Source organism: Paenibacillus sp. FSL R7-0345 (genome assembly GCF_038595055.1).
Lineage (GTDB): Bacteria > Bacillota > Bacilli > Paenibacillales > Paenibacillaceae > Paenibacillus_AQ.
In genome coordinates, this window is sequence record NZ_CP152002.1 from 4775141 (window position 1) to 5005826 (window position 230686).

At 51.8% G+C, this 230686-nt stretch carries 197 protein-coding genes and 3 pseudogenes (2 of these 200 cut by a window edge); 62 read left to right on the top strand and 138 right to left on the bottom strand.

Annotated elements, in window-relative coordinates:
• Window positions 1-222, bottom strand: partial view of a GNAT family N-acetyltransferase gene (locus NST84_RS20710; protein ID WP_342562039.1) — the 5' portion only. Its footprint begins 189 nt before the window's first position; 222 of the gene's 411 nt are visible here — the first part of the coding sequence; the start codon lies at window positions 220-222; the stop codon falls past the left edge of the window.
• Between the two features lie 135 nt (window positions 223-357).
• Window positions 358-1422, bottom strand: a complete 1065-nt coding sequence (locus tag NST84_RS20715) for a DUF4349 domain-containing protein (protein WP_342562040.1) — start codon at window positions 1420-1422, stop codon at window positions 358-360.
• Between the two features lie 395 nt (window positions 1423-1817).
• Between NST84_RS20715 and NST84_RS20720 the strand changes: the two genes are divergently transcribed.
• On the top strand, window positions 1818-1970 hold the full coding sequence (locus tag NST84_RS20720) for a DUF1540 domain-containing protein (RefSeq protein ID WP_342562041.1): 153 nt from the start codon (window positions 1818-1820) through the stop codon (window positions 1968-1970).
• Between the two features lie 202 nt (window positions 1971-2172).
• Window positions 2173-2550, top strand: coding sequence for a VOC family protein (locus tag NST84_RS20725; RefSeq protein ID WP_342562042.1), 378 nt, complete (start codon window positions 2173-2175; stop codon window positions 2548-2550).
• Window positions 2551-2639: 89 nt separating this feature from the next.
• On the opposite strand, the gene metE is transcribed toward NST84_RS20725, so the two are convergent.
• The 5 genes from metE to NST84_RS20750 form a co-directional block, all read right to left on the bottom strand.
• The gene (gene metE / locus NST84_RS20730) at window positions 2640-4931 is read right to left on the bottom strand and encodes a 5-methyltetrahydropteroyltriglutamate--homocysteine S-methyltransferase (RefSeq protein WP_342562043.1); all 2292 of its coding nucleotides are present in this window, start codon (window positions 4929-4931) and stop codon (window positions 2640-2642) included.
• 333 nt (window positions 4932-5264) lie between these two features.
• Window positions 5265-6125 carry an undecaprenyl-diphosphate phosphatase gene (locus NST84_RS20735; RefSeq protein WP_342562044.1) on the bottom strand — a complete coding sequence of 287 codons (861 nt, stop codon included), beginning with the start codon at window positions 6123-6125 and terminating at the stop codon, window positions 5265-5267.
• A 23-nt stretch (window positions 6126-6148) separates the two neighbouring features.
• Window positions 6149-6772, bottom strand: coding sequence for a DedA family protein (locus tag NST84_RS20740; protein ID WP_342562045.1), 624 nt, complete (start codon window positions 6770-6772; stop codon window positions 6149-6151).
• A gap of 16 nt (window positions 6773-6788) precedes the next feature.
• The gene (locus NST84_RS20745; RefSeq protein ID WP_342562046.1) at window positions 6789-8738 is read right to left on the bottom strand and encodes an ABC transporter permease; all 1950 of its coding nucleotides are present in this window, start codon (window positions 8736-8738) and stop codon (window positions 6789-6791) included.
• A complete protein-coding gene (locus NST84_RS20750; protein WP_342562047.1) occupies window positions 8713-9483 on the bottom strand; it encodes an ABC transporter ATP-binding protein in 771 nt (256 codons plus the stop codon). The genes NST84_RS20745 and NST84_RS20750 overlap by 26 nt, the downstream gene beginning before the upstream one ends.
• Window positions 9484-9714: 231 nt before the next feature.
• On the opposite strand from NST84_RS20750, the gene NST84_RS20755 reads away from it, so the two are divergent.
• The 3 genes from NST84_RS20755 (at window position 9715) to NST84_RS20765 (ending at window position 11771) form a co-directional block, all read left to right on the top strand.
• Complete coding sequence (locus NST84_RS20755) at window positions 9715-10752, top strand: NADH:flavin oxidoreductase/NADH oxidase (protein ID WP_342562048.1); 1038 nt, start codon at window positions 9715-9717, stop codon at window positions 10750-10752.
• Window positions 10753-10889: 137 nt separating this feature from the next.
• Window positions 10890-11327 (top strand): MarR family transcriptional regulator, encoded by a 438-nt coding sequence (locus NST84_RS20760; protein WP_342562049.1) that lies wholly within the window; start codon window positions 10890-10892, stop codon window positions 11325-11327.
• Window positions 11328-11486: 159 nt separating this feature from the next.
• Window positions 11487-11771 carry a PQ-loop domain-containing transporter gene (locus NST84_RS20765; RefSeq protein ID WP_342562050.1) on the top strand — a complete coding sequence of 95 codons (285 nt, stop codon included), beginning with the start codon at window positions 11487-11489 and terminating at the stop codon, window positions 11769-11771.
• Here the strand turns inward: NST84_RS20765 and NST84_RS20770 are convergent.
• Together NST84_RS20770 and NST84_RS20775 are read right to left on the bottom strand one after the other, a co-directional pair.
• A complete protein-coding gene (locus NST84_RS20770) occupies window positions 11716-12735 on the bottom strand; it encodes a sensor histidine kinase (protein WP_342562051.1) in 1020 nt (339 codons plus the stop codon). The genes NST84_RS20765 and NST84_RS20770 overlap by 56 nt on opposite strands.
• Window positions 12736-13434, bottom strand: coding sequence for a response regulator transcription factor (locus NST84_RS20775; RefSeq protein WP_342562052.1), 699 nt, complete (start codon window positions 13432-13434; stop codon window positions 12736-12738).
• Between the two features lie 126 nt (window positions 13435-13560).
• Here NST84_RS20775 and NST84_RS20780 point away from each other — a divergent pair, with 126 nt between their 5' ends.
• The gene (locus NST84_RS20780) at window positions 13561-14295 is read left to right on the top strand and encodes a class I SAM-dependent methyltransferase (protein WP_342562053.1); all 735 of its coding nucleotides are present in this window, start codon (window positions 13561-13563) and stop codon (window positions 14293-14295) included.
• A 108-nt stretch (window positions 14296-14403) separates the two neighbouring features.
• On the opposite strand, the gene NST84_RS20785 is transcribed toward NST84_RS20780, so the two are convergent.
• From NST84_RS20785 to NST84_RS20810, 6 genes are all read right to left on the bottom strand, one after another.
• Window positions 14404-15198, bottom strand: coding sequence for a TIGR00266 family protein (locus NST84_RS20785; RefSeq protein WP_342562054.1), 795 nt, complete (start codon window positions 15196-15198; stop codon window positions 14404-14406).
• A gap of 200 nt (window positions 15199-15398) precedes the next feature.
• On the bottom strand, window positions 15399-16070 hold the full coding sequence (locus NST84_RS20790) for a YitT family protein (RefSeq protein WP_342562055.1): 672 nt from the start codon (window positions 16068-16070) through the stop codon (window positions 15399-15401).
• A 355-nt stretch (window positions 16071-16425) separates the two neighbouring features.
• Window positions 16426-16926: a Crp/Fnr family transcriptional regulator gene (locus NST84_RS20795; RefSeq protein WP_342562056.1), complete on the bottom strand. Its 501-nt coding sequence runs from the start codon at window positions 16924-16926 to the stop codon at window positions 16426-16428.
• A 144-nt stretch (window positions 16927-17070) separates the two neighbouring features.
• Window positions 17071-18996, bottom strand: coding sequence for a fructose-specific PTS transporter subunit EIIC (locus NST84_RS20800; RefSeq protein WP_342562057.1), 1926 nt, complete (start codon window positions 18994-18996; stop codon window positions 17071-17073).
• A gap of 38 nt (window positions 18997-19034) precedes the next feature.
• Entirely contained in the window at window positions 19035-19949 is a 915-nt protein-coding gene (pfkB, locus tag NST84_RS20805; protein WP_342562058.1) for a 1-phosphofructokinase, read from the bottom strand.
• A 32-nt stretch (window positions 19950-19981) separates the two neighbouring features.
• Entirely contained in the window at window positions 19982-20746 is a 765-nt protein-coding gene (locus tag NST84_RS20810; protein WP_342562059.1) for a DeoR/GlpR family DNA-binding transcription regulator, read from the bottom strand.
• Window positions 20747-21031: 285 nt separating this feature from the next.
• Here NST84_RS20810 and NST84_RS20815 point away from each other — a divergent pair, with 285 nt between their 5' ends.
• Entirely contained in the window at window positions 21032-21322 is a 291-nt protein-coding gene (locus tag NST84_RS20815) for a hypothetical protein (RefSeq protein WP_342562060.1), read from the top strand.
• Between the two features lie 8 nt (window positions 21323-21330).
• Here the strand turns inward: NST84_RS20815 and NST84_RS20820 are convergent, their stop codons facing one another.
• Window positions 21331-21804, bottom strand: a complete 474-nt coding sequence (locus NST84_RS20820) for a general stress protein (protein ID WP_342562061.1) — start codon at window positions 21802-21804, stop codon at window positions 21331-21333.
• 176 nt (window positions 21805-21980) lie between these two features.
• Between NST84_RS20820 and NST84_RS20825 the strand changes: the two genes are divergently transcribed.
• Window positions 21981-23081, top strand: a complete 1101-nt coding sequence (locus NST84_RS20825; RefSeq protein ID WP_342562062.1) for an AI-2E family transporter — start codon at window positions 21981-21983, stop codon at window positions 23079-23081.
• Window positions 23082-23160: 79 nt separating this feature from the next.
• On the opposite strand, the gene NST84_RS20830 is transcribed toward NST84_RS20825, so the two are convergent.
• From NST84_RS20830 to NST84_RS20845, 4 genes are all read right to left on the bottom strand, one after another.
• On the bottom strand, window positions 23161-23565 hold the full coding sequence (locus tag NST84_RS20830; protein WP_342562063.1) for a hypothetical protein: 405 nt from the start codon (window positions 23563-23565) through the stop codon (window positions 23161-23163).
• 31 nt (window positions 23566-23596) lie between these two features.
• Window positions 23597-24265 (bottom strand): uracil-DNA glycosylase, encoded by a 669-nt coding sequence (locus tag NST84_RS20835; protein WP_342562064.1) that lies wholly within the window; start codon window positions 24263-24265, stop codon window positions 23597-23599.
• A 54-nt stretch (window positions 24266-24319) separates the two neighbouring features.
• On the bottom strand, window positions 24320-24988 hold the full coding sequence (locus NST84_RS20840; protein WP_342562065.1) for a ribonuclease H family protein: 669 nt from the start codon (window positions 24986-24988) through the stop codon (window positions 24320-24322).
• A 158-nt stretch (window positions 24989-25146) separates the two neighbouring features.
• Window positions 25147-25722: a TetR/AcrR family transcriptional regulator gene (locus NST84_RS20845; RefSeq protein WP_342562066.1), complete on the bottom strand. Its 576-nt coding sequence runs from the start codon at window positions 25720-25722 to the stop codon at window positions 25147-25149.
• Window positions 25723-25892: 170 nt separating this feature from the next.
• Between NST84_RS20845 and NST84_RS20850 the strand changes: the two genes are divergently transcribed.
• From NST84_RS20850 to NST84_RS20860, 3 genes are all read left to right on the top strand, one after another.
• Window positions 25893-26444 (top strand): hypothetical protein, encoded by a 552-nt coding sequence (locus NST84_RS20850; protein WP_342562067.1) that lies wholly within the window; start codon window positions 25893-25895, stop codon window positions 26442-26444.
• 33 nt (window positions 26445-26477) lie between these two features.
• Entirely contained in the window at window positions 26478-27830 is a 1353-nt protein-coding gene (locus NST84_RS20855) for a metallophosphoesterase (RefSeq protein ID WP_342562068.1), read from the top strand.
• A 79-nt stretch (window positions 27831-27909) separates the two neighbouring features.
• Window positions 27910-28812, top strand: a complete 903-nt coding sequence (locus NST84_RS20860; protein ID WP_342562069.1) for a manganese catalase family protein — start codon at window positions 27910-27912, stop codon at window positions 28810-28812.
• 198 nt (window positions 28813-29010) lie between these two features.
• Here the strand turns inward: NST84_RS20860 and NST84_RS20865 are convergent, their stop codons facing one another.
• The 4 genes from NST84_RS20865 to NST84_RS20880 form a co-directional block, all read right to left on the bottom strand.
• A complete protein-coding gene (locus tag NST84_RS20865) occupies window positions 29011-29667 on the bottom strand; it encodes a hypothetical protein (protein ID WP_342562070.1) in 657 nt (218 codons plus the stop codon).
• Between the two features lie 185 nt (window positions 29668-29852).
• Window positions 29853-30980, bottom strand: coding sequence for a hypothetical protein (locus NST84_RS20870; RefSeq protein WP_342562071.1), 1128 nt, complete (start codon window positions 30978-30980; stop codon window positions 29853-29855).
• 208 nt (window positions 30981-31188) lie between these two features.
• Window positions 31189-31404 carry a hypothetical protein gene (locus NST84_RS20875; protein ID WP_342562072.1) on the bottom strand — a complete coding sequence of 72 codons (216 nt, stop codon included), beginning with the start codon at window positions 31402-31404 and terminating at the stop codon, window positions 31189-31191.
• Between the two features lie 78 nt (window positions 31405-31482).
• Window positions 31483-31809, bottom strand: coding sequence for a DUF3139 domain-containing protein (locus NST84_RS20880; RefSeq protein WP_342562073.1), 327 nt, complete (start codon window positions 31807-31809; stop codon window positions 31483-31485).
• 165 nt (window positions 31810-31974) lie between these two features.
• Here NST84_RS20880 and NST84_RS20885 point away from each other — a divergent pair, with 165 nt between their 5' ends.
• Window positions 31975-32193, top strand: coding sequence for a hypothetical protein (locus NST84_RS20885; RefSeq protein WP_090712840.1), 219 nt, complete (start codon window positions 31975-31977; stop codon window positions 32191-32193).
• Between the two features lie 322 nt (window positions 32194-32515).
• Window positions 32516-33724 (top strand): GNAT family N-acetyltransferase, encoded by a 1209-nt coding sequence (locus NST84_RS20890; protein ID WP_342562074.1) that lies wholly within the window; start codon window positions 32516-32518, stop codon window positions 33722-33724.
• Between the two features lie 128 nt (window positions 33725-33852).
• On the opposite strand, the gene NST84_RS20895 is transcribed toward NST84_RS20890, so the two are convergent.
• The 12 genes from NST84_RS20895 to NST84_RS20950 form a co-directional block, all read right to left on the bottom strand.
• Complete coding sequence (locus tag NST84_RS20895; RefSeq protein ID WP_342562075.1) at window positions 33853-34773, bottom strand: BadF/BadG/BcrA/BcrD ATPase family protein; 921 nt, start codon at window positions 34771-34773, stop codon at window positions 33853-33855.
• A gap of 12 nt (window positions 34774-34785) precedes the next feature.
• Window positions 34786-36330: a glycoside hydrolase family 3 protein gene (locus NST84_RS20900; RefSeq protein WP_342562076.1), complete on the bottom strand. Its 1545-nt coding sequence runs from the start codon at window positions 36328-36330 to the stop codon at window positions 34786-34788.
• A gap of 35 nt (window positions 36331-36365) precedes the next feature.
• On the bottom strand, window positions 36366-37508 hold the full coding sequence (locus NST84_RS20905) for a DUF1343 domain-containing protein (RefSeq protein ID WP_342562077.1): 1143 nt from the start codon (window positions 37506-37508) through the stop codon (window positions 36366-36368).
• Between the two features lies 1 nt (window position 37509).
• Window positions 37510-38214 carry a PIG-L family deacetylase gene (locus NST84_RS20910; RefSeq protein WP_342562078.1) on the bottom strand — a complete coding sequence of 235 codons (705 nt, stop codon included), beginning with the start codon at window positions 38212-38214 and terminating at the stop codon, window positions 37510-37512.
• Window positions 38215-38216: 2 nt separating this feature from the next.
• Window positions 38217-39185, bottom strand: coding sequence for a GNAT family N-acetyltransferase (locus NST84_RS20915; RefSeq protein ID WP_342562079.1), 969 nt, complete (start codon window positions 39183-39185; stop codon window positions 38217-38219).
• On the bottom strand, window positions 39185-40405 hold the full coding sequence (locus tag NST84_RS20920) for an anhydro-N-acetylmuramic acid kinase (protein WP_342562080.1): 1221 nt from the start codon (window positions 40403-40405) through the stop codon (window positions 39185-39187). The genes NST84_RS20915 and NST84_RS20920 overlap by 1 nt, the downstream gene beginning before the upstream one ends.
• Window positions 40405-41265 carry a carbohydrate ABC transporter permease gene (locus NST84_RS20925; RefSeq protein WP_090712869.1) on the bottom strand — a complete coding sequence of 287 codons (861 nt, stop codon included), beginning with the start codon at window positions 41263-41265 and terminating at the stop codon, window positions 40405-40407. Before NST84_RS20925 ends, NST84_RS20920 begins: the two co-directional genes overlap by 1 nt.
• Window positions 41266-41282: 17 nt before the next feature.
• Entirely contained in the window at window positions 41283-42185 is a 903-nt protein-coding gene (locus tag NST84_RS20930) for a sugar ABC transporter permease (protein WP_221798450.1), read from the bottom strand.
• A gap of 106 nt (window positions 42186-42291) precedes the next feature.
• A complete protein-coding gene (locus tag NST84_RS20935; protein ID WP_342562081.1) occupies window positions 42292-43728 on the bottom strand; it encodes an extracellular solute-binding protein in 1437 nt (478 codons plus the stop codon).
• A gap of 57 nt (window positions 43729-43785) precedes the next feature.
• Window positions 43786-44691: an N-acetylmuramic acid 6-phosphate etherase gene (gene murQ, locus NST84_RS20940; protein ID WP_342562082.1), complete on the bottom strand. Its 906-nt coding sequence runs from the start codon at window positions 44689-44691 to the stop codon at window positions 43786-43788.
• A gap of 356 nt (window positions 44692-45047) precedes the next feature.
• Window positions 45048-45911 carry a MurR/RpiR family transcriptional regulator gene (locus NST84_RS20945; protein ID WP_342562083.1) on the bottom strand — a complete coding sequence of 288 codons (864 nt, stop codon included), beginning with the start codon at window positions 45909-45911 and terminating at the stop codon, window positions 45048-45050.
• Window positions 45912-45988: 77 nt separating this feature from the next.
• Window positions 45989-46990, bottom strand: a complete 1002-nt coding sequence (locus tag NST84_RS20950; protein ID WP_342562084.1) for a pectinesterase family protein — start codon at window positions 46988-46990, stop codon at window positions 45989-45991.
• Between the two features lie 191 nt (window positions 46991-47181).
• Between NST84_RS20950 and NST84_RS20955 the strand changes: the two genes are divergently transcribed.
• From NST84_RS20955 to NST84_RS21000, 10 genes are all read left to right on the top strand, one after another.
• A complete protein-coding gene (locus NST84_RS20955) occupies window positions 47182-48192 on the top strand; it encodes a LacI family DNA-binding transcriptional regulator (RefSeq protein WP_342562085.1) in 1011 nt (336 codons plus the stop codon).
• Window positions 48193-48330: 138 nt separating this feature from the next.
• Window positions 48331-49743, top strand: a complete 1413-nt coding sequence (locus NST84_RS20960) for a tagaturonate reductase (protein ID WP_342562086.1) — start codon at window positions 48331-48333, stop codon at window positions 49741-49743.
• Between the two features lie 307 nt (window positions 49744-50050).
• Window positions 50051-51538: an altronate dehydratase family protein gene (locus NST84_RS20965; protein WP_342562087.1), complete on the top strand. Its 1488-nt coding sequence runs from the start codon at window positions 50051-50053 to the stop codon at window positions 51536-51538.
• 37 nt (window positions 51539-51575) lie between these two features.
• Window positions 51576-52976 carry a glucuronate isomerase gene (gene uxaC / locus NST84_RS20970; RefSeq protein WP_342562088.1) on the top strand — a complete coding sequence of 467 codons (1401 nt, stop codon included), beginning with the start codon at window positions 51576-51578 and terminating at the stop codon, window positions 52974-52976.
• Between the two features lie 17 nt (window positions 52977-52993).
• Entirely contained in the window at window positions 52994-53761 is a 768-nt protein-coding gene (locus NST84_RS20975) for an alpha/beta hydrolase (protein ID WP_342562089.1), read from the top strand.
• 1 nt (window position 53762) lies between these two features.
• Window positions 53763-54452 carry a rhamnogalacturonan acetylesterase gene (locus NST84_RS20980; protein WP_342562090.1) on the top strand — a complete coding sequence of 230 codons (690 nt, stop codon included), beginning with the start codon at window positions 53763-53765 and terminating at the stop codon, window positions 54450-54452.
• 36 nt (window positions 54453-54488) lie between these two features.
• Window positions 54489-55331 carry a sugar phosphate isomerase/epimerase gene (locus tag NST84_RS20985; protein ID WP_342562091.1) on the top strand — a complete coding sequence of 281 codons (843 nt, stop codon included), beginning with the start codon at window positions 54489-54491 and terminating at the stop codon, window positions 55329-55331.
• Between the two features lie 191 nt (window positions 55332-55522).
• Window positions 55523-57460, top strand: coding sequence for an NAD(+) synthase (locus NST84_RS20990; RefSeq protein WP_342562092.1), 1938 nt, complete (start codon window positions 55523-55525; stop codon window positions 57458-57460).
• 244 nt (window positions 57461-57704) lie between these two features.
• Window positions 57705-58139, top strand: a complete 435-nt coding sequence (locus NST84_RS20995; protein WP_342562093.1) for a MarR family transcriptional regulator — start codon at window positions 57705-57707, stop codon at window positions 58137-58139.
• Window positions 58140-58162: 23 nt separating this feature from the next.
• Complete coding sequence (locus NST84_RS21000) at window positions 58163-59785, top strand: DHA2 family efflux MFS transporter permease subunit (RefSeq protein WP_342566482.1); 1623 nt, start codon at window positions 58163-58165, stop codon at window positions 59783-59785.
• Between the two features lie 72 nt (window positions 59786-59857).
• On the opposite strand, the gene NST84_RS21005 is transcribed toward NST84_RS21000, so the two are convergent.
• The 4 genes from NST84_RS21005 to NST84_RS21020 are packed head-to-tail and all read right to left on the bottom strand — an operon-like array spanning window position 59858 to window position 65473.
• Complete coding sequence (locus tag NST84_RS21005) at window positions 59858-61870, bottom strand: beta-galactosidase (protein ID WP_342562094.1); 2013 nt, start codon at window positions 61868-61870, stop codon at window positions 59858-59860.
• Between the two features lie 45 nt (window positions 61871-61915).
• Window positions 61916-63592 carry a hypothetical protein gene (locus NST84_RS21010; RefSeq protein ID WP_342562095.1) on the bottom strand — a complete coding sequence of 559 codons (1677 nt, stop codon included), beginning with the start codon at window positions 63590-63592 and terminating at the stop codon, window positions 61916-61918.
• Between the two features lie 54 nt (window positions 63593-63646).
• The gene (locus NST84_RS21015; RefSeq protein WP_342562096.1) at window positions 63647-64516 is read right to left on the bottom strand and encodes a carbohydrate ABC transporter permease; all 870 of its coding nucleotides are present in this window, start codon (window positions 64514-64516) and stop codon (window positions 63647-63649) included.
• Between the two features lie 15 nt (window positions 64517-64531).
• Window positions 64532-65473, bottom strand: coding sequence for an ABC transporter permease subunit (locus tag NST84_RS21020; protein ID WP_342562097.1), 942 nt, complete (start codon window positions 65471-65473; stop codon window positions 64532-64534).
• Window positions 65474-65733: 260 nt separating this feature from the next.
• On the opposite strand from NST84_RS21020, the gene NST84_RS21025 reads away from it, so the two are divergent.
• The 3 genes from NST84_RS21025 to NST84_RS21035 are packed head-to-tail and all read left to right on the top strand — an operon-like array spanning window position 65734 to window position 69387.
• Window positions 65734-67464: a histidine kinase gene (locus NST84_RS21025; RefSeq protein ID WP_342562098.1), complete on the top strand. Its 1731-nt coding sequence runs from the start codon at window positions 65734-65736 to the stop codon at window positions 67462-67464.
• Window positions 67442-68809, top strand: a complete 1368-nt coding sequence (locus NST84_RS21030) for a response regulator (RefSeq protein WP_342562099.1) — start codon at window positions 67442-67444, stop codon at window positions 68807-68809. The genes NST84_RS21025 and NST84_RS21030 overlap by 23 nt, the downstream gene beginning before the upstream one ends.
• Before the next feature lie 41 nt (window positions 68810-68850).
• Window positions 68851-69387: a cupin domain-containing protein gene (locus NST84_RS21035; protein WP_342562100.1), complete on the top strand. Its 537-nt coding sequence runs from the start codon at window positions 68851-68853 to the stop codon at window positions 69385-69387.
• 96 nt (window positions 69388-69483) lie between these two features.
• On the opposite strand, the gene NST84_RS21040 is transcribed toward NST84_RS21035, so the two are convergent.
• From NST84_RS21040 to NST84_RS21075, 8 genes are all read right to left on the bottom strand, one after another.
• The gene (locus NST84_RS21040; protein ID WP_342562101.1) at window positions 69484-70386 is read right to left on the bottom strand and encodes a class I SAM-dependent methyltransferase; all 903 of its coding nucleotides are present in this window, start codon (window positions 70384-70386) and stop codon (window positions 69484-69486) included.
• Between the two features lie 118 nt (window positions 70387-70504).
• Window positions 70505-70906, bottom strand: coding sequence for an RrF2 family transcriptional regulator (locus tag NST84_RS21045; RefSeq protein WP_039875398.1), 402 nt, complete (start codon window positions 70904-70906; stop codon window positions 70505-70507).
• A gap of 653 nt (window positions 70907-71559) precedes the next feature.
• Entirely contained in the window at window positions 71560-74049 is a 2490-nt protein-coding gene (locus NST84_RS21050) for a TIM-barrel domain-containing protein (RefSeq protein ID WP_342562102.1), read from the bottom strand.
• Window positions 74050-74095: 46 nt separating this feature from the next.
• Window positions 74096-75019, bottom strand: a complete 924-nt coding sequence (locus tag NST84_RS21055; RefSeq protein WP_342562103.1) for a carbohydrate ABC transporter permease — start codon at window positions 75017-75019, stop codon at window positions 74096-74098.
• A 15-nt stretch (window positions 75020-75034) separates the two neighbouring features.
• The gene (locus NST84_RS21060) at window positions 75035-75958 is read right to left on the bottom strand and encodes an ABC transporter permease subunit (protein ID WP_039875399.1); all 924 of its coding nucleotides are present in this window, start codon (window positions 75956-75958) and stop codon (window positions 75035-75037) included.
• A gap of 301 nt (window positions 75959-76259) precedes the next feature.
• Window positions 76260-77549, bottom strand: a complete 1290-nt coding sequence (locus NST84_RS21065) for an alpha-amylase family glycosyl hydrolase (RefSeq protein ID WP_342562104.1) — start codon at window positions 77547-77549, stop codon at window positions 76260-76262.
• A 404-nt stretch (window positions 77550-77953) separates the two neighbouring features.
• Window positions 77954-79006, bottom strand: a complete 1053-nt coding sequence (locus tag NST84_RS21070; RefSeq protein WP_342566483.1) for a LacI family DNA-binding transcriptional regulator — start codon at window positions 79004-79006, stop codon at window positions 77954-77956.
• Window positions 79007-79194: 188 nt separating this feature from the next.
• Complete coding sequence (locus tag NST84_RS21075; protein WP_342562105.1) at window positions 79195-80802, bottom strand: extracellular solute-binding protein; 1608 nt, start codon at window positions 80800-80802, stop codon at window positions 79195-79197.
• A 321-nt stretch (window positions 80803-81123) separates the two neighbouring features.
• Here NST84_RS21075 and NST84_RS21080 point away from each other — a divergent pair, with 321 nt between their 5' ends.
• Both NST84_RS21080 and NST84_RS21085 read left to right on the top strand, forming a co-directional pair.
• Window positions 81124-82866, top strand: a complete 1743-nt coding sequence (locus NST84_RS21080; protein ID WP_342562106.1) for a histidine kinase — start codon at window positions 81124-81126, stop codon at window positions 82864-82866.
• Window positions 82863-84476: a helix-turn-helix domain-containing protein gene (locus NST84_RS21085; protein WP_342562107.1), complete on the top strand. Its 1614-nt coding sequence runs from the start codon at window positions 82863-82865 to the stop codon at window positions 84474-84476. The genes NST84_RS21080 and NST84_RS21085 overlap by 4 nt, the downstream gene beginning before the upstream one ends.
• A 380-nt stretch (window positions 84477-84856) precedes the next feature.
• On the opposite strand, the gene NST84_RS21090 is transcribed toward NST84_RS21085, so the two are convergent.
• The 3 genes from NST84_RS21090 to NST84_RS21100 form a co-directional block, all read right to left on the bottom strand.
• Complete coding sequence (locus NST84_RS21090; protein ID WP_342562108.1) at window positions 84857-85048, bottom strand: hypothetical protein; 192 nt, start codon at window positions 85046-85048, stop codon at window positions 84857-84859.
• Window positions 85049-85120: 72 nt separating this feature from the next.
• Window positions 85121-86098, bottom strand: a complete 978-nt coding sequence (locus tag NST84_RS21095) for an SseB family protein (RefSeq protein ID WP_342562109.1) — start codon at window positions 86096-86098, stop codon at window positions 85121-85123.
• 495 nt (window positions 86099-86593) lie between these two features.
• Window positions 86594-87292, bottom strand: a complete 699-nt coding sequence (locus NST84_RS21100; RefSeq protein ID WP_342562110.1) for a DUF4386 domain-containing protein — start codon at window positions 87290-87292, stop codon at window positions 86594-86596.
• A 71-nt stretch (window positions 87293-87363) separates the two neighbouring features.
• Between NST84_RS21100 and NST84_RS21105 the strand changes: the two genes are divergently transcribed.
• On the top strand, window positions 87364-88230 hold the full coding sequence (locus tag NST84_RS21105) for an AraC family transcriptional regulator (RefSeq protein ID WP_342562111.1): 867 nt from the start codon (window positions 87364-87366) through the stop codon (window positions 88228-88230).
• Between the two features lie 161 nt (window positions 88231-88391).
• Here NST84_RS21105 and NST84_RS21110 read toward each other — a convergent pair whose 3' ends face one another.
• From NST84_RS21110 to NST84_RS21175, 14 genes are all read right to left on the bottom strand, one after another.
• Window positions 88392-88910 (bottom strand): GNAT family protein, encoded by a 519-nt coding sequence (locus NST84_RS21110; protein ID WP_342562112.1) that lies wholly within the window; start codon window positions 88908-88910, stop codon window positions 88392-88394.
• A 12-nt stretch (window positions 88911-88922) separates the two neighbouring features.
• On the bottom strand, window positions 88923-89144 hold the full coding sequence (locus tag NST84_RS21115; RefSeq protein ID WP_342562113.1) for a hypothetical protein: 222 nt from the start codon (window positions 89142-89144) through the stop codon (window positions 88923-88925).
• Window positions 89120-89347 carry a hypothetical protein gene (locus tag NST84_RS21120; RefSeq protein ID WP_342562114.1) on the bottom strand — a complete coding sequence of 76 codons (228 nt, stop codon included), beginning with the start codon at window positions 89345-89347 and terminating at the stop codon, window positions 89120-89122. The genes NST84_RS21115 and NST84_RS21120 overlap by 25 nt, the downstream gene beginning before the upstream one ends.
• 17 nt (window positions 89348-89364) lie before the next feature.
• Complete coding sequence (locus NST84_RS21125; RefSeq protein WP_342562115.1) at window positions 89365-90207, bottom strand: hypothetical protein; 843 nt, start codon at window positions 90205-90207, stop codon at window positions 89365-89367.
• Window positions 90208-90227: 20 nt separating this feature from the next.
• On the bottom strand, window positions 90228-91103 hold the full coding sequence (locus NST84_RS21130) for a hypothetical protein (protein WP_342562116.1): 876 nt from the start codon (window positions 91101-91103) through the stop codon (window positions 90228-90230).
• Entirely contained in the window at window positions 91079-91390 is a 312-nt protein-coding gene (locus NST84_RS21135; protein ID WP_342562117.1) for an SMI1/KNR4 family protein, read from the bottom strand. The genes NST84_RS21130 and NST84_RS21135 overlap by 25 nt, the downstream gene beginning before the upstream one ends.
• 154 nt (window positions 91391-91544) lie before the next feature.
• Window positions 91545-92303: an ABC transporter ATP-binding protein gene (locus tag NST84_RS21140; RefSeq protein WP_342562118.1), complete on the bottom strand. Its 759-nt coding sequence runs from the start codon at window positions 92301-92303 to the stop codon at window positions 91545-91547.
• A gap of 9 nt (window positions 92304-92312) precedes the next feature.
• Window positions 92313-94631: an FtsX-like permease family protein gene (locus NST84_RS21145; protein ID WP_342562119.1), complete on the bottom strand. Its 2319-nt coding sequence runs from the start codon at window positions 94629-94631 to the stop codon at window positions 92313-92315.
• A complete protein-coding gene (locus NST84_RS21150) occupies window positions 94616-95914 on the bottom strand; it encodes an MFS transporter (protein ID WP_342562120.1) in 1299 nt (432 codons plus the stop codon). Before NST84_RS21150 ends, NST84_RS21145 begins: the two co-directional genes overlap by 16 nt.
• Window positions 95907-96572 carry a TetR/AcrR family transcriptional regulator gene (locus NST84_RS21155; RefSeq protein WP_342562121.1) on the bottom strand — a complete coding sequence of 222 codons (666 nt, stop codon included), beginning with the start codon at window positions 96570-96572 and terminating at the stop codon, window positions 95907-95909. The genes NST84_RS21150 and NST84_RS21155 overlap by 8 nt, the downstream gene beginning before the upstream one ends.
• Before the next feature lie 354 nt (window positions 96573-96926).
• Complete coding sequence (locus NST84_RS21160) at window positions 96927-97826, bottom strand: NUDIX domain-containing protein (protein WP_342562122.1); 900 nt, start codon at window positions 97824-97826, stop codon at window positions 96927-96929.
• A gap of 33 nt (window positions 97827-97859) precedes the next feature.
• Window positions 97860-98867: an AAA family ATPase gene (locus NST84_RS21165; protein WP_342562123.1), complete on the bottom strand. Its 1008-nt coding sequence runs from the start codon at window positions 98865-98867 to the stop codon at window positions 97860-97862.
• Window positions 98864-99541, bottom strand: coding sequence for a nicotinamide riboside transporter PnuC (pnuC, locus tag NST84_RS21170; RefSeq protein WP_342562124.1), 678 nt, complete (start codon window positions 99539-99541; stop codon window positions 98864-98866). The genes NST84_RS21165 and pnuC overlap by 4 nt, the downstream gene beginning before the upstream one ends.
• Before the next feature lie 208 nt (window positions 99542-99749).
• Window positions 99750-100016: a hypothetical protein gene (locus tag NST84_RS21175; RefSeq protein ID WP_342562125.1), complete on the bottom strand. Its 267-nt coding sequence runs from the start codon at window positions 100014-100016 to the stop codon at window positions 99750-99752.
• Window positions 100017-100170: 154 nt separating this feature from the next.
• On the opposite strand from NST84_RS21175, the gene NST84_RS21180 reads away from it, so the two are divergent.
• Entirely contained in the window at window positions 100171-101181 is a 1011-nt protein-coding gene (locus NST84_RS21180; protein WP_342562126.1) for a phosphotransferase, read from the top strand.
• A 136-nt stretch (window positions 101182-101317) separates the two neighbouring features.
• Here the strand turns inward: NST84_RS21180 and NST84_RS21185 are convergent, their stop codons facing one another.
• From NST84_RS21185 to NST84_RS21215, 7 genes are all read right to left on the bottom strand, one after another.
• Entirely contained in the window at window positions 101318-102079 is a 762-nt protein-coding gene (locus tag NST84_RS21185) for a nucleoside 2-deoxyribosyltransferase (RefSeq protein ID WP_342562127.1), read from the bottom strand.
• Between the two features lie 20 nt (window positions 102080-102099).
• Window positions 102100-103044 (bottom strand): nucleoside hydrolase, encoded by a 945-nt coding sequence (locus NST84_RS21190; RefSeq protein WP_342562128.1) that lies wholly within the window; start codon window positions 103042-103044, stop codon window positions 102100-102102.
• Between the two features lie 43 nt (window positions 103045-103087).
• Window positions 103088-104392: an amidohydrolase gene (locus NST84_RS21195; protein WP_342562129.1), complete on the bottom strand. Its 1305-nt coding sequence runs from the start codon at window positions 104390-104392 to the stop codon at window positions 103088-103090.
• An 89-nt stretch (window positions 104393-104481) separates the two neighbouring features.
• On the bottom strand, window positions 104482-105333 hold the full coding sequence (locus tag NST84_RS21200; RefSeq protein ID WP_342562130.1) for a carbohydrate ABC transporter permease: 852 nt from the start codon (window positions 105331-105333) through the stop codon (window positions 104482-104484).
• Between the two features lie 37 nt (window positions 105334-105370).
• Window positions 105371-106663 (bottom strand): sugar ABC transporter substrate-binding protein, encoded by a 1293-nt coding sequence (locus NST84_RS21205; RefSeq protein WP_342562131.1) that lies wholly within the window; start codon window positions 106661-106663, stop codon window positions 105371-105373.
• Window positions 106664-106697: 34 nt separating this feature from the next.
• The gene (locus NST84_RS21210; RefSeq protein WP_342562132.1) at window positions 106698-107672 is read right to left on the bottom strand and encodes a sugar ABC transporter permease; all 975 of its coding nucleotides are present in this window, start codon (window positions 107670-107672) and stop codon (window positions 106698-106700) included.
• A 45-nt stretch (window positions 107673-107717) separates the two neighbouring features.
• A complete protein-coding gene (locus NST84_RS21215; RefSeq protein ID WP_342562133.1) occupies window positions 107718-108524 on the bottom strand; it encodes an IclR family transcriptional regulator in 807 nt (268 codons plus the stop codon).
• A gap of 681 nt (window positions 108525-109205) precedes the next feature.
• Between NST84_RS21215 and yidC the strand changes: the two genes are divergently transcribed.
• A complete protein-coding gene (yidC, locus tag NST84_RS21220; protein ID WP_342562134.1) occupies window positions 109206-110048 on the top strand; it encodes a membrane protein insertase YidC in 843 nt (280 codons plus the stop codon).
• 147 nt (window positions 110049-110195) lie between these two features.
• On the opposite strand, the gene NST84_RS21225 is transcribed toward yidC, so the two are convergent.
• Genes NST84_RS21225 through NST84_RS21240 form a run of 4 tightly spaced genes read right to left on the bottom strand, consistent with a single transcriptional unit; the run spans window position 110196 to window position 111879 of the window.
• Entirely contained in the window at window positions 110196-110576 is a 381-nt protein-coding gene (locus tag NST84_RS21225) for a hypothetical protein (RefSeq protein WP_342562135.1), read from the bottom strand.
• Between the two features lie 15 nt (window positions 110577-110591).
• Window positions 110592-110975 carry a PLDc N-terminal domain-containing protein gene (locus NST84_RS21230; RefSeq protein ID WP_342562136.1) on the bottom strand — a complete coding sequence of 128 codons (384 nt, stop codon included), beginning with the start codon at window positions 110973-110975 and terminating at the stop codon, window positions 110592-110594.
• A gap of 35 nt (window positions 110976-111010) precedes the next feature.
• Window positions 111011-111319 carry a hypothetical protein gene (locus tag NST84_RS21235; protein ID WP_342562137.1) on the bottom strand — a complete coding sequence of 103 codons (309 nt, stop codon included), beginning with the start codon at window positions 111317-111319 and terminating at the stop codon, window positions 111011-111013.
• Complete coding sequence (locus tag NST84_RS21240; protein ID WP_342562138.1) at window positions 111316-111879, bottom strand: RNA polymerase sigma factor; 564 nt, start codon at window positions 111877-111879, stop codon at window positions 111316-111318. The genes NST84_RS21235 and NST84_RS21240 overlap by 4 nt, the downstream gene beginning before the upstream one ends.
• 420 nt (window positions 111880-112299) lie before the next feature.
• Between NST84_RS21240 and ahpC the strand changes: the two genes are divergently transcribed.
• Together ahpC and ahpF are read left to right on the top strand one after the other, a co-directional pair.
• Complete coding sequence (ahpC, locus tag NST84_RS21245; protein ID WP_342562139.1) at window positions 112300-112863, top strand: alkyl hydroperoxide reductase subunit C; 564 nt, start codon at window positions 112300-112302, stop codon at window positions 112861-112863.
• Window positions 112864-112877: 14 nt separating this feature from the next.
• On the top strand, window positions 112878-114407 hold the full coding sequence (ahpF, locus tag NST84_RS21250; RefSeq protein ID WP_342562140.1) for an alkyl hydroperoxide reductase subunit F: 1530 nt from the start codon (window positions 112878-112880) through the stop codon (window positions 114405-114407).
• A gap of 409 nt (window positions 114408-114816) precedes the next feature.
• Here ahpF and NST84_RS21255 read toward each other — a convergent pair whose 3' ends face one another.
• Window positions 114817-115788: an aldo/keto reductase gene (locus tag NST84_RS21255; protein WP_342562141.1), complete on the bottom strand. Its 972-nt coding sequence runs from the start codon at window positions 115786-115788 to the stop codon at window positions 114817-114819.
• Window positions 115789-115942: 154 nt separating this feature from the next.
• Between NST84_RS21255 and NST84_RS21260 the strand changes: the two genes are divergently transcribed.
• Window positions 115943-116386 (top strand): MarR family transcriptional regulator, encoded by a 444-nt coding sequence (locus tag NST84_RS21260; protein WP_342562142.1) that lies wholly within the window; start codon window positions 115943-115945, stop codon window positions 116384-116386.
• Between the two features lie 82 nt (window positions 116387-116468).
• Here the strand turns inward: NST84_RS21260 and NST84_RS21265 are convergent, their stop codons facing one another.
• Window positions 116469-118067, bottom strand: a complete 1599-nt coding sequence (locus NST84_RS21265; protein WP_342566484.1) for a hypothetical protein — start codon at window positions 118065-118067, stop codon at window positions 116469-116471.
• On the bottom strand, window positions 118060-118773 hold the full coding sequence (locus NST84_RS21270) for an ABC transporter ATP-binding protein (RefSeq protein WP_342562143.1): 714 nt from the start codon (window positions 118771-118773) through the stop codon (window positions 118060-118062). Before NST84_RS21270 ends, NST84_RS21265 begins: the two co-directional genes overlap by 8 nt.
• Before the next feature lie 158 nt (window positions 118774-118931).
• Here NST84_RS21270 and NST84_RS21275 point away from each other — a divergent pair, with 158 nt between their 5' ends.
• Window positions 118932-119963, top strand: a complete 1032-nt coding sequence (locus NST84_RS21275; RefSeq protein WP_342562144.1) for an S-layer homology domain-containing protein — start codon at window positions 118932-118934, stop codon at window positions 119961-119963.
• Window positions 119964-120054: 91 nt separating this feature from the next.
• On the opposite strand, the gene NST84_RS21280 is transcribed toward NST84_RS21275, so the two are convergent.
• The 4 genes from NST84_RS21280 to NST84_RS21295 all read right to left on the bottom strand — a co-directional run bounded on the left by NST84_RS21280 (window position 120055) and on the right by NST84_RS21295 (window position 122677).
• Window positions 120055-120216, bottom strand: coding sequence for a hypothetical protein (locus NST84_RS21280; RefSeq protein WP_342562145.1), 162 nt, complete (start codon window positions 120214-120216; stop codon window positions 120055-120057).
• A 73-nt stretch (window positions 120217-120289) separates the two neighbouring features.
• Window positions 120290-120526: a GNAT family N-acetyltransferase gene (locus NST84_RS21285; protein ID WP_342562146.1), complete on the bottom strand. Its 237-nt coding sequence runs from the start codon at window positions 120524-120526 to the stop codon at window positions 120290-120292.
• Window positions 120527-120965: 439 nt separating this feature from the next.
• A complete protein-coding gene (locus tag NST84_RS21290) occupies window positions 120966-122006 on the bottom strand; it encodes a HAMP domain-containing sensor histidine kinase (RefSeq protein ID WP_342562147.1) in 1041 nt (346 codons plus the stop codon).
• On the bottom strand, window positions 122003-122677 hold the full coding sequence (locus NST84_RS21295) for a response regulator transcription factor (RefSeq protein ID WP_342562148.1): 675 nt from the start codon (window positions 122675-122677) through the stop codon (window positions 122003-122005). The genes NST84_RS21290 and NST84_RS21295 overlap by 4 nt, the downstream gene beginning before the upstream one ends.
• Window positions 122678-122884: 207 nt before the next feature.
• On the opposite strand from NST84_RS21295, the gene NST84_RS21300 reads away from it, so the two are divergent.
• Window positions 122885-125308, top strand: coding sequence for an ABC transporter ATP-binding protein/permease (locus NST84_RS21300; protein WP_342562149.1), 2424 nt, complete (start codon window positions 122885-122887; stop codon window positions 125306-125308).
• Window positions 125309-125395: 87 nt separating this feature from the next.
• The gene (locus tag NST84_RS21305; protein ID WP_342562150.1) at window positions 125396-126349 is read left to right on the top strand and encodes a hypothetical protein; all 954 of its coding nucleotides are present in this window, start codon (window positions 125396-125398) and stop codon (window positions 126347-126349) included.
• Between the two features lie 257 nt (window positions 126350-126606).
• Here the strand turns inward: NST84_RS21305 and NST84_RS21310 are convergent, their stop codons facing one another.
• The 5 genes from NST84_RS21310 to uxuA form a co-directional block, all read right to left on the bottom strand.
• Window positions 126607-127857, bottom strand: a complete 1251-nt coding sequence (locus tag NST84_RS21310; protein ID WP_342562151.1) for an ATP-binding protein — start codon at window positions 127855-127857, stop codon at window positions 126607-126609.
• 47 nt (window positions 127858-127904) lie between these two features.
• Window positions 127905-128195, bottom strand: coding sequence for a MazG nucleotide pyrophosphohydrolase domain-containing protein (locus NST84_RS21315; protein ID WP_342562152.1), 291 nt, complete (start codon window positions 128193-128195; stop codon window positions 127905-127907).
• Between the two features lie 327 nt (window positions 128196-128522).
• Entirely contained in the window at window positions 128523-129929 is a 1407-nt protein-coding gene (uxaC, locus tag NST84_RS21320; protein ID WP_342562153.1) for a glucuronate isomerase, read from the bottom strand.
• Between the two features lie 19 nt (window positions 129930-129948).
• Window positions 129949-131559: a mannitol dehydrogenase family protein gene (locus NST84_RS21325; RefSeq protein WP_342562154.1), complete on the bottom strand. Its 1611-nt coding sequence runs from the start codon at window positions 131557-131559 to the stop codon at window positions 129949-129951.
• A 1-nt stretch (window position 131560) separates the two neighbouring features.
• Window positions 131561-132637 carry a mannonate dehydratase gene (gene uxuA / locus NST84_RS21330; protein ID WP_342562155.1) on the bottom strand — a complete coding sequence of 359 codons (1077 nt, stop codon included), beginning with the start codon at window positions 132635-132637 and terminating at the stop codon, window positions 131561-131563.
• A gap of 293 nt (window positions 132638-132930) precedes the next feature.
• Between uxuA and NST84_RS21335 the strand changes: the two genes are divergently transcribed.
• The 3 genes from NST84_RS21335 (at window position 132931) to NST84_RS21345 (ending at window position 134941) form a co-directional block, all read left to right on the top strand.
• The gene (locus tag NST84_RS21335) at window positions 132931-133584 is read left to right on the top strand and encodes a GntR family transcriptional regulator (protein WP_342562156.1); all 654 of its coding nucleotides are present in this window, start codon (window positions 132931-132933) and stop codon (window positions 133582-133584) included.
• Between the two features lie 21 nt (window positions 133585-133605).
• A complete protein-coding gene (locus NST84_RS21340; protein WP_342562157.1) occupies window positions 133606-134091 on the top strand; it encodes a hypothetical protein in 486 nt (161 codons plus the stop codon).
• A 298-nt stretch (window positions 134092-134389) separates the two neighbouring features.
• Window positions 134390-134941, top strand: a complete 552-nt coding sequence (locus tag NST84_RS21345) for a glutathione peroxidase (protein WP_342562158.1) — start codon at window positions 134390-134392, stop codon at window positions 134939-134941.
• A gap of 300 nt (window positions 134942-135241) precedes the next feature.
• Here NST84_RS21345 and NST84_RS21350 read toward each other — a convergent pair whose 3' ends face one another.
• The 5 genes from NST84_RS21350 to NST84_RS21370 form a co-directional block, all read right to left on the bottom strand.
• The gene (locus tag NST84_RS21350; RefSeq protein WP_342562159.1) at window positions 135242-138814 is read right to left on the bottom strand and encodes a sugar-binding domain-containing protein; all 3573 of its coding nucleotides are present in this window, start codon (window positions 138812-138814) and stop codon (window positions 135242-135244) included.
• Between the two features lie 59 nt (window positions 138815-138873).
• Complete coding sequence (locus NST84_RS21355; protein WP_342562160.1) at window positions 138874-140469, bottom strand: extracellular solute-binding protein; 1596 nt, start codon at window positions 140467-140469, stop codon at window positions 138874-138876.
• 214 nt (window positions 140470-140683) lie between these two features.
• Complete coding sequence (locus NST84_RS21360; protein WP_342566485.1) at window positions 140684-141478, bottom strand: Nif3-like dinuclear metal center hexameric protein; 795 nt, start codon at window positions 141476-141478, stop codon at window positions 140684-140686.
• A 12-nt stretch (window positions 141479-141490) separates the two neighbouring features.
• Window positions 141491-143617 (bottom strand): alpha-glucuronidase family glycosyl hydrolase, encoded by a 2127-nt coding sequence (locus NST84_RS21365; protein ID WP_342562161.1) that lies wholly within the window; start codon window positions 143615-143617, stop codon window positions 141491-141493.
• A gap of 262 nt (window positions 143618-143879) precedes the next feature.
• A complete protein-coding gene (locus tag NST84_RS21370) occupies window positions 143880-146027 on the bottom strand; it encodes a glycoside hydrolase family 52 protein (RefSeq protein ID WP_342562162.1) in 2148 nt (715 codons plus the stop codon).
• 179 nt (window positions 146028-146206) lie between these two features.
• Between NST84_RS21370 and NST84_RS21375 the strand changes: the two genes are divergently transcribed.
• The gene (locus NST84_RS21375) at window positions 146207-147115 is read left to right on the top strand and encodes an AraC family transcriptional regulator (protein WP_342562163.1); all 909 of its coding nucleotides are present in this window, start codon (window positions 146207-146209) and stop codon (window positions 147113-147115) included.
• A complete protein-coding gene (locus NST84_RS21380) occupies window positions 147112-147606 on the top strand; it encodes an LURP-one-related family protein (protein ID WP_342562164.1) in 495 nt (164 codons plus the stop codon). The genes NST84_RS21375 and NST84_RS21380 overlap by 4 nt, the downstream gene beginning before the upstream one ends.
• A 103-nt stretch (window positions 147607-147709) precedes the next feature.
• Here the strand turns inward: NST84_RS21380 and NST84_RS21385 are convergent, their stop codons facing one another.
• Together NST84_RS21385 and NST84_RS21390 are read right to left on the bottom strand one after the other, a co-directional pair.
• Window positions 147710-149161: a 6-phospho-beta-glucosidase gene (locus tag NST84_RS21385; RefSeq protein WP_342562165.1), complete on the bottom strand. Its 1452-nt coding sequence runs from the start codon at window positions 149159-149161 to the stop codon at window positions 147710-147712.
• Between the two features lie 43 nt (window positions 149162-149204).
• Window positions 149205-151799 (bottom strand): glycosylhydrolase-like jelly roll fold domain-containing protein, encoded by a 2595-nt coding sequence (locus tag NST84_RS21390; protein WP_342562166.1) that lies wholly within the window; start codon window positions 151797-151799, stop codon window positions 149205-149207.
• Window positions 151800-151929: 130 nt separating this feature from the next.
• Here NST84_RS21390 and NST84_RS21395 point away from each other — a divergent pair, with 130 nt between their 5' ends.
• A complete protein-coding gene (locus NST84_RS21395; RefSeq protein WP_342562167.1) occupies window positions 151930-152973 on the top strand; it encodes an AraC family transcriptional regulator in 1044 nt (347 codons plus the stop codon).
• Between the two features lie 10 nt (window positions 152974-152983).
• Here the strand turns inward: NST84_RS21395 and NST84_RS21400 are convergent, their stop codons facing one another.
• Window positions 152984-154864 carry a beta-glucoside-specific PTS transporter subunit IIABC gene (locus NST84_RS21400; RefSeq protein ID WP_342562168.1) on the bottom strand — a complete coding sequence of 627 codons (1881 nt, stop codon included), beginning with the start codon at window positions 154862-154864 and terminating at the stop codon, window positions 152984-152986.
• 792 nt (window positions 154865-155656) lie between these two features.
• Here NST84_RS21400 and NST84_RS21405 point away from each other — a divergent pair.
• The 3 genes from NST84_RS21405 (at window position 155657) to NST84_RS21415 (ending at window position 157838) form a co-directional block, all read left to right on the top strand.
• Window positions 155657-155950, top strand: a complete 294-nt coding sequence (locus NST84_RS21405; protein WP_342561736.1) for a transposase — start codon at window positions 155657-155659, stop codon at window positions 155948-155950.
• An 11-nt stretch (window positions 155951-155961) separates the two neighbouring features.
• Entirely contained in the window at window positions 155962-156834 is an 873-nt protein-coding gene (locus NST84_RS21410) for an IS3 family transposase (protein WP_342566390.1), read from the top strand.
• Between the two features lie 452 nt (window positions 156835-157286).
• Window positions 157287-157838, top strand: coding sequence for a hypothetical protein (locus NST84_RS21415; RefSeq protein WP_342562169.1), 552 nt, complete (start codon window positions 157287-157289; stop codon window positions 157836-157838).
• 207 nt (window positions 157839-158045) lie between these two features.
• Here the strand turns inward: NST84_RS21415 and NST84_RS21420 are convergent, their stop codons facing one another.
• Window positions 158046-159122, bottom strand: coding sequence for an LCP family protein (locus tag NST84_RS21420; RefSeq protein ID WP_342562170.1), 1077 nt, complete (start codon window positions 159120-159122; stop codon window positions 158046-158048).
• A gap of 151 nt (window positions 159123-159273) precedes the next feature.
• Here NST84_RS21420 and NST84_RS21425 point away from each other — a divergent pair, with 151 nt between their 5' ends.
• Window positions 159274-160242, top strand: a complete 969-nt coding sequence (locus NST84_RS21425; protein ID WP_342562171.1) for a bile acid:sodium symporter family protein — start codon at window positions 159274-159276, stop codon at window positions 160240-160242.
• Between the two features lie 29 nt (window positions 160243-160271).
• Here the strand turns inward: NST84_RS21425 and NST84_RS21430 are convergent, their stop codons facing one another.
• On the bottom strand, window positions 160272-160835 hold the full coding sequence (locus tag NST84_RS21430) for a TetR/AcrR family transcriptional regulator C-terminal domain-containing protein (RefSeq protein ID WP_342562172.1): 564 nt from the start codon (window positions 160833-160835) through the stop codon (window positions 160272-160274).
• Between the two features lie 236 nt (window positions 160836-161071).
• On the opposite strand from NST84_RS21430, the gene NST84_RS21435 reads away from it, so the two are divergent.
• The gene (locus NST84_RS21435; RefSeq protein WP_342562173.1) at window positions 161072-162565 is read left to right on the top strand and encodes a DHA2 family efflux MFS transporter permease subunit; all 1494 of its coding nucleotides are present in this window, start codon (window positions 161072-161074) and stop codon (window positions 162563-162565) included.
• 155 nt (window positions 162566-162720) lie between these two features.
• Here the strand turns inward: NST84_RS21435 and NST84_RS21440 are convergent, their stop codons facing one another.
• Window positions 162721-163482, bottom strand: coding sequence for a YheC/YheD family protein (locus NST84_RS21440; RefSeq protein ID WP_342562174.1), 762 nt, complete (start codon window positions 163480-163482; stop codon window positions 162721-162723).
• Between the two features lie 211 nt (window positions 163483-163693).
• Between NST84_RS21440 and NST84_RS21445 the strand changes: the two genes are divergently transcribed.
• On the top strand, window positions 163694-164509 hold the full coding sequence (locus NST84_RS21445; protein WP_342562175.1) for a DUF6492 family protein: 816 nt from the start codon (window positions 163694-163696) through the stop codon (window positions 164507-164509).
• Window positions 164510-164521: 12 nt separating this feature from the next.
• Window positions 164522-165841 (top strand): sugar phosphate nucleotidyltransferase, encoded by a 1320-nt coding sequence (locus NST84_RS21450; protein ID WP_342562176.1) that lies wholly within the window; start codon window positions 164522-164524, stop codon window positions 165839-165841.
• 34 nt (window positions 165842-165875) lie between these two features.
• Here NST84_RS21450 and NST84_RS21455 read toward each other — a convergent pair whose 3' ends face one another.
• Both NST84_RS21455 and NST84_RS21460 read right to left on the bottom strand, forming a co-directional pair.
• Window positions 165876-167867 carry a Na+/H+ antiporter gene (locus tag NST84_RS21455; protein WP_342562177.1) on the bottom strand — a complete coding sequence of 664 codons (1992 nt, stop codon included), beginning with the start codon at window positions 167865-167867 and terminating at the stop codon, window positions 165876-165878.
• Between the two features lie 287 nt (window positions 167868-168154).
• Window positions 168155-168325, bottom strand: a complete 171-nt coding sequence (locus NST84_RS21460) for a hypothetical protein (RefSeq protein ID WP_342562178.1) — start codon at window positions 168323-168325, stop codon at window positions 168155-168157.
• Window positions 168326-168476: 151 nt separating this feature from the next.
• Between NST84_RS21460 and NST84_RS21465 the strand changes: the two genes are divergently transcribed.
• The 3 genes from NST84_RS21465 (at window position 168477) to NST84_RS21475 (ending at window position 171059) form a co-directional block, all read left to right on the top strand.
• Entirely contained in the window at window positions 168477-169427 is a 951-nt protein-coding gene (locus NST84_RS21465) for a YafY family protein (RefSeq protein ID WP_342562179.1), read from the top strand.
• Between the two features lie 85 nt (window positions 169428-169512).
• Window positions 169513-169881 carry a VOC family protein gene (locus NST84_RS21470; protein WP_342562180.1) on the top strand — a complete coding sequence of 123 codons (369 nt, stop codon included), beginning with the start codon at window positions 169513-169515 and terminating at the stop codon, window positions 169879-169881.
• Between the two features lie 317 nt (window positions 169882-170198).
• Entirely contained in the window at window positions 170199-171059 is an 861-nt protein-coding gene (locus NST84_RS21475; RefSeq protein ID WP_342562181.1) for a hypothetical protein, read from the top strand.
• 110 nt (window positions 171060-171169) lie between these two features.
• Here NST84_RS21475 and NST84_RS21480 read toward each other — a convergent pair whose 3' ends face one another.
• From NST84_RS21480 to NST84_RS21495, 4 genes are read right to left on the bottom strand one after another with little or no spacing between them, the layout of a single operon-like run.
• Window positions 171170-173059 carry a DUF2264 domain-containing protein gene (locus NST84_RS21480; RefSeq protein ID WP_342562182.1) on the bottom strand — a complete coding sequence of 630 codons (1890 nt, stop codon included), beginning with the start codon at window positions 173057-173059 and terminating at the stop codon, window positions 171170-171172.
• A 10-nt stretch (window positions 173060-173069) separates the two neighbouring features.
• On the bottom strand, window positions 173070-174206 hold the full coding sequence (locus NST84_RS21485) for a glycoside hydrolase family 88 protein (protein ID WP_342562183.1): 1137 nt from the start codon (window positions 174204-174206) through the stop codon (window positions 173070-173072).
• Between the two features lie 38 nt (window positions 174207-174244).
• On the bottom strand, window positions 174245-176059 hold the full coding sequence (locus tag NST84_RS21490; protein ID WP_342562184.1) for a hypothetical protein: 1815 nt from the start codon (window positions 176057-176059) through the stop codon (window positions 174245-174247).
• A gap of 47 nt (window positions 176060-176106) precedes the next feature.
• Window positions 176107-177252 (bottom strand): DUF2264 domain-containing protein, encoded by a 1146-nt coding sequence (locus NST84_RS21495; RefSeq protein WP_342562185.1) that lies wholly within the window; start codon window positions 177250-177252, stop codon window positions 176107-176109.
• A 124-nt stretch (window positions 177253-177376) separates the two neighbouring features.
• Between NST84_RS21495 and NST84_RS21500 the strand changes: the two genes are divergently transcribed.
• Entirely contained in the window at window positions 177377-178237 is an 861-nt protein-coding gene (locus NST84_RS21500; protein WP_342562186.1) for an AraC family transcriptional regulator, read from the top strand.
• Window positions 178238-179062: 825 nt separating this feature from the next.
• On the opposite strand, the gene NST84_RS21505 is transcribed toward NST84_RS21500, so the two are convergent.
• The 4 genes from NST84_RS21505 to NST84_RS21520 form a co-directional block, all read right to left on the bottom strand.
• Window positions 179063-185719 carry an S-layer homology domain-containing protein gene (locus tag NST84_RS21505; protein WP_342562187.1) on the bottom strand — a complete coding sequence of 2219 codons (6657 nt, stop codon included), beginning with the start codon at window positions 185717-185719 and terminating at the stop codon, window positions 179063-179065.
• Between the two features lie 120 nt (window positions 185720-185839).
• A complete protein-coding gene (locus NST84_RS21510; protein WP_342562188.1) occupies window positions 185840-186688 on the bottom strand; it encodes a carbohydrate ABC transporter permease in 849 nt (282 codons plus the stop codon).
• Window positions 186689-186697: 9 nt separating this feature from the next.
• Window positions 186698-187633, bottom strand: a complete 936-nt coding sequence (locus NST84_RS21515; RefSeq protein ID WP_039875573.1) for a sugar ABC transporter permease — start codon at window positions 187631-187633, stop codon at window positions 186698-186700.
• Window positions 187634-187713: 80 nt separating this feature from the next.
• A complete protein-coding gene (locus NST84_RS21520; protein WP_342562189.1) occupies window positions 187714-189060 on the bottom strand; it encodes a sugar ABC transporter substrate-binding protein in 1347 nt (448 codons plus the stop codon).
• 356 nt (window positions 189061-189416) lie between these two features.
• Here NST84_RS21520 and NST84_RS21525 point away from each other — a divergent pair, with 356 nt between their 5' ends.
• Together NST84_RS21525 and NST84_RS21530 are read left to right on the top strand one after the other, a co-directional pair.
• Entirely contained in the window at window positions 189417-191144 is a 1728-nt protein-coding gene (locus NST84_RS21525) for a sensor histidine kinase (RefSeq protein ID WP_342562190.1), read from the top strand.
• Between the two features lie 28 nt (window positions 191145-191172).
• The gene (locus tag NST84_RS21530) at window positions 191173-192831 is read left to right on the top strand and encodes a helix-turn-helix domain-containing protein (RefSeq protein WP_342562191.1); all 1659 of its coding nucleotides are present in this window, start codon (window positions 191173-191175) and stop codon (window positions 192829-192831) included.
• 416 nt (window positions 192832-193247) lie between these two features.
• On the opposite strand, the gene NST84_RS21535 is transcribed toward NST84_RS21530, so the two are convergent.
• The 4 genes from NST84_RS21535 to NST84_RS21550 are packed head-to-tail and all read right to left on the bottom strand — an operon-like array spanning window position 193248 to window position 197880.
• Window positions 193248-193922 (bottom strand): metallophosphoesterase, encoded by a 675-nt coding sequence (locus tag NST84_RS21535; protein WP_342562192.1) that lies wholly within the window; start codon window positions 193920-193922, stop codon window positions 193248-193250.
• 47 nt (window positions 193923-193969) lie between these two features.
• Window positions 193970-195094, bottom strand: a complete 1125-nt coding sequence (locus NST84_RS21540) for an ABC transporter ATP-binding protein (protein WP_342562193.1) — start codon at window positions 195092-195094, stop codon at window positions 193970-193972.
• The gene (locus NST84_RS21545; protein WP_342562194.1) at window positions 195091-196776 is read right to left on the bottom strand and encodes an iron ABC transporter permease; all 1686 of its coding nucleotides are present in this window, start codon (window positions 196774-196776) and stop codon (window positions 195091-195093) included. Before NST84_RS21545 ends, NST84_RS21540 begins: the two co-directional genes overlap by 4 nt.
• Window positions 196777-196785: 9 nt before the next feature.
• Window positions 196786-197880 carry an extracellular solute-binding protein gene (locus tag NST84_RS21550; protein ID WP_342562195.1) on the bottom strand — a complete coding sequence of 365 codons (1095 nt, stop codon included), beginning with the start codon at window positions 197878-197880 and terminating at the stop codon, window positions 196786-196788.
• 175 nt (window positions 197881-198055) lie between these two features.
• On the opposite strand from NST84_RS21550, the gene NST84_RS21555 reads away from it, so the two are divergent.
• A complete protein-coding gene (locus NST84_RS21555) occupies window positions 198056-198958 on the top strand; it encodes a LysR family transcriptional regulator (RefSeq protein WP_342562196.1) in 903 nt (300 codons plus the stop codon).
• 89 nt (window positions 198959-199047) lie between these two features.
• On the opposite strand, the gene NST84_RS21560 is transcribed toward NST84_RS21555, so the two are convergent.
• The 16 genes and pseudogenes from NST84_RS21560 to NST84_RS21635 form a co-directional block, all read right to left on the bottom strand.
• Complete coding sequence (locus tag NST84_RS21560; protein WP_342562197.1) at window positions 199048-199923, bottom strand: cysteine ABC transporter substrate-binding protein; 876 nt, start codon at window positions 199921-199923, stop codon at window positions 199048-199050.
• An 18-nt stretch (window positions 199924-199941) separates the two neighbouring features.
• The gene (locus tag NST84_RS21565; protein ID WP_342566486.1) at window positions 199942-200697 is read right to left on the bottom strand and encodes an amino acid ABC transporter ATP-binding protein; all 756 of its coding nucleotides are present in this window, start codon (window positions 200695-200697) and stop codon (window positions 199942-199944) included.
• Between the two features lie 20 nt (window positions 200698-200717).
• The gene (locus NST84_RS21570; RefSeq protein ID WP_342562198.1) at window positions 200718-201395 is read right to left on the bottom strand and encodes an amino acid ABC transporter permease; all 678 of its coding nucleotides are present in this window, start codon (window positions 201393-201395) and stop codon (window positions 200718-200720) included.
• Window positions 201376-202041, bottom strand: a complete 666-nt coding sequence (locus NST84_RS21575) for an amino acid ABC transporter permease (protein WP_342562199.1) — start codon at window positions 202039-202041, stop codon at window positions 201376-201378. The genes NST84_RS21570 and NST84_RS21575 overlap by 20 nt, the downstream gene beginning before the upstream one ends.
• Before the next feature lie 212 nt (window positions 202042-202253).
• Window positions 202254-202676: an HIT family protein gene (locus tag NST84_RS21580; RefSeq protein WP_342562200.1), complete on the bottom strand. Its 423-nt coding sequence runs from the start codon at window positions 202674-202676 to the stop codon at window positions 202254-202256.
• Window positions 202677-203151: 475 nt separating this feature from the next.
• Window positions 203152-204090, bottom strand: a complete 939-nt coding sequence (locus NST84_RS21585; RefSeq protein ID WP_342562201.1) for a glycosyl hydrolase — start codon at window positions 204088-204090, stop codon at window positions 203152-203154.
• A 37-nt stretch (window positions 204091-204127) separates the two neighbouring features.
• The gene (locus NST84_RS21590) at window positions 204128-205123 is read right to left on the bottom strand and encodes a family 43 glycosylhydrolase (RefSeq protein WP_342562202.1); all 996 of its coding nucleotides are present in this window, start codon (window positions 205121-205123) and stop codon (window positions 204128-204130) included.
• Window positions 205102-205539 carry a family 43 glycosylhydrolase gene (locus NST84_RS21595; RefSeq protein ID WP_342562203.1) on the bottom strand — a complete coding sequence of 146 codons (438 nt, stop codon included), beginning with the start codon at window positions 205537-205539 and terminating at the stop codon, window positions 205102-205104. Before NST84_RS21595 ends, NST84_RS21590 begins: the two co-directional genes overlap by 22 nt.
• A gap of 108 nt (window positions 205540-205647) precedes the next feature.
• Window positions 205648-206217, bottom strand: a pseudogene (locus NST84_RS21600) (chitinase N-terminal domain-containing protein); the annotation flags it as partial.
• Window positions 206218-210234: 4017 nt separating this feature from the next.
• Window positions 210235-211041: pseudogene (locus tag NST84_RS21605) on the bottom strand (LamG domain-containing protein); the annotation flags it as partial.
• Window positions 211042-211129: 88 nt separating this feature from the next.
• On the bottom strand, window positions 211130-211990 hold the full coding sequence (locus tag NST84_RS21610) for a glycoside hydrolase family 43 protein (protein ID WP_342562204.1): 861 nt from the start codon (window positions 211988-211990) through the stop codon (window positions 211130-211132).
• Window positions 211991-212031: 41 nt separating this feature from the next.
• On the bottom strand, window positions 212032-213471 hold the full coding sequence (locus tag NST84_RS21615) for a glycosyl hydrolase family 28 protein (protein WP_342562205.1): 1440 nt from the start codon (window positions 213469-213471) through the stop codon (window positions 212032-212034).
• Between the two features lie 76 nt (window positions 213472-213547).
• Complete coding sequence (locus tag NST84_RS21620) at window positions 213548-215128, bottom strand: extracellular solute-binding protein (protein ID WP_342562206.1); 1581 nt, start codon at window positions 215126-215128, stop codon at window positions 213548-213550.
• A gap of 107 nt (window positions 215129-215235) precedes the next feature.
• Entirely contained in the window at window positions 215236-216144 is a 909-nt protein-coding gene (locus tag NST84_RS21625; RefSeq protein WP_342562207.1) for a carbohydrate ABC transporter permease, read from the bottom strand.
• Between the two features lie 27 nt (window positions 216145-216171).
• Complete coding sequence (locus NST84_RS21630) at window positions 216172-217149, bottom strand: ABC transporter permease subunit (RefSeq protein WP_086074809.1); 978 nt, start codon at window positions 217147-217149, stop codon at window positions 216172-216174.
• Between the two features lie 176 nt (window positions 217150-217325).
• A complete protein-coding gene (locus tag NST84_RS21635) occupies window positions 217326-218177 on the bottom strand; it encodes an aldo/keto reductase (protein WP_342562208.1) in 852 nt (283 codons plus the stop codon).
• Between the two features lie 163 nt (window positions 218178-218340).
• Here NST84_RS21635 and NST84_RS21640 point away from each other — a divergent pair, with 163 nt between their 5' ends.
• The gene (locus NST84_RS21640; protein WP_342562209.1) at window positions 218341-218802 is read left to right on the top strand and encodes a MerR family transcriptional regulator; all 462 of its coding nucleotides are present in this window, start codon (window positions 218341-218343) and stop codon (window positions 218800-218802) included.
• Between the two features lie 512 nt (window positions 218803-219314).
• On the opposite strand, the gene NST84_RS21645 is transcribed toward NST84_RS21640, so the two are convergent.
• Both NST84_RS21645 and NST84_RS21650 read right to left on the bottom strand, forming a co-directional pair.
• Window positions 219315-220115: an aminoglycoside phosphotransferase family protein gene (locus NST84_RS21645; protein ID WP_342562210.1), complete on the bottom strand. Its 801-nt coding sequence runs from the start codon at window positions 220113-220115 to the stop codon at window positions 219315-219317.
• A gap of 251 nt (window positions 220116-220366) precedes the next feature.
• Window positions 220367-220597, bottom strand: a complete 231-nt coding sequence (locus NST84_RS21650) for a YuzF family protein (RefSeq protein WP_342566487.1) — start codon at window positions 220595-220597, stop codon at window positions 220367-220369.
• 670 nt (window positions 220598-221267) lie between these two features.
• Between NST84_RS21650 and NST84_RS21655 the strand changes: the two genes are divergently transcribed.
• On the top strand, window positions 221268-222023 hold the full coding sequence (locus NST84_RS21655) for a metallophosphoesterase family protein (RefSeq protein WP_342562211.1): 756 nt from the start codon (window positions 221268-221270) through the stop codon (window positions 222021-222023).
• Between the two features lie 548 nt (window positions 222024-222571).
• On the opposite strand, the gene NST84_RS21660 is transcribed toward NST84_RS21655, so the two are convergent.
• Window positions 222572-223765, bottom strand: coding sequence for a transposase (locus NST84_RS21660; protein ID WP_342562212.1), 1194 nt, complete (start codon window positions 223763-223765; stop codon window positions 222572-222574).
• A 190-nt stretch (window positions 223766-223955) separates the two neighbouring features.
• Complete coding sequence (locus NST84_RS21665) at window positions 223956-224366, bottom strand: NUDIX hydrolase (RefSeq protein ID WP_342562213.1); 411 nt, start codon at window positions 224364-224366, stop codon at window positions 223956-223958.
• A 318-nt stretch (window positions 224367-224684) separates the two neighbouring features.
• Here NST84_RS21665 and NST84_RS21670 point away from each other — a divergent pair, with 318 nt between their 5' ends.
• Both NST84_RS21670 and NST84_RS21675 read left to right on the top strand, forming a co-directional pair.
• Window positions 224685-225299: a hypothetical protein gene (locus NST84_RS21670; RefSeq protein WP_342562214.1), complete on the top strand. Its 615-nt coding sequence runs from the start codon at window positions 224685-224687 to the stop codon at window positions 225297-225299.
• 177 nt (window positions 225300-225476) lie between these two features.
• Window positions 225477-226244, top strand: coding sequence for a nucleotidyltransferase domain-containing protein (locus tag NST84_RS21675; RefSeq protein WP_342562215.1), 768 nt, complete (start codon window positions 225477-225479; stop codon window positions 226242-226244).
• A 230-nt stretch (window positions 226245-226474) separates the two neighbouring features.
• Here NST84_RS21675 and NST84_RS21680 read toward each other — a convergent pair whose 3' ends face one another.
• On the bottom strand, window positions 226475-226972 hold the full coding sequence (locus NST84_RS21680) for an ATP-binding protein (protein ID WP_342562216.1): 498 nt from the start codon (window positions 226970-226972) through the stop codon (window positions 226475-226477).
• 14 nt (window positions 226973-226986) lie between these two features.
• Window positions 226987-227142, bottom strand: coding sequence for a histidine kinase (locus NST84_RS21685; protein WP_342562217.1), 156 nt, complete (start codon window positions 227140-227142; stop codon window positions 226987-226989).
• A 197-nt stretch (window positions 227143-227339) separates the two neighbouring features.
• On the opposite strand from NST84_RS21685, the gene NST84_RS21690 reads away from it, so the two are divergent.
• Window positions 227340-228896, top strand: a complete 1557-nt coding sequence (locus NST84_RS21690) for a stalk domain-containing protein (protein ID WP_342562218.1) — start codon at window positions 227340-227342, stop codon at window positions 228894-228896.
• 559 nt (window positions 228897-229455) lie between these two features.
• Here the strand turns inward: NST84_RS21690 and NST84_RS21695 are convergent.
• The 3 genes and pseudogenes from NST84_RS21695 to NST84_RS21705 form a co-directional block, all read right to left on the bottom strand.
• A complete protein-coding gene (locus NST84_RS21695; RefSeq protein WP_342562219.1) occupies window positions 229456-229884 on the bottom strand; it encodes a hypothetical protein in 429 nt (142 codons plus the stop codon).
• Window positions 229853-230176, bottom strand: a pseudogene (locus NST84_RS21700) (alpha/beta fold hydrolase); the annotation flags it as partial. The gene NST84_RS21695 and the pseudogene NST84_RS21700, both read right to left, overlap by 32 nt.
• A 304-nt stretch (window positions 230177-230480) precedes the next feature.
• Window positions 230481-230686, bottom strand: the final stretch of a protein-coding gene (locus tag NST84_RS21705; RefSeq protein ID WP_342562220.1) for a hypothetical protein. It continues 226 nt past the right edge of the window; only the last 206 of its 432 coding nucleotides appear in the window; its start codon lies beyond the right edge, outside the window; it ends in the stop codon at window positions 230481-230483.

A 230686-nucleotide genomic window follows, 5' to 3' on the forward strand; every position in this document is an offset into this window, starting at 1 on the left:
CACATCGCAAATAATGCACTGGATGACTCCGTCTGATACAATCCTGCCGGATGCTGCAAGTCTTCCGTCTTTTACAACACTCAATATGTACCAGCTGTTTATCAATGATTCCTGAAGCATCTCTGCCGTCCAGCGGCCTTCCGGATCCCAGCCTGTTGACTGATAGAGCCCGTAATATTCTTTTTCCTCAGGGAGTTTATTAAGAAAAATCAAATCAACCAAAACCCTTTCCCTCCATTTGCAGTATAGCTGCACAAACGTAACCAGCATATAATCCCCTCCGGCAATCCTCTGCACCACTTCTCTTCACAAAGAAAAAATCCGGAGGGTCAATTGCATTTTTTTCTAACTATGAATTCAATTGTCATCCTCTTCTTTGACCGGAGCAGCCGTTACCCTGGTTTTAAGCCGCATGCGTATAATGAGCACTACAGCAGCAACGACCGCAAATACAACCAGTATCGGCAAGGCTGCAGCCAGGAAGACAAACAGCCACTGGAACGTTACCGACAAGGCATGCAGACTCTTGGAGAGCGCATCGGATGCCCGTGTCAGCAGCGGACCCTGCTCCTTTTTCTGGATATCAACAATGCCTGAGTCCGTCTGATAGAGCCGCAGCTCTACTGTAGAAAAGGATACATTCTGGTCGATATAACGCATTCTGCCTTTGATCTGCTCAATGGACTCCTGGATCGCTCCAAGCTCATTGGCAAAAGCTACAAGATCCGAGGATTTGGTCGCTTTTGACATAAAATCGATGTACTGGGTTTCCATCAGCTGCTTGGCCTTCAGCCGTGATTCCAGATCTACATATTCCTCCGATACATCCTGGCCTTCAATGCTCCGCTGAACCCCCTCGTTCTTAATCAGCTCTAATTTATCAAGAAACGGGGAGAATCCGGCCGCCGGCACCTTCAGCACAAAAGTACCGCCTTTTTCGTAGTCAGTCATATTCTCGGTAAATCCGATAATATAGCCTCCAGCCAGTGTCACCAGGTTGCGTACTTCCGACTGGGCTGCACCGTAATCCTCTACTTCCATGGTAAGGTTCGCTTTGTAGATCAGCTTTTTGTTCAGTCCGGCTGCCACGTCAACGCCGCTGAACCCGGATGTTTCCGACGTGCCGCCCTGTGCCTGCTGTCCTGAAGCTGCGCCTTTATCAGCCGTACTTCTGCCGCTGGTTACCACTGCTGCCTTGCCGTCCGCAGCAGCCTGATTCAGGTCCAAGTCTGCTGAACCGCCGTACTCCATCGTTTCTGCAGCTGCAGGCGCTGCTTGCGTTGAGGCTTCGCTGGCTGTCCCCTTATCCGCCGCTGCATTATCACTTGCCGAATTGTTGTCACCTGAACCGCAGCCCGCCAGTGTTACCGCCAAAACCAATAATCCTGTTAAGTAATGCAGACCCCTTTTGCGCATACTCATTCCTCCAAAAGTGTAGTGGAAATTCCGCTTCTTTTGTTCTCTACAACCAGCCGTTCCGCTTCTGTCTGTTTTTCAGCAGATCAGCCTACCCATTTGACGTTCCAAATGCTGGAAGGTTGCAGGAGGAGGCCGTCAAAGCCCATTATTATTTAAACTTTTTCCCATAATCAACAAAATAGACATAAAAAAAGACCCTCCATCACCGGATGATCCTGTTTGCGCAAATTCGCTTTTTTTGCTACAATGATCGTGTCTAACAAGACAAGATACACCAAATACCCTATATTCCTAAGAATAAGGGTACGGTTCTGTTCGGACAAGCTCCACCTTGTTGAACAGGACATGCTATTGTGCACTGACAACTTGATAATCTACTATAAGGGGAGGTGACCCTCATGGCAAAAGACGTTATGTGTGCAGTAAACTCTTGCACCTACTGGGCTGAAGAGAACAAATGTAGCGCTGAAACAATCTTCGTTGCTTATCACAGTTCCAAGGAGCCGAAGCACTCTGAGGAAACAGACTGCAAAACATTCGAAAGCAAATAAGTAATACCTTAGAAGGGACCCTCCACGGTTCCTTCTTTTCTGTTTCTCATTTTATCAAGAATGATAATTATTATCAAGTGTTTTAGTGAAAAAATCTTTACTTCAAGGCCAGCCCCCTGTGATGCGGCATGATTGCAAACCCAGATGAATCACCGTACAATGGGTTTACGCTTTCACGATAAACAAATCCGGAGGGTGAATGATGATCAAGCAAATCGGCCAAATTATGCTCTATGTAAATGATCAGGACCAGGCAGTACGCTTTTGGACAGAGAAGCTCGGGTTTATCAAGGTTTCGGAAAATGACAACGGACAAGGCCTGCGCTGGATTGAGATTTCGCCGGCAGAAGGCGCCCAGACCTCCTTTGTTCTTCATAACAAGCAGCTTATCGCCCAAATGCAGCCGGAGCTTCACCTTGGCACACCTTCCATTATACTTTACACTGACGACCTGGACGGGCTGTATCAGGATTTTCAGGATAAGGGGATTACGGTCGGGGATCTGGTAGACATGCCGGAGGGCCGGGTATTCAACTTTGCCGATGATGAGAATAACTACTTTGCCGTTATTCAGAAATAACATAAAAATTACGCCACCACAGCAATGTGGTGGCGTTTATTATGTCCATGCGGCATACTCAGATGCTTTTCACTCTGATTGCCGTCTTTTTATACCCCGACTGCCTTTCTTACCTGCACTGCCGCCTCGACCATATTACGCAGCGCCGCACCGGTTTCTTCCCAGCCTCTGGTTTTCAGGCCGCAGTCCGGATTAATCCAGAACTGTCCGGCATCAAGAACACGCAAGGCACGTTCAATGCTGGCAGTCATTTCCTTGGTATCCGGTACCCGCGGGCTGTGGATATCATATACCCCAAGCCCGATGCCCTTATCATATTCCTGCTCCTCAAAGCTGACAATCAGCTCGCCGTGGCTGCGTGAGGTTTCAATGGAGATGACATCGGCATCCATGGCTGAGATGGAATCAATCATATCGTTAAATTCACTGTAGCACATATGGGTGTGGATTTGTGTTGTATCCTTGACCGGGTTCGTAGCAATCCGGAAAGCCCGTACTGCCCAGTTCAAATAGTTCTCATGATCCTCTATTTTCAGCGGCAGCCCTTCACGGATGGCCGGCTCATCTACCTGAATCATCTCGATTCCCGCATCCTCCAAGGCCTTCACCTCCTGGCGCAGCGCCAGGGCAATCTGGTTCGCCACCGCTTCACGGCTCAGGTCATCGCGGACGAAGGACCAGTTCAGAATCGTCACCGGACCGGTGAGCATTCCTTTTACCGGCAGCTTCGTGAGCGACTGGGCGTATACGCTTTCCTTGACGGTCATCGGCTCAACAAACGCAACATCCGCATAGATAACCGGCGGCTTCACGCAGCGTGAGCCGTAGGACTGCACCCAGCCCCCCTTGGTGAACAGGTAGCCGGCCAGCTTCTCACCGAAGAACTCAACCATATCTGTCCGCTCGAACTCCCCGTGCACCAGCACATCCAGTCCCAGCTCCTCCTGAAAAGCGATGACGTCAGCGATCTGCTGGCGGACAAATCCGTCGTAGCGCTCCTGGCTCCATACACCCTTGCGCCATTTGAGACGGGCCTGCCGCACCTCAGCCGTCTGCGGGAAGCTGCCGATTGTCGTTGTCGGCAGCAGCGGCAGCTGCCATTTCTCGCGCTGTACCTTCTGCCGCTCGGCAAAAGGCAGGCTGCGGCTGTCCGGCAGCTGCTGGAGGCCTGCTGCCTGCTCGGCAACATCCTTACGGCCGCGTTCAGGCAGTGCGCGGAAGAGGGACAAGGCTTCGCGGTTCTCGGCCAGTGCTGCAGCATAGCTGTCCTGCCCATCCGCTGCCGCTGCTGCAATCAGGCTCAGCTCGGCCAGCTTCTCGTCCGCGAAGGCGATAGCGTTCTTGACCGTGCTCTTCAGCCGGTCTTCCCCCTGCACCGATACCGGGACATGCAGCAGACTGCAGGATGGCTGCAGGATCAGCCGCTCGTCCGGCACGAAGTTTCTCAGCTGGCGCACCAGCTCCAGCTTAGCCGCAGCATCGCTGCGCCAGATGTTGCGCCCGTCAATGATGCCGGCGCCGAGCCACTTGTCTTCCGGCCAGCCCAGCCGCCGGATGGAATCGAGATTCGCTCCGCCATCATGTACAAAGTCCAGGCCAAGTCCGGCCACCGGGAGTTTCAGCAGCGCTTCCAGCGGCTCCGCAGCCTCAAAATAAGTCTGCAGCAGCAGCTTGAGCCCCGGCACTTGGGAGGCTATCGTCCCGTAAATGTGCTCCAGCAGCTTGATCTCTTCTGCGTTCAGGCCGGTGACAACCGCCGCCTCATCAATCTGCACCCAGGCTACCCCTTCCTCCTGCAGCTCCTGCAGCAGCTGAATGTAGACCGGCAGGAAGCGGTCCGCTACTGCTGCAATATCTGCAGCCCGGAAGCCCTTGGACAGCTTCAGGAACGTGTAAAGGCCGAGTACAACCGGCTTGCCTTCGATTCCAGCCTGCTCTTTGGCGAAGCGGTAAGCGGCAAGCGGCTTATTGGCTGTCAGCACCGGAGTCTGCTCACCGATTTCCGGTACGATATAGTGATAGTTCGTATTGAACCATTTGGTCATTTCGCAGGCTGTAGCTCCGGCGCTGCCTCGGGCCATTGCAAAATACAGCTCCAGGGAAATCTCTCCGCCCTCATAGCCATAACGCGGAGGAATGATGCCAAACATAGCGGCTGTGTCCAGCACATGATCATAAAAGGTGAAGTCGCCGACCGGAATCAGATCAATTCCGGCGTGCTGCTGTGTTTTCAGGTGCTGAAGCTGAAGTCCCGACATGCCGGACCGGAGCTCCTTCTCACTGATTTTACCGCTCCAGAAATCTTCGAGCAGCTTCTTCCACTCCCGGTTTCTGCCGATTCTCGGATAACCGAGGCTGCTGGTTGTTATTGTGCTGGACATAATGACTCACTCCTGTTTCGTATGAAATGTATTTGCTGCCGTGCACCAAATCTGCAGCAATCATACTGAACCGCAGGGATAGTCCGCAATAGTTTCACGGTTTTCCGGTTATACGCATTCGCTATAGCTGACACCGCAAACAACTTACAGAGCAAGTCTGCCAGCGCTTTTCCGCTCTCCGCCTTTTCATTCATCCAGGCGGAAAATACGGAAAATAGCCGGGAAACCGCAAAGAAACGGCGGCTCCATCCCTTCCCGGGAGGAACCGCCGTTTCCGGCAGCCTGTTATAAATTAGGTTTATGGACGCAGCCTAGAGATGGCTTATAAACGACCTAGAACCAGACCAGATAGACCACGGCAGCCAGTACAATCCGGTAGATGGCGAACGGCAGCAGCTTGATCCGGTTGATCAGCTTCAGGAAGAAGCGCATCGACAAAAGCGCGAACAGAAAGGCGCTGATGAAGCCCGCAATGAAGAACGGCAGCGCGTCCAGCGTAAAGTACTGCCAGTTCTTGATGAGCGAGATCAGGCTGGCTCCGGCCATAATCGGAACAGCCATAATAAAAGTAAAGTCCGCTGCAGCCCGGTGGCTCATCCCGAGCAGCACGCCGCCGGAGATGGTCGAGCCCGAGCGGGAAAAGCCCGGCCAGAGCGAGACACACTGGATCAGGCCGACCGAAAGTGCCTGACGGTATGTAATCTGGTCGACCGTTTCTGTTTTCGGCTTTTTGGGCGCAAAACGGTCGGCAATTATCATAAATACAGCCCCTACAACCAGACCGATCAGCACCGTTGAGGTTGAAAACAGATGCTCGTCAATGTAGTCCTCGAACAGCAGACCGAAGACTCCCGCGGGAATCAGGCCAACGAGAACCTGGCCCAGCTTCAGGCGGCCTTCTGTCTCCACCTGCGGCACACCATCCGGCACGGCTGTCATTTCTTTGCGGCTGAACCGCTTGAGTCCGAGGAGATCAATAAACCGTTTGTAGAAAATAATGACGACTGCGAGAATCGAGCCCAGCTGGATAACAACCTTAAATGTGTTGGCAGTATATTTGCCCAGGAACTCCTGTGATTTCAGCCACATGTCATCCACAATGATCATATGGCCGGTGGAGGAAACCGGAGCAAATTCAGTCAAGCCCTCAACAATTCCGAGAATAATTGCTTTAATAATGGTTAGCAGCTCCATGTCAGCTCCTCCTTATTTTGTGTTTAGCCGCGGGCTTTGCCCGCCGCCTGGCGTCTGCGGAAAAACAGGACTCCCAGGACAAGAATTCCTGCGGCAAGGACAACATAGACAACGTTAGAATAAGTGTCCATATAACCGGCGATATCTTCCCATGACTCGCCCAGCGCCGCGCCAAGCAGGATAAGCAGCGTATTCCAGCCCAGGGTACCGATGGTGGTGAACAGCATGAACTGGCCGAACTTCATCCCGGACATCCCGGCCGGAATGGAGATCAGGCTGCGCACCAGCGGAATCATCCGGCAGAACAGCACCGTCCAGTAGCCGTATTTGTCAAACCAGGCATCTGCGCGGCGGATATCCTTGGCACTGATCCGCAGCCAGCCGCCCCAGCGCTCGACAATCCTTTCCAGCCTGCTCACATCCAGCATCCGGCCTACCCAGTACAGCACGACAGCCCCAAGCAGTGAACCGATGGTTGCGGCGATCAGCACACCGGGAATAGTCATATCCGAGGTAGTTGTCATAAATCCGCCAAACGGCAGGATAATCTCCGAAGGAATCGGCGGAAAAATGTTCTCAAAGGCAAGCATCAGCAAAATACCGAGATAGCCGAACTGCTCCATAAAATCAGTAATCCAGGTTTCCATTGTTAGTCCTCCGCATTCAGATCAGATTTTTTTTGAGATTGCGCAGATAACGGCCGCGGATCAGGAAGAAGTACAGACCCTGTGCAGCCAGATAGCCGGCCAGCACCGCACCGGTCTCGGCAGCAATGGACAGGTAGAACAGCCGCTGCAGGGCGATAAAAGCAAACAGGCTGTGGAGAATAGCCAATCCGGAAGGTATAAAAAACATCAGTGCCAGCTGCAGCGTAACGGTGCGGTCAAGCTCCTTGTCGGTCAGCCCCATTTTAGACAAGGTGGAATACTGCTGCCGGTCATGATCAAGATCCGTATACAGCCGGAAATATAAGAAGCTGCCTGCGGCAATGAAGAAGACAGTGCCAACCAGCAGGGAAGCGAACAGCATCGTACTGTACAGAATTTTCTGGATTTCAAACAGTGTACCGCTGACAACTACCGCATAAGGGGCATCGCTCTCATAGGCCACTTTCCCTTTGCCGCTGAGTGTCCGGGCAATGCCTGCAGTCTGCGGAAAATCATCAACGTAAAAGCCTGTATAGCGGTCTGTGTGCACCGGGATAACGGCCTGAAACAGGCTGTCACTGACAACAATACCGCTGAAATCTCCCCCGTCCCTGCCGTCCAGCTCAGGCAGCAGATATTCGGTGATGGGAACATGTCCGGTGTAGCCGGCCTCCTCAATCTTCATTCCCTGCTCCAGGGTATATACCGTCTTGACCCGGCTGGAGGTTAAGCTGCGGTCACGCTGCGAGCCGATCATCACCAGCCCTGCGCTGCCCTGGGGCTGCTGCTCGCCGGAGGTGAAGCCTGCCTTCTCCAAAGCCTGCATGTAGTCGCTGTAAGCTATCAGCGGAAGCTGTTTCGTCTGGTCAGGTCCTGTCTGTGAGACGACTTCGGCATATTTCACGGGGAGGGTTAGGGTCTCGTAGGGCAGCCCGAGGCGCTTCAGCTCGCTGCGGATTCCCTGCAGATCATGCTCAGCCTTATCTTCCCTCTGGTTGGCCTTGGCTACATAGCCTACAGCCGCCGGATAATCCAGCTTCAGCTCTTTGGACAGGGTATGGATGGAGGCAAATACACCTACAGAGGTAAAGGATACCGCCGACACAATCGTAACCATAAAAAACATCCGCCCGTTAGCCCTCCAGCGGTGGGACAGGCCCGACAGCATAATCAGATTCGTCTTATGCCAATAGAACCGTCGCACGTTTCGCAGAACCGCTGCGATATACAGGCTCAGCTGCGTATAAAAGAGATAGGTACCTGCAACAGTAACGGCGACCACCGGGAACATGACCACTTCCACCGAGGCGGCTGAGGCAGAAGCCGCAAAGGCATATCCGCCCAGCAGCAACAGCGCAGAGGCGGCAGCCCCAAACAGGGATACACGCGGCGCCTGTTCCCTCCGCTGTCCGCTCTGGAACAGGCCTCGCGGTGAATCCTGACCGATCAGCACGAAGGTGCACAGCGAGATTAGGACAAACAGCAGGGCGAAGCTGCTGACAGTCAGTACAGGCGCCTGCCAGGAGAAATAGAATGGCAGCGGTCCGATGCCGAGGAAGCCTGCCCCGATCATCAGAAACAGCTTGCCGAGCAGCATTCCCAGCAGGGTTCCGCTCAGGATGGCCGAGCCGCCGATCATCATATTTTCCAGGAAGACCATTTTGTTAAGCTGGCCCTTGGTCATTCCATGCATTAACAGGATGCCAAACTCCAGCTTGCGTGACTGCAAAAAGGAGCCGACAGACACCAGAACGAACAGCGAGGAGAATACATAGATGATCCCCTCCGCCGCCAGCATCGTGCTCGCCGCAGTCCCGAGAATCAGATCACCGGAAATGGCCGGATGAAATACAAACAGCGCACAAAGGAAAAATACCATTACCGAAAAGGAGCTGCAGACAAAATAGGCGGCATACTTGCGTTTGTTACGGGTAACGTTCCTATAAGCGAACTGGCGAAAGGTCATGGGAAGCTCCTCCCAGCAGCGACAGCATATCGATGATATTCTGGAAAAAGGCCGCCCTGCTGCTTCCCCGGTACATCTCATTGTAGAAGCGTCCGTCTTTGATAAAAATGACACGATGGCAGAAGCTCGCTGCTACGGCATCATGGGTAACCATCAGCACGGTGGCTCCTTCGGCCTCGTTCACCTCGGCCAGCAGACCCATGACTTCGCCGGCCGTTTTGGAATCGAGGCTGCCTGTGGGCTCATCGGCCAGAATCAGCGACGGACGGTGAATCATCGCCCGGGCAATTGCAACGCGCTGCATCTGGCCGCCGGAGATCTCGTACGTCCGCTTGGCCAGCAGCTGCATGATCTCAAGCCTGGATGCCACTTCCTGCAGCCGGCGTTCCATTTCTGCTACCGGAACACCGGCCAGAGTGAGCGGAAGCACGATGTTCTCCTGCACGGTGAGCGTATCCAGCAGGTTGAACTGCTGGAAGACAAAGCCCAGCTCCTTGCGGCGGAAGAGCGCCTTCTCCTTACGGCCCAGCAGGTTGGGATCACGCCCGCCGATCATCACTTCACCCGAGGTAGGCTCATCTATGGTGGCAATGACGTTGAGCAGCGTGGTCTTACCGCTGCCGGAAGGACCCATAATGCCGACGAATTCCCCCTTCTCTACAGCAAAGCGGATGTGATTCAGCGCATGGGTCGACACCTTGCCCTCGTATATTTTGGATAAATTGTGTACGTCTAACAGAGGCAATTGCGTCCGCTCCTTCTGTCACTTCGAATTTCTTTCATTATACAAAGTGTTAACACCGCCTACTATTTCTGAAACTTACAGTCACCTTACATTATTGTAAGCAAACAGGGGTTGACAGCAGCTGCCGTTCATTCTATATTTATATGCATGAGCATGCATTTTATTAAATCGATGATTTGTATTACATAAAGCATGCCAAATTCAGGCACTCTGCCAAGGAGAGATAACCGAATGAAAGATCTGTTCACCCCATATGAGCTCAAGGATTTAAAGCTGAAAAACCGTGTAGTTCTGCCTCCTATGTGCCAATATTCCGTTACTGCTAAGGACGGGATTGCTACAGACTGGCATTATAACCACTATGTAAGCCGGGCCGTCGGCGGCACCGGGCTGATTATTATAGAAATGACGGATGTGGAGCCTGACGGCCGCATTACCGATTATGATCTGGGTATCTGGTCAGACGACCATATTCCTGCGCTGGCCCGTATTGTCGATGCCTGCCATGCCTATGGCGCTAAAGTCGGCATTCAGATCGCCCACGCCGGACGCAAAGCTGAAGATGCAGCTGTTCCTGTATCCTCTTCCCCGATTCCGTTCGACGAGAAATCCAAAACACCCCGCGAGCTGACCACAGCTGAAGTGAAGGACATGGTCGGCAAATTCCAGGCGGGCGTAAGACGGGCAGTTCAGGCCGGCTTTGATGTAATCGAGCTGCATGGTGCCCACGGCTACCTGATTCACCAGTTCCATTCTCCGCTGACTAACCGCAGAGCCGATGAATACGGCCAGGATCTGACCTTGTTCGGCAGAGAAGTAATTGCCGCTGCCAAGCAGGAAATTCCGGCAGGCATGCCGCTCATTATGCGTATCTCGGCCCAGGAATATGTTGAGGGCGGCTACGGAATTGAAGAAAGCCTTAAGATTGGTGCAGCCTACAAGGAAGCTGGCGCTGACATCTTCCACATCAGTGCCGGCGGAGAAGGTGCAATTGCCGCTGCGGGCAGACCAGGAACCCACGCCGCGTATCAGGTGCCTCTGGCCCGTGCGTTCAAACAGGAGCTGAATGTTCCTGTCATTGCTGTCGGCCGGCTGGATGAGCCCGCCCTTGCTAATGCCGTAATCGGCAATGAGGATGCGGACCTGGTTGCTGTCGGACGCGGAATGCTGCGGAATCCATACTGGACGCTGGAAGCAGGCGTACAGCTCGGCAAGGCTGCAGGTGTTCCGAAGCAGTATGAATTCGGTTTTCCCCGGAGCAGCCACTAAGCACTGACCCGGATATTCCGGAATTATGCAAAATTATTACAGTACGGCTTCTTTTCTCGCAACCTGCAGCGCGGTAATGGTATAATGGACCATATTTCATTTCATGTGCCGGCATGCACCGGGAGAGGACTTATCAGATGAAGAATAATCCGGAGAATGACCTGATAGCCAGCTGGCTGTCGCTGACTCATATACAGATGAATGTTGCCAATGAGCTGGAAGCGCGGCTTCAGGAGAATTACCAGCTGTCGCTCAAGGAATTTTACCTGCTGCTCTTTCTGTCTGAAGCCCCTGAGAAGAAGCTGCGGCTGCAGCAGCTTGAAGCGATGGTCGGCCTCAGCCAGAGTGCGGTCTCCCGGCTGGTCAGCCGGTTCGAAGCCAAGGGCTGCGGCGCGCTGGAGCGCAAGTCCTGCGACAGCGACCGCAGAAGCATCTACACCTCGCTGACAGAGATCGGACAGAGCAAGGTGGACCGGGCGCGGGTAACCGTTAGCGAAGTACTGGCCGAAGCTTTTCCGTTCAGTGAAGCTGCAGAGCTGCTGAAGCAGCTTGCACGCCTGGGGCGGCAGCAGTAGCCTGCGCTCCCCTGCTGCTCCCCCAGACATGAGTAATACCCCGCTATCCTCAAAGGGATAGCGGGGTATTTTTATGCCCGTTCGGCTGCCAGCTGCAAAGTAACTCATCCGGCCACTCCGGCATACAACGTACTAGACAATAAAACCGGAGGTGTAACCATGCTCTTCGCGCTGATGCAGCTGCTTGGCGGCATTATTCTGTCTGTGGGCTGGATTCCGCAGATTATTCAGATGATAAGAACAAAATCGGTTAACGACCTCAATCTGAAAGCCTATCTGCTGATGCTGCTGGGCATCGGGCTGATGGAGGCTTATGCGGTGAACCTGGCTGCTGACGGGACAGGGCTGGCTTTTCTCGTTACAAATACATTATCGCTTACCGTAGTTTCTACTGTGGTGCTCCTGATCCTGCATTACCGGGGGCCGCAGCGCCCGCGAAAATAATCCGCACCGCCGTCCCCTTGCCGACCTCCGAGGAAATTTCCACCTCATGTCCCAGCTTGCCGCAGATCTGCTTCACCAGGTACAGGCCCATCCCTGTCGATTCCTGAAACGTGCGCCCGTTGACACCGGTAAAATACGGATCGAACACCCGCGGCAGGTCACCGGGCGGAATGCCCACCCCTTCATCACGCACCTCAAGCGTAACCCGCCCATGCTCCTCTATATAACCGTGAAAATGTACCCGTCTGCCCTCCTCCACCGTATACCTGAGCGCGTTGGTAATGAGCTGCGTCAGTAGAAACCCCAGCCACTTTTCGTCGGAAGTGATGGTTATGCCGCTGTCTACGGTAATTGCCGGAAAAATACGTTTGCGGATAAAAAGCCGCTTCTGCTCGGAAGTCACACTGCGCAGAACTGCTGCCAGCTCCAGCTGCTCCACATAAAAATCATGCTCGAATGTATCGAGCCGGGCGGTATACAGCACAGTATCCAGCCCTTTTTTCAGCCGGTCCAGCTCATCGCCGATCGCCGTAAAAGGCGGACCGTCCTTGTCCTGTATGATCAGATGTATCACGGACAGCGGCGTCTTCATGCCGTGCACCCACTGGTTGATGAAGTGAATATGCTCCTCCAGCTTGTGGCGGTAGCTGTGCAGATCATTCTGATAGAGCCGGAACTGCCGGGTCAGCAGCTTGCGCAGGCTGTCAGCCAGCGGCGAGCTTTGGGCCGGTCCCCCTGATTCATTAAGCGAATCCGGCTGGGTCTGCAGCCGTTCATAGAAGGAACGGTTGGTGAGATAGCGGTAGGCCAGATAAGCCAGCAGCAGGCAGGTGCTGAGCAGCATCGCGTACAGACTTACTTCCACTGCGCTTCCGCCGTCCAGCCGGTATATCAGCGTGATGATCAGCAGCTGCGAAAGATAAACTATAATTAACGGCGTCTGTTCCCGTAAAAATAACCTCACCTATGCTTCCCCCCAGTCGCCCGATAACCGGTAGCCCTGGCCGCGTACGGTCTGAAGGCCGTCCTGGATGTTCAGGACGGCCAGCTTTTTGCGGACCCGGGTGACATAGACATTCAGCGTATTGTCATCGACAAATACCTGGTCATCCCAGATTTTCTCCAGCAGCCGGTCTCGTGTGACGATGGTGCCGGCTTTTTGCATCAGCTCGCCGAGGATCTTGGCTTCCGTATGGCTAAGCTCGGTCTTCAGGCTGCCGCGGGACAGAATGAGCCGCTCACCATCCAGCGTCAGCCCGGAAACATTCAAGCCGCGCTCGGTCCCGCCTGCTGCATAGGAGCCGTAAGCACGGCGGAGATGGCTCTTGATTTTGGCAAACGCAATTTCATAGTCAAATGGCTTGGTGATATAATCATCCGCCCCGTTTTCCAGTGCCATCACCTGGTCCATCTTTCCTTCGCGGGCGGAGATGAACAGAATCGGACAGGTGGAGATCCCGCGGATCTGGCGGCACCAGTAATAACCGTCGAACTTGGGCAGATTGACATCCAGCAGCACCAGATGCGGCGCATACTGCTCAAATTGCGCTTTTACGGCCTCGAAATCCTGCACTGCCATTGTCTCATAGCCGAATTTATGTAAGTAATCCTGAAGCAGGGACACCAGCCCCTGATCGTCCTCGATAATGAAAATTTTGAACATAGGAGGCCTCCGGTCGCAGCCTTGGCTTAGTCCAAGGGCTTTGCCCATAATATATACAGTCCCGGCAGGCTAGTCAAATATGGGATATACTATTTAAGAGATTTTTAAAATGTCAGGGGGCTTCAGATGAAAGAGAATAAATATGATAATGCCGTTTTCTTTGAAAAATACAGTGCAATGCCCCGCTCCGTCGGAGGCCTGGAGTCAGCAGGTGAATGGCAGACCTTCCGCTCTCTGCTGCCTGTTTTGGATGGTAAGAAGGTACTAGACCTCGGCTGCGGATTCGGCTGGCACTGCCGGTATGCGCGTGAGCAGGGGGCGGCTTCCGTTACCGGCATTGACCTCTCAGATAATATGCTGCAGCGGGCCAGGGAGATGACTAATGATCCGCTGATCGAATATATACAAATGCCGATAGAGGATATCTCATTTGGTGAAGGTGAGTTCGATACGGTCATCAGCTCGCTGGCCATTCATTATGTGGAGCAGTTCGGTGACCTGTGCAGGCGTGTGAATGATTGCCTGAAAAACGGCGGACAGTTTGTGCTATCTGTGGAGCATCCTGTCTTTACAGCATTGGCAGCCCAAGACTGGCACTATAGCCAAAGCGGCGAAAAGCTGCATTGGCCGGTAGATGGTTATCATCTCGAAGGTGCGCGCACCGCCAGATTTCTTGGAGAGAATGTGGTAAAATATCATCGCACATTGTCCACCTATTTAAACGTGCTGCTGGAGTCCGGCTTTACGCTTGCCAAGATCTCCGAGCTGCAGCCCACCACAGAGATGCTGGAACAGGATCCGGCATGGCATGAGGAAGTACGCCGGCCGATGTTTCTGCTGCTGTCTGTTTTTAAAGCATAAATGCCATCTTGTTGCTTATTGGCCAGACTACCACCAAAAACAGCCGTACCTCCGGTCAACCCCGCGGTACGGCTGTTCTGTGTGTTAGATGTTGTTACTTCGCGCTGCTTATCTGCCGTCCAGCAGATTGCCCAGGCCGCCGAGAATGCTGCCTTCCTCCTTGCGTCCGGAGCCGCCTGCCGCCGACAGGATGCGGTCGGCCATCCGGCTGAACGGCAGCGACTGCACCCACACCTTGCCCGGCCCGCGCAGGGTGGCAAAGAACAGGCCTTCGCCGCCGAACAGCGCTGTTTTGACGCCTTTGACGAACTCAATATTGTAATCTACTGAGGAGGTCATCGCTACAAGGCAGCCTGTATCGAGCTTAATCGTCTCGCCGGGCTGCAGCGTCCGCTCCAGCACATGTCCGCCGGAATGGACAAAGGCCAGGCCGTCTCCCTCCAGCTTTTGCATAATGAAGCCTTCGCCGCCGAAGAATCCGACGCCCAGCTTACGCTGAAATTCGATGCCTACAGATACGCCTTTAGCCGCACAGAGAAAGGAATCCTTTTGGCAGATGATCTTGCCGGAGTACTGCTGGAGGTCAAGCGGGATAATCTTACCCGGATACGGCGCGGCAAAGGTTACATTCTTCCGCCCGTAATGCCCGCTGTGTGTGAAGACGGTCATGAACAGGCTTTCTCCCGTCAGGATCCGCTTGCCTGCACCCATCAGCTTGCCCATTAGTCCGCTGCCCTGACGGGAGCCGGAGCCATCCCCAAAGATCGTCTCCATCGTAATCTCCGGGTCCATCATCATAAAGCTGCCCGCTTCGGCAACCACACTTTCTCCGGGATCAAGCTGAACCTCCACACACTGGATTTCCCCGCCCATAATGGCATAATCAATTTCATGTGCACTCATTCCTGCAGCCTCCTAAATGGTTTATAGTGCCTGTGTACCCGCTCTCTGTAATCCCGTGATGTTATGAACGAGATATATACGCGCTGCCCGGCGCTGCGGTTTCAGCCTTTCCCGCACAAATAAAGGCCGGCTTAGATGCATCGCATCATAAGCTGGCCTTTGATCATGAACCCCGCAGCGCGGGGTTAACTTTGCGCTGTTCACACTGCTGTACCATCTTGCGGCTTGCTTAGTTTCGGTTGAAGCTTCGGTACCTTGTTCAGCTTTGGTCTGCCCAGTGAGGTAGTCAGGGTAATTACATAACCGGCTACTACTACAGCCATCACTGTATACAGTGTCTCCTTGACCGGCATATACATAAGGGATAATGCCAGAACAACAACATCCATAAGGATGAACACCGTACCTACCTTGATTCCCTTCCACTCACTGATCAGCAGCGACAAAATATCGTCACCGCCGCTCGCACCGCCGCCCCGCAGGACCAAGCCCGCACCAAGACCTGTCAGTACACCGGACAACAATGCCGCGAGCGGCAGGTTATCCTGTAAGTCAATCACCCATCCGGAATAGCGTTCCATCAGTCCGTAGGACAGCGTAAAGGCTGCTACAGAGATGAACGTGTTCACCACGAACGATTTTCCTTTAAAGATCATGGCGATTATAAGTACTGGTATGTCCAAGAGTAGAGTTGATACAGATGGTGAAATGCCTAGTACATATTTGCCGAGCAATGCCAGGCCGACAAACCCGCCCTCGGTCAAATGGTTCTGATAATTAATGTGATAATAAGTAAACGCTAATAGCAAAGTTCCGGACAAAATAACGGTGAGTCGTAACGGCAGTCTCATGCCGTCGTTGTGATTCCTCATACAGGTCTCCCCTTATCGTAGTTGGCGGCTTAGACATCACCGGACCCTCTACGACGGGTTATACCAGAGGAGCTTATCCTTCGCATACAATACTCCCTTCCCATGGCAGAGGCGGCTTCGTCATTAACAACGTTTCGCACCTTCTACAGGGAAGCTAAGTATAAGACAGATCATAACGTTTCCAAATCGTCCTTTGGGGAATCGTCCTTCGGGGACACATGGTATCCTGATCCTTTCTTTAATTTAATAACTTCTGAATAGATTATACCACGCGGCAGGCCGTCTCTAAACAGGTTTCCAGTAAAAACATCACGATTCATGTAAATTTTACGCTGTATTCATGTAAAATTTACATTTAGTCCTGATTCCGCAGCAGCCGGTTCACCGTTTCACGCCGTACACCAATCAATTGTCCAATTTCTTCCTGGGTTAACAGATCTGTCAGCTGTGCGCCGTAAGCGTAATCTTTCATCCAGCGGTTAAGCAGCTCCATGCGTTCAGCAGGTGAGCCGACAGTCAGGTGATCCAGCCGGGTCTGCATAAACCGGACCTTCTCCTGGAGCAGCAGCGCAATCTCCATCACTTTGTCCGGATTCTCGCGCAGCTCCCGGTACCATTCCGCCGCCGGAACGATCTCAATCTCGCTCTTGATCATTGCAACAGCCGTTCCATGCGCCTCCTTAGGCGAAATGAGGGAATGATGGGGGACGGTCTCACCGGGATACAGCAGATTGAACAGCACCATATTCCCGTTCTCATGCAGCCTCGTTACTTTGAACAGCCCGCTTTTCACCTTATACAGATATTCGCAGCTGTCTCCCTGACGGAACAAGACTTCCCCTCTGTGCAGAATCATTTCGCTCTCTCCTTTAGCTTCTGTTTATGTATATTAATAATTATACAGAATTACACCTTAAAATTGCAGTGAAACAAACAGAAAAAACTGCGGGGAACAGACTGGTGTCTGATCCCCGCAGTTTCATATGCGGATCGTTAATTATTATTTCGTCTGCAGCGGCTTCTTCCACAGTCCCAGCGTCAGGCCGGAGATCACGGCACCGATCAGCACAGCCAGCAGGAACAGCAGCGCGTTGCTGGAAAGAAAGGCAACGAATATCCCGCCGTGCGGTGCAGGCACGTTAATGTGCCAGAGCTGTGTCAGTCCGCCAGCAACAGCAGAACCGACGATGCAGGTAGTCAGCACGCGCAGCGGATCGGCTGCAGCAAATGGAATCGCACCTTCAGTGATAAAGGACAGTCCCAGTACGTAATTCGTAATCCCGGACTTGCGTTCAGTTTCGGTGAACTTGTTCTTAAACAGGGTAGTTGCCAGGGCAATTGCCAGCGGAGGCACCATACCGCCGGCCATAACTGCAGCCATCATCAGGCCGTTCGTGTTACCGCTGGAGGTGAATACGCCGATTGCAAAGGTATACGCTGCTTTGTTGAACGGGCCGCCCATATCAATAGCCATCATTCCGCCAAGAACAATACCCAGGAGAACCATGTTGCCGGTGCCCAATTTGTTAAGGGCATCAATCATTGCTGTATTAATGGAGCCAAAGACCGGATCGAATATATAATAGGCTACAGCTCCGGTGATCAGCAGGCCAAAGACCGGGTAGAGCAGAATCGGCTTCAGTCCGTCGAGCGTGCGCGGCAGGCCGGCAAAGGCTTTACGCAGGCCGATGATGACATAACCGGCCAGGAACCCGGCAGCCAGACCGCCTAGGAAGCCGGCGTTGGAATTCAGGGCCATAATACCGCCGACCATACCCGGCATAAGCGCCGGACGGTCGCCGATGCTCATCGCGATAAATCCGGCGAGGATCGGGATCAGGAAGTGGAAGGCACCATCGCCGCCGCCGATCGTCTGCAGCAGCTTCACCAGCGGGTTATCGACGCCGGCCACCTGCTCGATCAGGAAGGAAATGGCAAGCAGGATGCCGCCGCCGACTACGAACGGAAGCATGTGCGAAATACCGTTCATCAGATCTTTGTAGATTTTGCTTCCCACGCTGCCTGATTTAGCCGGAGCAGCTTCGCTGCTGGTGCTGCGTCCGCCGTCCTGGTAGATCGGGGCATCGCCCTTGAGAGCTTTGCTGATCAGCTCTTCAGGCTTGCGGATACCGTCACTTACCGGTCTTTGCAGCACCGGCTTGCCGGCGAAGCGGGCCATTTCAACATTCTTGTCGGCTGCCACAATAACGCCGCTGGCCCGGCGGATCTCATCCGCGGTAAGCACATTCTGCGCGCCTTCCGAGCCGTTCGTTTCAACGCGGATATTAACACCCATCTCCAGCGCTTTCTTCTTCAGCGCATCTTCTGCCATAAAGGTATGGGCAATTCCCGTAGGACATGCCGTTACTGCTACAACAAAACCGGAGGACTCCGGATTTCCCACAATCATTTTTTCAGGCGCCGGCTTGGCTGCAGGTGCGGCTTTCTCCGCTTCTGCCTTGGCATCCTGCTCCGCCTGCTTGGCATCGAACAGGGCGGCCACTTCATCCGGAGTGGAGGCATTCATCAGCGCATCGATGAATTCGCTTTCAATGAGCAGCCTGGACAGAGCTGCGAGTGTTCGCATGTGCATATTTCCAGCACCTTCCGGTGCGGCAATCATGAAGAACAGCTTGGCCGGCTCATCGTCCAGCGATTCATACTCAACGCCGGCGCTGCTCTTGGCAAATACTACTGTTGCCTGATTCACTGCAGAGGTTTTGGCATGAGGCATCGCAATTCCGCCGCCGATTCCGGTACTGGACTGGGCTTCACGCGCCAGGATTTTCTCTTTAAACAACACCTTATCATTGATTCTTCCGCTGGCTGCCAGACTGGCGATCAGTTCGTCGATCGCCGCTTCTTTGGTAGTTGCCTGCAGATTCATGATCATTGCTTCTTTTATCATCAAATCTGTAATTCTCATATTGTTCAGCTCCCTATGTTCCTCATAAATGCTGTTAACTAACCTAGCTGTGTAATCTGAATACGGGGGCGCAGCTCGCTGATAAATCCGCCATCCGCCAGATCATCGGAGAAAGCTGTTGCACTGCCTGAAGCCACGCCTGTGCGGAACGCCTCCAGTACATTGCCCTCTTTGGATAAGGTACCTACAAAACCTGCGATCATCGAATCGCCTGCACCTACCGAATTTCTCACCTGGCCTGCTGGTGCACTCGCGCTGTATACTCCCTGCTCGGTGATCAGCAATGCCCCGTCGCCGGCCATCGAGACCAGCACATGCTGTGCTCCCGCCTCCAGCAGCTTGCGGCCGTACGTAATAATTTCTTCTCTGGTGGTGATGGTAACCCCGAACAGTTCGGCAAGCTCATGATGATTGGGCTTGACGAGCAGCGGACCGTACACAAGAGCCTGCTGCAGGGCCTGTCCCGTCGTATCTATGACGAACTGTGCGCCCTGCTGCTTGCACACCCCGATCAGTCTGTTATAGAAATCCCCGCCAAGTGAAGGCGGAATACTGCCGGACAAAACGACGATATCCCCCGCCTGAAGATGACCCAGCTTGTTTATCAGCGCCTCGGCTTCAGCTGCGGTAATTTCCGGTCCGGCTCCGTTAATCTCGGTCTCTTCCCCGGATTTCAGCTTGATGTTAATCCGTGTGTCACCGCCGACAGGAACGAAATCACTTGAGGTTCCTTCCTCACGCAGCCAGTCCTCAATGAACCGGCCGGTGAAGCCGCCGAGAAAGCCGGTCGCCGTATTGTTCACACCAAGCTGATTCAGCACGCGTGATACGTTAATGCCTTTGCCGCCTGGCAGCTTCAGGTCACGGGACATCCGGTTCAGGCTGCCGAGCTTCATATCTTCCACTTCCACGATATAGTCAATGGAAGGATTAAGTGTAACGGTATAGATCATGTTCATCCCTCATTATTGTGGTTTACTTGCCTTCACACGATGGTAAAGCCGATATCCAGGGCTTCAAGTCCGCGGGTAAAGCTGTCCGGCGCTGCCGAATCCAGGATGCAGTGATCGATTTCCTGCAGATCAGCCACTTTACAGAAGGATACCTGGCCGATCTTGCTGTGATCCGCAAGCAGAATGGACTGCTTGGCAACGGCGATCATTTTGCGCTTCGTAGCTGCCTCCAGCATGTTGGGAGTGGTAATTCCCTCCTGCAGATCAAGCCCGTTCGTTCCCAGAAAGGCTTTGTCCACCCGGACCATCTCAAGTGACCGTTCCGTCATCGGACCGACAAACGCCATCGTATCCGGCCTCAGCATGCCGCCGGTAATCGACACTTCAATATTCCGGCAGTCCCTCAGCTCATTCAAAGCCATGATTGAATTGGTAATGACCTTCAGATTGGAGAAGCTCTTGAGCGCCTTGGCGATCTGTAGGGTCGTTGTCCCTCCGTCAAGCAGAATGGCATCGCCTTCCTGAATCATCTGGACTGCCTTGGCAGCAATCCGCAGCTTCTCGTCCTGCAGCCGGTCTTCCTTATCCGGAAAAGCAGCTTCAAAGTTAACACTCTGCAGCGATACTGCCCCTCCGTGCGTCCGCTTCAGGAGCCTTGCTTCCTCCAGCTCCTTCAAATCCCGGCGCACCGTTGATTCGGAGACGCCGAGCTCCAGGCTCAGCTCCTGAACCGATGCCCTTGTACGCTGCTCGACAAACTGTACGATGCTCCGTTTTCTTTCTTCTTCAAACAGCACAGCAGTTCACTCCCTCTACGCATAGCGTAAGCACGAAGTCACCCTGCTATGCAAATCTATGTTATTAACCGCTAACTTGATCATTTATCTGACGTTTGATGCTCATTATTGATCATTTCTGCTTATTTATGATTTTAACAGCGTTTTCAAATGAAGTAAAGTGATTTTTTTTGCTCATATATACAAAAAGTAAGTCTTGAGAAATATCCTCCCTATTGCCTATTTCCTCCCGCAGGCAAGCAACATATTAATAAATATATATGGCGAAAAGCAGGTGAACAGGAAATGGCCAATAACATAAACGGTTATGGCAGCGGCATCAGCAATAATAAGAGCAGCAAAAATCCCGGCAGCACCGGGAATCCTGTGGAGTCTGCGGAATTAACCGCTGATGACTACGAGATTATCGCAGCCGGACTGGCTGCTCTTGGAGAGGTCTTTGCATTCCTTGCACTCGTCAAGGCTAAGCAGGTTACAAAAGAAACCGGCGGCCAGGTTGATATAGAGCCTGCTCTGTTCATCCAATCCCGGCGCAAAAAAGCGGCAGACAAGAAATCCCGTCTGCCGCGCCGTTAACTGCTGATTTATTCAGCAGCGGCCAGTGGAATGGCATGATGCTGCTCCATGATCTCACTGATCTGCCCGCGCTGATCCTCTTCAATGTCCACAATGACAATAATATGCTCCATTTCGGCATGCTCCGCATATTTAAGGGCATCCGCCTCCGGTATGCCCATTCCGATCAGGCTGACAGCAAGGCCATCCCCCTCCAGGTCAGCCCCGGCCAGCTTGCGCGCTGCCGGGCCCGCGGATACAGCGGTATCGTTAATCATATCCAGTCCGACACCCAACTCCCGGGCTGTTCCGAACAAGCCTTCATTACCGGCTCCACTCTCCGCCCTGCCGATTCCTGTATCGTGGCTGATCAGCTCCAGCGTATTTTTTTGCTTCGCCACAGCTGAAATATGCTTCTTCTTAATACCACTCTTCCTTAAATCTTCGATTGCCAGTATGGCATCGCTCCGGTGTCCGAAGATCCCCAAAACCAGCGTAGTCATCTGCATCCCCTCCTTTTAATCCGTATTAACCGGCTCTTTTCCCGCCTAAACCCGGCCTCTGGGAATTTGCAATCTAGCAGGCTGAATCAATCTCTATCGTTTCGGTTATAAAGATAGAATCGGGATGAGCTGTACATAGGGTCACGCTACACAATCAAAATTACGGAGGTGCTGCTATGCTGCAAAGCAAATATTTTCGGACAAGCCTGTCCATCATTGCCTTTCTATTGATTCTTTATTTGGGCTCCAAGGTGATGTTCCTGTTCACGCCGCTGCTCTCCATCATAAATCTGCTGCTCGTGCCGATGATGCTGTCAGGGTTCATGTATTATCTGCTGCGCCCGCTGGTCAGATTTCTGGAGAAGCATAAACTGAACCGTGCGCTCTCCATTCTGCTGATTTATCTCGTCTTCGCCGGCCTGTTCGTCCTGTTCTGGATTCTGCTCTGGCCGACACTGCGCGAGCAGTTCAAGAATTTTATTGATAACATGCCTTACCTGGTACAGGGAATGCAGAATCAATTTAATGAGCTGCGGAATAACCCTGCACTGTCACGGTTTTTCTCGGGCGATACGGACCTGTCCGACAAAATATCCGAATATTTAAGCAACGCGATTAACTGGATGACCAATTCCATGTCCAATCTGATCGGTGTGATCTCCAGTATTGTCGTGGTTATCGCCACACTGCCGATCATTCTCTATTACATGCTAAAGGACGGGCATAAGCTGTCCCCTATCCTGCTGGGTCTGTTCCCGCGGAAATTCCGCAAGGAAGGCCAGGATATGCTTGTCGATATCGACGGTGCGCTAAGCGGCTTCATTGTCACCCGGGTTATTCTGAATGTGGTGCTCGGGATTCTGCTGTACATCGGTTTCCTGTTCATCGGTCTGCCTTATTCACTGCTGCTAGCCGTAATCTCCATTCCGCTTAACTTCATTCCTTATGTAGGGTCACTGCTTGCTTCCATACCGGTTCTTATCGTCGGATTCATTGAATCCCCTACCATGGCGATCTGGTCGCTCGTCATTATTCTGGTTGCCCAGCAGATACAGGATAATGTGCTATCACCGATCATTTACGGCAAATCGCTGGATGTGCATCCGCTGACTACGGTAGTTATTGTGCTCGTCGGCGGAGATTTCTTCGGAATCATCGGTGTGCTGATTGCCCTGCCTGTCTATATGATTGCCAAAATTATTTTTTTGCGCATATACGAGATTATCGTGGCAGAGCGGGTCGAGGAGATCCAGCTGCCTAAAGAAGAGCAGTTATAGCTTTTGGTAAATCAAAGAGCAGCGTCCTCCCGTTACAGGAGAATGCTGCTCTTTATGTTTGCTCTGATTGTACAGCTGATTAACCCCGCAGGGAGCGGACCACAAAGATATGCGTGCCCTTCATCAGATTCTGCCCGTCCTGCAGCGTAACCGCACCCTTTGTGTGTGAGACGATCACGGAATTGAAGGCAACCAGCTGGTCGCCTTTCCAGACGGTAACAGCCGATTTAAAATAGACTGCGTTATCAAACTGCTGGCGTTCTCTCATGACATATCCGACGGAGTGAAGAACCGGGGGCAATGCCCGTTCCTTGGGAGCGAGCGCCTTAATGTAGACAATGTCACGAAAAGGTACAGCAATTTCCTGATGGCCGATAACGGCCAGCGAAGCCTGAGGATCCCATTTGCGCAGCACGCCCTTCATAATCGTATAGGGTGCCTCACCGCAATACATGATGACCGGTCTGCCTACCCAATGCTTCATTGCTCTCCCCCCTTCACTATGCCTGTGCTACCTATAAATTCGGTATGGACCAGTCTATTCCTGTCAAACCGTGTGATTCCAGATACTCATTCGCCTGCGAAAACGGCTTGCTGCCCAAAAATCCGCGGTGCGCCGAGAACGGGCTGGGATGCGGAGACTGGATAACCTTGTGGAGGCTCCGGTCGATATAGGCCCCTTTTTGCTGGGCATGACTGCCCCAGAGGATAAATACAAGCGGCTCAGTGCGTTCATTCAGCTTCTCCATAATAGCGTCGGTAAATGTCTCCCAGCCTAACCCCTTATGCGAATTCGGCTGCCCTTCACGGACGGTCAGCACTGCGTTAAGCATAAGCACGCCTTCTTCTGCCCAGTGCAGCAGGGAGCCGTGGTTCGGCACAGATGTGCCTGTATCATTGTGCAGCTCCTGGTAAATATTGCGCAATGAAGGCGGTATGCGTACGCCCGGCTTGACAGAAAAGCTCAGCCCGTGGGCTTGTCCTGCGCCGTGATAAGGGTCCTGGCCCAATATAACAACCCGTGTCTTATTGTATGGTGTCAGCTTGAGTGCCGAGAACAGCAGCTCCTTGGGCGGATAGACCGTATACTGCTTGTACTCCGCCGCTAACGCATAGCGCAGCTCCTGAAAATAAGGCTTCTGAATTTCCTCCTGCAGCACTTCATCCCAATCATTTCCGAACATGCCGGTTCTCTCCTCCCGATTCCTGCTGTAATTTAGACCGTACCTTGTATTACCCTATTTCCGCCCGTAGTCCGCTTTGATTTCTCCCCACTCTCTGGTCTGCCACTTCAGTACTTTATTTTCATACGTGTTAGTCCTCAGCCAGTTCTCAGCCCTGTCGATCAATATCCAAATCTCCTCTGTCGAAGCATCACGGGCCAGGGTGGTCGCCACCTTTTTTTGCTTGACCCATTTCATCGCGTTGACAGAATCGCTGTAAACAGTCTTGCTGCTGCCCTCTTTCTTCAGATGAGCCAGCGCGTGCACAATGGCCAGGAATTCACCCAAATTGTTTGTGCCTTTGCGGATCGGGCCGCAGGAGAAAATGATATCGCCGGTCTGCGTATCCACGCCTTTATATTCAACCGGTCCCGGGTTGCCCCTTGTACCCACATCTACAGAGATGCTGTCGTAATCAATTTCCATTGATTCCGGCGCGGCCGCAGCTGTACTGCGGCCCCGGGAGCCTGCAGGTTTGCTTTTGGCTGCACCTGCGCCAGCAGCGCCGCTTCCCCAATTGCCTCTCCAGCCTGCTTTAAAGGCTGCATCTGCGGCAGCCCTGGACTCATAGGATTTGTACTTGGCTCCGGTGTAATGATCCGTCTGAGCCTGGCACTCCGCCCAGGTGGTGTACACCCCCGGCTGCTTGCCCTCCCAGACCACATAAAATTTCTGTTTAGCCATATTTGCTGCTCCTCCTGCCACATAAAATTCCTCAGAAGAATATTGTAATCCAAACCGCGCCGGGATAGAAGCCCGGATCAGCAGATCAAGCGCCCGGCCCGGGGAAATCTCGGGTACCCGGATAATCGGCAGCCGGTGCGCCAATACTAGACCGGTGATTAATCCAGTGACTTAAGTGTCAGATCGATAATGGTCTGCAGCCTGCCGGCATCCGGTTCTGTCTTGACCAGCACCCGCAGGCCGACTAGTGCGTTGTGCAGATAGGCTGCCATATCAGAAGGATCAAAGCTGCGCGTAAGCTCTCCGCTCTCCTGCCCCTGGCGCAGCAGGCGTTCCAGTAGGTGCTCTGTGTCCAGAAAAGCATCCTTTACTCTCGCCGCTGCCTCAGGATCATGAACGGCAAGCTCCACCGCAGTATTTACAAGCAGGCATCCTTTTGGCTCCGGGCCATTATTGTATGCTATAGCTTCAAATAACAGGCGGATGGCTTTCTTGGCAGATGACAGTCCTTCAACCTTGCTCTCCATCTTGCCGGAAACAGTGCCGGCATATCGCTCCAACACTTTCATATATAAAGTATGCTTATCACCAAACGTATCGTACATGCTCCGCTTATGGATGCCCATGCCCGTTACCAGGTCCTGCATAGAGGTTCTCTCATAACCTTGCTGCCAAAAAACCGTCACCGCTTTACCGAGGACGTTGTCAACGTCAAACTCTTTACTTCTGGCCATGAATCATGCTCCTTTCCTTGGCTTATTTTATCATTTATAGAACGATCGGTAAATATTAAGGGCAACAGTGAGCTAGATCACTTCAGTTCCGCACCAACCGTTCTATATTAATTTTGAAGCGATCCGAATCCAATTTAGATCCACCACACTCTATCAGGAGGCTTTGTAACATGAACAAGATTACTTTAAGCGCGGCTGTACTTGCTTTAATACTGCTGGCGGGATGTTCGGATTCAGGCAGCAGCAATGCAGTGAATAACAATACGGGTACAGCTGCCGGGACAAACGGCAACGTGACCGTAGATGCCGTTACTACCGCTTCCATTGTCGATAATGAGGCGGCCTTCAAACAGGCGCTCAGCAAGGAAGGCACCTGGATTGCCGCGGCACTGCGGGACTTCACCTTCGACGAGGAGCTTATTGTTGACGGCCAGTTCGTCCACAACGGTGAACCTGCCCGCAAAATCGCCCTCTACACCCAGGACGAGGATCAGAGCATCACTAATTCCTTTACTTTGACCGCACCCAAGCTGACGATCCGCAGTGAGAATACCCGGCTGGAAGGCGGGATTTTTATCGGGGATGTTTACGTCGAGGCTGACGGGTTCACCGTGATCAGCGCTACGGTTAGAGGAAACGTCTATTTTGCCAATAAGCAATATTTGTCCACGTTCAATCTGGGGGATCAGGGAATCGTCAGCGGGAATGCCAGAGTGAAATAACAGAGCTTTTTCAAAAGAAATGAGGTGTTTCTATTGTCCGTCCGGCGGATTAATGCGGCCATTCTATTCTCCCTGCTTCTTCTGCTCTCCTCTTGCAGCGGGCAGGCGTCAGAGCAGCAGCAGGTGCTCCGGGTTCAGTCCGGCCAGAATATCAGGCTGCTGACCACGACAGACACCCATTACCTGTCCCCCAGACTGACTGATAATGGACCTGCCTTCAGCAAATTTATGGCTGCCGGAGACGGCAAGCAGCTGGCCTACAGCGATGAAATGCTGGATGCCCTTGAGTTTGATATCGGAATCCAGCGTCCGGCGGCAGTCATAATCAGCGGGGATCTGACCAATAACGGGGAAAAAGCCAGTCATCAGGACCTTGCGGAGCACCTGCGGGCTATTGAGCAGCATACCGGAACGCAGATTTATGTCATTCCGGGCAATCATGATGTGATGAATCCCTGGGCCAGACGCTTTAAGGGTGAACGGCAGATTCCGGTGGACTCTGTCACTCCAAGGAGCTTCCGCAGCATTTACAGTGAATTCGGTTATGGCGAGGCGCTGCTGAGAGACAATGACTCCCTTAGCTACCTGGCTGCCCCTTCAGAGGATCTTTGGCTTCTGATGCTGGATACCAGCCAGTACAGCAGCAACAAGAAGCTGGGACATCCCCAGCTTGACGGCCAGCTAACCGCCGCCACTCTGGGATGGATCGGCCGGTGCAGCCGCCTGGCCGCAGAGAGCGGGGCGCAGATAGTAGCGGTTATGCACCATAGCCTGCAAGATCACAGTGATTTTCTCCAGGAAGGCTTTACGCTTAACAATAATAAGCGGACTGCTGATGTCCTGATGCGAAACGGAATCACAATGGTCTTCAGCGGGCATATTCATTTCCAGGATATCCGTGAAAGTGACCAAGGTGTTTATGATATTGCCGGCAGTGCTTTGTCCGTCTACCCGCACCAGTATGGGATTGTGGATTATACCCCTGTTTCCCGCACGCTAGAATATAATACGTCGAAGCTGAATGTAGAGCTCTGGGCCAGGGCGGCAGGCAGCTCGAATCCGGATCTGCTGAATTTTACTGCTTACAGTGAGGAGGCATTCCGGAAGCTGTCAGCAGACCGGAGCTTCGTCAGGTTATCCGGCGACAGCAGCTATGCCGATTATACGCAGGAGCAGTTGAGGGCAATGGCAGACGTGGTCGGACGGCTGAATGAGATTTATTTTGCCGGGAATGCTGATAAGGAGATTGTTGCTGTTACCGCATTGGAAGGCTTCCGGCTGTGGCATGCTGCCCCTTACAGCGGTTTAAAAAGCTATGTGCTGCGCATGTCGGAGCTTGAGCAGAAGGATAATAACCATTTTGTTACAACACTGCCTCTGCGGTAACGTTTGAACCCGGCAGATTGCGTTTAATGTAGGTCGAGCACTCTAATCAAGCATAAGCCCTAAGGAGGACGACAAGTCAATGTTCAAACGGATGGATGAAATTATGATTGAGATTCCCGATGTCGAGAAACCGGACCCGAATGCCGCCGCTGCCGTGCAAGAGCTGTTAGGCGGCAAATTCGGCGAGATGTCCACCCTCAACAACTATCTCTACCAGTCTTTTAATTTCCGTTCCAAGGACAAGCTGAAGCCGTTTTATGACCTGGTGATGAGTATTACCGCAGAAGAGCTGGGCCATGTGGAGCTGGTCTCCCATGCTGTGAACAAATGTCTCAGAGGCTCAACCGATTATAAAAAACCGGACTCTACGCCGCTGGAAGCAGTGAAGGACGCACGCTTGTCGTATCACTTTCTGGCCGGAGCCCAGGGTGCCATGCCGTTCGACTCAATGGGTAACCCGTGGACCGGAGCCAATGTGTTTAACAGCGGCAATCTGGTTGAAGATCTGCTGCATAACTTCTTCCTCGAATGCGGGGCCAGAACCCACAAGATGAAGGTATATGAAATGACCGATCATCCGGCTGCCCGTGCGGTTGTCGGCTTCCTGCTGGTACGAGGCGGCGTCCATGTGGTGGCTTATGCAAAGGCGCTGGAAATTGCTACAGGCGTGAACGTGACCAAGCTGGTTCCGATTCCGTCTCTGAGCAATAAACTGTTTACCGAGGCCAAAAAATACGAGGAAAAGGGCGTTCACACCAAGCTGTATACTTGGAGTGATAAAGATTTCAGCACGATCGGCCAGATCTGGAAGGGAACGCATCCGGAGGACGGTCTTCCGCTGGAAGTAATCGAAGGCGCTCCTAAGGGCTTCCCTATTCCTGAAGCGCCTGAATCCAAGGAAGAATTCGCGCCGGGCATCTCCGAAGAGGAATTCAAAGAAATTGCCAAACGGCTCAAAATGGCAGGCAATATCACCGACTAGCTTTTACGCAGCTGTGTAATAGAAGGCTTGATCGCTTGAAAGCAGCTACCTTACTGCTGTGTGTATCGGGCATGTATAAAATATATGATTAAACAGTTAGGGCGCCTGCTTATGCAGGACGCCCTATTTTGTCGTGTGAATATCCTTTTGTCTGAAAGCTCAAGAATGTTTCTGTGGAAGGAATGCTGGTTTTACTGCTCAATCATAACCGCCTTCCGCCTCCGGCAGCTCCAGATACGCCTGCTTGTTTTTAACCAGCTCAAAAATATAACTCCGCAGCTCCTTCAGCTGCTCAGCATCCGCAGTCGTTTCGCAGTTTTCATCGTCCCAATCAAACGACCGCTGTTCCCCGTCCAGCCTAATCTGCCAGTGTTCCTCATCAAAAGGTGTCTTCGCACAGTTTTTCCTGTCCGGCTCCAGCTTCAGCTCCCTGTAAATATTGATTGTACGCAGACGCGCATAAATATCTGCCAGCTCACTATCAGTAAAAACGAAATCTGCCTGCGCCGTACCGAGAGTCACCAGATCCTTGGTTACCGTCCCGTTAAAGGTGTTGATTTCATTTTTACCCGTAATGCCAAACCGTACAGAGAATGCAAAATCCGCCGGCATCGTTTCCGGCATCTGTCCGGTAACGGAGGTACGGGGTGTGATGAAGGAGTCGGGTGCGGCGGGTGCCGGGGTTGTGTCGGGTACGCTAGGTGCGGTAGATGTGTTAGGTGGTGTGTTAGGTGCCGGGATTGTATTACTCGTATCGTTTGCTGCCCCATATTCAGCACTTGGACTATGATTTCCTGCGCAGCCTGTCAGAACAAGAAGTAACACCAGAGAAGCGACTGGTAGTAACAGGCGCATTTTTCCCCCTCCTTCTGTAACTGGTAACTAGTTATTGCTCCTACTCTTTCTCAAACGGCTGATTACCGATAATGTTGCGCTGGAGAAAAAGGCGAGGCATATTCTGCGCTAATCAAAGTCGAATCAGAGGCATTTTTGCCTCTCATTTCGGCCATCCGGCTGCGGCCAGCTGCGGATTCCCCCCTTTATTCCAGCGGCCCTTCTTCCCGCACCGCAGCTTCAAGCACGAGCTCCGTGGAGGCAACCTCCCTGCCGTTCACCAGCAGCACAATCCGGTGCCCGCCCGGATAGTGGCGGCGGGTGGTCAGGTCTGCCCAGCGGTGTGTTCGGACAGCGGACAGCCTTGATCCTCCCGGAACCGTTTTGTCGGAGAGCAGGAACAGCTTGCGGGAGGTTTTGCCGCCAGCCTTCACAAAGTCAATTCCGTATTCCACCCGGATCCTCACGGCCTCCCCTTCCCGTACCCTTAGTTCATAGCTAAGCACACAATTCTCGCCGATCCGCAGAACCGCCGGATTGACGGACAAGGCCGCGGCAGCCACTAGCGGCGTGCCCTCCTCCTCCGCATACCCGAAAAGGGCCATAATCTCCGGGTTAGCTTTGCGGATCAGCGAGCGGCAGCCATGCCGCACAATCCAGTCGGTACGGGTGCTTGCGCCTATCCAGCGGCGGGCAATACCAATCACGACATCAGGATGATCCTTGGCGATATCATTCAGATTGTTAGCCACACTCTTGCGTACGTACAGCGACGGATCATCCTTCAGCTGCTCCAGCACCGGCAAAACGGGGGAAGGATCGCGTTTGAACACCGGCAGCGCCTGCCCCCACGGCAGACGCGGACGGCAGCCTTCGCTGGCAAGCCGGCGCACATGCTCATTGCTGTGCCGCGACCAGAATAGCATCTGCTCCATCATCCGCTGCGGGTCACGCAGCAGGAATGGTCTTACGGCAAACTCGGCACTCGACCCCTGTGTAAACCGTTCCAGTGCGGCCATTGACAACGTCCAATGCTCCTCGGCCTGCCCGTATACCTCAACGAAATCGGGGAGGATCAGGTAAGGAAAGCCGACACATTCATGATCTACCGCGTAGAGGACCGCCAAAGCTTGTTCATAGCTTTCAGGCAAAAAAGCCCCCAGTGTCTCCGTAATCCGCCGCATCCGCGCTTTCAGCTCCAGCTCTTCCCACGGCTCCCGCATCGCTTCGGCAACAAAGCCTTCTATATCGAATGCGTCATAAGCTCCACGCAGCTTCCTGCCGAAGTCTCGCAAAAATTCTTCATTGTACATTGCCTTTAACGGCTCTGCCATGTCTTGTTCCCTCCTGCAGTTATTGAAATCTGTTATGAAAGCATAGCATGGCATACTGGACAGCCTTGTGTCAGGTTTATTTTTAAACTCCCGCTATTTATACAGAATTCTATGCTCATCCGTTATTCTCGCGTTGCAGCAGCCCGCCGATGCCCTGCTTCTGACAATCCGGATGCACCGCAATCGGCGCCAGCACAATCACCCGCTGCTAATGCTCCTTGTCTGCTACCTTAGCCCCGCTCAGTAAAATATGGCCGACCACATTGCCCTTCACCTCAGCCACAATAGACGGCTCCGGGATGAACTCTACTGAAGCCCTGATCCTTTCAACCAGCTTCGCCTCTTCCTCACGGTTTCCGAATGCCTGTTCATTCAGCCGGAAAACCTGCCCATAATCCTCAGCCCTCTCCGTTCTGATCAGCATGTATCCCCCTCCTCCATTCAGCCATCCCCGATTTCATGTATAGCCTTTTACGCGTGTAAATCCGTATTGTCCAGAACCTCACCATCCTTCGGCAGAATCCACATGCTTCAATCTGGCCTCCCTGTATCCGTTCTCCCGCCCCTCGGGAGTAATGCTGTAACTAAACTGCAGGACACCGGCATGGGCAAAATAAATATACTCCACCCCCGGCTCATCCCTAAACTCAACCTCTACCAAAAAAGGCGGCGCCTTGATGCTCCAGATCCCTTCTACCGAAGCAATCTCCTCTTTCTTGTAGCCCTTTGTATCCGTCAGATAGGCGGAGACCCGCTTGGCGTACAGGATTTTATTAACCTGCACATACACCACCGGAGACAGAACCAGCAGCACAATCAGAACACGCAATACGTAAACAAACCTTCGCCTCACCGGACTCAGCTCCAATCGCCTCCTTCTGCTAATGACCTGCTTTCATCATTTTTGCAAATTAAACCTGTTTTCAAAACGCGTCTGCTGTCGTAAAATAGTTGAAAAGCATTTGGAGCGAAAAGGATACGGAGGGCCGTGACGATGCCAAAGCCGCTTGTCAAAAACATTGATTTTTTTGTTGCCGCCATGTCGCAGACCTTTGTGTCCGCACTGCAGCTTGACCCTGACGGAATGTATTCCCAGGTCGGCTACGGCATTATTGAAAAATTCTCCGAGGATTATGTGCGGGTCAAACGCTTTGACGGCACGGTGTCGCATTATGACCGGGGAATAACCAAATTTCAGCATAACCGGGCATAGGACATCAGATACACTATTTCTCCCGCCGGGCTGAATTTCCTTCTTTTTCCACAGGCGGATATAATTCTGGCGCTGATGGATCAGATAGAAGAAGCAGTATTCCAGTTGGCAAAAAAAAGCGGACGCACGCTCAGCATGCATCCGCTTTTTGGGTTGTTTGTGTACAGCCGCCCCGCCTATGTCTGAAGCTGCTTCAATTCGTAGAAGGTGCAACGTTGACGAAAAATATTTTCACCATTAAGATCATATTATGATAATAAATTTCATCATTACGCGCCCGTCAGTCTAACTAAATTCGTGGCCACGCAGGAGGAAATGAAAGATGACGACAGCTTCAGACAGAACGATCACGGTAACGAACCGTCCTACCAGAGATCAGCTTGAGAAGATTTACGATATTTTGGATGAATGTTTTTCCGTAGGTCGGACTTTTTTTCAGGAAAGACTAGACCTCGACAGCGCATACGATCCGGATACTACATGGTTTGCGACGGTCGACGGCAAGATCGCTGCCAATGTTCAAATCTTTCCGCTCTCTGTCAGAGTCGGCCAAGCGGTCTTGCAGGCGGGTGCAATGGGCAGCGTCGCTGCAGATCCGAGTTACCGCGGCATGGGACTTACTCACAAAATTCTTGCTGCACAAACGGACTATATGAGAGAAACCGGTTATGATATAAGTTTACTTTTGGCCAGTAAGCACGCATTTTATGAGAAGGTCGGCTGGAGACTTGTTCCCGAGACTGCTTACGCTGTTGAGAAGCAGCCGGGTGGTGAGCAGCCGGACGGTTACACCATTATTCCTTTTGATTCCCGCTATCTTAATGATATCCGCTGTATCTATGATCGTTTTAATCAAAACCGCACCTACACCGTAGTGCGTAATGAAACCTACTGGGAGGATCTGATCCATTGGCCGGAATGGAAAAAGGCTGACTGTCTGCTGCTTCAGCAAAACAATAAAATTGTAGCTTACGGCATTATTGAAAAAAAGGACACCGAACAGGTATTTATCAACGAATTTATCTACTTGGATGAAGCGGCGGACGGGGTTGAATACTTGTTTCATGCATTATGCCGGCTCCGCCCGAAGGCCAGGCAAATCTTAGCAATGCTGCCGGAGGATCATAAGCTATATTCCTATTATCAGCAGCATCAGGCACAACCCGTAGAAATCCATATAGCGATGTGGAAAATGATCAACCTGCATTCTACATTCCATAAGCTTCAGCCTGAATTGGAGCGCCGCCTTAATGATAATGATCGGACGGCAAATCAAGAGCTATGCATAGCGCTGAAATGCGGAGAGGAGCGGATCTGTCTTGATTACCGTCACCAGCGGCTCTCCGTTTCAGAGGATATTCCTGCCGGTTCCTATGTATCGATAGATGTGGATGAACGGAATCTGATCACTTATATGATATTCGGCTATCCGGCGGAAGGCGCCGTCGAAGAAGCTGCTGAACATGCCGATATTTTGCGGGCCCTGTTCCCGAAACAGCAGGCTGTGTTTTATTTGACCGACAAGTTTTAAACCGTTTCTGCGAGAAATAGAAGGATTATTGATGTCATGCAACATATAAATTCTTATAAAAAAGGGTGTGCCGCAAGTCCAAAATAGCCGGACTTATGACACACCCTTCTTTTGCTTCATACCAGTGATTACCCGTTGATCGCTTTTGATTTTCCGAGCAAAACAGCACCATAGGCTGCATTGTTAACAGGCATAATCAGCTTTGTCTGCGGGTAGCTTTGGGCAAGCTTCCGCTCTAATGCCTCTCTTACAAAACGGGACTTCTGCAGCACACTTCCAGCCGTTGCAATCGGGCTTTCATGTAATTCCAGCCGCTCAATAACAGGCACCACAAGCTCCAGCAGACTGGCTGCGCATTGCTCCGCAAGCTTTAGCGCCCGGGCGTCACCCAACTCGCAGGCCTTCGTCATAACCGGGGCGAGCTCTGCGATATCTTTTTTCGTTGTGTTTTTGTGATAGACAAAGCCGATAACTTCTTGTACAGTGCCAAGTCCAAGCCGCTCGTATACCAGCGCAGGGATGATCGTATCCGCTATTCTTCCGTCCTCTGCCTGAACCAGTACGGACAGGAGGTCACGCCCAATGCTATATCCGCTTCCCTCATCATCAATCAGATGGCCAAAGCCTCCTGTGCGATGCCGTCCTCCCTTATGATTAACCCCGAAGCAAATAGAGCCTGTTCCGGCAATAAGAATAATGCCCTGCATCGCATTTTGCGCTCCATACAATGCCGTTTCCTGATCACCGGTAATCGTTAAAGGGCCCATATAACCGTTATCTCTCACCTGCTTCTCCAAAAAACGAGCGACTACCGGATTGCTTACTCCTGCCGCTCCTATACATACATGAGTAACTTCCTCTAAATGGGTGCAGCAGAGCTTCGTCCGATTAAAAATCTCCTCAAAAGAGGCTGCAATAGCCTCGGCGTCACCGCCGTTATAATTAATAGGCCCTACAGTAAAGGTTAGTAAAACCTCTTCAGTATCGCCATGTGCAACGGTAACGGCTGTCTTGGTGCCGCCCCCGTCAATTCCAACAATAAACGACATACTTATATCCCCCTAAAGCTGAATCGTAATGCTGGCAGCCGGTGTTACCTCACCATTCAGGATGGGAATAAGGGATTTGAATGCCTCCGGAGAATATTCAAATGCCGTAAGGCCGCAGAACTCACCTTCGATTAATGACAAATCATAAGGCCGACCTAACGTAATTGCCGTTACTTTACAGTCTGCTGTCAAAAGCTTCTGTACAAGCGCCAGCTGACCTTTATTTTCACGCGCATTGAACAGCCCGATTACAACATGCTTGTACCCTTCAGCCTTTTGCAGCGCAGTGTTCATTTGCTCCTCGCCCGGATCAATGCTGATCATCTCATACGCTGCATCAAAATACTCACCCATATATTGGGGAAAGCTAAGCTCTTGATTCACGCTGCTGGAGGCAAGATCGGTCCGGTAGGAATGGGAGCCCATAAATAATACCTGCTTATCACCTGTTTGAACAGGCTCGAATTCACCTTTTATACGGCAAATGGTTTCGGTCCGCATCAGCTCATTCGCCCGGCGGTGAACCCCGCAGCCCACCACCCCGTAATCCGGCTCCTCAATAACCGCATACCGGGCTTTATAGGCTAAAATTTTGGCCACAGCTGCATCAATAAAAGCTTCATCTAAATCACCGGCCGCTACAGCTTCTTCTATTAAATGAACCGCTTCTTTAACCGCTGCAGGCGTGTGACTGATGAACACCAGATCAATCCCTGCTTTAATGGCTTGCAAGGCGCCTTTTGCTGTCCCGTAGTAACGTTTAATCGCATCCATTTCCAGACAATCGGATACAATCAGTCCGTTAAATCCCAATTTCTTTTTGAGCAGCTCTGTAATAATCGTATAAGACATCGTTCCCGGCACGCCGGACTTGTCGATTTGCGGAAACAAGATATGCGCACTCATGATGGCCTGTGCACCTTGCCCGATTGCGGCCTTAAACGGCAGCAGTTCAAGCTGCTCTAATTCCTCAGCCGTTTTATTAATCACAGGCAAGCCAATATGCGAATCGACATGGGTATCCCCATGACCCGGAAAATGCTTCAGCGAGGACATTACACCCCCATCGAGTAAGCCTTTCATCATTTGAATCCCGTACTGCGCTACTGTCTCAGCGGAATCCCCGTAAGAGCGAACGTTGATCACCGGATTCAAAGCATTATTGTTCACGTCCATCACGGGCGCAAGATTGAAATTAATACCTAATGCTTTTAATTCCCTGGCGGTAATTCTGCCTGCTGCATAAGCATTTTCAGGGCGTCCTGAAGAAGCAATCGCCATGGCTCCGGCTACATTCGTTGCATCCTTGGGCATTCGGGTAACCCGGCCGCCCTCCTGGTCAATCGTAATAAAGCCCGGGATGCCTGTATGTGCGGTGAACCATTGCTGCAGCTCAGCTACAAGCCCGCCTAATTGATATTTATTGCTGATATTATGTGAGAATAAAATAATATTGCCGACTTTATACTGCTCAATGACTTCCTTCAGCTCGGGGGATATCTCCGTTGACGGGAAGCCTGTTACGAACATTTGCCCGATTTTCTCGCGTAAGCTCATTTGTTCTATCGTTTTCATTCATCGCTCACCATCCGCTAGTGATATAAATGGTATTGCTTTTTCATTTCCGCAAATTGCCTGCTTTCCTCTGCAAACTGTTCGAGCAGCTGCTTTGCCTGAATATCTTTCGTACGATATACGCCGCTTCCGCCCAGCAAATCAATAAACGGGCGTGAGCCCTCCTTCACAGGAGGCAGAAATGCGAATTGCTCATACAAATCTCTTATCGTAAATAATAAGGTTACGCCAACTTCTAACGGCTTCATCACTTGAGGATCTGTAATATATATTTGTACTCCGCCGCATAGCTCCCCTGAATGCTTGGATGACGTTGGCTTGAAATGAACCGGACGGAAATACACGCCTGGAATCAGGCAGGCATTCATCTCCTCTGCCAGCTGCTTTGCCTGAATGAAGGGGGCCCCGATCATTTCAAAGGGGAACGTTGTACCCCGTCCTTCGGAGCAGTTAGTACCTTCAAATAAACATGTGCCTGTGTATAACAATGCTGTTTCATACCGCGGGATTCCAAGTGAAGGATGAACCCAAGTTAAGGCAGTATCCGGGAAAGACATGCTCCGTTCCCAGCCTTCCAGGCGCACGATATGAAGCGACGCCTTCCAGTTCATTTGATCATTTGCCATGATAGCCACTTCACCTGCGGTCAGGCCGTACCGGACAGCCAGCTCATAATTCCCGACAAAGGATTTGAAGCCTGGCTTTAAGATATTCCCTTCCACGTTCACCCCGTTAAGCGGATTCACCCGGTCGAGAACAACAAATTCCACGCCGGCTGCAGCACAATCCTCAAGGGCATACAGCATCGTATATATGAAGGTATAATACCGCACACCAATATCCTGGATATCATACACAAGGATATCTACCTTCTCCAGCATTTCCTTTGTTAAACGTTTGGAATCTTTCCGGTACAGGCTGTAGACCGGAACGTTGGTATAAGGGTCCGTATACGTCTCTACTAATGCTCCTGCGTCCAAATCTCCGCGAACCCCATGTTCAGGCGAGAACATTGCAGTAAGATTACAACGTTCATGCAATATCGTAATGGTTGATCTAAAGTCTTTGGTGAGCCCTGTCGGCGCAGTAATTAACCCCACACGCTTGCCTTCAAACAAGTGAGGATACTTTGCAATAGAGTCGATCCCGTTTAACACCATGCTACGCAAGACCCGGCTGTCTGATCTTCATCGTCTCAGCAGGCACCATGAAGGCTTCGGCATACGTTTTTCTAGCTTCACAGCCCCGGACAACCGCCAATGCTTTATAGTAATCCATATATTTAAAAGATTTGCTGTTCGTCACAAACCAATGCCGGCTTAAAGCCTCAATCCATAAGTCATAGGCCGCCTGATCAAAATCCACATATACGTAAGGGACAAAGTCCACGGCATCTTCCCAGTTTTCCGAATAGTACAGCTTGGCTGCAAAGTGGGCGGGAAGCTCACGCTCAAAGGAGGACAGGCTTGCGAAGAATCTTGCATCGCCCACGATATGATGGGTCAGTGCATGATCCTTATGCATGCTGTTTTTCCAATGAGTTATGATAATGTCGGGCTTCACGCGCCGGATAACATCGCAGACTTCCATACGAATCTGCTGATGGTCAGGCAGCTCTCCGTCACAATAATCAAATACAACAGCCTCACCGCCCAGCATAGCGGCAAAGCTTTCCGCCTCTTTCACTTTTTGCTTACGGTACTCATTCATCTCCTGCCCTGCCGGCACGCCTCTTTCACCTGGAGTTAACGCCAGTGTTACTATACGGTCTCCCTTCAAGCTATGGCTGGCCAGCACACCGCCGGATGCCAATTCCACATCGCCGACATGTGCTCCAATCGCTAATACTGTTAACTTTCCGCCCATCCTTATAGCTCCCTCCGCAATATGGAAAATTGTTTTTCAACATGAAATCCTGCTTTTTGATAGATTCGAAGAGCCGGGTTATTACTGCCAGTAAATAAAGAGATATATTGACAGCCCGCATTTTGAAAAGCTTCGACCATCCGGAAAAACAATACACTGCCGAGACCATGACCCTCATGCTCCGGGTGCACCCCGATTCCGCAAAAAAAGCCCCGGCCATCCGGCTCTACAATAATGGGACCTGCAAAACCAACAACCTCATCGCCATACACAGCCGCCACAAGAGGTTCGCCATCCCTCACATAAGCCGCTACATCCTGTTCCCACTGCGGATTCTGCAGGGCAGCAAGCATGGATTCAAGCCCTTTATGAACGGCAGGGACATAAGGAGTAACCCGATAGCCTTCTCGGTTTGCTTTTCTTTCTTTGCCTGCAATATCTTCAGGAATACTGAAATTCCCCAGCTTCAGGTACATACCGCATTGTGTCGCCCGGTCTATATACCCTCTGGCGATTAAAGCAGCATATAATGGCTGGTCCTTACTAATGCCCGGGGCATTATTGTGTTCATGCTGCGGCGCACTTGGAATATTCCATTTCAGCTTCACAGGGTTAAAGAACAGTACTTCCGCCTGTCCTTTCCCAAGCTGGCGGAATCTTGCTTCCAAACGCCGCACAAAGGCGTCGTACAGTTCCATAGAAGCGGCCTCGGAATCTATAATAACGCACGTAATATAACCGGCCACATCGCCAAGCGGGAGATTCTCCCCGCTGCAGCCGGCTGCAAAACCAGCTACGCCTTTTTCATTGCAGCCTACCCATATACACTCCGCATCGAAATAAGGATGATTAATGAATGTGTCCTGAAATTCCCGTTCGGTAAACGGCTTGTAATCATATTGGGTAGCCTGCCGGTTCCAGAGCGCCACAACTGCAGAAAGATCTTCCATGGAGAAAAGCCTGATTTGCATTATTCGAACCTCCCAGGCTGCGGATAGGGCCAAGCAATTTTGCCCATGACTACCGGCCGGGAAGCCCCGGTTACTTGTGTAACATTGTTCGGCAGCTGCTTCATCGTATGATAAGCCAGCACCGCAAAAGCAACGGCTTCTTTGGCATCACTGTTACTGCCAATATCCTCCTGTGTCAGCACCTGTACTCCATAGGGTGCAAATAATTGCCGCAAATCCCGCAATAAAGTTTGGTTATAACTCCCGCCGCCGCCAATCAACAATTGCTGAGCCTGATGCTTCGGTGCAATATACCGTTCATAGCTGTCGGCAATGCTCCAGGCCGTTAAGCGTGTAGCCGTAGCAATAACATCCTCGGCTTTCCAGTTATTCGCCTCCATTAACTGAATCATCTGTGCAGCATATTGCTCTCCAAACCGTTCTCTCCCCGTCGATTTTGGTAGAGGCATCGTATAATATTCATCCTGCTGCATCCATTTCAAAAGCTCATCAATGACCTGGCCGCCCGCAGCAATTTCACCGCCGGTATCCATTGTCATTGGCGCAAATAATCGGGATACAAGGCCATCGATAATCATATTTCCCGGCCCTGTATCGTAAGCATATACCTCTTCCGGAGAAGCATTTGCAGGAAGAACAGTCACATTTCCTATTCCTCCAATATTCTGCAGAAGCGATGTTTTCTCCGGATGGTTAAACAATAAATATTCAGTAAAAGGCACCAAAGGCGCTCCTTGTCCACCCACTGCCATATCAGCGACTCTAAAGTCTGATATGCACGGAATGCCTGTACGATTCGCTATAACTGCACTTTCGCCAATTTGAACTGTACAATGCAGGTTATAGCCGTCCATAATCTTCTCTTCCGGAGCATGGTAGATCGTTTGGCCATGTGATCCTATCGCAAATATTTGTGATGGCGTAAGTCCGCACTTTCCGATTACAGACATTGCAGCCTGGGCGTACAATTCGCCCAGCCACATGTTCATTGCGCCTACCTTATCAACCGTTGCGTTGGATGGATCAAACAGCTCAAATATCTTACTCCTGACATGCGCCGGAAACGGAGTGTTCTCAAAAGCCAATACTTCCGCCTCGATCCCAAACTCTTTTTCCGGCGAAGGTGACAGTTTAATTGCCGCCGCATCAATACCGTCTACCGATGTGCCGGACATCAGGCCGACCAGGTAAGTTACATCGACTTTCGACGTGCTGCCCATTACCCTTTCACCGCTCCGACAGCCACCCCTTCAAGGAAATACTTTTGCAGGCTGAAGAACAAAATAAACATCGGAACAGCAGAAATGGTTGCACCGGCCATCATAGGCGCAAAGTAAGTGGTATTGGCAAAGCGGAAGTTTTTGAGGCCCACCTGAATCGTCTGCATGTCCATCGTATTGGTGACCAGAAACGGCCAGAAGAAGTCATTCCATGCTGCCATAAACGTCAGAATCGCCAATACTGCCATAACGGTTTTGGATAAAGGCATAATGATATGCCAAAAGATTTTGGGTTGAGAGCAACCCTCGATTTTCGCAGCCTCAATAATTTCAACCGGAATGGAAGACATGAACTGCTTAACCAGGAATATGTTATACACGGTCACTAAGCTTGGCATAATTAATGCTGTATACGTATTTTGCAATTCAAAAACATTTACGATCAATATATACAGCGGAACCTGTGTTACCTGTGTTGGGATCATCATAGACCCCAGCAGGATAGCAAACAAAATCCCTTTTCCTTTAAATCTCATTTTGGCAAAAGCATAGCCTGCCAGCGTAGCGAAAAATACATTAGACACCGTAATACAGGCTGCTACGATAAAGGAATTGATTAACCAGTCCCAGGAATGGGAGCTGAAGTTAAAAAAGAATTTATAGGACTCAAAAGAAATTTTCGACGGGAGGATCGAATAGCTCATTGCACCGGCTTCCACCGGATCGCCGAACGAGGAAATAATCATAAAGTATATCGGGAAAATGGTCGCTGCGGCAAACAGGAGAAGGCACGTAATGATCAGACCATTACGGGCGAACAGAGACCCATTGCTTTTTATGTTATTGTTATACAAACCCATAGGTTTCTGCCCCTTTCCTAGTATTCTATGTCTTTACCTAAAAACTTAAATTGAAGGAATGAGATCAAAGCAATAACCGCTGCCAGAAGTAAGGACTGGGCCGCCGCCTCACCAAATTCGAAATATGTGAACGCATTGTTAAAAATCAACAATCCCACCATGGTTGTTGCATGGTCTGGTCCGCCGCCGGTCATCAGATAAGCATTCTGGAACACCTGGAAGGAACCGATGACCCCTGTAACCAGCAGGAATAGCGTTGTTGGCTTAAGGAAAGGGATGACGATAAACCACAGCTTTTGCAAAAAAGTTGCGCCGTCAATGTCTGCCGCTTCATAATAGCTGTTATCAATACCGAGCAAGGCCGCAAGGTAGATAATAATGGCTGTACCATGACTCGATAACCAGGACATTAACACCAGTGAAAACATGGAAGTTGCGCTGGAACCAAGCCAGTTTTGATTATCGATACCAAAAAGGCCCACCAGCTGATTGGCAATACCCGATTTTAACGGATCGAAGATCCACAGCCATACAACAGCAAGAGATACACCTGATGCTACAGCAGGCAAATAATATACCGCTTTAAAGATCGACTGTGTCTTTTTCTTGAAAGGCATAATTAAAATGGCAATCAGGAAGGACAGAAAAATATTAAACGGAACAGTTAACAGCGTATAGACTAATGTATTTTTCAGCGCTTTCCAGAACAGTTCATCTGCAAAGGAATTAACAAAGTTCTCCAGACCTACGTAAGTGGACCCCAATGGACCGTATTCCTGCAGGCTGATTATAAATGCATTGATTACCGGATAGGCGGTAAATAAAGAAAACGCAATAAGTGCTACTGCGATAAACGCGTATCCCCAACCAGAGTCACTTTCAAGCTTCAACTTTTTTCTTTTGGTCAACATTTGATTCATTGGGCCGCACCTCTCTTCTTCAAAAAATACCAGCTGCTGACTAGATCCAGAAGGAAAGCTGTACGTTCCAGTTACGTACAGCTTTCGCATGCCTTTCTAAGACAATCTAGTCAACTACTACACCGTCTTCACCGAAGGATTTGACGGCAGCTGCTTTAACTGCCTCGTACATCTCCTGCGGGGTAATTTCATCGGCAAGCAGGGCTTGCAGTTTGGGAATAATCACTTCTGTTTCAATTTTAATGGCTTCTGCAGCCAGATCTGTAGGAATATCTGTACGGGCCGGGAGCGCTTTGGCCATCATAGCTTGACCTGCCGCAACGTTATCTTCGTTCCGAGGAAATTGTTCCAGCACTTCTGCCTTACGACCGGACTCTGTAATAGGTGTCAGGAAGAGCTCGTTACTATAGTTAGCAGCAATGGAACCGGAGGACAGGAAGTTCATCGCCAAGGCGATATTTTTGATATGTTCTTCAGAAGGCTCCTTTTTACCACGCAGTGCGATGTAACCATCTACTATGGAAGTAGGAATATAATCGGCACCGTTGAAGGTTGGGACCGGAAGCGAAATGTAGTCCACTTCAATTGAATCTGCAACAGCCGAACCATCGTTCGCTTTAATCTTCTCATTGTTCAGACGGGCGGAGTTTTCAAATGCAGATAAACCTTTACCCGTGATCATCGTCTGGCCGGTCAGGAACATATTCCAGCGTTTGCCGGCATCGATGGAGCTCAACTCTTTAGGCATAGAACCATCGTCGACCATTTCACGGATAGCTGTCAGCAGACCCAGGAATTTTTTGCTTGTATATGTGTATTTCAGGTCATTATCGAAGTAATCCGGCAGACCTGCCGTTTTGGCAAGGATAGCCAGATAATCTTTAGAGGCCACACCGGATGTGGCGAACACGAAACCGTAACGGGTAGTTTCACCGCTATCATTTTTCACTACGCCTTTTGAGATGGCATCCCGGAACTCTTCATAGGTCCAGCCGTTTTGCTGAATACTTTTCCAATCAATCCCGGCTTCTTCAAGGAATTGTTTGTTCCCGCCGATTGTGTGGATTTCCATATATGCCGGCAGGCCGTATTGAGCGTCACCTAACTGGAAATATTTCATTGGAACTTCATCATAATCCGCCTTTATTTCATCAGATAGTACGGTGTTCAGGTCGATCAGTACATTCAGCGCTGCATATTTTGAAAGTCCGGAGGCACCGATCCAGGCAATGTCGGGAGGGGAGCCCGCATTTACTTGAGTATCAAGCTTTTGCGTCATATCTTCCCAGCTCGCCGGTTCGATTTTCAGAGTCAAATTAGGATGCAGTGTATTAAATTCTTGTTCCATATCTGCAAAACGCGCCTGGTAATTAGCCGATACCGGTGGCAATAATGCAGTTATCGTATCTTTCTTCACACCGCCGCCGCTGTTGCCTGCACTTCCGGAATCAGCAGTGTTATTTGCGTTTCCTCCACAAGCGGATAACAACGATACCATCATGATTGCTGACAAAAGCAGAGTTGATACACTTCTTTTTTTCATTGAGGCAGCCTCCTTAATTTTCAAAAGCATCCATCGTCTCATTTCACTTCTTGGCCATTAATTAAATGATAAGATTGCCTGTTTCAGTTGTCCGCCATTCGCATCAAGCGCCTCTCCTGCCGCCTTAGCATCTAACCCCGTTTTAATCATCATGATCGCCAGCTTACAATTCAATCCTGCCTTTTCAAGTGTATCTGCGGCGGTTGAAGCATCTACATCCGTAGTACTCATGATAATACGGATTGAACGATCCACCAGCTTAACGTTGCTCGCCTTTAAATCCACCATTAAGTTGTTATACGTTTTCCCTAACTTGACCATGGTGCATGTGGTCAGCATGTTAAGCACCAGCTTTTGTGCGGTTCCTGCCTTTAACCGGGTCGAGCCGCTAATGACCTCCGGCCCCACAACAGGTGAAATACAAATATCTACAATAGGTTCAAACATCGAGCCTTTGTTATTGCACACACCGATCGTTGCTGCTCCCAGCTCCTTTGCCTTCGTTAAAGCTGCAATAACAAACTTTGCACTGCCGCTTGCCGAAATGCCAATCAGGACATCCTTGTCTGTGACACCTATGCTTTCAATTAATGCGATCCCTTCATCAGCATCGTCTTCACAGCCTTCAACCGCAGTTCGTAAAGCGATATCACCCCCAGCAATATAACCCTGTACCAGGGAGGGATCGGTACCAAAGGTAGGAGGACATTCGGAAGCATCCAAAACACCCAATCTTCCTGATGTGCCGGCTCCTATATACAACATTCTTCCACCAGCAGACAGTCTGTGGTGCAGAACATCTACCGCCCTTGCAATCTGCGGAATTTCCTTAGCGATAGCCCCGGAGACCAGAGCATCTTGTTGATTCATTAACTGGACCATTTGTTCTGTGGTACATTCATCAATCAACAGGGTGTCTGGATTTACAGCCTCAGTTGTTAATCCCGCAAGGTAGTCGTTCATAGTCATCCTCCTTCTTGTCAGTGTAACCTCACAATTAATTAACAATGCATGTTAGAATACCATACATTTATTAATTTTTATACTAATATATATCCTGTAACCCGTCAATAGATTTTGAAATAAATTTTTATAAGTAAATTTTATTGCGGTTTTTTATTTCATAACCTTATACAATCTGTTATATCATATTTGTAAAGCGCTTACAATAAGAGGGTTTCAAGTAAACCTTTGACTGGTTAAACCCACATGGTTTTATTATGTAGATAATCTGACATAGCCGAAGAAAGCCGGGCATACTAAAAAAAGCATTGACCGATGATCGATCAATGCTTCACTAAAATCCATTCTATGAGAGACTAATATCTGAGCTTTTTCTTCAATATGTTATGGGTTTTGGTTAATGAGGATTTCACCTGTTCATATTCTGCACTTGCGACACCGGCAAATAAAATGTCGACAATCGTCAGCATAGCAATACGCGAGCCCATAGCACCGCTGCGGATGGTTATTTCAGGTGTAGATATACTAAGAACAATATCCGCCCGAACTGCAAGCTCACTTTTATTGTATCTCGTAATCGCAATACAAGTCGCTTTATTCTTTTGGGCAATGATCAGGGCATCAATAATATCACTGGTTGCCCCGGAGTTAGAAATGAAAATGGCAACATCATCTTTCCCGAGTAAGGTTGCTGCAGTGAGCTGACTATGACCATCCGTATAGGCATGACACATCTTGTTAATCCGTGAGAATTTCTGTTCCCCGTCCATACATACGATTCCTGAAGCCCCTATCCCAAAGAAAACAATTCTCTTACTATGACACAGTACTTCTACCGCCCGTGCAATCTCTTTCCGGTCAACGACACTGAGTGTGTCCTCAATAGACTTGACGTTATTCAATGAAATATTTGAAATAATGGTTGAGAGATCATCACCCGGCTGAATATCTGTATACTGGGCCTTTGAATCCTCATCACGGGAACCCAAAGAAGCAGATATACTCACAATAAAATTGCGGTATCCGCTGTAGCCCATCGTTTTACAGAATCGCAGGACCGAAGCATCGCTCGTTTTACTCGATTGGGCCAATTCCTTAATGGATAAATGGGGGATCTCTTCCTTATTTTCCAGAATATAATCCCCGACCATCCGTTCAACCGGAGTAAAGCTTTCTCTCATTTCACGAATCTTGATTAATATATTGTCATTTAAACTCATAATCTACCTACTCAAGATTTAATGAACATCATAGGTATTATCATAAACAATATAGACAACCTATTTCAATAGCATTATCATTTTGATGCACTTAAATTCATATTATTAGTCTGATCCGACCATCCGGTCATGTAGAACTCCGTCCCGGCAAAAACCTGCGCTTTATCCGGGGCAGCTTCCCCTGCCCCTGCCACATATGCCCACGGTACACGCTGTCCCCGCAGCTCCCCTATGCCTGACGCTGCATATTCGCTGTAACGGACAGTGGCTTCATTGGCCGGGTTACCCCAGTTATCCCAGCCGGCAGGATGAATATGTGCCCCCAAACGGCAGTTTACAAAGGCCGTTGCCGCATAGCTGCGCCATGGCCGCCCCAGATAGATGCCCGAGACATCATCAGAGGCTGTCAGCAGACACTCTTCGAATACATAGCCGTATGCCTGATTCTCAGGCGTAGATGCTGCCGTTACATAACCGACGCCATCATGGGTGGAGCGCAGGCTGCGAATTTCGCAATGCTCGAAATAAGCGGTTGCCCCGCCAAAAATAAAATCCACCGTCCCTTCAATGTAGCACCGGGAGTACAGCTGGCGGCACTGCTCATGCCGCTCACGCAGCGGAATGCCGCCGAAGGCAAAGCCATGCTTGTTCGCCGCAGGCAGCGGACCGGTAAAAATCGTGTCCTGATGCCCCTTAAATGTACAATTGCGGAATACCGTCTCGTCGCAATGAGCATAGAGGGCCAGCGCCTGGCCTATTTCCGGCCCTTGCCCGGCTGTATTGGCGACAGTCAGATTTTCGATTACCAGTCTGCTGCCGTTCAGGAACAGCGTTGGGGTGGCAAAGGTGCCCTGCTCTTCACCTGTTTCATCCAGCTGCCGGGCATAGCGGTTATTAGTAATAGTAACATCACCCACGCCGGCAATCGTCAGATCCGACCGGTAGATCCGTACCAATTCCTCGTACACACCAGCCAGAATATATATTGTTTCATGCTCCTGCGAGGGCCGGCGCTCAAGCTCATCCACCGCTTCCTGGATTGTCCGGTAATCACAAAAGGCCTCTTTTCCTACCCACATGGTCAATATCCTCCTCAGATTTTATATCCTGCACCCTTCCGGCCGCCTCATACAAACAAGATGATTATAGCGCTTTCTTGATGAATGCGCCAACAAAAATTTTAACGTGTGCATTTTAACATTCCCTTGACTTGACGGGGTTTGAGGAATACACTGGAATCGTTAACAATTCCATTTTCCGGGGAGAGCATATGATAACAATCAAAGACATTGCACGTGTTGCAGGCGTCTCCCATACTACGGTGTCCAGAGCACTGAACGGCAGCCCGCTGATCAAGAAGGTCACCCGCGACAAAATTGAACGGATCGCAGCCGAGATGAACTATGTGCCCAATTACAATGCGAAGAGCCTTGTTACCAAACGCTCCTTCACCATCGGGCTGTTCTTCTCCAGTATTGATCAGGGAACCTCGTCGAGCTTCCTGGTGGATGCCATCAAGGGCATCAGCCATGCGCTGGATGAGAATTACAATCTGACCGTTCACGGGATTGACGGGGTGCGTAACTTCGGCAACATTCAGCCGCAGCGCTTTGACGGTATTCTCGTCATGAGCCAGAGCGATGAGGATAATGCTTTTATCTACCATGTCAAAACCATGGGCATTCCGCTTGTGGTGCTGAACCGCCAGCTGGAGGATCCCGGCATTATGAATGTGGTGGCCAATGACCGCGAAGGGGTCAGGGAAGCCATCGATTATGTGGTTTCGCAGGGGCACCAGAAGCTGGCTATTATTGAAGGCAAACCCGGCTTCAAGTCCTCCACCGAGCGTAAGCAGGGCTTTATGGACAGTCTGATCGCCCACCGTCTTCCGCTTAATTCCGGTTATTTTGTGCAGGGGGATTACAGCATTGAGAGCGGTTATGCCGCCATGTCCCGGCTGCTCAGCCTTCCGGAGCCTCCGGCCGCCGTCTTCTGCTCTAACGACGATATGGCCATCGGGGCCATGAATGCCTGCTATGCCCATAAGATCAGCGTTCCGCAGCAGATTTCCCTGCTCGGCTTCGACGATATTATGTTTGCGCGTTATACGAATCCTGCCTTGACCACTGTACGCAAGCCGATAGCAGATATCAGTGAGCTGGGCACAAAGATGCTGATCCAGCTGCTGCTGCAGCCGGATACGAAGCCGCAGCAGCTGTTCGTCAAGACATCACTGGTTGTGCGCGATACGGTAGAGGCTGCTGGGATCTCAACTGTTTAACCACCGCAATTCTATGTTCTTGCAGAATCGGATCCCCCTCTCATCCAGAAGGGCAGATCCTTTTCTTCCAGATAAAAATGTTAACGTGTGCATTTATTAAACTTTATCTATTTAAATTTAAAGGAGACGTTGAAAACCATGACAAACCGCCTATCCAGAACCACCCAGCCCGGCCTGCCCGTCTATCCTGAACGGATGATCCAGTTCGGCGAAGGCAATTTTATGCGTGCCTTTGTAGACTGGCAGCTGCAGCAGATGAACAGCCAGGGGCTGTTTAACGGCAGCGCCGTACTCGTTCAGCCGATCGGCCAGGGGCTCGGCGGACTGATGGCAGAGCAGGACAATCTGTATACGGTGCTGTTAAACGGCATTATGCAGGAGCAGACCGTAAATTCACGTGAGATCATTACGAGCGTCAGCCGGGTGATCAGCCCTTATGATGATTATGCGGCCTACCTGGCTCTGGCAGAAGACGATGCTCTGGAATTCATTACTTCCAATACTACTGAAGCGGGCATTGCCTACAGTGCCGGCGACAGTCTGAATGATACCCCTCCAAAGAGCTTTCCGGCCAAGCTGACCGCCTTGCTGCACAAACGCTTTGAGCTCGGCAAAAAAGGCTTCATCATTATTCCTTGCGAGCTGATCGACCGCAACGGCGAAAAGCTGCTGCAGATTGTACAGCAGTATGCTGCGGAGTGGCAGCTGGGCGAGGATTTCAATAAATGGCTGGTGGAAGAAAACACCTTCTGCTGCAGTCTTGTCGACCGGATCGTGCCTGGTTATCCTCGCGACAAGGCGGCTCAGCTGGAAGAGGATCTGGGCTATAAGGACAATCTGATCGTTACCGCCGAGCCGTTCCTGTTCTGGGTTATTGAAGGCCCGGCCTGGCTGGCCGAGAAGCTGCCGCTGGCTGAGGCAGGTCTGAACGTAGTCGTGACTGATGATATGACACCTTACCGCGAGCGCAAGGTTCACCTGCTGAACGGTCCGCACACGGCTATGGTTCCGCTGGCTATGATGGCTGGTCTGGAAACGGTAGAGGATGTAATGAACGATGAGACCTTCTTCCGCTTCGTGCAGGAGCTGATGAACGATGAACTGAGCCCGATGCTGGATCTGCCTGCTGAAGAGCTGTCCTCCTACTCCGCTGCTGTACTGGAACGGTTCAGAAATCCGTTCGTCCGTCACGAGCTTGCCTCCATCTCCCTGAACAGCATCTCCAAGTTTAAGTCCCGTCTGCTGCCGGTTCTGCTCCGCTATCAGCAGGAACGCGGACAGCTCCCTGAGCTGACTACGCTGGCCTTTGCCGCCCTGCTGCTCAGCTACCGCGGAGACCGTGTAGCCAGACAAGACGGCGCAGAGGTACTGGAAGTCTTTGATAAAGCCTGGAGCAATCCGGACAGCTTCGTGCAGACCATCCTTGCGGATGAGAGCCTGTGGGGTCAGGATCTGACACAGGTGCCCGGGCTTACTAACGCTGTTGCTGCGAAGCTGCAGGAGCTTGACCGTACAGACAGCCGTGCAGTGCTGCAGCAGGCTGTGAACTAATAGAGTACCGGATTTAAAAGAACGGTTTTTGCCGTTCCAAAAACTTTAATCCTCTCTAACGGACTGAGATGCTCTTATTTTCACTAAAGTTCATTTTTTGACAGGCTAACGGACACCAGCGCCCTTATTGGCGGTCATTTCTCCACCGTCGGACTACAAAGGAAGAAATAAGCGCATTGCGGTCCGTTAGCCATCGGAATATACACTTTCAAGCCGAATAAGGGCTCTACGGTCCGTAAGATTCAGAATAAGGCAGGATACACTCCTGCTTGAGATCATAACAACTATTTTAGGAGGGACAGACAGCATGAAACGATTAATGAAAATGAACCCCCGCGATACGGTGGCTGTAGCCCTGCGTCCGGTTACCGCCGGTGAACAGCTGGAGATCGACGGTGTAAGCGTGCAGGCAGTCCAGGATATTCCCCAGGGGCACAAGATCGCCCTGACCAGCTTCAGCGAAAATGACGTCATTACCAAATACGGTTATCCGATCGGGCACGCGATTGCCCCTATCGCAGCCGGCGACTGGATTCACACGCATAACATCAAGACCAATCTCGTAGGTGAAGAAGAGTACGACTATTTGCCTGAGCTTCATCCGGTCACCTATCCGAAGCGCGACCTGACCTTCCAGGGCTACCGCCGCGTTAATGGCAAGGTAGGTATCCGCAACGATCTGTTCATTATCCCGACCGTAGGCTGTGTAAACGGGATTGCTGAGCAGATGCTGTCCGAGTTCAAGGCGGAGCACCCCGACCTGGGCGGCTTCGATAACCTTACCGTGCTGAAGCATCCTTACGGCTGCTCCCAGCTGGGGGATGACCACCGCATGACCCGCAGCATCCTGCTGGATGCCGTGAATCATCCGAATGCCGGCGGCGTGCTTGTATTCGGCCTCGGCTGCGAGAACAATATCGTCTCCGAATTCCGCAGCATTCTCGGTGATTACGATGAGAGCCGGGTTAAATTCCTGGTTGCCCAGGAGGTCGGCAATGAGGTTGAGGCCGGACTGGCGCTGCTGGAAGAGCTGTATGATGCCGCGAAGGATGATAAGCGTGAGCCCGTTCCTCTCAGCGAGCTGAACATCGGCCTGAAATGCGGCGGCTCTGACGGCTTCTCCGGCATTACGGCCAACCCGCTGCTGGGCGCTTTCTCCGATTTCATCATTTCCCAGGGCGGAACCTCGGTTCTTACGGAAGTACCGGAGATGTTCGGCGCGGAGAAAATGCTGATGGCCCGCGCGGAAAGCCGCGAGGTCTATGAGGATATCGTCTCCCTGATCAACAATTTTAAACAGTACTTCCTCTCCTACGGCGAGCCGGTATATGAGAATCCTTCCCCGGGTAACAAAGCCGGCGGTATCAGCACACTGGAAGACAAATCACTTGGCTGCACCCAGAAGGCCGGTACTTCTCCAGTCGTTGACGTGCTGGATTATGGCGTAAAGCTGCGCAAAAAAGGCCTCAGCCTGCTGCAGGCCCCGGGTAACGATCTGGTGGCTGCTTCTGCTCTTGCCGCCTCCGACTGCCAGCTGGTACTGTTCACCACCGGCCGCGGTACGCCGTTCGGCAGCTTCGTGCCTACAGTTAAGGTAGCAACCAACAACGAGCTGTTCGCCAAAAAAGGCCACTGGATGGACTTCAACGCAGGTCCCCTGCTGGAAGTACCGATGGCTGAGGTGCTGGAAGAGTTCATTTCTTATATCATTGCCGTGGCAAGCGGCCAGAAAACACGCAATGAGCAAAATGAAGTGCGGGAGCTGGCTATTTTCAAAACCGGGGTTACGCTATAATCTCTTATCCTAAATTTCTTATAAAGGGAGCGTCATCATGTTTTTAAACGACGATTTTTTATTGACCACCGAACCTGCCCGGCAGCTCTTTCATGAATATGCAGCCAAGATGCCGATTATCGACTACCACTGTCATCTTGATCCGCGTGAAATCTATGAAGACCAGCCGTTCAAGAACCTGACTGCAGCCTGGCTGTACGGCGATCACTACAAATGGCGGCTGATGCGCGCGAACGGCATACCGGAATCGCATATTACCGGCGATGCATCGGATTACGACAAGTTTCTGGCCTGGGCCAGAACGTTGCCGAAGGCGGTAGGCAACCCGCTTTATAGCTGGACCCACCTGGAGCTGCGCCGCTTCTTCGGCATCAATGAGCCGCTGAACGAGCAGACAGCACCGGCGATCTGGGAAGAGGTTAACCGCAAGCTGGCACAGCCGGAATTCACCCGCCGCGGACTGATCCGCAGCTCCCGTGTTAAAACAATCTGCACTACCGATGATCCGGCCGATTCGCTGGAATATCACCAGCTGCTGAAAGAAAACGAGAAGGAATTCAGCGTGTTCCCTACCTTCCGTCCTGATAAGGCGCTGAACATTGATGCACCGGGCTTCTCGGTATGGATTGCAGCACTGGAAAAGGCTGCCGGACTGCCGGTAACCAGCTATGCTGAGCTGCTCGAAGCACTGAAGAACCGCGTGGATTTCTTCCATGAAAATGGCTGCCGCCTGTCTGACCATGCGCTGGATGTCCTGCGCTACCGGGCCGGCACGGATGCTGATGCACAAGCTGTCTTTGCAAAGCGTCTTGAAGGTGGCGAGCTGACAGCCGAAGAGGTTACACTCTATCGTACGGAGCTGCTCACCAAGCTCATCGGCTTCTATCATGACAATAACTGGACGATGCAGCTGCATATCCATGCTTACCGCAACAATAACACGCCAATGTTCCAGAAGCTGGGTCCGGATACCGGCTATGACGGCATTAATGACCTGTCCATCACAGAAAGCCTGTCCAGTCTGCTTGACCGGGCGGAATGCGGTTCAGGTCTGCCGAAGACCATCCTCTATTCGCTGAATGCGAAGGATTACCCGGCGCTGCTGGCTTTGATGGGCTGCTATCAAAAGGATACTGTCGGCAAAATGCAGCTCGGCTCCGGCTGGTGGTACAACGACACCCGAAACGGCATGCGCGAGCAGCTGACCCTGCTGGCTGACAACAGCCTGCTGGGCAACTTTGTCGGCATGCTGACCGACTCCCGCAGCTTCCTCTCCTATACCCGCCACGAGTATTTCCGCCGCGTGCTGTGCGGACTGCTCGGCGAGCTTGTAGAGCGCGGCGAAGCACCGGATGATACAGCGCTGCTCGGACAGCTGGTTCAGGATATCTCCTATAACAATGCCGCCGGATATTTCGGCTTCCCGGCTGCGGAATAAGGTAAGGGGGAGCAAGCATGCTGCATGTATGTCTTGACAGGGATGGAGCTGTGCCGGAGAATTCCGGCGCCTCCATCCTTTCCCTTTATCCGCTTCCGGTTCAGGAGGCGCGGCCGTTTATCCTCGTTCTGCCCGGCGGCGGCTATCATCATCTGGCTCAGCATGAGGGCGAGCCTGTCGCCTTATGGCTGAATAGCCTCGGCATTCATGCCGGCGTGTTGAAGTACGTGACTCAGGACATTGAACCGGCTTCACTGATCAAGGATGTGGAGGAGGCACTGGCCTGGGTGCGGGAAACGCCCAAGGATTGGAGCGTCCGGCCCGGGCATGTCGGGCTCACCGGCTTCTCGGCGGGCGGTCATCTCGCAGCCATAACGGCAGTTACGGCTGCCCCGGACCGTAAACCCGACTTGCTGATTCTGGGATACCCGGTCATTACCTTTGAAGAGCCTTATGCCCATATGGGCAGCCGCGGGAATATGCTGGGGACAAATCCAAGCGAAGCGGAGATCGCGGCCCATTCTGCTGACAGGCAGGTTAACGCGTATAGCCCGCCTGCGTTCATCTGGACCACTGCGGACGATGCCAGTGTGCCTGTGGAGAACAGCCTGAAATTTGCCGCGGCCCTGTCCGGCGCAGGAGTTCCGTTTGAGCTGCATATCTTTGAAGAGGGCCGCCACGGGCTCGGCCTATCCCCTGAGAATGCGGAATGCCGGCAGTGGCTGAAGCTCTGCGAGGTCTGGCTCGGTAAACACCATTTTGTAACTGATAAGGAGGAAGCCTGATATGCCGACACTATACATTGCCGGTGACTCCACTGCCGCCCTGAAGGGGGCGGAAGCCAAGCCGATGGCCGGCTGGGGAGAGTATCTGGACACACACTTCAGCACGGAAGTCATTATCGACAACCGTGCGATCAACGGGCGGAGCACCAAATCCTTTCTTAATGAGGGCCGGCTGGCCGATATCGAAAAGGATTTCCAGCCCGGTGATTATCTGCTGATCCAGTTCGGGCATAATGACGAAAAGCATGAAGATCCTTTGCGTTATACCGATCCCGATAACGGGTACAGGCACAACCTGCGGCTGTATATCGAGTCTGCCCGCAGCAGAGGTGGCTCGCCGGTGCTTCTGACCTCTGTCAGCCGCCGCCGGTTCACTTCAGACGGTGAACCCGATCCGCTGGCTGTAGGCGCTTATCCGGCGGCCATGCGTGCCGTTGCAGAGGAGACGGGTACGCCGCTGCTTGATATTTTTGCTGCTTCCCAGCAGCTGTACCGCAAGCTGGGGATCGACGGCTCTCAGCATCTGCTGATGCATCTGCCGCCGGGGCAGCACCCCAATTATCCGGACGGCGTCACGGATGACACGCACTTCAGCAACGAAGGCGCCAAGCGGATCGCCGCGCTTGTAGCCGTGGCCATCCGGCAGTGCCCGGCTTTAGCGGAGCTGCACCCTTACCTGCATAAGAAGTAGGCTATATTACCTAAACCTACAAGGAGGCCACCTGTAATGAACGTACCGCTTCATCTCGGCATCCGTGCCCACGACTTTCCCGGTCACTCCCTGCCGGAGCTGATCGCGAAGCTGAAGCACTACCGGTTTAGCCACATTCAGCTGGCTGTGCGCAAATCTTTTCCGGCCAGTGTACCTTCGCTGTCCTCGCTCAGCCCCGGAACAGCTGTCTATTACGGCGAAAGCTTCCGCCAGGCCGGCATCAAAATCGCCGTGCTCGGCTGCTATGTCAACATCATTGATCCTGATCCAGACAAACGGACACAGGCACTGCAGGATTTCAGTACCCATCTGCGGCTGGCCAGGGACTTTGGGGCAAGTCTGGTCGGTACGGAAACAGGCAGCGTCGGCAATGGCTATACTCCGGACAATTTTACCGAGGAGGCCTTTCAGGAAGTCGTTAATTCAGTAAAATGGATGGTTGCGGAAGCTGAACGGTTTGGCGTTACTGTAGGCATCGAAGCCGGCCAGAACCATCCGCTGCATAGTGTCAGGCTGACAAAACGGCTGCTGGAGCTCGTTCCGTCGAACAACCTGCAGATTATTCTGGATTGCGCAAATCTCATGTCACCGGACAATTACCGGCAGCAGGAGAAGGTTATTGCAGAAGCGCTGGAGCAGCTGGGCGAACGGATCGCGGTCATCCACCTGAAGGATTTTACTGTAGAAGACGGTAAAATCGTCATCGTTCCTGTCGGCCAGGGACAGCTGCATTTTGCACCGATTTTGCAATATATGAAATACAAGCGCCCTCATATTCAGGGTCTGCTGGAAAGCACAACAGAGCCCTTTTTACAGGAAAGTGTGGATTTTCTGCACCGCCTGTACAATGAAGTGTGAGCATCGTTATTTCAGGCATCCGCAGCATGCGGATGCTTTTTGGCGTCAACTGCGCCGCTGTTATGTGCTCCCGGGGATTTTCATGTAAAATAGACGATGGAGCGCCGCTCCGCTTACATATGTTAGTCAGTCGAGATCATGGGTACATTAGTAGTTAGAGAGCTTTATTCATAAAAAGGATAGGTGAAACCATGCATAATTTCGGATTCGCACGGGTCGCCGCAGCTTCCCCCGAGCTTCGCGTAGCAGACTGCGGGTTTAATGCGGTAAAAATGATTGAAATGATTAAGCAGGCAGACAGCCGGGAGGTAGAATACCTGGTGCTGCCTGAGCTAAGCATAACAGGATATACCTGTGCCGACCTGTTTCTGCAGCCCAAGCTGCAGGCTGAGGCCATCTCAGCCCTGCACCAGATTACAGCCGCAACAGCCGGCCTCAGCCTGATCGTCATCGCCGGCCTGCCTGTCGCCATCAAAGGGCGGCTGTTCAACTGCGCCGCCGTGCTGCAGCAGGGCAAGATCCTCGGTCTTGTGCCCAAGACTTACCTGCCCGGCTACAGCGAGTTCTATGAGCCGCGCTGGTTCGCAGCCGCCGAGGAGCTTGAAGTTACAGAGCTCAGGCTGGACGGTGTTACGGTGCCGATCGGCAATGATCTGATTTTTGCCAGCGAAAGTGACGGCAATCTGTCGTTTGGCGTAGAAATCTGCGAGGATCTGTGGGTACCGGTTCCGCCAAGCAGCCTGCTGGCCCAGGCCGGCGCCCTGCTGCTGTTCAACCCGTCCGCCAGCAACGAGCTGGTCGGCAAAGCCGATTACCGGCGTCAGCTGGTCTCCAGCCAGTCCGCCTCCTGTGTGGCGGCTTATGTCTACGCCGGCAGCAACACCGGCGAGTCCTCAACGGATGTCGTCTTCGGCGGCCATTCGCTGATTGCCGAGAACGGCCAGACGCTGGCCGAATCCGAGCGGTTCAGCCATGAGAGCCAGCTCATCATCGCTGATATTGATGTGCCGAGGCTGCAGTATTCCCGCTCGGTTATGGGCACATTCCGCGCCGGTAAGGGCGGACGTAACTTCCGTGAGATCCTGTTCGCCGATCCGGCGGTACAGCAGAAGGAGCGGGCGCTTGTACGCAAGATTGCCGTCAACCCGTTCGTTCCCGGCAACCCGCAGCAGCGGGATGAACGCTGCCAGGAAATCCTGTCGATTCAGACCTCCGGCCTGATGAAGCGCATCCGCCACATTGGCACTAAGCAGGCTGTAATCGGCATCTCCGGCGGACTTGACTCTACGCTCGCCCTGCTCGTCGCGGTACGCGCAATGGAGCGTCTCGGCCGTCCGGCAAGCGATGTGCTGGCCGTAACGATGCCGGGCTTCGGCACGACGAACCGGACTTACGATAATGCGGTAGGCCTGATCAAGGCGCTCGGCGCTTCGATGAAGGTCGTTGACATTAAGGCAGCGTGCCTGCAGCATTTTGAAGATATCGGTCATGACAAGGATGTTCATGATTTAACTTATGAAAATGTGCAGGCCCGGGAACGCACGCAGATTCTGATGGATCTGGCCAACAAAAATGGCGGCATCGTCATCGGCACCGGCGACCTGTCCGAGCTCGCCCTAGGATGGTGCACCTATAACGGTGACCATATGTCCATGTACAGTGTGAACTCCGGCATTCCGAAAACGCTGATTCAGTATGTTGTCGCCTGGTATGCCGACCATGAAGCAGACGAGACGGTGAACAAGTTCCTGTACAGTATTATTGAGACAGGCATCAGCCCTGAGCTGCTGCCGCCATCGGCGACCGGAGAGATTGTCCAGCTGACCGAAAATATCCTCGGGCCGTACATTGTGCATGACTTCTTCCTCTACTATATGCTGCGGACAGGCGCTGCTCCGGGTAAAATGCTCTACCTGGCTCAGCAGGCCTTCGGCGAAGCTTATCCTAAAGAGCAGCTCAAAGCCTGGCTGAAGGTGTTCATCACCCGTTTCTTCACCCAGCAGTTTAAGCGTTCCTGCCTGCCGGACGGACCGAAGGTCGGTACGGTGAGCCTCTCGCCGCGCGGCGACTGGCGGATGCCAAGCGATGCTTCCGCCGCGCTCTGGCTGCGTGAAGTGGACGAATTATAAGCCGCACCCTGCCGAATAATAGCTGTATCCTCATCAGTCCAGGCTGGTGCGGGTACAGCTTTTTTTGTCGTAAAAAAAATTAGTTAGGCTCTTGACGTATTTTTGTGCAGATGATATATTGTTTCATGCTTTAATAATTAAGTTGTTAATTATTTATCGATTAATTATTTCTCGGTTAATTATTAAAACTTTAATTTAGTAAACCATTTACGTATTTTCAGATGATTGCCCGGGAGGTGAAGCATTGACAGATCAGGAGCGTGACCGGTATTTTGAATTCCCGATTCTTTTCAAGACCTTTCTGAAGGGACTGGGCCAGCAGTGGACCAAACAAGGCTTTCCGATCAACCAGACCCAGTTCAAGGCGCTGCAAACCTTATCCAAGGAAGGTCCCATGATGGTCTCACAGCTGGCCGCTGCGCTCGATTTGACACCTGCCGCCGTTACCGGAATTACGGATCAGCTGCTTACTGAAGGATATATCCAGAAGGAGCGCGCCGCCGGAGACCGCCGGGCAGTCAAGATTACCCTTACCGCTGAAGGAACAGACCTTATTGCAAAGACGCAAAAGCAGCTGGGTGAGGTTATGCATTCTTATTTCAGCATTTTGCCTGAAGAAGACATGGAGCATTTGAGAAGAATTTTCGGAGTATTAATTAAGGAATTAGACAAAAAATAAAAGTGACGGTGAAGAAACCAACTATGGAAAATTTAACAGACAAACGCAAGCTATCCATTATGATTGCCATCATGGCAGCCATGCTGTTTGCCGCGATCAACCAGACGATTACCAGCACGGCGATGCCGCGCATCATCTCCATTCTTGACGGTATGGACTACTATACCTGGACCATTAATATTTACCTGCTCACCTCGACGATTGCCACCGTGCTTGTCGGTAAGCTCTCAGACATGTTCGGACGCAAGCCTTTCCTGCTGGCCGGGATTTTGCTCTTTATGGTCGGCGCCTTTTTAACAGGTACCTCCGATAATGTCTACCAGTTCATCACTTACCGCGGGATCCAGGGGATCGGCGCCGGTATTATCCAGTCTACTGCGTTTACCGCTGTAGGTGACTTGTTCCCTCCGCGTGAGCGCGGCAAATGGATGGGCCTGATGACCGCAGTCTTCGGCTTCTCCAGCGTACTTGGACCGACACTTGGCGGTTATCTGATTGACCATCTTGACTGGCACTGGCTGTTCTGGATCTTCCTGCCGCTTGGTTTTGTGGCTTTCGCGATGATCCTGGCCCTGTTTCCAAAGGCACAACGCGGAACGTCGACCAGTATCGACTACCTCGGCTCTCTGTTTATGACAACAACTATTGTACCGCTGCTGCTCGCTTTTTCGTGGGCGGGTACGGAATACGATTGGGGCTCCGTCCAGATTCTCGGCCTCCTGGCTGTAACTGTAGTATCGGCACTCATCTTTATCTTTGTTGAAACCAAAGCCAAGAACCCGATCCTGCCGCTTCACCTGTTCAAAAACAGCGTAGTTACGATCTCCAACCTGATCGGCTTCCTGATGAACTTCGGTATGATGGGCGCGATGATCTACCTGTCCTTCTTTGTACAGGGTGTACTTGGCATTTCGGCAACTTATGCAGGTTACGTTACTATGCCGATGTCGATTGTAATGGTCGTAGCAAGTGCCCTGACCGGCCAGATGATTGCCAAAAAGGGTAAATACAAACGTTTCGCCCTGATCGGTGTACCGATCATGGTTGCCGGTATGGCGATCATGGTATTCATGAACAACGTGCCGATGGCCGTTCTCAGTATGATCGTATTCGGCCTGGGTCTTGGCCTGGGGATGCCTGTCTTCTCGCTGGCTACCCAGAATGCGGTGTCCCACACCGAGCTTGGCGCAGTTACCGCATCTACCCAGCTGTTCCGTAACCTTGGCGGTACAATCGGTATCGCTGTTATGGGTACCGTAATGTCGAACAATCTGACCAAGCACCTGAAAGAAGCACTGACCTCTTCGTCAGCACCGGACTTCAGTAAGCTTGATCCGACCGTAGCACAGCAAATGACTGCCTTTGCCAACCCGCAGGCGCTGATGAACAAGCCGCTGCTGGAGCAGACGCAAGCCGGTCTGCCTGCTGATGTTCAGCCCATCTTCGCACAGATGATTGACAGCATCCGTGATGCACTGGGCCAGACCTTATCCACCGTGTTCCTTACAGGAACCATCGTTTTGTGTCTTGCTTTCGTGCTTGTCTTCTTCCTGAAGGAGCTGCCGCTGCGTTCCTCGAACAAGGCGCCTGCTAATGCAGAAGCTCAGACTGATGCTGTGGATACTAAGAAATTAGCTGTGGAATAAATCCCGGCTTACAACAATAAAAGGGCAATCCGTTGGTCACTGACCACGGATTGCCCTTTTGTAGTATAAACCTTAAAATCCGGTTCGCGGAATCTCTGCCGGAAGCTCATGATAGGGTTCAGCTGTGCCGGTCCTCACCTTATACATCTGCTTGTGCGCCTGTTCAGCCCCCTGCATAAAAGGCTCATACAGACTGTTGCAGACATCAGCTGCTCCGATCTGATAATTCTCCCCGTCAAAACGTCCCAGCACCGGCTGGTCGTTCCACTGGAAATAATGAACGCCGATCAGCTGCGGGATGGCAGCAGACTGCTCCACAAAATAACGGTATGCTCCGCCGCGCTCCTCCTGGGTAGCCACCGCACGGATACCGTAAGCCAGCATTCCGCTGTCTGCGCCGCCGAAATGGTATTCGCCGATCATAACAGGCTTGCCGAGGCGGCCGCTGATCTGTTCAATCTGCTCCCGGTCGGGAGCAAACTGGTAGCAGTTCAGCGAGAATACATCAAACCATTCGCAGCCCTCCAATACCTCGTCGCTGTTTACCCAGGCATAACGCATACCGAGATTCAGGTGATTGGGGGCTGCCTCCCGGCAGGCACGGGCCGGCAGCTCCACATACCGCCGGATCAGCAGCCGGTTAAACAGTCCATAATCAGCTGCTCTTACCGAATCAGCCAGGGGCTTCGTATCATCCGGATTGTACAGCTCATCATAGCCGGTATAACAGCTGTTCCAGGCTGCGTTTAATTCATCCACTGTACCGTACTTTTCATTCAGCCACTGGATGAATTGCTCTTTGCTGGCAAAGCGGGTCGCTGAAGACAGCATCAGCTGCGTCAGGTTCAGACCGTCCACGAACGCCCAATGCGGCTCGTTGCGCATGAAATACCCGACCATCCGCCGCTCTTCCCGCAGCGGAAGCAATTGCTCCGCAAACTGCTGTGCATTCCGCTCGTATTCCGGACTGAACACATCCGGAAAATCGCGGAAGATCCGCTGCGCCGTCTCCGGGAACCCGCTCAGCGGATACACATACGGCAGGTCCGAGGCCGCGATGAACCTGCTGTCCGACCAGTTCCCGATGGTATTGAACCCGCCCTGCCGCAGCCGGTATTCGGTCAGCTCTGTCCAGGCGTCCCTCCACTGCGGGCCGAATGCTGTGATCAGGTTCGCTATCCCGAAGCTGAATTCACGGCCCTCCTGTGACCAGGCATCTTGATAAGCCCCATCCTGCCCGGGCAGTTGCGGGAGAAGATGCTCCATACCGGTTACACGCATTGGCGAGGAAGGGCCGACACAATCCATTCCGGTACTGAACAGTGCATAACCTTCCGGATCAACAAACCACCAGTTCCGGCCGTCGGACGCTGTGCGGAAATAACCGGTCGCTGTAAATCTCAGCTTCTTCCAGCCTCCGTAACGGCTGAGGGAGCCGGCGCTGTGATCTGCTCCTTCCGTCTCTGCCCATTCTGCCGCCCGCTGCCGCTCAGCCCGGAGCCGGCTGACTAACTCTGCAGCATCTGCCGTTTTACCCGGCCACTCTCTTCCCTTCAGCTGTCCCAGCTCATCCACATAAGGCTGATTGACATACTGGAAATCCGGTTCCTCCGAGCTTAGGCATAAGCCCAGTATATCGACACTTCTCTCCGCAGCCGATGGAATAGTGGCAATAGAAAAGCCGGTTATCTGATCCTGGTCGACCCTGGCATCACCACGCAGCACCGTCTGCATCACACCGGGATAACGCGGCAGGAACAGCTTTTCACCGCTCAAATGCTCCAGTGGCAGGCAGATTACGGTTCTTACGCCCGGCAGGATGCCCAGATGATAAGTAATCTCCCGGTTATGCCGATCACGGAAACGGAACAGCAGCACCAGGATATCATGGCATTCATGGTACACCTCCGCATTCACGTAACGGCAGGCCTTCCATTTAGCAGTATCTACCTTGCCTGGCTGCAATTCTACTCCGCCGCCCTGAGGTGACGTCTGCAGCCGGAAGCCCCCGGAGGGGCTAAGCGTAAGCTGTGCATGAGAGCCGGTGTCGAACCATTCCCCAGACAGCTGGAAGGATGATGCCATCTCTCCACCTCTTTTCTGCATAACGTTTCAGTGAGCACCAGACTCTCATTTAAGCCCCATATTGGTCATGACATCCACTTTACCTGCATTCGTATACCATTCGTTCACTTCTTCCGTGATCTGCGTTCCACCCTTCTCGTACCATTGCTTAACAAAAGTGTCGTAGCTTTCGAGCGGTTCCTTACTGTAGATAATCTTTGTAAAAGTTTCCTTCTCCATTGTGTTCAGCTGCTCCCATGAAGTCTGCATTGTTTTGGTCGGCGGGCCGTTGAAAGCATTAGGGAGCAGCACATCCCGGTTCTCGTATGAAATGACATACCCTGCACTGGTGGTTGGATCATTGGCTGCTGACCGCATCAGCACTCCAGTATCAGCCTTGACGCCTTGTGCCAGATCATAAAAGGATTTGCCCGGTCCATCCACACTCGGCGTATTTTTGGTAAAAGCCATCTTCCCTACTCCCTGGACAGCATCCAGCGGTGTGTTGAATGCCTTGGGATCAAAGACAACCTCCCCGTTCACGATGTCATAATCATAGCCCTGTGCATATCCGTATTTGAAATCTCCCGTGCCGAAGGCGGCATCATACAGCTTGTCGTAGTAGAGGAAGAACGCTTCCATATTATTAAAATCTTTATTGAACATAAATACGCCGTCATTCTGCTGGCCGGACTGGTACGTCTTATCGCCGCTGACCCCGCTGATTGTCGGGTAGGCACTGATTTTGGCACCCTGCACATTGGTCTCAACATCCTTTACACTGCCGTACAGCCAAGGGCGTCCGATGATGATGCCTGCTTTGCCTTCGGTAAAGTCAGCCAGCGCATCCCAGGCCCCCTGTGTCGCCAGCTCCTTATTCAAATATCCCTTGGAATACCAGTCACGCAGCTTGGCCAGTGCATCCTTTGTCCCGTCCGCGACCGACCCGTACGTAAGCTTGCCATCTTCGTTATACCATTGGCCCGGAAGATGTTTGCCGGTGTAAGCGCTGAAGATCATGACGGAGTCGCTGACCCAGCCGGTGTTGTAGGAATCCTTTCCGCTAAAATCGAATCCGTACGTATCCTGCTTGCCGTTCCCGTCCGGATCATCATTCGTAAATGCGGCAATAACCTGCTCGAATTCATCGATCGTCGTCGGCGCTTTCAGCCCCAGATTATCCAGCCAGTCCTGCCGGACCAGCATCACTTCACCTTCCGTCAGATTGGGGGCAATCGGCATCCCGTATACCTTGCCGTCCTGGATAACCGGGTTAAAGGCTGTCGGATATTCCTTGTAAATTTCCTTTAGCCGCTCCGGCATATATTTGTTGATGTCCTCGGTAATATCCTTGACCAGCCCGGACTGGATCAGGTCATTCTCCAGCGAAGTATCATAGACCGGCAGCACATCCGGAAGCTTCTCCGAGCCGGTCAGCGCAAGCCGCAGCTTCGTGTTATATTGCGCTGCATCGCCGCCCAGCAGTGTTGTCTCAATCCGTATACCCAGCTTCTCCACGCCCCAGCGGGTCAGCACATTATCATTCAGGCTTTCACCGTTGATATATTTCCCGGCATTTTCATCCTGCTGCTTCGCAATCGTAAGCGTGATCGGCGGATCATATTTACCGTCCTTAAGCGTCGCTTCCGCCGTAGAGCCTCCTTCCTTTTTGACCGGGCCGCACCCGGCAAGCATTCCTGTAAGCAATACAGCAACGGAGAGTAATGCACCTGTTTTTTTCATGTATAGACTCCTTTACGTTGAATTTAGGTTGAATTTAGGTTGTATCTGCTTCTGCTATTCCTTGACTGCACCCAGTACAATCCCTTTTACGAAATACTTCTGCAAAAATGGATAGACGAGGATAATCGGCAAGGTGCTGATAAAGATCTGCGCTGCCTTGATGCTCTGCTCCGATAATGCCGCCGCTTCCGACTGGCTGAGCGCCATGCTCTGGGCTGAGCCCTGCACCACAACCGTCTGCAAAAAGGAAGCCAGCGGGTAGTTCTCGGTACTCGACATATAGAGAATTCCGTCAAACCAGGCGTTCCAGTGGCCGACCATAATGAACAAGCCTACCGTTGCCAGTCCGGGAAGGGAGAGCGGCAGATAGATTTTGCGGAAAATAACAAAGAATGAGGCACCGTCGATAAACGCTGCTTCCTCCAGCGCCTTCGGAATCGTTTTGAAGAAATTCATAATCAGAATCAGGTTGTAAGCACCAAAAGCTCCGGGCAGCACCAGCGACCAGATCGTGTCCTTAAAGCCCAGCTTCGTAACCAGGATATAGGACGGAATCAAGCCTCCTGAGAACAGCATGGTGAAGATAAAAATCCACATCAGCACATTCCGCCCGCGGAAATCCTTGGATAAGGCATAGCCGGCCGTCGTAATGACAAACATGCTGATCAAGGTTCCCAGTACCGTCCGGAATACAGAAATCTGCATCGAGCCGGTAAAGTTGGTGTTCCTGAAGGTTTTGGCGTAGGCGTCCATATTGAAGTCCACCGGCCAGAAGGACACCAGATTGCCGTTGATCGCAGATTTGCTGCTAAGCGACTGGGCGAGCAGATGGAGCATCGGCAGGAAGCATGATAACGCAATCAGAATCAGACATATATAGTTGAAGAACGAAAAAATCTTATATCCCTTGGACTTATGATACACTCTCCATGCTCCCTTCTAGAATATTTTGTAGTTGGCCACCTTGTAGGCAATACGATATGAAATAACGATCAGGACAAAACTGATGCCTGATTTGAACAGCCCGACTGCTGTACCAAACCCGTATTGGCCGTTCAACAGGGAAGACCTGTACACGTAAGTATCGATAATATCCCCCGTACTGTACACCAGCGGGTTGTAGAGGTTAAAGATCTGGTCAAAGCCTGCATCGAGAATATTGCCCAGACTCAGTGTGGCAATAACAATGATCATCGGCAGCATGCTCGGCAGCGTAACATGTCTGATCTGCTGCCAGCGGGAAGCGCCGTCTATCTCGGCAGCCTCATAATAAGACGGATCGATTCCGGTAATAACGGCCAGGTAGACAATCATGCCGAAGCCGAAGTTTTTCCACAGATCACTGATAATGACCGTTGGTCTGAACAGGACCGGATCGCCCAGAAAATAGACCGGCTGGATTCCGAACACCTGGGTCAGCATATGGTTAATGCCGCCGTCGAGTCCCAGAAGATCAATCATAATGCCGGCCACCGTTACCCATGACAAGAAATGCGGCAGATACACGAGCGTCTGAATGCTTTTTTTGATGCCCATATTGCGGATTTCGCTTAACAGGATAGCCATGATGATCGGCACGACAATCCCGACAACGATTTTGATTACCGCGATAATCAGCGTGTTCGTAATAGCCTGAGTGGCTTCCTTGTACTGAAAGATTCTCGCGAAGTTGTCCCAGCCGATCCAGGCAGAGCCGGAAATACCCAGCCAGGGCTTATAATCCTGAAAAGCCATCACCAGTCCGACCATCGGCCCGTAGGCAAAAATGAGGACACACACAAGTGCCGGGATACAGAGTACATACAACGGCCAGCTTTTTTTCAGTTCCTTGCTCCAGGGATCTTTTCCTTTTTTCCGGATGTCAGTCTTGAGCGGCTGCACCCTGTTTTTTATAACGTGAGCTATTGGTGTTACCCCCTTTAAGAATGCCAAGTAGTCGTTGCAGATCTAATGTTAGCAAAAGCGCTTTCAATCTAAAATGTCCCGATCTGAAGATCATAACCAATCCCTCAACCTGTTTGCTAAGCGCTTTCACTTTATAGGCTGATTGTCTTTTTCTTTTGAATTTAATGAATTATGATAGATTCTGACGGATACACAGCAATTAGACAAAAATGTGTTACAGGGAATGAGGACACAATATGATAAAAAAGGTGAATATGAAACGGTTCATCTACTTCTTCATTTTTTTCCTGCTGCTTACACTGGGGCTGTTCTATATCATGAATACCCTTAGCTCACGAACGCTTCAGGAGAGTCTGGTCAACGCCTCCAAGAACCAGCTGGCTTATGCGGAGGAAATCATAGACGGGGCGATCTCCGAGGCAAGTATGTACGGAATCCAATATACCGCCGACAACGATGTTCGGTTCTATCAGAACCGCAAGCTGGAATTAAGCAACTATGACGCCCAGATGAACAAAAATGAAATTTCCGGCCGGTTAGCGGATCAGCTCTTCTCCAGCCTTGCGGTAGAGTCGATCGGGATTTACTGGAAGCAGGACGGCACCTTCATTCAAACCGGACATGATTCGCTGGCGAAGCTCCCTTTTGAACAGGTAACGGAGCGCGGCTGGCAGACTTATAATAATAGCCTGTACTACTTTTCGGTCTACCCTTACATCCACCAGCCCAAAAATCCGGCAAATATAGAGTACATCGTCGGCGTGAAGCTTAAGAAGGAGTATCTGACCGGACTGCTGGGCAAAGCGGTTAACGGCGACAGCTCCAACGCTTTTTTCCTGGTGAATGACAGCCTCGTCATTAGCAGTAAGCCGGTAGACAGCCGGATCGAGGAAAAAGCGCGGGCGACCGTTACCCCCGATCCGCAGCAAATTCTGAAATTCGATTATCATACCGGCGAGGACGACTATTATGTGCTGTCCAAATACATAGAGCCTATTGATACTTACCTGGTGACGTATACACGGATGAGTGATTTCCTGAATCCGCTGAACCGCAACCAGCAGGTGTTCGCAGCCAGTATTATCGTCATCCTGATCATCGGCCTGACCGTCATTCTGATGTTCTACCGTAATTTCTACCGGAATGTGCATCTGCTCGGCAAAAAATTCCACCAGGTGGAGCAGGGTAACTACAGCACGCGGATCAGCGAGAACCCGGTCAACGAATTTTATACCTTGTTCAAAAGCTTCAACCATATGGTACTCAGAACCCAGAACCTGTTCGCCTCACTCAAAATCGAAACCGAGCTGCGCAGGGATGCCGAGGTAAAGCAGCTGCAGGCCCAGATCAATCCGCATTTTCTGTATAACAGCCTGTTCTTTATCATGTCGATGGCAAAATCCTCACCGGAAGCCGTCATGCAGATGAGCAAGCACCTGGCGGAATATTACCGCTACCTGACCAAGCTTGACCGCCATGATGCCACGCTGGCCTCCGAGCTGCAGCTTGCCGGCCATTTCCTGTCAATTATGTCTCTCTGTAAAGAGCTGCATTATGAGATTAGCCTGCCGCCCGAGCTCGGGGAGCACCGCATTATGCCGCTGATTATCCAGCCGATTGTGGAAAATGCAATCCAGCACGGCATTGAGGAGCTGCAGGGCGCCCACCGTGTCGCAATCGAGGTAAAAGCACTCGATGAAGGGGCACTGATCATTGTTGCGGATGACGGGAAAGGACTTACGCCGGATCAGCTTGAGCTGCTGGCGGCCCGTGTGGGTAGTGAGGCTCCTCCCGAGGGCTCCCGGGGCATTGGCCTGTGGAATATTCATCAGCGGCTCAAAAATGCCTATGGCGAATTAAGCGGCCTGCGGTTCTTCACCAATGACTGGGGCGGACTGTCCGTTATGGCCTACATCGATTTCTCACTGGATGAAGGAGGAGATTATGAAATTACTGATTGTGGATGACGGGCATTATATCGTTGAATATCTGAAGCATCTGCTGGACTGGAAAAAATTCGGCGTACAGCAGGTTGTAACCTCCACCAATTCGCTGGAAGCCAGACATTTGCTTAGCCAAAATGACGTTGATATTCTGATTACCGATATCCGGATGCCTGAGGTATCCGGTCTTGATCTGCTGGAGCACATCAGCGGGCAGCTGCTGAAGACCAAGGTGGTCTTCCTCTCCGGTTATTCACAGTTTGATTACGCCCAAAAGGCGATCCGGCTGGGCGCCTTGGATTATCTGCTTAAGCCTGTAGATAAAGAGGATATGGAAAAAGCCATGCAGCAGGTGCTTAAAAATATTGACGAGCAGCAGCGGAAACAGCAGCCGGTGCAGGCGGAATTTGACGGTCTGGGCTTTCTGCTGTCTGTTATCGGCGGTGCTGCTCCCGCAAAGGGCGACAATGAATTTGCTGCCTGTGATGCTGTGCAGCAGCTGAAGGAACGCTACTGCTTCTTTCAGCTTACAGACGCGAAGGGGTCAGAAGAAGTCACGTTAAGGAATCACGACTGTGCTTCAGAAGGATTCATCTGGACAGCCGGCCCGTCCGTTACCGGCCTGCTCCGGGTATCCGGTGCCGGCCCGCTTGCTGCTGAAATAGAGAATATCTCCTTCTCTGAGAGCTTTGAATTTGCGGACAAGAATACTGTCCGGCATATCTTCTGCCGGTTTTATTACCGGGAGGAGCCGGATGCCGGGGATTGTACGCTGCTGCAGAACTGCACTGCCCATCCGAAACGGGAGAATGTGGACTGGGAAGCCGCCCGGAAAAACATCCTCCGAAGCTACGCCAAGCTGCAAACCAGAAAGCAGCAGATTCTCTATCTGCTTGATTTCATCCAGCTGCTGTACTTCACGTCCGGCCGGCTGCAGCAGTCTGAGGTGGCCGGCTGGATCTTCAAAGAGCTGGCTGAGCCCGATGATGCACTCGAGTCCGTGCTGCTCTGTGTCACCCGGCTGGAGCGCAGCCCCAAATTAACAAACAGCCATATTGTCCGTACTATTCAGGCTTATATTACCGGACATATCGGTGATGGTTTGAGCCTGGATGATCTGGGTAAAATTGTACATCTCCATCCGGTTTATCTGTCAAAGGTATATAAGCAGGAGACCGGCGAGAACCTGTCGGGCTTCATTGCCGCCAAGCGGCTGGAGAAGGCATCGCAGCTGCTGCGGGAATCCAATCTGCATGTGATTGATATCTCCCAGCTGGTCGGCTACAAGAAGCCGCAGTATTTCATCAAGCTGTTCAAGGAACAGTACGGAATTACCCCTTATCAATACCGCAGACAGCAAATCCAATAAGGAATAAGCTTGTAGACTTAGACTTAGGAGGCGATTGCTTAATGAAGCCGTTTGAACAGCCGGTAGCCGGAGCCGGGGGAGCCATCGAAACCTTCACTCTCCCGCAGGACGGCCTGCTGCCGAACAACCCGGCACTGCCGGTCATTGTGTATACAGGTGCTCTGCGGGACCATCCGGAACGCACCGAGCAGATCTTCAATGACAACGGCTGGCTGAACAGCTGGCAGAACGGCGTGTTCAGCTATCACCACTATCACAGCAACGCGCACGAGGTGCTTGGCGTGATGTCCGGGACCGCCAGCCTGCAGCTTGGCGGCGATGCCGGCCGGACGCTTGCGGTGTCGGCCGGAGATGTGCTCGTGCTGCCGGCCGGAACGGCGCACAAGCTGCTGCACAGCTCCGGCGGCTTCCTAGTCGCCGGCGCTTATCCCGGCGGGGCGGACTACAACACCCGGCTGGCCGAGCCTGACGACCTGGCGGCTGCACTGCAAGAGATCGCGGAGGTTCCGCTGCCGGGTAGTGATCCGGTGTACGGTACAGCTGGGCCGCTGCTGGAGGCTTGGGGTGCGGGCGGCTAAATGCGGCTGAAGGCCGGTCAACTGCAGCACTCCGTATTGCCGGGAATCAAAAAGAGCTTTGCCGGAATCATACGGCAAAGCTCTTTTACATGCAGCTTATTTAGTTCTGCTGTACATATTCTCATCCCGCAGCCGGATCAGCACCTTGCCGAAGCGTCCGCCCTGCTGTACAGTAACTGTTCCTTCGGGATACGTAGCGTTCATATAGTCAGAAACGATTTTCCCGGTAGCGTCACTGTCTGTCAGGCGGTGATGTTTCAGCAGCTGAAGCACCTCGTCAATGGCCGCTTCAACAGTATATTCCGCGCTCTTCATTTCCTTGGTCACAATCGACTCAAAGGCGTAGTCCTTTAGATAGAGCAGGTTTAGCAGATAGGCCATCTCGGAGGCTTCGGCAAGCGGCGCAGCCTCTCCTGTAAACAGCGGCAGCACCTCATTCAGCAGACTATGCCGCCTGGAGCCGGCTGAAGTACTGATATAGCAGTATTGTCTGGCACAGCTGATCACACGCTCCGCGCCCGCCCAGTCGGACACAGCCGGACACATCGAGACAAAAACAAGATCAAACGCCTGCTCCCATCCCTTAGCCGCCAGATCAATATCCTCAAAGGCTTCGCGTACCAGAGCGATTTCCGCTTTTCCCTCACTGACCCGGGCTTTGTTCGCTTCAAACAAATCGGCCAGCAGCGCATTCGGCTCAACGGCGGTCACCTTCGCCCCGCGCTCGGCAAACGGCACACTGAATCCGCCCGAAGCCGCGCCGATATCCAGCACTGTCAATCCGTTAAAATCAACGCCCTGACCCTCCATCCAGCCGATAATCCGCTCTGCCCTCTGTCTTCCGCCTTCGCTGAATACCTCTTCGTTAAACGTATGCGCTTTGGAATCGAATGAACGGGTAGGGTCCACGCCAGCCTTTCTTGTCAAATTGATGTAGGATTTCGGGTCTTCCTTCCATGCCTGCTCCCATACCTGTGCGTCAAATAAATGATTAATCATGCCTTATCATCCCTTTTCGTTTAGTAAACTGCTGATAATACCTATAACACAGTGCCGGTTATACAAAAGACTTAAAAGACTTCTTATATCTATAATCAAGCTATAAAAATAACGGCGCTTATAAATCCACCGTTACTTTTGCAGCAAGCTCAGAGAGCTTCTTGTTCTGCAGATAGTCTTCCATCCGGTTCTCTGCCTCCACCATCACCTGCTGGATCAGGCATTCACTGGAATGGTTCAGCGTACAGTCAAACAGCGACGCCGTCCCCTCAATCGCATGGATCACATCTAGAAAAGAAATATCATCCTTCTTCTGCTTAAGCTGATACCCGCCGTTCGCACCGGATACAGACTGGATCAGCCCCGCCTTCACCAGCTTGGTCAGAATCTTCGACAGATACGTCGGCGATACATGCTGCCGTTCAGCCAGCTGCTGCACGCCCACAGGCTTATCAGGAGAAGCAGCCACCAGAAAAAGCATCGTATGCAGCGCATAATTCGTCGCTTTGGAGTACTTCATGTTCCACCTCAACTTCAATCACAGACTTTATAAGTCCATAATAGCTTTTATAGGGATGGAAAGCAAGCTGCTTTTTTAGTTTATATAGCTTGAACTAGTGATTTTATGGTTTAGGATTTGCCTTGTTTCAGTGAATGCGCAGACTTCCGGCCGCTGTTGTCTGCAGATTTCCGGACACGATCATTAGTAGCTGCACGACATAGCATAAAGGAAACTCCCCCCTCCTCCGATGCTTCGCCTTAACTGCATTTTGTGCAACTAAAACGTCTGTTTTTCTTCGAAAGTTCATTTTAACTGTATTCCGTGCAACTAATCTGCCGGGAAAAGCCTGTTTTCGCCGTTTTGGGCGGAAATAGCTGCACAAAATACAGTTATATCGCTGAGGGTCACCTTTTCCTCGGATATAACTGCAGATTGTGCAGCTATTTTAATTTCTATAGAATGGTACACTGCCCATTGAGTGAAATGCTGCTTCACACACAACGTATGCGCAGAGGCGTTCGTTAGAGAGACGAGTTAATTTAGCTGCCGGAGTACAGCAGGAACAACTCAGCCCGGCCGTTGAGGTAAATATTCATTCGTGCACCACAAACCTAATGCAGCGTACAAAGCTCAGCGCCGATGGCGACTCTACCTTCGCCCCCGCTCCGCTCTTACCCCAAGCTGGCCGTCAAAATCTCACACAGCGCGCCGAACAGCGGCTGCTCCAGCTTAAGCGCAGTCAGGGAAGCTAACGCCGCCGCTGGCGTAGCAGAAGACCGCACCAGCCCGTAGATCTGCTCCTTCAGCTGGAATTCTATCTGCGCCCGGTTCAGCAGGGCGAATACGTCCTCTTCAGTCCGGTTAGCGGCAAGGCGCGCGCCGGCGAGTTCAACCGTAATCGCGGTAGACACCGCGGTCTGCGGGATCAACACTGTAAGCGTATGTGTGGAATGGTCATACGCTGTATCCGCTGCCGTCTCCGCACCGCCGGCCAGCACCTTCACCTGCGTTTCGGCTACGCCGGTAAAGCAGAGCTTCCAGCTGCGCAGCGGAGGCAGGGCAGCCAGGTTGCCGCTGGCCGGATGAATCGTAAAGCTGGCAGACTCCGTCCAGCTCAGGTTCATCTCCGTAACACACCAGTTCTCCTCCCGGTCCTGCAATGCAGCCGCATTGTGCTTCATCCCATCCATAGCAGACTCATCGCGCTCTTCATCAGCCCGGTCCCTCACCGCTTCCTCCGCATCCTCCCAAAGGCGGAAGCTGCCGTCTGCTCCAGCGAACACCTTAACCTCCAGCTCCCGCGGGTTCGCCGTGGACGAGGTGTATCCGCTGAGATCAGCCAGCGGAACAATCGCCCCGGCCTTCGCCAGCACCGGAATGGTCTCCAGATTACGGTACAACGTAAGGCTGCGGCCGCCGTCAACCCTCCGGCCGCAGAAAAAGTCATACCAGCGGCCCTCCGGCAGCCACGCCGTGAACTCCGCCATACCGGTCCGGCGGTCCACCGGTGAAGTGATCGGGCAAGCCATCAGCTCCGTGCCGAAGTAATACTGGTTCGGCACACCGTAAGCCTCCGGCTGCTCCGGATGATGATAGTACAGCGGCCGGACCAGCGGCAGCCCGTCCACGCTCGCGTAGCGGTTCATCGTATACAGGTAAGGAATCAGCCGGTGCCGCAGGCGCAGCGCCTCCTTCATCGCGGCTTCCGCAACCGGATTGAACCGCCAGGGCTCCTTGCTGTTGAACGGGCTGGCCGAGCTGTGCAGCCGCAGCACCGGCGCGAACACGCCGAACTGCACCCAGCGCGTCACCAGCTCATCGTCAAGATAGCCCTGCATATGGCCGCCGATGTCGTGGCTCCACCAGCCGTAGCCCGCATTTGCCGCGCTCGCCGTAAAGTACGGCTGGAACGCGAGCGACTCCCACGTGACGATCGTATCGCCGGAGAAGCCGACGGGATAACGGTGGCTGCCCAGCCCCGCATAACGCGAGAACGTCAGCGGTCTGTTCCCTCGCCGCCCGCTGTCCAGATAGTGATAGTGGTTCAGCATCCACAGCGGATCGAGTCCCGGCACCCGGGTCACCCCGCCCTGCTGCCAGTCAATCCACCAGAAGTCCACGCCCTCCTCTTCCAGCGGATGATGCAGATATTTGAAATAGGCCTGAAGGAATTTCGGATCGGTGATATCAAAATCCACCGCATCGCCCTTTTCCGGGTCCAGTCCAAGCTCTCCGGCGATTGCCAGATAAGGGTCTTCGAATGCGCGTACGCCGTCTGCAGGGTGAACATTCAGCGTAACATGCAGCCCCCGCTCATGCAGCTTGGCCAGGAACTGACCAGGGTCCGGGAACAGCTTGCGGTTCCACGTATAGCCCGTCCAGCCGCTGCCATACTTGGGATCGACATCGACCAGATGCCAGTCCATGTCAATCACTGCAACAGAGAACGGGATCTGCTCCTGCCCGAACCGTTCCATCAGCGCCAGATACTCATCTGCGCTGTAAGGATAATAGCGGCTCCACCAGTTGCCGAGCGCATAGCGCGGCAGGAGCGGCGCCGGGCCGCTGAGCCGGTAAAAATCCTTCAGGCATTCCAGATAGTCATGCCCGTACCCGAAAAAATACAAATCCAGCCCGCCGTCCTCACGCGGCGTTACCTGCCCGTCCGCCTCCAGCAGCAGCGAGCGGCTGTCGTCCATCACTGTATAGCCGCCGCGGGACATCAGCCCCGGCTCCAGCGGGATCGTTCCGTCCGCATTATCCAGCGTCCGGGCCGTACCGCCAAGATCCTGCGGCGTGTCGCCGTAATGCCAGACTCCCATCAGGTGGCCTGACCCGTTGCGCACACTCACATTAAGCCCGTAGCGGGAGAACGGCTGCTTGTCATAGCTCAAATGCAGCCTATCCGTTATAATCTCCAGCTTGTTCCCGTGATCCACCAGCTGGAACTCCGGCACCGGAAAATCCCGGTTAAGCACAGTCTGGGTCGCCCGGTCCTCGAACCTTCCGGCAGGATGATACTCCAGGCGGAGCAGCTGCGGAGTCAGAACAGTGATCCGGTAGCCCTCTCCTTCAATAACCGCTTCAGGACGGGCGGCAGGCCGCACCGCCAGCTTCAGATGCTCAGGCAGCGGCCGCTGCTGCTGCATAATATTTTCCATAACCATATGACCTCATTTCCGGCTATAACCGGCGCACCGGTAAGAACTACTCCTTTACCGCGCCGATCATAACCCCCTGGTTAAAGTATTTTTGGATGAACGGATACACGCACATAATCGGAACCGTCGCTACGATAATGACAGAGTAACGCATCATATTAGCCAGCCGCAGTGCCAGCTGCGCCGCCTCGCCGGACCCGATGCCGGACTGCATCTGGTTGGTGATGAGGATGTTGCGGAGGATCAGCTGCAGCGGATGCAGGTTGGGATTTTTGAGATAGATCAGGGCGTTGAAATAGGAATTCCAGTGGCCGACGGCAATCCACAAGCCCAGCACCGCAATAATTGCTTTGGACAGCGGCAGCACAATTCCCGTAAAAAACCGGAGATTCCCGCACCCGTCAATCTGCGCCGCCTCCCACAGGTCGCCCGGAATACTGGTCTGGAAGAACGTGCGGGCAACAATGATGTTATACACGCCGACCGAGAACGGCAGCACCATGACCAGAAACGTGTCATACATATGAAAATCACGGACCGTCAGAAACGTCGGAATCAGTCCGCCGTTAAAAAACATCGTAAAAATAAAGAACAGTGACAGAAATTTACGCCCCTTCAGATCTTTACGCGAAAGCGCATAAGCTGCCGAGATATTAACAACAAGACCGATAAGCGTGCCGACGATCGTATACAGGATGGTATTGCGGTAGCCGATCCAGATATTACTGTGGCGCAGCAGCTCCTTGTAACCGTCGAGCGTGAACCCTTTCGGGAACAGCCAGACCTGGCCGCCGGCCACCGCCGAAGGATCACTGAACGAAGCGATAACGATAAAATACAGCGGATAAATCAGAATAATCAGAAACAATACCGCAATCACGTACAGCACAACTTCCATCACGCTATCGGAGGAGCGGTTGTTTTTTATTTTCCCCTTGGACTCTTTAACTACTGGTGTAAGCACTCCCATTATGATCTCCTCCTTTTACCACAGGCTGTTTTCGCTGATTTTTTTGGAAATCTGGTTGACGATGATCAGCAAAATAAAGTTAATGACGGTGTTAAACAGATTGACGGCCGACGAGAAGCTGTATTGGCTGCTGAGCAGACCGATTTTGTATACATAGGTGGACAGAATTTCGCTGGAGGTGGCGTTGAGGTCGTTCTGCATCAGGTACACCTTTTCAAAGCCAACCCCAAGCAGCCCCCCGACACGCAGAATGAGCAGCGTAACCGCTGTCGGCATCAGCATCGGAATATCGATATAACGCACCTTATGCCAGCGGCTCGCCCCGTCCACGGTTGCAGCTTCATATAGACTCGGATCAACCGCAGACAATGCCGCGATAAAAATAATGCTGTCCCAGCCGACATGCTGCCACACATCCGACCAGACGTACACGCTGCTGAACAGCGACGAGGAGCCGAGCAGATCGGGCGCTTCTTTGCCGAACAGGCTGAACAGGTTGCCGACCAGACCGGTGCTTGGCGACAGCAAAATGACCATTAGCCCGACCATGACCACGGTGGAGATAAAGTGCGGCATATACGAGACGGTCTGGAAAAAGCGCCGGAAGCGGTTCGGACGCATCTGGTTCACCATCAGCGCCAGGATGATCGGAATCGGAAAGGTTACGAGACTGTACAGGCTGATAATCAGCGTGTTTTTAATCGTATTCGAGAACTGATAGGAATTAAAAAACTTCTCAAAATATTTGAACCCCGCCCACGGACTCTCCGTAATCCCCAAAGCCGGGCTGTAATCCTTAAAGGCAATAAGTATCCCGTACATCGGTTTATACGCGAACAGCAGCGACAGCACCACCGCGGGCAGCAGCAGCAAATACAGCCCCCAGTTTCTTTTCACCGCCATAAGCGTCCCCCCGGAACTGGCTTGACCGGATCTCATGAAATCCCCTCCTGAATGTGTTTATCTGTTTAAGTACCTAAATTATATCTTTAAGGTCCCGGCGGCTGCCGGACCTAATGGGTGCGTTAACCGGACTTTTATGATGGGTGTAAAAGCCTCCGGGCTGCACGGTTTCCCGGGCAGCGGACCGGTATGCGCAATGCGGACTTTCACTGCTGTTATCCGGACTTTCGGCTTGGCGGGCAGCAGGACAGTATTGGACTGCTGACGGATGCAAAAAAAACCGCCGGGCAGTGTCTGCTATCCGGCGGTATCTCCAAACATATTATGTTTCGCGGGTTTACACCTGCTCTATAATGACGGGCCGGCCGGCACAGAATAGCTTGCCGCCGCCATAGACCGTGACCTCGCTGCCGTCGATCAGGCTCTGGTAGCTTCCATCCGGCAGGCCGGTGTCTGCTTCGGCTTCCCTGCCCTTCAGGCTGAATACGCCGGCCAGCTTCCGGCTGCCCCAAGTGTATGTTCCTGTTACGATGTCCTCTTCCTCTACTGCATGCAAATGGCAGATGCCCTCTGACATGATCTCCTTCTGTTTAATAGAATAAAGCGCAGCGAACAGCCAGGACAGGTCCGTTCCGGTATCCCAGCGGACCGTATCCTTGTCGAACAGGTCGGGGCAAACGGTGTTTGCTGTTTCCTGACCGCCGTAGATCAGCGTCATGCCTTTCTGGAAATACAGGAAGGCCGTCCAGTTGATCAGGCTCTGCTCATCCGGAATGAGCGCTTTAGCCCGAGGCCGGTCGTGATTTTCCAGAAACCGCAGCTTAACGTAGTTATCCGTATACAGGTACTCCTGGGCGTTCATGTTCTCTACGTAGCTCGCAAGCGTAATCTCTCCGGCCAGATAACCGCTGTAATACGGATAGACATCGTAGTCATAGCAGGCATCAAATGCCTGCAGCGTTTCCGCATCGCTGAGCCCGGTCAGGCCGAGCGAACGCAGGAGCATAATGAAATCCGGCTCGATGGATTCAGCGAGCCACAGGCAGCCGGGATTGACCTCGCGGACTTCGTTCACGGCCCGCTCCCAGAACGCCAGCGGCAGCAGCGGGGCAACATCGCAGCGGAAGCCGTCGACGATGCCTGCCCACCTCTTCAGCGTCTCAATCTGGTAGTCCCACAGCTTCGGGCAGTTATAGTCGAGGTCCACAATATCCGCCCAATCTCCGGCTTTATTGCCGAGCTTCCCTTCCGGCGTTCTATAGAAAAATTCGGGATGCTCCTTCACCAGCACCGAATCCGGCGAGGTATGGTTGTACACCACGTCGATGATGCATTTCATCCCGTGCTCATGGATCGCGCCGACCAGTGACATGAAATCCTCCAGCGTACCCAGCTCCGGGTTGATCTCCCGGTAGTCCTGGTTGGCGTACGGGCTGCCTAAGCCGCCTTTGCGCTCGGCCGTACCGATTGGATGGACCGGCAGCAGCCAGATAATGTCTACGCCAAGGCTGCGGATGCGCCCGAGATCGCGCTCCACCGCGCGGAAGGTCCCTTCCTCACTGTGATTGCGGACGTACACCGAGTACACAACACTGCTGCGCAGCGATTTTGAAGTATGCTTTGCCATTTCTGTTACACTCCTACTCCTATAGATAAATTGTATTTAAGGCTGGCTGTTGAGTTGAGCGGCTTAGTTAACTTGTTAGACATCGTGGTGCTATGTGGGAGTTAGGTGCAATGTGAGAGCTTGATGCTATATGGGAGGTTGTTGCGTAACCGTGTGTTGAGTAACCAATCTTTGGCCGGGTAAATTGAACTAAGTGGATTTTCGTCACCTAATTCTTCATCAAACAACGATATTAGTAATCTAGTTGGAAAAATGGCACTTAAATATGCCGAATTCGCCTACCCGCGGGATAAATCACCGAAACAAGTAGCATATTTCCACTTAGTTGCTTTCAAAAGTGAACATCGATACATTTAAGTGTCGAAAATCCAACTAAAATCCACCGCCCCCTCCTTTCAGAGTAACTATCCGCTCAGAACCGGCCGGCGTAGAACAAACTGGGCCACACAGCCTGCGTCCCCTCCCGGGGCAGGCTGCTGAATCCGCCGCTGGATGCTCCCGATCAGCAGCTCCGAAGCCATCGCCCCCATCTGCGCAACACTCTCGTCCGGCATACCGGGAAAAGGTACTACCGCTGCCGGCATTGCACTGGCACCCTCACTAGTACGCTCCCGGCCAACCTCCGCCAGTCCCGTACCCCCGTTATCTGCCTTATGCTCACCTGTTATCACCAGACTACTATTCCCACTATCCACTTCTTCCCGGCCAACCTCCGCCGGTCCCGTACTTCCGCCATCTGCCTTATGCTCAGCAGTTATCACTAGACTACTACTCCCACTATCTACTTCTTCCCAGCCAACCTCCACCAGACTCGTTCTCCCGCCATCTGCCTCGTATTCTCCAGATATCACCAGATCATTACTCACACTCCCGCCATCCCCAGCCAGGCTGTTACTCTCACCACCTGCGCTTTCCCGGCCCACCTTCGTCTGACTGGCGCTCCCGTCATCCGTTTCATACTGATCCGCCGCCATCTCACCTCCGCTGCCCGCCGCCGGCCCATCCTCCACCAGCACGAACGGATAGCCCTCCTGCCGCAGGAAGCCCACAACCGAGCTGCTCCGGCGGGCGGAGAGCAGGATGGCCCCATCGGCCCGGCCGCCCTTCAGCAGCCGGGAGACGGACTCCAGCTCCCCCTGTTCCCCATCGCCGGAGGCGAGCTGGATGTCGTAGCCCAGCTTGCCGGCACCGAGCACAATCCCCCGGATCACCTCCATAAAGTAGAGGTTGGCCGGCCATATCTCTGCCATGTCCGGCAGCAGGACACAGATGCAATGGGTAGTCCGCGACACCAGATTTTGCGCGATAATATTCGGCGTATAGCCCAGCTCCTCCATCGTCTGCCGGACTTTACGGGAGGTCTCCTCGCGTACGTTGGCATGACCTGACAATACCCTGGAGACGGTGGACACGGAGACGCCCGACCGGCGGGCCACCTTTTTCATCGTAACGGTCATAGACACTGCAATCAGCCTCCTCTCCAACACCACTCTCTCCACTTTCATGCCTTTAATAGCACTCCTGCTGTGTCACTCTTCCCTGTTTTCAATCTGCTAGCCTGCTCTGATGAGGGTTGCCGACCGGCCAACTCCCACAGACAATCCCGCCCCGCGCAACGGATTGCGCGGGGCGGATGACAAGCGGATTATTTTACACTGGTATAACGGCTGTAGGCTTCGGTACGGATCTTGAGCAGCTTGTCGAGCCCCATGTCGTTCAGCTGCTTCACATAGGCATCCCAGCCCTCATCAATATTGCCCTTGCTGATGAATTGGGCGCGCATCGTGTTCACATAGGAATCAATGTCGGTGGTAAGCGTCGGCAGCTCCTCGAACTCCTCGGCGGTGTACATTACGTTAGGGAACGGCTCAGTCACATACTCGCTGCCCAGCTTATCAAGCTGCAGCTTCAGGCCGTCACCGGATTCTGTGCTCAGCACGATCTTTTTCTCAAAATCCGGGCTGACATATTTCGGACCGAAGTCACGCAGCGACTGCTCCCAGTACCAGGCATCGGCGCTGGTTCCGGCAGGAGGGTCCATCAGCGTATAGGTGCCGTCATCGTTCTTCTGGATAACCGTACCGATTGCGCCCCAGAAGTTCTGGATGCTCGCTTCATCGGTGTAGAACTGGTCCGCCCAGCGTGCGGCGATTTCCGGCGTTTTGCAGGAGGAGGTGATCAGGAACTCGTTGCGGGCCAGGTTCATCCCGTTCGGATTGCCGATCGTGTAGCGCTTGCCGTCCGGTCCGGCGATTGGCGGAATCGTTACGTACTGCTCGCCCCATTTGCCGAATACCGCATCCGGTGTCCACTGGTAGGAGAAGCCCACTACCGGAGCATCAGGGTTCTGGAACTTGGCGGATCTCATCGTGTCGTCCTGGGTAAACAGCTCTTTGTCGAGCAGGCCTTCGGTGTACAGCTTATTTTCCCATTTCAGGCCTTCCTTATATTCCTCCGAGGTCGGATAGTATACCGCTTTACCGTCCTTCACCAGCATGTTGTTGTTGTTGAGGTCGGCGATGCCGAACGGACTGATCAGGTCATTGCTCACTTCAATATACGGAATCTCATCCGCCTTGCCGTTGCCGTTCGGGTCCTGCTCCTTGAACGCCTTCATTACGTTGTACAGCTCGTCGATGGTCTCAGGAACCTTCAGGCCGAGCTTGTCGAGCCATGTTTTGTTGATAACCGGCTGGCGTGAGCTTTTTGGACGCGATGGCAGTCTGGCCGGCAACGAGTAGATTTTACCGTCCGGGAATGTGCTGATCTTTTTCATATCCGGCGTCTCTTCCATAGCAGCCTTGAGGTTAGGCATATACTGGTCGATATAGTCATCCAGCGGACGGAAATAGCTCAGGTTGTTCACGATATCGGAATCAGAGAAGGTCTGATCCCCGATCACCACATCCGGCAGCGTGCCGCTGGCCAGCATGATCGATTTTTGCTCGCCCCAGTCGTTGGAGGACATGACCTGCCAGTCGATTTTTACATTCGTATTCGTTTCCAGATCCTTCAGCCACTGGTTTTGCGTGAACGTGTCGCCCATGCTGCCCCAGCGCACAGTCAGCACCTTCAGTGTTACCGGCTCACTTACAATCGGCAACCCTTCCTTATTGAAGCTGCTTGTATCACTGTTAACAGCATTGTTCTCCCCGTTACCGCCGCCGCAGCCCGCGAGTCCGGCAACCATTACGGCTGCCAGCAGGCCGGTTGTCAGCTTTTTGGCTGTCCTGTTCTTACTCCGTTTAACCATGTATTACTCCCCCGTTTCTTATATGTGCTTTCGCTTTACATGTCTAATCATAACGGCTCGCCGCTTTGCATTCCGGACGCTTTGCGGCCGTTATTCGGACCTCTGGCGCACATCTGCCTGTTTTCCGTACACGGATCTTCCCGCCTGGCCCCTTTTTCATAACACTTTCCAGACCTTTGATAGCGCTTTCCGGACTTTGCGGCAAAACGTCTCTCTGTACTTATGTTTTTTTCGGGCAAAGGTTTTATAATGTTGATGTTACCTAAATAAAACGCATTCATTGTTGAAATCGCGCAGAAAGGGACCGGTACGTACCCAGCCATGACCAAAAAAACAGCAGCACCCAAGCCGCTTCCCATCCGCCACTATGTAAGGGTTATGATCCTGATTGCCGTCATTGTCCTCATCGCGGATCTCATCATCAGCTTTACATCCATTATTATCGTCAGGCAGCAGTCGACCCGCTATCTCAAGGATACGGCGGCCCTGTACATTAACCGGATCAATCATGATTTTGGCTACATGAACCACTATATGGGCTGGACACTGGCCAATGACGAGACGCTGAACACGATGAACGCCTACCGCATCAACAGCATTGAATTCCTCAAGTCCAACGAGAATCTGCACAAAAAATTTACCGAGCTGCAGAAGAACTACGGACAGGAATATCATTTTTTCTACTATTTAAAAAATCAGTCCTACTTCCTGAACTGTGCGCCGATCAGCGTGAACTATCCGGACTATCTGGAGCTGAAGCGGCAGATCATCTCTATTATTGATGACAAGGAGGTGTACGAAAAATTCTATTCCAAATGGACGCCTATTCTTGTAAACGGCAAATACTACGTCATTAACATCGTCCCGTACTACAACCGCTATCTGATCGGACTGATCTCTGCCGACAACCTGATCCGCCCGCTGCGCGAGATTAATCTGGGGGAGAGCGGCTATGCTTCGCTCGTGGATGACCAGGGCACCGTGCTCTCCAGTCCCGTATCCAACAGCGGCAGGGCGGTTCGGGGTGAGGGCCGCTTCTCCCTGCTCCAGCAGCCGCGCACCACGATCAGCAGCGAGTTTCTGAATACAACGTTCAGTGCGAACATGGTGATCAAGTTCGGGGCTTTTGAAAAAATCATGATCGCCCAGCTCCTGATCGTTCTGCTGTTCTTCATGGTGATCTCGTCGCTGTCGATCATTATGATCTTTTTCAACCGGAGGGTGCTTGGACCGATCCAGAGCTTCTCTGAGAATCTGGCCCGAATTAATGAAGAAAGCCAGCCGGCAGACTACAAGGGCAGCAAAATCATCGAGCTCGAGCAGGCCAACTCCCAGTTCAAGGATCTCGTCCAGCAGATCAAAACGTTCAAAATCGCCATGTACGAGCAGGAGCTGGAGAAGCAGCAGATTCAGCTGGATTATATGAAGCAGCAGATCAAACCGCATTTTTTCCTGAACTGCCTGACCAGCATTTACAGCATGGCTCAAATTCAAATGTATCAGGAAATTGAGGATATGGCGATGACCACCTCGAAGTATTTCCGTTACCTGTTCCAGAACGGGGAGAACTTCGTGCCGCTGGCGAGCGAGATCGAGCATGTGCAGATGTATCTGGAGATACAGAAGCAGCGCTACCGGGATGCCTTCAGCTATCAGGTGGAGCTGCCGGAGGAGGCCAGGACTGTAAAGATTCCGCCGCTTGTCCTGCAGACTTTCATTGAGAATTCAGTGAAATACGCCATCTCCCGGGAAAATGAAATGCAAATCACGCTCACTGTGCAGCGCAGCCAGCTGGAGGAAGGAATTGCCGGTACGCGGATTGAGCTGTCGGACAACGGGCCGGGATTTCCGCCGGAGGTGCTGGAGAAGCTGCAGGGCGGACTGCCGCTGGATCAGACCAAGGGTACGCATATCGGCATTATGAACACACTGAAACGGCTGGAGTATCTCTATTACAATCTGGCCGATGTTACTTTCACCAATATCCCCGGCAGCGGCGCATGCATCACGTTACACCTGCCCGATCTTCCGGAGCCTGCAGCAGAAAGGAAGTTAGATCTATGAATATTTTGCTGGTAGATGACGATTATTACGTAATTGCCGCCCTGCAGAAAAAAATCGGCTGGACCCAGCTGGGCATCGAAACCGTATATACCGCAAACAATGTGGCCCAGGCACGCGAGATTCTGGAAAAGCATCCTGTGCAAATTCTGATCTCCGACATTGAAATGCCGCAGGGCAGCGGCCTGGAGCTGCTGGCCTGGATCAGGGAGCAGAATCTCAGCATACAGGCAATTCTTCTGACCAATTATGCCGATTTCAACTATGCCCAGAAGGCGATCGAGCTGCAGAGCTTTGAATATTTCCTCAAGCCGATTGAGTTCGACAAGCTGATGCTGATCATCCAGAAAGCCGTTGCCCGCGCCAAGGAGCAGCAAAGCAATGAGGAGGCGATTATCGGGGGTTACTTCTGGGAGAAAAACCAGTCCAAAAACCTCGAGCATTTCTGGCGGAAGCTGGTCAGCAGCAGCACCACCTCACCAGTGAAGCAGGCGGAAATCACCCGCGCCATCGGGGAGCAGAATCTGTCCTATCAGATGGGCGATCTCATTCAGCCTGTCTTGTTCAACGTCTTCCCCCATAACGGCAGCATGGGCAAGGAAGAGAAGGATCTGTTCGACTTCGCGCTGCTGAACGTGCTGTATGAGCTGCTGCAGCATCCCGGCTACACGGTTCAAAGCATTCTGGAGGTAAAAGAGTACAACTGGATCGCCATTCTCAAATGGAACGAGCCGCCGCTGGACAATGCCTTGCTGCAGACAACCGGAGCTTCCTTTATCCAAAAGGCGGTGCCTTATCTGAAATGCGATGCCTGCTGCACGATCGGCCTGACGGGGGAGCTGCAGCAGGTCGGCAGCAGCCTGAAGCAGCTGCAGAGCTTAGACGGGGAGCTGACGAGATGCCGCAACCAGACATACCTTGTAGAGAACGATCTGTGCCAGCCGGAGTCCTCCTATACTCCGCCGGATCTGGCCCAGCTTGAAGAGCTGCTGAACCAGAACAAGCTGGCTGTTTTCCTGGAGGAGGCGATCTGCTATCTGCGCTCCATGCTAAGCTACAAGTCGCTGGACACTTCGGTGCTCGGCCTGTTCCGGCTGGACATGGTGCAGCTGGTGTACTCTTTTCTCAAGCAAAAAGGCATACAAGCCCACAAGCTGTACGCCGGCAAAACCAATGACAAGCTGCTGCTCCACTCCCTGCACTCCATTGAGGATATGGAGGAATACCTGAAGTACCTGGTCAACACCGCCATGGAATACCGCGACTTCGCCGACCAGCCCAAATCCATTGCCGAGGAGATCAAGCAGTACATCCACGAGCACTACGGGGACGACCTGACCCGCAACGATCTGGCGGAAATCGTCTACCTCAATCCGGACTATCTGGCCCGGCTGTTCAAGCGCGAAACCGGCATCTCCCTCGGCAGCTACGTCATTCAGGTGCGCATCGCGGCTGCCAGACATCTGCTGGAAACGACCAGCCTGTCCGTCTACACCATCGCCAGCAAAACCGGCTACTCGAACTACTCCTACTTCTCCAAGCTGTTTAAGCAGGAGGTCGGCTTGTCGCCTAATGAGTATAAGAAGGAGCATCAGCCGCATGGGGTGGGTTAGGTGTGGCGGGGATAGATTAGGGAAAATTAAGAGCGGCAGTCCGGGATTTTGGGTCCGGGGCTGCCGCTTATTTGCTGTGTACGATAAAGGTACCTGGGTTAGCTAAACAGTGAGGTCGGAAGGATCGGGGCGTCTTTTTTGGGGATTTTTGCTGCGACAAGGTTCCCCCTCCGCATTTAGTTGGATTTTCGTCACTTAATTCCGCTCTTTTTCTAATATTCTAATAACTAAGTGGAAAATCGCCACCTAATATAGCTCCAAACCCCCTCCAAGCACGAAAATAGTAAAATTAAGTTACCTTTTTCCAACTAGATTTTCAAAAAGGCGGTTAGCCTCAGAATTAGGTGTCGTTTATCCACTTAGTTTGTTCAGCAAGCCCCTCATTCAAAAATCCACTTCTCCGGAGCTCCCTTAGAGGGAACATCTTCTATATTCAAGGCATTGTGTCTGCGGTAATATGCTGTTTTAGAATCACCGTTATATTCATATTCGATTATAAAGTAAATGCCTCCCACATGATCTTTCTTAAAAGGGGTTTTCTCCACTGCAATTTTTCGAATATCTGTAACCACTCCACCCTGGGCTTCTTATTATTCCTATCTTTCAAGTGATTCTTCATCAGCCTGTTCCTCTCTGCGCTCAAACTAAGCATCCCGCTCCCGCACATACTCCGCAACCATCCGCTTGTTCTTCTCATCCAGCCGGAAGCCGATGCCCCGGAAGTTGATCACGGCACCGCCCATGCTCGCAGACAGCGCCACAATATCCTCATACGTAGCGACATTGCCACCCCAGACGGTTTTATCGTAGCCTTTTTCAAATTCGGGCCAATCTGTGAATACCGGCAGCCATGGCTCACCGTCCTCAACACCGAGAGAAGCAAACTGAATAACCGTTCCCTGCTCTAATGTCTTCTTACCCAGCTCATCCGGGGCTGACGGCTGCTCCTCTTTAATCTGCATCGGTACCAGAAACTTTGCCTGAACGAGCTCATCCAGCATCCGGGCTTCCGCTGCCCGCAGAATCTGGCTTTTGCCTGCATATTGCTGCCGGGAGTATATGGCCTGGAAGAAGCTCAGCATCGCATGCTGCAGTCCCGGATTGCTTACAGGAATCTGGATCTCCGGCGTTCCGCTCCAATCCGGCGGCGGCAAAAGCTCGTCCCTGGCAACCACAACCGTACGCTGTCCGTTATCGACGAGAAGGTTACGGATACCTAGCAAATGAAGCTCTGACAGCAGCCTGCGGATGTCCTCTCTGCCAATCTGTTTCATTTCCAGCTGGATCATCTGCTGCAGATAATAGTCGGCTGCATTCGCTGCGAACCTTTCCTGCGAGAATACCCATACCTGATCATTCACCCCAATAAAGGGATAATTCGTGTGGACATCATACGCGATATATAAATGCTCCGCATTCAGGACAGCATTTTTAATTGCCTCAAAAAGCCTCTGTTCATCCAGATGCTCCTCCCCAAGAACCCTGCCGTCCGCCGAATTACGGGCAGATTGAAGCAATCCAATCAGGTCCTGGATCGTAAGTCCTTCGGCAGCTTTCATCGACATCGCAGACACAGCATGAATATTTCCTTCCGGTCCGCCGTTGTTCCGTTCATTGTTCATCTTCAGGTCTCCATTTCATTTACAGGATATGGGTATCGCTTGTTATATTAATACACTAACCAAAGTCTGCTTACGCAGCATTCACATTGTTATACATAGGTAAAATTAAACAGCGGCCGCCAGGACAGGTTAGTGTCATTAGCGCCGCTGCAACAGCTCTTCATCGGGTTTTCTCTTAAGGAAGTCGTCTCCGGTACAGTCGATGTTTACACCGCCATGTTTGACCACTCTGGTCAGTTCTGCCAGCTCAGCAAAAGCAAGCCGTCCGGTGCCGGTTCATGATATCCGGGTAAGCGTACACCACAGAGGTTTCCATCACCTGAAGGACAAACATCTCCGTGTTGATCCAGTTATATTTCATACACACCTCTCCTTGTACACATGCATGGCGGTAGCTCTAGCCAACTTACCATCCATTATTTTACATACGGGAGAGTTATGGCATCAAGGGAGAGTTTGGTTATAATCATCTATCTCAACAAAAGCGCGTACCACTCACCTCTGCTTTAGCTGTTCAAGCTTCCCGCGGTCGAACCCCTTCACTATTAGCCATACTGCCAGACTCATTTCATACACGCCTACAGGCAGGGCAATCAATCCTTTTACCGCAGACATAGGCTCTACCCATCCGAACATTTCCAGCTGCCCGGCAATGAATACCAGTACGGCAGTAACCATACCGAACAGCGCCAAGGGTCTCGGGACGAGTCCCGTTCTGAACAGCAGATAGCTGTAAATTACCGTATTCACACCTAGCATGAAATTGGGACCCAGCATTGAGGTCCAGCGGTGAAACGCCTGCAGCATATAGCCGAGGTTGCCAAGATTGTCTACACTTTTCAGGCTGCCGGCCTCATAATGGACACTAAGCTGCAATAAACCAAGTATACTAACCACACCTATCGCAATCAGCACAGCCTCCATAAACCGGAAGCATAAATAGGCCAGTGCCAGATGTTCATTCCAGCGGCGGAGATACGGGAACAGCATCACTGCTGTACCCACTGCGGTCAGCACAAGCAGAAGATCGTTGATGACTCCGAGCAAAACCTTTGTTTTGAATCCGTCTGCTACAGCCATATACCATTGTTCCGACAATACCGGCTCATATGAGATTACGGCGATGATTGAAGTAACCGCTGCTACGATATAAAAAATCCCGATAATGATTCCATTTCTTCTGTCCTGTGTCATATGCGCTGCCTCCTGTAAGTGTACTTTTAATTTATTGCGGTTTTCATTTCAAAACATAAGCGGGGGTTACTATGGACCATTATGAAGTCATCGAGCGTGCATTAGTCCATATTGAGGACAATTTAGACCAGCCTTTGTCAGTAGAGTCGGTAGCGGATCGCTTCAACATGTCAAAATACTATTTTCACCGGCTTTTTTCGGCCGTCACAGGCTCTTCTCTAAACAACTACATACTTTCCCGCAGACTGAACGCTTCCGTAGAACTCATCCAGTCCGGCAGATGTTCACTGACCGATATTGCCTACCAGCTCAATTTCGGAGCCCAGTCCTCCTTCACCCGCGCTTTTAAAAGACAATTCGGGATCACTCCCAGTGCTCTTAAAGCACAAGACACAAACATTTCTCTAATTCCAATTCCTCAAGTAGTTAAAAGACCCCTAAAAAACATCAACGGCGATGTCGTAACCGACTTCACCCTGACCGAGCTCGAATCCATCCGGGTAACGGGGATTGCCTTTGAAGTGGATCTTGCTGAAGATTACAAAACACAGATCCGCTCGCACTCGGCACAGCTGCTGCAGGCTATTGATACCACGGTAAAAGGCCCTTGCTATGTTATCTATTCCAACTGTCAGCCTGACTCCACCCGTTTCAAGGTGCTGTTCGGCATTCCGGCTGACCTCCAGCTTGAGGGGCCTTTTTATTTCACCATTGATGTACCACAGCTCTTCTGTGCCAGATTCAAGTATTCCGGTGATCTTCTGGATATTGGCGACGTCCTCAAAACGGATTATGCCAGATTTCTCAAGATCTCCAGGCAGGAAACCGAAGACTCCCATATCGAGCTCATCCAGGCGTTTGATGATGTCCACAATCTCCAATCCGCCTACCACATCTATGCACCTGTCAAAAAATTGCCGATTGATTCGGTGTCCTGACCCCTCCTGCCTGCTGTAATCGTTGCTTTGCTAAATCCAAAATAACACAGGTGCTGAAGCTCCACTTTTCAAATCTTGCTGTAATGACAAAAGGCCCTCTATCACTGCCGGACAGGCAGGATAGAAGGCTTATTCAGCTTCAAGAGACAGCATTCACTCATTTAATTGTTTATCTTCTTGCTCAGCCATTCTTGCTCCAGAATCCCCATCTCCCACAGATTCCAGAATGCGTTGCCGACTTTGCGTGCTTCCCGGAACATGCCTTCTTTTACAAATCCCGCCTTCTCGTAGCAGGCAATGGCCGCATGGTTAAAATCAAATACACCAAGGCTGACTCTGTGTACTTTCAGCTGCCCGAATGCGATATCCAGAACCTGCCGGATCATCTGCTGTCCAATGCCAAGCCCCTGTAAATGTTTGTTTCCTACGATTACCTTCCCTATTCTTCCTGATTCATTTGACGGGTCCAGTGTTAAACTGATATGTCCGATAACCTCGTTATTCTGCTCATACACCACCCGGTAGCTTAGTGTATCACTGTTGATATAATGCTCTAATTGCTGATCCGTTAAAGGGTAGCTGAACGTTTTCCCTCCCCACTGCACCATAAACTCCGGCGAATCAATCCAGGCAATCAATTGCTTAAAATCACTGCGTTCGAACGGCTCCAGTCTGATCACAACGTTCCCTCCCTAATGGTATTGGCCCGAGACATGCTCATCGGTGTCCTGCAGCATTTTGGCAAGCAGCACAATCTGTCCGGCGTGATAACCATAGTGAGCAGATACCTGGACAAGCAGACGGCCAATGGTTCTTGTATCATAAGTTTCGCCGGCTCCGGCAGCACTGCGGTACATCCGGTTCCAATCTTCCTGTTCATAGCGGATAATCACCTCGCGGGACAAATCGTCCATTGAGACAGCAGACAATACCCGATGGCGCTGACAAAGTTCTGATATTCATTGCCTGCCAGATGCAGACAGAGGTTGCCGATACTGTTCATGGAGTCCTTCGTTTTGGTCCACACCAGCTCATCGTTTAACAGTTTCAGGCTCTTCTCAATCCGCTCAAGCTGCTTGTTCATATCCTCTATAACATACTGGATTAGCTCGATCACAAGAATGCCTCCCCTTTTCAGTCCGCATAATACTCTTCAGTAACCTGCATTTTCCCGTCAATCCGTTCCGCAACAGTAATATGCGCTTTGCTTTCTCCCGTACTATCGTCAGGTTCACTATAGGTTGTTTTTACTGATCTTATCAGGGTAATCTGTCCATCCTCCCACGCAAAATACTCTTCATTATATCCATTGGGACTTCTGTTGCTGGAAATGAGCTCCTGTGCCTGAGGATCAGACTCTACAAAGCTAAACTCGCTTAACTCCTCCAGCACCGGATTGCTGACAAACCTACCCTGTTCATTATCCCAAAACCAGTAATAATGCGGAGCATTCAGCGAAGTCCCCCCTGTTTCCTTCCACAGGCTAATATCCAAATATCCGTCGAAATTCCAGTCATCCAGCGCAAAACCATAGTTAGTCTGCGTTATGTCGGGGATTTCTGTTTCCTGAAACTCCAATTCCTGATGGTATGCTAACGCACTGTTATTAACAATTATGGATTGAACCTTGTTGTATCCGTCCTTTAAATAATATTTTGTTTCATCAGCCGTTAAGCCATAGCTTTGGACCGTTCGTCCCTGAATTTGAAAAGAAAACGCTGGCTTATCCGCACTGATCGGCTGCTTTACCGTATACTCTATAGGCTTCACAATGTCCTCAGGGAGTTCACCGCCAAAATAATCATAATACTCCGGCAGTGTATATTTTTCACTGTCTCCATTGTCCGCCGGTAGAGCTGCTTCGCTTTCAGCTGGCGTACTATTATTGACTTTTTCAGGTGTTTGAATGCTATTGCTGCTGCAAGAGCAGGTAATCAGCAACAACGCAGCTATTATTAACGCTCTGATGCCCTTCATTCCTTCCACGTAAACTAGCCTTAATAAGAGTTAAGATTAAAATATTTGCTGAAATCATCACCTATTGTATCTATTTGTTCTATCGAGGTTGCCTCAAATATCGTGAACCCGCTGATATTACTCCTGAAACGTTCCGGGAGCCCGCTATATCTCGATGCATCTACACCGATTTCCCGCAGACCCAAGCAATTTTGAAGAATGGATAAATCGCCAACCGGATAGGTAAACTCCTCAAGCTTGCTCAATTCCTCCAGAACAGTCATCTCCGATTCATCTTCCGCCCGGGTGTCTGCTCTGAAAGTCTTCAGATTCTTTAAATCTTTCATAAATCCAAAATGGGGGATCGTCACCTTTTTGAGCTCCAGCTTTTTCAATTTCGTAAGGTTTGAAATGTAGCTTAAATCGCCAGCCGCGAAGTCTTCAAGGCATAATTCCGTCAAGTTTACTAGCTCTCCTATTGTTTTACTGTCAAATGATTCTATCAAAATTAATGCAAGGGATTTTAATTTTGGGATGCTCTTCAGTTTATGTACATTCTTTAATGTTAATCTTACCAGAGTCAGTTTTCTTAAATCCTCCAGACAAGCTAAGTACTCCAGATCTGACTCTGTAAAAGAGGATCCGCTGATTGCCAGCTGAGTCAGACCTGTCAGCTTCTTGAGTACTTCGTAATTTGCAATGTTATCGGCATGCGTAATAAGTTTCTTAAGGTTAGGCATAAGAGTCAAAAACTCCAGTGACACTGACTCGTATCTTTCCGCAAGATAAGGAAGGATCATTACGCTCTTCTGTTTGCTCAACGTTTCTGCAGAAATACAGCCATCTTCAAGCTTATCTGCAAAATGCTCCGCCCAGTATCCGCTAACCGGGATCAGGCTGTTTGGCTCGTTCTCCATGGCCCCTTTCTATATCCTCCTTCCTTCACAACATCCGGTTTGCCTGAAATCATATTCAGACTTGAATTCTGGCGTCCTCTCCAGTATCCCGTTATAGATTGCAGATCCATCCAGGTAAATCCGGTCATGACGCCCATAACCTGATCTCCCTCGCCGTTATGCTTCATATACAGTTTTCTAAAATCATCCGGAAACGGAAACCCGATTTCTTTCTCGGCCTCCATGATTTCCGCTTCCTCCACTCCCGGATTCAGCAGCTCCTCAACCTCCGGTATGTATGCTTTCAAAGCTTCAATCAGGCTGCATTCTCCATTTCCATAAAATAACGGCATATAACAGCCCCATTCCGCAAAGGTAGATTCTATTAGAACAAATCCAATATATCACATAAAAACCAAAGACCCATCAATCTTTTTCAGAATGAAGGGTCCTTCCATTTGTCTATATCCCCAGCTCCCGCATCCGCAGCACAACCCGCTCCATCCGCTCCTCAAGCTCTGTTTCCCTGAACTTCGGCAGCCGCATTTCGCTTACGATCTGTCCGTCGCACATGAACAGAATGCGCTCCGTCCTGGCGGCAATTCTGGCGTCATGGGTGACCAGCATTACCGCAGTCCCGGCCTCATTGATCTCAGCAAACAGGCTCATGATGCCCTCGGCTGCCTCCTGATTCAGCGCTCCGGTCGGCTCGTCGCCAAACAGGATCTGCGGACTGCCCAGCAGTGCCCGGCAAATGCCAGCCCGCTGCAGCTGGCCGCCGGATACCTGGGTGATGTCCCGCTTTTCGAGGCCTTCAATGCCGGTCTTTTTCATGAGGGCTCTCGCCCGCTCCGTTATCCTCTTCACGCTCTTTCTATGATCACGCATCGCCGGAAGGATGATATTATCCAGCAGATTCATATTCTTCAGCAGCGTCGGCTGCTGGAATACAAAGCCCATCCGTCTCCGGCGCAGGTCGGCCAGCTCATTCTCTTGAAGGGCTCCAAGCTCCCTGCCGTCAAAAAACACCCGCCCGCCGTCCACCGTGTCCATTCCGCTCACCGCAAACAGCAGCGTCGATTTACCCGAGCCCGATGGCCCCATCACCGACACGAACTCTCCCTCGTTAATGCTCACAGACACTCCGTCAAGCACCTTGCGGCGTTCTTCGCCCTGACCGTAGACTTTTTCGATCTGGTCAGCTGCTATAATCTTCTTCATGTTTCGGATCTACTCCTTAATATAGCCGGATATGATGATCTTCCCCGTACCCGCTGTGCCGATTATAGTGGCGATAAGCACCACGCCGGCCAGCAGCAGCGGACTGAGCAGGTATGCCGCAAACGGATCGACCACGAACTTGAACGAGGCTGCGCCGAACGAGCGAATAAGCGCACCCGACAGCCCCTCGCCGAGTGTGTTGGCCAGTGCTGTCCCGAGTACAATTCCAATTACTAGCACTGCTGCCGCACGCGCAAAGTACTGCACTTTTAGGTCTGCATCAGTAAACCCTAGCGACTTCATGACGGCGATGAGATACCGGTCTTTGGCTACCAGCAGGCGGATAAACAGCACCGTAACCAGTACGCTGATCACCAGCATCATTACAATGGCAATGCGGGAGGCTGTACCGACAGAGCTTATGGTCGAGCCGAAGGTCTTCGTAACATACTCATCAACACCGGATACTTTGGCAAAAGAGAACCGGTCCCCATACTCCCCCGCTTTGCTGGCGACAAGTGTCTTATCCTCAAGCTCCGCATAAATAACGGACCACATTACGTCTGCAGACTGGCTGGCAAAAGCGGCCTTGGCCGTCTTCCCGCCGTTGGTAACGTCCGAGTAGGTACCGCATACCGTCAGCTCCAGCGTCTGACCGCCGGTCTTCAGCGTAATGACATCACCGGGCTGTTTGCCGAGCTCATCGGCGTTCATCACGGACAGGGCGATTTCACGGTCAGCCGCAGGCGCTCTGCCCTTGGCATATTTGACCGGGAAAATGGAGTGGTCGCCAAGCTCAATCTTGAGCCTTTCCTCCGTGCCGTCCTCCCTCAAAGCAGTAAAGCTCTCCGAAGCAAGCACGGCGTATTGAGAGATAGAAGGGTCCTTCTCCATAACCGCGGCCACCTCTGCAGCTTTGGCGGCGATATTGTCCGTCTGCTGGATATCGAGGCGCAGATCACTGTTGCCTACGCCCATGTAGGTGATGAAGCTTTTGGCAGAAATCGTGTTGTAAAGGTTCCGGGGTACGGTGATGACGAATGACGCAATGATGATTACTGCAAGCATGGTCGCGTACAGGCTTTTTCTGGCGAGCACATCTTTGACTCCGAGAAAAACATTCGTGTTCAGCAGCCGGTTCGCACTCAGCCGCAGCTGCTTTGCTCCCCCCGATTTGTCCTGCACAGTGCCGAACCGTACCGCTTCTGCCGCAGAAATTCTGCGGAAACGTCCCAGCACCCCGTTCACATAACCAGTAACGGCAAGGAACACAAGCACGACTCCTGCCAGTCCAAGCAGCAGGGTCAACGACGCTTTTTCGTTTCCGCCCATGTACAGCCGGATATTGTCCAGCAGCATGCCCCTGAACACCAGTGAAAGGGCGTATCCCAGAACACAGCCGAGGGCAGCAATACCCGCATATTTGGCGAGATACAGCTTCTTGATGTCCGATATGCGAAGTCCAATAGCCTTCATGACGCCGATTTCGCGGGTATCCCGTTCGATGGTGGCCAGCAAGGTAAACCGGATGCACATAAAAGCGATGGCAACCACAAGCACGCTCACCAGCAGGATAATGGCAATCATCAGTCCATCGGACATGGCGTTGAGCATTTTGAACAGAGGGTAGGTAATCGTGGGGCCGCCCGCTTCAAGTCCTGCCGAGGTGTAATCATTTTTAAAGTCACCAAGCATGGATAAATCCTTTAGCCTGAATTCAATCAGATACTCGGTGCTGCCAGAGGGTTGGATAGCGGTGTAGTCATGTTCGCTGACCAGAAACCTTTTGGAGGAGGCCAGCAGGGAATTCATTTGGGAATCGCGGAGAAACCCGGCCACGGTCAGTTCTTTTCCGGCAATTATAGCGGTATCTCCGGCCTTCGCGGTTCCGTCCTTCATATAGGCGATTGGCACATACAGCTCCCCGTCAGCAGGTGTGATCACCTTCCCATCCAGGCCCAGCAGGTAATCAAATTTGCTGCTCTGTGTGCTGAACCCGTTGTCCTGGACATTGTCCGCGAGCGACTTGCCGCCGATGATGATCCGGGCATTTTCCACATTCACAAACTCAAGTATCTGATAAGCTTCAACCTTGCTGTTCTGCCCGGCAAAAGCTGTAAACCGGTCCCGGTCCAGCTCTCCTGAATGCATCTGCATGAAATGCGGCGTTTTCGCCTGCGTCATCAGCGTATCAATGGCTCCTGTTAGATTGACGGTCAGAACGGCCGACAGGGAGACAAGCATGGCAGCGGCGGTGACGAACAATAGAGTGGTCAGTGTGATTAGTTTGCCGGCGCGCATGTCGCCCCGGATTATCCTGTAGAACATAGGTCACCTCCGGTTTCCAGCTTTTTAATGGATTTCAGGTTATACAAAATAATCGCAGCCGCACTTAACAGCAGCCCTGCGATGATAATCAGAAGCCCGATTCCCCGGCCGCTGCCTGTACCGGTAATCCGGCCCACACTGCCCGCAAGCAGCCCGCCGTCTGTCAAAAGCGGAGTGAACACACGGTCGGCGAGCACGCCTGACAGCATATAAGCGGCAATAAAGCCCAATTGTGATACTAACCCGATCAGTGACCAGGCCCGGCCCTGCACGGCATTGCTGATGTTCGTCCGCAGCAGGTAATCCAGGCTGGTATTGGCAAACGGCAGAGCAGCAAAAAAGAGAAACCCGGACACGCCAAGCAAAAGCACATTTTCACGGAGCCCGAATACCCCCATACATAGTCCTCCGCAGAACAGGGACACCGCCAGGATTTTGACAAAGTTCTTTTTGAGCGGGAGCAAGCCAATGATTATACTGGATGCCAGCATCCCCAGAGCTATGACAGTTTCAAGCGTTCCAAGTGCAGCACTATCGGCAAAAGCCAGAATCATCGGCATCGACAGCGTCTCAATAAAGCCGAGACAAAAGGTCATGACAGAGGTCATCATGACCAGCATGAGCACGCCTCTGCTTGCGGAAACCGCGCTCCAGCCTTCTTTTAGCTCACGCGTAAAAGACCCTCTCTGCTCTGACAGTTTGGAAGGAAGCCCCCTGCGGACAGCAAGCGTTGAAGCAACGGTGACAAAAAAAGTGCAGATGTCGATGACCAGCAGCAGCTTCACATCCGACACCAGGAGCAGATAACCGGCAAGCGCCGGGGAGATAAGGTATTTGGCCGAGCCGGCCACCTGGACGAAACCGCTCGCCCGGGTGTACTGCTCCTCCGTCAGCAGATCCGTCACTGTTGCTTTGTACGCCGGATCAAGCAGTGAGGAAAATACCGAGCTAACGGTAACTCCCAGACAGATCTGCCAGAGCTGCGCTTCACCGCTAAGCAGACAGATTAGAATGTAGATGAGCCCGGTTGCGGACAGGCTGTCGCCCAGCATCATTAGCAGTCTCCGGTCATAACGGTCCGCGAGCACGCCGGCAACAGGACTTAACAAGAGCGAGGGCATAAAGGCAAGCAGAGTAACCATGGCCATCGCAGATGCCTGCCCGGTCTGCTGATACAGGTATACCCCGAGCCCGAACGCGGTAAGACCGCTGCCAACCGCCGAAATCAGCTGTCCCGACCACAGCAGCATAAATTTGCCGAAGGCTTTTTGCGGATTACTCATTGCCCCGCTCATCTCCCCCGTTACCGCCGAACGCCTGCATTACACTTATCAGACTCCCTTCCTCAGCCCCGAGCAGCCGCTCCACATTGGCAATAAAGGCCAGGATGCGCGACATGCGAACCTCTTCGGTCATCTCAACCATCTCCTCATCAAAAATGGTGTTCGCATAAATGATGATCATCTCCATGCTCTCATACGGGTACGGTGTGTTAAAAATCCCCTGCTGGATGCCTTCACGGACAATGGGTGTCAGGATCGGCGGCACGCCGTTAACAATGATCTTCTGAATCTTCTGATGCATCAGCGCGTTTTGCGGCCGGTGGATGTGCTCCATAATCTCCTTGCTGCTCTCCCCGCCGTTACCGCTGCTGATGTTCATAGCCATAACGGTACGGAGTATCCGTTCGACCACGGGAATGGCGGTGTCCAGGGCAATGGCCTGCGCCGCCCCCAGCATCTTGCTGCTGTAGCGCTCAATCAGCGCATCCATAATATCTTCCTTCGACTTAAAGTGATGATACAGCGTGCCCCGGGCAATCCCGACCTTACTCAGGATATCGTTGGTGCTCGTTCCGTCGAACCCCTTCTGCCCGAACAGCTCATCGGCGGCATCGAGGATTTCATTTCTGCGCGCTTCCGCTTCTTTTACGATTCTCATGGTTGGCTCCTTATGGGGTGGTGGGATAGTTAGATTCGAACACTCAACGCTTACAGACCGACTGTCTGTCGGTTATATGGTAAATAATAACACATAGTTGGATAGAGGGGAAGGAGGAATATGCGGAGAATTCGACTGATGCATGATTCAAAATCATTTAGTACTCACGGAGCCCCCTACGCGATATACCGCCATTGTAATGCTCCAAACGCCCAAGTGTTCAAGTGCTAATACTGGTTAACTGTATTCCATGCAACTAAAACCAGCTAAAATCCGGGTCTGCACCATATAAGTGCAGTTAATCCCGTTTCAGCAGAAAAAAGCGGCTTTTGAAGTGTATAAAGTGCAGCTAAGTTAATTCTCCGGCGTGACCTCCCAATTTCTCCGGTACAACCGAGCACCAGCGTGTCCCGCATCATCCGGGTACTCAGCTGTCTCAACTACAAGCCCCTCCACCTTGCGCTCAAACTCATCCGCCGGCAGCTCCTCGCCCAATATTCCTTCATACACCTGCTGCAGCTCCGGCAAGGTAAACTGCTCCGGCATCAGGTGCAGCGCGATATCGCTGTCCTGCGTCTGCTTCCGCAGCCGTTCAACGGCACAGGCAATGATCTTGGCATGGTCAAAAGCAAGACCGTCATTCATTTGCACAGAGTAGGCAACGGACTTCGAATGCAGCCTGGCCGTGACAGTCCGGCTTATAACCGCCTTCAGCTCTTCCCCTCCGTTACTGAGTTTAAGCTCATACGTCCATGCTTGAACGTATCCTTTATCCAGCCGCTCCTTATGCTCCGCCAGCTTGCGGTAGCTCACCTTGAACCAGGCAGCATCCTGGGCATCATCTCCTGGCTGTACCTGCAGCCGCCCGCTGCTGAGCAGTGCCATATAGCTGCAGCTTATCACCCAGGTGCGCGGGTCCCGCCCGACATCAGAGTAGACTCCCAGCTGCTCCAGGTAAACATCGTTCAAGCCGGTCTCCTCGCTCAGCTCCCGCGCAGCAGCCTGGTCTGCCGTCTCGTCCGGCTGGACAAAGCCGCCCGGCAGCGCCCATTTTCCGAGAAAGGGATGTCCTCCCCGGCGGATGAGCAGGAGGCGCAGCTCTTTTTCCGGAAAGCCGCGATCTTCCCCCTGCCCCGCATCCGCGACCGCAAAAATCACCATATCTGCCGCCACCGAAGGCCGCTCATAATCCCCTGCCCGGTATTGCTCCAAAAACTCACACTCCGTAAGTCCGTTACGATCCACCATTTCCACTGCCGCTGCCCCCTCATTCATCTAATACCACTACTATACCTGTCCGCCAAAAAAATTGCTGTAAGGCTTGAATGAAGCCAGCACCTCATCTACCCTGCGCATGCGCTCTTCCAGACTCCCCCTGAGCGTGATATACGGAATCCGCCGTGCCTGTAAATCGGCAATGATCTGCTTATGAAACACATGCCGCTTCTGGTCCCCGCTGCGGTCCCACGTATCATCGTAAGGAATATCGTCGTCGCACAGAAAAAACAGATCATACCGCTGCGCATTCTCCAGAGCCAGCCGGGTCAGCAGCTCCGGTGCCTGCCCGTGATAATCCAGCGCATACATATAGGTCGTGATCGCATTCGTATCGGCAAACAGATACCGGTCCGCCGCAAGCAGCGCCTGCTCCTCCCGCTCTATATGGCCGGCTGCAATTTCGTCAAACGCCGTAAGCCCGATGCGGCGGTCCACCTGATGCTCTGTCCAGTAATCGCGGCCGTATTCACTGGCATAAGCGGTCCGGTACTTCCGGGCCAGCGCTTCGGTAATGGTGGATTTGCCGGTGGACATTGCTCCCACAAAGACGACCTTCGTAATTAAATCCCGGTACACGAGATCACTGACATAATCCCGGTACTTATAAGGATCGGAGCGGACCATCGTGGCCGATACCGGTACCTTCACGCGTGCTTCATCCACCCGCCGGTCTGCCGCACCAAGAGCGATGCTCATATGCTTACCGTAGAACTCGCTGGAATAAAAGCGGGTTATCTGCTCACCTTGTAACAGTCCCAGAATATACTGCTCCTCGCGGATCTCATGCTCCCTGTCGTCGGAATAGCCGTCAGGACCGTCCCAGGCTTCAATGACCCGGACCGCCGGATACAGCTTGCGGATCCAGCCCGCCCGGATGTGCAGCGGAATAGGCGATACCGCCGTTTCATAGATCACCACAATGAGCTCATCCACCTCTCGCAGCGCCGTTTCGATCATATACTGATGCCCTTTATGCAGCGGGGCAAATTTGCCCAGTGTCAGTCCAAGAGTCTTCATGCCAGAGCCTCCTTCGCACCTTTGTTCCAGTTATAGTAGCCGTAAGCCGCGTTGAGCAGATAGGCGCTCCACATGACGATCATCAGCGGGCCTTCGCCGCTCCCCTCCGATGTCCGGATTGCCCACAGCAGCACTGTGAACATATTCAGCACAATATAGACCAGCCACTGCTCCTTGAATCTGCGTACCATCAGGATCGTTGCAACAACCGACAATACAGTAGTCAGAGCATCAATATAAGGCGAGTTCTGCCCGGGTATGAACGACAGGCCGCAGCCTAACAGCAGGAACCCGGAGATACAAACTGCCCCAACCAGAAGGATGCCCTTAACCTCCATCTGACGCATCGCCAGTGTACCGCCCTGAAAATTCTTACGCCACATGTAGAAGCCGACAATGTTCATCGGGACAAAAAACAGCAGATTCAGCAGCACTTCCCCGAACAATCCATTAACATAGGCCAGATACGCATAACCGAATGTATTATACATCCCGAACACATAGCTCATCAGCTTTCCCTTCGCCGTAAGCACCACACACAGTATCCCGGTGATAAATACCGTAAAGCCAAATAATGAATCCTTGGACAGAAATGTGAAAAGTACCCCTATTGCCGAAAAGACAATCAGCCAGACGATTTCAAACCACTTCCAGTTTCCCGTAACTTTACTCATGCTGCATCCCTCCATTTTCTCTGCTTATCCTGAGCTCATTACATATTAACCATTTGATAATTACATTATGTTAATATCAACTTAACAGAGTCTCCGGCAGAATGCAAGAAGGAATTTCCAGTGCTTTTTCGTGACAGCTTGCAGGCAAAACAAAACGGCCCCCATCCCGGGAAAACACCCGGGGATGAAGGCCGCTTAATCTTAATATTCAGTTCAAGTATGTCCATGACAGAAACACACAAATGGCTGCAACTCCAAAAAAGATAACAGCAATCCGGGTATTAGACCTGAATTTGATCCCATAAGCTCCAAAAAAGATGGCGGCTGCGATTTTGGCAATACTCTGATAATACCCGTGATCCGCAAAAAACGAACTGCTGAAGACCACTGCAGCAAGCAAGGAAGCTATAATCAGAATTTTAAACCAAAGAGGCTCCCATAAAAATTGCTTGTACATTCCGATAATCCTCTGCATCTATAGCCAGCCCCCTTGTTATTTAAGAATTTATTCCAGAATACCATCAAGCCCTTCAGCCGTCATCTGTTTCTGAAGCGTTTATCCGGGAAGGTTATATAAGTCCCAATAGGGAATATAGACATATACATTATACATATGGGAGTTGACCCAAATGGAAGCTAGATCAGCAGAGGAAATGATCCTGGATGACCTAATACAAACCTTTCATCGTTTATTCGGGTTGAATGTAATTGAAACGACTTCAATAAAACGAGGCTGGTTAAACTTAAAATGGAAAGTTACGACTGATGCAGGAGAGTTTTTACTTAAACAATATAGCAAAGAAAGATATAAATTATTTAACCATGGGGAGCTATTATTTGCATTCACTCAGCAGATTAGATTGCATGACCAAGGTCTGGCGTGCCCCAGGCTGTTTTCCCACAATGAAAGTATTTTGCTTGAATCGGATAATGGCGAGCTCTTCATGGTGATGGAATATTGCCAGGGCATATTAATTCCGCCAGGCAAGACCAATGCCCGCCAAATATACGATTTAGGCCGGGCAACAGGAAAAATGCACCGGATATTAAATGACGGGACATTTGGCATTAATAATAGACCGCAATTTGTTCCTCCAAGCCGCGAGGAGCGTTTAGCACATTGGAGCTTAGTCAGGGAAAAGACTAGGGAGGCTGGTAAACCCCAGCTGCTTGGGGATATAGAAACTCAAATTAAGGCAACTGAAGAAATGGATATGGAAATACTCGATTTCCTTCAAGCAGGATGGGCACATCGTGACCTTTGGGTAGATAATCTTTTATTTAATGACAACGGATTAAGTGCAATTCTGGATTTCGACCGGCTAAAGTATGACTATCCGCAACTTGATGTAGCCCGTGCTGTTATATCATGTGCCTTAGATGATCATTTAGATGTCTCCCTGGCTTCGGCATTTATGGAAGGGTACAGCGAGGAACAGAACGTGGCAGAAGACTATTTAACATATTCATTACAGTCGTTGTGGTATATGGAAAGCACATGGTGGATTCATGCTAATATGGATCAGCATAGTGTACCGCCAGCCCGCTTCGCTAAGGAAATGATCTGGCTTGCTGAAAACCAAAAAAACATCCCTGCTATGTTAGGGCGTGTATGCAAGCCTAAGCGAACCATACCATAATCACTGACTTCGGTTCGATAACGGAGGATTAGGCATTAAAAACCCGGCCCTTCAGATTGCATTGAAGGAGACCGGGTTACTTGTATAAGCAGGCTTGTGCCCTTACGCCGAGCCTGGCATTCATTTCAGCAGAAACTCAGCCTGCTCCATAATAATCCTTTTGCGCTCTGATCAGGCATTCCTCAAGCCCGCCAATGACAATATCCATCGGCACCGCAAGCATCAGATTCAGGGGCAGATTAAAATCCTCCACATGCATGCCGTCACTATACAGCTTCGTATGAGGATCTATAGCTTCTTCCAGCCGTTCATTCATAGTCCGGCCATCGGAAAGATAACCATACAACTTTTTGCCGAGCGCATATCCAAGCCCGCATTCGAATACCGTACCGGAATCCGGTTCAGCACCGCGGAAGGGGTTCAGATTGGCCATAACAATATCCGCCTCACGGATCAGGCCGTCGTTAGCATGAAAGATCATTGCAGCCGTATCCCTTTGCCCCAGATTGTCATAGTCCTCTTTATCCAGCGGAAAAAGCCCTTCAAACCCGTATCTGCGGCAGCTTTCCCGCATTCTCCGGCCCTCCTCTACCGCATCATGACGGAATACGTGAAAGCCTGCCAAATATATGGCCGGAAGCCCGAACGCCTGCCAGGTCAGTGCACAGGGATTAAGTGTCTGTCCCAGAACAGCCTGCTGCGCGGCTTCCTTGCTGCCGAATACGTAGCTCTCTATATTCGCGGTGCCGCCGGACTCCCGGTTGACAGCCCTGACGCTGCCGTCGTAGGGATATTGCAAATAAAATTTCTGTCCGCCTAAAATACGGTCCCTGCACCTGGCAACAACGCCTGCAATGACAATATATTGTTCGGATTGCACAAAGACCTGTTCTTCCACCTGATGCCACTCCTTTCGGACTACTTCTGCTCCAGCAGCGAAAATACCATCTCACGGAACAAGTCCAGGTCTGCCTCCATACATACTTCCGCATTAGGCTCTTTGTTCAGTATGCCATTCTGATCAACCAGGCTGTACCCTTTGGTCAGCTCACTTTTATGTTCGACATCAATATAAAAACGGCTTGAACGTGCCATAACCCTGTTGTCAATCGCCATAGCTACCGTAAGCGTATCCGGATGGGAGATTCTGCGGCCGACCCCACGCTTCAGCCCGAGCTCCATGCCTGTCTTCAGCACCTTCATATAAAAGCCGGCAAAGCTGGTGCCCATGGCTTCGATCTTCCGGAAATGCTCCTCCACCATCACCGGATTCCGCTGGCATACATCCCATCCGACCATCGTGAGATTAAAGCCGGCGTGAACTACAATATGAGCGGCCTCGGGATCCACGAGAAAATTAAACTCGGCAGCCGGACTGTCATTGCCCATGAAATTGTTCGCCCCGCCCATCACCCACAAATGCTTCAGCTTTCCGGCAATAGAAGGATCAAGTGAATAGGCCAGGGCCAGGTTAGTAAGCGGCGCCTGTGCAATCATCTCGATCTCCCCGGGATACTCATTGATCAGGCGGATGATGGCCAGCGCCGCATGCTCCTGCTCGGGCTTAAGCGCAGGTTCAGAAAAATTAGCTCCGCCCATTCCGTCTGAGCCGTGAATATGCTCTGCAGTGAACAGCTCCCGCATCAGCGGCTTGGCTGCTCCGGGATAGACTTTAACATCCGGCCGTTCCGCGATCTCCAGTGTGGTCAGCGCATTGCGTGTGCACAGCGGCAGGGGAACATTTCCTGCTACAGTTGTAATCGCTTTGACTTCCACATCCGGCCAGCGGAGCGCCAGCAGCAGTGCAGTACAATCATCGCCGGCAGTATCGGTATCTATCATAAGAATTTTGCGGCTACTCATTTCTCACACTCCTGTCGATGATCTCATTCGTGTCCCGGGTATCCTATATTCCCGCTCTAACAGCTACACGGGGCAGCGCCCTGCCGCTTTCGTAAAGAATCTTCTCTTCATCCATGGTCAGAATCTGACGGTCCTTCATTACGACTTCTCCATTGATAATGGAATCGCGGACATCACTGCCGTTCACGGATTCCACAATGGTAGGGATCATCCGGTGAGTCGGACTGATATGAGGCTGATTGATGTCAATCAGGATCAGGTCTGCTTTTTTGCCGATCTCAATCGTGCCGATCTGATCTTCGATCTGCAGTGCCTGTGCGCCGCCGCTTGTGGCCATCCGGATCAGCTCATGTGCCGGAATAACGACCGGATCAAAAATCGGCAATCCCCAGAAGGCGTGAAGTCCGGAACGGAATACACGCATTTCATCAAACAGGCTGAGGCTTGAGCCTGCCGCTCCGTCGCTGCCCATTCCGATGGACAGCCCCTGCTGCATCAGCGTAGGTGTTTTTGGAAAGCCATGGCTGCCGAAATTGCTTCTCGGGCAGTGGACAACCTTGACGCCGCGCTCCTTCATCAGGGCAATCTCGCCATCGGAGAGAACAACATTGTGCGCTGCCAGCATATTAGGGCCGAGTGCACCGAACTGGTCGAACACCTCTGCAGGCCTCTTCTGGTAATTCTGCAGACAGTAGCTGACCTCATCCCGGTGTTCGGCGAGGTGAACATGCAGCCCGGCATTATACTCTCTGGCCTTATCTGCCATTAAAGTGATCAAAGCCGGTGTACTTGTCATTACCTGCCGCAGTGCAAACCAGATGCGCAGCCGCCCTTCACCCGCACCATTATAGGCGCGGTAGAGCTCCTCGATCCGTGAAGCGGCCTCCTCAGGCGATGATGCCAGCATGGATTCAGGTATGAACGGGCCTGTGTCCATAGTCGAACAGGTGATTGCCGCCCTGAGTCCCGATTCGATCGTCGCTTCCGCCACCTTGTGCATATGGACTCCGCCGGATTCAGCAAAGGAGGTTGTGCCCGATTTCAGCATCTCCAGACAGCTTACCTGTGCCCCCAGATAAGCATCCTCTTCGCTGAGGCTGCTTTCGAACGGAACAAGGATCCGCGACCAGATCATCGGATATTCGCCAAGGGTCCGGCCCCGCAGGAATTGCTGGCAGGTATGCGTATGGGCATCCACCAGCCCGGGCATAAGCAGCTTGCCCCTGCCCTCCAGGACCTCCTTCGGCTCGTATTTGTCCTTGATCTCTTCTTTCTTGCCAATCGCGATAATCAGTGTGTCCCGGATGGCTACGTACTGGTTGTCCAGAATATCGAATTCAGGTGTCATGAGGCTGCAATCTGTAATTAATAAATCTGCCGGTTCTCTCATAAGGAATCCCTTTCTTGTTCAGAATAAGGTGCTTCATCAGGATTTGATTACTTCACTCCGCCTTCCGTCAGGCCTTGAACAATATATTTCTGGAAATATAGCACCAGCACCAGAACAGGAATGCAAGAAATTACCCCGGCCGGGAACATCAGCTCATAGGCGATGCGGTCCTGGCCGATAAATTCGGAAATACGGGACGGAAGCGTTCTGCTCCCGGAATCGGTAAGTACCGAAGCGAGCAGAAATTCATTCCACGCTCCAATGAAGACAAATACTCCAGTGGCCGTAAGGCCCGTTGCTGACAGCGGCAGCATAATCCTGAAGATGGATTGCAGCCGGGTACAGCCGTCTATCCGGGAAGCCTCCTCGATTTCATGCGGCAGGGACTGCAGAAAGGAGTAATACATCCATACCACATAAGGCAGCGAAAAGGTAATGTACGCCAGCACCAGACCTTGAAAGCTGTACAGCAAGCCGGTCATCCGCATCAATATAAACAACGGGATCAGCAAAGCCATCTGCGGCAGCATCTGTGAGCCGAGTATCGTCAGAAATACAGTCTTCCTGCCGGGAAACTTCAGCCTTGCGAACACATAGGATGCGAACACGCCCAGAACGAGTGACAGCAGAGTGGTAAACCCGGCAACGATTAGACTGTTCCATACCGCCGTCATAAACGAACCATTCTCAAAGAGGTTGGCATAATATTTAAACGTAAGCTTCTCCGGGATGATGACAGGCGGGCGCGACAGCAGTTCTACAGGCAGCTTCACGCTGGACAGCACCAGCCACAAAAAGGGAAAGAGTACATATAACATCAGACTGAGCGAAATGCCCCGAACCAGAATGCCTTTGACAGCACGCCGGAGGGTACGTCTGGGCGTTGCCGTGTGATTCATATTCCGTACCTCCTCGTTATTAGCTGTGCAGCGCCCGTTATTTCCCGATAAGCTTCAGCACGTTAGCTTCGGCAGCTTGCAGCGCTTCTTCAGGAGTTTCCCGGCCGGCAACGGCAGCCGAAATATGTCTGGACACTTCAGTGGAAATCGCAGCGGCCTTTTCATGCTTAAACATTCCGTAAGGGTACTCCATTTGCTCCGCTACAGAAGCAAAATGAGGATTCGCTTCCTGCACCTCAGCATCCTGGAGCGCCACATTATCCACAGGAATCCGTCCTATGCCGATGGCCATCGCTTTTTCCTGTTCCGTAGAAGTCACGAATCTGATGTATTCCATCGCCTGCTCCTTGTTCTTCGAGCCTGCCGGAATCGCAAGGCCGCCTGTCTCGGCATAGGAGGCAGTCTTAAGCTGGGCTCCCGGCACCAGGGCTACCCCAACCTGTCCTGTAATCTTGGAGGTTTCCGGATTGTTGGCCAAAGGATAGGTATGCGGGGCATTCATCATCATGGCAATCGTCCCCTGTGCAAAAGCATCGGCTAATGGCGCAGTGCTGTCATACTGCACAGATTGCGGACTGATGATCTTGTCTTTCAAATTCATATCCGCCATGAACTGAAGCGCCCGTACCCCCTCCGGACTGTTAAAGGTTGGCAGATCCTGTTCCTCATCCCAGAATTCCCCGCCCTCTGACCGCAGATGAACAATAAACGGGGTATAGGAGAAGGTTTCGCCCCAAGGCTCGGCATAAGGCGTTATTCCCTTGGCTTTCAGCTTCTCGGCAACAGCGGTAAACTCAGCCCAGGTTGCCGGCGGATTCTCTATGCCTGCCTCGGCAAACAGCGCCTTGTTGTAGTAGAACTGCCACGGCCACAGGTAACGGGGAAATCCATAGATCTGTCCGCCATTCATCAGCGGAGTAAAATAGCTATCGGAAATGTTAGCTTTCATATCTTCTGTAATGAGATCATCCAGCGGGGTGAGGAAGCCTTTCGGGGCAAATTCTGCCACAAAATCGTCACGGACATGCACAATGTCATATTCCGTGCTTCCGCCGGCGAAGGCGGTGGCCAGCTTGTCATGCTGCTCGGTAAAGTTCACCACTTCATAATTAACTTTAATGCCGGAGACCTGCTCAAATTCCTTAGCTTGATCCTGCCAGAACTGGTCTCCGACATACAAAACGGTAATCTCCCCTTTATCACCATCATCCGCTGCACTTGCTTCCCCGTTGTCTCCGGCATTTGATCCGCTGCAGCCCGAAACCACCGTAACCAATGCCAATCCTGCAATTGCCGGGAATTGCTTCTGTTTCCACCATTCCTTTTTCATCCTGCAATCTCCTCTCGTATCCATGGATTCTTGATTAATTCTCTACTTTCAGTGTTTTCATATAGAAAAAGGTGAATATCAGAGTCAAAATCGTAATGCAGTAGCTGATTGCGGCTCCATAGCCGAGGTCGAAGTTGCGGAATGCCTGTTCATAGGCGAATACGTTAAGGGTCATGGTGCTGTCCTGCGGCCCGCCTTTGGTAAGCAGCCAGATCAGGTCGAACACCCGTAAGGTCCACATCGTCTCAATAACGAGCAGAACCATGATGACAGGCTTGATATGAGGCAAAATGATATGATAGAAGGCGGTTATCGGGCCGCCGCCGTCCACTTTGGACGCTTCGTGCAGCTCTCTGGGGATGGATTGCATGGCTGCCAGCAGCAGCAAGGCTACATAGGGGACACTTTTCCATATGTCCGCGAATAACACTGCCGACATGGCCGTATGTACGTTGACCAGCCACATTTGATATTCATCAATAAAGCCAAGCCTCAGCAGGACCTCGTTAAAGATTCCGTAATCTCCGCTGTACATCCATTGCCACATCAGGGAATTGACTACATTGGAGAGCGCCCAGGGAATCAGGAAGATCCGTTTGAAAAAACCTGCCCCCCATACCCCGAAATATATGGTCAGTGAAATGCCGAAAGCGATAGCCAGGGTAGCTACGACCTTGGTGACAGTGAAGAACACCGTGTTGGAGAGCACATCCGGAAAACGGGCGTCGCGCAGAAGCTGCATGTAATTGCTGAGTCCGACGAAATCATAGGTCATGCTGCCTTGAGTAAAAGCGACCTTACTAAATGAGATGAACAGCGCGTACAGCATCGGCACAATTACGGTTAACAAAATAAGTGTCATCGTAGGCATTAAATACAGATAGGCTGTCGAAGTATCACTCAGACGATCCAGCCTGTCCAGCAGCCCTCCTTTTCGCAGCCCTCCTTCCTTCTTCTCCTGTTCCCGGCCTCGTCCAAAAATCATCAGAAAACGGTTTGCCTTTTCCATATGTCCTCCTTCCTGCTGCAGCCCCTGTATCCTCCGGGAGCAGTTCTAAACTTCCGCACCTCGGGCCTGATAAACCCATTTGGAGCCTAACTTCAAGGAAATCGTCTGGGCAGCCTGTCTGCAACATTCATGACACTTCTCCATCTTGTCCTCCATCCGGAACTGGGGGCCAAGCACGGATATCGAGGCCACAACCTGGTTCTCATGATTTCTTACAGGAAAGGCGATGCCTACCGAGCCCATATCCACTTCCTGAAAAGTCCAGCTGTAGTCCTGCTTGCGGATTTGAGCGAGGGCTTCGCGGAGGGTGTCCGGGTCGGTCTCCGTAAAAGGAGAAAATGCATGAAGGCCGGCGGCAATGATCTCATCCTGCTCCGGCTCCGGTAAGAAAGCCATCAGCAGCTTGGTCGGGGCTCCGCCGTAGAGCGGCACTCTCTTTCCGAGCTGGGAAGTTGATTTGATCGACTCATGACTCTCGAATTTCTCGATACATACCCCGGAATGTCCGTCCACTACCGTCAATAACACGGATTCTCCGGTCTGTTCTGCCAGCGTTTTTAGCTCCGGCTTGGACAAGGTCCGAAGGTTCATACCGCGGGCTACTACCATACCCAGCTCGAACAGCTTAAGGCCGAGGGAGTATTTTTTATTCGCTGGATTCTGGGTAACATATCCGCGCCCCTCCAAAGTGGAGAGCATGCGATGAACCACACTTTTATAACAGTCCAGCTCCTCGCTCAATTCTGTTACTCCCCATTCCGGCTTGGCATCAGTGAAACATTCGAGCAGCAGCAGCATCCGGTGCGCTGTCTCCAGTTTGGGCTTCTTTTCTGGCATAGATTCTGATTTCATCAGTAACCACCTCTCTATCGTTCTGTCGTTCTCATTTACGGAACACTGTTCTTTTTTGTGATCAAAAAAATATAATCAAAATTCAGCGTTACTTAATATAACATTTAGTTGTTATTTCGGTTATTTCCATTCTGATTTATTCATAATTATAGCAAGGAACAAGCACATTGCAAGCTTAAAATTTAAAATTTCTTAATTTATGTTATTAATAATGACATAATAATAACATCAATTAACTTCGACATCATAGCAGATAGCTTTCAGCGGAAGGCCAGAAGCAGATACACTCGTTTCCCACGCCCTAGCCACAGTTTCCACAGTTTAATGAAACCCCGCAGTTGCTCTGACGTATGATCATTATTCAAATCATTCCCATACGGCTCATGCGGAGGTGAACCTGACTGGAGCATTTTTATGACTTGGTTCAACTGGCATTCTCAATTGCACTCTTCTCTTCCTTAGTTTTACTTCCATTCGCCTGTTTTTCTGCACAGAAGATACACTGTAATCATGAAACTGCTGCAGCCGGTTCAACCAGGTATGCAGCTGTCAGACTACCGCAGGTAAGCAGTATTCAGCGGTGGATCATACGTATCGCCAGACGAAGAAAAGCACCTGATGAAGACGACAATCGTCCTTCCCCACATTGATATTCCATTCATTCAATCAGGGAGGACAACGATGAAAAAGATTGTATTGCTCCAAAAATGGGCCAAGCCCATTCTCTTCATGCTGATTGGAGTTCTTCCGGTCATTGTGCTCAGCGGATGTTCGGCGGCATCCCCATCAGACCCGATTAATGCCGATTCAGCAGGGATATTTAATCACTTATTGATTTATCCCTTTTCGGTCATGATCAAATTCTTCGCGGATGCCTTTCACGGAAACTACGGATTAGCGATTGTACTGATGACCTTCATTATCAGACTTGCGATTATGCCGCTCATGATGAATCAAGCCAGGAAGCAAACGGACATAAAAGAAAAGATGGCCGTCCTGCAGCCGGAATTAACTGCACTTAACGAGAAGTATAAAAACGATAGTCGTGTGGATGCAAAAAAACAGCAGCAGGCCGAAATGCTGCAGCTGTACCAGAAACATCAATTTAATCCCCTGAATATGGGGTGTTTACCGATGCTGCTTCAATGGCCGATTACACTTGCCTTTTATTACGCCATTCGTCGCACTCCGGAGATTGCAGCTCACGATTTTCTATGGTTTAGCCTGGGGAAACCAGATCTGATTTTGCCGCTAATTGCCGCTGCGGTGTACTACGTTCAGTTCCGCGTGTCTCAATCCGCTTCAGCGCAGATTCAGCAAAATCAAAATAAACAAATGGTATTCCTCGGATTGTTGTCACCGGTGATGATGGGTATATTTTCTTTTCAAATGCCCGCCGCGTTACCGCTATATTGGGCGGTTGGCGGCATGTTCATTATCGTGCAAACGATTATACTGAATAAAATGTATACTAAGCCAAATGCAGCAACTAAAAAACAGCCTGCCGGTGCAGAAGATTTATAGGATTGAACTACTGCCGGCAGATTAACAAACCTCTCTTGGAAGCGAGCCTGAGTTAACAGCTTCTTAAGAGAGGTTTTTTCAATTTTTTAGTAGACTAGGTCAACTTATCCCTGGCAGTCACTGCTTTACATTAAAGGCTCAACTGTATTATTCCGTGCTGTACTTAATTTCATAGCTGCCTTTGGCGCCTTTCCCCGTGATTTCAAACTTATACTTTCCATCCTTGTCTGCTTCAATCTCCTCGCTTCCTGATTCGCCCGTGTCCAGTTCCTTGACCAGCTGACCATCGGGATCATATAGCTTTATCGTCAGCTCCCCTTTTTCCACCTTGGACTTATAGTCCACCACAAGCGTCTCCCCGCTTTTTAGCTTAATCTTCTTCACATCTGTTCCGGTGAAGAGCTTATACGAAGCCTTAACTTTAGAGCCGAAATCCGAACCCACGTACATTATTTTCTTTTCACAGGCGGTAAGCAGCATTGCCAGCACAAATACCAGCACTCCCGGTACAATCCATTTCTTGTTCATCACTCTCGACACTCCTTAGGGGTGAATTAAGTTACCGCAATGAGGACACTTCACCAAATTACTTCCCGGATCTGCCGGTACAGGAGTATGCTGCCGTCTGCGGGTAAACAGATAAAGCAGCAGTCCGATAAAATTAGGAATATAGATGACGGCCAGCATCCACAGCCAGGGATTCATTTTTCTCCTTGAGGCATCTTTATAGATGAACACGGCGATCAGCACATTTAAAGCAAAATACAGCAGCATAAGCCCAGCAATCACCGTGAGCCAGCCATAATCATCCTCAAACACTTCTTTTATAGAAGGAGCCATTACAACAAAAAAAGTGCCAAATCCCATTACAACAATTGCCGTCAACAACCAAAAAATCCACTTTTCCAGCCCTATCCGGTTTTTCATAGTGCTCCTTTCCGGAGATGGTATTGTTCCTTAATCTAATTCGCCGAGGTCTCCAAAGAGCTCGCGGAAATGTTATAAACCAGCAGCGCTACGGCAATAGCCTGAAACAGTGTAAAGACCAGCAGTATCCCTATTTTCCAGAGCAATAAGAGCGGTGCGGCCAGCAGGATAAACGCGAGAATCAGCGCTACAGTCATATTCAGGGCAGCGGCACTCATCAATAAGCCGAGAGGCTGACTTTCGTCTATTCTTCGGAGTGTACTGGCGACTAAATAAGGCGGTGCGGCTACCGGAGCGTTGAAGTATTCTTTTAACAGCTGCTCATTGTCCATTGGCTCGTTCACTCTATTCGCTCCCCCATCGCTGCTTTAAGCAGCTTTTTTCCCTGATTTAGCCTGGACTTTACCGTCCCCAGCGGAACATCAAGCACCTCTCCGATACTTTCATAGCTGAATTCTTCATAATAAAACAATACTAACGGAGCAAGATATCGCTTGGGCAGTGTTCGCAGGCATCGCTCAAGGTACAGAACCTCTTCCTTTTTCATCAAAAAATCTTCTGTTAACGGCGCATCATCCCCGGTTTCCTTAAACCTGCTGCTTTCGTCGGTCCAGGCCAGCGCCAGGCGCTCACGGAGCTTTTTCCATTTCCGGTACCGGTCCTTATGTATATTAAGGGTCACCTGGAACAGCCAGGCCTTAAACGGCCGCTCCGGATCATACTTCTCCAGCTTACGGAGTACACGCACCCATACCTCCTGAAATAGGTCTTCTGTCTCCTGCTTTTCCAGTGAAAGATGATAGCAAAACCGGAATAAATCATCCCTGTACCTGTTGATCAGACATTCAAGAGCCTCCCGCTGACCCAATCTGTAGCTTTCTATAAGCTGTCTGTCGCTAATCATTCTCCCCCTCCGTCTGCTCTGTCATCTTACATTACGAAGCTCAGCGCAAGATTGTTCGAAATTTCACATGGAAATTCTCTGTTTATTAGGAACGGCAATGTTCATACTTTTTACACATTCATCAGCACGGCAGCAGGGTAATTTATTTGTGAATCTCCGAATACTTTCTAGTACTCCCCAATTGATCTATGTTAACCGGCACTAACTCCATTCTGTACTGCTGTGCCCATGTATGGGAAGCCATTTCCCCGTGTATATTATGGTTGTACTTGCCTGTATGAACGACTTGTGAAATTAATAACCCGCACTTGACAAATAATAATTTCTAGATGATAATAATTATCAATAAAGAACTGCTATACAAGGATGGCTCAAAAAGCCCGCACTTGTGCAGAAAACAATTTTAGGAGGAAAATAAAAATGTCCCTGATTGGAAAAGAAGTCCTGCCGTTTAAAGCGTCCGCTTACCACAATGGAAGTTTCATCGATGTATCCGAAGCTAATCTAAAAGGTAAATGGAGTGTAGTCTGCTTCTACCCTGCGGATTTCACCTTCGTATGCCCTACTGAGCTGGAAGACCTGCAGAACGAATACGAAACTTTGAAGAGACTGGGTGTTGAAGTATACTCCGTTTCCACTGATACCCACTTTACACATAAAGCATGGCATGACAGCTCCGAAGCTATCGGCAAAATCACATACATCATGATCGGTGACCCGTCCCACACCATCTCCCGCAACTTCGACGTTCTGATTGAAGAAGCCGGTATGGCTGACCGCGGTACATTTATCATCGACCCTGACGGCGTGATCCAGGCTATCGAAATCAATGCTGACGGCATTGGCCGTGATGCCAGCATCCTGGTTAACAAGATCAAAGCTGCTCAATACGTACGTAATAACCCAGGTGAAGTATGCCCCGCTAAATGGCAGGAAGGCAGCACAACCCTGAAGCCAAGCCTTGATCTGGTAGGAAAAATCTAAGGAGCGGATGAAAAATGGCGCTTGATGCGGATATCAAAGCACAATTAGCGCAGTATCTTCAGCTCATGGAGGGCGAGGTACTGCTGAAGGTCAGCGCCGGAGACGACAGCGTTTCGCAAGAAACGCTGTCTCTGGTGAATGAGCTGGCCGACATGTCGGCCAATATTAAAATTGAACATACTACACTTCCGCGTACGCCGAGCTTTAGTGTGAATCGTCCGGGCGAAGATACCGGCGTTACTTTTGCTGGTGTTCCGCTCGGCCACGAATTCACCTCGCTGGTACTGGCACTGCTGCAAGTAAGCGGCAGAGCTCCTAAGGCTGAACAGGCAACGATTGATCAGATCAAGAGCCTCAAGGGTGAATATCACTTTGAGACCTACATCAGCCTGACTTGCCACAACTGTCCGGATGTGGTACAGGCGCTGAACCTGATGAGCGTCCTGAATAGCGGCGTAACTAGCACTATGATTGACGGTGCAGCCTTCAAGAGCGAAGTCGAGAGCAAGGAAGTTATGGCTGTGCCATCCGTCTACCTGAATGGTGAATTTTTCGGCAGCGGCCGGATGACCGCCGAAGAAATTCTCGCCAAGCTGGGTACCGGACCGGACGCTTCCGAATTGTCCGATAAGGCACCTTTTGATGTTCTGGTTATCGGCGGTGGTCCTGCCGGCGCGAGTGCGGCTATCTATGCCGCCCGTAAAGGTATCCGCACCGGTATTGTCGCTGAGCGCTTCGGCGGTCAGGTTATGGAGACGATGGGCATTGAGAACTTCATCGGTACGAAGTACACCGAAGGACCGAAGCTCGCTGCGAGCCTGGAAGAGCATGTGAAGGAATACGAGGTCGATGTGATGAAGACTCTGCGCGCCAAGCGCCTGGAGAAGAAGGAACTCATCGAAATCGAGCTGGAGAACGGCGCCGTGCTGAAGAGCAAGACGGTCATTCTCTCCACTGGCGCCCGCTGGCGCAATGTGGGTGTTCCCGGTGAAGCCGAGTTCAAGAACAAAGGCGTGGCGTACTGCCCGCACTGTGACGGCCCTCTCTTCACTGGAAAGCATGTCGCTGTAATCGGCGGCGGCAACTCCGGTATCGAAGCGGCGATTGATCTGGCGGGTATCGTCAGCCATGTGACCGTTCTCGAATTCATGCCGGAGCTGAAGGCAGACTCGGTACTCCAGCAGCGTCTGTACAGCCTGCCTAACGTAACTGTGCATAAGAACGTTCAGACTAAGGAAATTACGGGAACCGACAAGGTGAACGGCATTACCTTTATCGAACGCGACACCGGTACGGAGCAGCATGTTGAGCTTGAAGGTGTCTTCGTCCAGATCGGCCTTGTGCCGAACACCGACTGGCTTGCCGAGACTCTGGAACGCACCCGCTTCGGCGAGATCATCGTCGACAACCATGGTGCAACCAGCATCCCGGGCGTGTTCGCAGCAGGCGACTGCACCAACAGTCCTTTCAAGCAGATCATCATCTCCATGGGCTCCGGCGCTACCGCCGCCCTCGGTGCATTCGATTATATGATCCGCAATTAATCTGGCATTATAAATTAACCGGCGCTGCTGTCTTCCCCCATGGACAGCGGTACCGGTTTTTATGTTTAGCCTTTTTGTGATCTGACATCCTCTCTATATCAAGCCACTCAAACACGCTCTCCTTCCCCCTCCCTGAAGGCCTGATGGTTAAGCATGGCGTCTTCTTCTGGCGGATAAGGAAAGCCGAGCCTTGACCATACCGGTTCATGCGGTTTATTAGTCATTACAATCTCATCCCTTCTCTTTAAAAAAGATTAATGCTGAGCTAGCCGGCTAAGTCAACAAGCTAAAGGCCACCCCAGATGGGATGGCCTTGTTGTTAAATTATTTATTGTTATGTTGCATACGAATATTATCATAAATACTAGATCGTTTAGATATAAAAGAAAGTGATTGAAGTCATTCTAAGTCATATTAAGGGATGTGGAATATAGAGTTCCTCTAAGCTTGCTATTTCTTCAGCACTCAGCTGAATTTCCAGCGAAGAAACAGATTCTTCAAGATGGCTGATCCGGGTAGCCCCGATGACCGGAGCTGTAATTCCTTCCTTTTGAAGCAGCCATGCAAGTGCAACCTGAGCACGCCCAATTCCCCGCTTAGCTGCAACTTCCGCTACTCTCTCAGCGACTCTACGGTCTCCTTCCTCCGTATTAATAAACATTGCTCTTGCAATCTGATCCTTCTCCGACCTTGGCGTGGTCTGATCCCAGTCTCTGGTTAAACGGCCTGCGGCCAGCGGCAGATACGGCGTGATGCCAACGCCCTGGTCTTTACAGAGCGGAAGCATTTCTCTTTCTTCCTCCCGGTACAGCAGATTCAGCCTGTTCTCCATCGCTATAAACCGTGTCCAGCCATTAAGCTCCGCGGTATGCTGAGCTTTCGCGAACTGCCATGCCAGCATGGAGGAGGCGCCCAGATATCTGACCTTGCCTGCCTTAACTAAATCGTGCAAGGCTTCCATCGTTTCTTCAATTGGTGTAGCAGAGTCCCAGCGATGGATCTGATATAGATCAATGTAATCTGTTCCGAGCCTTCTGAGACTGTGGTCCACCTCGGTCATGACCGCTTTACGGGAAAGTCCCATTGCATTCGGCCCCTTACGCATCGGTACGAAAACCTTTGTAGCAATAACAACTTGGTCACGGCGGGTGAAATCCTTTAAAGCACGTCCAAGAATTTCTTCACTGGTTCCGTCGGAATACATATTTGCAGTACTAAAGAAGTTAATTCCCAGCTCAACTGCCTGCTTAATAACCGGTCTGCTCTCCTCTTCCTTTAGTGACCATGGGGTATTTCCGCGTTCCGGCACCCCGAAGCCCATGGTTCCAAGGCTAAGCCTCGATACCTCTAATCCGCTTCGTCCAAGCTTTACATATTCCATTGAACCCTACACTTCCTTTCGTATTGTAACTGTTAAACTCCACACAAGTTGACGTATCAACCTATAGAGCAAACCTTTCCTAGGTTGACATGTCAACTCAATAGATCACTTTACCACCTTGTTGTTGACACGTCAACCATGATATTATATCTTCATGGACAATTTGAGCGAGCTTAATGAAGATGAGATGCAAATATGGAATATGTGGAAAGGCTCTTTTAAACGTGTTTTCGGCCGCGTTGTAAAAGAAATGTCTGATCATACCGGACTATCAGAGGGTGATTTCGGAGTATTGGATAGGTTAGTTCAGTTTGGGAACGGCAAGCTGCGGCAACATGAGTTAGCTGACTCAATGGACTGGGATAAAAGCCGTCTGTCCCATCATTTAACGCGTATGGAGAAGCGCGGTCTGGTTCTGAGGAAACCTTCTGACACGGACCGGGGTGTACAGGTTATGATTACGTCTGCCGGAAAGTCAGCACTGGCTGAAGCCCTGCCCATCGTTTCAAAGGCTATACGAAGACATTTTCTGGATCTGATAACCGACCAGGACATCGAGTCGATTGCACGAATGGCAGATAAAACAAAAAATCCTTAACCACTGAGCTCAGCAGCTGCTGAAAACGATTAATACCCCTTCGCCAGAACTAGCGGAGGGGTATTGCCTGTATACTATTAAGTCACAACCCCAAAAACAACCGTTCTCCCGCATTCTTCAAATACCTGTACATCCCCGCACACAATCCTGCCAGTATGATTCCGGCCCCAAGCATAATTATCCTGCCGTCCACACCTGTCAGCAATAGCGACAGTCCGGCCGGAACAATCAGGCTGATGAAGCCCAGCAGCATTGCAACCAGCACCGCCGCACTCTGCTTGACGACCTGAACCTCATTCGTCCACTCCAGCTTCGGCAGCTTCAGATTCACGATGACACCTATTAGCGCCGAGAAGCAGGCGTAGATGACCGGAATTATTAACAAAAGCAGACTGTCTGCCCAGCCTGTGCCCAGTGAGATCATCAGCAGCACACAGCTCACAACTGTGACCGGTATGGTAATGGTCAGGTTCACCGCTACCTTGCTTAGCAAGATAATATGCTTGGGCACAGGAGAACTCCGCAGAATCCACAGGTTGTTTCCCTCCAGTGAAACGGAGCTGGATGTAGTGCAGCTAAGGGCTACGAATAAGGATACGAACAGCGGCGCCAGAGTATTAAGGTACTGCTGCAGCTGCGGAATGTCGGCCAGCTGTCCCAGCTGCTCCGGGCTGGTAAACAGCAGGGAGACAGACATTACGAGCAGCAATACCATGCCGATTCCGGTGTTCAGCACATAGATAGAGGAGCTGAAATAGCGGCGCAGCTCCTTGCGGTACAATGCCTGAAAAGCTGTGGATGCCTTGAGCGGCTGGATCTTATATCTTCCGCTTGCCCGGCTGGTCGACAGCCCCGTATGAATCGCTTTATAGCGGGTTCCCAGCACGGTGCTGAACACTACAAATGCAAGCACGGACAGCAATATAAACAAGAGAAAGGCATCCATCCGGTATGCACTCACAGCATTCACATACAGCTCTGTAAGCGGGTATAGCTTGAATATCGTGTCCGCCAGCCCTGTTCCCAGATCTGCCAGCTCCGGCTCGCTCCCGTCCAGTGTGAATGAACCCAGGATTAGAGCAACCACGAACAACAGGGTTACCACCAGATTGATCATCCGGCTCGCCCGGAACCGGGAGGAAAACCAGCTGATCAGCGCGCCAATCACGGTCGCTGCAATAATCGGAATCAGCGGAATACACAGCAGCAGCGGCACAAAAAGCAGATAGTAATATGCTTCCGGATGCACTTTTAACGCATAAACCGCTCCTGCCGGCAGCATGACCATCAGGGTAAAAAACAAATTCAGCACATACAGCTGCAGCACCCGGCTCGCCACCACATGACTCGTCTTCACCGGCAGCGACATCAGCAGATCATAGTCCTTGTAACTGAATAGCACGCCGCCCGCTTTATACACTGTGGTGAAGAAGGCGACAATGGACGTGACCGCCATCATAATCGCCAGGAGCAGGTCTAACCGGCCGATTTGCTCAAAAGCTGCTGCCATCGCATAGCTGTACCCGAACGAAAAAACGGCGATCATAAGCACACCTGCCAGAATAGCGATGCTGAGCAGGAGCAGCTTCCGTCTTTCTTTTGCATCCGTTGTATGAAGGGCTTTATTGAGGCCAAAGGTTGAGATCAGCTGCAGTTTCGTTAATCTCCAGACATTAATCATGATCAATCAGCTCCATGAATACGTCCTCCAGACTGTTCTTCCCTATCACTTCCTCTGTAAGCCCCTGGACAATCAGCTCACCGGCTTTAATAATCGCGATCTTGTTGCACAGCTTCTCTGCCGTATCCAGTACATGTGTCGAGAAAAAAATCGCACTGCCTTCGCTGCATACCTCTGCCATGATCGTTTTTAGCGTATGTGCCGCCTTCGGGTCCAGTCCGACAAAAGGCTCATCCAGTACCAGCAGCTTCGGCTTGTGAATGAGCGCAGAGATAATCGCCAGCTTCTGCTTCATGCCATGGGAATATCCGGAGATCAGATCCCCGAGATGGGGGGTCAGCTGAAAAGCGCCGCCGTATTTGGCAATGAGCAGCTCACGGTCCTTCCGGGATACGTTAAACAGATCGCCGATGAAGCTCAGGTACTGAATCCCTGTGAGATGGTCGTACAGATCCGGATTGTCAGGAATGTACGCGATCCGTGATTTGCAGGCCAAAGGGTCTTTTTTCATCGAAATACCGTCGATTTCAATCTCACCCTCTTCAAAATCCATTACGCCCACGACCGCCCGGATCGTCGTCGTTTTGCCTGCCCCGTTATGTCCGATAAAGCCGTAAATGTCCCCTTTTTCGACTGTAAGACTCAGGTTATGTACGGCTTTCTTTCCGCCCTTATAGCTTTTGGAAAACTGTCTGATGGTTAGCATGCCTTCACCTCTCCCATACTGTTAATCAACTGACTGTAATACGCTCAGCCAAGGGGAATCGTTCATTCTTACGGATAAAAAAATCGTTGTAACCTTTTTGCACCTTTGTCCGTCTATGAAAGCAAATAACAACAAACTACACCCTGAGGTGAATTCTAATGAAAAAATCATTCAAACTTGTTACACTATCTGCCGCAGCCGCCATTGCGTTCAGCTTTGCCGGAGAACAATTTGCTTCCGCTGCTGCTTTTTCCGATCTGAATAATGTAGCAGATAAAGAAAAAATCATCGCTCTGCAGGATCAGGGGCTGGTCAAAGGAATTAGCACAACGAAGTTCGGCCCGCATCTGCCGATCTCTGAAGCGGAGGGTGTGCAGATGATCGTCAATGCAGCCGGCCTCAATCTGGATACGATCCGGTTTGTGAAAGCGCCGAAGGCTTCCGATTATTTTGTGAATGCGAATGATTCTGCATGGTACGCACAGGCACTCATCATTGCCGGTGTACACGGCCTGGACCTGCCGGCTGATCTGCAGCCGGGCAGCAAGCTGACGCGGGAAGCCTTTACCCATCAGCTGATTGATGCAATTGAGCTGGGCGGCCGCCTGCCGATGATCAAAATCGCCCCTGTGGAATTCGCAGATCAGGATCAGGTAACGGCAGAGTATTCCGGCTCACTCCAGCGTGCTTTGGCTTACGGGGTAGTGAAGCTGGACAATAACGGCAAGCTGAATCCGAAGCAGCAGATTACCCGGGCTGAGGCTGCAGTTGAGATCAGCAATGCGCTGGCGTACCTGAAAGCCCATCCGGCACCAACGGCTCAGAGCGAGATCCTCACCGCAGAAGAAGCCGTGCAACTGATTAAGGAAGCTGTAGGTCCTGAAGCGGATCTGCAGATCAAGATCAGCCCGGCTGCCAGTATGAGCAGAGAATCGTTCACCTACCTCCTGATTAATACGCTGCAGTCAAGCGGCCAGCTGCCGATGTATAAGCTTGTTCCGGTTACAGTTGCTGATGAGGATCAAATGGATATTCTGAACTCCGGGGCGATCCAGACGGCGCTTGCCCTCAAGATTGTCAGCCTGGACCAAGGCGGTAATTTCAACCCGAAGGACCCGATCACCCGCACAGACGGAACCGCGATGGTTAGCAAGGTTCAGGAAATTTTGAAAGATAAAGGCGCAAAATAAACGAGTTGAGTTCATTGACTCCTGCTAATGTAAAGAAAAGAACGGCACCGGGTGCCGTTCTTTTCTTTATTTTATATGCTGATTCTGCAGCTTACAGGGAGCTGAATTTTGCTTTTACCTGAGCCAGCATCTTGCTGAGCTCTTCATTACCCGCACCGCTGCCAATGCCGCCGAACAGGAATTGCTCCAGCACTTCAACGCCGCAGAATTCGAAGATTCCGCTGCCGGAAGTCTGCTTCAGTGAGTTGTGCATGCCAATAGCCTCATATACTTCCCCCCGTAAAGTGCGAATACCTTATGGTACAGCCTGTCTTCAAAAGCATACTTCAGCATCGCCTCTGCCGCCTAAGTAGCGTCCCGTTCCCCCAAAACTCCTCACCGATCCAGTAAGCCAGCTCGCCATTGTTGAATTTTTCGTTGCGGGACAAGGCTATCGCACCATATAAAACTCCGCTCACCTTATCCGTTACGGCGAATTCATACAACAATCCTGCCCCAAAGTCAGCTTCGTGGCGGTCAATCCAGGTCAGGCATCCTCCAACGTGTAGGGATACGGCAGGCATAGGGTTGTTTTGTAGATAATGTAGACGTTAGATGATGACCTTCCATGGACTCGTTCTATAACTTAGCTGCACTTTTTACACTTATTATCGCTGATTTTGGCTTCAACAGCGCTTTAAGTGTATTTCGTGCAACTAAAAAAGCCGAAAACGGCCTTTTTAGCCGATTCGGACAGATTTAGTTGCACAGAGTGCAGTTATACGGCGCAGAGGGCATTTTTTGCTGTTTTTAGTTGCACAAAGTGCAGCTATCCCGCACAGGGGGTGGGTTCCGTGTTCACCAAGCAGCCCGCAGGCATTACGTTCGTGAGGGAAGTCTTACTTTCAGCACACAGACTTACACGCAGCATTCACGCTCTACATCCAGCACTCCAGCCCGCAGCTTTTACTTTCAGCAGCTACCTCCGCATTCACACCTGCTCTGGCGCATCATCCCCCCACCTTACACCGGCAGCCTAACCGCAAACACCGAGCCCTTCCCCGGCGTGCTATCCACTGATACACTCCCCCCGCTCAGCTCCACAATCCGCCGCACCAAGGGCAGGCCGAGGCCGTTGCCTTCTGCCGACCGCGACTTGTCGCCCTGGTAGAATTTCTCGAAGATCCGCTTCATCACTTCCTCGGTCATCCCGGTACCGGAATCTGCGATCCGCACAGTAACAGCATCCTCCGCGCTCAACAGGCTGACAGCTACTTCCCCGCCGTTATCCGTGAATTTGATCGCATTGCTGAGCAGATTCAGCCACACCTGCATCAGCAGCTCTTCGTTCCCGTAATAAACAACCGGCTCAAGCGTCAGCTCCAGGTTGATCCCCTTATCATTCCACTGGGCTTCCAGCAGCAGCAGCGCCTGGCGGAGCTGTTCGTCGAGGGCGAACTCTTTTTTGCCGCCAACAATCTCCTGGTTCTCCAGCTTGGACAGCTTCAGGATATTGCTGGACAGCGATGACAGCTGACGGGTGCTCTCAATGATCAGCCGGCTGTAATCCGCACGTTCCTCCGGCGACAGCTCCTGATCCTGCATCAGCGTGGCATAGCCCTCGATAGCAGCAATCGGTGTTTTGAATTCATGTGACACATTGACGATAAAATCATTACGCAGCGTCTCCATACCGCCCAGCTCCTGAACCATGCTATTAAAGTTAACCGCCATTTCACCAATCACGTCTACTTTATGGTTTTCATGAGCTACCCTCGCACTGAAATCCCCCTTCGCAACCTGCTTGGCCGCTTTACTGAGATCGTTGATCGGGGCCAGCAGCTTCCGCCCGACAACCGCTGTAATAGCAGTACCAGTGAGCACACTGGCAAGCAGCAGCACCGAAACCGGCCAAAAGATATGAAACCGTCCCACATCAATCAGACCTGATTTGATAATCAGCATACTGAGGCCGAACATGAGCACTCCGTCACACAGCAGGATTAGAAAGACGCTAAGCACCAGCGCTCCCCACAGGTTACCGTTTTTGCCCGGCCTGCTCACAGATGCTTCACCGCCTTGTAGCCCAGTCCCCTCACGGTCACAATTTCGAACTCCGGACTGTCCTTGAAGCGTTCACGCAGCCGGTTGATATGCACATCGACGGTCCGGGCATCCGTCTCTGAGTCCATTCCCCAGATTTCATCCATCAGCTGCTGGCGTGTAAAAATCTTGTTCGGATAGGACAGCAGCTTGTACAGCAGATAGAACTCCTTCTGGGGTAAAAGCGTGCTCCGCTCCCCGCGGTGAACCGTCAGCGAATCATAGTCGAGGATAATCTCCCCGATCACCAGTCTGCGTTCACTTACAATTTTCGCCCGGCGCAGCAGTGCCCCGACCCGCAGAATCATTTCATTCACGTCGATCGGCTTCACCATATAGTCATCCGTACCTGCCAGGTAGCCGCGCTGTTTGTCTTCAAAGCTTTCTTTTGCCGTAACCATCAGCACCGGGGTATTAAAGCCCGCCTCTCTCAGCCGCCCGGTCAGCTCATATCCGTCTATATGGGGCATCATAATATCCGAAATAATCAGGTCAATAATCTGCGTATCCAGCAGCTCCAGCGCATGCTGACCGTCCTCAGCCAGCACCGGATGGTAGCCGTGTTTGGCCAGCACCGTACCGATCAGCTGCCGCAGCTTGCCGTTGTCTTCCACTACCAGAATGTTAATCATGTATACACCTGCATTCTCTAAAAGTCATTAACCGTCCCGCAAAAAAGCACCTGCTCACATTGTACAATATTTATATGAACCCATTATGAACTAAAACGCGTATCACTTACTATGTAATGGCGACTCACCGGGCGGACCGGGAAGGTACGAGTTGATGTTCAGTTCATATAACTATGTTACGCTTTGCACAAAGACAGAGATTCAAGGATGAGAGAGGATGAGATTAACGGTATGCTGCAGCTTAAAAACATCTCCAAAAGCTATACCACCGGCAGTTTCACACAAACTGCACTTGATGATGTAAGTCTCGATTTCCGCAAAAACGAGTTTGTGGCCATTCTCGGGCCCAGCGGTTCGGGTAAAACAACCAGCCTGAACATCATCGGCGGGCTTGACCAATATGACAGTGGCGACCTGATCATTAACGGAACGTCGACCAAGGCCTTCAAGGACAGTGACTGGGACGCTTACCGGAACAACAGTGTGGGATTTATTTTTCAGAGCTACAACCTGATCTCCCACCTGAGCATCACCGATAACGTGGAAATGGGCATGACCCTGAGCGGCGTGAGTGCTGATATTAAACACCGGAAAGCAGTTGAGGCGCTGGAGAAGGTCGGGCTGAAGGATCATATCCACAAAAAACCGGGCCAGCTGTCCGGCGGCCAGATGCAGCGTGTCGCTATTGCCAGAGCGCTTGCTAACGATCCTGATATTATTCTCGCAGACGAGCCGACCGGCGCACTTGATACCGTAACCAGCGAGCAGATCATGGAGCTGATCAAGGAAATCGCCAAAGATAAGCTCGTTGTCATGGTTACCCACAACCCGGAGCTGGCAGAAGCCTATGCCGACCGGATTGTACAATTCAGGGATGGCAAGGTTATTTCTGACACCAACCCTCCAACCGAGCTTAAGACCAATGCCAATTATCAGCTGAAAAAGACGGCAATGAGCTACTTTACCGCCCTCAAGCTGTCCGGCAAAAATATCTCAACCAAAAAGTGGAGAACCGCGCTTACCGCCTTCGCCTCCAGTATCGGCATCATCGGGATTGCCCTGATTCTCTCCTTATCGAACGGGTTCGACAAGCAGATCAGCAGCTATGAGTCCGGAGCATTATCGAACTTCCCGGTGACGATTAGTGAAACAGCCGCGCAGATTGATATGTCTAACCCGCCGGGAGCGCAAACGGAGGAAGCCGACAAGAAGTGGACCGAATTTACAGATGCCTCTGAAGTATATCCATATGATCCAACGGCCAACACCGTTCTGCATACGAATGAGCTGAGCCCGGAATATCTGGATTATCTGGACAAAATCGACCCTGCACTGCTGGACGGCGTATCCTACAGCCGCAAGGTTAACATGAATATCCTCCGTTCAGATGGCGAAACTGCCGTTCCTATGGACACAGCCAGCCTGAACTTCACTACCTATCCCGATAAGCCGGCCGGTACCGAAGGCAGCTATCTGGCGGATTATTACGATCTGCTTGCAGGCAGCCTGCCAGAGCAGCCTACTGATCTGGTGATGGTTGTCGATGAATACAACCGGATGAACCAGAGTGTTCTCGAAGCCCTGGGTCTTGATTACGATGCTGCCAATGTCAGCTTCGACGATATTATCGGCCATGAGTTCAAGCTGGTCTATAATGATGACTACTACACTGAAGCAGACAGCATGTTCAAACTGAACGGCAACGCCGCCGATCTGAGCGAAATGTATAACAGCGCTAATGCGGTAACCCTGAATATCTCGGGGATTATCCGCAAGCAGCAGGATTCCCCAATGTCCACGATGTCTGCAGGTATCGCCTACTCGGACAGCCTCGCGGAACAGTTCATTGAAAATGCACAGGGCTCAGCCATTGTGCTGGCCCAGAAGCAGCAGGATCAGGTTAATGTGCTGACCGGCAAAGTCTTTTCCCAAATAGGGGGAATTGACATGAGCGGTATGGGTATGGGCATGGGAATGGGAATGGGAATGGGCGGCTCAAGCGCAAGCACTGACCCGGGCAGTGCTACCTCCCAGGAAGCCGCGCTTGCTGCCCTTGGCGCTGTAGCTACTCCATCCTCCATCTCCTTGTATCCTAAAGATTTCGGAGCCAAAGAGAAGCTTGTTGCCTATCTCGACAAATGGAACGATAAACACAGCAATGAAGAATTGATTGTGTATACTGACCTGGCAGCGATGGTGACCAGCCTGTCCAGCGGTATTATGGACGGAATTACAATGGTATTGATCGCCTTTGCCTCCATCTCACTGGTCGTATCCCTGATCATGATTGGTATTATCACTTACATCTCCGTGCTGGAACGGACTAAGGAGATCGGGGTGCTGCGCGCCCTCGGTGCGCGCAAGAAGGACATCACCCGCGTATTTAATGCGGAGACCTGCATTATCGGCTCACTCTCCGGACTGCTCGGCATCGGGATTGCTTATCTGCTGACCCTTCCGGTCAACATTATTCTTAAATCCATCACCGACCTGAACAATGTTGCGCAGCTCAATCCGCTGCATGCTCTCGGACTTGTCGTGCTCAGCGTCGGCCTGACCATGCTGGGCGGCTTCATCCCTGCCAAGTTCGCAGCCAAGAAGGATCCGGTTGTGGCACTGCGCAGCGAATAATCACTGTTTAACAAGGAGCTGATCTTGGACCTGCTCCTTGTTTTCTTTATAATGAAGAGAAAAACGAAACCATGGAGCCGCTAAACAATGAGGAAGTTCACAAATGAAACGGCCAAAAAAATAATGGCCAACGAGATCGGTGTCGAGGCACTGCTCAAGCAATATCCGGAGTATAAGGATGAGGTGCTGCGGGAGCTGGGTGACATTAAAAAGAACGCCGAGTCAAATGTAGTACAGGCCATCATCGACCGCTACACAGCCAGCGCCAAAATAGCCAATGCCAAAATCAGCAAAAGCGGGATGAACGAAGTCACTGTGAATGCTTTTCTGCCAAATATAATTAAAGCGCGGTTTGCAATCTATCTGCTGGAACAGCTGAATATTGCCGTCTCTGCCAAAACACCGGCCGGCAATATCCGCTTTAACCGCTGGGACGGGATGATCCTGCAGAAGCTGCTGTTCCGCAAGGGGTTTGAGCGCAAGCCGGTATCGCTGCCCGCGTTCCGCTTTTTCTGGAAATGGGTTAAGGATAAAACGATCCTGATGCCGCTGGTTAACAAAAAGGGGATTTACTGCTTCTACTCCAAAGAACTGATCAAGGAGCTCGCAGCGCTGACTCAGGACAAGAATTGCCTGGAGATTGCTGCCGGGGACGGCACACTGACACGCTTTTTAAATGAAGCCGGCATTGCCTGCACAGCAACTGATGATTACAGCTGGAAGCATTATATCGACTATCCTGCGTTTGTGGAGAAGGCCGATGCCAAATCGGCACTGGCTAAATATAGCCCGGAAGTAGTCATATGCTCCTGGCCTGTTCCGAAGAACCCTTATGAGAAGCATGTGTTCCGGACAGATTCTGTGCAGCTCTATGTCGTGATCGGGACCAGGAATTCTCAAACAACCGGGGATTTCGAGGCCTACCATAATGCGGATCAGTTTACGATGGAGTTAGACGAGCGCCTGTCAGCGCTGATTGTGCCGCCGTCCAGGGACAATGCGGTGTATCTTTTCCGGAAAAAGGCGGCTGCTGAACAGTAAGCCACACTTTACTAACAGCTAAACATCTGCCGCTATCCCTTTAACAGAAAAACGGCATGCCGCTGCCGGCATACCGCCCGTTCCCGTTTATTCTGTTATCCGACGATATGGCCTGCGCCTTGACGCTGCTATCTCTTTCGTGAGGCTCCCCTGCATGACCGGTGTTATAAAGTGTGTTTGTCAGCAGCTACTGATGCAGGATAGCGTTCACAATTCCATTTTACCCGTTGCAATATTTTTAAAACGGTATTTTGGACTCAGGATATTTTACTGGAAAAACTCTGTACTTTCTCCACCTTAAAAGGAATATCAAAGGCAAAGATACAGCCCTTTCCACTCGTTTCCTTCAGCCATATTTTACCGCCCATGAGCTCAGTCAGCTGCTTGCAAATAGAAAGCCCGAGCCCCGCTCCGCCGTATTTGCCCGGAGAACAATGCTCGTGAATTTGTGAGAAGGAGCGGAACAGGCTGTCTTGTTGTTCAGGCGGAAGTCCGATCCCCGAATCTCTAACTTCAACTGAAACCGTAACGCTGTCCATCGAATCGCTTGTATGCCGCACAAAGAGTCCAATCTCTCCCCGCTCGGTGAACTTCAGCGCATTGCTCACCAGGTTGGTTAAGATCTGAGTGACCTTTGGACTGTCCCCAAGCAGTATCGGGCTGTTCGGACTGCCATAAGCCGCATGCATCCTGATTCCCTTCTTCTCAGCATCGGCTGCGAACAATTGCAGGACATGGTCAACAGCGCCGCGGATATGGAAAGGTTTCAGCTCCAGCTTCAATGTGCCGGCTTCAATTTTGGAGTAATCGAGGATCTGGTTCATCATGGACAGCAGATTATTGCTGCTCTTCTCAATAACATCGACGTAAAGCACTTGTTCCTCTGTCAGCTCCGTCGTCTGCAGCAGGCTGGTCATGCCGATCACCCCGTTCATGGGAGTACGGATTTCGTGACTAAGCACGGCCAGCAGATTCTTCTTATCCTCCAGCACCAGCTCCGTCTTCTTCTCAGCCGTCCGTAAATGGGTAAGCACCGATTCCATTTCCAGCAAATCCGTGAAAAAAGCCGACAACGATACCAGCAGTTCCACATCACGCTCCTCATACTGGTAAAAGCCATGATCAAACGAGCACAGCGAGCCGTAGAACTCCCCTTTTTCATTGCGGATCGGCACTCCGATAAAGGAACATCCGCCGACAAATTCCGTTGCATCCATATCCTTGGTCAGCGGGTGGGTCAGATTGTTATCTATTATAAGCGGGCCTTGGGCATGTTCAGTGACAAGCGCACAATAGGATTCCTCATTGTCCACCACCAGCCCCTCGACCAGCATCACTTTTTCCCGGTTAAAGGACTTGAGCACCTTAGTCGAAAGACTGTCCAGGTTGGCTATACAAAATGTATTGGCCGGAATCAGCCTGCTTGCAGTGTCCATCACATTTGCTGCAGAAGCATACAATTTACCGGAAATGACCGACAATACATCAATGTATTCTGTTTTCAACATATCCCGCTCGTCCTTTCTATTCTATCTAACTTCGATCATATTAGGGGTCAAGCCCAGGTTCTGCGGTCATTAATCTCCCGTTTCTCCCGGAAAGCCTGCTCCAGATCAATATCCAGCTTGTTGGCCAGATCAAAAATATTCCATACTACATCATACATCTCATAGCCCAGATTAGCTTTGCGCTCGGCATCCGGATCAAAGGAGACCGACAGCACTTCCTTCGACAATTCACCAACCTCAGTCATTAAGTATAACATCCGCTGTTCAATAGTGCTCGTATCAAAGCCTTTAACTTCACTAAACGCTCTTACATACCGTTGAAACTCTCCTGCATCCATTTCTTATCCGCTCCCTGCTCCTATTCTCTCTATACGAAACTCATTATACATGAAAAAAACGCAGAACCCGAAATTGCAGGCTCTGCGTGAATGGAACTATATAGATTGAACTAATAATATTGCTGTTTTGGGATTGCATGTGACTCCAGAGAATGTTTGGACTTCCAGCCGCTGTTGTCTGCAGATTTCTTGATTTATACCGTTTTTAACGGTTGAAATCCGCAGACAAAGGCGGTCGCTACCGCTCCTCCAGTTCCAAAATTCTCCTCCGCCACTCTTTCCTTAACTTAAATTCTTAAGTTCAATTTATATAGGGGCTTTTCTGTTTTAAAATTTCAAGCCAAAATAGCGCTCAGCATTGTTGTAACAGATGTCCTGCACGATGCTGCCCAGGAAAGGCAGGTCGCTGGGCGCTTCGCCGCCGGCCACCCAGCCGCCGATCAGATTGCAGAGAATCCGGCGGAAATACTCGTGGCGGGTGTAGGACAGGAAGGAGCGGGAATCAGTCAGCATGCCGACAAAGCAGCTCAAGAGGCCAAGATTAGACAGCGAGGTCAGCTGCTTGATCATGCCGTCCTTCTGGTCGTTGTACCACCAGCCGGAGCCGAACTGGACCTTGCCCTTGATCCCTTCACCCTGAAAAGCACCGATCATCGCCGCCAGTACATCATTCTGCGCCGCATTCAGATTGTAGACAATCGTCTTTGGCAGTTCGCCTGTCCGGTCAAGACCATCCAGCAGCTTGTAGAGTCGTTCGGCATAGCTGTGGTCGCCAATGATATCGAAGCCCGTATCCGGCCCGAGCTTCCGGAACATCCGGGTATTCGGATTGTGGAGCGCTCCGATATGCAGCTGCATGGTCCAGCCGTACTCCGCATATCTGCGGCCCATGGCCAGGAACAAGGCTGTTGCATACTGGTCACATTCCAGCTTGCCGAGGCTCTCCCCGCTGAGACGTTTGCTGAAAATGGCTTCAAGCATGGACTCAGGCGCTTCCTCAAACGGCAGATCGGTGAAGCCGTGATCCGAGATCATGCAGCCGTGCTTATCGAAATATTCGATCCGCTCCAGCAGGGCGCGCTCCATGAGGGCATAGCTGGTAATCGCGTAACCTGCCGTCTGCTCCAGGCTGGCCAGGTAAGCCGGAAACGTATCGGCTCCAATTAACAGCGCTTTATCCGGACGGAAGGTTGGCGTAACACCGGTCTTGAACTCTTTTTGCGACGCTATTGCGGCATGGTATTTGAGATCATCCGCCGGATCATCAGTCGTACAGATCCATTTCACGTTAGAGCTTGTAATCAGTCCCCGGGCTGTGAAGCCGTCTGTCGCAATCAGCTTGTTGCAGTGGTCATAGATCTCCCGCCAGTTCTGCGGATTCAGCTGCTCCTCTACACCGAAATAACGCTTTAGCTCCAGCGCGGACCAGTGGTACAGCGGGTTGCCGACCGTATAGGGCAGCACCTCGCTCCACTTGGCGAACTTTTCTTCATCTGAAGCCGGACCGGTGATACATTTCTCCTCCACGCCGAATGTTCTCAGCGCGCGCCATTTATAGTGATCTCCGCCCAGCCAGACATCGGTTATGCTGTTAAAGCGTTTATTCTCTGCTATGGCCTGCGGATCAAGATGGCAGTGATAGTCAATGATCGGCATATCTTTGGCAAACTCGTGGTACAGTATCCGCGCTTCCTCCGACTGCAGCAGAAAATCCTCCTGAATTAATCCTTTCATTGCGTATGCTCCCCTGCCTTTATTTCACGTATTTCTCTAGCGTGCTTCTTACCGCTCCCGTCCCGGCCAGCAGCTCGTAGAACATGCCCTCGATTTTGCCGCCAAGGCCGATGTCATACAGCTTCACGCCGAACAGCTGCTCATCTTCGAGAATAGCACGTACATTAGAGCTGGTGTCGCCCAGCTTCACACCCTGCAGATGTCCCTGAAGGGTATCGAGCAGCGGGTCAGGACTAAGCGTAAAAGCTTCGCCTTTATCGTCCACACCCAGCAGATAACGGCACCATACAGCAATGGCCAGCGGGATGGCCGTCAGGTCAGCCGGGTCCAGGTCCTCCCTGCGGACATACGATTTAATCGTTTCCCCGAAACGGATGCCCACCTTTTGCGAGGTATCTGTTGCGATCCGCTGCGGCGCATCGGGAATGAACGGATTGGCGAAGCGTTCCTTCAGCACCTCATCAAGGAACTGCTTCGGACTGATAATACCCGGATCAACAACAACCGGCAGCCCTTCCTTGTAGCCGATAATCTCAACCAGCTTGCGCAGCGTATCGTCCTTCATCTCATCAGCAATCAGGGTGTAGCCGAGCAGGCAGCCGGATACGGCAAGCGCCGTATGCAGCGGGTTAAGGCAGGTAGTTACCTTCATCGTTTCTATATTATTGACCGTATCCCGGTCGGTGAAAATAATCCCCGCCTGCTCCAGCGCCGGACGGCCATTCGTGAACTTGTCTTCAATGACCAGATATTCGCTGATCTCGGCATTAACAAACGGTGCGGTATAGGTATTCTTGGAGGTAACAATAACATCCATCTCGCCAATCCCCTGCTCCAGCAGTGCAGCCTGGACGGTTTCGGACGGGCGCGGTGTGATTTTATCGATCATCGACAGCGGGAAAGTAATCAGCTGCTCATTCAGCAGATAGTCCACAAATCCTGCTTCCACCGAGCCTTTTGCCGCCCATTCCTTGGCAATTGTAACGATCCCGTTCTTGAGCTTATCCCCGTTATGCGAGCAGTTATCCATGCTGACAAAAGTCATCGGGTATGCGCCCTTCAGATACCGCTTGTATGCAAGGGCAGCCACGATACTCATCGCATGGACCGGCCGCTCCGGTCCGCCGGCGATATCCTTCTCCACTATGCCGAGATATTGGCCGTTCGGGCCGGTCAGGGAATAGCCCTTCTCTGTAATCGTGAAGCTGGCCATCTGCAGGCTCGGGTTCTCGAAGATTTCAGTCAGCCGCCGGTCATCCGCTTCGCGGGTTTTGTCGGCAGTGATGCCTTCCACGATGCTGCTTATGATCTTCTTCTGGAAGTCGCCGCGCGCATTCATCAGCACCAGCAGTGTCAGATTGTCATACGGCTTGTAGACCTTGTCGATCATTTCAAAATCAAACGTCTCCGCCGCAATAATCCCCGTGTCCGCCGCCCCGCTGTCGAGCAGCTTCTGATGGGCATTCGCCACAAAACCGCGGAAGATGTTGCCTACGCCGAAATGTACCCATTCCGGCTTCTCCAGCGTATTCTGCGCAACGGTGTCATAGTCGAACTTGGGAAGCTCTACACCGGCGGCCTCCCAGGCGGCCGCTTCATTACGGATACTGGATCGGGTCAGGCGCAGCATGTTACTTCGCCTCCTTTACATTCTCCAGGCTATCCCATACGCCAAGCAGATACATAATACCCATCGCTCTGTCGTAGAGGCCATAGCCCGGACGGCAGTTCTTCTCTTCTCCCCAAAGGTGACGGCCGTGGTCCGGACGCACATAGCCGGTGAACCCGCTCTCATGATAGGCCTTTACCACCTCAGCCACATCAACACTGCCGTCGCGGCCGCGGTGGGACACTTCGATAAAGTCTCCATTCTCGAATACCTTAACGTTACGGATATGGGCAAAATAAATCCGGTCATGGAACTCGCGGATCATCGCCGGCAGATCATTCGCGGGATTGGTGCCGAGCGAACCTGTGCAGAAGGTCAGTCCGTTGTACGGGCTGTCTACGGCATCCAGCATCCGGCGGATCGTGTCCCGGCTGCGGATGATGCGCGGCAGCCCAAAGATCGGCCAGGCCGGATCGTCAGGGTGAATCGCCATTTTGATATCCACTTCTTCACATACCGGCATGATGCGCTCCAGGAAGTACACCAGGTTCTCGAACAATTTATCTTCTGTCACATCAGCATAAGCCGCGAACAGATCATCCAGCCTCTCCAGACGCTCCGGTTCCCAGCCCGGCATTGTAAATTCGCCTGCGCCCTTAAGGATGCGGTCAACCATCTCGCGCGGATTATCGGTAATGGCAGCCTTTTCATAAAAGAGGGCGTTCGATCCGTCCGGCAGCTCCTTGTACAGCTCCGTACGCGTCCAGTCGAAGACCGGCATAAAGTTGTAGCAGATGACCTTTACGCCGACTTTGGCCAGCTTACGGATCGTATCAATGTAAATGTCGATGTATTGGTCGCGGGACGGCAGGCCGATCTTAATGTCATCATGAACGTTAACACTCTCTACTACAGCGGTGCTGAAGCCCTTGGCTGTAATCTGATCCGCAACCTTCTGGATTTCCTCCATCTCCCACACTTCCCCTGCCACCTTATGATGCAGCGACCATACAATGCCCATTACCCCCGGAATTTGCCGGATGTGATCCAGAGTAACATTGTCGTTCCCTTCGCCGTACCATCTCCATGTCATGTTCATAAATAAAGCCCTCCTTATAATGTATAAATTAAAATGAAGAAGCATTGTGTCAATCAGACTCACAGCGAGCTGCCAAAGGTAAGACTGACACACAATTAATCTTGTATACAAGTTTGACTTGATCATAATTTAAACCTTCTAAAGTTGTCAATACCCAATTAAAATCGTATATGTATGCCCTTACAACGGCGATATTTGCGGCTTTTTTCACAATTAAACCGGTTGATTCTTTTGTTAACCTTCGACATGATGTATACTAGACAATAAAATACAACGATGGAGCAAACGTAGCCATGTCAATCAAAGAAGAAATCATGAAAACATTGAAGCAGGAAATCCTCACCCTGACCCTGAAGCCGGGCGCCATCCTCAGTGAGACTGTCCTGTCCGAACGGTTCCAGATTTCACGGACACCGCTGCGTGATGTGCTGAAGCAGCTCAGTCTGGAATCGTATATTGATATTTATCCCAAGAAGGGGAATCTGGTCTCTTTTATCGATCTGGAGTCGGTGGAGCAGATTATTTTTCTGCGGAGTGTACTCGAGAAGGAGATCATTAAGCATCTCTCGGAGCATCTTGCGCTGAAGGGTGTGCATGAGCTGAAGGATATACTGGACCGGCAGAAGGCCGTTATCCGTGAAGACAATGCCACCGAACCGTTCCTCAACCTGGACGATGCGTTCCATGCCGCCCTGTTCCGGCTGGCCGGCCGGGAGTATCTGTGGAACCTGATTCAGCAGTCCAATGTGCATTATGTCCGCTACCGCAGGCTGCACATGCTGAGAAAAGAAAAGCTCGAGGAAATCTGGCACGAACACCAGCGTATCCTCGAATACATGACACAGCGCGAGACCGATAAGCTGGAGGCGCTGATCCATCACCATCTGCGGGAGGATATTAACTCCCTGTATCTGCAGGAGAATTTTGCGGAGTATATCCGGGGTTAGAGTACCCTGGATATGTGTTGTGTGTATAGCGGCGGGATAATCAAAGGCATTTTTGCCTTTGATTTCGGCCGTACGCCCGCTTCGGGCAAAATCAAAGGCATTTTTGCCCTTCATTTCCGCGATACGCCCGTTTTGGGCATAATCAAAGGCATTTTTGCCTTTGGTTTCGGCCGTACGCCCACTTCAGGCATAATCAAAGGCATTTTTGCCTTTGATTTCGGCCGTTTGCCCACTTTGGGCATAATCAAAGGCATTTTTGCCTTTGATTTCGGCCGTTTGCCCACTTTGGGCATAATCAAAGGCATTTTTGCCTTTGATTCCGGCCGTTTGCCCACTTTGGGCATAATCAAAGGCATTTTTGCCTTTGATTTCGGCCGTACGCCCACTTCAGGCAAAATCAAAGGCATTTTTACCTTTGATTTCAGCTGTACGCCCACTTCAGGCAAATTCAGAGGCACTTTTGCCTCTAATTCCGGTCGTCTGTTCAATCAAAGATTGTTACTTTAACCAGCCGACTCCCATCCTCCTACGCAGCAATGCCACTCCCCCTTTTACATACACAATTATCCATCAGCCATACACCATCTGCCTCTGCCATCCGAGAACACACTAATCTATTCATGAGCCTGGCTCACCTCCTGGAGTTTATAGCAATACTGACTGCGTTATCCTCCCTCCCGGAATCGAGCGAAACAGACATTATCAGTTTTTCCTATAAATTTGATCGCATTTATATATTAGACCAATAAGACAATACACCATATTATGTTTTTATGTAACGCTAACTTAGGGGGGGAATGATCTGATGTCTATATATGATTTTCAAGTAAATACGATCAGTGGTAAGACCATTGACTTATCAATGTACCTCGGAAAAGTACTCCTTATTGTTAACACTGCCAGTATGTGCAGTTATTCCCGCCAATTCGCCGGTCTTCAAAAGCTTTATGAAAGCTACAGTAAACAGGGATTTGAAATACTCGGTTTTCCTTGTAACCAGTTCAATGGGAAAGAGCCCGGAAATAACCCGGAGGTGCAGGAATATTGTAAGCAAAGCTTCGGAGTGACGTTTCCGTTATTTGAGAAAGTGGAGGTTAGGGGACAGACTGCTCATCCAGTATTCAAGTTTTTAACGGAGCAAGCGCCATTTCAAGGCTTCGATACCCGGACTCCGAACGGGGAATGGATGCAGAATTTCCTGCAAGAAAAATATCCTGAGATTTACGCCGGGGATGGGATCAAGTGGAATTTCACAAAATTTTTGATCGGCCGGAACGGACAAGTACATAATAGATACGAAACAATGATAGAACCGTTTGAAATACAGCCGGCAATCGAAGGACTGCTATTAAAGTAAAGGGATGGTTTCACTCCTTCTGTTAACGGGAAGAATTATTCGGATAAGGTCAGTAGGAAGTGAGACAAGAAAACAACACGCAGCGCGCCGGCACCCGTGTTGTTTCGCTCTTAGTTTGAGTTTGCATTCATCAGCAAAATTCTTCCCCGGCCATGTTCTTGCTTCGCTTTTCTCCAGCGCTTTATCCGCTTGACTTATCGGGAAAATGGAATCAAATAACTCCATTACAAAAAAAACAGCGACCGCCCAGGACCCGATAATCTTGTCCACGGCAGCCGCTAATTCAATTTATCAATCAGCCTAATGCTTGTTGCCCTGCTCTCCGTTTTCCTGCTCATCACCCGGCATAAACCGGAACCACTGCAGGTCAAAGTTACTGCCCGGCAGGAACAGGAAGGTTACCGTTTGTGCGCCGTGTACAGGCTCAAGCGCAAATTCCCGCACCGTATAGCTGTCTGCTCCCGGGAATTCAACCAGCTGCTTGGAGTCTCCATCCGGGCCGCTGAACAGCAGGTGCACCGTGTTGTTCGCAAGCGGAGAACGCCCGCAGATCTGCAGCCGTGCTGCTCCCTGCGTGCCGAAGTCCATATCCTCATAGATCAGCGATACATTGTTGCCGATCCCCTCAATTGCACTCTCCACAGCAGAGAAGGTATCACCGTAAATCCGGCTGTTATCCAGTGCGCCGAGACGGGCGAACGCTTTTTGCTGACGGGCGAACAGGAAGCCTTTGAGGTGGATCTTTTTGCGCAGAATGAAGGATAATGTTGTGACGCCCCGCAGGCGCCGGGGAAGCTTATACGTCTCCTCCTGGTACACATTCCAGCGGGACGGCTTCTGGTACAATACTGTATCCAGCAGCACTGCGCCGGGCCGGCCCGGAATCCCTTCCCAGATCTCTATCGGATATTCCTCGCTGTCCAGTGCGAATATAGGCAGCGTCAATTCATCTGCGCCGTAGCTGCCGAAGTCGATCCGCTCGAAGCAGATTAGGCTCTCCCCTTCACGCGCCGTCGCCACACCGCGTTCATTGCCGTTGGTCAGGTTGTAGCTGGCGGTGCTGTGATAAGCGGCGGAGATGAATTCATACGGATTCAGATAAGCCTGGCCGAAGCCGCTAAGCTGGATCTCCATCTGTGAATAGATCCGGATGCCCTCTGCCCCGTTACGCACTCCGCACCGTACAAAGACGTCTCCGTCCCCGAGAGGGGTAATCAGCACTTCCTGTCCCTTAACCTCAAGCGCAGCAATATTGGAATCCACTCCGGCCGCGTTGGTGATGCGCCATTCCACATCCTGATAAGTGGCGTTCTCCGGGTGCAGCTTCACGCGGATGGGCAAGCCGGACTTGTCCGGGGTCAGCACAGTGCCTTCCGGGCAGAGGATCTCCAGCTTCCGCACCGGCACCTCAAGCAGGGTCTCACCGCCGGTATCCCCGGTGCTCCGGCCAGTTTCCCGCCCGGCTTCAAGCGGGCAATCCGCGTAGAGCACCCGCTCCTCCTGATCTCCCCCCGCAGCCATAACAGCAGGCACAGCCTGCAGCACGATTTCTGCACCGGCAAGACCTGCGGATTCCGCGCGCAGCGTTATCGCCCCCGGCTCCAGTGTACCGGCAATAATCGCCAGCAGCTTGCCGCTGAACATCCGGCGGCTTGTGCCTTTGTAGGCTTCGTAATCGGTGCTGTCCCCGTTATCCAGGCCGACCAGCCGTCCCGGTCCTTCGATGCTCAGCTGTACCCGGTTGTTGGCATTCTCCACCGGCAGGCCATTAGCATCAACAGCCGCAATGGTGACAAAAATCAGATCCTGCCCGTCAGCGGCCAGCTCCTGCTTGTCGGCTGCCAGAACGAGCGAAGCCGCATCACCGAAGGAAGCCCGCTGCTCTGAAGCAATCACCTGGCCATGCTCATCATAGGCATCGGCCCGGAGAACACCTGCCTTAAAAGGCAGCTTCCAGTTCCCTACCAGCTGCAGGCCGTTTTCATGGTCAATATCATAGGTTCCCTGCGATACGTCATCCAGGAACAGCTCAATCCGCGGGGCGTTAGAGCAGACACGGACATCGATCAGCTGCCCTTCAGAGAAATCCCAATACGGAAAAATATGAACCATCGGGGAAATCCGGTAATCCGTCCACTCCGCCTGATAAATATAACAGGAATCCTTCGGGAACCCGGCGGTATCCAGCTGTCCGAAGTAGGAGTTCTTGGTATGATACGGTGTCGGCTCCCCGATATAGTCAAAGCCGGTCCAGAGGAATTGTCCCAGGGAATACTTGGCGTCCCGGTCTCCGGTGATGCAGGTTTCTGTATTCTTCGCGCCCCAGCTGGTCGAGCTGTTGCCAAGCGCTGAACACTGCAGGTCATCATCGGCAAGCACCGGCTGCTCCAGCGGAAAATGATAGACTCCCCGGCTCTGCACCGTCGAGCAGGTCTCGCTGCCGTAGATAATCCAGTCGGGATGCTCCGCATGATGAGCATCATAATATTTCTCACCGTAGTTATACCCGGCAACCTTGACGATGTCTGCGCATTTCCGGGCATTCTCCCACGGCATATAGTTCGAGCCAATTGTCGCAAAACCGTTGCCCCGCGGGTCATGCAGCAGCACCTCATCCTGGAGCATCCGGGTAACCTCCTGGCCCCGCTCACCAGCGTGAGTATCATAGATCTCGTTGCCGATGCTCCACATGATCAGGCTCGGACGGTTCCGGTCGCGCCGGACCCAGCTGGCAATATCCTTCCTCCACCAATCCGGGAAGAAACGGGCGTAGTCGTACGGCGTCTTGCTGCGCTCCCACATGTCAAACGCCTCCGACACAATCAGCACGCCCATCTCATCCGCCAGCTCCATCAGCTCGACCGCAGGCATATTATGAGCGGTACGGATCGCGTTCACGCCCATCTCCTGCAGCAGCACAATCTGCCGCCGCAGCGCGGCCTTATTAACCGCTGCCCCCAGCGCGCCAAGATCATGGTGCTGGCACACCCCGTTCAGCTTAAAGGACCGGCCGTTGAGGAAAAATCCTTTCTCACTGTCCAGCTCCACCGTCCGGAAGCCGAAACGCTCACGCTCTTCCTGAATAACGATCCCTCCGGCCAGCAGCTCTGTCTTGAGCCAGTACAGTTGCGGATGCTCAATATCCCAGAGCGCAGGCTGCTTCACTGCCAGACGGCAGTGGGCATGCACGGTCCCGCCGCCGTCCGCCATCAGCACTGCGGACTCCTCCCGGGCCACAGCATTACCGTCCGCGTCCAGCACCGTGTGGCGGAGCGTGTAAGCTGCCTTTTCCCCGCCGGCTGCATGGTTCTGCACGTTGTCTCCCGGCCTGTCGGCAGTATCTGCCAGCTCCAGCTCTGTATCCACATCCACCGTCCAGTTCCCGCCGTCTGCCGGTCGCGCAGCAATGTAGATTCCGTCAGCAGCAATATGGCTCAGCGGATATTCACGCAGCCACACCGAGCGGTAAATGCCTGCCCCGGAGTACCAGCGGGAATTGGGCGATTCATGGACGACCCGCATCACAATGCTATTATCACCTTCCTGCAGATAAGGCGTAATGTTAAACTCAAAGGTGGAATACCCATACTTCCACTCCCCCGCCTCCTGTCCGTTTACGTACAGCGTCGAATCCATGTATACGCCTTCAAAACGCAGAGCGCAGCAGCGCTCCAGCGGTATTTTATCCAGTGTAAGCGTCTTGCTGTACCAGCCCTCCCCGTTCTCATAGAGCGCATTCGTATCATAGATCAGCCAGTCATGCGGCAGGGTAACCGGCATCCAGTCCGCCTCCGCCATTACTTTTGTCAGCTCAGATCCCAGCGGCTGCTTGCTGAACTGCCAGCCCCCGTTCCATTTACGCGCAGTGTTCATTCTGTAATCTCCTCCTGTATGTTTCTTCATCCATTTATCTCCGGCCATGTATGCTGAGCTTAACGCTTCAGATACCGCTCATAGGCTGCCTGCTGAATGTCCAGCGCCCGCTCAATCCCCATATCGCGCATCTGCTGTACGTATTTATCGTAGTTATCCACGGACTCGGTGCCCAGAATGATTTTGAGTTCCGTTTCTTTGACCAGTGTGTTGATGTCGTTCATAATGCTGCCCAGCTCATCGGATTCCTCGCCTGTCGGCGTAACCGGCGGGAGCAGATGGCGTTCGTGGTTCGTATTTTTCCAGATGTCAATGGCTTCCGTAGTCTGGGTGAATTTGACCGGCAGATTATTATCCTGCTGAATCATCGGAAAATTGGTACCGTGGGAGTACTTCAGCATGATTTGATCACTGGAAATCCCATCCGGGTTATTCGCGACAAAATCCGTGTATTCCGGCCCTCCGCCCGCCAAAGTATACGTAGTCCCCTCGATTCCGAAAGTGTTCAGCATACTGCCCTCCTCGGTAAAAGCATAATCAAGCCAGCGCATCGCCGCCTCCACATGCTTCGTATTAGCCGAAATGGCTGCAGAGTACGTTCCGGCATAGGGATTATCGAGCTGGCCGAACTCCGGCGTCTTCCCCTTGGCTGCGGCAGGATACGGGGCGGCTGCGAAACCGGCGTTCAAACCCGCTGCCTGTGCAGCCGAATTATAGCTCTCGATGTAAAATTGCCAGCCGATTGTCGCTCCGCTCTCGCCCGAGGTCATTTTTTTATCCACAGTCGCCGCATCGATGGAGGCAAAATCCTTGTCGATCAGTCCCTCCTTATACCACTGGGCCATCGTCTTCAAATACTCCTTATATCCCGGCTCCAGGTAGCCGTAGACCACCTGCCCGTCATTGACATAGAAGTTGCCCATCACCCCGAAAGCCCCGGCAAAGCCGCCAGTCCGCTCGCCCAGAAATAAGGTCCGGAGCGTCAGCGGGGCGCTGGCTTGTTTTTGTTCTTTAAAAGCGGTCAGAACCGTATGCCACTCGCCGATCGTCTCCGGGATGCCAAGCCCCAGCTCGTCCAGCCAGTCCTCGCGGATGATCGGTCCGCCGTACACCCTGCCGGTTTCCGAACGGATGAACGGGAAGGCGTAGTAGGTGCCGGCATCGGTTTTGATCATTTTATCGATTTCCGGGTGCTCGGCCAGCGTTCGTTTCAGGTTGGGCGCATATTGGCCGATCAGATCATTCAGCTTGAGAATGTAGCCCTGCTCCACCGCTTTATCGGGACCGCCGGGGAACTGCAGCCAGGTGTTGAGAAAAATATCAGGCAGCCCGCCCGACGCCAGCAGCAGACTGAATTTCTGGTCGTTCATCGGTGTGCCCCCGAGCTGCCTGATCCGTATTCCTGTTCTAAGCTCATACTCGTCATCAATCGGCAGACGCTCCGGCGTCCCGCCCAGCTGCTCATTCATAAACGTGAGCGTGATGTCCCCGGCCATGGGATAGGAAAAATCAGCGGATTCCACAGACGGATTGCCCGAGGGTGTGTTAGAAGCGCTTTCATTATTAGAGCCTCCGCATCCTCCGGCAAGCAGGGCAATGCCCAGTAAAAAAATGGCTGAATGCCTGGCCCTTCCTTTTCTCCAACTTTTGCTCAACATGATGACCTCCACTGTAAAATATGGGCCCGGTTACCGCCCTGTGCGACTTCATGCGATTTCATGCACCTTCAATGTATGCTATAAACAGCGCCCGGAGCAATGTTCAATATGCAAAATGGATTGTCATTATCATAAAAAAGCTTGCAATATCCCCCTATTATGACATACCGGCAAAACCAAAAACCTCCTTGGCAGCAAGGAGGTTCAGGAGTTAAATCACTTCAAACACCGGGCGTTCCGGGATGTAATGCACCGGCACCGCCGGAAACTGCGCCGCCAGCCGCTCTGCCAGCAGCCTCATGCCCGGTGCCTCACTCTCGGCGTGCCCGAGCATGATCAACGCCTTGCTGCGCCCCTGCTGCACGGCATCCCTGACATATTCCGGCGTCTCCCATTCCGGTCCCTCCCCGGCAATAATCAGGTCCAGCCCTTCTTCCCCGTACAGGGGAATCGCCAGCTGGCCGCCGCCGCGGTAGCCGACCAGAATGCCAATTTTGCTGCAGGTACCGGATACATCCCCTGCTGCGCGTACATTTGAAAGCTGCAGCCTGCGCTTCACATGCTCCGCAATCTCCCTGAGCGCTGCGGGCGGGAGCGTCAGAATGGACACCGCCGGGCGGTGCTCTGCCACATACTCCTGCCAGCCCAGTGCTGCAATCAGCCCCTCGGTAATACCGTCCGGCGTATAGCGGTGTACATAGTCATGGAGCCGGTAAATGCCTGTTTCCGAGCCGGCAAGCAGCGCCGACTTCTGGAGGTAAACCGGGTCCCGACAGAGCCGTTCACGCTGGTCCTGGTGGCTGTAATAGATTCCTTCATGGGAGAGGATCAGGTTGGCTCCCAGGACAGCCGCCTGTTCTATCACATATTGCGAGGCGGTAAATGCGGTGACAATTCCCCGCACCTCCGTCTCCGGTGCTCCTGTTTCCAGCCTGTCTACCGTCTGCTCCGGCACGGGAATTCCGGCCGTCAGCCAGTCAATAACCGTTCCAAAGGTAATTGTCATGTTCATATCCATTTAGTAGATGGTACGTGACAACTGATCTTCTATACCGCTTTTCCGGTAAAAGTACGTGTTGATCTGGTCACGCCATTCCTTCGCATGTGCGGCTTGCCCTGTAAGACGCTGTTCCACCTGCACATACAAATCCTCTCTTACCTTATCCTTCAAGGTCTGCCAGGAGGACAACAGCCCTTCCGCCTGCTGCGCACCTTCAAAATGCGTATCGTAAATGTGCTGGATTACGGTTTTGCCGGAATGAAGCACATGGGTGTACGGCACATGGTGGAAGAACAGCAGCAGCTCATCCGGGCATTCCTCAAGCGACTCGTAGCGGGCAGCGTTGCTGCCGATGTACTGGGCGCTGTATCCGGTTCCCGTCTTCACTGTCCGGTCGACCCCGATCCCGCGGTTGTCGGCGTAATGATAGGTGCCCCACTGCGAATATTCATAGCCGTCCACATTCGGCCCGTAGTGATGCTCCGGATTGATCATCCAGCCCACACCAAGCGGAGCGGTGTAGGATTCATAGATTTCTAATGAATCCAGTAAAATCCTACTGATTACGTCCGCCACCTCCTGATTGCTGCCGAAGGTCAGGGCAATCCATTCAGCGGCAATGGCTTCCGCGCTGAGATCAGGATTCCAGGCCAGGCGGCCGTAGCCGTACAGGTTGGCCTGGGCCAGCAGATGGCCGGTCCAGTTGATGTCATTGCCGGTGTTGGACACCGCCGCAATCCCGCTATGCCGGTTGCCCCACAGCGAGCCGTCCACAATGCGCTTCACCGGGGAAGCCTCACCTTTGGCAAGGGTCTGGAATTCCAGTACCTCCTTCCACTGGGGCACCAGATAGCAGACATGACGCTGCTGGCCGGTATATTCCTGGGCAATCTGGAATTCAATGATCTGATTGGTCTGCTCCAGCGCCCCAAACAGCGGGGAGACCGGCTCTCGGACCTGAAAATCCATCGGACCGTTCTTGATCTGGAGGATGACATTCTCCTTGAATCGGCCGTCCAGCGGTTTGAAGTGGTCATAGGCTGCCCGCGCACGGTCTGTCTTGCGGTCACGCCAGTCCTGCTTGCAGTTGTACACGAAGCAGCGCCAGATGACGATGCCGCCGAACGGCTCCAGCGCCTCAGCCAGCATGTTGGCCCCGTCGGCATGGTCGCGTCCGTAGGTGAACGGTCCCGGACGGTTCTCCGAATCCGCCTTGACCACAAAGCCGCCAAAATCCGGAATCGCCTGATAGATTTCAGCCGCCTTGTCCTGCCACCAGCTGCGCACGCCCGGATCAAGCGGATCAGCCGTACCTGCCCCGCCTTCCTGCATTGGCCCGGCAAAATTCACGCTCAGGAACAGCCGGATCCCATACACTCTGAACTGGTCCGCGATTTCGGCCACCTGCGGCAGATACTCCGAGATGAACAGCGTTTCCAGCGCATGCACATTTACATTGTTGATTGCAATGGCATTGATACCTGCGGAGGACATCAGGCGCGCATAATCGCGGACCCGCTCCATATCCCCGACAAACCGGTTATTATCATAGAAAAATGACCTGCCGGCATAGCCCCGCTCCACACTGCCGTCAAAGTTATCCCAGTGGTTAATCATCCGCAGGCTATTGACCGGATTCACCGTTTCATCAAGTGCCCCGATGGGCTGAAGCGTGCCGATGAGCCGCAGCAGATGGAACACTCCGTAGAGCACGCCTGCCGGCGAGGAGGCACCAACAGCAATGCAGTTATGCTCCGCGCTGGTGCGGATGGCGAAGCCTTCGCGGCCGACCTTGCGGATGTCAGCCTCTGCAAACACGCTGCCGATCAGCGCGTTGCCGCCACCAAAGGTGCCGAAGGCAACGACCGGGCCTGCGCCGGTCTCTGTAGAATGCTCCGGGGTATTTGCTGCGGTGACCGCCAGAGCACCTTCCGCCTGCATCTCAATGCCCAGCATCGAAGCTACACCCCGCTTCCATTCCGCAAGCGCAGCCTGAACTGTGTCGTCCGTCTCCGTAACACTCACCGCTCCGCACCATCTCACATATTGCTCCTGAAGCTTGCCCTGCGGCAGCTCAGGGTAGCTCAACCAGGCATTGTAGCCATGATCCTGCAACAGATTGTTGATCCCGCCCGCCTCATTCATCCGGAAATCTCCTCCTGATTGTTCCTGATTATTGTTACTTAATAACTTTAGCTGCACTCTGTACAGCTATTTCGGCCATTTTTGCTCCTCTAACTGTTTTAAGTGTAATCCGTACACCTATATCGGCCGATCAAGCCCATTCAGCCCGAATTCAGCCGATTTAGCTGTACCAAATGCAGCTATTTTGTGCAAACGCAGATTTCCCCTGCTTTTAGTTGCACCAACTGCAGTTATTGAGCCTTCCAGGTTTTATTGGCACCATTTAATTCGCGCCGGCCAGCTCCGTCAGCGACCGGCTGCCCGTACCCTCCAGCAGCCAGAGAATTGCTGTAACGCCGCGCGGGTAATACTTGCTGCCGCCGATCAGGCCGCCCAGAATCTGGTCGCTCCAGCACCAGTAGGACAGCTCGGGATGCAGCAGCCAGCCCACATGGGCGGCATCTGCCGCACGGCCGCTCTCCTCCCAAGGCAGATGCAGGATCTCTCTGGCGATAAACTGCGAGAGATAGATTTTGCTGAGCCAGGAGTTGTTGCTGGTGGAGGACAGCTTCCAGCCGCCGTCAGCGAACAGGCAGATGCCCGGAACCAGTACGGTCTGCAGATGCGTGTTCAGCGCACTCAGGTACCCGGCAAACCGTCCGGACGGATCAAGCGCCTCCTCACAGCCGGTGAAAAGCGGGAAGATTAGCCCTTCAATCGCCGGAATGATGCGCGAATCGTTGTTTTCGTGGATGACAGCCGGAATATACCCTTCGCTGTTCAGCTCTGCCGCAATGGAAGCGGCGCATTTCTCCGCCTGCAGGCCAGCCTCCGCCGCCAGCTCCGCCAGTCCCTCCTGCCCGAAAAACTTCTCCAGCGCCACATAGGCCGCCCAGCATTTGCCCGCCATATAAATGTTATTGCGTGACTGTCCCAGCGAGGTGTCCAGACTGTCGTAAGTGGTAATTTCTGCTCCGCCCTGCGTCCGGTTGCTGTCCAGTCCCATCAGGCCGTTGCGCTGCTCCTTGTCCGGGTGATCACGGTTCAGCATGCTCTCGAAGCAGGCCAGGAGCACCGGCAGCATGTTGTCCGCGAATTCACGGTCCCCGGTCTGTTCAATATAGACGAGCGCCGAGACCAGCCAGTTCACCAGCTCCTCATGACTCATATAGGAAAAGCAGTCATCCAGCCCCGCCAGCTCATAAGCGGAATACTGCGGACGCGAGAACACATTGGCTACGCCGACATCGTGAGTAAAGCTGATGCCGCCCGGATACTCCGTGGTTTCTCCCGGAAACACAACCTTATCCTCATAGCTGTAGCGGTCCACGAACAATTCCAGCTCATTTCGTACCGTCCATGGATTCATCACCAGCTCAAAGAATAGCTGATCCGCAGTCAGATCCAGCGTATTCATCATCCGGTACTCGCCTTCGTTGACAATCCACAGATATTTCTCGCCGTCATGCAGCAGCTGCGTGCTTCCGTAATAACTGTGAATTGCATGCGACAGCATAAAAGTCTGGTCTGCGCTAAGCCCGGCCGAGTGAATCCAGGCATCAGCGTCCGTACAGGCAGCGGTCAATTCACCGAAATGCTCCAGCGTATAACCGGCAACCTCCTCGATATTCCGGAAGAAGCGGGTATACGCATAGCCGGCATCCATTCCTGTAGTTACCAGACCGCCGCGGTAAAAGCAAACCGCAAACCGGTACGTCCGCTTTTCGCCAGCCGGAACGTCCATCAGTACCGCACCCGTGCCGCCCAGTCCAAAGGACAGATTATGCTCAAGCTTGGCCTCCAGAATCTTTTCCATGGTAAAGCCGAGCGCCGACTGCACGCCTTCCTCCGCACAGGCAACCGCCGTCAGCCGGCCTTGTCCGATCCCCTGAAAAGCGCCTCCGCTCGTATCGCCCAGCCTGCGCATGGAGCTGTAAGGGTCGCTGCCTTCATAGCCGAAAAAGCCTCTGCGGGCAAAGGTTCCCCGGGTGTTGTCGAGCGTAAGCTCAGCAAAAACCGCCGGCAGCAGGGCTGCCTTCAGCGATCCCTCATCTGCGGTGGACGGATCAGGTACCGACCGGACGGGAGAATACACCTTGAAGGTCAGGTCTCCAGCCTGCCACGTATCGCTTGCTGTTCCCAGCGTCCGGCTGATCGCTTCATCTTGAAACGCTTTCAATTTAATTTGGGCGGTCTCATCCGCTTTTTCTATATCATATCTGGCTCCGGCATCTGCCACCTGCTCAAAAAAAGGCAGCACCTCATAGCTTTCACCGTCCGCAGACTGAAAACCGATGTACATATTCTGGTCAGCCGGCTTGCCCAGTTCCAGCCCTAGCCCTCCATTCTTACCTTTAAAACCGAGTGTGAAGCTTGCAAATGCCCCGATAGGTGAATGCTGGACATTATAGAATGGATTAGACTTTGTCATAATGGCTCCTTCCTGATACGCAGCATGCGAGTTTGGCAGTTTATAGATTGCCCATTCTCATCCTATCACGGGGCTCTATGCCGGGGACATTGCCAAATCAGGCAGAAATTTACCCAAATCAAGCCAAACTCCGCTATACTAAAATTGACAGAGAACTTGTGTACCGGGAGGAACCGCCTATGGCTTCGGCCTTTTTGCCGCCTGAACTCGGCCAGAACATTAGTGAAATCATTATTCCTGACGTCAAAACAACACTGAACTTGTTCGGCATGCATCTGCGGACGGTAAGCGGTGCATGGAGTTATCCAATTCATGCCCACCCGCAGTATGAGTTTAACTATGTGCTGGACGGGGAGCAGCGGATCATCGTCAACAGCCGCAGCTATACGCAGCGTGCCGGGGATCTGGTTCTTTTGCGGCCGGGAGACTCGCACTCCAGCCAGAGCGGCAACGGGCGGCCGTTCACGTATTTTTGTATCCATTTTGATATCGACGATAAAATTCTCATCTCGCTCTTAAGCCGGCTGCATCATGTATTGTTTAAAGCTGACAGCACGATTGCCCATAAGTTAACGCCCTCACTAACCCGGCTGGTCGATATTTCCCGCCAGATTCACGGGGATATCACAATGTCCCAGCGGATGATGCTGCAGTCGGCCGTGTTTGAACTGTTCGGCCAGCTGTGGGAGGCCTTCTCTGTTGAGGCCAACCTGCAGGCTTCTGCCAGCTATGAAAAGGTCGAGCTTGCCCACCAGATCCGCAGCCGCCTGCAAGGTCTTGTCTATCAGCAGTTCAAGCAGGATGCGCAGGATGATAAGACACTTGGCGTCGATGATATCGCGGCAGAGCTGGGCATCAGCTCCTCGCACTGCTACAGGGTATTCCGGCAGGTGTTCGGCCTCTCACCGAGAGAATTCTTATCCCGTCAGATGCTCCATGAAGCCAAGGTGCTGCTGGACGATCCGCGTCTTCCGGTCAGCCACATCTCCGCGATCCTCGGCTACCGGGATATCGCCCACTTCAGCCGCCAGTTCAAAAGATGGTACGGCAAATCACCGCGCGAGTACCGCGAAGGAGGTTCATTATGAGACAGCTATATATGAAGCAGAAGGTATTTAGTCTAAGCGGTAAATTCACAGTGAAGAACCAGCAGGAGCAGGATGTTTATTTTGTAGAGGGCAGCTTTATGCAGATTCCCAAAACGTTCTCCATTATGAATGCCCGAAGAGAAGAAGTCGCACTGATTACGAAAAAGGTGTTCAGCTTCCTGCCGAAGTTTTTTGTCGAGGTGAACGGCCGCGAGGTGCTGACGATCAAGAAGGAATTTTCCTTTTTAAAAGCGCGCTATACGATTGATTCAGCCGGCATTGAGGTGCGCGGCAACTGGTGGGATATGAACTTTCAGGTCTTACAGCACGGTTCCGTCATTGGTGAGGTCAATAAGGAATGGTTCACCTGGGGCGACAGCTACAAGATTCAGATTTTGAATGAACAGATGGAGGCCATCATGATTGCGATTGTTGTGGCGATTGACTGCGTGAAGGCTGATCATGCGGCGGGGGCGGCTTCTACTCAGTAAATACTCTTTTCCGTCCAAAAAACACCTCCAGGAATCTCGCTGTCTAACGACAGGGCCTATTCTCCTGGAGGTGTTTTTATCCTTTCATCCTATGAGGCTTCTCTTAATCCAGCCCATCGGCCAACAAATCCCCGCCGTTACTGGCAATGACCTGCTTATACCAGTGGAAGCTCTTTTTCCGGCTCCGCTGCAGGGTACCGTTGCCGGCGTTGTCCTTGTCGACGTAGATGTAGCCGTAGCGCTTGGCCATTTCGCCGGTTGAGGCGCTGACCAGATCAATCGGGCCCCAGCTGGTGTAGCCGATAATCTCCACGCCGTCCTCAATCGCTTCGCCCATAGCGGCGATATGCTGCTGCAGATAGTCGATCCGGTAGTCGTCGGCTACCTCTCCGCTCGGACCAGATTCATCGGCAGCGCCCAGTCCGTTCTCGACCACAAACAGCGGCTTCTGGTAGCGGTCATACAGCTGATTGGCCGTAATGCGGAAGCCGAGCGGGTCAATCGTCCAGCCCCAGGCTGACTTCTGGAGATACGGATTATCCACTGAGCCGAATACATTGCCGCTGGTCATCCGGCCCAGCACCTCAGGGTCCGTGCTGGAAGTGCGGCTGGCATAATAGCTGAAGCCGATGTAATCCACCGTATTGTGCTTCAGCAGTTCCTCATCGCCCTGCTCCATCTCAACCGTGATTCCGTTATCCCTAAAAAATCTCTTGGCATAGCCGGGATACGCCCCGCGGGACTGAACATCGATGAAGAAGAAGGATTCGCGGTCTTTGTTCATGGCATCCCACACATCCTCCGGATTGCACACATACGGATAAGTTGATCCGGCGGCCAGCATACAGCCTATCTGCGCATCCGGTATAAGCTCATGACAGGCCTTCACCGCCAGCGCGCTCGCCACCAGCTGATGATGGGCCGCCTGATACTGGGTCTGCCGCTTATTCTCCCCCTCACTAAAGACCAGCCCCGCGCCGACAAACGGCAGATGCAGCAGCATGTTAATTTCATTGAAGGTCATCCAGTACTTCACTTTATCCTTATAGCGTGTGAACAGCGTAATGGCGTACCGCTCAAACAACCGCACCAGCTCGCGGCTTCTCCAGCTTCCGTACGTCTGCACCAGATGAACCGGCACATCAAAATGCGCGATTGTTACCACCGGCTGTATCCCGTATTTTAGCAGCTCATCGAACAGATTATCATAGAATTGCAGCCCCGGCTCATTCGGCTCAGCATCATTTCCATTTGGAAAAATACGCGTCCAGGACACCGACACACGCAGCGCCTTGAAGCCCATTTCAGCGAACAGCGCAATATCCTCTTTATAGCTGTGATAAAAGCCGATCGCTTCATGTGACGGATACATCAGCCCCGGCTGCGGCTCAAAAGCCTCCAGCTTTCCACCCATCACAGGCCAGCGCTGCGGCCCGGACGGAATCAGATCCACCGTCGTCAGCCCCTTGCCATCCTCCCGGTAAGCCCCTTCCGTCTGATTGGCCGCAATTGCGCCGCCCCACAGGAAACCCGCGGGAAAAGTATATTTTGACATGATATTATGCTCCTTCTGCATCTGCCTCTGTTTCAATCACTTCCTACCGCAGCATTACCGGACCCAGCAGCCCGGACGGCTCGTGGATCATGTACTGGGACAAGAAGTCCTGCTCCTGCTTGCCAAGGTTATTCGTTACCTCAATTACCAGCCGGTTCTCGCCAACAACCAGCGCGCTGCCTGCATCAAAGATGTACGGCGGGCAGATTTTGACCCCCAGCTGCTGACCGTTAAGCGTAACCTCGGCTACCTCATATACGCGTCCCAGGTCAAGCACGGCATTGGCCGGAGCTGCTTCCTCCAAAATAAACGCCAGCTCATAACGCACCGTTCCCGAAAACCGCGCCTTGCCTTCCACTTTGGAGATATCCTGCAGCGAAACCAGCGTCTGCTCTGCTGAAAAGGACGGATAAGCTGTGGCTGTGGCAAAAGAAACGCTCCATTCTCCACCGATTTCTGCAGCCTCATTTGCCTGCTGCGAATTCTCCCCCTCTTCCTCCCTGCTTTCCAGCACCACAACGGATTCGTACGGATGCAGCACCAGCTGAACCGCAGTTTTACCATCGACCTGCGACTGCGATACCGGCTTAACCTGATTGGAGAAGCCGTCATAGGCCATAACCGGACGATTTCCACTCAGTGTCACAGTCGTTTCAATCACCTTGTAAGGCTCTTCATTGAAGAACATGTACACATCGCCTTCGGCCTGACGGTAATGATAGCTGCGCAGGTACGGCTGATGCTCTGAGGTGTGCACATCGTGATGATTTTCTTTTATCAGCTGAGCCGTAAAATCCTCCAGCCCGCATACCGCCGCCTGCTCCAGCAGAGTGCCGTCCACCTGTTCTCCGAGCTCGTTTCTCACCGGAAGCCCGTCAATGAACTGCACCCGGATACCGGCAACCGTAAACGCCTTAACCCGCTCCAGCAGCTTCTGCGGCAATGCCTCAGCATAAGGGATAACCAGCGCGCTGAACGATTGTCCGTTAATCGTATACGTGCCGCTGCCAAGCTCAGCTTGTGCAATCAGATCGGCCGGAATGACATCGAACTCGATCTGGTGCTGCGCCAGCTCCCTCGCCGGCTTTTGGAACAGCATATAATCGCCCAGCCATTCCGCCTCGGCATGATACAGCAATCCAACATTAGCAACATGCTGCCCCCCGTTCAGCAGATGGCTGACCCGGTTGAGGTAATCAAACAGCACGCTCATGAACCGGTACTGCGGATTATGGCCTCTGGCATCGAGATGCGGAGGGCAGTCGGGGTCCGGGAACTCTTTTGGCGAAAAGGCATGGGGTACAAAATGGGTAACACCCCGCACCAGCATATGGTCGGTAATCCACTTCATCAGCTTGATGCCTTCCGCCCAGCCGTAAGCCCCGTAGACCTCGCACATGGTGCGGTTCCGCTTTTTGGCATCAAGATGACCGAGTGAGGCGCCCATTTTAGCAAGTCCATAGTGGAAAAACTCCCCGTCCCAGCCCTTCGCCGTCATCGATTTGAACGGGCCTTTGTCCATGCCGGGCATAATCTGGTTCAGCACCACGTCGATGCCGGCCATATCCTGCTCCCAGATCGCTCTGAAAAAATGTCCCGCCCCGTAACCGAGCCGCGCATGCGCATTGTTATCCTCGATCAGATGGCCGATATACTCTACGCCGTGCTCCCGGCACCAGGCCGCCAGTGTTCCGGTGAACGCTTCACCGTACATCCGGCTTACAATGTCCATGTATTTGTAGCGGATGGCGTGCTCTGCACCCTCTGCCTCCACGGTTGAGAGCAGCGGCAGCAGCAGCCGTTCCTCACCAGTGAACCTGTCCTGCAGACCTTCCTTCCAAGGCAGCACCATTTCTGCCCGGCCTATCGAGCCGAAGGCCCCGTGCATATTGCCGAACCGCGGCTCATCCGAGAAAAATCCGGCAAACGTCCGGCCAAAATCCGCCGCATAACGGGCATAATGGGATTCGTAGACCTCGTTGATCAGCACCTTTACAGCCTCAGGATCAAGCGGATTCAGATAGCCTTCGGTGTGGGGCTCACCGCCGTGAATGGTCTCAAGCAGGATGAAGATCCGCCAGTCTCCTTCCGGGATGTCCCAGAACAGCACACCGTTATCTTCAAAAGCGCTGACATCAACAAAGCTCGCCGGATCGACGCTGTTCTCGCCAGTTCTCAGGGCTGCAATGATGCTTAGAATTTTGTCGTTAACGGCCTTAGGGGTAGCAGTCAGGCTCATCCGGTTGCCGGGGCTGCCCCATTTTACGAGAAAAGAAGCGTCCTGCAGCGGACCTACGAAATCGAGCTGGTGTATTTTGAGGTATTTTTTGACCAGCTCGGGATGATCGGATTTGATCTTTCCGTTCGCATAGCCTGTAGGAAAGTGGGAGTCGTCCAGCAGCCATACCTTCATATCCCGGCGGCGGGCCTCATCCATAATAATATCCATGTCACGCCACCAGCCCTCACCGCAGAAATCGGGGTGCGGACGGGATTCCACGCAAAGGGCGTGGATGCCGGCCTCCTGGATTTTGGCAACCGATTCTCTTAAAAGCGCCTCCGGCTCTCCATGCAGCCACAGAAAAGGAAGCACATAGTTTTCCTGTTTATTTTCTAAAACCTCAGTAAGTCTCTTCATAAAGGCTCCACTCCTGTCTATTTCGTCTATATATATATCTGTTCGCGCTGGAACACGGATTATTCATTTGACTTACCAAACTTAACTTCATATAGTTAATCTTATCTTTGATCAAAGGGGGACTGCAGCCATGCAGAGAGATGAATTAAGACGGCGGCTGTCCGAGCTGTCGGAGAGCGAGCACCGTCACCGGAAGGACCCTGACAAGGGCCTGCTGATATTCGAGCAAATGAACAGAACCGCAAACATCACCGGAAGTCCGGTGTACATTCTGGATCTGGATCCTTATTCAACCCGGGCGTGGAGAGACTCCAAGTTCCCCGCTAACTCCACCAACTCTTTTCATATCAACCAGATGACGATCCGCCAGCATTCCCGCTACAGTAAAATCCCGATGCATATCCATAACTACGTGGAAATCAATTACGTCTACTCCGGCCAGTGCAAGCAGATTATCGACGGCAAACATGTCACCCTGCGGGAGGGTGATCTGTGCATGCTCGACACCAACGTACCGCATACCATTCTCGAGACGACCGAGGACGATATCATCATCAACCTCATTATGCTGAAGCCGTTCTTTACCACTGGTTTTCTGAGCAGGCTGGCGACAACCGGCATTATTTCCAATTTCATCGTCAATGCGATCTCGCAGATTCATAATCACAACCGCCACATTATTTTTCATACCGGCAATGAAATCTCGTTCAAGGAGACGATGGAGAGCCTGATGTGCGAAACGTTTGATCCGGGCTTCTGCTCCAAGGAGATTATCGAGTCCTATATGGTCATTGTGTTCAGCAAGCTGCTGCAGTCGTTCCAGGGCGGTCAGGACAAGGATTATGGCGATGATGCCGGCAGGGCCAATCTGATCGAAATCCTTAAATATCTGGAGGATCATTACAAAGACGTCACCCTGATTTCCGTAGCCGGGCATTTCAATTTCCATCCCAATTACTTCAGCACCTATCTGAAAAAAGCAACCGGAAGAACGTTCAAGGAGCTTGTGCAGATCCAGCGGATGACCAGCGCCGGCCTCCTCCTGACCAATACTTCGCTGACGGTGGAGGAGGTGGCCGGTGAGGTCGGCTACAACAATCTCGGCTTCTTTTACAAAAAATTCGTGGCTTATTACGGCCAGACGCCGAGCGATTACCGCAAGCAGCACCGGTAGTACAGTTTGATTAGCGGATGCTCAGTACCAGCTCACCTATCTTAACCTCGCTGCTACGGTATGCCTTGAGCTCAACCGATTCATGCTCTGCTGTATTAGTAACAATTACCGGGGTCGTCACCTGGAACTGGTTGTCCCGGATCATGTTCCAGTCGACAATGGCCAGCAGCTGGCCTTTTTGGACACGATCATTCTCCTTGACCTTAAGCTCAAACGGCGCACCCTTCAGCTTAACGGTATTAATCCCCATATGGATCAGTAGCTCCACACCGTCATCTGACACAATCGCAACAGCATGCTTGGAATTCGCCACGGTTACCACCGTACCGTCGAACGGCGCGTAAACTTTATTATCCGCAGGAATGACGGCGTAGCCGCTGCCCATTGCACCGCTTGCAAAGGCTTCGTCCGGCACCTCGCTGAGCGGGATAATCTTACCTTGTATGGAGTTGTAGACCTGGGTTTTTGTACCCGCCCCTGGTGCTGTGCTGCTTGCCCCGGATACTGCCGGCGCTGCCGCTGGAGTCTCCTGCTTGTCCTTGAAGCCGAACAGATAGGTGAGCACGGTTGCGATAACGACGGCCACCGCACTTGCAATGACATAGGCATAGAAGCTGTTGTCGAGCCCTGCAGGATTAATGAACATCGGAGCTGCAAAAATCCCCCCGCCCCCGAAGCCGAACATCTTTGCACTCATCGCCGCAGTAATACCGCCGCCTACAGCCCCGGCAATTCCCGCCATGACAAAAGGCTTTTTGTACGGAAGCGAGATCCCGTAAATCGCCGGCTCTGTTACACCCATGAAGGCGGATATGGCGGCCGGACCGGCAATGCTGCGTACCTTCGCATTTCTTGACTTCAGGAACACCCCGAGCGCCGCACCAACCTGCGCAAATACAGAGGCACTCAGAATCGCATTCACCGGATCATACTGGAGCGTTGTAATATTGTTGATCAGCACCGGGATAAAAGCATAATGCAGGCCGAAGATGACAATCAGCTGCCACAGCCCGCCGAGAACAACACCCGCAACGACCGGACTGAGGTTATAAATCCACATGGTCGCATCTGCCAGCAGACTGCTTGCTTCCGTCAGTACCGGACCTACCAGCAGGAAGGTTAGAATCCCGGTAATCAGAATGGTAAAGAGCGGAACGAAGAACAGCCTCAGTGAGGCGGGAAGTTTGCGCTCGAACCATTTCTCAAGCTTCGCAGCAACCCAGGCAGCCAGAATGATCGGAAACAGTGACGAGGTGTAGCTCGCCAGCACAACCGGAATGCCGGCAAATGTCAGGCTGTCACCCGCATTGTAGGCGGTAATGACCGCCGGATAGACCAGTGCGGCGCCGATGGCTGCCGGGATAAACGGGTTGCCGTTAAATTTCCGGCCGGCCGAGAAGCCGACAATAATCGGCATGAAATAGAACAGCCCGTCTCCGAGCGCATTCAGCAGAATATAAGTGCCGTCTGTTGCCGCCAGCCAGTCCAGTGCAGTGGCCAGACCAAGCATCCCTTTAATAATCCCGGCAGCAGCCAGCAGGCCGATGATCGGTGAGATAATGCCGACGATTACATCGACGAAGCGGTTAAAGGCATTTTTCTTTTTGCCGGGTGGCGCTGCTTCTGCATCATTCGACACGACCGCTCCGCCGAGCTGGTCTGTGACCTCTTTATAGACCTCTTTTACCTTGTTGCCGATGACAACCTGGTATTGGCCTCCGCTTTTGACCACTGTCATAACGCCGTCCAGATTATTGATCGTATCCGTCTGGGCGGCGGATTCATCCTTAAGCGTAAATCGTAACCGGGTGACACAATGCTCCAGGTGGCTGATGTTGCTCCGGCCCCCGACATTCCGGATAATCTCCCGGGCTAAGTTCTGATTGTCCATAGTAGACCCTCCCTGATTCTGAAAAAAAGCGTATAAAGGAACCTTCCGGCAGCTGAAAATAGTCTTTCATTCCAGTATGCCAAACATTCCGGCTTATTGTTCGAAGTGTTATTTTCGTAGAGCGTTTACATTCAATCTTAAACCGGGACCGCCGGGTTAGGCCTTTACCCTTGAATCCCCTTACACGAATATGATAACAAACGTAGACAACGTAGAGTATCGTCAGTTCTTAATGAATGTACTTACCAAACTTAAGATTTGTTGAAGCGGTTGCTGAGGAGCATGGGGAGGCGGCACGGGTGGGGACGGCAAGGTGCGGAGCAGCAGTAGCGCAAGGGTTGACGTATAGGAGGAGTGCAGTAATAGAGTGTGTGGGCCGGCTCGGGGACTGACGTGTGGGTGGAGTGTGGCAGTAGTTGAGAAAAGGCTGAGGCGCGGGGATCGGAGTAACTTATTGGGTTGAGGTGTGCGTGGAGTGTGGCGGTGGAGTGTGGCGGTAGTGTGTGGACGAAGTGGCTGCAAATTATGGAGTATACTACTACAATATCTACCTGCAGCAGCTGAATTCTTGGAGGGCAGGACTCGGCTGTTACGTCGGCTGTTTTAAACACAATAGGTTGTTGTGAATTTAAGTAATAGTAATCCCAGCGTCCGGCTAACGGACTCAGATGCGCTTATTTGCAGCAAAAGGCGTGTTTCTGCAGGCTAACGGACTCCATGAGTGAGACTAATAAGTAGACACGGTAAATCCAACCCAAGATAATAGAATAAACTCTAAAAGAGGTGGTAACCGTGGCGGAACGGAAGCGATATAACAAACAGTTCAAAGAAGAAACGGTGAAGTATATCCAGGAACAAAGAAAATCCATGGACGAGATTGCCCTGGAACTTAATATTCCCAAGGGGACTCTCAAGAGCTGGATGATGACCTACCGGCAGTTCCCCGATGAGCCGTTTGTAGGAAGTGGTAAGCTGCGTACTCAAGAACAACAGATTGTAACGCTAGAACAAAAGAACAAAGATCTCGAAGAGGAAGTCGCTATCCTAAAAAAAGCGTTGCACATCTTCAGCAAAGACCGGAGCTGAAATTTCAGTTTATTGAGGAGCACCGCTCAACATTCCGGATCGAGAAGATGTGCAGCGTACTCGGTGTATCCCGAAGTGGATATTACAAATGGCGGACAGCCCCTCCTAGTAAACGGAAGCAGAGCCGGGACTATCTGGTCGAGCGTATCAAGTACCACTTTCATGACAATGATGCGATTTATGGCAGTCCAAAAATCACCAGAAAACTGCATGAAGAAGGACTCTCGGTTGGTGAAAAAACCGTAGGTAGACTCATGCGGGCACATGAGCTCCGCTCCCAGGCAATGGGAAGATTTAAAGTCCAAACCACAGATTCAAACCATGACTCCCCCATTGCTCCGAATTGGCTAAACCAACATTTTGATGTGTGCACAAAACCTAACCAAGTTTGGGTTACAGATATTACCTATATCCGTACGCGCCAAGGCACGGTCTATTTAGCGAGTGTTCTTGACTTGTATACGCGTAAAATTGTGGGTTGGCAGCTCGGAAACCGAATGAAAGTAGAGTTGGTTTCTGCGGCGCTAGACAAGGCCTACGCAGCCCAGAAACCGGACAAGGGAGTCATTCACCATTCGGACCGGGGAAGCCAGTACGCCTCCGTAGAATACCGCAAGAAGTTAAAAGAGTACCATATGATTCGCAGTATGAGTCGCAGGGGAAACTGCTACGACAATGCGTGCATTGAATCGTTCCACAGCATTCTTAAGCGAGAAATGATTTACCGTAGGGCGACCTTCCAAACTCAGAAAGAAGCTGCAAACCATCTGTTCCGTTATATTGAGTTCTTTTACAACCGGAAACGAATACACAGTAAGCTAGGCTATCTCTCCCCGGATCGCTTTGAGTCACAGTATTACAGCACACTTAAACGTGCCAACTGACCCTTTTTACCGTGTCCACTCTGTTGACTTAAGCACATTCGGTCCGTTAGCCTGATTAAACGGTCTGATTTCCTTAAATAACGGCTCTGGTGTCCGTTAGAAATAGTAGAAGTTACTGAAGGACAGGGTTCAAGGTTACGGGGTTACGGGGTTACGGGGTTACGGGGTTACGGGGTTACGGGGTTACGGGGTTACGGGGTTACGGGGTTACGGGGTTACGGGGTTACGGGGTTACGGGGTTACGGGGTTACGGGGTTACGGGGTTACGGGGTTACGGGGTTACGGGGTTACGGGGTTACGGGGTTACGGGGTTACGGGGTTACGGGGTTACGGGGTTACGGGGTTACGGGGTTACGGGGTACACGAGTTATCCACACTACAACGCTCCTGCCTGCAACCTTTCCTGCGCCGCAGCCGTCTGATAAGCATAATAAAAACGGAGATGATTCCTAATGCGCAGAGCAGCCCTGCTAGCTCTTTTTATATTGTTATTCCTGCCAGCCCGCAGCTCCTTTGCCTTATCCTGCGCTGAACTGCCGACAGCTGAAAAAGCGTATGCCTATTACGATGGCATCGTGATCGGCCATGTCGATAAGGTATCCACGAGCGCTGACGGGGCATCCAATGAGCTTCAAATTACAGTCAGCCACAGTTTTAAAACGATAACAGAGCGGACGCTGGTCTTAAAAGAAAACAGCACCTGGGGCGCTCTTAACGGCCCAAGTAAGGCCGGCGAAGATTATCTTTTCTATCTGAAACAGACTGACAGCGGGTGGGAAAATCCGTTATGCTCGCCTTCCGCCAAGGTAAGCAGTGATTCTGTTACGCCCGATTTTCTGAAGGATAAGGAGATTGAGCTGCAGCCTCTTCCCTCCCCGGAACCTGCAGACAGCGGTAATCTGGCGGAAAATACCCCCATCGATGCCTGGACCATTGGCGGGCTTATTGTAATCGGCATATTTACCGGGATAACCATCGTCCGGCACCACCGCAAAAAGGGCTAAACACCGTTCCGCCAAACAGCGCAGTATAATCCTCTATTAACAGTAAAAACGCCACCATGCCGGTTTCGCTTACAAAGAAGCGAATTATCCGGAATAAGTGGCGTTTTATTAAAATAAACAAGGTACGTGCTGTAGCGTGCATAATACGTTAGGATTAATCCCGTTCCATAGACTTTAATATCTGTCAGGGTCAATCCTTTTACACAGCTAATTCACAAGCCCGAAATCATGCTTCAGCTCCGAGGTGTCCAGTGCAGGCAGGCCAAGCGGACTGCGCAGCTTCTCCAGCTTCTCCAGCAGATCCTCTTCGTTCGCATAGACGTATGGGCTCTTCCATTCCGATTCCAGAGTGATCAGTTCACTTGCAGCCGGCTTCATGTTGTTGTAATTCATAATCCAGCTGACCAGCTGGTCTTTGGGAATATCCGTCCGGATATTATCGCCCAGAATATCAATAATGTCTCCCCACTTGGCAATACCGCTGACGGAATCCAGCTTGTCCAGAATCTGATTCAGCACTTTCTGCTGCCGTTCATTACGGGAGAAATCGGAGGATTCCGCGGTTCCGCGGTTCGACTTGCGGTAGCGGACGTAATCGAGCACTTCTTTGCCGCTCAGATGCTGCATCCCTTTTTTGAGATTGATATTGGTGCCATCGGCATTATCCACATAACGCATATCCATCTCCACATCGATATCCAGCCCGCCCAGCTCATCGACAATGCTGCTGAAGGCCGCAAAATTAACAAGAACCATATGATCTAGGTCCATTTGCAGCAGATCACCGAAGTATTCCCTCGTCTTGCTCAAATCCTCGCCTTTGTTATGCGCATAATAATAAGCATAGTAATAGTTCGCCTTATGTGTACCAAGCTCGCTGCTGGTAAGCTTCATATCCCGGGGAATAGACAGAATGGACAGACGCCGGGAAGCAGGTTCATAGACAACCGGCATAATGACATCCGTATTCATCGTCCCGCCGCTGCCGCTTCTGTTGTCCACACCGGCCAGCAGAAACGTAAGCGGCTTGTTCTTATCTTCGTCTTCAGCAGCCGGGGTCTCCGTAGCCGCCGGGGCAGGGGATGCCGAACCGGCCGTTTCACCCGGAACAGAGCCCGACGCCGAAATCTGGTCAAGCGCCCGTTCGGCCTTAAAATACAGTGTTCCGGCATATACAGCGCCGGCAATCAGACATGTGCCGAGCACAGCAGACGTGCTGATCAGCAAAGTGCGTTTGCGGGCTTTGCTGCGCTGTGCTTTCTTTCTCTTGCTCCGTTGATCCATTCCCTTCCTCCTGCTTGCTATGTATTAACTGTTATTAGTTGTAAACTAGTATACCATAGGCTGGCAAAGGTGCTCAAAAACATAGTGTCACATGCATCAGGCGGCAAAAGGTGTATAATAGGAAGAACTTACGGAAAAAGGATGTCATGACATGCTTCTTAAACTGAACCGTGTGCTCAACCGGATGATGCCGCTGATTACCCCGGTTAGCGTGCTTGCGGGAGTGCTCTGCGGAAGTGCGCTTACCCCTTATACCTACTTGTCCCCCTGGCTGTTTGCCTTTATGACATTTGCCGGTAGCATCAGCCTCGGCGTCAGGGATTTCGTAAATGTAATCAAAAAGCCGCTGCCCTTGTTCGTCTGTCTGTTTATTCTGCACATTGCGATGCCGCTGGTCGCTTTCGGTCTTGGAAATCTGCTGTATTATACCGACCAATTTACGATTACCGGCCTGGTGCTGGCCGCTGTCATCCCGACCGGGGTCAGCAGCTTTATCTGGGTGAGCATTTATAAAGGCAATACTGCCCTTACACTAACCATTATTCTGATCGATACCCTGCTGGCACCGTTTATCGTCCCGGGCGTACTGTCCGTGCTCATCGGCACGAATGTGGAGCTGGATACCTGGGCGATGATGAGCAGCCTGTTCTGGATGATTGTTGTTCCTTCGCTGCTTGGAATGGCGCTTAATGAATGGAGCAAGGGGGCGGTCGCTCCCGTCTGGAGCCCGCGGCTGAATCCCTTCTCCAAGCTGTTCATGGCAGCCGTCATTATGATTAACGGTTCGGTCATTTCGCCGTATCTGGCCAACATTGACCTCAAACTGGTCGGCCTGGCTGCTGTTATCGTGTTCATGGCTTCTACCGGCTATGTTCTCTGCTTCCTGACCGCCAGGGTGCTGCGCTGGAATGAGGCTGACGAGGTCGCATTGATTTTTAACGGAGGCATGCGTAATATCAGCGCAGGTGCTGTGCTCGCCGTATCCTATTTCCCGGCTCCGGTTGCTGTGCCTGTCGTTCTCGGCATGGTATTCCAGCAGGTGCTTGCTTCGCTGGCCGGGTTCATTCTCGGCCGGCGCTCCAAGGCCAGCCATCCGGCAGACCGGACTTCAGCGGCCTAACCGCCGCTTCCGGACCTGCCCTGCGGCGGCTATCGCGAGCGCAGCAGGGTAATTTGTCTGGCCATATACGCAGGGGTGTAAGGCATATCTCTGCGCAGCCACTTGACGATCGTGCCAATTAGCGCTGCTGAACCGTACCAGATTGCAATATCCCGCTCTACCTCAAGCTCCGGATTCCCCCCTTGGCGCACTAGCCGTGTCGTGATCATCTCCTCGATCATTTTTACCAGCCTGTCCGTAAAAATCGTGCTTTGTCTGAAGGTTAATGTCACCTTGTACAGCCGCGCGTTGGCCTCAATATGCTTCAGCAGACTTTCGAGCAGCGGCCATTCCTCCCCCGAAGCCTGCTCGGGATGGTTGCTTACCACCTTATAAATATCCTCCACCATCTCATCCGCCATTTTCTCCAGCATGTCGGGCAGGTCCCGGTAATGCAGATAAAAGGTTACCCGGTTAATCCCCGCCCGTTCAGCAATGCGGTTTACCGAGATTTTCTCAATCTCCATCTCCTCCAGCAGTTCAACCAGCGCATTCTTCAGTAATTGACGCGTACGCAGTACGCGGGGATCCAACCTTTGCATTTCTTTATCCATTCTGCTTTCTCCACTCCTTCAACTAAAAAACTAAACTACAATTTTCTTAAAAATGTCTCTTTTTATCAAGTTAGGCTACAGTCAGTAGCAGACCGTCAATTACTTTACATTTTTTCTGAAAAAGTCGCTTGATTACATGAAAATTTCAACTATAATGTGTTTTATGACTTGTAAACTATACAACACATTGTAAATTAAGTCCATGTGGCATGGACCCTTTGAAAGGATGGAGTGAAATGAGTATAACAACAGCAGCAGGCAATTCCATAAAAAAAGGCCCCATCTTGTTCATCATGATCCTGGGTGCCTTTCTGGCGACGCTGAACCAGACGGTAATGAGTGTTGCCGTTCCGGAGCTTATGAAAGACTTTGCCATTACAGCCGCAACGGCCCAATGGCTGACTACAGGCTATTTGCTGGTTAACGGCGTGCTGATTCCGATTACGGCCTACCTGATGCAACGCTTCACCACCCGTGAGCTGTTCCAGACGTCGATGTTTGTCTTTCTGGCGGGAACGGTTGTTTCGGCACTTGCATCAAACTTCCCTGTACTGCTGACCGGACGGATGATCCAGGCTGCCGGAGCCGGCATTATTATGCCGCTGCTTACCAACGTTATTCTGGCTCTGTTCCCCCGGGAAAAGCGCGGGGCGGCCATGGGGATGGTCGGGCTGGCGATAATTTTTGCACCGGCGATCGGACCGACACTGGCCGGATATATTCTGGAGCATTACAGCTGGGAGACTATGTTCTACGGTATGATTCCTTTGACGCTCATTGTCATCGTCTGCGGATTCATCTATCTGCGAAACGTATCCGAGCGCACTTATCCTAAAATCGACCTGCTCAGCGTGGTCCTGTCCACCGTCGGGTTCGGCATGCTGCTATATGGCTTCAGCCAGGCGGCCGGCAGCGGATGGGCTAGTAGCGAAGTTCTGCTGACACTGGGTACAGGAATTGTTGCGCTGGTCCTGTTTGTATGGCGGCAGCTGGCTTCCGGCAATCCGCTGCTTGACCTGCGCGCCTTCAAATACAACATGTTCAGCCTGACTACGCTTATCAGCGTGGCCGTTACCATTGTAATGTATGCCGATATGATGCTCCTGCCGCTGTACCTGCAGAATGCCCGCGGCTACACGGCGCTGGAGTCGGGCCTGCTGCTGCTGCCGGGTGCACTGATCATGGGGCTGCTGATGCCGGTTACCGGCAAGCTGTTCGACCGGTTCGGCGCGAAATGGCTGGCGGTTACTGGCCTGCTGATCATGATCGTCACTACCCTCGGCTTCGTGAATCTGACGGATTCAACCAGCTTCACTTATCTCGTGCTGATGTCCACCGGCCGGCGGATCGGGATGGCACTGCTTCTGATGCCAATTCAGACCTTGGGTCTGAATCAGCTGCCGTCGAAGCTGAATGCCCACGGTACAGCCATCTCCAATACCACCAGACAGGTAGCCGGTGCAGTCGGAACCTCCCTGCTGGTCACCGTAATGACCAGCCGCACGACCGTACACATGAAGGAAATGCTGGCTGCAGGCGGCGCCCAGAGCGGAACGCAGGAGCATATGGTTATGGAAGCTTCCATCCAGGGTATCAACGATGCCTACCTTGTAATCGTCGGCATCGGCGTTCTCGGCCTGCTGCTCTCCTTCTTTATCAAGAAGGTCGGACCGAACGCAGACAAAGAAGCCGTTCAGCCGCTCAAGCAGGCGGTTGCAGATAACGCCTGAGGAGCAGAGCCAAGGGCAGGACTCGCCTAATCAACAGTATTTTCAGACCGTTGATTAGCCCCTTCCCGGGAAGGGTTAATGTCAAGCCAAAAAGACGGCAATTTATTCAGCATGACTGAATAAATTGCCGTCTTTTTTGGGCTGTGCATGCTTATCTATTGTTTCTTTTTCAGCTGAAGCCGGCGGTACCGCATTACTTTTTTATACATGGATTTGTCCTTCAGCTGGTTAAAAATATACGGGTCCGGATTCATGTTCACTTCAATAATCCACGGGGTCAGCGAACGGTCCAATCCGATATCAACACCGATCTTCTGAATCTTCGGATATGTTTTCCGCATGTGCGAGGCCATGCGCACACCAAGTACATTCAGCTCCTCTGTCAGCTGCGCCAGGCGGTGCGGGGACAAATGGCTGTGGAGCAGCGTTTCAATAGCCATCGGCTTTCCGCCGCTATGGTAGTTCGTCACGATTTTACGGGGATGTCCCAGCCGGCCGATAATGCCGGTAGCCTCCCAGGCGCCCTTGGGACTTACCTGCACCATCACCCGGATATCGAACCGGCGGCTGTTATGCTTCAGCAGGTGAATGCCTTTCTGAATAAGATAACTTCTGCTGCCCGTCTTCTTTGCCAGGCTTTTATGGAAAGCTTCAAACGTATCGAAGTGGCGGACTATTTCCTCATACTGGTACTTAAAACCCTGCTGTTCTCCACGTTCAGCACGGATTACCCCGTTCCCGTAAGTTCCTCTCTCCGGCTTGATATAGATCATCCCATAGCTGTAAATCATCTGCTCCAGATTGCTTTTGCTGAATCTCCGGGTGTCCGGAATATAGCGTTTAATGGAACCGCTCTGCAGCAGCAGCTTCGTCTTTAGCCATTTACTCTGCGGAAGGTTATCCTTGACTGCTTTCACATCTGCACTCTCCTGACCGGGAAAGATATCAGTCCTCCCCTGAATTACCTCTCAGTGCATCCTATGCCGCCGCAGCATCAGCTGAATAACCATCTGTCCCGTGAGCTTAAAAATAACTTTACAGCCTGTTTGACCCGGTCATACCGTGTCCGGAGAGCATATTCTGGTGCAGATGCAAAGCTGTCAATTTTCGAACGGGAGATGAAATGAAATGTCAGCATTTTCAGCAGACAGAGCCGATAACGGTCCCGCAATAGACGTCCTGATTCCGGCCATTGAAAAGGATCTGGGAACCCTTCCCTTTGTCATCGACGGCCTCCGCCGCCATGTGCGCCATCCGATCAGCCACATCTACATTGTCTCACCGGCCAGCAGCAGAATCAGAGAGCTCTGCGCACGCAAAAACTGTATCTTCGTCGATGAAACCACCGTTCTGCCGTTCACCAAACAAGACATCCATTATTCCTCCTCCCGCTGGAACCGGTCCGGCTGGCTGTATCAACAGCTGCTGAAAATGAACGGTGACCGTATCTGCCGGGAACCTTTTTTTCTCGTTGTTGATGCCGACACGGTACTGATTCGTCCTCACCGTTTCCGCTCTGGAGGAAAGACCGTTTTTTATTGCCGGAACTGGAGCCAGCCGGAATATTTCCGTACCTACCGGAAGCTGCTCGGGAGCGCCGCCCCTTCCCCCAAATCCTTTGTGACCCATTACATGCTGTTTGAAAAACAGAAGCTGGCCGCTTTGAAAAAAAATATTGAAGCACGGCACGGACTGCCCTGGCATGCGGCCATTATCCGCAGTATCAACAAGAAAAAACAGTTTGGCTTCTCTGAATTCGAAACCTATGCCAACTATGTATACAGCAAAAACCGCAGCGCTGTGCTGCTAAGAAATGCAAACAATAAATCACTTCATAGTCCGGCAGGCAGCCTCGTGGAAAAACAAATCCGCAAGCTGGCCCGTACCTACCGTTCTTTGTCTTTTCATCAACGCAAAGGATATTCCATTCCCGGCAAGCATTAAGGAGGCTTACCCATGCAGCATACCATTCTGCTCTGCGGCGGTTCCGGTCAGCGGCTGTGGCCATTATCCGGAGCTATCCGCTCCAAAATGTTCCTCAATCTCCTTCCGGCACCGGGCGGGGGTACGGAATCCATGATCGGCCGGGTATGCCGCCAGCTGGACCAGGCAGGGCTGGGGGATTCCGCCTTGTTCGTGACGCATAAGGATCAGCAGGCCCTTGTCCGGCGCTACACCGGAGGCGGCTATCCGGTCATCGGAGAGCCGCATAAACGCGGAACCTTTACAGCCGCAGCCCTGGGAGTGCTTCATTTGTATGCCGGGGGAACAGCAAAGCCGGAGGACACGATCTGCGTGGCTCCGGCTGATATGTTTGCGGATGATGATTTTTTCAGGTTGTTCCATCAGTTCACTGATGTGCTGGCTGCTTCAGGGGCCGAGCTTGCCTTACTTGGGACAAGGCCCGCCCGCCCTTCCGACCAGTATGGCTATATTGTTCCCGGGCCGGATATTGCCGGTGCTTACGCTCCAGTGATTGCTTTCGAAGAAAAGCCGACCCGACCCCGGGCAGAAGAGCTGCTGCGGGCAGCAGCGCTCTGGAACTGCGGGGTGTTTGCATTCCGGCTTAGCTTCATGCTGTCCCAGCTGCAGCAGATGGGTCTGCCTGCTGAACTGAAAGCTTTTGCAGACTGCTATCCGGGCCTGCCAGTGCTCAGCTTTGATAAGGAGGTTGCTGAACGCACCAGCAGCGCTGTTGTCCTCCGGCATGAGGGGGAGTGGCGTGATCTCGGAAGCTGGGCGGCTCTGAGCGCAGAGCTGCAGCAGCCGGTAACCGGCGCCGGCGGAATCTGGGGCGAATCAGCAGATACTGCGATCGTTAACGAATTAAACATTCCGCTGCATGTGATCGGCGTGCCCGGCATTGTCGCTGTAGCAAGCCACGACGGTATTCTGGTTGCCGGTAAACATGAGGCGAATGCGATTAAAGAAATTATGCAGCTGAACGCGGCCGTTCCCGGATACGGAGAAAGCAGCTGGGGGAGCTACACCGTATTGGACCGGACAGCCGGCGGCCCGCAGCAGATACTGACCATTAAATTGTCCATCCTGCCGGATTGTGAGCTGCCTGAGACGACCTGCCATTACCGCAAGCATTGGCACATTGTATCGGGGTATGGAGAAATTCTGCGGAACGGACACTATGCTGCGGCGCATCCAGGCGATTTTTTCACCATCAACCCGGGGGAGCAGCATGGGATTAAAGCCCACACCGCTATGGAGCTGATCGAGCTTCGGATGCCCGGTGAGGCGGATGAAAAACCCATATACAACTAGCCTGCCTTGTAACCTGCCTGGCTCTGCTGTACCGTCAGACTGTCTCTTCGCGCAGATCATGCTCCATGAACAGAATGTCCCGCTTCATTTCCTTCATACCGTGGCGGGATATTCTGCCGCTCTCGAACATCGCCTGCAGGCTGTCGCGCTCCAGCTGAATGCCGATCCGCGCAAGCTCCTGTATGGATTCGTCATACTCCTCACGGCTGCCGGAATAAGCCTCACCCCGCGTCAGCCGCAGCAGCATTCGTTCATACTGCAGAATAAAGGAGCTGATCGTCTCGATATCCGGCCCGGCCTCGGCGGCCGGCCCTTTAAGCTGCTCAAGTACATAGGTAACATTCCGGATTCTCAGCCTGCTGAGCTCAGCGCGTCTTTCACGCCTGCTGAGCCGCGCCTGCTGCAGAATACCGACCATTTCATCCCAATGCCTGACCGGGAACAACTCCCTTTTATACAGGGGATCGCGCGTATGCATGAACAAAATCCGGTTGATACGGTTGAGGTATCTATAGCCCGTATAAGGGTCTACCTCCTTGCGCTCAAGCACCTGCAGCGTATTCTCCCGTTCCCAATTCAGCACCGACAGGCCCAGGGAGCGCTCCAGCTCATCTTTCCTGTCACTCTTACGGAGCATGCGGATTCTTGAGGTATACGTATTAATAATTTGGACTGAGGCCAGCCTGTTCTGCTCGGTGGACAGATCGTTTAATCCGGCGACCACATTGCGCAAAATCTCGATTTTGGCCTGAGTCTCCTCCTCATCCTGTACCGATACTGTCTCCGCTCCGAGCAGCAGCGGCAGCAGATAATTGGAGGCCAGCAGGGTCCACAAAATGACGCCGGAGGCCAGGAAGATAATCAGATCCCGGGATGGAAAGACGGTACCGTCGTCCAGGAAAAAGGGCAGCGACAATGTACTCGCAAGCGTAATGGTGCCGCGAACGCCGGACAGCGAAAGGATCAGCGCGGTTCTGAATCTGCTTTTGCGCGGGCCGGGGTGTGTTTCGCCTTCTCCCGGCACCTTCATCAGCAGCACCCAGATCAGCCGCAGGCCAAGGACAGCTAAGGTAAGCAGCAGCGTGTACAGGATTACCCGCATATTGCCGATCTCCGGGCTGTTCCAGATCGTCCGGATGATCTCCGGCAGCTGAGTGCCGAGCAGCAGGAACACCAGGCCGTTCAGCACAAAGATGATTACCGACCAGGTGCTTTTGGAGACGATCCGCAGCTTGGCGACTTCGGGATTCATCTTTTTATAATTGAAGGAATGGGCAATCCCGGCCGCTACTACAGCCAGAATGCCGTTGACCCCCAGCTCCTCTGCCGCCATAAAGATCAGAAAAGGAGTCAGAATCTCAATCAGCATGTGCAGGGTAACGTTCTCCATCCCCAGCCTGCGCAGCCATTTGACAACACCGTATTTGATCAGTGTGAGCAGCAGGCCAAGCACGATTCCGCCGAGCGAAATGCCCAGAAAGCTAAGTCCGGCAGATTTGAAAGAGAATATTCCGGTAACCATCGCGGCCGCCGCAAATTGAAAGGAAACTAAACCGGAAGCATCATTGATCAGGGATTCTCCCTCCAGAAGCTGCATCGTACGGTGGGGGATCTTCACTTTCTGCTCCAGCGCGCCTACCGCAATCGCATCAGTCGGGGCCAAGGCCGCAGCCAGGGCAAAAGATGCCGCCAAAGGAATGACCGGCAGCAGCCAGTTTACGAAATAACCGACGATGCCAACCGTTACAAAGACAAGTCCAAGCGCCAGCAGAAGGATCGGCTTCCGCAAGCTCCAGAGCGCCTCCTTATCGGCATGCCGGCCGTCATTGAACAGCAGAGGAGCGATAAACAGCAGCAGGAACAGCTCCGGATTCAGCGTTAATTCGAAATGCAGGGGCAGCAGCGTAATCGCCACCCCCAGCGCAATCTGGATAATCGGTACGGAAACCGACGGAATAAAGCGGTTGACCAGATTAGACACGGCCAGCGCCGCCAGCATCAGCAGTATGTATTCAAACAATTCCAAAAGCTTTCTACCTCCGTCTCTCTATTTAGGCTTAGTGTAAACAAACAATGCAAACAGAATGTAAACAGCCGTTTATTCTTTTATCGGCATTTCTTCCGTCAGACTAAGTGGATTTTCACCGATGGAGAGCTATATTAGCAGAAATAAGCTGCGTTTTTCCACCTAAAACAAATAATAACTCCTCTCCAGCATCTGTCGTCAGACAAATAATGAGGAGGAGTCAATATGCGGTACTGCAACTGGTCTTTTCTGCAAAATTGCGGTAGGCTGATGAAACCTAAGTATTGCTACAACGGCTTCGTTGGCGGAACCTCCGGCGGGACCGGGGCCGGAATCTCCGGCTGCTCGCGGGGAACGACCTCTGGCGGAATATCAGCCGGCTTCGGCTCCGGTATCCGCCCGGGATCGACTTCGGGAACAACCTTTGGGGGAAGCTCAGGCGGCAGATTCTTGTTCATCGCTTCACACCTCCTTCATTCCTGATACCCGTTAATACCCGGCAGGGCTTTTTTCAAACGTTATCCGGCAAAAGCAGCACGGCAATTAAGCTAAAGCTGATCGTAACTAAACTGGTGTAGTTGATTTCTAAGCAAGGGAGTGCAGTTTCAATTGAATAAAACAGAGCGTCTTCTGGCGATTGTGATGGAATTACAGCGAAGCAGAGTGCGGACAGCGGATGAATTATCAGAGGTTTTAGGGGTCAGTGCCAGAACGATATACCGGGATATGCAGGCCTTAAGCGAGGCAGGTGTGCCCATCATTGGTGAGACAGGAACAGGATATTCTTTAATGGAGGGTTATTTTCTGCCACCCGTCAGTTTTACAGTAGAAGAGGCAGTCTCCCTTCTTCTTGGCGCTGAATTCATTGAAAAACGTTTTGATCCTGCTTTTCGCCTAAGCGCCCGCTCTTCCCGCAGAAAAATAGAAGCCATTCTTTCAGGGCCTATCCGTGAGGAGACCAACCGGATCCAAGGGGGCATCCGTCTGCTCCAAAAAGATGAAATGGACCTCATGATCCGTGAGAAAGTAAACCTGGGGATCATTCGTGAGGCTATGCTGGATGGCAAAAAGCTTCGTTTCGCCTATCACAAGCGGATTGCTGAAGCTGATGGAAGCAGAGTAACTGAGCGAACGGTAGCGCCATACGGATTGGCACATGATGAGCAAAACGGCTGGCTGTTACTTGCTTCCTGTGACCTGCGGGAGGATATCCGCCATTTTCGGGTTTCCCGGATTAGCGGCCCTGCCGTGACTGATGAGCCCTTTCAGCTTCCCGATAACTTCAATCTTCAGTCCTATCGGCCGAAGGATACCCGCAGCATACGGGTCTGCGCCATTTTCAATCCGGAAATGGCTGATAAAGTGGATGAAGCTAACAACTATTATATGGAGACTGCGGAAGCCAGGGAGGATGGTTACCATGTTACTTTTCGTGTCCGTCAACCGGAAGAGCTGCTGAGCTGGATTCTTGGGTGGGGGGCAGATGTGGCAGTCACTGAGCCTGAATCATTTAAAAACCGGATAAAAGAAGAAATCAAAAAAATGAAAGAACGCTACTGACATACTGTTGGCAACAGGGGGTTTGTATAATCAAGACATACCAAATGAAAGTGAATTAACAACCCCACATACAAAGGAGAACATTATGACAGTAATTGGACCCGACTTCATTTCACTTCAAGTGAGCAATCTTGAAAGCTCTGCAGAATTTTATCAAAACTCTCTCGGACTGGTCCGGTCACAGGCTGGACCCCCTCATGCCGTGGTCTTTGAAACAAAGCCGATCGCCTTTGCCCTGCGTGACCTCTTACCAGGAATAGAACTTGGTTCAGGGAGCCAGCCTGGACTAGGTGTCGCTTTGTGGCTGCATGCTCCTGATTCACAGGAAATCCATGACAAGCTTCTTGCAGCAGGCGTAAAAATCACATCCGCACCCATCGATGGACCCTTCGGCCGAACCTTTACATTTGCCGACCCGGACGGTTATCTGATCACCCTTCACAGTAAAGCCTGATGCGCAAATTTATCAGGCTGGCTGATTGTATTCAGCCTGGCCAGATGGTAAGCTGAAACCCAGAGATGCATACAAAGGAGCCTTCGCCGATCATGTGGATTACTCTGTAACGATTAACTATGCGCAAGCTTGCCCGGAAATAGTGTCTACGCTGTTCTATTCGGCTTGCCCGCATCTAATCTTACAGGATATGCTCGGGAAGGTATGCCTTTAACCCTTCTGCGGATACCTGACGGTATCCGCTTTATTGTTGCGGAAAATAGCATCTCAGGCATTCACCCGCCAGTGTATCCTCTAATCCGAATGGAGGAACAGATATGACACCTGCACCAAAGCTTATTCTGATTGAAGGCCTGCCCGGCTCCGGCAAAACAACAACCGCAACGCTGGTGCAAGAGCTGCTGGCTGAAAAAAATATCAGTGCCCGGCTGTTTCTGGAAGGAAATCTTGAGCACCCTGCGGATTATGACGGGGTATCCTGTTTCGGGGAACATGAGTTTGCAGAGCTGCTGGTCACCTTTTATAAGTACCGGGATTTCCTGAATGATCACATCATCCGTAAGGATGGCCGCTGCTTTTTGGAATACCGCAAGCTCCAGCAGAAGGTTGGGCCGGAGTTCCCGGACGAGCTGCTGAATGCTATTTTCCAAAAAGATATTTATGAGCTGCCCCTGGAAGATAACAGAAAGCTCATCACCGACAAGTGGAGGGAATTCACTGCGGAGGCTGCAGATGGACAGGACACCTACCTTTTTGACTGCTGCTTCATCCAGAATCCCGTCACGGTTGGCATGGTTAAATATGGCGCTGACAAGGAGACTGTAACTAGCTACGTAACAGAACTCGCTGCCATTACAGAGCCGCTTCGTCCGCTGCTGATCTATGTTGAGCAGAAAGATCTTGACTATTCTTTCGAAAAAGCTGTCCGCGAACGCCCGCTTGAATGGTCACAGGGATTCATCGAGTATTACACGAACCAGGGATATGGGGCGCGGCGGCAGTATTCGGGCTTGGAAGGAACCCTGCAGGTGCTGAAGGCACGCAAAGAACTGGAAGAGGAAATCTACAGCGGCCTGACCTTAGCCAAGCATAAGGTGGATAATTCCGCTTTTGACAATGAAGGTTACAAGCAGGTGATTGCCGGGATTCTGAAAGAGTATTTTAAAAAGGCAGACTAAACATTGAAAATGAATAAGTTGCACAAGGCCCCTTACGTCAGAGAAACGACATAAGGGGCCTTGTTTTGCGAAGAAGGGACTAATGGTAAACCTGGAATAAGGTTTCCGTCCTAATCCATTGAAATAACAACCTCATTGCCGCCGGACGTGAGCACTTTAACAGACTGCTGATCAATGGTTACATGAAGCAGAGTCTCCGGCTGCTGCTCCAGAATTTTTTCCGACCGGCTATTCCAATTGTCTTTAGTGATATTTCCGGCCGGCTCACCGTAAACCGCAGACACCAGCCAGTGCACCCCCGGCTCAAGCGATGCCGTCAGGGTAGGCAACACCGTCCGCGGCCGAAGCAGGTTTGTGTTGGCATTCGGCATGATCAGCTCCGCCTTACCATATCCGAGCAGCCTCTTGATTGCGGCAGCTCCCCAGGCTGTGCATGCAGCTGCGCCTGTCGGGCTGAAAAACTGCCCGCGCTCTGCTTCCTGGCCGAGGGCAAACCCGCCCTCCGCGATATCCAATGCCCGTCCGGTTTCAAGCCGGTGCACCCGGATGTGCCATGGGAGCCCGGCGATAATCCATGTGCTAACCTCAACATCGGACCATGGAATCCATACGGAATGAAGCACATTGTCCGTGATCTCCGATTTCAGGTTCCGCCTTCTCACCCGGTACAGGTTATCTCCGCCCTCGCTCAGGGCAAGCATCGAATCAAAAGCTCCCTGAGACAGCCCCCATTCCGCACGGGGCACACTGAAGCCGAAGCCGGTCGAGTACACGAATTTCTCGTACTTGGCCGAGGTATGGGTATGCTCATTGGTGTACAAATGACCGCTGTTGAAGGCGGCCACATGCCCGGCTTCACGCACCATAACGAGATGCGCCGGCTGCTGGACGGACACCGCCGGCTGCTCCGGCAGCGGCAGCTCGTCCGCCTTCCAGAACGGGTGCTCCTCGCTGAAAGCCAGCGGCAGGAAGGTCTTCAGCGCCCAATACGGCGATCCGGGTGCATTGTAATTCTCAGCCATTACCAGGTTAGGATAGGTGTAGCCGATCGTCAGCACGCCGTCCCGGTCAAAAATTTCCTGGCTGAACCACCAGCGCAGATTGCGCAGCACCAGCCCCTTAACCACCCCTGCCGGGTAGCCTCCCTCTACATCTGCATAAGCATATGCGCTCCAGAAGGCCGATTGGGCAAAACGGTATGCCAGACTGCGGCCGTATGGCAGCGCGGAACCGTCAGGAGCGAACCAGCTGATAAATTCCGGTGCGAACAGTCTTGCCCTTTCCTTGAACAGCGCTGAACGCTCCGGGTCCTCCAGCTCCATCAGCTTCGCATACAGCAGCCCGTAATAATGGATGGCGAACGGCACGTAGTAATCGCTGTGCCCGTTGACCCCGTCGCTGTACCAGCCTTCGCCCAGATAGAACGCGTCCATCCGCTGCAGGTTCGTCTCCAGCTGCCCTGCGTCATAGGCAAGCCCCAGCTTTTTGAAGCCGGCGTTGACCAGCACATTAAAAAACAGCCAATTGCAGTCATAGCAGGGATGGGCGTTGATCTGATTGAGCCAGCTGTACAGCCGGCTTTGCTCCCCGGGAGCAAGCGGGGTCCAGATCTTCTCCGGTACCGCTGCCAGAGCGAAGCCGAAGACAGCCATCTCTACCAGCCGCTGGTCGTAATCAGCCACATCGCCCCAGTATTCGTCATGTGCAGGATCGGTGCCATGCCGGATGCCATCCAGCACGCTATCCAGAAGCGGGCTGCTTCCGCCGCCCATCAGGAGCGGCACCATCCCCCACAGCACGCGTGAAAAGCCTTCCATCTCCGCTACGGCTGACGGATAGCTGGCCCCTGTCTTTCCGGCTCTGAGCCGGGCACCGCCCGGACTGTACAGCGGTCCGAGAGGAGCGGTAAGCTGCTCAAGGGCCAGCGCCAGATCCTGGCGGGTTACAAGCGGATTATCCTGAATTGCAGCCGAAGTCAAAGCTCTCTGTTCACTTGTCATACTTATTCTCCTATTCCCAGTAGAATGGTCCGGCTTCCTTCACCCGGGCCAGCGCCTCAACGTAAAAGAAGTCACCATAAATGAGCGGGACATCGATGTTCCCGTTCTCCGGGTAGTTGCCTGTGCCGTGCAGCAGTAATCCCTGCTCCTCCGGATTGTCCCAGGTGCCGAAGTTGCTGTAAAGCGACTCCAGTATTTTCAGGGCAGCATTCCGGTACACATGTGATTCTGCAGCCGTTACCTGACCGGCCAGCAGCAGCATCCCGCTCGCTGCACACGAACCGGCAGAGGTATCGCGGAGGTCTCCGGCTACACCTGAAGCCCGGAAGTCCCAGTGCGGAACATGATCCTCCGGCAGCCGGGTGATGAAGAAATTCGCCACCTGCTGGGCTGCGTTCAGATAACGCTCAAAGCCGGTATGATGATAAGCCAGCGCCAGGCCGTAGATTGCCCAGGCAGTGCCGCGCGACCAGGCCGATTCCGGTGCATAGCCCTGGCCGCCGCGTTTTTCCGCAACCTCACCGGTATGCGGATTGAAGTCAACAATATGATAGACCGAGCCGTCCGGCCGGATAAAATGCTCAAGTACAGTATCCATATGCGCTTCCGCGATATGTCTGTAGCGCGGATCACCGGTCGTCTCGGACGCCCAGAACAGCAGGCTCATGTTCATGCAGCAATCGATGATGGCAACACCGCTGTTGTCTTCGCCTTCACGCCACGGATTCCAGGCCCGGATATAGCGGCCTTTCAGATTGAAGCGCGCCGCCAGATAATTGGCCGCTTTCAAAGCCCGGGTGCGCGAGGCTTCCGACCCGGTCAGCTTGAAGTTAGCTACACTGGTCAATATCCACATGAAGCCCAGATCATGATCCAGCCTCTGGTAGCCGTCAAGCACCTCATCCAGCTTCTGCTCACATTCCACGGCAACCGCCTTGAGGCTCTCGTCTCCGCCCCCGGCATAGAGCTGCCAGAGCATGCCCGGCCAGAAGCCGGCTGTCCACCAGTGGGGTGCCGCCAGATCGTATTTTCCGCCGTGGCTGGCATGAGGAAATTCAGAGCCGATGCTCCGGCTGTTGATAACGGTCTTCTCCATTGCCTTGGTCCAGGCCTCTTCCACCCATGTATGCTGTGCTGTCATGTTCATTTTAAGTTCCCGCCTTTGCTTGAATGGTTGTGCTTCTTCTATATAAATTGAAAGGTAAAAGCATAGCTGCCTTCACTGCCCGGCCGGACAGCCTGAAAGTCCAGACTGTACCACACCTGCTCCTGCCCGAAATGATCACGGTATACATGCTCATTCATCTGCAGTTCGACCGCAGCCGGATCATAGGTTACCTTTACTCCGCCGCTTTCCTGTCCCGGCAGCAGCACTGCACCGGAGGATAACACCTCCGGCAGTCTCCATGTAATGAAGCGTTCTGTCCAGCTGTCCGGGACCCCCGCATAGCTGTAATTGTCGATTAGCTCCAGATGCGGCAGCTCTTCCTTGTGCCAGACCAGGGTGCGGATGAGGGACTTCAGACCTTCTGCCTCATACGCGGCAGTCAGGTCCAGCGTCAGCTCATCCGCAGCCTCGCCCGTTGCCGCGTGCAGTACAGCTGCACTGAACGCCCGGCCGGCCTGCTGATACCGGCCGTTAATGACCGGCACCGAATGACCCTGGGAGCCGTTGCAGTCATACCCGTAACGGCCGTCGCCGAAGTAGCCGGCCGTATATTCCCCGCTGCCCAGATCGGCAGCGTACACCTCACCGCGGCCGGTCAGAATGAACTGGCCCAGGTCGTTATGGTTGTGCGGCTCGTTGTTATGGCCGCCTTTGGCCGCGAAGCCAAAGGTGCCGGCCGGAGAGACATGCCGCGACAGCAGCCAGGCCGCATCGGGAAGGTAGGTGCTGGCCGCCGGCCAGTCCTTATGCCCCGTGCCGGAATGCTTCCAGATCAGATTGCGCAGCGCCGGAGCGAACCGGCTGCAATGATCTTCGGTATACGGAGCCCGCAGCTCCGCCGGAGGGTATTCAACAGCTCCGGGATATACGCCGGCGAGGTAATGGGACAACCCTATATGCACACGCACCCGGGGCAGTGAATCGGAAAAATTGGCGGTAAGGCTGCCGTCAATGAAGCACTGCTGCTGGAAACGGGCGATCCGCTGCACCTTGGGTACCTTGAACCAGTCAAGGCTTCCTGCGCTGCGGGAGCGGAGCAGATCACTGTAGTAAGTGAAATAGCCGAACCCGTAATTCCAGTAGCCCAGCCCTTCCAGACAGGCGCCGTCGTCCCCGAAGCCTTCCAGATAACATTGCATGCTGCTTTCTGTCTTCTGCAGAACATCCGCAAGAACCTGCGGATCTTCCACAGAGAGCAGTGCGGCTGCACCGATGGAGCCGGCGCAGACCGCTGCCCAGTTGTGCCGGGCAGTCTCCCAGTTATAAGGTCCCTGCTCCAGAAAAGGCCGGAACAGCCGCTCTTCCGTTTCTTGCCTGATCCGCAGCCGGAGCTCCAGCGGAAGCCGTTCTCCAAGCAGCAGTGAAATTTCACTCAGCGTAAAGCCTGTCTCAGCCGAGAAGAGGTCGATAAAGCGGTTAATTTCCGCGGCTTCATGCCCGCCGGGAACGTGGGCCGGCAGGCACCAGGTGTATTCGCTGCATACCGCCAGGAGCATTTCTTCCGCATACTGCAGATGCTGTGCATTGTCCGGCTCCAGGAGTGCCAGGAATACAAAGGTGTTAAGCCTTCTTCTCCGTTCAAAATACACCCGCTCATATTCAAGGCGTGAGCCGGTACGTGCAAAGACCGAGAACAGCTCCGGGGTCAGCTCCGGAACCGGCTGGTCTGCCAGCCTCTCTCCTTCCGCCCGGATTTCGGCTATGTCCTGCTGCATATGCCCGGCCGATGCCGCCGATCTCCAGAAGGCTTCCGGATTGCCATCCGGAACATACAGACTTGTACTAACAGGCCGCAGTTCCTGTACCCTTTTCAAAAAAGATTGCTCCGCCATCTTCTATATCCTCCTATCGCAACCGTCACTCTGTACGCCGGGCAATCTTATTTGCCGATGGCCTGATCTCTCATCACATTCTCACCGGCGGCAATCCGCGCCGAGGTCCATTTCATATCTTCCTCCGCCCAGAAGGGGTCGGAGGGCAGCAGGCCGAGCGGTAGAAATACAGAAGCGCACAGGTAGAGGCTGCCTGTATTAATGTAGCTTTCCGCAAGATCCGGCTGATAGCCGTACACGCCCGGCCGCAGCCAGCCTTGTTCGTCCAAATTTCCCGGGAAATCCATCGTCCGTCTGATAACAGCCGTCAGCGCGCAGCGTACCTGCTGCGGCGGCAGCGCATCCTCCAGGAAATGCTGCAGCGCCGCCTGCGACAGCAGCTGAAAAGCGCCAAAGCGGTACACAATCGACCGCCCGGTGAACGGATACGTTCCATCCGGGCCAATCATCTTTTCCAGCACGGCAGCATACCTGCGGGCCCGTTCCATAATGACCGGCTTCAGCGCCGCATATTGTGCGGAGTCCTGCTCAAACACTGCAACTACATCCGCCAGCATCGGCTGAATGACAAAGCTGTTATAGTAATCCCAGTGGAAGTCCTTGCCGTCACCATAGACACCATCACCCTTGTACCAGTCCATGAACATATGGACCGCATAGCCTACACGCATCCGGTCGTATTCCGGATCGCCCAGAATGTACAGGGCCGCTTCTACCATAGCGCTGAACAGAATCCAGTTGCTGCCGCTGGGCGCGGTGCGCCGGGTCTCCTTTAACGCGGTAATTACATTCGCTTTGACCCGGCTGTCGAGCCGTCCGGCGAGCTGTTTGGGCGCCCGTACCAGCGCATGGGCCAGAAAAGCGGCATCCACCAGCGGCTGGCCTTCTGTCTTGAAGTTCATATAATCCGGGGAAGCCGGGTCGGTACCGGCATCTATCGCTTCCAGCATCAGACCGGCATAGCGGGCTCTAAGCTGCTCCTCTTCACCCTCCAGGCCCTCAAGCTCCAGCCATGGTGCCATTCCGCAGGCCAGCCGGGCAAAAGCCTCCAGGTGGGCAAACGTGCTCCGGTCTGCATGAAATTCCGTAGGAAGCTCTTCTTTTAAACGTCTGCGGCTCAAAGCATCGAGCACCGGATGTCCGATCTGAAGTAAAGTATCAAGCCAATATTTACGCTGCTCCGTAGTATTCATGTAAGCGCTCTTCCTTTCATTTGCACTATCTCTCTTTATAGTTTACTGTTGAGTTATTGCAATGTCTTTGCGATTAATGAGGTTTTATTGCGTTTATTGTGATGAATCGGAAGGGGCAGCAGGAATGAAGCATTCGGAGTACTATCAGCCGTTTCAGGGGGATATTCTGGCTGGAATCGGCAATTCGCCGGTCTCTCCAACCCGAGATTTTCATATCCATGACCACTATGAAATTTTTCTGTTTTTGGGCGGCAAGGTGAACGGGTTCGTAGAGCAGTACAGTTACCCGTTGCAGCGCGGCGATGTGCTGATTTTTAACAACCACGAAATTCATAAAATCATCAATCTGACCCAGGAGCCGTATGAACGGTTAACCATTCATTTCCGGGCCCCGCAGATCTATCCCTTCTGCACTCAGGCAACCAACCTGCTCGCCTGCTTCCAGAACCGCCAGCCCGGTGAGCATAATCTCGCGCATATGGAAGAGCCGCTGCTGAGCGAATACCTGGAGCTGTCCATGCGCCTGATTAAAACGGTAGAGCAGCCGAAATACGGCAGTGAGGTTCTTGCCCTGACTTATCTGATCCAGCTTCTCGTGCTAGTAAATGAGCTGTACACCCGCACCCGATCTGATGTTGTAACCAGTGTTATTTCACCGCATATCCAGGCAGCCATGAGCTATATTGACAGCCATCTGCAGCTGAACCTGACACTTGAGCAGATTGCCGGCGAGCTGGGTCTGGATAAATATTATCTCAGCCACATGTTCAAGCAGCAGACCGGGGGAACCCTCTACCGCTACATCCTGTTCAAAAAAATCACCCTGGCCAAGCAGCTCCTGTCCGCCGGCACCTCCGTATCCGACACCTGCTATCTGACCGGCTTCAACGATTATGCCAACTTTATCCGCACCTTTAAGAACATCACCGGCATTCCCCCGGGCAAATACGGCAAGCTGGCGGAGCGGGCTGACTGGGAAAAATAGAAAGAACAGCGCTCAGCGCGCGGTTTACTAATAAACGGTGTTTACTTACACCGGGCGTGTACTGACATCCGGCGTTGGCTTACATTCGGCGTTGACTTAAACCTGCGTTGGCTCATCCAGCGCTGACTTACGTCCAGTGTTGACTTACACCCAGCGTTGGCTTACATCCAGCGCTGACTTACATTCGGCGTTTGCTTAAACCCTGCCTTTGCTTACACCTTACGTTTGCTTGAAGCTTACGTTACTTACATCTGCCTTTGCTACGACCGGCAGTTTAACTGTATTTCGTGCAACTAAAACTGCGGAAATTCCACTCAAACACACTTTAAGTGTAGTTCGTGCAGCTAAAACCGGCCTGCAGAGCAATTCCCCATTTTTTTCGCTTTTTTAAGTGTACAAACTACAGTTAAACTGATTGTTGGAGGTAAGTTAGCTGTTTTAGTTGTACAAAGTGCAGTTAACGGCGGTCGTAACACGCCCATCAGTCTGAACAGTCAGCAACTTAGCAACTCTCCAGCTCAACAACCCAACAACTCTCTAACTCCCCAACTCACTGACTTATCAACTCTCCAACTCAATAACTCACCAACCCAGCAACTCACCAACTCAGCAACTCACCAATCCAGCTACTCAACAACCCAGCTACTCAGCAACTCAGCAACTCGGCAATCGCCAACCCAGCAACTCAGCCATGACAGTCCTTCGACAGGCTCATTCTATAGCAGATAGCCATTCCGGCACTTGGCACCGCAGCCCCATTCAATACTCTGTTCAAAAAACACGGCAGCCTGCGCTATTGCAGGCTGCCGGTTCTTTCATGCATTCCTACTGCTGCTTCAGCAGGTTGTAAATCACCTGCGCACTTTCGGCGCGGGTCATCAGTGCCTGCGGAGCAAACTGCCGGCTGCCGCGTCCCTGCAGAAGTCCTGCCTCTACAGCGATGCTTACGGCCTCCTGTGCCCAGCCGCTGATTTCCGGCTGATCACTGAACAATCCGGCAGAAGCTGCCTGTGCCTTCTCTCCCTGCAGATACTCGTAAGCCCGCACAACCATCACAGCCATTTCCTCCCGGGTAATGCTGCTGTCCGGAACGAAGGTATCTGCTGTTCGTCCCAGTACAATACCCGCCTGATTAACGGCAGCAATGCTGTCAGCATACCAGACACCAGTCTTAACATCCTGGAATGCCGGAGTGCTTCCATCCGCAGCCTCCAGGCCGAGCGCCCGGGCGAGCATCGCCGCGAACTGCGCTCTTGTCACTTGCCCCTGCGGTGCAAACTCCGTCGCGGAAATGCCTTCAATAATATGTCTGGCCGCCAGCGACTTGATTACGCTGTTAGCCCACATGCTGCTGCCCACATCGGCGAAGCTCTTGTCATATTGCAGCACCGCATATTGGCTGAAATGATTCACTGTCGCTGTCATTTTGCCGTTCTTCAGCGTGCCGCCAACATACTGGATGCTTCCATCCCCGGCGATATAATATACGCCAAGCAGATCAGGGTTCGCATCCGAGTCAACATTGAAGGTCAGACGCAGCGGCACATCAAACGCTGTTACCTTTGTAGCAGTACCGTCTGCAGCAACAGTCTCCAGGCTGAAGCTGATTACCTCCCCTGCTGCAGTCAAGCGGAGTGAGCTGTCCGCAGCCTTATTGTTGATCAGCTGCTCCGCAGCCGCCGCCGGTGTCTTCAGACCATTCAGCCTGATACGAACCTGATCGGCCTGTGCCTGCCCTGCTGCAGCCTTCTCAACAATGCTCTTCAGCGCATCAGGAGTGAATTCCACAGCAGCATTGCTCCAGGCCAGACGCAAGGTATTGCTGCCGGTCAAGCCCTGAATGCCTGCCGGAAGCACGACGGATTCTGTACCTTCAGCCAGCTGAACCGTAACGGCTCCGTCTGCAGCAGCAGGAATATCCTTCTGCTCCAGGGTCCGCACAGTCTGCACTGCTGGAGTTGGTGTTGGCGTAGCCGCCACCGGTGGTGCAGTCTGCACAGGCGCATCCGTCGGTGCAGAGGTAGGTGTCGGCGAAGGCGTCGGAGTTGGTGTCGGTTCCGTTACCGGCGGCTGCTCTTTCTCAGCAACCGTTACGGTTCTGATAACCTCAGCTGCCGCATTACCGGCCGAATCACTCACATTATAATGATAGAGATAAGTGCCGGCTTGCGTGGTATCCAGCACAGCTACCGGCTGGCCGCCCTTCGTAATGGTCGCTATAATCTGACCGGTAAGATCCCCATCCCGGTCATCCTCTGCCGTCGCACCGGCATCGGTATACGCTGCACCGTTCTCCAGCTCTACAGCTGGCTCACCAAGCAGGGTAATAACCGGTTTGACCGTATCCGGGTCTTCGGCTACAACCACTGTTCTCGTTACTTCCAGCGCCTTGTTGCCTGCGGCATCACTGACGTTGTAGTGGAAGGTGTAGACATCCGCTTTAGCCGTATCGATCTCTGTCAGCCCATATACCTCGCTGCTGACCGTGGTGACGATCCGCTCTGTCAGATCACCGTCTACCTCGTCGGTAGCTGTTGCCCCGGCATCTGTATATTCCGAGCCAAGCTTAACATTGACTGTCCGATCACCGTTAAGTGTAATAACCGGTGGTATTACATCCGGCTCCGGCAAGGTAATCGTACCGCTGGCCGAACCCGAAGCCAGGGCTTCACCTTTGCTTAGCGTTACAGTAAAACTGAAGCTTCCCGCGGTGTCCTTAGTCGCTTCCTGGAAAGCAGTAAGGGTCACGTCTCCCAGTGTCACGCCTGTTTCACTCAGGCCGTTCAGCCCGGAGATCGTCTGCTGCAGCCAGGCCTGCACAGCTTCTTCACTGTTGGCAGCTTCCTTTTTCACATGAAAAGCCGCTCCCTCAATAATGCTCTTGGCCTCGTTCACGGCCAGCTCATTGGCAACAATGGTCTTATCTCTGGCGATAGCCACATAGCTGACCAGCGCAGCCTGATTGCCTGAATATGTGTTGTTAATTGTATACTTCACCGTTCCGTTTACCGGCAGGGTGAAATCATGGTTCAGCATAACACCGTTCGGTCCCGCAACCAGTCCGGTGCGAACCGTTTCTGTAACCGGTTTGCCTTCAGCATCGTTATAGCTGACGGTAATATCCATCGTGCGGTTGGCGTTACTCCACCAGTCCCTATGGAAGGAAGTAACGGTATACTTACCGGCCTCCAGCGGGAACAGGTACACCAGCGGATTGTTTCTGGTATTGGAGCCGTAGACCCCGGTCTGCGATTTATCCGTGGTAACCACCGCACCTCCGAGCCCTTTCATCCCGTAATTTGCTCCGGTGTTGGTATGCCCCCAAACGGTATCTCCGGTTGAGAGCTGATCCGCCTGCTCATTCAGCAGACCTGCACCAACCAACTCCTTAACAACGGTATAAGGCGGAGTATCCCCTTCCGCAGCTACGCCCGGATCCACGAAATAAACCAGACCCTGTGGCACAACCTCTACATAAACAACCGTTTTGAGGTTGCCGTACGTACCGGTAACCGCCACTCTGTCATATGGCGTATCAAAGCTGACTTCAGCCGTGTTCCACTTCACGGTTACAGGCAGCTTGCTGCCGTCCGCCCGTGTCGCTTCCACCTGCTGCGGAAGAACAGGCAGATTGCCGGCATAGGTCGCGGTATCCGGCAGAACAGCCAGCTCCCGCAGATCGCCCGTGGTCAGCTGATTCTGCGCCGAGACCAGACGCGCAGTCAGCTGTGAGGCACCTTCCTGGTCCAGCCGGTAAGCTGCCGCATCAGCCAGTGCATCCTCGGCACTGTCCAGCGCAGCTGTGAACAGCTGCCAGTCTGCCTCGGCATATTCGTCCAGCTTCACCGTTTCCTTCGCTGCACTCACCGCTGCGGCAAGCGCTGCCGTATCCGGCGAGCCCTGTACTTCCCCGGAGACAACTGCTACGGCATCCACAAGCAGTGTGCCGCTGAGCACCTTAATCTGTACCGTATGCTGGCCGTATTTCAGCCCGCGCAGCGCATAGGTCTGATAAAGCTCCTTCGAGGCCATCGTTTCCGCTGACTGCACAGCAGTCTTCCCGTCCACTGTCACTTCGAGCTTCGCTGATCCGTCATTTGGCCCCAGAATATCCAGCCCGGTGCCTTCAAACGTATACGTAAGCACCGCTCCTGCCTCCTGGCTGGTGGATGTGGAACGCTGATAGATGAACATGCCGGCGCCGTTGGCATGATTCCAGTTTCCGCTGTAGGACAGCTTAGGATTCGCACCCGCAGCCAAATCGTACATTTCCAGATTGTCCAGCAGCTCGGAATAGTACGGTGCATAACCATCCACTGTCTCCACCTTCAGATTGTCGAACCGGACATGATAATATCCGCTGGCCAAGTCAACACGGCCGGACAGTTCCGGAGCCGGATCGGTATAAGCAGCCAGCTTCACCCCGTCCAGATAGGCGGTAATGGTGCTGCCGGCAACCTGGACAGCAAGGTTATGCCAGGCGTCATACGCTGTATTGAAGCCTTCGATTTTCACGCCGCCGGTCCCTGTCGCCGCATTTCCGCTGGCCACAGCCCCGCCGTTCACCAGCAGCTGCCAGCCGCCGTCGAACCAGAATTTCAGCACATATGGCGTACCGCCAATGGTGTGCGAGCTGCCGCCCCCCTGATAACGGGCACCAATTGCCGCGTAATTAGCACTTCCCTCAGTGCTGTTATGCTCAAATGAAACGTCTATGCTGGCTTTGTAGTTCGTCCAGCGGTTATCACCGATCGCAGTCACCGGATCGCCGCCGTTCCAGGTGCCGCCAAGGCCCATAATGCTGCGGTCGAGCTGCTGGCGGAGAACATAATTATCCGATCCGTCCGGCAGGTAAGCTTCAAATGCTCCGTTACGGTCATGGGTATAGCGCGGAATGGCGCCTTTTGATCCGCCGCGGGAGTCGATATAACTCTCGGTGCCTGATGCTTTTCCGTCTGCCCCGATCTTAATGACTGTCCGGTCCGAATAATCAAAATCATCGGCATACAGGAACTTGTCTCCGGTATCCGGCACCGCTCCTGTTGCATCCGTATCCAGCACTGTCCGTTCTCCTTCCACAGGCAGCGGGGTATTATATTCGGCTTTGTCCTTAGTATCCAGCGTGGTTACGGTTACCGTTGAATACGGCTTCACTTTAACGGTGTACACACCGCCGCCGTCTGCGGCCACAGCGCCGAGATACTGCATGTAATTGCTGTTGAACGCTTCTCCGGCATCAGCCGCGCGGGTCTCCCATACCTCCAGGGAAGGATTACCGGTGTAAGCCATATTGACGGCCTGCAGCTTGTAGGTTTTGGTGTACTCGCTGTCATTTACAATGACGGTCGAGAAATCGGTTTTGTCAGGGGCCGCAAGCGTAATATAGCTTGGTGTCCCGTTGCGCCCGTTGACCGGATTGGTTCCTGTCGCACCGGTGGAGCTGGCCTTGGGAACGGCTCTCCAGATGCCGGCTGTATTGTCTTCATTTTCCCAGCCCAGCTGAGCGAACCGGCTGTAGTGCTGCAAAATCACCAGCCCGGCGTCATAGTGAATCCAGCCTGACCAAGGGTCGCGTGCGCTGACCAGCTCCTTGAAGGAATATTGCCCGCCTTCATAAAAGGAGCCGATTGCCGGCTGGTAAATAAAATGGGTACGGCGTGAATTCACAAATCCTTTAATGATCGTATTGCTCATTTCCAGCGGACCGCCTACTCCGCCGATTCCCGTTCCGGGCGTTGTCGGGTCCTTCACATTATTATTGGGACGGAACGCCGAATTACTGAAAGTGGCCTGTGCCTCACTATTCCAGATTTCAATGTCATACTGCTCGGCAAGCTTTTTGAAATTGCCTGCGGCATCATCATCGGTGTTGTAATGGTATCCGGCAATCGGCACAGCATTACGCAGCGACTCATCGCTTACCATGGCACTGCCGAAGGAGCCTATGCCGACCTCATCGGAGATAACCACCTGAATCCGGTTATACAGTGCCTGCTCCTCTGCACTGGCAAAACCCTCATTATCGCTCTTTACCTTTTCCGCATACTGCTTGGTCCACTCGATATCCGGAGCGTGCTCGTTAATGTACGGGTTAACGTAGTTGGTCATGTAGCCGTACTGGCGGTAAGCCTCCAGAATCGTGTTTTTGTACCAGGTATAGATTTTGTCGTTGTTATCCGCCCAGGCCGGAGCGCTCCAGCGCAGGATGCTGACCTTCAAGTCCGGATTAACGGCCTTCGCATCGGCTGCCAGCTGAAAGCCGGGATGGCGCTTGACGTTAACCTGCTCATCCGCTGTGCGCATCGTAGCCGGATCAGGTCCGGTGGAATTGTTACGGTCGTTGCCCATTTCAATTTTGACATGGGTCATAAGCGGATGCTCTCCGCCGAACAGGATTTGCAGCATTTCCGCATACTTTTCCGGCTGCTCTGACTTGTAATCCATCAGTAGCGCACTGGTGCTGTTGGCACTTAGTACGCCGAAGCCCTTAAACGTAAGACCGTGCTCATTGTCAGCCTGAATATCGTTGCCGTTCAGCAGAACCTGCACCATGGAGGCCGCATTCTGGCGGGCATCGTCAAGGATCGACTTGATGCCGCCTTCGGCAATGGCGAACCAGCTGAGGAGCGGCTTTTCACCGGAGATATAAGCATACGTCAATGTCATAGGAACGCTGGTGTCTGCATCGGCGGGTACGGTAAACTCGCCTGAGTTGATTTTGGACGCATTGACATTGAACTGGCTCAGTGACAAGGTGTGCTTGCCGCCGCTTGTGTCCTGGTACTCGATCCGCGGCTCGATGACCCGCGAACGGCTGCCGTACCAGTCGTAGAAGCCGCTGCTCAGCGTATAGGTTCCGGCTTCAAGCGCTTCAAGCTGGTATACGATATTATCGTTAGCAGCACGTACACCGACTACCCACACAGATGGATCTGTAGCCGGATCGGTGTGTCCCCCGTCCTTGGAATTTTTGATCTTCTGCACGGAGTCGTCGAAGCCCCAGGCCGTCGTGCCGCTGACAAAGCGCTGATCCGGTGCCTGGTTGATCAGGCTGCCCCCGCTGAGGGCTTTGACCGCTTCATACAGCGGGGAAGCCGTGGGCCCGTTCCCCACCGAGTCTCCGCCCCTGCCGCTGTCCACAAAATAGGCCAGCGGATAATCCGCGGGAGGAATGACCAGAGCACTGGCGGTAACAGGGCCGCTGGCCGTTGTTCCGCTTACCGTTACCGTTTCGTAAGGTACTGCGAACGTGTCTTCCCCGATCTTCCAGCTGACATCCGTACTGCTGCCTCCGATATTAACGCTGGCTGGCAGATTGGTGCCCGCCGCATTCTTTGCCCCCATATAAGCAGCTGCATAGACGTTATCTGCCGTTGCAGCAGATGCGGTCGGCTGGCCAGGCCCCGGAAACATTCCGAGCACGAGCGTGGCCGTCATCAGGATGGAAAAAAGCTTTTTGCCGGATGCTGGCTTTCTGTTCATTCACTTGTCCTCCTTCATTCATCTAAAGTAAAGAAAGCGTATACATAAATATTTAAATAAAAACCTGGCAGCTTGCGGGTAAGGCAATTGCCAGGCTTAACTGCTAAAACGTTGTTCTCACTACCCTTTAATCCCCGATGCTGCAACCCCCTGCACGAAATACTTCTGCAGTGCGAGGAAGACAATAACAACCGGAATAATCGACACTACGCTGGCAGCCATAATCAGCCCGTACTCAGCGGAATACTGGGATATGAACATGCGAAGTCCAATCTGAATCGTCTTTAGCTCGGTTTTGGTCAGATAGATCATCGGTCCGAGGAAGTCGTTCCAGGTGTTGACAAAGGTGAAGATCGTCAGTGTCGACAGGGCCGGCTTGGACAGCGGGAGCATAATTCTCGCCCAGATTCCGTATTCACTGAGACCGTCGATCCGTGCCGCCTCGCATAATTCATCCGGTACACCCTGGTAGAACTGGCGCATCAGGAACACCCCGAATGCCGAGAAGGCCTGCAGCAGAATAATGGACAAGTGCGTGTTATTCAGCCCGAGTGAACGCATCATGATGAACTGCGGTACCATATAGGCCTGCCAAGGAATAGCGATTGTAGCGATATAGCCGAGGAACAGGAGATTCTTCCCTTTGAACTGCAGCTTGGAGAACGCATAGGCTGCAAAGCTGGAAGTGAGCAGCTGCAGAATCGTAACGACTACGGACAGCTTGGCTGTATTATAGATGAAGCGGCCGAGCGGGATGCGGGTCCAGATATCCACGAAATTTGACCAGCGCGGCTGATCCGGAATCCACTGCATCGGGAAGGAAAAGACATCCTTGTTCATCTTGAGTGATGAGGACAGCATCCATACATAAGGAATCAGCATACAGAAGACTGCTGCAGCGAGCAAAGCGTACACTAACACTTTCAAGCTGACTCTGAAGATTTTATTTGAACCTACCATATCATTCATATCCCCCTATTATCCGTACTTCTTCTCGCCGCGGAACTGGACGATCGTAATACCAAGCACCAGCAGGAACAGCACAATAGCCATGGCGCTGGCATATCCGTAATCAAGTGAACGGAACGCCGTGTTGTAGATTTGATAGACCATTACTCTAGTTGAGTCGTTCAGCTGATTGTCGGCACCGGCAAACAGGTTGATGAAGATATCGTAGACCTTAAACGAATTAATGACGAGAATCATCAGAACAAAGAACGTCGTTGGTGCCAGCTGCGGAACGGTCACATTGCGGAACCTTCTCCAGGCGCCTGCGCCGTCGAGCTCAGCAGCTTCATATAATTCCGGGTTGATCCCCTGGAGGCCTGCGAGGTAAATGACCATGTAGTAACCCATGTTTTTCCAGACCGTAAACAGGATGACCGTGAACATCGCCCATTGCTTATCCGCCGCCCAGCGGGGAAGATCCTCAATCGGTACGCCGGAGATCAGATGCAGGATGTTGTTCACAGGACCCATAGTCGGGCTGAAAATAAAGTTCCACACTGCCGCTACCGCTACAAGCGAAGCAACATAGGGGAAGAAGAAGACGGTCCGCATAAAGTTACGGGCAATAATCTTCTGGTTCAACAGGATAGCCAGCGCAAGGGCAACAGCCATCGTGAACGGTACAACGCCGATTGTATAGACAATCGTGTTCCACAATGCTTTATGGAAAGTGGTATCCTTGATCAGCCGGGCAAAGTTATCGAAGCCGATGAATTCCATCGGATTGGCCCCGTCCCATTTCACAAATGCCAGGACAAAAGCAAAGAACATAGGGACAAGCGTAAAGATGGCAAAGCCGATAAAGTTCGGCGCAATAAAGCTGTATGCTACCAGATGATCCCGGACGCCCTTGGACAGTATCCTCTTGGGGGCTTTCTTTGGTCTAAGTACGGTTTCATTTTGCATTTGTTCTCCTCCAAACCTTCTACCTTCTATGCAAAGGGCGGGCCTGGCCCGCCCCCTGAGAATCACTGATATTTCCAGTCCTAGTTATTCAAAAGCGACTGCACACGGGTGTTCATGTCCTTCAGGCCTTCGTCAATCGTAGCGTTTTTGGTCATGATATTGTCATGCGCTTCGTTCAGGATAACTTCGATGTCGGCACTCTTTTCATGCATAGGCATTTCCAGGTAAGTCTGCACAGTAGTCAGGGCTGCTTTGCTGTTCTCGTCAGATGGGAAGCCGTCGATGGAAGTGATCGAGCTGATAACCTCATCATTTTTAATCGCCGGAATCGTACCTGTGGAAGCAATGACAGAAGCGCCGTCTTCACCGGTCACGAATTTCATGAAATCAAGGGCAGCTTCCTTGTGCTCGGACTTCTGGTTAACAGCCAGGGAAGTAATCGTTCCCAGTGTAGTTCCTGCTTCAACACCGTCCGGATGCGGATATTTCACGATACCCCAGTTGGTTGCCTGGGACTCGCCGCTTTTTACCTTTTCGATCTGGGTGGCAATGAACCAGCTGCCCATGTTCATCATGGCAACGGAGTTGTTGTAGAATACACCGGAATAGTGCGTGCTGGAAGTCTTCAATGTTGCATAATCCATCACGATGCCGTCTTCCTGCTCTTTGAGGATGCGCTCATAGGTAGGCTTGAGGAAGTCGTAGTTTCCGTCCACCACTGTGTTTTTGCCGTCCAGGATGCCGAACAGCTGCACCGCACTGCGCCATGTATGGTAGTGTGCACCGTATACTTTTTCAGCACCGCTGCCGGAGGTCATTTTTCTGGCCAGCTCATCATATTGGTCGAAGGTCATATCGTTGCTTGGATATTCAACCCCCGCTTTGTCGAACAGGTCTTTGTTGTAGTACACGATCCAGAAGTCACTGCGGAAAGGAAGGGCATACACTTCATCGTTCACTTCGATCTGCTCTACAGTACCGCCATACAGCGCAGGATCAATGCTGTTTGAACTCATGAACCCTTTTAACGGCTCAAGATGGTTCTGCTTCACCAGGTTGGAATAGCCCGGAATGTCCTTAATGGTCAGGATATCGAGATCGGCACCGCCGGACAGCTGTGTACTCAGCATGGTCATGTAGTCGGTAGAACCAAGGTCAACGTACTCGATTGTCACGTTCGGATGCTCTTTCTGGTAAGCCTCAATCAGCGGTTTATAGTAAGCGGTTGCTTCCCAGTCCCACAGCGCCCATTTTAAAGTAACAGGCTCTTGGCTCGGTTCAGAGGAAGCGCTTGCATTGGTGCCGGCAGGAGCGTTGGTTGCAGCGGCATTGTTCTGGGCGTTATTGTTGTTGCCGGAGCAGCCCGCCAAGAGGCCCATGGAGAGCACTGCAGTGAAGGTCATACCATACAATCTTTTGTAATTCATTGAATTTTCCCCTTTTCTACTCGTTTTGTTGACCAGTGATCATCTTCTGAAGCTATTTCACATTCTACCGGGTTACAGCCGGAGATGGGATGTATTTTCCTGCGCAGATCATTCACTTTTATGTTCTGTTTACGCTTTCATCAGCCAAGACCTGTAATTTTCTATTCAAAACCTGTAAAAATCCCGGTTCCTGCCTCCCCCTCTATTTTGAAATACCGGAATATGCTATGGTGGGTATAACGCTTTTCACACGCTGCATCCGGATCTTGTAAACGCTTCAATACATTTTTTATGTACCAAAGGGGAGAATCACCACGATAAGAAGATCTACTATTAAAAGCCGCATCATCCTGATCATGATTGTGTTTGCACTGCTGATCGCGACCATGCTGTCCTTTTTCAGCTACGAGCTCATTTCCTATTATCAGCGCAAAACGACAATCCAGGCAACCGAGTTCAATCTGCAGCTTGTCTCCCATATTATAGAACAAGACCTGCTTAATCTGTCCGTTCTGGCGATGACCAACAGCACTAATTCTACTACTAATACGCTGCTGGCGGACTATTTCGAATCACCTGATGCAAAAGCCCGGGATGCGCTGGATGTATTCAGCTCGATGCAGGAGGATTTCCAGATCAACCGCTCCTATAATTATGTCCGCCGGCTGATCGTAACCGACAATAAAGGAAAGTTTCTGCAGCTCGACAACTCGGTCAGTATATCCACTCCGCTTACGATTCACAATATCGGCCAGATTACCGGACTGAACAACGAGGCTACAGAGGAATTTGACCAGGTGATCAAGGACCCGCTCTCCACCGCCTATGGCATTCCGTTTATTCTGCCGATATACGGCGGCCACGCCTCCCGGATCGGAACCGTCTACCTGCTGGTCAACACCTCGGTCATTACCGACAAGCTGAAGGGCTACACCCTGCCGGAGGATTCGCGTCTGCTGCTGACGCTCGGCACCAATCATTATGAGATTATCGGTGACAAAATACAGCAGATGACAACGCCCTACGAGCCAGTCGCTTATACGCAGGATGAGCCGGTCGGCCCGATGACCAAGCTGTCTGAAATCAGTCTGGAGGATAAGGAGCGGACGCTGGCCGTCTCCTACGTGGTCCGCAGCGGCGTTGAGCTGACCCAGACGATTGCCGGTAATCAGTTCGCGCCAAAAGCAAATATATGGATCCCGATTATGTTCGGTGTCTGCCTGCTTGTCCTGCTGCTCAGCGGCATCATTACCTTATATCTGACCCGGACGATCAGCCTGCCGGTAGAGAAATTGAAGAAACGGATCGACAAGATCGCCCAGGGCAACTTTTTGCTCGACCGCAACATTGAATGGAACAGCGAGCTTGGGGATGTCGGCAGGGGGATCAACCGCCTGTCCCAGGATATCATTGCCCTGATGGACAGCAGGCTGGCCGATGAGAAGCAGAAGCAGGAGCTGGAGTACCGGATGCTGCAGAACCAGATCAACCCCCATTTTCTCTACAACACGCTGAATTCGATAAAATGGATGGCTACCATCCAGAACGCTACAGGTATTGCGGAAATGACCACCTCCCTGTCCAGGCTGCTGCGCAGCATTGCCAAAGATAACCGGCGCCTGCTGCCGCTGCGCGATGAGCTGAACCTGCTGGAGGATTATTTCCTGATCCAGAAATACCGCTATGGAAGTACTGTAACGATGGTGCAGAGCATTGCGGACGAGGAGCTGCTGGGCGGGCTGATTCCGCGCTTTACCCTGCAGCCGCTGGTGGAGAACGCCATTTTTCACGGCATTGAGCCCAAGGGCAGAGGCGACATCCTGATTACGGTGGCCAAAAGCGGATTTGCCGACATTCTGATTACGGTGAAGGATAACGGGATCGGCATGGAGGAGGAGCAGATTTCGCATATCCTGTCCAAACAGGAGGAGGGCTCCAAGGGGCTGTTCGAGAATATCGGGCTGCGCAGCGTCAATGAACGGCTGCAGCTGGCGTTCGGGGAGCCGTACGGGTTGTCAATTGAGAGCAAGCCGGGTGAATATACGCAGATGAACATTCTTATTCCCTTCCAGCAGAAGGAATAGTCTGCACTACTAAAAGCAAAGCAAGGAAGTGATAATCTTGATCAAGCTGCTGATTGCCGATGATGAGGCACTTGTATGCATAGGTTTGCAATCGATGCTCAAATGGGAGCAGTACAATATAGAGATTGTCGGGATCGCCCATAACGGAGCCCAGGAGGAGGAAATGATCGACAGCCTGCGCCCCGACATTGTGATCAGCGATATCAAAATGCCGATTAAAACCGGCCTGCAGGTCGCTGATTCCGTCCGCAAAAAATACGGCCGCGTCCCCCTGTTCATTATCCTGACCAGCTACGAGGAATTCGAATATGCGCGCAGCGCCATCGAAGTGCAGGCTGCCGATTATCTGGTGAAGCTGGAGCTGACCCCCGAGACGCTGGCCGCCTCCATTCAGCGGGCGATTACCCTGCTCGGGGAATATCAGACGATCGAAAGCTACCCCAAGCTGGTACACCGCGGCAACCTGCAGGCCGAGCGTGATAAGTTCTTCGTCCGGCTGTTCAACAATCTGTTCGAGAACAAGAACCAATACCTGCTGCAAAAAGAGGACCTCGATCTCGACCTGAGCGGCTCTGCTTATGTGGTCTGCACCTGCCGGATTCTCGGCCCGGACACCGTCCCGCCGCGCGGAGATAAGCTGGTCGCCCTCTGCTCAAGCACGGTGCAGATGGCCAAGGATACGCTTACGTCCATCCGGCCCTGCCATGTAACGAGCCTCGACCTGCGCAACTTTGCCGTTACCCTGCCAGTCTGCGGAACCGATCCGCAGCTCTGGATGCCGGATACGCAGAAGCTGCTGGCCGATATGGCCTCCGTGCTGCACAACTATTTTAATGTGATGATTATCGGGGCAATCGGCTTTGCTGTAGAGGAGCCGTACCTGCTGCGGGAGAGCTACCTCGCCGCCCGCAAGGCGCTGCCGGCTGCGGTGAAGGCCCAGTCCTTCGTCTTCTACTCCGAAGGCAAGCCGCCGGAACAGGACTTTCCGCTGTTTGATTTCTCGGAGTCGCGCTCTGAAATCCGCCGGGCCTTTGAAGAGATGGACACCCAGGCGCTGTATGCGATCATCTCCCGGATGATCGAAATCTTCGACGGACGGTCCGACCTGCTCGTTCCCGCCACTGATGCGGCCTGCAACATTCTCTACATGGCGACCTCCCTTCTGGCCGACGGCGAGGAGATCGTAGAGCATATCTTCGGGCATGAGCCGGAAGGGTACCGGGCGATCTACCAGATGCATACCATTGAAGAAATTGCCGGCTGGCTGGTCTGCTTCCGCGACGGCGTCTCGGAAATGCTGTCCACCCGCAGGCAGAGCTACAAGGAGCAGATTGTCAAGAATGTTCAGGAGTATATCAAACGCAACCTCGGCTCCAAGCTTTCGCTCAATCAGGTGGCCGATGTGTTCAACTTCAGCCCTAACTACCTGAGCCACCTGTTCTCCAAAACGGCCAAGGTCAATTATGTGGAGTACATTACGGAGACTAAAATTTCAGCAGCCAAAGAGATGATGCTGCGCGGCGAAGGCCGGATCTATGAAATCTCCCAGAAGCTCGGTTATGAGAGCGCCTTCTATTTCAGCAAGGTATTCAAAAAGGTCACCGGTATGTCACCCCGGGAATATATGCAGCAGGCGGAGGCGGGCGCAGCGTCTGAGCGGGGTGCATCGGAGAGTGGGCGTGGGTGAGGTTCCGGGCGCAAACCTTCTTCAGGGATATGGTTCCTGAATGTGACTCCAGAGAATGCTTGGACTGCCGGCAGCTACCCTTCTGCAGATGCTTACGTTAACGAGCTTACCCGTATAGCTGCACTTTCTGCAACTAAAATGAGCGTAAATCAGCGTTCACACTGTATAACTGCAGTTTGTACAACTATATCAGCCCAAAACAGCTAAAACCGGCATTATCCGGTTTTTTAACTGCACAGAGTGCAGCTATACAGCAGATGCGGGGAAAAACAGGCGTTTTAGCTGCACAAACTACACTTAAAACTAAATTCGGGCCCGCTGCTTTTGCTTTAAAGTTTCACGCGCAAAAACCCTTCAGGAATACATCCCTGAAGGGTTTTTGCGGTTGTTAAGGCGCTGCCGCCGAAGCGCCTGCCTTAACTAACCGTATCGGCCAATTCGTCGATCCGGAAATCCGTGTAATGCTGCCTGGTGGCTTCCGTCGAGCAGGAGTAGGCAACGGCGTTGTGGACATCCAGCAGGGTCAGTCGGCAACTGTGCTTCGCTCCTGTGTCAATTCCGGTTAAACCGGGCTTTCTCCAGACCTCGCCTGCTTTAGCCCCCATTTTGAAGGTCGGTGTATGTCCGAATACAATGCCTTTGCCGGCGTACACCGGCGGCTGTGCTCCCCAGAACGCCTCGCGGATCTCGGTCATGTCCTGCAGCGTCTGCCCGGCAAGCGGCACATCCGGGCGGAATCCGGCGTGGACGAACAGGTAGCCGTCCGCTTCGATATACGGGGGCAGCCCCTGCAGCCATTCCCGGAGCTCCAGGCTCCCGGATGCTCCGGTTGCCCGGTCCATGAAATGCGCTGAAAGCCGCAGCTCCATATTGCCTGGCACAGCAAGTGCCCCTTCCTCCGTCAGCTTTCTGATCAGATGCAGCGTCTCCCAGCTTGGAGGATCATCGTCTATGTAATCCCCTACCAGAATCAGGCGGTCTGATGCGGGATTGTATTCAGCTGTATCAAGCAGCTGCTGCAGCCCTCCGGCATGTCCGTGGATGTCTGAAACCGCCAGCAGTCTGCCTGTATTCAGTGATGTATGGAGCACAATATCAGCGGCCTTTCCAAAGTGATCTTTAGGTTCTTATCTTGCTCTCAGGTTGCATAAATATAGGCGGCTTCGCGGGGAAGCTCAGCATGGATGATACTCCCGCCATCCCGCTGTTCTTCACTGAACAGGTATAAGCGTTCTCCTGCTGCCGACTCTGCCATCGTCCGCCACTTGGTTCCTTCAAAGGTCGAGTGAATGACGGTCGCTTCAATCCGGTTAAAATCTCCACTTTCATTAGAAGCTTCTGCTCCGGCGGGCAGTACCTTGACTGCTTCCGGCCGGAAGCGCAGCTCTGCGCGGCCTTCCGCCCGCAGGCTTCCGTCCGGCCCGCAGACGATCCCGCGCAGCAGGCCTGCCGAACCTTGCAGGGCAGCATCTCCCGGCGTGCCGGCAAAGGTTCCGCTCAGCACATTGATTGCCCCCAGCAGCGAGGCTGCCTGCCTGCTGGCAGGTTTATTGTAGCAGGCCATCGGCGTGTCCAGCTGGTCCACCGCCCCGCTGCGCATCAGCAGCAGCTTGTCGGCCATCGCGAAGGCTTCCTCCGGATCGTGAGTCACATGGAACACGCTCATTTTCAGCCTGCGGAACAGCACGGACATTTCGGTCCGCATCTCCACGCGCAGCCGCATGTCCAGATTGGAGAGCGGCTCATCCAGCAGCATCAGCCGCGGCTCTGTCACCAGGGCGCGGGCAATCGCCACCCGCTGCTGCTGGCCGCCCGACAGCTGCGGCGGCAGCCGCCGCTCAAAGCCTTCGAGCTGGAGCAGGGTCAGGGCCTCCTCTACCTTTTGTTTGATAGCTTGTGCAGACAGTGACTTCTGCTTCAGGCCGTAAGCAACATTGTCAAACACATTCATATGGGGCCACAGTGCATAGTCTTGGAACACCATATTGATGCCCCGTTTTTCGGGAGGCGTCATCCGGGAGGCAGTGGCGATCGCCTTCCCGTGCAGCAGAATCTCTCCCCCGTCCGGCTGGCTTAATCCGGCAACAAGCTGGAGCAGTGTCGACTTACCGCATCCCGAGGGACCCAGCACGCTGATAATTTCACCCTCCTGCAGCTCCAGGTTGATACCGCCGAGCGCCTGGAAACCGCCGTAGCTTTTTTGCAAATTGCGGATTTCGAGCAGCGGTGTGCCCGGGGCGTGTACAGTCTGTGGTTGTCTCATGCTCTCGCCCCTCTCTTATTAAAGATGGTTTCAATTACAACAAGGATCAGTACAATGATGCCTCCTCCGGTCACTGTAGCCGCAGATGCGTAGCCGAACCGCATATCTTCAAAGGCATCATCAATGACAATCGGCAGGGTTACAAAATTCGGCGGGAATAGAATAGAATTGACCGCCAGATCAAAGATGCAGGAGCCAAAGGCCGCAAGTGCACCCGAAACCAGCGCACCGCGGATCAGCGGGATCAGGATCGTCCGCACCCGGGTGACCAGAGAAGCCCCCTGGATCTGTGCGGCATCCAGCAGATGCCCCGGAACCTTGGCCATTGATCCGGTAATCACCCGGGTAATGACCGGGATGGCTCCGGCGATGGCCGCCAGCACCAGGATCGGCGGCTTACTGTACAGTCTGAGTCCCAGCGGCTCCAGCCACTTCTGGTTCCAGACGAAGATGTACCCGATGCCGAGCACTACGCCCGGAACCGCGAAGGAGATCAGCGTAGCAGTCTCAATGAGCTTTTTAAATTTGAACCGGGAATATGACAGCACAAACGCCGCTCCAAGGCCGATGATCAGTCCGAATACAGAGGCTGCAGCCGCAATCGCCAGTGATCTGCCGATGCCGGGGAATAGATCTGCCCCATGAAGGAACAGCTCGCTGTAATGTTCAAGCGTCAGATTGCCTCTGACCAGTCCGCCTGATTGTACCTGCAGAATGGACATGACCAGGCTTGAGCCGATCGGGATGCCGATGACAACTATGAGCAGCAGACCCACCGCGCAGCTGATCAGCCAGCTGTATTTACCGGCAGAGCCGGGGGCCGAGCGGACAGCCCGCCCTGACAGAATGTCATATCTGGCTCTGCGCAGCACATAGAACTGGACGGCAATCGCCATCGCGATCAGCAGCACCAGATACAGGGACAGCACACCCGCCATGTCGAAGCGGATCGGAGAGGTGTAAATAGCCGAATAGATGGAATATGGCAGTGTCGGAAAGCGGTAGACTACCGCTATTGCTGAAGGAAGACCAAAGTCTCCGACTGTATCCATAAAGACCAGCAATGCGCCTGAAAAAATAGACGGCAGCAGCAGCGGAACTTCCACCGTCCGCCACACGCGCCATGAACTGGCGCCGCATAGCCTTGCGGCCTGTGACAGCATATCCATTTTCCACTCCATTGCCGCCCGTACGGTCAGATAAGCCAGCGGGAACTTGCTGAAGGTCATCACCGCAACCAGTCCGGCCGGTGAGAATACTGCAGAGCTCACCCATTTCCAGCCGAACAGGGATGCGGCCAGGCCATTACCGGCCGAGAACATAATCCATCCCTGAGCCAGAATGAAGGAAGGCATGATGAACAGAATCCAGGCGGCGGCATCCAGCAGCGCAGCCCCCCGGAAAGACCAGCGGGAACGGGCCATAGCCAGCACCGTCCCCAGAATGGTTCCAAACAGCGTAGTGCCAATGCCCAGCAGCAGCGAGTTTTCGAGCGATTTTCTCCAGAGCGGGCGGTTGAATACATCAAGCAGGAGCGACAGATCGCCAAAATTCAGCTCCCCGAAAAAAATGCCCGGCAGCAGCACCTGGATGATGACCGCTGCCAGAGGAAACAGGACAAGAATGGCGAGCAGGATGCTGACGATCCAGCCCAGCCGGTTTACATTAAGCGCCTTTAGCATATTACCGGCTTACTGCACAGCCTGATCGGCAAACCATTGCTTGATCTCAGCTTCATGCCCGCTCGCCCATGCGGCCTCTGTAAAGTTAAGCTTGGCATCAGCGGCACGCTCAGCTTTCGGTTCTGCGCCTTCTGCCGACGGTTCAAAGTAAGCCTCATCCCCGGTATCAACCAGCTCCTGCTGCACTTCCGGCTCCAGCAGGAAACTCACGAACTGCTTCGCTGCGTCAGCTTTTGCCGTATCCTTCTGGATTGCAGCAACACGTACGGATGCCGGCGCTCCCTCTTCAGGCCAAACCAGCTCTACCGGCTCTCCGCCAGCCACCATGGAATACGCATTCGATTCCTGCAGCGCAGCAATATCAATCTCCCCTGCGGTCAGAGCCTGTACCACCTGCGGATTCTTCGGATACACGCGCAGCCCCTGCTCCATCAATGTATTGAAGTAGGCCTTCCCGCCGTCCATTCCCTTATCCTCAAAAAAGCTGGAAACAAACGGATACGCCGGTGCCGCAATCGCCGGATCAGCCATGCCCAGTCTGCCTTTATAGGCTGCGCGGCTCAAATCTTCCCAGGAGGCAGGAATATCTGCACCGGTGATGTTGTTTTTATTGTAGACGATGATTCCGGCTGCATGAGCCCCGGTCGGATAATACGAGCCGTCTTCGGGAATCAGCGATTCATAATTGTCTTTCAGTCCGGCCACATTATCAGGCGTCCAGCCGGTAAGCAGCTGGCCTTTGGCATCCAGCCCGTTAATGGAAGGCATTGCGTCGATCCACACGACATCCCACTGCGGATTGCCCTGCTCGGCTTCAATACGGGACATAATTTCGGCACCGTTACCAGAGACGATGTTCAGCTTGATGCCGGTCTCCTTCTCAAACATTTCACCGATGACCGCATCAAAATCATTCAGGTACACTGTCAGCGTCTGGGCACCGGCAGATGCTGCTGTTGCCGCCGGTTCAGCTGTAGCCGCCGTATTTCCGTCAGCTGCTGCAGCAGTTGTATTACTCTGGTTCTGTCCTCCGCAAGCTGTTACCGCGAGTAGTGAGAGCGCACCTGCTGCAATACCTGCTGTTCTGAGCCAATTCCGTTTCACGATTGATTAATCCCCCTTGAGCTTCTTGTTTCGCCTTAGCGTTACTTCAAACTTTAACAACCTTGTGTAAGAAGAACGTTAAGCCTGGGTGTTAGTTTTATTAAATATATCTATGTATATTGAATATTTGATAGATAACGTCTATATTTCAAATATAGAGGGAGCGTGAAGGTATATGAACGTACAGCAGCTAAAAGTATTCGTAGAGGTTATGCGCAGGGAGACATTGCAGGAGGCAGCAGAGACGCTGGAGCTGACCCAGCCCACCATCAGCTTTCACCTGCGTAAGCTGGAGGAGAGCCTCGGCACTCCGCTGTTCCGCAAGCAGTCGCGGAAGCTGATCCGCACAGAGGCGGCGGAGGAACTGCTGCCGTATGCACGGCGCGTCGTTTCGCTGATGGAGGAAGCCGCTGAACGCATGCGGATAAGGGCTCTGCATACACACAGCAGGCTGAAGCTTGGCGCGAGCTATACACCGGCCACTTATTATCTGCCTCCCTTCCTGGCGGATTACAAGCACCGGCATCCTGATACAGACCTGCTTTTGACGGTAAAAAAAGCCGAAACCGTGCTTTCGCTCTTAAGGCATCACGAAATTGATGCAGCGGTCATCTCCCTGCCGGACGAACCGCTGAAGGGCCTGCAGGTGCTGCCGCTTATTGAGGATGAGCTGCAGCTGGTGATGAAGCCCGGCCATCCGCTCAGTGAAGCTGAGCCTTTGACTGCGGAGCAGCTGCAGGGCGAGACTTTTCTGCTCCATGAGCAGGGCTCCACCTCCCGGCAGCTGGCTGAGGAGTGGGCGGCTTATGCCGGCGTCCAGTTTCAGTCCGTCATGGAGCTGGGAGCGATCGAGACGATCAAGGAGACACTGAAATTCAACTCCGGCATCGGAGTACTGCCGCTGCGCAGCGTCCTTAAGGAGACTGCAGCCGGTGAGCTGATCCGGCGGCCTCTGCCGGGAGACGGCTACATTAACCGCCGGCATATCTGCCTCGTCTACCGGGATGAGCCGATCTATGCGCGGCATATCCGCGATTTCATCGAGTATATCCGGGGGATTGCGGCCGCCGGCTCATAGGCGATGAAAGAATGAAAGCTGAGCCATGCGGATGATCCGCACGGCTCAGCTCTATCAGGCACTTGTATTCTTGTAACAATCAGCAGCTGCTAGAGCTTACCGCCTTCAACTACCAGTTCATCGGTATAACCTTCACCATAGACTTCATTTAGCGTCGCATTATACGCCTCGTGGATGAACTCCTCCTTGCCCAGCGCCTCCAGCTCGGTGTTAAGCCAGTTCAACAGCTCGGTGTTGCCTTTGGCTACTGCCGGGGCAATCGTATCCTGGCCGCCGAAGGCCGGGATGCTTACAGTGAAGCCGGGATTGGATTTGGCCCAGGCGATCAGCTCGGTGTTATCGTTGGCAATTGCTGCACCGCGGCCGTCCTTGAGTGCAGAGAAGATCTCGGTATACTGGTCGAATTTCAGCAGCTCAATGTCCGGATACTCTTTGGTAAAGTAAGTTTCAGCCGTAGTCCCCTTGGCGACGATCAGCTTCTGGCCCTTCTGTTTCAGCTGGTCGATGGAGGTAATCGGCGCGCTATCCGGGGAGACGATCCCGAAGGACAGCTTCATGTACGGGCTGGCAAAATCGACCTTCTCCTTGCGCTCATCCGTAACCGTAAAGTTGGCCATAATGATATCCACTTTATTGGATTCGAGGTAGGCTACACGGCTGGCCGCATCCACCAGGACGAATTCTGCCTTCGATTCATCGCCGAGCAGATCCTTGGCAAATCTTTTGGCAATATAGACGTCAAAGCCCTGATTCTTCCCTTCAGAGTCCACATAGCCAAACGGCGGCTTGTCGGCAAATACCCCGATCCGGATCTTATCGTTCTTCTTCAGCTGTTCAATCGAATCAAACTTGGAAGAAGATGAATTCGCTCCGGCGTTGTTATCCGCATTACCGCATGCAGTCAGTCCCACCACCAGCATACTTGCCGCAATAATACCTGTTATTAACTTTTTGCCTTTACCCATCTCTCTCATCCCCTGTTTCTATAGTTTGTTGTACTCAAAAATATTAAGAAAGTGCTGTGCACGTTCTGTTCCGGGACTGGTGAAGAACTGCTCCGGCGGAGCAACCTCACATACGCTGCCTTGATCCATAAAGACGATACGGTCGCCGACCGATTTGGCAAATCCCATTTCGTGCGTCACGATAATCATCGTCATGCCCTGCTTGGCCAGGCCCAGAATAACGTCCAGCACCTCGCGCACCATCTCGGGATCAAGCGAAGCCGTCACCTCATCGAATAAAATAATATCCGGATTCATGCACAGCGCCCGCACAATCGCAATCCGCTGCTTCTGCCCGCCCGACAGCTGCCGGGGATAATCGCCCGCCCGGTCGGCCAGGCCGACCCGCTCCAACAGCTCCTGCGCCTGCTGCTGCGCTTCCGCGCGCTCCCTCCGCTGCACCTTCAGCGGCCCCAGCAGAATATTCTCCATCACCGTCATATGCGGAAACAGCTCATAGTTTTGGAATACCATCCCGATGTGCTGGCGCAGGTCACGCCAATTGATATCATCTCCGGTTAGATCCTGACCGCGGTACAGAATATGTCCGCCCTCCACCGGCTCAAGGCCGTTGAGGCAGCGCAGCAGGGTGCTTTTGCCGCAGCCGGAAGGCCCGAGAATGACAATGACCTCCCCGCGCTCCACCTGCAAATCTATACCGTTTAGCACCTGCCGGTCGCCGAATGTCTTACACACACCCTGTACCTCCAGCAGCAGCTCGCCTGTCTTCGTCATATCTGCTTTTCCTTCCTCCACTAATTTTGCCATTTCTGCTCAAACCTCCTGGATAGTCTGGACAGCGGGTAACAGACTAGAAAATACAGGATAAAGATGAACCCGTACACCCAGAACGAGGCATTCGGCGCTTTGATTACACCCAGCTCTATAATCTGCTGTCCGATCTTCACCACCTCAATGACACCGATCAGCACAACCAGCGACGTTGTCTTCACCATCCGGGTAGCCAGATTGATCGAGCCCGGCAGCATCCGCCGCACCGCCTGCGGAATCAGAATATGCCGGTAGAGCTGACCTCTGCTTAAACCAAGCGCCTGCCCCGATTCCACCTGATGCTTCGGCATAGATTCGAGCGCGCCGCGCACAATATCGCCGATCTCCGCCGCACCCCAGAGACTGAACACCAGTATTGCAGTAGCCTCTCCGCTGATATCGATATGCAGCATAGGCGAGAAGCTGAAATACACCACATACAGCCACACCAGGATCGGAATAATCCGGAAGGCCTCCAGATACAGTCGCAGAACAAGCCGCAAAGGCCGGGAATTCAGCGTCCGCAGCAGGCCCATCAGCACCCCCAGCACAGTCCCTATAACAATGGAGACAAAAGAAATTTCGATCGTAACCAGCAGTCCCCCGAGCAGCCGCTCGAAGTTCGAGCCCTCAAACAGCACGTCAATTCCCGAATTCGGCATGCCGCACCTTCCTTTCCACCCAGCTGAGCAGAAGCGACAGCGGCAGCACCAGAATCAGATAAGCAAGCACCAGCAGCAGCAGGGATTCTGCGGTTTTGTAGTGCATGCCGATCAGATCCTTGGCCACATTCATCAGGTCCATCAGAGCGATCGCCCCAACAATGGACGTTTCCTTCAGCAGAAAAATCGCGTTCGCTCCCAAAGAAGGAATGCTGATAGCCAGCGCCTGCGGGAGGATGACGTATCTTGCCAGCTGCACCTTGCTAAGTCCGATACTAAGCCCCGACTCCAGCTGTGTCCGGCCGACTGCCTCAATTCCGCTTCTGAACGCCTCCGTCATATAGCTGCCTCCGAGAAAAGTCATGCCGACCACCGCACAAGTAAACTCGCTCATGTGAATGCCCACCTTCGGCAGACCGTAATAGAGGAAGAACAGCTGCACCAGCAGCGGCGTATTTCTCGACAATTCGATGTAAGACAGAATAATGCTTCTAAGCCCTTTAACCTTATAAAAAAGTACCAGACTAAACACAAGCCCGAGCACGAGCGACAGCGCAATCGCGATTAACGCCAGCTTCACCGTCAGCCACATGGCATCCCCGTACAAGGGCAGGCTTTCCATGATAAACTCCCAGTCTAAATTCATCCGCATAACCTTCCGTCCGCCAAAATAAAGCCCCTAATCTAACAGCTAAATAACAACCAATGTCATCGGTTTACTAGGGTGATTTTAACCCGAAGCTGACATAAGGTGATATGATTAATTTCACATTATTCCAAGTAATTAACTAAGGATTATATTTAAAAAAACCGCCACCAACCTCTGGAAAAGAGGTGCTGACGGTTAAAATGTTGATGCTATAAATATTTTTGCAGCAGCGCGATCCGTTCTGCATACTCCCCATCTGTTAAATACGTCTGCCCCGGATTCATTGCAAAGGTTGAACCCCAGTCCTTCCCGCCATCATACTTTGGAACGATATGCATATGCAGGTGATGCAGCTTGTCCCCGTAAGCCCCGTAGTTGAGCTTGTCCGGTCCGAAGGCCTGGTCAATCGCGGCAGCCGCTTTTTGCACATCGCCCATAAAGGCCGCCAATTCCTCCGGGGACAGCTGGAACAGCTCCTTTACATGATCCTTGTACACGACATTGCATCTGCCCTTATACGTCTGCTCCCTGAACAGGAATACCGTCGATACCGAAAGCTGTGCCACCTCAAGCATCAGGTTATCCCGGCGCTCATCCTCCATACAATACATACATTCGTTGTTCTTTTCCATGCGTTACATCCCTTCAGTTGTCATTATGTACAGCTCTATCTCTTCTATCCTGCTCCAATAATCAGCCGCCAGCAGTTACAATAGTTACAGGCTCCGTCAGAAAAAAAACGGCTCCCTCCTTCCTAAAAAAGAGGGGAGCCGTTCCATAAACTTTGCTGCGCTGCAGGGTTCCGTTGCTGTAATCGTCCTGATCCGCGCTGATGAACCCGTACCGTTTGCTCACTTACTGTAAGTAACGGACCCAGCAGCCCTTATTTCTGGTCTCAGTCCATTTTTTGCAAGCTAACGGACACCCGAGCCCTTATGTCAGCGTATTCAGCCCAATATTCGCAGCTGGAGAGGCGATAAGGCCGCTGTGGTCCGTTAGCCCGGCTAGAAGAGTTGATTTTCGGTAAATAAGGGCTCCGCTGTCCGTTAGAATTGCAACAAGATCCGGGTTGAACCAAGAGTACGAACTAACAATTCTGCCTGACCATTAATCCTGTTCAGCCACCAGCTTGAGCTCAAACGCCTCATTACGGTCGCAGACAAGCACGCCGTCAATCACATCCAGCCGGGCAGCCTGAACCGAGGAGCGGCGGCTCTGGTACCTGTCTTCAGGACTGTCTTCACTCTCGCTGCCGTCTCTGCCGGGATGCGTGAAGTAGAAAATATAAGCCTCATCGCCCTGCACAACGACATCTGCATGCAGCCCGATGGTACCGTCATCCCCGCGGGTTCCCGGCTGATCCAGGATTAGACCGTTATGCTCCCATGTCTCCAGGTCACCGGAGCGAAAGACGCCCTGCCCGCGCCATTCGTCTACAATCATCCAGTACCAGCCTTTGAACCGGAAGACATTAGCTCCTTCATGCGGCCGGCCTGTTATGACCGGTCCGGTAACCTCCCAGTGGTACAGGTCCTTGCTGTCCGCCGCATAGGTATGCGACCCGTTCGCTTCATCCTTGTACCACATGCGGAACCCTCCGCCGGGCAGCCCGTGGATGCAGGCATCGATTACCCGGTCCGAGCTCAGCTCAAGCCGGGAACGGAAGGTCCAGTCCAGCAGATTAGGACTGGTATAGTGGAGCATATCGCGCCGGTGGCCGGCCCAGCCGGACGGAATGCCCTGAATGTAGCTGACGTACATATGGTACAGCCCGTCATGCCAGATAATCTCCGGCGCCCAGAACGTGTTGCGGCCCCATTCGATATCAAGCCCCTCCAGGGTGCCGCGGTACAGCCAGCTTACTCCGCCGTCGCGCGAGGAAGCAACACCGAGGTCTGTGCCGTGCACCCAGGCCACACCTTCTCCCTCCGCGGTCACTCTGCGGTTCGTATAAATCATCCACCATTCCTGTGCTTCCCGGTTCCAGATGATGACCGGATCAGCCGCCCCGTCGTATACCGGGTCCCTGAATAAAGGTGCCTTCATTGTGTTATCCTCTCCCGCTGCAATTTGGTTGCTGTTTTTATAATCCCGCCCGGTACTTAAATCCGCTGAACCTTACCTCACCAGCTCCTGAAGCCTGCAGCGCAATACGCAGGCTCAGGAAGCCTCCGAGCACATTATGGTGAAAGCCGGACATTTCAAACCCGTGATCCAGCTTGCTCCACTCCCCTTTGGCATCCATGAAATACAGGCTTACCTCATGCTCGTCATTAATTAGCCTTAAGGTCACGGAACCTCCTGACGCTGCTGAGCGTTCGCTCGTGTTGCCGTTACGGTATGCAAATGCCTCCCTGCCGTCAAAGCCGATGCCATAGTGAAAACCCAGCTTATAGAACAGGCCGAGCGTCCCGTACGCTCCGTCTTCAACAGCTATGGTAACCTCGGCGGTGTACGTATGATGCACCGGAATGCAAAGCAGCGGCCCGGACTGCTCACCGGGAACTGCTTTTAATACTACACTATTCTTATCGATCCGGTAATCTTCCCGGTGTACTCCGCCCCAAAAATGCCAGTGCAGCCCCAGGCCGCCGGATTCCTCAGATACGAGCGCCCGGTCAGGCTTTGATGGAAGGCCAATAGCGGGAGCAGCCCCCGCCTCCTGATCACCTGCCGTGAACCAGCCGTCCGCCGTCCAGGTTACCGGTTCAAGCAGCGACTGCCTGCCGAGCGGATAGTAGTCTTTTTCATAAGCATGATAGACAAGATACCAGTCTCCCTCCGGCGTATCCACCAGCGTGCCGTGACCTTTCGACCACCACTGCTCTCTGCGGTGCTTTGTGCGTATAACCGGATTATGCGGTGAGTTTTCCCACGGTCCGTCTAGTGATGCCGCGCGTGCGGAGACGATCATATGGCTGGTGGCCGGTCCGGCCGTCCCGCCTTGTGCACTGGTCATATAATAGTAACCGTCCTTGTAGGTCAGCTTGGGGGATTCCAGATAGAAGCCCTCCGTCAGCCACTCCTTCGGATAACGCCAGCCCGTATATACCTGCTCTAATTCGCCTGCTGTAGACAAGCGTCTTTGGACAAACGTATTCTGTAGCCTTCCGACAGAAACAAATAGCGGTTGCCCTGCTCATCTGCTGCATGACCCGGATCAATATACCCGACCTTCAGATCCACCGGTCTGCTCCATGGACCTGCCGGATTCTCTGCAGTCACAACCCAGTTCGTTCCCCGTGCAGGAAAATAGATATAGAAAAGTCCCTCATGATAAATGAAATCCGGCGCCATAATTGAACCGCCTACATGCTCAAGTACGGCATGACCGACCGGCTCCCAGTCCGTCAGGTCCAGGGAATGCCATATAAGCAGCCCCGGTGTGTAGTGGAAAGAAGAATGTGTCATGTAATAGTGATCCCCGGCTCTGACTATTGACGGATCCGGATAATCTCCCGCCAAAATGGCGTTAATGCCTTGAATAGGTGTCATAATCAGCCTCCATTAATCGAATTGATAACGGCTTGCCAGGAACTGCTGAACAGAAAAGATGCAGTCTGCCCGCAGGGCAGCTGCATCCTTGTTACGCCATCCTGTGCCTTACTTTACAACTACTGATATTGTCCCGCTCTCTGTCTCGCCTGCTGCATTCACCAGAACAGCACGATACTCATACACTCCTGCCGCTTTTTCTGACAGTACCGTTACTGCTGTCTGGGCAGCCGGTGTAGCTTCGCTGAGCTTCTGGGAGTCAACCAGCCTGCCGTTCTCATACAGGCGGTATTCCGAAGCATTTGTGCCCCACCACAGGTTCATGGTAATGCTGTAACTGCCGTCAGCATCCCAGTTGTCATGGGATAACACCGGTTTGCCGGGATCTGCATCCGTCACGCTGACGGTGAGCGGATCACTTTTCACCGTTCCATAGCTGTTGATCAGCTCACCGACATACGTATAGGTCCCGTTCGTTCTGCCGGATATCTCTGCCTTGGCGGTCTGTGCCTGCGGGGAGCTGCTCTTCAGCTCCTGGGTAGAAATCAGCTTGCCGTTTTCATACAGCTTGAACGCAGTCCCGTTCTCTCCCCAACATAAATTCATAGTGACGGTGTAGCTGCCGTCTTTAAGCCCTGTATCATGCCCGTTGTTGTCGGACAGAACCGGCTTGCCGGGTGCAGCCGCAGGTTCAGAAGGCCCGGCTCCTCCGGTCTTGCGGAACACAGCCTGCAGATTCCAGTCACGCGTCACATTGTAGGATTTAACTCCGCCAAGATAACCGCCGGCATACGTTGTCAGATTAAACAGCGGGTATTCCGTCCACAAATAACCCGCAGACAATCCGTAAAAGCTTACCGGCTCAACCCATTTCACAAATTCATAGCCGGGCGCGGGAACCGCAAGAACTGTAACGGCTGTAAGGTCGCCATGAACCGTCAACACGCTTCCTTCATTCCCTGAAGGCTGCGGGGCAGGCGGCAGGCCGTTCGGATTAACATACACTATCGTTGTCCCGGCCGCAGGGTCATTGGCTGTTGTGGTGATTGTGTAGACAGGATCGTAGCTTGCGAGATCCGTGCCTGTCTGCCCGAAGAGGCGCAGCTCCGCGATATTGCCGTACCAGTTGCCGCCGTTAATCCGCAAATAACGGAACCCGGCGTCCTTGTACCGGTCCAGCACTCTGATTGGCTGCCATGTGTCATAACTGTAATTTTTGGAACTCTCGGAGACCGTTATCCAGGTCACTCCGTCTGCCGACGCGCTTACGTTCACGCCTGAAGCTCTGGCCGGGAATCCGTTGCGGTTCAGTATCTCAATACGGTCAAGCTGAACCCTTTTGCTGCTGTGCTTTGCGCCAAAATCAAGGGTGTAAGTTCCGTATCCGCCGCCCCCGGCTCTTACATCCGGGAAGGTGGAGATTTTACCGTCGAACAAAAAGGGGATCTCGCCCGCATCCAGGGTATTATCCGACCCGGTAATTAGCGCTTCGGCAGCCGCATTAATCTCGTTGGCAGTATTCGAAACGAGAATTTTCCGGGACACCAGTGTATTGTTTGCACCTGCGGTATAGCTGTCAGGGTAGCTGTATACGGTATCCGCCGGAGTACCGTCTGCCAAGTTGTAATCGAGCGAAATGGCGGCATAGCCCGGCTTCGTTCCGGCACTGACGGTGTATTCAGCCGTATAGGTGCCGTTCTGGTGATCTGCAACCTGTACAGCCTCCCCTTGAATTGCAGCCCGGATATTGCCGATCGGCTCATCCGCTGAGAAGGACAGAACCACTTTATCCCCGATGACTGCCCTTGGCGGAACCGGCAGCGTATCCTGCACCGGCACGGCATTCTGCACGGTCAGGCTGATGTCCCTGATTACACCGGCCGTTTCATAACGTTCCCCGAAAATATGCAGATCCGCAACAGTAAACGGCTGATCCTCCGTGTAATCCTCCTTGTTTAGTACACCCGCCGTGATATCCTTCATGCGGAAATAGCGGAAGCCGGTATCCTTGTATTCAGTCTTTACCGTATAGCTGAACCAGCTGGTCGTATATTCTGAAATATCATCAGAGATCCGCACCCAGTTCGTATAATCATTGGAGGCCAGAATAACTGCTCCCTCGGATCGGGCAGGGAATGCTGCGTCCGGCAGCAGCCTGAACGCATCCGGCTTCACCTTGAAGCCTGCACCGAAATCAATCGTGAACTGCTTCTCATCCGCAATCCAGCGGATCGGAATGCCGGAAGCATACAGGTCGACCAGCGAAGCCATATTGATGCTTGCGCTGTCCGGAGCCCCGGAAGCTATGCCGGTCAGATCAAGCGCCCCGTCATCAAGCAGCGGATTCAGCAGCCGCAGCCCTTTTACCGCTTCCTTAAGCTCCAGCAGCGCCGTATTCCGCGCCGCTTCATCATCAGAGCTGATGAGCGCCAGTGCAGCATCATATTTGCTGCGGAACAGGGTATAGCCGGCTGTCTCATACTTTTGGGCCGGATCATAGGCGCTGATCACATTCGCAATTGTATCACTATAAAGACCGGCCACCGTTACAGTGACTTCCAGCAGCTTAATAGCAGTTCCGTTTGTAAGCGTCACATAGAAAGAATAATCACCAGGCGGCTGCGATGCCGGCAGCTTCCCGGTCAGTACGCCCCCATTGCTGACGGAAATTCCCGCATCCGCCAGGAAGCCCGCATTATCTCCTGAAATGCCATAGGTTAAGCTCTGCCCGGCATTTGCCGCTGCATTGGAGACATCATACAGCAGCTGTGCCGACGGATAGGCATCCAGTCCGAGCGTACTGGCATTTCCTTTGAAGGCAGGCGATTTTACTGTAGTGCTGTTGACGAGTACATGGTCTAATTCGATAGAATCGCCAGGCTCCCCGGATATTCTGAAATATAGGATCGAATCTGCCTGAAATGCCGTAGCAGGCAGAGCAGATAGATTCATAACCGCATATTTCCATTCCCCTCCGGTATCGGGCAGCCGGAACGAAGCAAACGGCTCCTTGTCTGTGCCGCCCTGCAGTGCCAGCGTTGTAATGGCATTGCTCCTGATCCTGACAGCCAGGTCGCCCCCACGCCAGATGCCCATCCCGTAGACGGCAAAGAGCGAGCTTTCTTTCGAGGTCTCTACCCGGACTGCATCTGCTGTCCGGACAATACGGCTGTCAAACGGGGTGAACCGCGTCTCCAGCTGGTATGGCACTGTCCCCCCATTCTCCTGGGTGAGTACGGGAGGTACGGCTGTTCCTGAAGCGGTCTCCGGAATATAGAGCCAGGAGTCGTTGACCGTCAGACCATACACCTCCCATGTCCGGTACATGGCTTCGGCTACATACTGAAAGTCAGGATTATTGTCCGTATAGCCTTTTCCATATTTATAGATATAGTAGTAATCCTCACGGCCGCCGAGCCGTCCCCGTCTATCAGGACTTACCGGGGCATTCAGGCCGTCATTAAAGGGCACATCATATCCAAGATTATATTTGTAGTAATAGTTCACTCCCTTGATCAGCCGGTCATTCATAAAGGAATATACATCGACACTGTCAGCATCCGATGATGCTGTTCCGTTAACCGGATCAAGCAATGTGCCTTGAGCGGAAATGATCGCAGCCAGAACGGCCAGACCTTCAATATTATCAAAGGAATGCGGCTGGTCGCGGACCATCTCTTTAACAGCTATAACCGGCTCAGGAAGCTCGTTCCCGCTGCTGTCTACCGTAAATTCAAACATGGCATTGGCAATTGCACCGTTCTGATACGGCATTGTCGTGCCGGCATTTACAGTCGCCCACTCCAGGATGCGTTCATAGTCGGCTTTGCTGTCCATGAACACGTAAGAGGATAACGTAGCCATGACCGAGGTCTGATGCTGGTTCAGCCAGTTGGTGTTGCGTTCCATCCACAGCCTGAGCGCCGGCTTCTGGAAGTTGTCGCTGTACTGCTGCGAATATTCCTCCTTCCACTCCAGCTCCTCACGGCCTGTGCTTGTGTAACGCAGCAATTCCGCTGCGGCATTCATCATGTACATGGGTGGTCCCTGCTGAATATGCGCATCCGTCACGTATTTTGCCAGCGACGGGTCAAGGCTTCCCCATAAAAGAACGATACGCAGGGCTTTTTCACGGTAATCTGCATCCCCGGTCATAAAGTACATGACAGCCTGATAATAGGCCGCAGTGGCATCCTGGGTCATCTGATTGTTGAACAGACTGGTGCTGTAGTTGTTATATGAATAATTCGGCACAAGGTGGCTGAGATCTGCCGCCGGATCTTTATCATTTTTAATGGCATAAGATTTAGAAGCAAAGCTGCTGGAGGCAAAAGCGGTATAGTACCCGTACCACGGCTGCTCTTTGTTCAGAATGTGCTCTCTCACCCGCAACAGCTCCTGTGGTGCAACACTGACAGCGGGATGAACAAGCTCTGTCCCCGTATTGTTGATGAATACCGGCAGCGGCTCAGCCAGATTCTGCATCGCAGCCACCAGCTCAGCCGCAACCGCCAGAAGAGCGGCTTGCTCCGCAGCCGGATCGGCCCTAAGTCCCTCAGCCTGCTCCAGAACCTCCAGCAGCCTGCTCCACGTTTCGTCCGAATAGTACCGCTGGCCTTCTGCGGCGATTTTCCGGGCCTGGGCAATAGCTGAGTCCACGCTTGAGGACATATAGAGGGCCTGAAGCTCAGCTGCATTCAAGGCATAATTATAGATCCGGAATTCATCCAGCGAGCCATTGAACAGCGGATCAGCAAACTGGCTCTTCCCGAGGTAATTAAGCGATGGTTTAATTTGGCTAGGTTTAATCGACACATTGGCTTCGGCCTGCTGCTCCCCGTTCACATACAGGCGCGCCTTGCCGCCGCCCAGCGACATAGCCACATGCACCCACTGGCCTGCGGCAAGCTGGGCCGTCTGGACGGATTGCTCGCTCCCGCCGTTCTTGACGGCAAACCGCATATAATTGCCTGTCTTGGGCGTCAGGAACATATATTGGGTCGTGCCGTTTCCGAAGTCGAAGATACGCTGCCAGTCCTTTCCGCCCTTCCAGTTCACCCAGGCGGATACGGTAATTTCGTCGGCAGCCGCTGGCGGAAGAGTAGCCGGCAGGGTCACATAGCTGTCGCTTCCGTTCAGACTGATCGCCTGGCCCACCCGGCCCTCTGCATAGACCGGGGTTCCGGATACCGCTGCGTCAGCCAGGCCATCCTCACTGCCGGCGTTGCCGTCAAACGGGTAGCGGACTACATTCCCGTACGCAGCCGCGGTAACAGTAACTGCCGCTTCAGCCGGCAATTCACTTACCGGGGCTTCAATATAAGTGGAGTCCGTAACCCCGGCACGTATTCCATCGTCTGACACAGAAGAGGTTAGGACGGTTCCGGCAGACAGCCGAGTTGTACCGCCCGCAGCCTCTGCGGGGAAAACCGGTGTTGCCGCCAAGATAACCGAAACCGCCGCAATTGCACATTTGTACATCCAGCTTTTTAGCGTTTTCATTTTTTCCTCCCGGGTTCATTTTGTTGAACAATCCCAGTACTTTTAATGAAGGCCCTCTCCTATTCCGGTGAAGCTCTTTTTCTGTTTACTAGCTAAAATGACGCCGGATACGCTCATATTCGTCAGCCGTAATGGCCAGCACCGTCCCGTGCTTGAAGCGGTAAGGAAAGCTGAACTGCTCATCCGAGCGGACAAACCGCCCGCCTCGCAGCGTGTCGGCGACAAACGGAACATAACCCTGTCCTTCGCCGCGCACGCCGTAAAAGTCGAGCATCAGGCACCATTTTCCGTCCGGAAGCTTGAATGCGGTAGGACCTTCGTACGCACCAGGCGTAAGCTTAGCCATTTCTGCGGCAAAACTCATATTCTCTGTATAGGCTCCGGTAAGTGTCTCCCCATGCTGAAGCAGAATGCCGCTCCCGTCCTTCCTGCACAGCAGCTGCGGCTTGTCAAAGCTTATGAAATCCCTCGTCCGTGTGTAAAAGATTGCTTTGTCCCCAAAATGATTGGAGGCATGGGCTGCGCTAAAATGAATGACGTACTCATCCCGCCCCGCATCATGGAATACTTCCGGTGCCCACAGGCAGCCGAAGTCTTCATCGCCCAGCCCGACCAGTCTTTCCTCCGACCAGTTCACCAGATCACCGGATTCCCAGAGTACCAGATGCTTGCTCCCGCTGCGGGCGATATTCTGCCATTGCCCTTGATACTTAGTATTGAAGTTATTTGCCAGGCTAAGGTCGGTAGACAGGATATAAAATTTACCCGATTGTGCGCGGACGATCGTGTGATCCCTCACCCCTTTATCTCCCTTTTGGCTCCACAGCACCGGTTCACAGCCGTTCACCTGCTCCCAGTTGAATCCGTCCCTGCTGAGGCCGAAGTAGACCTGCTCCCCGTCCGGCGTCTCCTTCTCCCGGAAATGTACAAATAAATATGCGCTTGCCATGGTAATACCCCCGCTCCTATTCTGTGGCGCTTCCGACAGCCTTACTCCTCAAACAAAATCCCCCGCACATACTCATTCACCTCAAGCAAGCCCTGCTCCGGCAGCAGAATCGTCTGCCCGTTTACCTTGAGGCGCTTGAAGCTCACATGATCGGCGGTCCGTTCGTCATCATAACCGTAGATCTGAATCGGATGCGCATTGCTCCCGTTATACGAAACATTCTCAAAGCAGATATGCTCAATCCGGCGTCCGGGGACGGGATTATAGTCCTTGTTCCATACCACTCTCAGGTCGATCAGACGGCCAAGCTCGAAGGGCTCGACTCGAATATTCCGGTATAGTACATTCCTGACTGTGTTTTTATCACCGGCATTGATGGCCATGGCTCCCATATAATTCGTCTGCGGCTCGTGATGCTCCAGAATATCGATGTTCTCGAACACGATATCTTCAATAATATCCCCGTCCCCGTGATGGTCACCGTGGGTGCCGATCATCAGCGGATGGGCGACATCCGCCCAGAGGATGGAATTACGCACCCGGATGCCGCTGCTGCTCCCGTAATAATCCCAGCGTGAGCCGTAGATCGCTATGCAGTCATCCGAGGTGCGCAGGAAGACATCATCAATCTCAATATCGGTGCAGGCCATCATATCAATGCCGTCCGACCAGCCCCGGGTGCTGAAGGATTTGAAATTCCGGATGGACACCTGCCGCGATTTGCCTATATAAATGCTGTAATGAGGCGGGTCCAGCGTAATAATGCCTTCAACCGAGATATGCTCAGAGAACCTAATCCGGATGCCGCGGAAGGCCGAGAACCGGTGAAAGTCAGACAGGCGAATAATCCCCCTTCCGCGTATGGAAACATCATGAACGTGATCGCAGACCATGGAGCCTGCCACAACGGCGCCGCCGGCAATATAGACCGTTATCCCGGATGGAATCCTTAGCAGCGTCTCCTCGATATAATGCATGCCCGGTGCAAAATACAGCGTATCCCGCACCCGCCCGTCAGTTCCCTCAGCTTCTGCCAGCAGACGGTAGATATCCTCTGTCCGGTGGATGGCCGGCTGCAGCAGGAGAACGTTATCCTGCTGCGGGTCCGGTGCATCCCTCTCACAGGGGTTAACGAACAGGTGCAGATTACTGAACCGCTCCCCGTTGATTTCGATCGACAGCTTCTGCGGACGGTCCAGCATAAAGGTCAATTCCATGTCTGTCTGCTTAAAAGGGAGGTCCACTGACAGCGGACGGATTACCGCCTCATGAACCGGCTGCTTCAGGCTCTCTACCCGTACCTCCACTTTCCCGCTCATATCAAAATAGGCCATAGACGCAGAACGCACATTGTGCATATCCACCTTGACCTCATACACAAACAGCTGCTGCCAGGCTTCCCCGGGAATCCGCACATATACTGCAAAATCCTCCTTGCCGGGTACGTCCGGCGGGGCAGTGTAAACCACTAGTTTATCCATGTTCGCACCATCTTTCGGATTCTATTTCCTAAGCCGCCCGGCAGGAATGTCCCTGCCGGGCGGCTTGCACAGCTTGTTATTTGGATGCCTTGAATGCATCCACCTGCTTCTGCAATTCAGCCAGATAAGCATCGAAGCCTGCATCCTTCAGCTGCTTCTGTACTTTTGCCAGATCGCCGCCGATGTCATTGGTCATCCCTACGCTAAGCGGCTGGATATATTGGGTTTTTACAGTCTCCAGATTGGACAGTTCGGTAGCCAGCGAGCTGGTGTCGAAGCTGAAGCCTTCGTACGGATCTGTACCTCCTGCTTCCGAACGCTTGATTCCTTCAGCCTGAAGCTCGTCATATATGCTTTTCCATTCACCCGGATATTTGACCTGAAGCGCCATATACCCATCAGCCAGCCCGGTCCAGGCTGGCTTGATGTTGTCCGTCGGAATGCCTTCATAATTAATGAAGCCTTCACCATCCAGATTGTAGTTCTCCCCTTCCACCCCGTAAGCCAGCAAATTATAATAGGTAGGATCGGTATGCGCCTTCTCAATCAGCTTGAGTGCCTGCAGCGCATATTGTGAATTAGCGCCTACTGAGATCATAGTAATCGTGCTTGGCGACATTCTTGGCAGGAAGGCCGGGGCATTATTATCCATTAAAAAGTCATACCAGCCATAGGTTGAATCCGGCAACGCCTCTTTCAGCTGGTTGATATAGTTGTTGCTGACTGCACCAAAGTGATTGTTGAATTCGAGCGGCTTCTGATCCACCTTCATCAGCTCCAGCGTTTCGGCAGTCGCATTGCCTTGTGCGGCAAGCACGTCATGATCGACGATTCCGTCGTCATACCATTGCTTGGCTTTTGCTACAGCCTCTTTATATTCAGGCGTATCATAGATGCTGATTATCTTGTAAGGATCATCATAGGCGGCTACGGCATAATCGGCGGCAACCGTATAGTATTTGCTGGCAATCAGCTGGGAGTAAATATTTGTGCCAAAACGCTTGTCATTCAGCATCGGGGTAGACGGATATTCCTCTTTGGCTTTGTAGAGATACTGCTCGGCTGTTTCCAGGCTGCTGATTTCCGGAAGCCCCCATTTCTGGCGCAGGTCCTCGCGGTACAGCATACCTTCCCCGCCGCCGCCCGGCTTGTTGTATTGCGGAATGCCGAATACCTTGCCGTCGATTTTTACGCGGTCGAGCGAGCCCTTGTAGTGTTCTACCAGATCGGGCGTTTCTTCCAGAAGCGGCGTCAGATCGGCGAAAGCGTTCTTGGTGGCAAAGTTGGCAAAATCGGACCAGGCACCGCCGACATAAAGATCATATTCCTTGGCGGCGATAGCGCGGCTGATCTGGTTTTTCTCATCGCCCCATGGGATATAGTCGAACCGGACCCGGATACCGAGATCCTTTTCAGTCAAAGCGTCCAGCTCTTTATAAAAGGTATCCAGTCCGCTTTTCGGTTCGTTCCCCATCGTAATCGCTTTCAATTCAACGATTTCTTTCGGTGCATCCGTTGCTGCCGAGTTACCGGTCTTAGCAGGCTCACTTCCGCTGTTACCGCTGCCCGAATTCGAATTTGAGCAGGCTGTAGACAGGCCCAGCAATAAGGCCATGGATGTGACGAACATTGTCTTTGTGATTTGCTTTCTCTTCAAGCTTAACCCCTCCATTATTAGAACAAGTATATGTTCAGCGGAGAAAACAGTAAATACGTCTTCTCCGCTTCAAACCGGATTCGTCAGCCGTTTTGGGCTGCCGTTTCTTACCCCTTCACACTGCCGACTACCAGTCCGCTGACAAAATAGCGCTGCACAAACGGATAGAACAGCAGAACCGGGCCGGTAACCAGCATCGCCGTAGCCAGCTTCATCGTTTCACTGGGCAGCTGCTGGATAATCAGGACATCTGAGCCCTTGACTGCATCCGTTACTCTGGACAGCATCCGGTAGAGCAGGTATTGCAGCCCCCATTTATCCTTATCTGTGATCAGATAGAGGCTGTAGGTAAACCAGTTGTTCCAGTAGCCAAGTGCCGTGAACAGACCGATGGTCGCCATGGCCGGCTTGGTGAGCGGAATGATGATCTGCCAGTAGATCCGGAAATCCCCGGCTCCGTCGATTCTCGCTGATTCCATCAGCGCATCGGGAATTCCCTTGATGAAGTTCCGGAACAGGAATACGTTGAACGCAGACATCAGGCCGCCGAGAATAACAGACCAGAGCGAGTGATTCAGATGCAGCACATTGGCTACAACGAGATAGGTAGGAATCAGGCCGCCGCTGAACAGTGTCGTAAAGTAGACGAAGAATGACACCTTGTCCCGGTGCTTAAAATCCGGGCGGGAGAGCACATACCCCCCCATAGAGGTACAAAGCAGGCCGAGAAAGGTTCCTACCGCCGTTACATAGATCGTAACCATATAGGCTCTGCCGATCGTGTTGCCCAGTGAAGTGAAGACAACCCGGTAGGCCTCCAAAGTGAAGCCCTTGGGTATAATCGAATATCCGCTCCGTACTACCTCAGACTCTGTGCTGAAGGAGCCGGAGAGCATAATAATAAACGGAATCACGCAGAGCAAGGCACCGATGGAAACCGCCACCACAGCGAAAACATCAAATATTCTTGTTCCGGCGTCCTTGCGGATTTTACTGCCGTGCTTATCAACAGCCACAGTACTCACGTGCAATCACAGCCCTTTCTAGAATAAAGAATTTTCCCGGTCTACTTTTCTGACAATGGCATTGACGGTCAGGATCAGCAGCAGGCCGAATACGGATTGATACAGGCCCGCAGCCGTTCCCAGATTAATACTGAAGTTAACGGTCAGTGAACGGTACACATAAGTATCGATGATGTCCGTCGCGTTCAGCAGCAGCCCGTTATTGCCGACGATGTTCCAGAATAGATCGAATTGTCCCTTCAGTATTCCGCCGACCGCGAACAGCAGCAGAATAATGACGGTCGGCTTGAGCAGCGGAAGGGTGACATAACGGATGCGCTGCCATTTGGAAGCTCCGTCCACGTAAGCGGCCTCATAAATGCTCTCGTCGATCCCCATAATGGAAGCCAGATAAATGACCGTTCCATAGCCCAGGCTCTTCCAGATCTCAACGACAACAATGATGATCGGCCAGACCCAGGGGGTGCGGTAGAAATCGAACTTCTCCATGCCCAGCGAAGTGAACATATTGTTGAGTACGCCGTAGTTAAAATTGAACAGGTTATAGATAATAGAGCCGATAATAACCATCGAGACAAAATAAGGCATGAACATCAGCGTCTGCGAGGTTTTAACGAACCGCTTGAACGCAATCTCCTTGAGCAGCACAGCCATCCCGATCTGGCACACATTACTAAGAATGATGAATGCCACATTGTAGAGGATGGTATTGCGCGTCAGCTTCCAGATAATCGAGTCCGCCCCGCCCTTGAACAGAAACTCGAAATTCTGCAGGCCGACGAACGGGCTCAGAAGTCCTTTGCTAAAATCATAATTGGTAAATGCATTGTACAGCCCGGCAAGTGGCAGGTAGTTAAAGGCTATAAAATAGGCGAACAGCGGGATGAGCATAAAATAATAGGTTTTGTGCGCTCTAAAGTCCGCGAATGGCTTAGCTTTCCGTTTAAGCGCTTTCTTATTAAGCGCTTTCGAAGCAGCCGGTGATACCTGGTTCATGCAATCACTTCTCCTTTCATCCCTAATTCTACCGCCGCGGCGGCACGGGAAAAATCACAAATAACCAAGATTCCTTGCAAAAAAGGAGGCAGTTTCCCCTGGCACTGAGTCCATGCAGGCACAAAAAAAGAAGGCCGTGGGCCTTCTTTTACAGGATTATTTAAAGAAATAAAGGTTTACAGATCGACTTTCCAATTGCCCATCATATGTGCGATTTTCGGATCCAGGTAAGAACCGAAGAGACTAGACCGTGTATCAAGGGCAGCCATTTGTTTCATATCCTCTGAACGGAGCTCAAAATCAAAAATATTAATGTTCTCGGCAATACGCTCTTTTCTGACTGATTTAGGAATGACAACGACCCCACGCTGAACAAGCCAGCGCAATACGACTTGGGCGACAGACTTATTGTGTTTTGCTGCCAGCGAGACCAATACCTCGTTACCGAATAGGTTGTTGAGGCCTTCAGCAAACGGAGCCCACGACTGGTGCTGTACCCCCTGTTCTTTCATAAAAGCTGCACTCTCTGCCTGCTGGTAGAACGGATGCGTCTCGATCTGGTTGACGGCGGGTGTTATTTCGTTATGGACAATCAGGTCCATCAGACGGTCAGGCAGGAAATTGCTGACCCCGATCGCCCTGCTTTTGCCTTCGCGGTACAGTTCTTCCATCGCCCGCCAAGCACCATAGTAATCACCGAATGGCTGGTGAATCAGGTACAGATCAAGATAGTCAAGCTGGAGCTTCTTAAGGGATTTATCAAACGCCAGCTTAGCGCTCCCGTAGCCGGCATCCTGAACCCAGAGCTTGGTCGTGATGAACAGCTCCTCACGCGGTATACCGCTGCGCTTAATCGCGCGGCCTACCGCTTCCTCATTTAGATAACCGGCGGCGGTATCGATTAAGCGGTAACCGGCCATCAGCGCTTCATACACGGCGTTCTCGCATTCTTGGGCATCAGGAATCTGGTAAACTCCGAAGCCGATGAGCGGCATTTTTACACCATTGTTTAATGTAACATTGTGCATTGTAATTCCTCCCGGTTAAATGTTTAACAGCAACGGCGCGTAGCCCCTGAACCGGACATTGCAGCAGGGATTTCACCTACGGCTCATTTGCGTTACACTAATCTTAGGTCCTTCGTGTTACACGAAGTCAAGCAGATTCAAAAAAATGAACGGAGGATTTCATATGCATACAGTCAAGGAAGCTGCTCAAATAACGGGACTCACTGAACACGCAATACGCTTTTACACGGATAAAGGTTTGGTGCCCAGCATACAGCGAAATCAAAACAATATCCGGATATTTGACGAAGAATCGATTAACTGGCTCCATGGCATCAAATGCCTTAAACAATCCGGGATGCCCATTGAGGCCATCAAAATGTACGTGACTCTCTGCCTTGAAGGAGAAGCAACCCTCTCACAACGCTACGCACTCATGATGGAGCATAAAGAGGACGCACTTGCTAAGCTTGAAGAAGCCAAACAGCATATCGCCCATCTGGAACAAAAAACCGCCTTGTATCAGGCTATTCTGGAGCAACGCTCTCCTGATACAATGAATCCGGGCAACTGGGACAAGATCAAGCATATGCATAGTGACGTGTTTTACTCGCCTGCAGCTCATAAAGCGGATCATAGAGGTTAGATGGAAAGGGAAATTGTTTATAGTAACGAGAACCAGATTTATTCAGAAAGTGATCCAACGTTTCATGCAGAAGCAGGATTGCTACGGAAATTCTGTGCAGAAGCACACCTTACCGATTTACAGGAGTACACGTTATATTCAAGCTGTGAATCTTCAAATATATTGAGGTTCGGTATAACTTTTATTTTAGTGTTCGTGGTTTTACTCGTCTTAATTGGAGCCTTTCAATTTATAACTCCAACCCATTGAACTATCGGGAAACGATAGTTTGTAATACAGAGAAAGCAGCAGATCAATGATCGGGTGCTTTTATTCAGCATACGAGCAGTTAGTTGAACAAGATAAGTGGAGGTTTTATGTCGCAATTGACGCAAACTGTGCATTAGTGAATTCCAAACGAGCTCGTTTTGAGGACTCCAATATAAAAACCAACAGCTGTCTTAAACTGAGAAAAAGAGTTTAGACTACTGTTGGTTTATTGAACTGAATTTTCGTTAGCGTAATGCTTAATTCTATATCCAGTCTTTGAAATGATCTGTTACAAATTGAATCTCGCTTTCATAGTGAGCCAAGTGTCCCCCATCAACCATTTTTAGAAAAGCAAGATTTCCTTCGAAGGCTCCATTTCTCAATGTATCGCACATAGTAGTCAATCGTTTGATAATCCACTCACGCAGGTCATTAGGCACGGGGGTTCCATACGATTCAAAAAACAAATGAATTCGTCGACTGCGCTCCATAGAATGTAAATCTGTTTGGTACCCTACCGTTTTTCCCGAAAAATAATCAGGCGAGAAGCTCGTAAGCGGAATCGATGTATAGAGGGTGTACGCAATGTCCCACATACGTGGACCTGGTCCAGCCATGTCAAAATCAATCAGCGCTACAGGAATCCCCTTTTGAAAGACCACATTGTACAACGCAGCGTCATTATGACATATCACTTCGTAACAATGCTCATCACTATAACTAAGCTGCCATTTTCCCTTCGTCATGAGAGTAGAGCCTTCTGTTGCATCATGGAAACGACATAAAAGGCGTGCTAAACCCACAAGTGTTTCATCCGACCACATGTAAGGTTCAAGGTCGGGGTAATCGTTTCCTGGAACTTCCCCTGAAATGAATGTTAATATTTCACGATTAGATTCATCGATTCCCAGGAATCTTGGTGCTCCCTCGAAGCTTTGCTTGTCTAGATGTATAAGTAGTTGGTGAACAGACGGACTCCAATAACCAGTGGGGCGGAGAACAGTATTCTCCTTACGGACAATGAGGTTAACATTTCCGCCCTGTAATACTTCGTCCTGAGTCATTATACCGTGCTCCTCTTATTTATTTAATATTACTATTCTAATCCTGGTTCACCATAATTATCAAATAAACTGCCTGTTAGCTTAATCCATCGAAAGTCTAATACTTATTTTCTCTTGACAGAAATTATTCTGTTAGTTGTTACACAGTACGAAGATGCGCTGCAGCATCAGTAATATGAGGGACTGATAGCCCAGGGAGGGAAACAACATAAAAAGAGAGCTGCTTTCGCAACTCTCTCATGAACAGCCATTTACTCCGGCATGATCCAAACGATCTCACAGATGCGTACAAAGAATTTTGTGCCTCTGGTATCCAATACAACATGGTCAGGTTTTACATCTATCACACAGCCGCTGATACCTCCGCGAGTGGTTTCAATTACCACCTGCTTACCCTTTACGGACATTAAGGTTTCTACGACATAGGGATCAATAGGATAGACCATGATTGATTGCGGCATTTGGTGATGCATTGGGTACATTTGATTATTTAGCACTCTGTTACCTCCTAAATGGTTATACATCATCCTATGCAGATGCCTAAAGTAAGGAGCTAGGCGGGTGCCTATCATGGGTAGAGGGTAAATGTTTTGACACAAATTAATTTCAAGTGGAGTGTTAGGTCTGGGATTGCAATAATAACAGTCAACTGTAATCAACCATACATTACTATATTTTGTAATCAAGACTCCCTACTGCACAGTACGAAGATATTGTGCAGTACAAGAAAGCATGCTTATTCAACTAACGGGCAGTTTAACGCTATAAGCCCTCGGGATTAGTATGCTTAAGCAAGAAAAGTATTTTAAAGGTAATATTGAAACCGCAGATAGCTTTATGAAAGGAAGATATAGGGAGGAGTATTTATTACGCTTCAAGCATAGAGGATATCACTAAGGATGCATTCCAAGTTATTTCTTTTGGTGGAATGGTAGTCTGGCAAGTATCCAAATGAGCTTTTACAAGCAATCAGAGGATCTCATTCAACCGAGTACACGCGTCAGTCACATGAGTTCCAGCGCTTGAAGACCTTGATGAGTGACGGAGAATTTTGGGTGACAAATAGTGTACGGCTGCAGAATCGAATCGTACATTGGTTAAATTCAGTAGTAAAATACTTGATACTATTAATAAACATACAGAAAGTGGTGATTGCAGTTGAATAAAAGTAGTTCTATAGCTGTCATATCTGATATACACAGCAACTCTTATGCTTTAGAAGCCGTCCTTAATGATATAGATTCACGCGGAATAAAAACAATTGTAAATTTAGGCGATACACTGTTCGGTCCCATCGATCCTATTAAAACTGCAGAATTGCTCATGAAGAGACCCCATATAACTAACATTATGGGAAATTGTGACCGGTACTTGCTTCAAGATCAAATGGATTCATTGACCTTTCATTATGTAAAGCCATTGCTGACTCAAGAAATAAATCATTGGATTCAAACTTTTAATAGAACATGTATTATTGATGATTTATTATTCTGCCATGGGACTCCTTTATCAGATGACGAATATCTATTGGATGAAGTTTCAATACATGGTGTTGTTGAAAAGAGCGTAGAGAAACTAATGTCTGAACTAGCCTTTGTCGATCAAAAACTAATTTTTTGCGGTCATACACATAAACAAAAAACAGTGTGGTTACCAGATGGTAAATGGATTGTTAATGCTGGAAGTGTTGGGCTTCCAGCATACTTTGAAGACACCCCCCACCCTCATTACATGGAATCAAAGACACCACATGCAAAGTATGTGATTGTAAGCCGAAATGATCAATCATGGGTTCTCGAGAATATTTTACTTCCATACGATTATGAGTTAGCCGCCCAGAGGGCAGATCAAAACGACCGAGAGGATTATAGTTATGCGATTAGATATGGCAGAGCAAAGAGAATGTAAGAGAACAGGGCAGGAGAATTTTAATTATGGTAAAACCAAAACAAATAAATAAAGGTGATTGAATGCTCAATCCCACGGTCTTCTTCTATTAATTGGTATTCAATCGTTAAAGCAATATGAGAAAGCCCTCTTGCTGGGACGTGTTAATTGAAAGCCTACCGCTAACAATGAGCAAGATGAGACGTGGAGGCCTTTTGCCGGGAAGTAATTGTCTCGTTAAACTAAAGGGGAAACGATAGCTCAATAATACCAAGGAAGCAGCTGTTCCATGTGATTGGCTGCTTTTATTCAACGATAGGGCAGGATATTTAGTTGAACAAGATAGTGGAGGTTTTATGTCGCATTTGACGCATATTGCTCACTAGTAAATTCCAAAAGAGCCCGTTATGAGGGTTCAAATTTAAAAACAGCAGCTGTCTTAAACATAGGAGCATTTTGCATAATTCATTTCCAGGAAAAAGATAAGGCTATACTGCATGATAAATTTAGGTTTTGAGAAAAGAAGAGCAAAAATGGACAGACGGGCAGAATTTGCGGAAAGGCTAAATTTAAGCGGCAGTTACGACTCTTTGTCTCGATACAGCGAGCGCAGAAGCAAGCAGCACAATGGCATTCAAATATTGGTGAGTCGTAACTTTTTGAATACCCCAAACATGCAATTGGTCTGCGGTTAGATAGGTCTTCATTCGAGAATTACAGCGTTCTACACTGGTTCGCTTGTTGTAGAGTTCCTTCCAGCCCCGACTTTCTCGGTGCGGCATTGCATAGCGGCGAAGGTCTTGCTGAGTGTCGACCTTGACCACCATCCCATAATTGGAAGTGGAGCAAGCCGTCATGCCTAAAGGACAATCCACTTTCCCCGTAGCGTGTGGACAACGAAACTTCAAACGTTCCTTTTCCTGTCCCCAATACGTCATCGGAAACCCCATCGAACAGCAAGGTGTCCCTTTGCTTGTCATACCTGCAGGGGGTTCCTTTTCATTCCGCGGATTCATTGGAATAATCGCTTGGGCCTTGACGCTGCGAGCCGTTTCGTAGTTTTTCATTTGGTCATATCCTGCATCCAGCATGAAAAAACGAGGCTTGAATCGTTCGACGGTTCGCTTCATGAGTGTAGGTCCCTCATCGCCATCATTCACATGAGCAGGTGTAACGTTTAGGGCAATCGGAAGTTCACTCTTCGTATCGACGGCCAGATGCAGCTTATAGCCAAACCACTTAACTTTGTTGCCAAACGCATCGAGTTTTACTCCCCAATTGGCATTGCCGGTGAGTTCGCTTTTTCGCTTAGGTTCTTTTTTCTCGTAAGCGTGAATGGCTGCGCTGTCGATGGCGACATGAGTGCCGCCTAGGATTCCAGCTTCTTGGCACTGAGCGACAAGATCCTCAAACAACTGCTGGGCGAGGTTTTTGCGAGTCAAGTCGGCAAAAACCCGGCTTAACGTAGAGATCGAAGGGGCGAAGATGTCCAGCCGAAGTCCACATTGGTAACGGAAACGAAGGTCAAACTCCAGTCTACGCGCTAGGCCGGTGAACGTATCGATGTTCTCTAAGGGAGCCGCGAGTAATGCGCGAAGAATGCCTTGACGGCAGTGCCCATCCGCTCCTCGGGGTGAAGGGTTTCTCAATTGCCTCGCATACGGTCGTAAGTCCAGTGCACTAAAAAAGATAGGCAGTCGTTCTTTCGATTCGATTTTTTGAAGCTCCTCAAAGGAAAATAGACTTTCTTGGAGAATATACAAAAGGGGCTTCCTCCTCTTGAGTGTTTTGGTTTCGTCACCAAAAAACTTCTCCAAGTTGGGGTGAAGTCCTTTTTTATATCCAAAATCCCTTTGTATAGCAAGGGCTTAGATTAATGCAAAATGCTCATAGAAATAAAGTCCTAGACTACTGTTGGTTTATTGATCTTACGTTTCCCGTTATTTTGTTAGTTTAACCTTGGAAAGTATAGATTGAAGAGTTTTTAAGTAACTTTTCTACACCAGCAGGGTGATAGGGCATTAAATCATTAGCCCTTTTTATCCCTACCCATTCTACTCCGGAAATTTCATCTTCATCTTGAATTGAAATTTCGCCTTCAATAATTTTTGCTTCAAAAGTTATAAATAAAGCGTGATGTCCCTTTTCCTTAAAAAACGCTTCATTTACTGCAACAATGTTTTCAACTTCAATTGTTAGACCTGTTTCTTCCTTAGTCTCGCGGATAACTGCCTGTTCGAGAGTTTCTCCCTTTTCAACTGCACCACCAGGAAGAGACCAACTGTCACCTTTGTTATTAACCATCAAGAGTTCTTTCTTTTCTTCGTTATAAATTAATGCATATGCGACATCTACCCTTAACATATTTTACTATCACTCCTGATTATATAATTTAAGCGGTTTTATTTATATCAATTAATATAACATGATAATCAAAAAAAACTGCCCTTTAGATGATGCACAGTACGAAGATATTGTTTGATAAAAGAAAGCATGCAGATTCAACTAACGAGAGACTATAGCTCAGTACAGACAGAGTCAACCGGGCTCAAGGACCGGCTGACTGACTCTTGTTACGTTAACGGGCAGTTATGTGTAACAAACTGACCCCAACATTCCATTATACAAAGTGGTAAAATTGATAAAGGAGTAACTTGATAGCGTTTCCCGAGGAGTGGTATCGTGGGTGTAGATTTTTCAGCGATGTTTCAACATTCCCTTGATTTAAGATCAATAGAGATTTTTAAAGACGAGCTAGTTGAAGGAACGGCATTCCCGAGAGTTGTTCAATGTATATCTGAAGTTAACCAACATAATCCCCACTTAGTTAGACCGTGGTCTCTTAACCGTGAGCGAATAATCGAATCACATAGCTACGGCCCATTCGATCCTGTTCTTTTCGCAGATGATGAATACATTGAGGTAGACGGTCCTGGAGGATTCAGCTTTATATTTAATAAAAATATCTGTGAATTCCAACCATGCTTTAGATGGTACAGCTTTATTGAAAACAAGGAGCTACAATTTGAAATTCGAACTATATGCAAAGAGATCTCGAATTACTTGGGGTACAACTTTACAATATACATGGGCGATAATTACTGTGCGTCCGATTATATATTCGAAGGACGTGATATGGAATATTACAAAGCCGAATTATTAAGACGATTCGGTAAATCAAAGAACACAATTAGCGAATTAATACAAAGGTCTTCTGGCGGTTGGGAATCTGAGGGTTATTTCATTGATTACTTCAGTGACATGCCAGTTGCGTACGGCAGGAATGAATTCAACTAACGGAAAACCGTAGCTCAGTACAGACAGAAGCAGCCGAGCTTAAGGACCGTCTGACTCTCGTTACGTTAACGGGCAGGATAGTTGAATGATTTCGTGAATAACTTAAGTCATGACGAATTTACGAAATTCGCAGAAAGACGTTAGCCGAAAGAAGTTCTTAGTTTAGGAGGAGTCTATATGATATTAGAAAAAGTTATCAATAGAATTGTAATACAAAGTGAATATAAGGATTTTGTTGATAAGTATATAGATAATATACTTACCGAATTCAAAGGTACAATTCATAGCATTTATATGTGTGGCTCGATTCCCAAAGGAACTGCTAAACCTTTTAAGTCAGATGCAGACTTTACTATTATTTGTGTAGATCCCAAAGATATTGATTACGAAAGATTGTCAAATATTAAAGACAGGCTTTTGGAAGAATATCCGGCAGTAACTAAGATTGATACGATAATTTGCTCGATTGACGATGTATTAAGTAAACCGAATGAGTGGGGTTTTTGGATAAAGATCATTTGTGTTTGCATATATGGTCATGACGTTGGTGAAAAAGTACCCCCGATAATGATTTCTCCAGCGTTCATTTTAGACTTAAATACAGAGACCAAGGAGGAAGTAGAACATATACATAGTTTACTTTCTAATGCTAGTGATAACACAATGAAAACTAGATATATTAAAGGTTACTCTAAGAGATTAATTCGTGCATTATACTCTTTGGTTTTAGAAGATACAGGTACATGGCAAGATGACATTCTTAAGATGAAAAATGCCATATTAAACTATTGTGAGATTGACTCCGCTTTAGTTGATTATCTGTATGCCTGTTACTTGGATAGTAATGTACCTGTTGAAGAGTTTCTGGGAATCGCAGATGAAGTATATAGCTATTTTGAGAACGCCTTAAATGCAATGGCTGCTTCCAGAACTTCCTTCGGCTAGCACCATCACTCTGAGAAGCGAGTGACCACATCCAGCCCCTAAGCCCGTCGGGACGTCACTGCGTTAGATGTTCGGCAAGCCTCACAACTATAAGCAGCGATTCTAATTAAAATATAAGACTATCGTGCTCACGGGAAACGTGCTCGACACAACAGCGGCAGCCTAAGACTTATTTTCCGAGTCTTGTTCTGCCGCTGCTTAGTTTACTGGAGAGCCTAATACTCATATTTTCACAAAACCCGCATAACTGGAATGTCTATAATCACACTGGTCCCTTTACCCTCTGCACTTATGAACGTTATCTCCCTGGCTTCACCGCCAAAAAACAGACTCAGCCGCTTGTTGATATTCTCAACCCCGTACCCGCTTCCCTGGTAGCCCGAATGCCGCTCCTCCCGTTCGCTTAAGCCGGCCCCGTCGTCTTCAACGGTGATCCGCAGCCTGTCCTGTTCAATCCGGCCTGTAATCCGGATCGTTCCTCTGCGCTCTTCCGTTTCCATAATGCCGTGCACAATCGCGTTCTCCACCAGCGGCTGCAGGGTAATCTTGGGCAGCATGCAGCTAAGCGCATCGTCCTCTATGCGGATCTCCAGCTTGATCCTGTCTTTGTACCGGTTCTTCTGGATGTCCATATAGATGCTGCACAGCCTGACCTCGTCACCCACGCTCACAAAATCCTTGCCTTTATTCAGCACCAGCTTGTAATAATCCGACAGGGCGTGAATCACCCGCTGGATATTGTCTACCTCATCCTTTTGGCCATCCAGTTCACCATATCCAGCGTGTTATACAAAAAATGCGGATTGATCTGGGACTGCAGCGCCTTCAGCTCTGCCCCCTTCTTCTCCTGCCCCAGCCTGAACTGCTCCTCCATCAGCTCCTGCACACTGTTGATCAAACATACATTACCGATTTACAGGAGTACACGTTATATTCAAGCTGTGAAGTTACAAGCGGCATATTGCGAGAAGAAAGCCTTAAGATATTGTCCGGGTATTTTCCGCATAACAAAAAGGGCTAAACGCTCTGGCATAAAGGGAATGGTTTACAAATGTCGAATCTAGTCACTATGACAATTCGAGGAGTGTATCCATTTTGCGTAAACCGTTCAAACTTCAACTAATCACTGTTCTTGCTTTTCTGCTTAGCCTCGTTTCTGTTCCAGCTGCGTTTGCAGAGACTTCTCTTATCTCAGACAAAAACCTGGAACAAGCGATTCGAGCCGAACTAGAGAAACCGGCTGGCCCCATTACCAAAGAAGATTTACAGACTATAACGTCGCTCTATCCCGATAATCCTAAGAAGAAAATTAACAGTTTAAACGGACTAGAGCATGCTGTTAATTTAGAGAGCTTAATGCTCCCAGGGCTTGGCATTACCAATATTGAGCCGCTTAAAAATCTGCATAAAATTACCTTCTTGGCTCTGAATGACAATCAGCTCACTCAAATGGAGCCGCTGCAAGAGCTGTCCCAATTGAAACAGCTTATTATCGATTCTAATAACATACAGAAGCTTGATGCACTAGCGGGATTAACCAATCTAACGGACTTGTTAATCGGCCACAATCAGCTTAAGGACCTCTCACCGATTCAATCCCTAGTCAAACTGAATTGGCTGAGCGTAAACGATAACCAAATCCAGTCTCTTGAACCGTTAAGAGATCACCCGGAACTTGAACATTTATACTTTGAGAATAATTTGGTCCAGGATATTAGCGTCTTAACAAGTCTTCCGAAGCTTAAAGAGGTTTCACTCAGCAATAATCCTTTGAATACGAATGCAGAGAAAACCCTGGCCGAGCTCGCTGCCAAAGGTGTCAAAGTGCTTGAAGAAGCTGATGACGAACCAGCACCATCTTCAGATCCTGACGAAATCATGGTGCTGTTGAATGGTGAGATCGTTAAATTCCAAGTCCCGCCCATCCAGCAAAACGGATCTGTACTTGTTCCGTTCCGCGCTCTTTTCGAAGCAATGGGTCTGAAAGTGGACTGGGATCCAAAAACGCAAACCATCAAGGGAAGTAAACCAGGTACACTGATCAAGCTTAAAGTAGGTTCAACTACTGCTGAGATCAATGGCAATCAGAAAAAACTGACAGTAGCCCCTTCTATCATCAAAGGCAGCACCTACGTTCCATTACGTTTTATCGGCGAAGCAGTGGGTGCGAAGGTGAACTGGCTGGCGGAGCTTCAAGCAGTTATCATTTATACGAAGCAGCCATTTGCGACCAAAGATAAAAAAATCCAAGTCACAGGCTACGGCGACTGGAGGGACGTAACAGCTTCTGTTGAGAATACTGGAGATCACCAGCTTATCTTAAGCTTACCAGAGCAAAACACGATACTTATTCAGCATTATAGTATGAGTGATTTAGATATGAACTTCGAACAATATGTTAGCTCGTTCAAAAAAGATATAACGGACGAAAATGCGGTGGAAATCACTGAGCAGTCTGTGAAGGTGGGGGGAATCGATGCGAAGCAGTTGACCTATAGCTTAAGCGAGAACAATGAAACGATCGAAGTTCAAATGATTCTATTCGAGCAAAATAATGAAATCTATAGCCTTTTGTCTGTTTTTCCATCTCAGGCCAGCAAACAAGCCAACGCTGAATTCAACGAAATATTAAAAAGTATACAATTGAACTAGCTTAGAAGAGATCGGGTACCTATTAAATTAACCAAACGTGGCATAGCTGCTTTAAACATATAAACTCACATAAATAGAATTTATCAACTATCATAAAATGAGAAATAAAAATAACCACATCGTTTACACTTTAGTGTACAAGAGGTGGTTATTTTGTTCTTAATTAGCGTGAAGGCTTACCGACTTAATAAGCGAAGAGTTATATTGTCCGTTTCAATACTTCATTATAATTACTCTGAAATGCAATATACGTTATTCTAAAAAACGGTTTTTTGATAAATAAAACATCTGTTAATTCAACGGGGATAACCTCCACTTCCACTTTTCTCAAGCTGTTTTCAAGATCAACGATTTCTATGGATACTGACTGCTTACCGGTTACATTTAAAATTAATGGCACTTCTGCAACCCCATTATAAAATGGTACATCTATTTATGTAATTCCCGTAGGCGAAAAATCATTATCTCCAAATCTTCCGGAGGAATCTATAGATGATATGTTATAGCCTGATATCCTTACTTTAGCAATCCCATTTAAAATATCAACTGCATTTCCATCTTAACTATATACATTTCCATAAACACTCAATTTTACTGTAGCAGTTTCTCCGGCTGTGATTTTGGATTGGCTTATTTCAATAGAATTATCTAACGGTTGCGTTGATCTTAAAGAAAACATGCTAACAATCTCCATCCAACCAGCATTTGACCATTCTGACCACATAGTTTCATCTTTAACCCTTACTTTAATTTGAATAGGCTCAAATGTTGGAGATGCATTTGAAGGTATCCAAGTCCCATTCGTAACTATTGTGGAAGTTTTAATTTCACCTGTATCATGAATAATACCTCCGGTTTCATCCAGTACATTAACTTGATATGCAGTAAACTGGGTTAATGCAGCATCTGTTTGACTCCAAGTAATTGATGGTTTGTTTATGCTAGATTGTGTCGGATTAACTGCGTTCCGAAGGTATATTTTTCTCAATGTATCGTATACTATTTTGAATATATAAATCTATTCCATAATCACCCGTTATATTACCTGTTTCGAACATGTAAGCTGCTTGAGGCGCACCAAGAAAAGGAGTGCTCAATGTAATTAACTTATCTATTAAGTGCCCATTCCCTTGCCTTATAAACTCTGTAGCAACAAGTCCTCCCATACTATGAGCTATAATATAAAAATTACTATAAGGATTTAAAGTCCTCTCTTTCTCTATTATTTCTTTCAATTTTTTGGCACTCTCAATTGAAGACACTCTCCAATCATATGCTGCGTCTACAACCTTAAAACCTTCTTTACCAAAAACGAAATTATACTTCCGTAATAATCGTTAATACTACTACCAACCCAAATTTCACAATACTTGATTCTGGGTAAACACTGGTACTTAATATTCCAATTGATTTATTAGCTTCAGCAGCCACAAAATTGTTGTTACCCCAGCCAAACCCAGCAATTAAAGAAAAAACTATTATATAAATCAAAATACTTCTAAATTTTTCTTTTCATCTTAATCTCCTCACATTACTTTAAAATAACTATTTTATATCGAAATCTACGACCACTCAACAACTTTTCTATTTTTTAGTTATTGTTATTATCCATATTCCAAACATGAGAATTATTTGTATAATTGATAACGCTAATGGAAAATAAAATAATAAATTAATTTGGTTATAATCAATACCTATATCAAGATAACTTAAATCTACTATACCGGGCCCTCTATCTTTATTAATATCCCTCAGACTAAAATAATTCAAAATACAACTACTTGGTAAAG

Excerpts from the sequence above, each read along its gene's own strand:
- NST84_RS20835 (WP_342562064.1), bottom strand. The coding sequence starts at position 24,265 with ATGTTCGGAAATGATTGGGATGAAGTGCTGCAGGAGGAAATTCAGAAG.
- NST84_RS21375 (WP_342562163.1), top strand. The coding sequence starts at position 146,207 with ATGGCTTCGGCCTTTTTGCCGCCTGAACTCGGCCAGAACATTAGTGAA.
- NST84_RS21240 (WP_342562138.1), bottom strand. The coding sequence starts at position 111,879 with ATGATTAGCGACAGACAGCTTATAGAAAGCTACAGATTGGGTCAGCGG.
- NST84_RS21145 (WP_342562119.1), bottom strand. The coding sequence starts at position 94,631 with ATGTTCTACAGGATAATCCGGGGCGACATGCGCGCCGGCAAACTAATC.
- NST84_RS20825 (WP_342562062.1), top strand. The coding sequence starts at position 21,981 with ATGCTGCAAAGCAAATATTTTCGGACAAGCCTGTCCATCATTGCCTTT.
- NST84_RS21495 (WP_342562185.1), bottom strand. The coding sequence starts at position 177,252 with ATGAATACTACGGAGCAGCGTAAATATTGGCTTGATACTTTACTTCAG.
- ahpF (WP_342562140.1), top strand. The coding sequence starts at position 112,878 with ATGGCGCTTGATGCGGATATCAAAGCACAATTAGCGCAGTATCTTCAG.
- NST84_RS21280 (WP_342562145.1), bottom strand. The coding sequence starts at position 120,216 with ATGCACAACTCACTGAAGCAGACTTCCGGCAGCGGAATCTTCGAATTC.
- NST84_RS20990 (WP_342562092.1), top strand. The coding sequence starts at position 55,523 with ATGCATAATTTCGGATTCGCACGGGTCGCCGCAGCTTCCCCCGAGCTT.
- NST84_RS21500 (WP_342562186.1), top strand. The coding sequence starts at position 177,377 with ATGAAGCATTCGGAGTACTATCAGCCGTTTCAGGGGGATATTCTGGCT.
- NST84_RS21200 (WP_342562130.1), bottom strand. The coding sequence starts at position 105,333 with ATGAATCACACGGCAACGCCCAGACGTACCCTCCGGCGTGCTGTCAAA.
- NST84_RS20955 (WP_342562085.1), top strand. The coding sequence starts at position 47,182 with ATGATAACAATCAAAGACATTGCACGTGTTGCAGGCGTCTCCCATACT.
- NST84_RS21095 (WP_342562109.1), bottom strand. The coding sequence starts at position 86,098 with ATGAACAATGAACGGAACAACGGCGGACCGGAAGGAAATATTCATGCT.
- NST84_RS20740 (WP_342562045.1), bottom strand. The coding sequence starts at position 6,772 with ATGGAAACCTGGATTACTGATTTTATGGAGCAGTTCGGCTATCTCGGT.
- NST84_RS21395 (WP_342562167.1), top strand. The coding sequence starts at position 151,930 with ATGCAGAGAGATGAATTAAGACGGCGGCTGTCCGAGCTGTCGGAGAGC.
- NST84_RS21165 (WP_342562123.1), bottom strand. The coding sequence starts at position 98,867 with ATGAAGACTCTTGGACTGACACTGGGCAAATTTGCCCCGCTGCATAAA.
- NST84_RS21050 (WP_342562102.1), bottom strand. The coding sequence starts at position 74,049 with ATGGAAAATATTATGCAGCAGCAGCGGCCGCTGCCTGAGCATCTGAAG.
- NST84_RS21035 (WP_342562100.1), top strand. The coding sequence starts at position 68,851 with ATGAAGCCGTTTGAACAGCCGGTAGCCGGAGCCGGGGGAGCCATCGAA.
- NST84_RS21480 (WP_342562182.1), bottom strand. The coding sequence starts at position 173,059 with ATGACAAGTGAACAGAGAGCTTTGACTTCGGCTGCAATTCAGGATAAT.
- NST84_RS21040 (WP_342562101.1), bottom strand. The coding sequence starts at position 70,386 with ATGATTAATCATTTATTTGACGCACAGGTATGGGAGCAGGCATGGAAG.
- NST84_RS21140 (WP_342562118.1), bottom strand. The coding sequence starts at position 92,303 with ATGAAGAAGATTATAGCAGCTGACCAGATCGAAAAAGTCTACGGTCAG.
- NST84_RS21300 (WP_342562149.1), top strand. The coding sequence starts at position 122,885 with ATGAGAGAGGATGAGATTAACGGTATGCTGCAGCTTAAAAACATCTCC.
- NST84_RS21400 (WP_342562168.1), bottom strand. The coding sequence starts at position 154,864 with ATGGACAATCAGAACTTAGCCCGGGAGATTATCCGGAATGTCGGGGGC.
- NST84_RS20865 (WP_342562070.1), bottom strand. The coding sequence starts at position 29,667 with ATGCGCCTGTTACTACCAGTCGCTTCTCTGGTGTTACTTCTTGTTCTG.
- NST84_RS20830 (WP_342562063.1), bottom strand. The coding sequence starts at position 23,565 with ATGAAGCATTGGGTAGGCAGACCGGTCATCATGTATTGCGGTGAGGCA.
- NST84_RS21080 (WP_342562106.1), top strand. The coding sequence starts at position 81,124 with ATGACCAAAAAAACAGCAGCACCCAAGCCGCTTCCCATCCGCCACTAT.
- NST84_RS20935 (WP_342562081.1), bottom strand. The coding sequence starts at position 43,728 with ATGAAAAAAAGAAGTGTATCAACTCTGCTTTTGTCAGCAATCATGATG.
- NST84_RS21105 (WP_342562111.1), top strand. The coding sequence starts at position 87,364 with ATGGACCATTATGAAGTCATCGAGCGTGCATTAGTCCATATTGAGGAC.
- NST84_RS21545 (WP_342562194.1), bottom strand. The coding sequence starts at position 196,776 with ATGCTAAAGGCGCTTAATGTAAACCGGCTGGGCTGGATCGTCAGCATC.
- NST84_RS21665 (WP_342562213.1), bottom strand. The coding sequence starts at position 224,366 with ATGTTAAGGGTAGATGTCGCATATGCATTAATTTATAACGAAGAAAAG.
- NST84_RS21565 (WP_342566486.1), bottom strand. The coding sequence starts at position 200,697 with ATGACGAAGACAGGCGAGCTGCTGCTGGAGGTACAGGGTGTGTGTAAG.
- NST84_RS21510 (WP_342562188.1), bottom strand. The coding sequence starts at position 186,688 with ATGAATGATATGGTAGGTTCAAATAAAATCTTCAGAGTCAGCTTGAAA.
- NST84_RS21045 (WP_039875398.1), bottom strand. The coding sequence starts at position 70,906 with ATGAAGTACTCCAAAGCGACGAATTATGCGCTGCATACGATGCTTTTT.
- NST84_RS21190 (WP_342562128.1), bottom strand. The coding sequence starts at position 103,044 with ATGAGTAGCCGCAAAATTCTTATGATAGATACCGATACTGCCGGCGAT.
- NST84_RS20860 (WP_342562069.1), top strand. The coding sequence starts at position 27,910 with ATGTTCAAACGGATGGATGAAATTATGATTGAGATTCCCGATGTCGAG.
- NST84_RS21650 (WP_342566487.1), bottom strand. The coding sequence starts at position 220,597 with ATGTACCCAATGCATCACCAAATGCCGCAATCAATCATGGTCTATCCT.
- NST84_RS21065 (WP_342562104.1), bottom strand. The coding sequence starts at position 77,549 with ATGGCAAAGCATACTTCAAAATCGCTGCGCAGCAGTGTTGTGTACTCG.
- NST84_RS21390 (WP_342562166.1), bottom strand. The coding sequence starts at position 151,799 with ATGAAGAGACTTACTGAGGTTTTAGAAAATAAACAGGAAAACTATGTG.
- NST84_RS20790 (WP_342562055.1), bottom strand. The coding sequence starts at position 16,070 with ATGAGGAATCACAACGACGGCATGAGACTGCCGTTACGACTCACCGTT.
- uxaC (WP_342562153.1), bottom strand. The coding sequence starts at position 129,929 with ATGAAAGGATTAATTCAGGAGGATTTTCTGCTGCAGTCGGAGGAAGCG.
- NST84_RS20845 (WP_342562066.1), bottom strand. The coding sequence starts at position 25,722 with ATGGCCAGAAGTAAAGAGTTTGACGTTGACAACGTCCTCGGTAAAGCG.
- NST84_RS21315 (WP_342562152.1), bottom strand. The coding sequence starts at position 128,195 with ATGGATGCAGGAGAGTTTCAACGGTATGTAAGAGCGTTTAGTGAAGTT.
- NST84_RS20975 (WP_342562089.1), top strand. The coding sequence starts at position 52,994 with ATGCTGCATGTATGTCTTGACAGGGATGGAGCTGTGCCGGAGAATTCC.
- NST84_RS21430 (WP_342562172.1), bottom strand. The coding sequence starts at position 160,835 with ATGGATAAAGAAATGCAAAGGTTGGATCCCCGCGTACTGCGTACGCGT.
- NST84_RS21325 (WP_342562154.1), bottom strand. The coding sequence starts at position 131,559 with ATGCTGCGCCTGACCCGATCCAGTATCCGTAATGAAGCGGCCGCCTGG.
- NST84_RS21420 (WP_342562170.1), bottom strand. The coding sequence starts at position 159,122 with ATGGATCAACGGAGCAAGAGAAAGAAAGCACAGCGCAGCAAAGCCCGC.
- NST84_RS20870 (WP_342562071.1), bottom strand. The coding sequence starts at position 30,980 with ATGGCAGAGCCGTTAAAGGCAATGTACAATGAAGAATTTTTGCGAGAC.
- NST84_RS21360 (WP_342566485.1), bottom strand. The coding sequence starts at position 141,478 with ATGACAATTACCTTTGGAACGGTTATTGACTGGCTGACGGCCGGAATT.
- NST84_RS21585 (WP_342562201.1), bottom strand. The coding sequence starts at position 204,090 with ATGAAGGCACCTTTATTCAGGGACCCGGTATACGACGGGGCGGCTGAT.
- NST84_RS21575 (WP_342562199.1), bottom strand. The coding sequence starts at position 202,041 with ATGAATTTAGACTGGGAGTTTATCATGGAAAGCCTGCCCTTGTACGGG.
- NST84_RS21435 (WP_342562173.1), top strand. The coding sequence starts at position 161,072 with ATGAGTATAACAACAGCAGCAGGCAATTCCATAAAAAAAGGCCCCATC.
- NST84_RS21070 (WP_342566483.1), bottom strand. The coding sequence starts at position 79,006 with ATGACCGTTACGATGAAAAAGGTGGCCCGCCGGTCGGGCGTCTCCGTG.
- NST84_RS21645 (WP_342562210.1), bottom strand. The coding sequence starts at position 220,115 with ATGACTCAGGACGAAGTATTACAGGGCGGAAATGTTAACCTCATTGTC.
- pnuC (WP_342562124.1), bottom strand. The coding sequence starts at position 99,541 with ATGAGTAAAGTTACGGGAAACTGGAAGTGGTTTGAAATCGTCTGGCTG.
- NST84_RS21485 (WP_342562183.1), bottom strand. The coding sequence starts at position 174,206 with ATGAACATGACAGCACAGCATACATGGGTGGAAGAGGCCTGGACCAAG.
- NST84_RS20960 (WP_342562086.1), top strand. The coding sequence starts at position 48,331 with ATGACAAACCGCCTATCCAGAACCACCCAGCCCGGCCTGCCCGTCTAT.
- NST84_RS20950 (WP_342562084.1), bottom strand. The coding sequence starts at position 46,990 with ATGTGGGTAGGAAAAGAGGCCTTTTGTGATTACCGGACAATCCAGGAA.
- NST84_RS20850 (WP_342562067.1), top strand. The coding sequence starts at position 25,893 with ATGAACAAGATTACTTTAAGCGCGGCTGTACTTGCTTTAATACTGCTG.
- NST84_RS21230 (WP_342562136.1), bottom strand. The coding sequence starts at position 110,975 with ATGAAAAACCGGATAGGGCTGGAAAAGTGGATTTTTTGGTTGTTGACG.
- NST84_RS20945 (WP_342562083.1), bottom strand. The coding sequence starts at position 45,911 with ATGAGTTTAAATGACAATATATTAATCAAGATTCGTGAAATGAGAGAA.
- NST84_RS21490 (WP_342562184.1), bottom strand. The coding sequence starts at position 176,059 with ATGGCGGAGCAATCTTTTTTGAAAAGGGTACAGGAACTGCGGCCTGTT.
- NST84_RS20875 (WP_342562072.1), bottom strand. The coding sequence starts at position 31,404 with ATGCTGATCAGAACGGAGAGGGCTGAGGATTATGGGCAGGTTTTCCGG.
- NST84_RS20920 (WP_342562080.1), bottom strand. The coding sequence starts at position 40,405 with ATGGGCAGCACGTCGAAAGTCGATGTAACTTACCTGGTCGGCCTGATG.
- yidC (WP_342562134.1), top strand. The coding sequence starts at position 109,206 with ATGAAAAAGATTGTATTGCTCCAAAAATGGGCCAAGCCCATTCTCTTC.
- NST84_RS20895 (WP_342562075.1), bottom strand. The coding sequence starts at position 34,773 with ATGTCGTTTATTGTTGGAATTGACGGGGGCGGCACCAAGACAGCCGTT.
- NST84_RS21260 (WP_342562142.1), top strand. The coding sequence starts at position 115,943 with ATGGACAATTTGAGCGAGCTTAATGAAGATGAGATGCAAATATGGAAT.
- NST84_RS20765 (WP_342562050.1), top strand. The coding sequence starts at position 11,487 with ATGCTCTTCGCGCTGATGCAGCTGCTTGGCGGCATTATTCTGTCTGTG.
- NST84_RS21060 (WP_039875399.1), bottom strand. The coding sequence starts at position 75,958 with ATGAGATCCGGTCAAGCCAGTTCCGGGGGGACGCTTATGGCGGTGAAA.
- NST84_RS20965 (WP_342562087.1), top strand. The coding sequence starts at position 50,051 with ATGAAACGATTAATGAAAATGAACCCCCGCGATACGGTGGCTGTAGCC.
- NST84_RS21010 (WP_342562095.1), bottom strand. The coding sequence starts at position 63,592 with ATGAAAAAAACAGGTGCATTACTCTCCGTTGCTGTATTGCTTACAGGA.
- NST84_RS21570 (WP_342562198.1), bottom strand. The coding sequence starts at position 201,395 with ATGCCGAATTCGGGAATTGACGTGCTGTTTGAGGGCTCGAACTTCGAG.
- NST84_RS21005 (WP_342562094.1), bottom strand. The coding sequence starts at position 61,870 with ATGGCATCATCCTTCCAGCTGTCTGGGGAATGGTTCGACACCGGCTCT.
- NST84_RS21370 (WP_342562162.1), bottom strand. The coding sequence starts at position 146,027 with ATGACAAAGTCTAATCCATTCTATAATGTCCAGCATTCACCTATCGGG.
- NST84_RS21275 (WP_342562144.1), top strand. The coding sequence starts at position 118,932 with ATGAAAAAATCATTCAAACTTGTTACACTATCTGCCGCAGCCGCCATT.
- NST84_RS20755 (WP_342562048.1), top strand. The coding sequence starts at position 9,715 with ATGAAAGATCTGTTCACCCCATATGAGCTCAAGGATTTAAAGCTGAAA.
- NST84_RS21335 (WP_342562156.1), top strand. The coding sequence starts at position 132,931 with ATGTCAATCAAAGAAGAAATCATGAAAACATTGAAGCAGGAAATCCTC.
- NST84_RS21610 (WP_342562204.1), bottom strand. The coding sequence starts at position 211,990 with ATGGCAAGCGCATATTTATTTGTACATTTCCGGGAGAAGGAGACGCCG.
- NST84_RS21055 (WP_342562103.1), bottom strand. The coding sequence starts at position 75,019 with ATGGGAGTGCTTACACCAGTAGTTAAAGAGTCCAAGGGGAAAATAAAA.
- NST84_RS21075 (WP_342562105.1), bottom strand. The coding sequence starts at position 80,802 with ATGGTTAAACGGAGTAAGAACAGGACAGCCAAAAAGCTGACAACCGGC.
- NST84_RS20725 (WP_342562042.1), top strand. The coding sequence starts at position 2,173 with ATGATCAAGCAAATCGGCCAAATTATGCTCTATGTAAATGATCAGGAC.
- uxaC (WP_342562088.1), top strand. The coding sequence starts at position 51,576 with ATGTTTTTAAACGACGATTTTTTATTGACCACCGAACCTGCCCGGCAG.
- NST84_RS21295 (WP_342562148.1), bottom strand. The coding sequence starts at position 122,677 with ATGATTAACATTCTGGTAGTGGAAGACAACGGCAAGCTGCGGCAGCTG.
- NST84_RS21475 (WP_342562181.1), top strand. The coding sequence starts at position 170,199 with ATGACACCTGCACCAAAGCTTATTCTGATTGAAGGCCTGCCCGGCTCC.
- NST84_RS20910 (WP_342562078.1), bottom strand. The coding sequence starts at position 38,214 with ATGGGCGGAAAGTTAACAGTATTAGCGATTGGAGCACATGTCGGCGAT.
- NST84_RS20780 (WP_342562053.1), top strand. The coding sequence starts at position 13,561 with ATGAAAGAGAATAAATATGATAATGCCGTTTTCTTTGAAAAATACAGT.
- NST84_RS21310 (WP_342562151.1), bottom strand. The coding sequence starts at position 127,857 with ATGTTGAAAACAGAATACATTGATGTATTGTCGGTCATTTCCGGTAAA.
- NST84_RS20915 (WP_342562079.1), bottom strand. The coding sequence starts at position 39,185 with ATGCAAATCAGGCTTTTCTCCATGGAAGATCTTTCTGCAGTTGTGGCG.
- NST84_RS20760 (WP_342562049.1), top strand. The coding sequence starts at position 10,890 with ATGAAGAATAATCCGGAGAATGACCTGATAGCCAGCTGGCTGTCGCTG.
- NST84_RS20800 (WP_342562057.1), bottom strand. The coding sequence starts at position 18,996 with ATGAGAATTACAGATTTGATGATAAAAGAAGCAATGATCATGAATCTG.
- NST84_RS21515 (WP_039875573.1), bottom strand. The coding sequence starts at position 187,633 with ATGCAAAATGAAACCGTACTTAGACCAAAGAAAGCCCCCAAGAGGATA.
- NST84_RS21350 (WP_342562159.1), bottom strand. The coding sequence starts at position 138,814 with ATGAACACTGCGCGTAAATGGAACGGGGGCTGGCAGTTCAGCAAGCAG.
- NST84_RS21180 (WP_342562126.1), top strand. The coding sequence starts at position 100,171 with ATGGAAGCTAGATCAGCAGAGGAAATGATCCTGGATGACCTAATACAA.
- NST84_RS21615 (WP_342562205.1), bottom strand. The coding sequence starts at position 213,471 with ATGGATAAACTAGTGGTTTACACTGCCCCGCCGGACGTACCCGGCAAG.
- NST84_RS21505 (WP_342562187.1), bottom strand. The coding sequence starts at position 185,719 with ATGAACAGAAAGCCAGCATCCGGCAAAAAGCTTTTTTCCATCCTGATG.
- NST84_RS21205 (WP_342562131.1), bottom strand. The coding sequence starts at position 106,663 with ATGAAAAAGGAATGGTGGAAACAGAAGCAATTCCCGGCAATTGCAGGA.
- NST84_RS21115 (WP_342562113.1), bottom strand. The coding sequence starts at position 89,144 with ATGGACGATTTGTCCCGCGAGGTGATTATCCGCTATGAACAGGAAGAT.
- NST84_RS21305 (WP_342562150.1), top strand. The coding sequence starts at position 125,396 with ATGAGGAAGTTCACAAATGAAACGGCCAAAAAAATAATGGCCAACGAG.
- NST84_RS21365 (WP_342562161.1), bottom strand. The coding sequence starts at position 143,617 with ATGAATGAGGCGGGCGGGATCAACAATCTGTTGCAGGATCATGGCTAC.
- ahpC (WP_342562139.1), top strand. The coding sequence starts at position 112,300 with ATGTCCCTGATTGGAAAAGAAGTCCTGCCGTTTAAAGCGTCCGCTTAC.
- NST84_RS21555 (WP_342562196.1), top strand. The coding sequence starts at position 198,056 with ATGAACGTACAGCAGCTAAAAGTATTCGTAGAGGTTATGCGCAGGGAG.
- NST84_RS21640 (WP_342562209.1), top strand. The coding sequence starts at position 218,341 with ATGCATACAGTCAAGGAAGCTGCTCAAATAACGGGACTCACTGAACAC.
- metE (WP_342562043.1), bottom strand. The coding sequence starts at position 4,931 with ATGTCCAGCACAATAACAACCAGCAGCCTCGGTTATCCGAGAATCGGC.
- NST84_RS20715 (WP_342562040.1), bottom strand. The coding sequence starts at position 1,422 with ATGAGTATGCGCAAAAGGGGTCTGCATTACTTAACAGGATTATTGGTT.
- NST84_RS20980 (WP_342562090.1), top strand. The coding sequence starts at position 53,763 with ATGCCGACACTATACATTGCCGGTGACTCCACTGCCGCCCTGAAGGGG.
- NST84_RS21560 (WP_342562197.1), bottom strand. The coding sequence starts at position 199,923 with ATGGGTAAAGGCAAAAAGTTAATAACAGGTATTATTGCGGCAAGTATG.
- NST84_RS20885 (WP_090712840.1), top strand. The coding sequence starts at position 31,975 with ATGCCAAAGCCGCTTGTCAAAAACATTGATTTTTTTGTTGCCGCCATG.
- NST84_RS21580 (WP_342562200.1), bottom strand. The coding sequence starts at position 202,676 with ATGGAAAAGAACAACGAATGTATGTATTGTATGGAGGATGAGCGCCGG.
- NST84_RS21085 (WP_342562107.1), top strand. The coding sequence starts at position 82,863 with ATGAATATTTTGCTGGTAGATGACGATTATTACGTAATTGCCGCCCTG.
- NST84_RS21155 (WP_342562121.1), bottom strand. The coding sequence starts at position 96,572 with ATGAGAATCGTAAAAGAAGCGGAAGCGCGCAGAAATGAAATCCTCGAT.
- NST84_RS21030 (WP_342562099.1), top strand. The coding sequence starts at position 67,442 with ATGAAATTACTGATTGTGGATGACGGGCATTATATCGTTGAATATCTG.
- NST84_RS21595 (WP_342562203.1), bottom strand. The coding sequence starts at position 205,539 with ATGACACCTATTCAAGGCATTAACGCCATTTTGGCGGGAGATTATCCG.
- NST84_RS21450 (WP_342562176.1), top strand. The coding sequence starts at position 164,522 with ATGCAGCATACCATTCTGCTCTGCGGCGGTTCCGGTCAGCGGCTGTGG.
- NST84_RS20925 (WP_090712869.1), bottom strand. The coding sequence starts at position 41,265 with ATGGGTTTGTATAACAATAACATAAAAAGCAATGGGTCTCTGTTCGCC.
- NST84_RS20930 (WP_221798450.1), bottom strand. The coding sequence starts at position 42,185 with ATGAATCAAATGTTGACCAAAAGAAAAAAGTTGAAGCTTGAAAGTGAC.
- NST84_RS21345 (WP_342562158.1), top strand. The coding sequence starts at position 134,390 with ATGTCTATATATGATTTTCAAGTAAATACGATCAGTGGTAAGACCATT.
- NST84_RS21445 (WP_342562175.1), top strand. The coding sequence starts at position 163,694 with ATGTCAGCATTTTCAGCAGACAGAGCCGATAACGGTCCCGCAATAGAC.
- NST84_RS21285 (WP_342562146.1), bottom strand. The coding sequence starts at position 120,526 with ATGCCTGCCGTATCCCTACACGTTGGAGGATGCCTGACCTGGATTGAC.
- NST84_RS20985 (WP_342562091.1), top strand. The coding sequence starts at position 54,489 with ATGAACGTACCGCTTCATCTCGGCATCCGTGCCCACGACTTTCCCGGT.
- NST84_RS21270 (WP_342562143.1), bottom strand. The coding sequence starts at position 118,773 with ATGCTAACCATCAGACAGTTTTCCAAAAGCTATAAGGGCGGAAAGAAA.
- NST84_RS20720 (WP_342562041.1), top strand. The coding sequence starts at position 1,818 with ATGGCAAAAGACGTTATGTGTGCAGTAAACTCTTGCACCTACTGGGCT.
- NST84_RS20735 (WP_342562044.1), bottom strand. The coding sequence starts at position 6,125 with ATGGAGCTGCTAACCATTATTAAAGCAATTATTCTCGGAATTGTTGAG.
- NST84_RS20785 (WP_342562054.1), bottom strand. The coding sequence starts at position 15,198 with ATGAGTGCACATGAAATTGATTATGCCATTATGGGCGGGGAAATCCAG.
- NST84_RS21150 (WP_342562120.1), bottom strand. The coding sequence starts at position 95,914 with ATGAGTAATCCGCAAAAAGCCTTCGGCAAATTTATGCTGCTGTGGTCG.
- NST84_RS21380 (WP_342562164.1), top strand. The coding sequence starts at position 147,112 with ATGAGACAGCTATATATGAAGCAGAAGGTATTTAGTCTAAGCGGTAAA.
- uxuA (WP_342562155.1), bottom strand. The coding sequence starts at position 132,637 with ATGAACATGACATGGAGATGGTACGGCGAAGGGAACGACAATGTTACT.
- NST84_RS21195 (WP_342562129.1), bottom strand. The coding sequence starts at position 104,392 with ATGACACCTGAATTCGATATTCTGGACAACCAGTACGTAGCCATCCGG.
- NST84_RS21525 (WP_342562190.1), top strand. The coding sequence starts at position 189,417 with ATGATTGTGTTTGCACTGCTGATCGCGACCATGCTGTCCTTTTTCAGC.
- NST84_RS20815 (WP_342562060.1), top strand. The coding sequence starts at position 21,032 with ATGGCCAATAACATAAACGGTTATGGCAGCGGCATCAGCAATAATAAG.
- NST84_RS20900 (WP_342562076.1), bottom strand. The coding sequence starts at position 36,330 with ATGAGCTTACGCGAGAAAATCGGGCAAATGTTCGTAACAGGCTTCCCG.
- NST84_RS21255 (WP_342562141.1), bottom strand. The coding sequence starts at position 115,788 with ATGGAATATGTAAAGCTTGGACGAAGCGGATTAGAGGTATCGAGGCTT.
- NST84_RS20795 (WP_342562056.1), bottom strand. The coding sequence starts at position 16,926 with ATGATTCTGCACAGAGGGGAAGTCTTGTTCCGTCAGGGAGACAGCTGC.
- NST84_RS20820 (WP_342562061.1), bottom strand. The coding sequence starts at position 21,804 with ATGACTACGCTGGTTTTGGGGATCTTCGGACACCGGAGCGATGCCATA.
- NST84_RS21385 (WP_342562165.1), bottom strand. The coding sequence starts at position 149,161 with ATGTCAAAATATACTTTTCCCGCGGGTTTCCTGTGGGGCGGCGCAATT.
- NST84_RS21125 (WP_342562115.1), bottom strand. The coding sequence starts at position 90,207 with ATGAAGGGCATCAGAGCGTTAATAATAGCTGCGTTGTTGCTGATTACC.
- NST84_RS21210 (WP_342562132.1), bottom strand. The coding sequence starts at position 107,672 with ATGGAAAAGGCAAACCGTTTTCTGATGATTTTTGGACGAGGCCGGGAA.
- NST84_RS20840 (WP_342562065.1), bottom strand. The coding sequence starts at position 24,988 with ATGGCTAAACAGAAATTTTATGTGGTCTGGGAGGGCAAGCAGCCGGGG.
- NST84_RS21100 (WP_342562110.1), bottom strand. The coding sequence starts at position 87,292 with ATGACACAGGACAGAAGAAATGGAATCATTATCGGGATTTTTTATATC.
- NST84_RS21175 (WP_342562125.1), bottom strand. The coding sequence starts at position 100,016 with ATGCAGAGGATTATCGGAATGTACAAGCAATTTTTATGGGAGCCTCTT.
- NST84_RS21540 (WP_342562193.1), bottom strand. The coding sequence starts at position 195,094 with ATGAGACAACCACAGACTGTACACGCCCCGGGCACACCGCTGCTCGAA.
- NST84_RS21415 (WP_342562169.1), top strand. The coding sequence starts at position 157,287 with ATGCGCAGAGCAGCCCTGCTAGCTCTTTTTATATTGTTATTCCTGCCA.
- NST84_RS21130 (WP_342562116.1), bottom strand. The coding sequence starts at position 91,103 with ATGGAGAACGAGCCAAACAGCCTGATCCCGGTTAGCGGATACTGGGCG.
- NST84_RS21635 (WP_342562208.1), bottom strand. The coding sequence starts at position 218,177 with ATGCACAATGTTACATTAAACAATGGTGTAAAAATGCCGCTCATCGGC.
- NST84_RS21630 (WP_086074809.1), bottom strand. The coding sequence starts at position 217,149 with ATGAACCAGGTATCACCGGCTGCTTCGAAAGCGCTTAATAAGAAAGCG.
- NST84_RS21025 (WP_342562098.1), top strand. The coding sequence starts at position 65,734 with ATGATAAAAAAGGTGAATATGAAACGGTTCATCTACTTCTTCATTTTT.
- murQ (WP_342562082.1), bottom strand. The coding sequence starts at position 44,691 with ATGAACGACTACCTTGCGGGATTAACAACTGAGGCTGTAAATCCAGAC.
- NST84_RS21225 (WP_342562135.1), bottom strand. The coding sequence starts at position 110,576 with ATGAACAAGAAATGGATTGTACCGGGAGTGCTGGTATTTGTGCTGGCA.
- NST84_RS21460 (WP_342562178.1), bottom strand. The coding sequence starts at position 168,325 with ATGAACAAGAATCTGCCGCCTGAGCTTCCCCCAAAGGTTGTTCCCGAA.
- NST84_RS20890 (WP_342562074.1), top strand. The coding sequence starts at position 32,516 with ATGACGACAGCTTCAGACAGAACGATCACGGTAACGAACCGTCCTACC.
- NST84_RS21675 (WP_342562215.1), top strand. The coding sequence starts at position 225,477 with ATGATATTAGAAAAAGTTATCAATAGAATTGTAATACAAAGTGAATAT.
- NST84_RS21215 (WP_342562133.1), bottom strand. The coding sequence starts at position 108,524 with ATGAAATCAGAATCTATGCCAGAAAAGAAGCCCAAACTGGAGACAGCG.
- NST84_RS21265 (WP_342566484.1), bottom strand. The coding sequence starts at position 118,067 with ATGATTAATGTCTGGAGATTAACGAAACTGCAGCTGATCTCAACCTTT.
- pfkB (WP_342562058.1), bottom strand. The coding sequence starts at position 19,949 with ATGATCTATACCGTTACACTTAATCCTTCCATTGACTATATCGTGGAA.
- NST84_RS20775 (WP_342562052.1), bottom strand. The coding sequence starts at position 13,434 with ATGTTCAAAATTTTCATTATCGAGGACGATCAGGGGCTGGTGTCCCTG.
- NST84_RS21425 (WP_342562171.1), top strand. The coding sequence starts at position 159,274 with ATGCTTCTTAAACTGAACCGTGTGCTCAACCGGATGATGCCGCTGATT.
- NST84_RS21470 (WP_342562180.1), top strand. The coding sequence starts at position 169,513 with ATGACAGTAATTGGACCCGACTTCATTTCACTTCAAGTGAGCAATCTT.
- NST84_RS20905 (WP_342562077.1), bottom strand. The coding sequence starts at position 37,508 with ATGGTGTTAAACGGGATCGACTCTATTGCAAAGTATCCTCACTTGTTT.
- NST84_RS21520 (WP_342562189.1), bottom strand. The coding sequence starts at position 189,060 with ATGAATTACAAAAGATTGTATGGTATGACCTTCACTGCAGTGCTCTCC.
- NST84_RS21000 (WP_342566482.1), top strand. The coding sequence starts at position 58,163 with ATGGAAAATTTAACAGACAAACGCAAGCTATCCATTATGATTGCCATC.
- NST84_RS20745 (WP_342562046.1), bottom strand. The coding sequence starts at position 8,738 with ATGACCTTTCGCCAGTTCGCTTATAGGAACGTTACCCGTAACAAACGC.